Consider the following 230,686-nt stretch of genomic DNA (forward strand, 5'->3'; position numbering starts at 1 on the left):
ACATTTGCATCTGGTGTATTGTTAAAATATCTTTCTAACTTGCCAATTTTCTTTTCGACGTATTCTCGAATTGCTGGAGTTACCTCAATGTTTTCACCGCGTACGTTGTAATTCATAAAGTGAGTCCTCCTTAAATTAAGACTATACAGTTAGATTCTACAATACCCCTCCGGTTCCCTTTAGAAACACATCATGAAATATGTCGAAATAATGAAACAATTGTCGGAAGGTTTGGAAAGGGTTGATGTCTGCCCTAGCTTCATTATATCAAATGCTATGCTATAAAGAAAAAATTAAGCCTATATTATTTACAGAAAATTTAAAAATATTTAACATAAAAACCGTTTGGAATCCAAACGGCTGGTTCCGCGGTCTCAGAATATCCAAAGAGACACTGATGAATTGAAGGGACTGATAGATCAATTGCTGATTTAAACCGTTCCTCTCCTTCAGCTTTGCCACTTCATCAATCAATTCCGCTTTTAGCATTGCAAGGACTTCCGTATCTTCAGGTCCTGTCAGTTCCGTCACGGTATGGATGGAGGCAGGCTGTCCCGCCATTCCATTGGCTGCAAGAAATTCCCCGACTGCCCTTTCCCTTTCCTTATCCGTTTGACCGATGGCTTTAATATGCTTTTGTTCCGAAATCAGCAGGGCAGTAATCGCCTCGGTATCATTCGCTTTCAAAATGGCGTTTTCCTTATCGCCAATTGATTGAAGCTTTTATGAAGCTTGATCAATTTTTCAAGCGATCCGATGATGTTCCGTGCAGACAAGTTCCTGCCTCCTCCGCTCATAAATGAAGGACGGAAAATGGCTCCGTCCACTTCATTCAAGCTTTTACATTGAAAATTCATTTCCGGTAAAAATCGATGAGACCCTTTGCCGTTGCTTGTGCATTCAATTTATAATTTCCTTTTTCAACTTGGATTTTCAATTCGTCCACTTTTGCTTGTCTTGCAGCAAGAATCGGGGATGATTGCTGCATTTCTTTTGCCTCTGAAGAAATTTCTACTTTATCCGAGGATTTGACCTTGGACTCTTTGATATTCCCCGTTTTAGTGGCTTGTAGTTTATAAGGGTTAACACCTGTCATACCTACGTTATTGATTTTCATATTCCAGATCCTCTCCTTCGGTCGATTTTATAAATCCCATAATGTTTCAATTCATTAACACATGAAAATGGCTCTGGAATGTGTTATTCTCCCTATCTTTAATTGTTTCCTGTAATCTTTCCTTAGACACCCATTGTCGAATTCTGTTCTCAATATCGAATATTTTAACAAATAACGCATCACGTTTCCATGATTTATCCTTTTTGATCATCCTTCATGTAGTACGTATTTTTTTTATCATTTCCTAGAATTCCAGTCACGCGCTTTTCCTCATTTTCAAATGCCTGCAAATCCGTAACGAGTGTATCCCTGCACTTGCCGCATAACCTTCCGCTCTTGATGTTAGCGCCGCACTTTTCACATGGAATTCCTAGATTGGCAAACTGCGCAATCCTCAACTTTCCGGTTCTCACAAATTTAATTATTAACGTTTCTCAACGCCAGTGTCCTTAACCACCTGCATCATGGACGCCGTTCTATTTACTTTCTTGCGGAAATATGCATAAACTTTATCATATTGGGCTTCTTCTTCTTTATAACAGGCATCGCATACATCCCGGAATTTCGTCATAACGAATAACGAATTACAGTTCGGACAGTTGAATACTTCCATCGAGGCCCCTCATTCACCATCACAGCGATTATTCTTTAGTGTATATATCGAATAATCCCGGCGATACTTTAGGATATTCATTAAAATAAGCTGTTTCACCTAGCCAGGGTGATGGATGATACTTCTTTGGCCCCAGCCATTATCAATGCTTTCGCTGCATGCCTGAGAGTTGTGCCTGTCGTGTAAATGTCATCGATGATCAAAATAGATTTATGCTCCAGCAAATCAGATTGCATGACCTGAAAAACCTGCGGTAATGAGATTCTCTCTTGCCGTGATTTTTTTGATTGTTTTTCCGTATGTATTCTGGTCAAGGTCTCAACCGTGTGAAGTCCAATGAGATCTGCCAAAGCCTGCCCTTGGTTGAATCCCCGCTCCCTAAGCCGTTCATGACTAAGCGGGATGGCCGTTACTAGGTCAAATTCCATGTCTTTTAACCTTTCTTTCAAAAAAGGGGCGAAAACCTCAGCTAATGCATAATCCCCCCGGTACTTATATTTAGCAATAATATCTTTTAAGTGTTCATTATAATGAAATAGAGATATGTTCATCGACAAAAAGCCTCCCCATTCACCATCCCTTTCCCATCTTGAACAATCCAGACAGAGGTCACTGGTCATATATTCCCCGTCCAACTCCCTTGAGCACATTGAACATGTCTTTCCGGTAATCCTATTAAGTTTCCCCTCACATACTTCGCAGATTGCCCTTGCCTCGGCCCGCTTAAGCAAGCTCCTCCATGTCAATGCCCGACTCATTCCATCATCACAAACAAGACATCTATTCATCCAGCAGCCCCCTTTTCATGGCATCATTATTCATTATTTGTATATGGTGAACCGCATCGACCATCGCTTTACTTTTACCGTAATGAAAAAAGGTGATCGTCCCGGCGGGGTTAGCAAAGCTTCTCCCTACCCTGCCGGCAATCTGAACGAGGGCACTTTCAGAAAACACTTCATGTTCAGCACCGATGACGGCTACTTCCAACCGATCAATTGTCACGCCGCGTTCCAGGATGGTCGTTGTCAGTAATCCTGGAACCATTCCATTCCTTAGTGCCATTACCTTTTCCTTTCGATCAGGGTGCCTGGAGTGGACAATCGATAATTTTGGGGACAGCCTTTGGAACAGCGGAATGGCCTGCTCCATCACTTGAATGCTTGGAAAAAACAAGAGGAAGGGGATTTTCTGCTTAAGGCGTTCACTTACCCATCCGGTGATTGTGGGGGGAATCTTTTGTTGAAGAAATAGTTTTTGCCAATTGCCGCTCCACTTCATTCCAGGGACAGGAATTGGCTGACGATGATAACGGGCCGGGATTATGACGGCTTTCAATTTACCGCTTCGGTATAGCCGCTGCATCCGTTTTGAAGGTGTGGCGGTCAAGTAGATGGTCGCCGCAGAAACCTTTTTCGATTTATTTACCGCATAATGCAGCGAATCATCAATTGAGTAGGGAAACGCATCGACTTCATCAACGATGATGACATCGAAAGCTTCAATAAAACGGAAAAGCTGATGTGTCGTGGCAACGGTCAGCGGCGAAAAGCCATGTCTATCTGCACTGCCGGCATAAAGGGTCATGACTTCAATCGCAGGAAAGGCTTTTTTTAACCTTGGGGAGAGTTCGAGAACGACATCGGTCCGCGGTGTTGCCAAGCATATCCGTTTCCCTGCATGCAAGGCTGCCTCAATCGCTGGAAATAGGACCTCCGTCTTCCCCGCCCCGCATACAGCCCATACCAGGAATTCATCTTTTCCGTTCACGGCTTCAACGACACGGTCGGAGGCATTTTGTTGACCTGACGATAAAGTGCCTGCCCAACTCATCACATTGTCAGGAATCGTAAACGGAATGCCGGGCCCGGTCCACCTATAAAGCTTGGCACATTCACTGACCCGTCCCATCATGATGCATGAGCGGCAGTACGTGCAATCTTGCTTGCAAATCTTGCAAGGGAATGTATAAAACAACGTTTGATCTTTGTTACCGCAACGTACACAGTTATAACTGCCGTTTTTGGATTGCACGCCGAATGTTTCCGAGACATACCCATTCTTGAGGTGCTCTGCGAGGAGTTCTTGGGAGAAGGGGATTTCGAGGGCCAAAAGGTGTTTTCCGGTGAGATGGTTCTGAAGTTCCGGGGAATAAGGGGGGGAAATGCTCATGTTTTCCAAATTGTAACCTCCATTTCCTGATAAATTAAACTCCTCCTTATCATTCGCTTTTTACTCCCGGATTCCTTTTTGAATCCATAAAAAACGCCTTTCACTTAGTAAAGGCGTCACAGCTTAAATTTTATACCAGCCCATCCCCATTGAACCTTCGCCCAGATGTGTTCCGATTACCGGACCGAAGTAGCTGATGTCGAACTCGACATTTGGGAACCGGGCTTCAAGCTCGGCTTTACAGTCTTTAGCTTCACTTTCCCGTTTTGCATGAATGATGACGGCTTTATATTTCTCGCCGCTCGCCGCGTCTTCCCCAAGTAAATCGGCAATCCGTTTCATCGCTTTTTTTCTTGTACGGATTTTTTCGAATGGGACGATGACTTTATCAACAAAATGGAGGACCGGCTTCACTTGAAGCAGACTGCCAATCAATGCTTGGGCACTGCTTAAGCGGCCGCCGCGCTGCAGATGGGATAGGTCATCTGCCATGAAGTAGGCCCTTACCGATGGTTTCATTTCTTCGAGCCTTGCCATGATTTCTTCTGCACTTTTACCATCAAGTGCCATCATTGCCGCCTCGATCACGTAAAACCCCTGTACCATGCAGCTGATTTCCGAATCAAAGGCATGAACCCTGATTCCTTCGACCATTTCACCTGCAGATACCGCTCCTTGATACGTTCCGCTGATGCCGCTCGATAAATGAATGGAAATAACATCATCATATTCTTTTTGCAGTTCCTCGAACTTCTCGACAAACTTCCCGATTGGAGGCTGTGAAGTGGTCGGCAATTTCTCCCGCATCTTCACTTCCTCATAAAACTCATCCGCAGTTATATCAACTTCCTCCCGGTACGCTTCATTGGAAAAAATGACATTAAGCGGCATCATATGTATATGTAAACGATCACGTATTTCCTTAGGTATATATGCAGTGCTATCTGTTACGACTGCGGTTTTCATAATAGTACCATCCTTATAAAAATTTACTGTATCATATTCACCATTCTATCCGAAAATGCCTTTTTTTGCATTAATAGCTTTCTGCATTACCAAGAATTTGAATCGGGTCATCCATCCAAAAAAAAATCCAGCCCTTCAGCACGCATTGCGGTACATGAAGAGCCGGACTTATCGAACACTTTAATTACTTCACTTCCACCCAGCCATTTTTAATAGCTAGGACAACCGCTTGTGTACGGTCATTCACATTCATCTTCTGAAGAATGTTACTCACATGGTTCTTGACTGTTTTTTCACTGATATATAGAGTTTCGCCGATGGCCCGGTTGCTTTTCCCGTCCGCTAAAAGTTGAAGCACTTCACATTCGCGTCGAGTCAATAGGTGAAGCGGCCTCCTAATTTCTATCGTATGTATGGAATCACGATCAGCACCCTCTTCAGCTGCCAAGCGGCGATATTCTTTAACCAAATTATGGGTCACCTTCGGATGAAGGTATGAGCCGCCTTCAGCGACTACACGCACAGCATCAATCAACGCATCTGCGTCCATTTCTTTCAAAAGATAACCTTGTGCTCCTGTTTTCAATGCGTGCTGCACGTAGTTTTCATCATCATGAATGGAAAGGATGATGACTTTTGTTTCAGGGTAACGGTTCACGAGCATTTTTGTTGCTTCGACCCCATTCATGGTCGGCATGTTGATATCCATGATAACAACATCAGGTTTATGTGTTTCAACGAGGTCCATCGCTTCGCTTCCGTCATCACCCTCGGCAACAACATCAAAGGATGATTCAAAATCTAATATGCGCTTTACGCCTTCACGGAAAAGCTGATGGTCATCGATAATGATGATACTAGTCTTCAACGGCTTCTTCCTCCTAGTTTCTATTTAATATGTCTATTCTCTATAATTTATAAATGGTAGGGAACTTGTATAAACACCAAAGTGCCTGCCCCCGGTTGTGAATCGATCGTCATTTCACCTTCCAGCAGCTCGACTCTTTCCCTCATTCCTACCAAGCCAAATGAACCTTCTTTTTGAATCGAAGAGTCAAACCCCTTTCCATCATCTTTGACGACGACGGTCACCATCTCCTTGGAAATGGACAGTTTAACTTGAATCTGTTTTGGGTCCGCATGCTTCAATGAATTTTGTACAGACTCCTGAACCAGCCTGAATAAAGCGACTTCCATATCGGAAGGAAGCCTTTTGACCTGTCCAAGGTTGACGAAATTCAGATTCACACCATTATTATAGTCTTCGGTCGTTTGCAGGTACTTTCTGAGGGTAGGTACAAGGCCTAAATCATCAAGCGCCATAGGACGAAGGTCATAGATGATCCTGCGCACTTCATATAAAGCATTCCTTACCATGACCTTTAAACTGCGGATTTCCACTAACGCTTCATCAGGACCTCTCTCCCGCTGCACTCGTTCTATCAAGTCTGAGCGCATCATGACGTTTGCCAGCATTTGCGCAGGGCCATCATGAATTTCACGTGAGAGCTTTTTACGTTCCTGCTCCTGGGCTTCGATTATTTTCAGGCCGAAGTCCTGTTTGCGTTTCGCTTCTTGAAGGGCTTCCCCCACAAATTTAAGATCCTGGGTCAAATAATTCTGCACTACCGATATTTGCGAAACGAGATGCACCGCTTTATCGATCGTCTGCTGCAGTCCCCTTAACCTTAACTCAAGCTCATCCCGGCGATTACGGAGCTCTTTCTCCAATTGCCGGTTAATTTGTAAATCGACTTGCAGCTTATGTGCCCTTTCATAAGCATCGCGCACCTGTTCTTCAGAAAAATGGTTGAAGTGCATACTGACTTCCGAAAGCCTTTTTCGAGCAAACCTGGCTTTTGAATCCAATGCATCGCTGTCGGTTATCACAATGGCAACCCTAATTTTCACATCATCAAGCTCTTTTGATAATGACTCGAAATCCTTTCGGCATTGTTCGCCGATATCAAAGACTTCATCCTTACTCTCACTAACAGTGCTCACCATTGTTTCTAAGATCTTGTCCAATGCTTTAGCATCAACCTTTTTTATGGACATTAAGATCCCTCCACTTAAATCAAAAGACTTAAACAATTTATTGTCTTAAAGACTATGTATATGGAAAAAAGTTCTTTCCCTTTTTCATGAATGGTTAAATTTCAGGAAACATTTGTATGAAGTAACCTTCATGAACATATTGTACCAAAAAAAGTTTAAAAATACGTTAATTCCCTTTTATGATTTCCATAAAATGTACCTATTTATTACTATACATCTCATATTTTGGCCACTTACGTCTGCCTATTAAAGGCAGAAAGCCATTTCAATTATCCTAATACAAAATATCCTTTTCAATCAAATGGGATATTCCGCTCCATTGATTATCATATGAAATAGATGCATTTATTAAATGGCAAAATCCCTGAAATGAGAGGACGCATTAAAGTAAAGTCAGGATAATGGCACGGAACTCATGTTTTTCCTACAATGTTATTCTTTTAAGCATATATGACCAGCTAATAACAATAACAGGCAATGAAATTAATTATAACACGTACAGCTTTTTCTTATATTAAAGTTTCTTTACACATGCGGTATGTAAATGAATCGTCATTGCCACTTTTTCCGCAAAGCCTTATAATAAATCAACTAATAGGAAGTACGAAGGTGGAATGGTAATGCTCACTAAATATTTAACGGTGGCAGGTCGCGGCGAACATGAAATCGTCATTGAAAAATCCCGTTTCATTTCCCACATCGCCCGGGTTGAAACCGAAGATGCCGCACAGGCCTTTATCCAGGAAATCAAGAAAAAGCACAAAGATGCTACACATAATTGTTCCGCTTATATGATCGGGGAACAAAATCAAATCCAAAAAGCCCTCGATGATGGGGAACCGAGCGGAACGGCAGGCGTCCCTATCCTGGAAGTGCTTAAGAAAAAAGACCTGAAAGACACCGCTGTTGTTGTCACACGATATTTTGGCGGCATCAAACTTGGTGCTGGCGGCCTCATTCGCGCTTACAGCAAAGCGACTTCAGAAGGAATTAATACCACTGGTGTGGTCGTAAGAAAACTAATGCGGGTCATTTCGACAACCGTCGACTATACCTGGCTTGGAAAATTGGAAAACGAATTGCGATCTTCCATTTATCAAATAAAGGAAATTCAATACCTTGATCAGGTCATTATCCTTGTATATGTCGAGGAAACACAAAAAGAGACATATACCGCTTGGATTACAGAGCTGACAAATGGTCAAGGCCATATCACTGAGGAAGAAATGCTTTATTTGGAAGAGGAATTCTCCTGATGAACTCCTGCATATTTTTCCTTTTTTACACTGTAATATAATTGAAAAGAAATATTTATTTTACGAAATTATTAAATCATTGTAAAATTAGGTGTAATATATGACGAAATATAAACTGCAGGATTCGAAAAATAGCGATATATGTCTGATGTTCGTTATTTAAAAGGAGAAGAAAAAGATGTCTACTACTAGGCGTGTTTATAAAATTAAAAAAACAAAGAAAAAAAGGCGAAAGAGGCTTTGGTTATTGCTTGTTCCCCTGCTGGTACTTGGTCTGGGAGCTTCTACGTATGCTGCAACCCTGTATATGAAAGCCCAGAATGTATTCAGTGATTCTTATGACCCTGTGGAAGCATCAGCAAAGCGAAGTGAAGCGATCGACCCGCTCGAAGATAATTTCTCGATCCTTTTCATAGGAATCGATGATAGTAAGGACCGTGACTTAAAAGGAAATTCCCGCTCGGATGCTTTAATTCTGGCCACATTCAATAAAGATCAAAAATCTATCAAACTATTAAGCATTCCACGTGATTCCTATGTGTACGTGCCAGCCAAGGGCGTAACCACGAAAATCAACGCGGCCCACGCAGCCGGCGGACCAAAAGCGACGATGGACACCGTAGAGGAGTTATTCGATATCCCTGTCGATTATTATGTTCGCATGAACTTTAATGCTTTCATCGATGTCGTAGATTCATTGGATGGTATCGAAGTCGACGTCCCTTATGAAATAAATGAAATCGATTCACATGACAAAAAGAATGCCGTCCATCTCGAAGAAGGATTACAGACCGTTGATGGTGAAGGAGCATTAGCGTTTGCACGGACACGTAAAAAGGACAGTGATATCCAACGTGGTGAGCGTCAGCAGGAAGTCCTAAAAGCCATCATTGCCAAAGCAACCTCTGCTGGATCACTGACGAAATATACAGACGTAATGGAAGCTGTCGGAGACAATATGACAACGAACCTTAAATTCTCACAAATGAGAGGTTTCATAAAATATGTAACTACCGATAAAGGACTGAATCTTGAAACCATCAAACTTGAAGGTCAGGATTCTACCATTAACGGAAGCTATTATTATCAGCTGAACGATACATCATTAGCGAACACTAAGCTGTTGCTTCAATCCCACTTAAACCTGGGACCGAATGAAGGCAATCAAACCGAAGCCGCTCAATCACAAACACAAGAATAAAGGGAAACCCCCATTCACTCCTGAGTGGGGGTTTCCTTTTTTGAAGCGTTCGCCTCCATATAGCTTAACTTATATGAAATGACATGCTTCGCAGACAGCCTTAAATGATCCACACTCAATACAACAAAAAAAGCCACCAACCGTTACTTTAAACGATTGGTGGCTTTTCATTTATACATTAGCAAAATTAGCTAATCTAGTAATCTATTCCCATAACGATCATGGTTTGTTTTTAAAGTTGAGCATCTTGAGCAACGGCTGATAGTTTGAATTGACCAAACCAATCTTCTCCACGAAAATCTCAATGATCAGCAGGAGTCCCGTCACAAGGATCAAAGCTCCCCACATCGTTGCAAATGAAAAGATAATGGCCGCTAAGCCAAAGCAAGCAGCTAAAGCGTATATGAGCAAGACAGTCTGCTTATGAGTGAATCCCAAGTTTATCAAACAGTGATGTAAATGGGATTTATCAGCAGCCGAGATCGGCTGTTTATTGACGACCCTGCGGATAATCGCGAAGAATGTATCCGAAATGGGCACACCCAAAATGATGATCGGTACGATCAATGAAATCATCGTAACGTTTTTAAACCCTAGCAGGGACAGGACGGCAATGATGTAACCTAAGAATAAGGCACCTGTATCTCCCATGAAAATCTTTGCCGGATGGAAGTTATATTTCAAAAAGCCAAGAGTGCTTCCAATCACGATCAATGCGATCATAGCAACAAATAGGTCCCCTTTAATAAGGGCCATTGTTGCAATTGTCACTAATGCGATCGTTGAGACACCGCCTGCAAGACCATCCAGTCCATCTATCAGGTTGATTGCATTAATGATGCCGACGATCCACAAAATGGTAATCGGTATACTAAAAACACCAAATTCAAGTGTATCGGTAAAGAACGGCAAATTGATGAATTTCACTTCAAGACCGCCCCATAATACGATAATGAGGGCCGCCAAAACCTGGCCCAGGAATTTGGGTGCAGCTCTTAATTCAAAAATATCATCAGCCATCCCGATCAAAATGATGACAAGGGCTCCCACCAGAAGGGGCAGCTGCTCCCCAAAGTCATTCATGAAAAGTAAGAACGGTAAGAACGTAATGAAAAAACTCAAAAATATAGCTAAACCGCCCATGCGCGGCATAATTTTACTATGCACTTTTCGCTCATTCGGTTTATCGGTAGCTCCTAATTTAAAGGCCAGCTTTCCGACAAAAGGAGTCAAAAAAATGGATAATAAAAAGGATACCAACAAGGCCAATACCAACAAGGCCCCTATTAACATCAAGAACCACCTCAATTCCACTAAAAATCTAATACCCGTAACGATCTATAAGAAAACCTATATATAAATGCTTATTTTAATTTTTCATCCTCAAATAAACATTATATACGTTTTCGGCTAAAATCTCTATAGAAAAGTTGCTTTTTGCAAATTTTTGTAAATCCGACCCTATCTTTGTCAGGTCTCCGGATTTTTTTAATTCCATAGCATTGCAGATGGCCAATTTGAGCTGTTCGATATTGCCGATTTCCGTAATCCAGCCCTTGCTCCGATCGGGAATCAATTCCTGTACACCGCCGACATCACTTGTGATTGCCGGAAGACCCGATCTTGCTCCTTCAAGTAAAACCAGTGGAAAACTTTCGCTTAACGAAGTCAATAATGTGATGTCCCCTAACGGGTAGATTCGTTCTAAATCTTCACGATACCCTAAAAAGTGCACATGATCGGATAATCCCTTTTCCGAGACCATCTCTTCCAGAGCGGATCTCCTGCTCCCGTCCCCTGCAAGCAACAGCTTTATATAAGGGAATTCCGATACCACTTCACTTAATGCCGCTAAAGCAAATTCATGACCCTTCACCGGTTCAAGCCTTGCAGGCATGATGACGATGAAATCATCCTTCCCAAACCCGAAATCTTCTCTTTGAAGCGGGAAAGCCAATTCCTTTTCAAAGTCAATTCCGTTCAGGATCTTTGTTATTTTTGACGAATGGATTCCTTGGTCAATCAAGTCCTGCTTAAAGCGGTCGGAAACTGCCAGTATATGATCGGCATATTGAAATGACCTTACATGAAGGCCGGTGAACAATTTTCCTTTTACACCCTGCCCCAAAAAGTCATGATGAGGTGAACTGTGAACAGTAAGGAGCCAAGGGCATTTAATGAGGCGCTTTATAAATGCACCATATATATTCGCCCGCGGACCATGTGTATGGATGATGTCTATATTATTTAGACGGATAAAGTCCCGTAAAGGTTTCAAAATTGAAAGGTCATATTTGGAATGTTGCTTGAAAAGTTCGGTTTGTATCCCGGAAGACCTGGCCCGCCGGTAAAGTTCACCCTCTTCAAATACACCAAGCAAACATTCCTCTTTATTCAATTGGTTCAGTAAGGACATAATATGAAACATTCCGCCGCCAGTTTCATTACCAGCGTTTAAGTGCAAGATTCTCATCCAGTCCACTCCTTATGTTCAGGAACGCTGTACCGTTTTCCTTAACCGCTTAACCTTTAAAACGAATCTTGGCAGCGCAAGCATCCGTTTCCAGCGCGAAGGTTGCTGGATCAGTCGGTACAACCATTCAAGACGCATCTTTTGCCAGATAACCGGGGCGCGGTTCACCTTTCCCGCAAGGACATCAAAGCTTCCCCCAACTCCCATGAATAACCCCTTATTGAATAGCCCATAGTGCTTGGAAACCCATTTTTCCTGCCTAGGGAACCCCAATGCAGTCAAAATGATGTCCGGTTCAAGATCCGCTATCGACTTAGGCAGGGCATCATCCTTTATATCAATGTAACCATGGTTGTATCCCACCAACTCGAGACCCGGGTATGATTCTTTCACTTTCAGGGCCGCTGCTTCAATCACGCTTTCCTCCGCTCCAAGCAGGTATACCTTCAGCGCTTTTTCATCAGCGACCCGAAATAATTCATTCATCAAGTCGAATCCGGTAATCCGCTCTTGTAAAGGTTGATTTAGCCATTTAGAGGCCATAATAATACCAACGCCATCCGGAGTGATGTAATCAGCCGATATAATGATGTCTTTATAATCCTGATGTTCATTTGCATACTCAACTATTTCCGGATTTGCCGTAACGATAAACGTTTTTTCCTGATTCATCAATCTTGGATAGATCATTCCATTCATGAATTCATTCATATTGCTATCAATGAATGGTATGGATAGTATCTCAACAAACTTCTCTGTCATTTCACTTCAGCCTTTCATATGTACTATACATCTAAAGGGTGGGGTATTATTCAAGAAATTTTTTCATACACATCATAGAACGTGATTTTTGATTCAAAGGTGGTTAATCAATTGAAGTTTATAGAAAAGCAATCGTTACCCATTCTATTTCTGTGCCTGCTCGTCCCATTGGCAGTGCCTCACCCTATCGCCGGTTACATCGCAACGGCGCTGATGCTCATTTTTATCGGTATAAATAAAAAAAACCTGTTATTAATTCTATTCATTTATTTCCCTGCCCGTCCCTTATTGATGGAACTGAATAGCGGCTTAACCTATACAGGTGATCTGGTCATCGTCACCTTATTCATTTCTTTGCTTATTGAAAGATTCAAAAAGAACGAATGGCCATTCTCGAAATATCATTTTACCGCGCCATTTTGGTTGTTTTGTTTAATTGGTGCCGGGGCTGCACTCATGAACGGAGTGGGAATCCTCCCCATCCTATTTGAACTCCGTGCATTGCTTATTACATTCTTGCTTCTTTACATTATCGGTGAATTAAATCTAGAAAGAAAGGATATCTTTCGCTTTTTAAAGGTTATCCTAATATTTACAATCCTACTTTGCCTGCATGGCATGGTGGAGAAAATCTTTTCACGTACAATCCTGCTTCCCCACGCATGGGAAATGTGGAATCTTTCACCAACAAACCGGATGAGGATTTATGGAGCACCTGCCAATCCTAATGTATTTGCCTTATTCTTAAGCATCCAGTTATTCCTTAGTTTCTTTCTATTTCAGTCCCTGAAAAAACATAAATGGATCGTCTTCCTGGCAGCCATCCTGCTTTCCGGAACGTTACTGCTTACCTATTCACGGGGCACGATGATTGCATTCGGGTTCTCGGCGCTTGTCTTTATGATATGGACTAGAAATAAACCATTTCTCAAATATGCTGTAGGAGCATTTTGTCTCGGCCTGCTTCTTATTTATTACCCAGTTTTATTTGCATCAAGTAAAGTGGAGGTATCCGCATCGATTCCTATGGAAAATGTGGTAATTGGCAGCACCCCCTCTCCTGAACACGAACATGCCCTCTCCAATCGTTTTTCAGAAATGTTCTCTGATAAAACACTGCACCAAAGTACGGAATGGGGCCGGTTATATGTCCTAATCAAAGGGATTGAAATTTTCACAGATCACCCGATAATCGGTACCGGTCTAGCAACCTTCGGAGATTCTGCCACACTTTCCTATTCCTCACCAATCTATCAGGAATACCAAATTGGTGAAAGGATGTATACCGATAATCAATATATCCAGATTCTGGTCCAAACTGGTGCACTGGGATTTCTTTCAGTTCTTGCATTCATCTTTTTCACCTTCCGTAAAATCCTGAAATCGGGAAATGGCACTTTAGCAGCGTTCACCATCTGCCTGATGTTGGCCGCATTATTAGCAGGACTTTTCTACAATATTCTCGAAGATAAAACGTTTACGCTGATATTTTATAGTTGTTTGGGAATCTGTTTACAGAAGGACATCATTTTAAAGGATTGAAAATATGCCTACTCTTTCACATGTCATTAAATCGGTCGGGCTCGTCACCATTATTGCAGCCATTGGAAAAGTCCTCGGATTCGGGCGGGAATCGATCATAGCCGCCTATTTCGGGGCATCATCAATGGCAGATGTTTTTTTCGTGGCAAGCCTCATACCGACCATTCTTTTTACGGCTCTCGGCAGCGGTCTTCAGGCCGGCGTTATTCCCATTTACTTGGAAAAGAAAGCGGACAATCCGTTGAAAGCTGATGAATTCATCAGTGTCTTAGGCTCTTTCTTTATGCTGGTAGCCGGAGTCCTGACCATTGCCTGCATGATTTTCATAAAGCCGCTCGTCATGTTGACAGCCCCGGGTTTCTCTAGTTCAGAGCTTGCCCTGACGGAGTCACTGACCCGGATCATGCTGCCAAGTTTACTATTTTTCACGCTTTCATACATGGCGACGGGGGTCCTGAATGCGAATAAGCGTTTCATTCTGCCGGCACTCACTTCAACTGCACAAAACACGGTCATTATAGCAGCCACTGTATGGTTCGCTGCTCCGTTTGGGATTGAAGGATTGGCTTGGGGGTTTTTATTCGGTGCAGCAAGCCAGTTCCTTATTCAATACCCATCATTGAAGAAATACGGAATCCGGCCCATCGTCGCTTTCCTGCCTCATAAAAGGCAGATCGTTCAAACACTGTACACCTTTTATCCAATCATCATCGCCGCTTTAGCGATCCAGTTGAATAGTGTCGTCGATCGGATTATTGCGACTTCGCTCGAAACGGGGAGCGTATCGGCACTGAACTATGCGAATCGCCTGCTGTGGCTGCCATTAAGCATTGTCCTCACGCCGCTGATTACCGTATTGTATCCTTCAATCGTCGAGCGCGCACTTATAGGCTATCAACCTTTCCTTAATTTGACCTTAAAGGGATTGAAGTCGCTATTATTTTTAGCGATTCCGTTCATGGTCGTCATGTTAATCAGCGGAAACAGCTTAATCACTCTCGCTTTCCAACGCGGGGCCTTCGATGCTTCAGCAACCGAGGTGACTTATAGGGCATTCATCTTTTATTCAGCTTGCCTCCCGTTCTTTGCACTGCGGGATTATCTGATGAACGCCTTCTATGCCTTGAAGAAAACGAAGGAGGCCATGTATTCCTGCCTGATTGCCGTATTACTTAACGTCCTGCTCAGCTGGGTCCTATCACGTTATCTAGGCGTCGGCGGAATCGCTTTAGCATCGGGCATTTCCATGTTCCTGCAATCTCTCTATCTTTTCGGCTACCTATGGCTAAAGACAGAAAGAACGGACAAGGCAGCTTTCAGGGATGTTTTTAAGGAAAGCAGCAAGCTTGCGATCATCGGAATCATCATTTACGGACTCGCTCTCTGGATCCATCCGCTTACCACGACGTTGCCCATCATCATGGAATTAGTGATCATCTCGCTGCTGGTATTCGGATTATATCTCGCATTATCCATTCTTTTTAAAGTAAGCAGCCTGCAAGCGATGAAAAAGATCAGATCATCCAAGTAATACATTAGAAGAAGGAGTGCCATTATGAACATTTTAATCACGACGATTTTCAACTACCCTCATGAAGGAGGGCTATCGAGCCATATCACTACGTTAAGAAAGGGTTTAATGTCGCGGGGCCATAATGTGGACATATTATCTTTCTCTCAATTGCCGCCTTTCAAGAGGAAGATGCTCGCCCAGGCTCCAGGATTTTTATTAAATAAAGTAAAACAGGGGAGCGGCCAGCTTTTCAATGACCGGCAACGGCAAAAATTATTGGCTTCATCTATTAAAGCCTTGAAAAAGAACTATGATGTCATTAATGCTCAAGACATTTTCGCAACGCTTGCCTCCATCGAATCCGGGATACCAACGGTGCAAACCGTCCATGGGTATTATTCATTCGAGGCAGTCAGCAGGGGCGCCCTTCTTCCGGATAGTGAAGAAGATTTGATCATTCGGGAGCTGGAAAGAAAAGCTTATCAGACTGCTGCAAAAGTGGTGACGGTCGATCAAAGGATCAAAGACTATATAAATCATTTGGCACATATAGAGGCGGAAACGATCAAGAACTTCATTGACGTGACTGCTTTCAAACCGGAAATGGCAAAGCGGGAGCAAACTCGCCGGGACTTTCAAATACCGCTACATAAAAAGATGCTTTTCGTTCCGAGAAGAATGACGGAAAAGAACGGTGTCATCTACCCGCTCCTTGCCCTGCCGGAGGTGCTGGAAAATCATCATGAAACGGTATTGGTCTATGCAGGTACAGGGGAACAGCGAAGCCGGCTTGAGGAAACGGCAGGCAGGCTCAAAATATCAGATTCCGTACTTTTCCTGGGTTCAGTGCCGTTCGAGAAAATGCATAATCTCTATGAAGCATCGGACATCGTACTCATCCCAAGCGTTCATTCCCACGGGGTGGAAGAAGCGACTTCCATTTCTGCATTAGAAGCGATGAGTTGCCGCTCACCCGTCATTGCAAGCGCAATCGGAGGTTTAAAGGAGATTCTCATTGACGGTGAAGATGGTCTGTTGGTGGAGGAAAAAAATAAGGAAGCACTTGCACAAGCCATCTCCATGCTGCTTAACGACACTGAATATGCAACAAAGTTAGCAGCAAAAGCAAGATATAAAATGGAAAGCGAATACTCCCACCTTTCAGCTGCCGAGCGGTTTGAAAAAGCTTATGATGAAGTGCTTAACTAAAAAAGCAGACCCGAAGCCCGGGTCTGCTTTTCACTTTCATACCAGTGCGGAACTACGCCTTTTCATTTGTTCTTCACGGTATTTCTTCTGTTCTTGTTTAGACATGGCGTTATATTCTTTTAAGAATGCTTCATATTGCGGCATTACTTCGTTCATGGCACCGTATGCCTTTAACTCTCCATATTCAAGCCATAAAGCCTTCTGGCAAAATTTCTTCATCTGACCGATTGAATGGCTGACAAAGAACATCGTTTTGCCTTTTTCCTTAAATTCATTCATTTTCTCCAAACACTTTTCAGCAAAGTTTTTATCCCCGACTGATAAGGCTTCATCAATAATCAGGATATCTGGATCAATATGCACGGAAATGGAAAAACCAAGCCTGGACTTCATGCCGCTTGAGTAGGATTTCACCGGTTGGTCAATGAATTTGCCAAGCTCTGAAAACTCGACGATCTCAGGCTCAAGTTCTTTGATCTGGTTTTTGTCGAATCCGAGCATCAGCATTTTCAGTTCGATATTTTCTCTGCCCGTCAACTGATTATTCAGGCCCGATGAAACGGCAATCAAAGCCGTTTTCCCGTTAGTTTGGACATTTCCGTCCGTGGGTGGGATTATGCCTGCAATAATATTGGACAATGTGGATTTCCCTGAGCCATTGACCCCGACAAATCCTATTACATCACCCTTTTCAGCTTCAAAACTTACATTTCTCAGAGCAAAATACTCTTCCCCATAGCTTTTGGGCAAAAGGAGATCCAATAATTTTTCCGAGTTTTTATTATATAATTTGTATTTTTTCGTTATATCTTTGACTATTACCGATTTTTCCAACTTTTCTCACTTCCAGTTTACTTAAAGTCAACAAAGCGATCTCTAAACCTGACATGCAGCGAGGAACCTATCAAAAACAAGATGATAATGACTGCCCAGAAATAAAGCGTATATTCCCAATGCTCTATCAGATACCATGATTCCCCCAACAACGAAGCCCGATACCCTTCCACAATATAATATAGTGGATTCAGCTTCATGATGTTGACTATAACAGGATGGTCCTTAGCATCCAGTATCCAAAGGATTGGTGTTAAATAAAACAAGATTTTCATTAAGGACACGATGATATTTTGAACGTCACGAATAATGGTTGATAATGTTGAAGAAATTAACCCAAATGAAAATAACAGCAAGACCGTCGCAACAATATAATACGGCAGTTGCAAGATGTAAACTGTGGGGAGGTATCCAGTAAAACCTAATAGGATGATGATGACTCCCAGCAGCATTAAATGCTGATACAACTTGGCAAAAATGACATACGATGGGATGACACTCATCGGAAAGCTCATCTTGGATACCATATTCAGTCGGGAATAGACGGATTTGGACGTTTGGGTTATCGCCGGATTCACAAAGAACCAGACAACGATCCCTGCCATCAGCCATGGAAGGAACTCTTCCCCGCGGTTTAAGATTCCAAAGCCGAATACAAACCAATAAATCGCAATCTGTATCATCGGATTGATGATTTCCCATAGGATTCCCAGGTAGTTATTGCTGTTGGCACTTTTCATCTCATAAACAGATAAACGCCTTACCAAATAAAAACTATTGATTTGTTCTTTTAAAACGGTCAAAGCTGAACTCATAAATTACACAGACCTTCCTAAAAACACTTTTTCTACGACACGGCGTGAAGCCTGGCCATCCTCGAGTGCACAAAACCGCGCGTGAAAATGATTGATATCATTGGTATTTTCATTTTTCATCGTCTTGATACTATCAATGACCGCATCAGATGTTTTGACTAACAAACCAGGTGCACTCTTTTCAAAATCAAAGTAAAACCCGCGAAGCTTGTCCCTGTAATTTTCAATATCATATACATAGAAAAGCATCGGACGCTGTAAATTTGCATAATCAAAGAATACGGATGAATAATCAGTTATTAATAAATCCGAAATAAGATACAAATGACTAATATCCTCGTAACTGGATAAATCATAGGCGAATCCTTGATACGCCGATAAATCCAAGTTCTCTGAAACCAAATAATGAAGACGGAGCAAAATGACATACTCCTCCCCCAATTCCCGTTTCATTCGATCCAGATCCAGTTTTATTTCAAACTTATATTTTCCCTTGCTATAAAACTCATCGTCCCTCCAAGTCGGGGCATATAAAACGATCCTTTTCTCTATTGGTATACCCAACTTCTGTTTCAATGAGTCGATTGTATCACGATTATTCCCATTGTAAAGTATATCATTACGAGGATAACCGGTTTCCAGAATTTTAGAAGAATCAACATGGAAGGCCCGGGCAAAAATTTCACTGGAATAAGCATTCGGTGAAATTAAATAATCCCATTTACTTGATTCGGCATGGAAATTTTCTTTATATTTATCCGTCGTTGTTCCAGGCATATGAACTTCATCCATATCCGCCGCAAGTTTCTTTAATGGAGTACCATGCCACGTTTGCAAATAGATCGTGTGCTTCGGCTTCGGAATCCAAAGCGGGAGCCTGCTGTTCGTTACCCAATAATGGGCTCTTGTCATTTTGAGCAGCCAACTAAATGAAAAACGATTGAGATATGGGATGCCCGCCTCTTCGAAATGAGCTGTATATCTTTTATCTACGCTCCAATACATTTTATATTCCGGATGGTGACTCTGCAAGTATTCATAAATCGCCCGGGGATTGCAGCTATACTGCTTGCCCAAAAAGCTCTCAAAAATAACAAGCTTCCGGTCCACCGGCAATACTGTGCCCGCCATTGCAAAAGCCACTTTATATCCTCTTAAAATAATTGCTTTAACCTTATTTTTAACTAGCGATAGAAAGGAAGGTCTCTTTGAGGTTTGTATTTTTTCATTTGACATATCCGATCTCCCTTTTTATTGAATAATGATAATGGAACCATGCTAATAAATCGAATTAAAAATAAGCTCGCCCAATAGAAGGGAGAGCTTATTTTTGGTGTACTTCTAACAGCTACTCCAAAGACTTTATTGCCAGTCCCAAATTATTTGCCACTGTTGTATAAAACTCCACATTTTTCTTATTATACGTCATCTTATTTTTCAGGATCCTTTTAATATTCACCAATTGATAATCATTGTAGCGAATGAACACCGTAAATAACGACTTTTCCATTTCATCAATTTCATCTAATGAAACAGTGAAATGGCCTCTATTACCTTCTATTTGAACTCCGCAATTGATTTCATTGTCGATTCTTGTCCTATCGCGTATCAATACTGAATTTATGTTATCTATATCATCACCATAAATCTCAAAACTTTGGTGGTAGACATTATCCAGAATATAAGAATCCAGTGCACGGGCAAGCATCGGTATCCTGACAAAGCGATATTCATCTTCCAGAAATGGAAGTTCATAATAAGGCAAACCATCTTTTATATGATATTTTTTATTGGAATCCCGCTTTAACCATTCAAACACCTTAACGAAATCATCAATACGACCCTCCATGAATAATTCAAGTGCTACTTTATAAATAGGTACTTTAAATTCATTCTTGAAGTCATATGACAAGTTTTTCGCAGTTTCGACAGCTTCTCTTAATATTTCAATAAAATCTTCTTTATTCTTGGATTTCACAAAGGTTTGACTGTCGAACGTTTTTACAATATCGTACTCATAAATCCGGTTAAGAGCCACCCTTTTCAATTCAATGGCAATATCCTTGGATTGAATATACTTTATTATGTCAACATCCGCTTTTCTTTTGTCTAACATATTCGTAACACGTGTTAAAGAAGATGAGTTTTCCGAAGTTCTATTGACATAATAAATAGGCTTTTTAGTAGTTGATACAGCTCTGACTTTAAAGAAAACATCAGTAAAAAACCATTTATCTTCACCGAATTTCATATCCGGAAAACCAATTTCATTTTCTTTAACCATATGCAGATTCATCATCCTGGCCGTTGGTCCCATATGATAAAAAAAGTGCGGAACATCCATCGGGGTGATGCTTCTTCTTTCTTTAATTGAAGCAAACTCCCCGATCACACTCTCTGACTCAGATTCGACTTTTACCGTTTTGCCCACTACATAATCATCACCGGTTTCCTCCAGGATGTTATAGAGGCTTTCAAGTCCATCATGGGCAAGCCAGTCATCCGCATCTAAAAAAGTGATATATTTGGATGTCCCCAATTCTATTCCAATGTTTCTCGGGGTCCCAGGTGACCCATTATTTCCTTGAAGGGTAACGGAACAGATATTTTTATATTTAGCTGTATACTCTTGAATGATTTTATTGGTGCCATCAGTCGAACAATCATCAATGATGATATATTCAATCTGTTCTATGCCCATGGTTTGATTGATCACTGATTCAATCGTTTTCCTGATGAATTTTTCAGCATTATATGCAGCAGTGACTACAGTGACTTTTTTTCCTTTTCCTAAAAATTTATTCCTTAAGCTTACAGGATTATTTTTTATTGGGATATTACTCTTTAAAAGTTCCCTCGCTTTTTGACGCACCAAGAAATTCATACTATTCCTCTCCTTTTATATCTAGAGGTAACATAGATGTTTTGACCAGGCAGCCAATTTACCAGTTACTTAAAAGCAACAATACCCTTTATTTAAGGAATCAATCATTAAAAAATTTATCCACGATTCTCTGTGTAGCTTTACCGTCCTCTATCCCACAATACTTCTCTCTAAATAAACCATATCTCTCTTTATATTGCATGTTTATTTTATCAATATTGGTAATAGTTTCGATAATCTCCTCGGTTGTTTTTAAAAATGGACCGGGTGCTTCCTTTTCAAAATCCATATAGAATCCACGGATGTTATCTCTGTAATCTTCCAGATCATACGTGTAATACAAAATCGGCCGAGCGGTATTAGCAAAATCGAACATTACTGAAGAATAATCCGTAATCAATATATCGGAAATCAGGTAAAGTTCCTGAATATCTGAATAATTGGATACGTTTATCACGAAATCCTCAAATTCGCCCGGGATGCTGAGATTATTACTTATAACAACATGCATCCTTAACAACAGGATATATTCATCCCCTAATTCTTCCTTCATTCTTTCCAAATCAAATTTCAGTTCGAAAATAAATTTATTGTTTTTCGATGTTTGATTATCCCGGAATGTAGGAGCATATAAGATGACTTTTTTTCCTTTTGGTATCTTCAGTTTTTCCATCACCGACTTGGCAATTATTGAAGAATCTTCCCTGTAAAACAAATCATTTCTTGGATATCCCGTTTCCAATATTTTGCCCTCATATTTGAAAGCACTCCTGAAGGCCGTGGATGCGTATGGACTTGGTGATATTAAATAATCCCAAGTTCTCGTTGCACCATGCACTCGATTTAAGTACCCATCGTCTCTTCCTTGGATATTGTCTATATCAAATAGCATTTTTTTCAAAGGGGTACCATGCCAAGTCTGAATATAAGTCGTTTCCTTCCTTTTACTTAGATAGGTAGGGAAGTTTTGATTATTTATCCAATAACCTGCCTTGGCCAAATAATAATAGTATTCCGGACTTAAGCGTTTTATCAGCTTCGTATTCTTTCCTTTTATCGGTAAATTACCATTATACACCCAAACTTTTTTATATTTATTATCCCTTTTGACCAATTCTTCATAGATATACTTGGGGCTATCGGCGAATTGCTTCCCTATCCCGCTTTCAAAAAGAATTAGGTTCCGGTCAACCGGGATAACCTTGGACATGATTTTATAAACTTTTTTCATGACAGGGAAATATTGATCACTTTTCCTAAACCGGTTCAAAATGAGTTTGGACATCGGATGGTTATATAATTTAGTTAGTGAATTTTGATCTTTTTCTGCGTTTTGAATCACTTCGAATATCCTTGAATTAGAATGGACATCACGATATTTAATAAAACGGTTGGCCTTGTCCATATACTTCTTCTTCATGACAAAATCAGTATTGGCATATTCGGCTAATACACCTAGCAATTCATCCAATTCATCAACGATTTCACCCGGAAGATCGTTATCCAAATCCAAATGTGACGGTCTTTTCCCTATGAAACGATCTCTATCAAATTGATAGTAAATGACCGGTTTATGGAGGAAACTAAAGTCAAAAGCTACACTTGAATAGTCCGTAATCATAATCGCACTTTCCTTGATTAATCTTTGGACATCCACTTCACCCTGACTAATTACCCTAACTGGGGCATCCTTAAAATAAGACGTGAATTTCTGCATATTAGGGTGAAGGCAAAAAATGATTTCAAACCCACTGTTTTTTGATAAATCATGTAATGCCGGGTGATTCACTAATTTCTGATACCTTTCAAAATATTCGCTTTCCAAAAATATTTCATCGGAAGTAATCCAATCTCTCCATGTCGGAATGATCAATAATTGCCGCTTTGTTGAAACATCATCCTTAAACAGCGAGTCGAATCTTGAAAGTCCCGTCGCGAATACTTCTTTTTCGTTGTAACCAAAATCAGTTACAATCATATCCTTTTCGAAGTCTGAACTTACCAAGAAAACATCCGTACTAAAACCGGAAACTGCATTTTTCCCGTAGTTTGCCACCATATTCTTAGTGCCCATAACACCATGTTGAAGAAAAACCTTAACTCCCTTAACACGATTTTTAAATTCAGATGTCCTTAAAGGATATAAATAATCCGGGTGATGTGATGAAATGATACGTGTCGATTCCATCGTCTTTTTAATATGATCCTTTGACTTGAAATAAAGTACATTTCCAAAGGGCTCGACGTTCTTGGCTTCCACGGAATTTTCTTCTATTACATAATACACTTCTTTTTCTGGATGATTTTCCCTCATATATTTAAAAAAGTGATATCCGGTATCCTGGGCTTTATACGTTCTTTCTCCAACTAGCCAAACATCCTTTTTCTTTTTAAATAAAGCCAGGAATCTCCTCCACCCCATCATCCTTTTTAAATATCGATAACTTTCTGTAGAGAAGTTAAACACTTCCAAAGATAAATTGGATGCTTTAAAGGTATAGTAAGGATTGACGATAGCAACTCCATCATTCGAGCTGACATCAGTCTTTTTAGTAAATAATTTAGTTCTGGTGGTTGGTCTTCCGACGCGTACCATTTTCGGCTCTTCCTGATCATGTAAATGTAGTTTCATGTAAATGTCATATACATCATCTTCCAAATCCGCACTGACTAATTGTTCCAGATCCAATCCCAAATCATATATATAACGATTCAGTCCATATTTCTTAATACTCATTTCCTCATTATGAATAAAAGATATATTTGCCAGATATTCTTTGCCGCTTTGCCTTCCTCTTACAAGTCCATCACCTTTTATGATTCTTGAATGCTTGGTGAAAATTTGACCATTAATTTGCATGGTTTTCGACTTGTTTTTAATTTTTTCAATTTGAGACTTAATCGAAATTTTAGGAGCCATATTGAAGTAAAGAGATAAATTCCCTTTATTCGTTATAGAGAATACACTTTGTTTATCTTCATAGGTGTAAATACTCAAATTGTTCGCGTACGTTTCCTGAAAACGCCCGAGACGAATTGGATATTCGATATGAACCTGTTCGTTCACTTCTACATATTCAGCTTTATGTTCAATACTGAGTATCGCTTTTTTGCTCAGCTTTTCGATCGGAACGGCAACCTTTATATAACAGTCATAAACAGTCGGTTCATCATCTTCTAATTTCCGCATTAAATCTTTCATATCTACTTTAAACTCAAATTTAGATGAGCTCACTGATTCAGCTATTTTTATTTTTTGATCTTCGTTTTCCCTAGAATATAGCCATAGTTCTTTTGCGCAATAATGTTCTATTGAAAATTGCCCTTTTATCAACAGCGTATTTTCCTCTTGCACAATGGTCAGAACTTGTTTCAGCTTAATTTTAGGAGCTTTTTTTGCTTTCCCTTTTCCAAGAAGCTTTTTAATCATTTTAGACCACCTATAACAAATTATTATTTAAATAAAAATGAATCATTCTTTGTACTTTAAAATCATAAACTTTTTTCGGTTTTTCCTCAATATCATTAAACAGACGGGTAAACCACCTATAAATTACCTTTAATTCCTCCGATAAACAAAAAAGACAATATTGGTTAATGCAATGTCGAAAACGAACATACTAAAACTAAAAACATTTCGTAAATATGAACGTTCTTCCATGTTGCCAGAATGGAAAGGGAATAGCAAAAACATGTCTCTTAATTGCAAAAAAGTCTTCTAAACATCAAAGTGAACGCTTTCAAAACAAGCCAACTGTTTATATTAATTGGGTTATTAAATGTGAAGCGATAGATTGATGGCCTATACATGACCCATCCACTATAAACAGGGATTTATGATGCTCCACTAGTTGTTCTCTCCTAAACGTGGTAAAATTGTGAATGGCTTATTCTGAATGCAGCATGAATAATGAAATCTTTCTTATTATATTTGATAAAATTATTTTTAAATACCATTCAGTCATACACCAGGCATTTCTATAGATACTTTATTATGCCCTACAGAGTAAGACAAATTAGTCAACATTTTATTTTAGCTTAAAAAATAATATTTACAATAATCATCAATGTAAAAAAATGTGGTTTATTTGTAAAAAAATTGTGGTTTATTTGTAAAGCTATTAAGTTATAATTAGTTAGAGAAAGTCATTGCCTGAAAATATAAGAAAACAAGAAGCGGGAATGAAATGCTAGTTTCCTGTTTTATTGTTCCATTTCATATTCTAATAGACCAAATATATATTAATTTGATTGAATAACAGTTTAAGAGTCTTAAAGGAGGAATAAAAATGAAGAAAGTAATCACTTACGGAACCTTTGATTTGCTTCATTGGGGCCATATCAATCTATTAAAACGCGCTAAAGATTTAGGGGATTATCTGATCGTTGCCATTTCAACGGATGAATTCAATGCTTTAAAAGATAAAAAAGCTTATCATAGCTTTGAAAACAGAAAAATGATCCTTGAATCAATCCGTTATGTGGATGAAGTTATACCTGAAGACAATTGGGAACAAAAGAGGGAAGACATCGTTCGTGAAGGTGTGGATATTTTTGTAATGGGTGATGACTGGAAAGGCCAATTCGATGAATTATCCGAAGTTTGTGAAGTGGTCTACCTTCCAAGAACGATCGGCATTTCGACTTCCCAAATTAAAGATGACCTTTTACAAGTTACAAATGGCTAAAGAATTCGCGATAGGGATTTATCTTTTTTGTTTCAAAGTTTTATTCTCTATCTTTAAGCTTTTCCCTTTATATGACAAAACGACCTTTGTCACATCATTCGGGGACAATTGCCAATATATCGCAGATGAAATGGACAAGCAGGACATTTCCGTTCAAAAAGTTTTTTTAATGAAATCGAGCAGTTCTATACAAGTTAAGGACGATGGTGAAACCATCGTCCTTCCGTTTGAATCAAAAAATATCATTGCCATGATCCGATCGATTTATCATCTGGCTACATCAAAATGGATCATCATCGATAATTATTTTGGCTTTCTTTCAGCTATTGCATTCAAGGAGCAAGTGACATGTGTTCAAGTGTGGCATGCGGCAGGTGCCGTTAAGCAATTCGGGGCAAAAGACCCTTCCATTCAAAACCGTTCCGCCGGAGCAAGGAAAAGATTTTTAGAGGTATATAAAAAATTTGATTATGTTACGGCAGGTTCAGAGATGATGGCCGGGATTTATCAAGAGAGTTTTCAACTGCCGGCATCCCATATCCTAAGGACCGGAATACCTCGGACCGATTTCTTTTTTAATGATGAATCAAAAAGGACTGCCCGTAATGCTTTGCTGGCCAAGTATCCAGAACTTGAGCATAAGAAAATCATGTTATATGCCCCTACATTTCGTAATGACGGCTTGAACGACGGAGAGATTGCCCTTGATTTGGATTTGCTCCATAAGGAACTTCAGGGCGAAAATTATGCGTTATTACTAAAACTGCATCCAGCTGTAAAAGCAGAGCATGATTTACAAGATAAATTCCCGGAATTCATTTACCCTGTCAATAGTGAATTTCATGTTAATCAACTGCTGATCAGTACCGATCTACTAATAACCGATTACTCATCGATACCATTTGAATTCTCTTTTTTGGGAAGACCCATGATATTCTTTGCATATGACTTGGAAAAGTATGTGCAGGAACGGGGATTCTGGGAGGATTACTCATCTTCCATGCCCGGACCCGTGGTATCCACCACAGAAGGGCTCTTAAGGGAAATCCGTACCGCCGATCACTCATTAATGGAGATCGCTTCCTTTAACCAAAAATGGAATGAATACTCAACGGGAAATTCAAGCAGGAATTTAGTTGATTTCCTTTTTAAATAAAACCACCCACTTCGTAAAACGAAGTGGGTTTTCATTTTTTCAATAACACCTCAATGAAAATGCACACCCAAAAAACAGGGACATTTTTACAGCAAATGACACGTGGAAAAACGAAACCCCACAATGTGAAAAAAGACTCACAATATAGAAAATATTGTAGATTGCAATACTCAAACCCCTCCAATATAAACCAGTAAAATACTACTATTTTCCTCTCGTAACAAAAATGTAATATAATTATTCCCATTTAATTTGCTAGAATAGGGAAAAAGACATATTAGAGGTGGAATACCGTGAAAAAAAGTGTTGTCGCATTTTCGACATTAGCCATTCTTTCTTCGACTTTTGTTTCTCCTGCCCTTGCCGGTACATATACAGTCAAAAGCGGTGATAATTTAAGTAAAATCGCCCAGAAGCATAATACGACGGTAAAAGACTTAAAACAGCTTAATAACCTAAAATCAGACTTTTTGAGAATCAATCAGAAATTAATTACACCCAACTCCACAACGACATCCAATGCTTCTTCTGTTTCCGTGAAAAAAACAAAGAAAACCACATATACCATCGTTTCAGGTGATACCTTAACCAGGATAGCAAACAAGCATGACCTTACCCTTGCTGAATTGATGAAAATGAATAACTTAAAATCCGATAGAATTTATGCAGGCGCCAAACTTATCGTATCCAAATCAACCACCACCACTACCATAGATTTACCCGGCAGCTCCAAACCATCCAATGTGACACAGACCCCAGCCAATTCGTCTACTTACATAGTGGTAAAAGGTGATACTCTTTCCAAGATTGCCGGAAAAACCAACTTGACCGTAGCCCAGCTTAAATCAATCAACTCCTTAAAGTCCGATTTAATCAGAGTGGGACAAAGACTAAAATTAAGTAAATCGGCAAGCACTGCCCCTGCAGATAATAACGATGCCGGAAAAGTGGAAGCCCCAAGTGCGGGGAACAAAGTGGTCAAGCTCGTTTCCGAAGCCAAGAAATTAGTCGGTACACCATATTCGTGGGCGGGTGCCTCCCCATCAGGTTTCGATTGCAGCGGGTTTATTTACTATACGTTCAAAAAGGCCGGGTATGATATTCCCAGGCTTTCATCTTCCACATATTATGATATGGGTAAAAAAGTCACTTCACCGAAAAGCGGCGATCTTATCTTCTTTGCAACTGGTTCCAATAAATCAGTGGTAAGCCATATGGGAATCTACTTGGGCGGCGGGGAATTCATCCATGCCTCATCAAGTAAGGGAGTAACAATCAGTGCTACTTCAAACTCTTATTTCAAAAGTAAAATCATCGGTTATAGAAGTTTATAAGATTTTCTTGCCAGACTTTCCTCTTAAGTCTGGCAATTTCATGTAAAAGAATGATAGTTTACGAAACATTCGAATGATTTGCCAACGAAGGAATTCGGTTTCTCTAGAATCCTTCGTTTTTTTTGGATAAAAAAAGGAAAATATGCACTCTAAGTACAAAAAGAAACTATTCTATTTTTGACAAAAAAAAGGTATAGTTAAAAATACCGACTAGGTACTTTTTCACACCTTCCATTTTGTGGGATGGTTAAGGGAGGAATATTAAATGAGATCCGAACATAAAAAAAAGAAAAAGAAACGCAAAACGTTTAAAATAATCGGCTTCACCCTTCTTATCCTTTTCATCGGCGCAGGTGTTTATGGCGCTTCAGTTTATCAATCATTAGCAGGTGCGATCAGCACCATGCAGGGTACGGCCCATAAAACGGATAAACGAGTAGAGGACATCAAGTTCAAAAGCAAAGATCCATTTTCATTACTAATTCTTGGTGTGGATGAAAGAAAAAATGACTCAGGCCGATCAGATACGATGATTGTCATGACGGTTAATCCTAAAAAGGAATCGATTGAGTTATTGAGTTTACCGAGAGATACGCGTACAGAAATCATCGGTAAAGGTACAACAGATAAAATGAACCATGCCTATGCATATGGCGGAGTTGCCATGTCGATAAATACAGTGGAAGCCTATTTGGATATTCCGATTGATTATTACGTCAAAATGAATATGGAAGGCTTTCAGGATATTGTGAATGCTGTTGGTGGTGTCACAGTCGATAATGATATGGACCTTGCCTATAAAGGATATACCTTCAACAAAGGCACAATCGACTTAGATGGTAAAGAGGCCTTGATTTATTCCCGAATCCGTAAGGAAGATCCCCGCGGGGATTATGGACGGCAAATGCGGCAACGCCAGGTTATCCAAGCTGTCATGAAAAAAGGGGCAAGCCTATCAACACTTACCAATTATGACGATATATTCGAAGCTCTAGGTAAAAACGTGGAAACCAATTTAACTTTCAATGAAATGTTAAGTATCCAAAATAACTACAAATCATCCCTCAAAAATATTGAACAATATACACTTGAAGGTGACAATCAACGGGTAAATGGCGTTTGGTACAACATCGTTCCAGAAGATACAAAGCTTGAAGCCCAAAATCGTGTGAAAGCACATCTAGGATTATAATGGATGGAGGATGGCTATTATCAGTCATCCTCTTTTTTTGCCTTTTTCTCAATTTGTTTAAAGTAATCGGAGCGTATCACTTGATCACTCAGATTTATCTCCTTTTGGTCTTCTGATGAAAATCCATCGACCTTGCCTTCCCCATTTATTTTCATTTGGGAACCATAATCCCCTTTCAATATCAAAGCATCTCCCTCTTCGCCATTCAGCATGCTCTCTCCAAAGTATGAAGAACTCTTAATATTGAACAGATCATATAGAGTTGGCAGAATATCGATTTGGCCCGCTACCTTTTCAACCGTTCTTCCTTCCATATCCTCCTGATAAATGATCACGGGGATGGGCATATATTTTTCAATCCACTCTTCATCGCTAATTTTACTGCCGTAATATGCTTCAACCTCGTGTTTATCCTTTAAAAATAGACCATCATGATCTCCGTATATCACAATCACGCTGTCTTTCAATTTCCCGTCATCCTTCAACTTCTTTATGAAATCCCCAATGGCAGAATCTGTATAATGAATGGCTTCAAAATATTGGGTCAGGTAACTGTTTTCTTTTCCAACTTCAGGCTTCAATGTTATCTGTTCTTCCGGCAGTGAAAAAGGTACATGGCTAGTCAAAGTAACGAAAAAGGCGTAATAGGGATTCCGTTTATCTTTTAAGAAATCATAGCTTTGATTGAAGAAACTGCGGTCCCCCAAGCCCATCGAAATCATCTCATCCTGCTTCATATCCTCTATGGAAAGATAGTCATCAAACCCTAGCGAGGGATATGCATGCTGCCTATTCCAAAAGTCTTCTTCATCTCCGTGGAAAGCAAAACTTTGATAATCCGACTTCTTTAATTCCTTAGCAAGGCCCGGAAAATCATTATAAGGGAATCGAAAAAAGGTCGCACCTTGCTTTAAAGGAAATAGTCCGGTATTCACGATAAGCTCTCCGTCAGATGAATTTCCAAATACCGTCTGTGGATATACATTCGGGAAGTACAGCCCCCCTTTCGCCAGTTCATTCATGAATGGCGTGACCTCCTGCCCGGCACTGCTTTGAAATAGCGGAAACGACTGTAAGGATTCCACCTGGATGATAATGAGGTTCTTCCCCTCCAAGGATCCGGAATGGACATTTTCCTTTCTTTTCTTTTTATTGAAGTAATCAGAAACGGCCTTCTTTTCTTCCGAGGACATCCCATGCCTTCCCGAGTCAGAAAAATAGGCATATGTATCCAATGCGTGATGACCGATAGGGCCCCAGTTGCGCAAGAAGGTATTCGCCTCATAACGCCGGGTTATATCTACTTTGTCGATAAAGATATTCTTGACCGGCTTTAATCCTGCTATCATCAGGAATATTACGGCCGGCACTAGTGCCATATGCTTGAGGGGGTATTTTTTCTTCACATATGATTCAGCAATTGGGATGACTACCAGAAGAAAGATTGCATCCTTCATTTCCATCATACTGAATATACTTTCACCTAGCCCATTCAGATTGCTTTTTTGCATCCACATATAGGAAGTTATAGGTGTCGAATAATAACGATAAAACCAGATGTCCCCAAGGAAAAAGGCCATGATTGAAAGAAGGGAAACTGAAAAAATGATGCCTTTTACGATTCGATTCGTTATCCATTCCTTCAGATAAACAATAAAACCGGCAACACCGATGATTATGGTAATGATCCCAATAGAAAGATCGTTACCCATCCTATCATTCGTATAAATGAAAAGTATGGCCACGATTGAAAATGACAATATCTCAAATAGCCTCTCCTTCAATCGTTGATTCAGGTTATTCCTCATGCTCCTGCCACTTTCCTCTTCATTATTTCCAAGCCTTAGTTAAGCCTGATTGCGGAAGATTACTTATAAATATTACTTAGCGTTGCCATTTATGAGAAAATGCACACCGAAAACGGCATAAATATTTAATGACCACCCTTATAAACAAATAGCCCTCATCACTAAAAGGATGAGGGCTTTGCTTTGGCACTCCGGCAAAAAAGCTGCAGATTGCCGCTAGACTCATGCGGTTGTTTTCCTACTTTCTCTTCCATTCAAAGGCAATCTTCCAACCTTCATCAGGAACCGATTCCGCCAACATATCTCCTTCCTCGAATAAGAAACGCCATGGCATGCTTGAAAGTGCTGGAATCTCACCAAGCTCTGAAAGATCAAATGTCTTTTTTGCGAGGAATTTTCCATCTCCATCAACTAACAGTAAATCCACGATATCAAACCTGACAGCTTTCTCTATTGAATTTCGTAGAAAAGCCACTATGATTACATCATCTTCCACCCTGTTCAGCTTGATGCCGGATATTGAAATTTGGTTCGGTTTTAATGCTGGCAGCCTTTGATGGTGGAATTTATATACATATTCCTCTTGCTTGGAAATTTCCCAGCCTTCGTGAAACATCAGGGCAGTATGAACGGTATCATCCTGATTTAATAACTCATGTACATCTAAAGCTGCATTATCCCTTTTTCCAAATGAACTCATCGTTCCTCACCCTCCTCCAAAGCAGTTGCATCTTCCTGATTGCTATTCATATATTCCATAAAACGGATGCTTATCTCCGTCTCAATTTTACTTAATAGAAGGTTGAATTGACTGAGAGCCGCTTTTTCAAATAATGTATATGGGTCCTGCTGACCATATCCGCTTAAACCAATGCCTTCTTTCACACTGTTCATTTCATCTAAATGGTTCATCCAATTTGTATCGATATGCTGCAGCATGAAAGCACGCAACTGGTTTCCCCATTCTGCATCGTTTTGAAAGGTCATCAGCCTCAGCCTCGATTCCAATTCACCTAAAGCATCCAACGCTTTTCCTTCAATTTGGCCTTCTAAATCCTGAAAATCACTTGCCTGCCAACCTAACGAAAGGAAGACAAGGGAAAGCTCTTCAATATAGGCAGAGGGATCAGGTTCCACCATATGTTCAGGATAATATTTCACTGTAAGCCGAGTAATGTATTTTTCGATATATTCAAGTAAAATGGCCGACATCCGTCCAGGCTCCATATCAAGGATCCGATCTCTCATTGCATAGATGATTTTACTCTGCTCATTTAATGCATGTTCTAACTTCAATAAATGGTAACGGCTTGATTGATGCATCTGCTCTACCGTTTCCTGAACCATTTTAACGAATTTATCGGGTGCAGTGCCCAGCACCAATCCATTTTCATCCGTTTTGATTTTCTTGATATAACGCTTGATTTCTTCTTCATCATAGTAATCAAACAAATCATCTTCCAAAGAAATGATGAATTGGGTTGAACCGGGATCACCCTGCCGTCCGGAACGTCCTCTTAGCTGCATATCGATCCGACGGCTTTCGTGTCGCTCCGTACCGATAATATGGAGGCCGCCCAGTTCCTTGACATCTTTCGCAAGTAATATATCCGTTCCTCTCCCAGCCATGTTCGTAGCCAGCATCACTTGATTTTTTTGCCCGGCATTCGCTATGATTTCCGCTTCATCCTCTTCCGTCTTCGCATTAAGGATTTGATGTTTGATTTTCCCCTTCTCTAGTTGAACCGAAATTTTTTCAGATTGCTCAATGGAGATCGTCCCGATCAGAATAGGTCTGCCTCCATCATGAATCCGTTTTACTTCCGTGACGATTTTGTTGATCTTACTGGTTTCATCTTTATAAATCATATCAACCTCATCAACTCGAATGATGGGCTCATTAGTTGGAATTTCAATGACGGGGAGTTGATATATTTCCTGGAATTCTGACTTTGATGGCATTGCACTGCCTGTCATCCCCGACATTGAGTGATATAATCGAAAATAATTTTGGACGGTGATCATGGCCTGTGTTTCATTCTCTTCGGAAATCTCCAAGCCCTCTTTTGCCTCAATTGCTTGATGAAGCCCATCACTGAAGCTTCTCCCTTCCATCACCCGGCCTGTGAATTTATCGATGATAGCAACCTTTCCATCGATGACAATATAGTCCACATCCAATTTCATGATCGCATGGGCTTTTAGCGCCTGTGTAACATTATGTAATAACTCTTGATGCTCCATTCCATACAGATTGTCGATACCAAAGGCCTCTTCAATCTTGGAAGCCCCTTGATCCGTAAAAAAGGCAGACCTTGACTCGCTGAAAATCTCGTAATCATCATTGTCTATAAATGTCTTCATGATTTGTGCCGTGATCTGGTGAAGCTCGGTTCCGTCGCTTGCCCGGTCCGCAATGATCAATGGTGTCCTCGCTTCATCAATCAAGATGCTGTCAATCTCATCGACGATGGCAAATTGATGTCCTCTCTGAACCTTTTCTTCTTTTCGGTAAACCATATTATCTCGCAAATAATCAAAACCGAACTCTGTTGCCGTTCCATACGTGATATCTGCCGCATACGCTTCACGTTTTGCTGAAGGCCCCATTTGGGAAAGGTTCAAGCCAACCGTCAATCCTAGAAATTCATGAACTTGTCCCATTAACTCCATATCGCGTCTGGCCAAATATTCATTGGCCGTAATGATATGGACACCATTACCGTACAGTGCATGTAAATAGCTAGGCAAAGTAGAGACAAGCGTCTTCCCCTCGCCCGTATTCATTTGTGCGATGCCCCCTTCACTCAGGACAAAACCGCCTGCAATCTGAACATCATGGTGCCTAAGATTCAATACTCGTTTAGAAGCCTCCCTCACGACCGCAAAGGCTTCGGCTTGTATATCCATTATATTGTCACCAGCATCCAATACGCTTTTAAATCTATCCTTCATTCCGCTTAATTCCAGATCTGAATAACTTTCATATTTTCCCTCTAGCCGATTCACATCTTCTACCAACTTATAAATTCTCTTTAAGTCTTTAGAACCTTCTTTGAAGAACTTTTTCATACTGGATAGCATAGGGTTTTCTCTCCTATTAATTCAATTGAACTTTAGTGAAATTATATCAGTTAAATATTTACTGTTTATTAATTATCACCTTCATATTGTAATTATATAGAAATTCTTTCTTTTTTTGAAAGATAAATTACGTAAAAGGCGGCTGTATGCCCTTCCATTAAAAACGCTAAAAAGATTAGCTTCATCCTGAATATCAGGGAGGGGTTTTTTTATCGATTTAAACAAATAATAGGAAGACTTTCACCCAATGGAGGATTACTGATGAATAAGACAAGCAGAAAAATCATTCATAAACTTGCACAACCGCAACACTTTGGATTATTCGTTCTTATAATTTGCTTTATTTACATGAGCTCCCCTATTCAAGCAGAGACAAAAAACACCCCCAAGAATGTCATATTGCTGATTGGCGACGGCATGGGGGTAGGGGCCATAGAGATTGCCCGGCAATTGGAATATGGAAAGACAGGCGTTCTACATTTGGAACAACTGGAGCATGTTGCCCTGATGCGCACCTATTCCGCCGATAACTTCGTCACTGACTCTGCAGCAGGAGGGTCCGCGATTGCCACTGGTATAAAAACCAACAATGAATCAATCGGTGTCGATGCCAATGGTTCCGAGGTGGATAGTATATTGGATGCATTTCAGAACAATGGAAAAAAAGTGGGGATCATCTCAACCAATATGGTAGTCGATGCCACGCCCGCTGCCTTTGGCGCAAGTGTTCCTAACCGCTGGACAGGAGGCGCAAATATCGCGAGGCAGCTATTTGATAACCGGATCGACGTCATTCTCGGCGGAGGTGCCAGCTATTTCGAGGCGGATAAGCAAAATGGCGAGGATTTAATCGCTAAATTTAAACAAGCTGGCTATGGGATCACGACGACGAAAGAAGAACTTAGTTCCATTAATAAACCGGAAAAACTTTTAGGGTTATTTCACCCAACCTATATGAATTTTAAACTGGATAAAGAAGTATTACATTCTCAAGAGCCATCCCTGCCCGAAATGACATCCAAAGCGATGGATATTTTATCAAGAGGTAATAAAGGATTCTTCTTGATGGCCGAAGGAGCGCGTATTGACCATATGGAGCATGCAGCCGATATCACTGGAATATGGAAAGAAACGATCGAATTTGACCAAACCGTGAAAGAGGTTGTAAATTGGGCGAAAAATCGAAATGATACATTGATTGTTGTACTTGCAGACCACGAAACAATGGGGACCTCCGCTTCTGAAACAATGGATATCACTGCATTGAAAAAAATCAAGGTTTCATCTGAATATATGTCCAAACAGCTTACATTCGATAAAAACAATGAAATCAATCCAGAAAGTGTCGTTTCCACATTCAAGAAGTATGCACATATATCCCTTACGGATCAGGAAGTCGACCAATTCATCGATAACGTAAGAAATAATAGAACGCTTGTCTATCCACAACATCAAATCGATTGGGAAATCGGAAGCACCATCGCCAGGCACCATAAGGCGGGTGTAGCTGATCGAAGCATACGGGCGGCCAGTTCCACAGGAGGGCACACAGCCAATATGATTCCCGTTTTCGCCTCGGGTCCAGGCAGTGAAGCCTTCGATGGAGTCATTGAAAATACGGATATTTCTAAAATCATCACAAAAGCCGCCGGCGTTCCCTTCACACCCGGTCAGCATAAAACAAAAGAGGAATGACTACATTCATTCCTCTTTTAAAATTCTAACTCACTTTAACTCGATTTTTTCGGCATTCATTTCTATTGTGGTCCGTTAACACGAAGTTTTGGGGCATTTACTCACGAAATTGTGCGATATCACAGAGTTTAGTGCATTTACTCATGAGTTTGGTGCGTTTACTCGTGAATTTGGTGCGTTTACTCGTGAATTTGCTCCTTTTACTCGTGAGTTTGGCGCATTTACTCGTGAATTTGCTCCTTTTACTCGTGAGTTTGGCGCGTTTACTCGTGAATTTGCTCCTTACTCGTGAGTTTGACGAAGAGCCTTAATGCCATTTATTAAAAACAAAAAAAGACGCCATAATTGACGTCCTATTCATTCATTTTTTTACATGTTTTTTTAATACATACCCAATTCGGCTTCCCTTTTTCACTTTATACCATTCATCTTGTTGAGCCAGGATCGTTACGGCTTGGTCCCTGTATAGATTCCCAACCGTTTCAGAAGATGCATTTTTATTTTCTTTAATATATAATTCGCTTGCTGTCACTATTCCCGTGGTCTTCCTAATGGAGACTTTCGTTGAAATGGATTTCTGGTTGTCACTCTTATCCTTAGCGGAGATTGTCACCGTAAACATCCCGTTGGACATATTTTTGAAATCCCAGGTTGCCGAGTGCCTGCCTTTATTGAACTGCCTTTCAGAAAGGATGCCAACAACCTTACCTTTACTGTTCTTGATTTCCACTGTTACATCAGCGTTTTCATTAATTGTATAGGTTATGTTCGCTTTCTCGGTACTATAATCACCAGATGTATTGACATCGGTGATTTTCGGTGCCGACGTATCTTTACTGATCTTAATCGCCATTGTGGCCAAACCTTCATTCCCGCTTCGGTCCATTGCTGATATTTCCGCTTCATATGTACCGTTACTTACCGTTTTTGTGTTCCAGATTGCTGAATGGGTACCCTTTTTCATTGTTTGGTCACGGACTGGGGTAGCTAAGGCTTTCCCTTTACTATCTTTAATCGTGAGTGTTACTACAGCATCTTCTTTTAAGGAGTATGTGACTCCAACCTCACCATTAGAATGATCCGTCTCCGCTTTCATGTTTACTGAATTCGGCTCCGACTTTACGACAAGTTCCGTTTTAGATCCAGCACCTGGTCCATATTCCTTTTCTATAGTTGTGTCAGGATAATAAAACCCCAAAATCTCTTGATATGATTGGCCTGCTTCCGCTCTGTTTTTCGCTCCAAACTGACTTAGTCCGACACCATGCCCATATCCTGATCCTTCAATAGAGATTTTGGAAGGATCGGTAGATGAATGGTCAACCAAATAACTTTTCATCACCTCTTGTCCCACCATGCCCCTGATTTTGGAAGCCGCTACATTAGTAAGCTTAACCGTTTGCTGCAAAAGTTTCCCCCTGTCATCAACGAGACCCCTTACATAGAAATTCAGTTGGATGGAGCCCTTCGTTACACGGCCTCCCGTTTTTTCATCTGTAAATGTTAACAAGGGAACCTCCGTTATTTTAATATCTTTATTCGCATATCCATTGTTCTTCAGCCAAACCTTCAGCTTCGGCACAACCGTTTTATCTTTTTCCTCTACACTTGCCCACCATTCTTCCGGTTTAGATAAATCCATTTTTGAAAGGTCGATTTGCTGTTTGTCCAGCATTATCTCCCAATTGGTTTTCGAATCATAGAGATCTTCTTTTATGGATAAATATGCAAGGGGGTTGCCGCTTGACCAAACATTTGAATTCGATTCGGTCATTCCTCCATTGCTTGAGGAAAAGAACGCTTCGATTATTTCGCCATCATGTTTGATTACCATACCCTTTGTCTGTTCAATGGCTGAATTAGTTCGATAGTGACCGGCAGCCCCGCCATAAACTTGGTAAGAAACCGTATCATCAATTATTGTGGATTGATGGCGAAGTGCATAAGTCCGGGCGGCAATCGCCTGTGCCTTTAAGGCTTCGGAATGCCATAGATCTGGCATCTCCAGCGGGACAACGCCTTTTAGATAATCTTCCATGTAAACATGATTAATTGGCCGGATATAACCGTCCTCCGCTGTAAATGAAAATGAGCCAAGATACGGACGGCCGTTTATGGACAATGAAGCATCAGGTTTAACTGGAATCACCTTAAAGGAAGCATAAGATCCCGTTTTCTTAAAACCTTTGTAGACGGCAAGTTTAGCCGACTCCACTTTCAAAGTCAGATTTTCACCCTCCCTAATGAATATCTCTCCCCCTGAAGTACGGTAGTCCCCGGTTGCCGTTATTTTGACGCTGGTTCTATTCCCCAGATAATTCTTCAGTTTCACTTCCATCGTAGTCTCTTCCGCTGCCGTTGCTTCATGAGAAGGAAATGCAAAAAAAATGATAAAGAAAGCGATAAACAAATACCTTAAACTTCTCATTGCTTTTCATCCTCATTCCCATTCTATTTGTCTTTCAAAGATTTTTAATTAATCCTGTTCAATCCATTGGCATGGGCAATGGCCAATATGGCGTCACTGCTGCAGAAATCCCTGATGATTTCAGGACAACTGGGATCGCGGGTCTTACTTGTGAACTCTCTTTTTACATTCTGTATGTACGACTCATTATCCTTCAAATCCAGTTTTTATTGTCTTAACAAATTGGAGTCCTCAACGTGTGAAAAAATAAAAGCAGGACATGGAAGAAACCATGTCCTGCTTTTTCATGATAAATGCTTGCTGCATTTTCACCCATTTCTGATGGATGACTTTTTCTTTACTTCAAATACTTCTTCAACACCGGTTTCATATGATCGACAACGACATGGCTGCCGCCTCGTCCTTTTACATCTTCCATCATCCATGCCATGAGAAGTTCCGGATCTTCTGTGTCCATGGCAACGAACCAGCCATTTTCTGTTCCGTCAGCATTTTTGGATGCCTTGATTTCGGCAGTTCCCGTTTTGGCAGCGATTTTGATTCCAAGATCATCTATTCCATGTCCGCTTCCCTTAGGATGTTCCACCACTTGTGTCAGCATCTTGGTGACCTGATTTGCTTGGTCTGCTGATATCGCATTCTCTTTCCATATTTTCTTTTCTATTTTATCTCCTGTTATTAACGAAGGTGCCAGGATGTTTCCTTCATTCAAGAATGCTGAATAGGTCATGGCGAGATGTAGCGTGCTCATTTGGACTTGTGCTTGACCATATCCTGCGTCTGCCAAGCGTCCCTCACTGTCGATCTTACCGATGCTCGATGCTTTGATCGGATAATCGTAATTCAAAGGCTCATCAAATCCGAATGCCTTGAGCCCATCTGTGAATTTTTCCTTCCCTAGCCCCAATGCTTTTTGGGCAAAGTAAATATTGTCTGAATAAATTAATGCCTTTTCCATATCGATTGGAACACCGGGGTCCGACACCCTTGTAATGGAATGATCTTTCCATGTCGATTTGGCCCACGTTTTCCCTTGGATATTGATCGACTCTTTCGGATCCACACCATTTTTCAAAGCGATTGCCGCAGTGATGGCCTTAATGGTTGAACCAGGTGCAAACGTCGAACTGAAGCGGTTCAAAAGTGGTTTTTCCGGGTCTTCTTCAAGCGCTTTTTGTTCCGCTTTTGTTATCCCGAAAATATATTTATTAGGATCGAATGACGGACTTGAAACAAGTGCAAGCGTTTCGCCTGTCTTCGGATCAATTGCCGATGCCGATCCGGTTTCGTTCTTATATTGCTCGAAGATATCCTTTTGAAGCTCGGCGTCGATGGTCAAGGTAATTGTTTCTCCCTCTTCGGCAGGCTTTTCAGCAATCACTTTTTCTTCGCCATCTTCGGTTTTAATAAAGATTTTACCGCCAGGTTCACCTTTAAGCCGCGCTTCCAACACTTCCTCAAGACCTCGCTTGCCAATAACGTCACTTGCGGTATAACCTTTTCCTTTCAATTTCTCCAGATCTTCCGCCGATGCCTCACCGACATATCCAATTAGGTGGGCAGTAGCCTCTTTATACGGATATATACGCTCTTCCGTATTATTGACGGATACACCGGCAATGCTCAATAGCTTTTCCATGGTTGCGGTATTATCATTTGACATTTTCTTGATGGGCACGAGATAGCTTGGCTTTACCCATGATTGTTTTAATTTCTGATTCACTTCGTCAGTGGACATATTGAGGATTCCAGCGACCTTTTTAACCGTTTCGGATTCGTTGGCCATTTTCTCTGGCACGATTCCCACCTCTGCCACCGTTCCATTCATGGCAAGGCCGCGTTCATTTCTATCGACAATTTCACCGCGAATGGCCGGATACGATTCAACCGATACCTTCTCTCCAGCTTCCAATTGAGGGAATATATAGCTTTCATCCCACTTGATGTACCAATTTTCTTCCTCGCCCTCCCCTTCCTTGACAAGTGTCGCTTTATGGTCAGAGCTGACTGCACCAGCCATAGTGGACATGTCAACGGTATATGAAAGGCTTACCTTTTCTCCATCTTTATGATTTTTCTCTTCTTTAGGCTGTTTATAGTCCACCTTTAATTGGTCGGCTTCTATGCCCGAATAGATTTTTTCATAACGCTTCGCAAATTCATCCGCACTGATTTCTTTCTTTGTCTCAGGCGACAGATACTCGTACATCTTCGCATAATCCTGTTTATTCCAAAGCTTCGTATATGCCGCAAAGCGATCTTCCGGACTAGGCTCATCCGAGCATCCGGCCAGGAACAATACGCTCATCAACAATAAGCTGGAAACTAAAGCTAGTTTCTTCATGATTTCCTCCTAATGAATAGTTAGAATGATATACCTATAGTTTAGCAAAATATTAGGGGAATGGGGGATTTTGCACCCCGAATTTCTTCATTTTTCTAATTGACCATGTTTTTTCTAATATAAAAGTCCTGTACATAGTGTACAGGACTTTTATATTAAAGCATTCTTTTTTTTCGGCTTTTTTTCTCTTGCAGCCATTTTTTCAAGAAGAAAAAGCCCAAGATGGCCGAAATGACTAGACCGCTTGTCGTAACAATGACAGCTACCCATTCGTATAAGGTGTAATTCATATAAGCTTTCCACGGTAATTTCCCTTTCCAATCTTCAATATATAGATTCATTCCGAATATCCCGGAAACAACCGTATAGATCGTTAGTATTTGCAAGAGGTAATTACTGCTTTTCCCAGACAGTTTATCCTGATTTTGATAAAGGTAGGAAAGTGTTTCCTTCACTTCTCTGTAGAGAGCGGCAATCCTGAAAGTTTCATCCGTTTTTTTGAATAGCTCTTTACCGATTGCCGTACTATTGACTTCAGTGAATAGGTACTTTGCAGAAAACTGAGTGATCATGAAAATCAGCTGTTCCGTATCCGATTGATCTTTTTCCACATCTATCTGGGAATGTTCATGAGCCAATTTAAGCAGTACGATTTTATAATAGAAGAAAAGCAACACTGTATAAAAATGCTGGCCATACATTTCTCTTGCAAGTTCCTGCTCCAGTTTACCTTTCGCTTTCGTGACACACGCAAAATGATACATGCTAGTTATATAATAGGTCTCCTTGCCCCACCTGTCATATACCCTTTCTTGATAATACTTTTCTATATAATCGGGGTTTAATGCGCCTATATATGGCTCACCATCATTGTCATACCCGTTCAGCTCACTGATGCGGAATAAATCATTTTTAGTAATATCACGATTCTCAGGGAATGCAGTATAACTGATCACGTACATTCTTTCATCGATGAAGAAGGGCAGACTGCCAAAATATGTCGGGTTCCCTTGCTCCTCATCCATATATTCCTCAATTGGCGGCAATAGTTCATTGAAGATGAAATCCTTCACCTGTTCATACTGATTTTCCCGACAGCTTACTTTCGTTTTTTCTTCATCATCAGCAATCGGTTCGAGGATTCGGAATGTATCACCAAAATAGAGCACATCGTCATAAGAAAGCCCTTCAGGCAAAGTAATGCGAAGATTCATCATGCCTATATGAAATGGACATATGAAGATATCTATAGAGTTGATAATAAAAGGGGTATTTAGATAGGGTGATTCGAAGGTACAATCAATGTCCAGTTTTTTCGTAAAACGCCGCAAGCCTTCCTTCTGTTTTGCATTACCTGGAAATAAAATCGGCTCGATGTAAGGCATGAAATACTTTTCCAATTTACGATGAGAAACTTTATGGCCACCGTAAAATTGATCTTGTTGTTCCATATCTTTCAAGTTCAAAAAAACGAAATGGTCCTCAAACAACTTTTCCACAAACTTTTCAATCATTTTTCCTTCAAGCGCAAATGGAAAAATGTACTGCTGGAAAGTTCGCTTCGTGGGATCATTCTTCACTTTCATTTCCATAAAATATATTCCTCCGATAAAACTGCTGAAAACAGGTTTAATTCATCTTATTTTCTTATATTTACCCATGTATAGACAAACAAAACGAAACATATTATAGAAATAAAGTGGACAAATTCTCCAAATAAAAAAAATCCCCCAAGCAAGTGGTGCTCGGGGGCCATCGAAAAGAGTTCTTCAACCCTCTTCACTTTAGGGTACTAGAAACTGATGTTTCTAATGAAAAATCCGATATTCGGACCATTTTAGCATTTATTTAACGTATGATAAAACACGAAATCCCTCCATATTTAGGCATTACCACTCATTATTATCTAATTAATCCTTAAATACAGGGATTCACAGAAGAAAATATAACTATAGGAATAATTATGTAATTTTTTCGGTTCATTATTTCTTTCCCTTTATCATGAAAATCATGTTTTAACTAATGAGAAATGGGTAAATAAAAAAGCAAAGGAGAGACATCATGAAATCCGATAGCAATAAACAACACTTTAAATTTTTTGAAAGAACAAATAACGCTAAACCAAGTGAACGGAAACAAATGAGTGATTTCATCAAAAAGAAGATGTATGCTCAAAACTCTCATTTAAATGGTAAAAACTCATGACGGGTTGGATGTCATGAGTTTTTATCGTTTAAAATGCGATTTCATTTCCCTGAAGGTTGTGCTTTACACATTTCTTGATACCGATTACATTCAAAAAATGTTTAATTTTCTTCATCGAGGTTGCCTGATATTCATCTACAATGGAAAACTCTTTAATATAAGCGATTTTTTCTTGTAAATCTGTATCTATATGATCTTGGCTGTATTCTTTTTGATCTGATTTTTTGCATGTGTACACCACAGCTTCACCAATATTCCTGGTTGCCTCATCAAAATAAAAAGAAAACACAATGGCACATTCATCATCGTAAAAAGAGGGTTGAACTTTCATATTAATATCCATCGTTAAACTTACACCTCTCTCCGTTTTGTTATTTACACTATAACAAAATCATTAAAGGGAAATAGGCGTTACAAACTACGCTCACATTTCTTCCACACCTACCAAATGGACCTTACACTCCCCATTCATAGATAATTATAACTACAGGAATATGCTCAAAAGAATAATCATTTAATAATAATAAAAAAACATCTTCTAATGAAGATGCTTGAATGATTGATAAGGAAGCTTCATTGCTTATTTATATAAACCTGGAAGTTCTGCGTAAAGGCCTGGTAATTCGCTTGGGACAATAACAAAAGCAGCGATGATAAGAAAAGATACGACTAATGCTTTAGTACTTTTTTTCATAGGTCATTCCTCCTTTTCTTTAAAAAAATATTGGTTAAAATAGAAAATAATTCTATAGTTATATTTAACCACACTTCTTAAAACCATATATTTCGACTAAAGTTTCTATTTAAACCGTTCAGGACCTGTACATACCGCTTTCACCGATTTTTCATGACAAAATATAACTCTAGGCATATTTTAAGGAGAATCAAAATGGATTTTTTTGCAGTTGGACAAAAGATCAAAGAGCTACGTAAACAAATCGGGCTTTCCCAGGAAGAGTTGGCATCCGGTATTTGTACACAAGCACAGATCAGCAAGATTGAAAAAGGCGATGTCTATCCATATGCATCCACCCTCTACTTAATTTCCCAACGTTTAGGCGTTGATGTAAACTATTTTTTCGATATTGGAATGACCCCTAGGCTGGATTACGTTGAAGAAGTGATTTACCAATTAAAAATAGCCAGAAGAACCCGAAATTATGAGGAAATGCAGCAAATTGTGAAGGCTGAGGAAAACAGTCCCCTCTTTCTTCAGAATAAAAAGAATCATCAATTGATTCTTTGGCACAAGGGAATATATGAATATGAAAAAAATAAAGATTTGAATAAAGCCATAGAATTCATTAATCAGGCCATCGCCATTACTCATACAACCGACAAAATATATTCGGAACGGGAGCTTGAAATCTTAAGCAGCCTTGGTGTAATGTATGTTGCCGAAGAACAGTACGAAAATGCATTCGCCTTGTTAAAGAAAGCTTTGGATCACTTGAAAGCCCTACCCTTTTTGACGGATAAAACGCTAAAGACACGTCTATCCTATAATTTTGGCAGAGTGTTAACACGCCTGGTCCGATACGAAGAGTCCATTGCCTGCTGCCAAGATGCCATAAAGTGGTGCCTCGAACATGATCAATTATATGCTTTAGCAGATTTACACTACCATTTAGGTTACAATTTTGAACTCATTGGTAACTTTGAAGAAGCAAAAGAGTACTTGGAAAAGTCAGCGTTTCTATTCAATTTACAAAAAAACCATACCTTCGTTACATTCATCAACAAAAAGTTGGATAGTTGGAAGAACGAAATGAAAATAAATTAATTCTATATTTTTGGCCATTCCCACGGGAATGGCTCCGGACTGGCAAACTCGATGAAAATCGAGTTTGTCTGCAATTTTTTTAGGTATGCACAAATTGAACATTGCCTTCAGGCACCCGCTCCAGTCAACTTTTTTAAAACTTTTGTATAGAACCCCATTTACCTACAAACTGAGCCATTCACCAGGAATATGTATAATTTCACACGCATCATTTTCAAAACCTCCATTCTACATTTTAAATTCCATGCCAAAATGAAGTATAATAAAGAGATGCTTCAAAAACGCACCTTTAAAAAAGGTTCCAGCCCCTCATCCATTGGTTTTGTGAAGCGTAATGAGGATGAAGGATTTCAGGCATGTTTAACATTAATGCCAGTTATTCCTGTTTATATCCGAACCGCTTATATTCAAGGGGATTTTTGACGATATTGACTTTTACAGGGTTTTTATGAATATACGGATAGAAGCAGTGATGGTTTGTTCGATTAAATGGATTAGAACGTAAAGAGAACGGCCATGGAAAAAGCCCGGCAATCGATCTCGGGATGTAATATATGCACAGCCCCAAAATAACCGGGGCGGGATTACGATAAGCTAAAGAACTGATGGTTCATGATCATAAAAAAATACAATTTTTGGTAAACAGGGCTTGTCCCTGAAGGAGGAGAGTATGGAGCGGGAGTTGTTGTTAGTTGGGGAGCGGCTGGCGGAATTTTTGGAGGCCGGGGATCCGGAAGATTCGGATGTGGTGAATCAAGGGCTCCAGTTATACCGTCAGGGGCTCGTTGATATTAAAGAGGAAGCGGTGGATACGATTGGGGCCGAAGTACAGGATGGGACACGCTTTAAGGCCAGGCTGAATCTGCTCTTCCCTCAGGATGGAAGCTGTACATGTGATTCAAGGTTCATATGCCGGCATCAAATGGCCGTTTTCTTTTCTGCATATTCTGAACACGCTAGTGTTTCCGAATGGCTGAGCGAATGGAAAGCACCAAAAAACACCTCAACTGCCCAAGCACTGCAGCAAGTTAAACGGGCAAGTGAATTACTTAAACAGACGGCGGGGAATTCCATCGTCTTAGATAAAAGCTACCCATCATGGAAGCAATTCGTCAATGATGCCTTTGCGGAACATGTCGAGCCTCATATAGGCGAGGCTACTTATATGATTGAAAACCATATACAAACTTACTTTAAACGCCTTAGCTCAAAAGCTCCAATGGAAAGGGAATGGAAGTTACTTTATCATTTCGTTACGCAATTTTGCACGATGCAGCAGACACTGAGAATGATTCAGCTGCATAAAAGTGAGACGCAAACGATCAGGGTCTTTTATGCACTTGCCGTCGACCTGGCAGAAGAGCTGCATGAATCGGTACAGCCGCTTAGCAGGCAAGCGAGGCCCTTCGCCTTTGATCCCTTCGTTTTCAGCATCAAGGAAGATGTAGCTAAACTACTGGATGGAGGAGAAGGCCTGGAATACGAAAAGATCGACCTCTACCGGGAGATATGGAGCTACTTATTCTCCAATTCCTCATGGCGTAAAGAGGAACTGGAACGAATCAATAAAGTACTTCCCGACAAATATATGGGGACCACCGAGCGGACGTCCTATTCCCTCGCAGCCATTCACCTATCCCTTTTGGAGAGCCATGATAAACAAGCGATTGAGCTTCTTCATGAATTGAAGAAGGAAGCCTGTCCATACATTTTTTATTGGCTGAATCTCCTGGCTGAATCTGACAACCGATCACGTGCCATCCCTTTCATTGAATTCATCAATAATAATGTCCAGGAATTCCTTGCCGGTTTATCCGATTATTATAAACGGGTAGATTTCGTCCGAACGTTCACGACTTTAATTAACAGTTGCTGTTATAAATTGAAACGGACCGATTTGCTTGAGAAATTTTACAGGGCCACCCTTCCGCACAGCTATTGGAACTATGCAAATTTCCTTTTTGAACAGGGACAATATAAAAAATGGGTGGAGATGCATATTTACTCAGAAATCAGCATTGACTTAATCAGCAGTGAATCCATCAAAGAAGTGGTCTCAAAAGAACCGGAACTAATCCTGCCACTTTATTATCATGCGGTCCAGGAAAAGGTTTCTTTGAAAAACCGGCCTGCTTATAAGCAAGCTGTCCGTTATTTGAAAAGGATGCGCACCATTTATAAAAAGAGCAAAAAGGAAGACGTATTCGATCGTTATATACTTTATGTAGCAGATTCAACCAAACGGCTTCGCGCTTTCCAAGAAGAACTAAAAAGGGGTAAGCTTATCGATGTTTAATCCAGGGAAATTAAAAATCAAAATAGCGGCTCTCGAAAACGGAACTTACGCCCTTGGTGTCGTCAATGAAGAGAATACCTTCCTCACTACGAATTATATACGCAGGCTGTTATTCAACTGGGATGACGCAAGCTTTTATGGTACTAAAATGACTACTGATATAGTGGATGGAAATCAAGTATTCATTCTTGACGCTTGGGGACTTCTCAACTGTTTTGCTAGGGAAAGCTTTAACTCCTTCATAGAATGGGAATGGTCCGAGTTATCCTCCCTTTGCCTGTCAGCAGCGCCCGTTCTTCATGAATCCATTGAAGCGGGAATCCCCGTACCGGATTTCACTAATCTTCAGTCGGACTCCATCGGCTGGAGGCTGCCGGAAGAAGTGGAAGAGGAATTCGTCCCTTCCTTTTGGGAAGAAGAAATATCTTTGGATCTCCCTTCACCTGAAATGGAAACCAACCGTACTTTTATCGAAAAGTGGTATAACGGTGCCGCTAATATGTATTTAAAAAACTATTCACCCATGCAGCATAAATGGAGCGAAGCTGTTGGGGCATTAAAGGATACACGACTTTCTCCCGAAGAATTGCAGGCCTTTTTTGACAAAGATAGCTGGCAGGAATGGCTCGGTACCCTGCCCGATCCCAAGCCATTCACTATAGGTCTCCGTTTAACTGAGCCTCCTGATGGCAATGGGCCTTGGATACTCGATGTTACCCTTCGTTCAAAAAGGGATGAGAATATCATTGAAACATATACAGGAAAAAAACTGCCGCGCGGCTGGAATAAGTATGCAAGTGAAGTGGTGCGTGCTACGAAACGCTGGCAACTCGTCGTGCCATGGCTCGGGGAGAATGGCCGCCTGAAAAGGGAGATTTCGGAAACGGATGCATGGGAGTTCTTGACCGACGCAAGCGAAAAGCTCCTGTTTCTTGGCGTCGAAATTCTCCTTCCATCGTGGTGGCTTGCCTTGAAAGAGTCCTCATTGAAGGTCAAGGCGAAAGTGAAGAGCCAATCGAACCGCGGCCCGTCTTATGTCGGGTTAAAAGCTTTAATGGACTTTGATTGGCGGTTCTCATTAAATGGCAAAGAGCTCACCGAGGCGGAGTTCGAGGAGCTCGTCAATGAAAAAAGGCGGCTTGTCTTCATTCGCGGCCAATGGGTCAAGCTTGATCCAGCTTTCATTAAACAAATTCAGGAGCTGATGGAAACAGCTAATGAAAAAGGAATCCAATTGACTGACTTACTGCAGCAGGAACTGTTGAATGGCGTAAATGAAGATGGCGGTGACGATTCTGAAAACGGCGAAATGCTACGGATTCAATTTGAATTGAACCAGGAGCTCCGTAAAATGGTTGGAAGACTCCGGGAAACCAAAAACATATCCATCCTGCCCGTCCCTAATGCACTTCAAGGTGATTTACGCCCCTATCAAAAACTGGGCATGAGCTGGCTCCTTTTTTTAAGGGAGCATGGTTTTGGTGCTTGTCTAGCCGACGATATGGGACTTGGAAAAACCGTCCAGATGATTGCCTACCTACTTCATGTGAAAGGCAAAGAAGGAGCCGGTAAAGAGCTCCCCACTGCCCCCAGGGACGAACAGAAAAGTGAACCGATCATCGTCGAAGAGGATAGCAGCGCAGAGAGCAGTGATGAGGCTGAGGTCATTGCCACTGCCCCCGAATCCGTCTCTGTACAATCGGCGCTCATCGTCTGCCCGACATCAGTTCTAGGCAACTGGCAAAAGGAATTGGAAAAATTCGCACCATCACTTAAAGTTCACCTTCATTACGGATCGAATCGTGCTAAAGGTGAAGCATTTACTAAACTGGCAGCCGATCATGATATTGTCTTAACATCATATGGACTGACCCACCAAGATGTGGCTGAACTGACCACCATCCATTGGAGCAGCGTTATCCTTGATGAAGCACAAAACATCAAGAATGCCCAAACAAAACAATCCAAAGCGGTCCGCAAGCTAAACGGCAGACATCATATCGCCTTATCGGGTACACCGATGGAAAACCGTTTAAGTGAGCTGTGGGCGATTTTCGACTTCATCAACAAAGGTTACCTCGGAACGCTAGGTCAGTTTCAGGAAAAATATGTGGCGACCATTGAGCGTGATGAACAGAAAGATAAAATTAAAGAATTGCAGCGTTTGATACAGCCCTTCTTGCTTCGCCGTACAAAACGCGATAAAGAAGTCGCTCTTAATCTTCCGGATAAGCAAGAACAAAAGGAATTCGTACCGCTTACCACCGAGCAAGCATCGTTGTATGAACAACTGATAAAAGATACATTCACTGATATCGAACAACTGTCTGCCTTTGAAAGAAAAGGCATCATACTCCAGATGCTGAATAAGCTCAAGCAGCTTTGCAATCATCCAGCTCTTTACTTAAAAGAGACGGAAAAGGAAAACATCATGAAGGCCCCTAACCGATCAGGCAAACTCGAGAAGCTGACCGAGCTTATCGATGCTGTCCGCGAACAGGATGAAAGCTGTCTCATTTTCACGCAATATATCGGGATGGGCAATATGATTAAAGAATTGCTGGAAAAAAGATATGGCTTTGAAGTGCCATTCCTGAACGGGAGTGCAAACAAGAAGCAGCGTGATGAAATGATCACCCGATTCCAAGATGGGGAATTCCCCATCTTCATACTCTCGTTGAAAGCAGGCGGCACTGGACTTAATCTTACAGAAGCGAACCACGTGATTCACTATGATCGCTGGTGGAATCCAGCTGTTGAAAATCAAGCCACCGACCGTGCTTACCGAATTGGACAACAGCGTTTCGTTCACGTTCATAAGCTAATCTGCACAGGGACCCTGGAAGAAAAAATAGACCAGATGCTTGATAAAAAGCAAGCCCTGAACGACGAGATCATCAGCAGTGACAACTGGATCACCGAACTTTCCACAGAGGAAATCAAGGACTTGGTCGCTCTTCAATAACCCGCTCTCACGATATGTAGATGAATGAGGGCAGGTAGTCAGCTTATCAGGACAAAAAAAGGGAGAATGCATATATGATATGCATTCCCCTTTTTTTATAAATAAGCGTCCTGTAAATTTTCAACCCTTGAATGCCTGGCATGGTCTAGTTTGATACGTTTATCTGATTCAAAAAAGCGATTTCACCATATAGAGAGCTGTGATCCAAATGATGATTGCAGAAATTTTATTTAATATTCCAAGGAATTTTCCGGATGTATCAACCTTTTTCAGCAATCGCCCCGCAAGACATAATCCATGGAACCAGCACCATGACACAAAGATGCACGTTATGGTGAATATCATTTTATCTTTCCCAGAATAAACTAGTGAGCTCGAACCGATTACACCTATCGTATCCAGGATTGCATGCGGGTTCAGTAATGAGACTGATAGAGTAAACACAATTTGCTTTTTGGTCGACATCTGCATGGATTGGGCACCTGACTGTGAATTAGATTTGGCAAACCAAATCTGAAAACCCATATACAATAAAAATATAACTCCGATTATGATCAATGTAAGGCGCAACCAATCGTATTGCATGACAACCAACGAAACACCTAAAATGGCCAGCAGAATGAGCATTGTATCACAAATTGCAGCTGTGATCGTGGCTGGCAACGCTTTTTTTATTGTAGGTTGGATTGCTCCTTGATTAAAAATGAATACATTTTGCACTCCCAACGGAAGTATCAGGCCTAATGCCAATAATAATCCATGAAAAAATGGCCCCATACGAATACCCCCTCCCTTCATATTCAGTATAATGAAAACAACAAAGGAATTGACCATCCAATTGGTTGGTTTTCAAACCAACCAATTTATAATGAATATAGAACATGAAAGGAGTGGTTTCGCATGTTTATCGAATGGAGACCAAACCGGGCTTCCGACCAATCACTTCACCAACAAATAGTAGATTGGGTCAAACAACAAATTACACGAGGGGAATGGCCGGTTGGTACTAAGCTTCCATCACAACGCTCATTGGCCGAATCATTTGGTGTAAACCGAAGTACCCTCATCACGGCCATAGATGAGTTGATTGCAGACGGATTATTGGAAACTAAGATGGGGTCCGGCACATTCGTTTCAAATAATACTTGGAATGTGCTCGTCTCCAGCAAACAGCCTGACTGGAAAAACTATGTCCGGAACGGCCTTCATGAACCTAATTTAAAAACGATTCAGGACATTAATCAATATGAAACGGACACCGCCATCATCAGATTGGGCACGGGCGAACTATCTCCGGCTCTATTGCCTACAAAACAAATCGAAAAGACGTTGCGATCCACTTCTTTTGATGCCCACTCATTAGGTTATTCCGAGCCCAAGGGTGATAAGAGACTTCGCCAATGTATAAGTGTTTATTTAGAAACAAAAGGGATCGACGCAAGTCCCAGCTCCCTCATGGTCGTTTCTGGCGGGCTTCAGGCACTCCAGTTGATTTCAGTTGGTTTACTTCAAAAGGGATCGTTGATATTACATGAATCCCCTTCCTATTTAAATTCCGTTCACCCATTTCAATCTGCTGGGATGCAATTGGTAGGTTTATCAATACAAGGCAGGGAAAGTATTCCGACACAAATAAAGCGCATCAATGGAAGGAAGAAAGCGTCACTGTTTTATACAGTTCCAACGTTCAACAATCCAACAAATACTACATGGACAAAAGAAGAAAGACTAAACCTCCTATCACTTTGCAAAAAAGAACAGATCCCGATTATTGAAGATGACGTATATAGTGATTTGTGGTTTGAAAGGGAACCACCGCCGCCTTTAAAATCCCTTGATGCAGATGGCCTTGTATTGCACATTGGCAGCATGTCCAAAACATTGAGCCCCGGATTGCGTATCGGATGGATTGCTGGCCCGATAACTGTGATTGAACGTTTAGCGGACATTAAAATGCAAATGGATTACGGTTCCAGTGCACTTTCCCAACACCTTGTGGCAGAGTGGTTAGCAAATGGTCAGTATTCAAGGCATTTAGAGTGGCTAAGGCATGAGTTGATAGATCGCAGGGATTTTACATTAACCCTTCTCGATCAATACTTTAAGGGACTGGCTGAATGGCAAATACCTAAAGGCGGTTTTTATATATGGTTAAAATTGTGTAAACCCATCGTGAATCCAAACCTTTTCAAGCAAGCGATAAAGGAGAACATACTTCTTAATCCGGGATACATATACGAACCAAATAACCATACACATATACGGCTTTCCTATTCATACGCCTCGGAGGATCAATTGGCTTATGGCATCCAAACCCTTTCGAAGATCATTCGGCGGATGGTTTGACGCTTTGAAGGATAGGAGACGCTCATCATGTCGAGGAGCTGCCGTGGCAGCTCCATTCCTATTAAGTAAAGTATCTTATTCGTACGTTCCTCATACCCTACAATGTCCTGCAGCTCCAGAAGAAGATATCAAGGGCTAGCAGCTTTCATTTTTACGTTCCGCCCTTTTTGCTGGATGATGAAAAAAGAATGGTGATAGCCATGATTGATCATGATATGGTCAAGGATTGCAATAAGCGCCTCACCCTTATTAGGCTGAAATGTCCCTGAACTTTCCTCAATGATGATTTTTTCTTGGTGGGGATCATAATTAATGGTTGTTTTAGCACCTCTTTCAAAGAAAGAAAGGGTTACCTCCTTACATAGAGGAAAGTCCTGATAAGGGGAATCGGAGCGGGGAGCCTTTTCAAAGGGAGAATGGACGTGCTGAAGTGCATCAAAGAAACTCGGTTTTGTAAGATATGACCTGTCGCTTCCTTTCCTTTCGAATTTCACTGTAATTCCAAGACTCCTTACTTTTTTACTGGATTTCTTCTTATATTTCATAGATACCCTCCTTTTTATAGATTCTTTATACCTAATTCTTTTATCCCATTCCAAATACCTGCCGGAAAATGAAATTACTTCCTCACTAATAGATTTACATATTTGCACGGTGAAAACACAGCAAACCGCTTCCTAAACAGCATGAAAGAATTCAGTCATCAAATCCATACTCGGGAAATCTTATTACACAAAGACAGCCCTCTTGGAAAAGAGGGCTCAAACTGTAGACAAATATGAAGAAAGCGAGTTTGCCTGCAATTTTTTATTTAAAAAGTTCAGTTGATTTCAGAAATCCGCTCCCTTTCCGCCGACTGTCTGCCAAGCCTCCTCGGCGCAAGCGCCTGTGGTGTCTCGGCTAGCCAGTAATTCGGCAGGAGTGTCGCAAATTCCTTCAATTTAATGAGGGTTTCATTCCATATTAAAAGGTATAAATTCATGAAGGATAACCAATTCTTCTTTTATTTATCATTGTTCGGGGTAGTCCATTCCGAACCCCATTTTGTATGAAGAAAAGTGAGTTTCCCTATAGTCTTCAGTTGATTGGAACGGAAGGTACGAGACTCCTGCTTAGAAAAGCGTGTCCAAGGGAGAACCCCGCAGGCGCAAAGAGCGCCGAGGAGGCTCCCGGACCGCCCGCGGAAAGCGAGTGCCCTACGTTCCAATCAACGCTCGAATTGTACAAACCCTCAAAAAAACAGTAGGTAAAATCAATTATTTGTACAAACTGCAGCCCTCTTGGATAAGAGGGCTGTTTTTCATTATTTTTTAGCTTTATTGATGTTAAAGGATTTCTTCGATTCATTTCCTGCAAGATCGGTCACCTTAAATTCAATCTTGTTGTTGCCTGTTTTAAGCGGCAGCTCCAAATCCTCTATCTTCTTCTTATAGGCACGCATTTTGTATGGTTCCTTGAATTCATGATAGAATACTTCGCTTCCGTTCAGGTAAAGGCGGATTTCATCGAAATTATCCTCTACCGTCACGTCCACTTTTGGATTCTTTCCTTTTGCTCCCACAGTTTCCGGTACACCTTTAACTTTTAACCCTGGCTTTGTTGCATCGACCATAATCGTCCGTTTAAAGGAAACCGTGTTATCCCATTTATCGGTTGCTTTAACCGTGAAGCTTTGGACACCATCTACAAAATTCTTTTCATATGAGAATTGATATTTATTATTCGTCTTGTTATACGTTACAGGTACCGTTTTATTGTCGATTTTAAATTCCGTTATTCCCGACGCTTCTTCAATTTCTCCAGTTATTTTGATTTTATTTTTATTGTTCACGCTCAAGGCTTCAGGACTCTTGATCTTTACAGCTGGTGCATGATTATCGATCGGAGCCGAATCACTTGCCAATTCGGTTTCAGCCGTTTTTTCATTACCTGCATAGTCAATTGCCACAACCTGAACCTTTTCCCCTTTTACATCAGGTAGGGTGAATTGTTTCGCATTCGCCGGGAGCGGTTCTTCCATGATGGATGCTCCATCTACTTGTACATCGTAATAAGCAAGCCCTGAACCATTCAGATTATCCTTACCTTGGATGGTCAATACATTGCCTTTTTTCGAAATCTTGACTGTCGGCTTTACCGTATCGATTTTGATAGGCATTTTAAACGTCTGCCATTTCGCACCCTCGTAATCTATCATCGCTTTGATTTCAAAATAATAGACCCCATCCTTAGCGAGTGCATTATTGATTTTACCATCCCATTTACGGGCCGGATCCAGGGTGTATGCAGTCCCTTGTCCGCCATCATAATAGTCCTTACGTACATTTTTCTCTGTGCGAAGTTTCCGGACAGACTTGTTCTCACCATTCAATATATTGTATTCTACTTTTTTCGCATTCCGTAAGAATGATAGGACCGGCACGAAGTCATCCTGTGCACCATCACCATTTGGGGAAATCGCAATATTTTTACCATTGAATGTTTTTCCCGCAGGGTTATAGCCGAGATAAGTGAAATCTTCACCTGCTGTCGATACTCCTCCTGCCATGCCATAGAAAGACTCTTTGTCATATTTAGTGCCATCCAGGATCGGGGCTTTGTCCCACTCCCCTTTAAACCCTACAAACGGTACATTCAGTTCCGGATTCGTATCGGCTGGATCCTTCAATGAAATGAACCCTTCAACAAAATATCCGTTTGGAAAGACCTTGTCAATGTCTACAAGAGTCTGAAGGTCATCGCCAAGTACCTTTGCATCGGATATGTCCACTTTCACTTCGAATGTAACCGATTTTTTTGCAGGAACGGTAATCTTATTTGTATTTTTATTATTGATTTTAATCGAAGCGTTCTTAATTTCCTGTGCTTCCAGCTCATCAGCGGAATAACCCAGTTGTCCCTGGATTGCATAGTCCGTCTGGATGTTTCCTTTTACATCATACTTGACCGCTTTGTTGCTGAAGTTTTCAACCTTTAAAGTGAAGGCGAACTTATTGCCGATCTCCTTCATTGCAACCTTCGCTTCTTTCGTGAATGCCTCGGTCACGACAGCAGGTGTGGACAATGCGGATTGCAGCTGCATGACTCCGGCTCCCTGCCTGCGAGGCGAGTAAGGGTTTTCCCAGTCAAGGGCCTTATTGACGACACCCTGATCCGTTAATGGTTTTGAAGTATTCATCATCAGATTCTTAGCTAACTTAGCCCGGGCAGATCCTTCTAACTTAAATTCTTTATCCACTCTCTCAAGAACAAGCGCCGAGCCTCCGGAAACATGTGGTGCCGCCATCGAAGTACCGCTCATCATTCCATATTCATCGTTGTTCAGCGTCGAATAAATTTGTCCGCCCGGAGCAGTGATTTCTGGTTTGAAATCCAAGTTCGGTGCGACTCCCCATGAACTGAATGAGCTCATTTTCCCTGCTTCTGGATTTACAGCTTTTGTTTTATCACCATTAAAGGTAACCTTCACCTTTTCTCCATCCGTTAAGGCCGCTTTCAGCTTTGCACCATCCGATTTCAACATGAACAGCTGAGGAATGGTGATGCTTGGATCTGTGGCCATGGAAATATATCCGTCAGCATTATTGTAAATGATGACTCCTGTCGCTCCTGCTGCCTGGGCATTTTGCGCCTTTTCTATAAAAGAAAGCGTGCCGCGTTCGATGAGGGCGAACTTGCCTTTAACATCCACTTTGGAAAGCTCTTCCGGCGTCCCAAGACCTGCAGCCACCAAGTCATGTGTTTTATCCTTCAAAGCATTGGGATGGACGCTTGAAGCCGACATGAATGGAGCTTTACCTGCTTGTCCGTTTATATCATAAGTCGCTGCATCCAAATCCATATAGTTATTCTCTACCGATGCCACTTGTACCGAATCGTAAGCAAGTCCAGGTGAACCTGAAACGCCAATATCGGGATTCGAGGCAGATGGGTTTGCAAATCCATTTCCAAAGTGCGCCGAGTTTCCTGCTGAAATCGACATGAGGATCCCATTATCAACAGCCCGGGAGACCGCCTGCTGCTCCGGATCTTCTGCCGATACAAAACCTGCAGTGGAGCCAAGGCTCATATTCAGCACATCCGCCCCAAGGATGATGGCATCGTCAATCGCCTTAATGTATATATCGCCCCATGTTGTCTGCATGTCGGGATCATTCCCGAAGACCTTCAAAGCAAGCAGCTGGGCTTCTGGAGCAACCCCTTTAATGCCGCCGTTCTCTTCATCTCCATTGGCACCAGCCGTACCTGCTACATGCATTCCATGCATGGAAGCCCCTTCACCAAGGTCAAGGATTTCTTCATTTTCATCCATGTAATTGTATCCATAAGGTACCTTCGCCGTATAATAATTGCCTAATAGATGGCTAGATTCCTTCATCCCGCTTATTTCACTTTCAGTCAGTTCAGCCTTATTCTCGTCGTTCAGGACCATATCACGGTGAGATGGGTCGATTCCGGTATCAATAATCCCGACGACCATCCCTTCCCCTTTATATCCATATTCCCGCCAAGCTTCCTGGGCTTGGACAAGTTCTTTACTATAAAGCATCTCGGGTTTTTCTACAGGACGTTCATATTCATTCGCAATATGTACTTCAGCAACTTCAGGCATGGCTTCCACCTTTTTGATTTCACCATACTGAATTTCACCACTGAACCCATTGACGACTGTCGTAAAACTTTCAAGTTCCTTGAAAGCTATTTTTTTCTCTTTCACCTTTTTTTTCAATTTCTTCTGATTAGCCAGCTTTTCGGACTTTAATTGTTGTTTCTTATTTTTCGATAACTGTTTAAAAAGTTTCCCTTCTTTCGAAGCTGTTTCTATTGCCGGGGCTTCCTTCATCTCTACGATGACCCTGACCTTCTCATTGCTTTTGTATTTCTTCCCCAAATCATTTTTCTTCAGCTTTATAATACTTTCCTGATTCTTCTTACCTGCATCGCCCGAGCCTGACGGGGGATTTGGGAGCTTGGCTGCGGAAACGCTTGCAGTAAATACTAATAGAAAGATTGCTAGAATGGACAAGCTGCGTTTAATCAATGAACTTTCCTCCTCTAAAATAATCAATTTTTGGAATATTCTTACTGAGTATAAAAGTATCACAACTTTTGGGGTGATTTTAAGGGGTAATAGTCACTATTTTCCTATTTCGAACTAGGATTATGTTATTATTTTTCATATTTTAATAGATTTACAAGATAAATGACAAAAAGATGGTGATGTTAAACTAACATCACCCTTTTACTTCTAGTTTTTCATTCTTGGATCCAATGCATCGCGCAGCCCATCCCCCATTAGATTAAAGCCGAGTACCGTAAGCATGATCGCAAGGCCGGGGAAAAGAACCGTCCATGGTGCCTGAATGATGAACGCCCTGGAATCAGCAAGCATTTTTCCCCACTCAGGTGCTGGCGGCTGTGCACCGAGACCGAGAAAGCCCAGTGCTGCACACTCAATTATGGCAGTTGCAATCGCCAATGTACCTTGAACGATAATCGGTGCAAGACTATTCGGAAGGACGTGATGAAGGAGAATGCGGCCATCCCCCATTCCAATTGCCTTCGCAGCCGTTACGTATTCCTCTTCTTTCACCGTTAAGACCCGCGAACGTAAAAGCCGGCCGAATATCGGGACATTGACGATGGCAATGGCAATAAGTGCGTTGCGGAGGGAAGGTCCCAAAACGGCTACGACAGCAATGGCAAGCAAGATACTTGGAAAGGCCAGAATGATGTCAAAGACCCTCGATATGATCGTATCTATCCACCTGCCGTAGTAACCGGCAATGATTCCCAAAAAAGACCCAACCACGACAGATCCCGCAACAGATAAGAAGCCGACCCCTATTGATATGCGCGAGCCATAAATGACCCTGCTCAAAATATCACGTCCAAATTCATCCGTTCCGAACCAATGCTCCGCAGACGGGGCCAAATGTTTATCACTTAGCTTTTGCCCCTCAAATGAATAAGGTGCAATAACGGGCGCGAAGATGGCGATTAAGATAAAAAATGCAACAATCCCCAGACCCACAAGGGCTACCTTATTTTTCCTAAAACTTTTCCATCCTTCCTTCCAGGGAGAAATGACTTTTTCCTCTGCCTCTTTTGGAGGAAGGATTGGCGAAGTATTCGTTGCTATTTCAGGCATGAGTTCCCCTCCCTATTTATACTTAATCCTAGGATCGATGGCTGCATACAACAAGTCCACAACTAGATTAATCATGACAAACAAAAAGGCGATGACAAGAATTCCGGACTGTATCACCGGATAATCCCGAGATAGTATTGCATCATAAATATATGTACCGATACCTGGCCATCCAAAAATGTTTTCCGTTAATATGGCGCCGCCTAAAAGTAATCCTGTCTGCAGGCCGATAACCGTCACCACTGGAATCAGGGCATTCTTAAGGGAGTGCTTGTAAACAACCCAAAACATTCTCATTCCTTTAGCACGAGCCGTACGAATGAAATCCGATCTCATGACTTCCAGCATGGACGACCGTGTCATCCTTGCAATAATGGCCATCGGAATGGTCGCAAGCGCAATCCCCGGCAAAATGAGATGTTTGATCACCTCGAAAAACTGATCGACCCTGCCAGCTATGAGTGTATCTATCAAATACAGGCCGGTCATGGCTTCAACGGGATCCCTGATATTATCCCGCCCTGTCGTCGGAAGTAAATCCCATTGAATTGAAACGATGTATTGCTCCATTAATCCCAGCCAGAAAATAGGCATGGACAAACCAATCAACGCAATCACCATGGCGACATAATCAAACCATGAGTTTTGAAACCAAGCTGATATTATCCCTGCATTCACGCCTATGACCACGGCGATGATCATGGCGATCAAGGCCAGTTCTATCGTGGCCATTAGGTACGGCCCAATTTCTTCAGAAACCGGACTATTCGTTTTTAAAGAAACACCCAGGTCTCCCTTTAACAGGCCTGATAAATAATCCCAAAACTGTATGAACCAAGGTTTATCCAGACCAAGTTCCTTTGTCATTGCAGCGACTGCCTCTTCCGTTGCTTGCTGCCCTAAAATCACCTGTGCCGGATTTCCAGGAATCGCCCGAATCATCATGAATACAATAAATGCCATTCCGAGTAACACTGGAATGAGAGATCCTAAACGTCGTACGGTATAGGAAAACAAAACAATCACCCGCCTTTTAAATAAGGGTCCTTCGAAGCGCCCTTGATCATTTTGAAATACATTCCATAACAAAACCGGGAAGCATGCAAGACTCCATACTACCCGGTTCGTACGGTTAATTTTCTAGTGAAACATTAACAAGGGATTGTGAACCGGTTGGATGTGGAACAAACCCTTTGACCGTCTTAGATCCGGCTAACTGCGGTAAAGAATGTACAAGCGGAACCCATGGAGCATCATCATGGATGATTTCCTGTGCTTTTCCATACAGCTCATTGCGCTTGGCTTCATCTGCCGTGGACTGAGCTTCGATCAGCAGTTTGTGGACCTCATCGTTTGCGTAACGGGCATAGTTGTTGGAGCCGATATTATCTTTATCCAATAATGTATAAAGGAAGTTATCCGCATCTCCATTATCTCCTGTCCAGCCCATCATGAAGGATTGGGCTTCACCAGCCTGCACTTTCTCTAAATATGCAGCCCATTCGTACGAAACGATATTCGCTTCGATGCCTACTTGTTTTAGGCTTGCTTGAATGGCTTCAGCCACTTTTTGACCATCTGGCATATATGGGCGCGGTACCGGCATTGCCCATAGATCCATTTTAAATCCGTCTTCAAGTCCAGCTTTTTTCAGCAGTTCTTTCGCTTTTTCTACATCATAATCATAGTCTTCGACTTTGTCATTGTAGCCAGAAACGGATGGCGGCATAGGATTCTTGGCAGGCTCTGCTGTGCCTTCATAAAAATTATCAATGATTTCCTTTTTATTGATCAAATGCGAGATGGCTTGACGCACTTCTTTCTTGTCGAATGGCGCTTTCTCAACATTGAAAGCAAAGTACCCGACGTTCATGGATGCACGTTCGAATATTTGCAGGTTTTCATCTCCTGTAACCTTACTGATATCACTTGGGTTCAACCCGTCCATCAGGTCGATTTCACCCTTGATTGCAGCATTTAAACGCGCAGAGTTATCTTTAATGACCTTAAACGTGATTCCATCAAGTTTCGGCAGTCCTTCTTGCCAATAGTCATCGTTTTTCACCACTTCAATCGTATCGCCAGGTTTCCATGATTTGAATTTGAAAGGACCTGTACCAGATGGATTTTTAGTGAAGTCATCACCCTCTTTTTCAATTCCAGCCGGACTGGCTATTGCAAATGTAGGCATGGCAAGGTTTTTCAGGAACGGCGCCTGCGGACGGTTCAAAGTGAATTCCACCGTGCTGGCATCGATCGCTTTTACTTCTTTGATCACATGGCCTTCATCACCTTCAAATCCTCCGAACATGGAGGCATAGTACGCAAATTTACCCTCATCCTTACTCTGTGCCCAACGTTGAAAGTTTTTAACGACTGCATCTGCATTGAAATCAGTACCATCATGGAACTTGATTCCGGTTTTCAATTTGAATGTGTATGTTTTTGCGTCATCGGACACTTCCCATGATTCTGCAAGACCCGGATTGATTTCCGTGTCATCTTCCCCATATTTCACAAGCGTTTCAAAAATCTGCTGTGTGACGATGAATGATTCCCCATCGGTTACGATAGCCGGGTCAAGACCGACAGCGTCTCCGCCTTTACCGTATATCAATACGCCGCCCTTCGCTTCACTCGATCCCCCTTTACCATCATCTTTCTCTTTTGATGTAGACGAGGAGCATCCCGCAAGCGCTAGCGAAAGAGCCAGGATACCAGCCAGCAATAATGCCAATGTTTTCTTCATATTCTTCCCCCTTATTATTTGCGAATTTATGTATACGTCGTGTCAATTGTATAAATGACAAGCAACGTAGTGACCAGGTTTATGTTCATTCAGGATTGGCTTTTCCGTACTGCATACTGCCATCGCCTTCGGACATCTCGTATGGAATGGACAGCCGCCGGGCGGGTTTGATGGGCTTGGAACATCTCCCTGCAGGATTACCCTATCCCCCTTGTATCCCACATCCGGGATGGGCACGGCTGATAGTAAAGCCTGCGTATATGGATGAAGCGGATCTTCATATAGTCCTTCACTTTCCGTCAATTCAACTATATGTCCAAGATACATGACACCGACACGGTCGGAGATATGCCTCACCACTCCAAGATCATGGGCAATGAACAAGTAGGTCAAATCAAAATCTTCCTGCAAATCCTGCAACAGATTCAAGACCTGTGCCTGGATCGACACATCCAGTGCAGATACCGGCTCATCGGCAATGATCAGTTTGGGGTTGACTGCAAGTGCCCTCGCGATGCCAATACGCTGCCGCTGGCCCCCACTGAATTGATGCGGATACCTTTTAGCATGGTAACTGCTTAAGCCAACAACCTTAAGAAGTTCCTGCACACGGGCCTTTCGCGCCTTTTTATCTTTAACCCCGTGAACGATGAGCGGTTCTTCCAATATTTTTTCAATGGTATGCCTGGGATTGAGGGAAGCGAATGGGTCCTGGAAGACCATCTGCATTTCACGGCGCATCTTTCTCATTTCACTGGAAGATAAAGCTGTCAGGTCCTTTCCTTCGAAATAAACATTACCCTCACTCGGCTCAAGCAATCGAAGCAATAATCTTCCCGTAGTAGACTTTCCGCAACCGCTTTCACCGACAAGTCCTAAGGTTTCCCCTTTATAAATGGAAAAAGACAAACCATCAACTGCCTTGACCTCTCCGATGGTCTTTCCGAGAACCCCTCCTTTGATTGGAAAATGCTTCTTTAGGTTTTCTACCTTAACCAATGTTTGATTCATGCAAGGCAGCTCCTTTCCCATCTTCATACAGCCAGCAGCGAACATGCTGACCCTCATCGAATTTCAATAGAGACGGGGTCTCATTTATACATTGCTCCATGGCATGGGAGCATCGGGGGGCAAACTGGCACCCAAGGTTGCTTGTCCCTGGTTTTGGCACATTACCCGGTATCGAGTAAAGGCGATCTTTCTTTATTCGCATATCGGGAATCGACTGAAGTAAACCGACCGTATAAGGATGCTTCGGATTTTGGAAAATCGTTTGCACATTTCCTTCCTCGATCACCTTGCCGGCATACATCACAATGACACGTTCACACATTTGCGCCACTACCCCAAGATCATGGGTAATCATCATGATTGCCGTGTCTGTTTCTTTATTTAAATTCTTCATTAGCTCTAGGATTTGTGCCTGGATCGTCACATCCAAAGCCGTTGTCGGTTCATCGGCTATAAGGAGTTTCGGCTCGCAAATCATGGCCATTGCTATCATGACCCTTTGTCTCATTCCACCTGAAAGCTGATGCGGATATTCTTTGAGCAATTCCTCGGCACGGCCAAGCCCAACCAGCTTCAACATTTCCACCGCTCGATGCCGGGCCTGTTTTTTGTTCCATTTTTTATGTATCCGAAGCGTCTCGACCAATTGCTCGCCAATAGTGAACACAGGATTCAGGCTTGTCATCGGTTCCTGAAATATCATCGCTATATCATTTCCGCGAATTTTTCTCATTTTCGCTTCAGAGGCATTTGCGATGTTCTCTCCTTTAAAAAGGATTTCCCCCTCCACCTTACCAGCCGGCGAAGGAACCAGACCCATGATGGACAGAGAAGTTACGCTTTTTCCGCATCCCGATTCTCCAACAATTCCTAAAACCTCACCAGGATTGACATGGAAATCGATTGAATTCACGACAGGAATCACCCCATCGTCAGTACGAAAACTGGTTCGCAGACCATTCACCTTAATAATTGGTTCGTCCATCAAATCACTTCCTATATATAACTTTTTTTCCAATTATATTATTGGGTTTATTATTGCATCAAAATTAAAATATTACAATATATTTTCTAAAAATTCTAATTTAACAGAATTATTTTTTTATTTTTCCTATTTGCACACATTTTGGCACAAAAAAATGACTGCTTATTCGCAGTCATTACAAGGGGAAAATCAGATAACTCGATTTTTTGGAGGGTAAATCGAGGTTTCCAGCGGGGAAGAAGCTTTATTAGCTTTTGGGGAATGAATGGATGATAGATAATCTATATACTACTGTCAAGTTTCACTAAATTATGCTAAAAATCTGTGCATTTATTTTTCATTATGGTCATATAAATACTTTTATTGCTTCCAATGTCGGAAGTTTCTTGAAAACGATCTTGCCTCCTTCCTGTGGCACGCCATCATGCCTCCACGTAACACTATAGACCAATATGTTCAAAATCCTTGGGCTTAACATCATTTTGTTTTGACCCAATGAATTGAACCCTCTCGGCAACCACTTCAGTTACATATACAAATTTGCCCTCCTGATTTTCGTATCTCCTTGTTTGTATTCTGCCAGTTATGCCGATTGTTGCACCTTTTTTACAATATTGAGCAGTATTTTCAGCCGACTTTTTCCATATGATACACTGTACGAAGTCCGCCTCATAGTTACCGACAGTATTACGGAAGTTCCGGTTGACTGCTAACGTGATATTGGAAACAGCCTTGCCATCGGGTGTGTATCTTAATTCGGGATCCTTCGTAAGCCTGCCGACGAGGGTAACTTGGTTAATCATCTTTTCACTCCTTCCTCTTTAACATGCTTTAATCATACTCCTTCTTCCATCGATTAAAAAATGGAGGAAATGGTCTTATTACACCATTTTTCTTCATAAAAAACCGTTTGGATTGATGCAAAATCATTTTTTATTGATTAAAATCAGGGGAAAAACGAATAGTTAACAAAATTAAATATTTTGCAAATTTTTATTCTATCCTTCATAATTTAGACAAATGTTGGGTTTTCATTTCATTAAGGGACTTTTTTTTAGTATGATATAATTACCTTTAAAAGGATTAAACCGATATGTACCATTTTCAAAATTTACGTTTAAGAGAGGTAATACCGCTCTTTCTTGCAAGAAACGGAGGAATTGGATGAAATCATTTAAATTGATCTCGTTGCAAATTGTTACTGAAAATTTAAACTTGATTGATATCGCATTAACAGATGGACTGATTATAAATAAAGAAAATGACGCCAGAACATGGTTACTGGAAGCCTTTGTAGAAGAAAATCATTTCAATAAGCTTCAGCCCTCACTTCCCAATATAGACGGAGAGGTGTATATCCAGGCAGTCATTACCAAAAAGGACAATGAACCGGCTTTGTTCCACACTGTTTTACGTACAATAAGAAAAGTGGGCAACCATTATAGCCTTTTATTCGTTGGCCACATCCAAAAAACACGGAGCAAATATGCAGAACTCCTTCTTGAAGATTTGGTCCAAAAAGGTCTTTCCGGCGATGAATTAATAAATGAGTTCAAGCAAAAAATCCGCTCAAAGCCTAAATTAGCAACTAATAAATAAAAACCCTTCCCTTAATTTCCATCCCTAATCGAATGCACATAAAAAAGACTGACTTAGACGAATAAGGATATTAATCCTCTTCTTGCCTAAGCCAGCCTTTTTCATTCTGTGCTAATTACTTATTTTTGTCGTCATTTTTATCGTCTTTAATCAAGTCATCGGCATCATTATCGACGTTATCATCGTCGTTATTATCGATGTCATTATCGTCGTTATCAAGCACTCCATCATCATCGTTATCATTCATATCGTTATTATCGTTGTTATCATTTACACCATTGTTATCATCTTCTATGATGTTGTTATCATCTTCTGGTGCGGGATTGTTGTCATTATCATTCGTTCCACATCCAGCAAGGAACATAATTGATAATAAAGATCCCCCAAGTAGTGCAAAAATTTTCTTCATCATTTTTGGCAACCTCCCTTCTTTCTTTATCATTAGATATTTTGCCCGAATGTGAAAATAACTTGCGCCCTATTTTAAATTTAAAAAGAAAAATCCGTTTTGCTTACTCAATAAAAAATGCCGGACATATAAAATGTCCGGCATTCAAAGGGAGAATAGAAAGTTCAAAAACCGCTCTTGCTTTTAAAAAAGCAATGCAGTGCTTTTTATATACACTGCTTCACGGTTCCTTAAACCCTTTTTCGATAAAATATAGTTAAAACATTCCATTTCCTTTTCGCGGAAAATGAATCTTATTTGTCACCAAAAGCAAACATGATATCGGCTTCACATGCTGTATCCCCATCTACCGTTGCCACTGCTTTTCCTTTACCCATTGACCCTCTCATACGCACTATTTCCACTTCCAGACGCAGCTGATCACCTGGTTTAACTTGCTTCTTAAAGCGGCAATTATCGATTCCAGCGAAAAAGGCAAGCCGTCCTTTGTATTCTTCTTGCTTCAATACGGCTACAGCACCGACTTGCGCTAATGCCTCTACAATCAAAACTCCAGGCATAACTGGATAATCGGGGAAATGGCCATTAAAGAATTCTTCATTTGCTGAGACATTCTTCAATCCAACCGCTCTTTTCCCTTCATCTATTTCTATGATCCGGTCGACTAATAAGAATGGGTAACGATGCGGGATAATTTCCTTTATTTGTGTGATATCAAGCATACATGTTCCTCCTATGACTTAAATATTTCTAACTTAACATAAACTCGCCCCTGTCATGCAGACAGAGGCGTAGTTGCCATGTAATATAAATCCGATAACGACAGCAACTACTTCAAAAAACATGGAACTAAGCGCCCTTGTTCACTATATCAATAATATGGGTCCATGTGGATTTTTGGAAAACATCCATTGCAGGTCCTCCACCAATCACACTATATCCTAATAGTGCCCCGGATAATACAGCAATGAAAATCAATCCGATAACAATGAGTAAACGAAGCCAAATTGGCAAAAGTCGGACCTTGATTCTAGGATTCGGCTTCGCCTCGACTTCCTTTATCTCTTCTTCAATTTGTTGTCTCATTACACGATTTTGTTCCATATAGAATGTGAAAGCTCCTTTTAAGAAAACTCGCCGACTGATCTTCCCTTTAAACAGGAATTCAGCAGCTATGCAAAATGATCGGCACGAATGATTCCCTTTGTTATGAATTCATTATAACCGATTTGCTCTAATTCCGCAGGGAGACATTTTATTTACCAGAAACCTTAACGTATTCCATTGACCAATCCGCTCATTTGATCAGCCATCGTTACAGCCCGGGATTGAAATTGGTAAGAACGCTGAACATTGATTAGATCCGTCATTTCTTTGGAAAGATCGACATTTGATGACTCCAGAGACCCTTGACGGACTGCTGCCCGGTTGCGGGAATCCCCTGTTAATGCAGTCATGATATCGTCTTCAGTAACACCCAAGGCATTGAAGTTTTTGGGCAGGCCAAGTAAATTTCCGCCTAGCCGGTCAAGAAATTGCGGTTTCTTGACCGAGACGATTCCGAGCCCAAAACTCTTTTCTCCATATTCTTCCGTATCCACCATCAATAAGCCATTTTCCGAAATCTTAATGTCTTTAATGTTTCCCTCAACGAGGATCGGTTCACCATTTTCATCAAGGACTTTATGTCCAGCAGAGGTAACGAGCATCATTTGGTCGTTAGCATTAGGAGATAAATAAAAGGCCCCATCCCTTGTAAGCCTTGTATTGATCCCATTATCTTCTTGGACGCTTACGGTGAAGAACTGGTCATCCCGGGTGAATGCAGCATCAAGGTTGCGGTCCGTCGTCTTTAAAGCTCCCTGTGAAAGCACCAATTGGGATTGGCTTATCATAGCCCCTGTTCCTTGCCGGATGCCAGGTGTGGTCAATCTTCCTTTTTCCTTGGTCTCACTCGGTTGATTATTGAAACTCTGTGTCAATAAATCATTGAAACTCGTTTGGGTCTTTTTGTAGGCAGTCGTGTCCGCATTCGCGATATTATTACCTATATTTGGTCGATTTTACTTTGCAAATAAAGGATTCGCCTCCTGTACGTAAACACCCGTACTGAGCCCCCCAACCTTGGATAAGTTAGGCATGCTCAATTTGCTCTCCGTAGGAACCGTTTTACCACCCATGTTGCTTATGAGCATTTCCGGAAAAGATCTTACACTCATTTGATCCGCTTTATACCCTGTTGTATTCGCATTGGACATATTGTTTGTGAGCAATTCTGTGCGCCTTTGCTGTGTAAGCATCCCGGAAGCAGCCGTATAAAAACCCCTTAACATCTTCTTCATTCCTCAAATTACATAACTTATCCCGTTCAATTTCTCATATCTATCTTATCGGTCATGAACATCAGTATCTTAAGGAAAGGGACAGCATTAGGCAGAAGAATTTGTCTATATCGTAGGCTAGGTCAGATTTAAAGGAATGGTGTTAAATTCTCGATTAAAAGAAGAGGGCCTATTGCTCATCTGTACTAGAACTGCACGCACTTTCACTATGCTTCACGTTTGTCTGAACCTTAGACCCCTATCTTATGATGCGGATTTCCATCCGCTTTTTAGTTGAATTTGTGCCGTGGCAATTTATCCATATTATCAAGCATGATACCGGTTCCGATTGCTACACAATCCATTGGCTGCTCGGCAATGAGTACTGGGACCTTAAGTTCTTCAGCAAGGAGTAAATCAATCCCGTGAAGCAATGCTCCTCCGCCTGTTAAAATGACGCCGCGGTCGATGATATCAGCAGAAAGTTCTGGCGGTGTCCGCTCAAGCACGCTTTTTGCAGCTTGTACAATGATGGAAACCTGTTCGCGGAGAGCTTCCTCAATTTCTTCCGAGTTGACCGAAATGGTTCTAGGCAATCCCGATACCATATCGCGCCCACGGATATCGATGACTTCATTTCGGGAGCCAGGGAATACGGTTGCAACCTGGATTTTGATGTTTTCCGCTGTACGCTCACCAATAAGGAGCTTGTACTTCCGCTTGATATAATTTAAAATTTCATTATCGAATTTGTCACCGGCCATTTTAATAGAAGAAGATGTAACGATATCCCCCATTGAAAGAACGGCAATATCCGTTGTACCCCCGCCAATGTCCACGACCATATTGCCGCTTGGTTGAAAAATATCCATACCGGCACCGATTGCAGCCACTTTTGGTTCTTCTTCAAGGAATACTTTTTTTCCGCCGCTTTTTTCAGCAGCTTCTTTAATCGCTTTTTGTTCGACACTTGTTATGTTGGTCGGGCAGCAGATTAAAATTCTAGGCTTTGAAAGGAAGCCTTTCACATTCAATGTATTGATAAAATGCTTAAGCATCGATTCTGTCACATCAAAATCCGCAATGACACCGTCTTTTAAAGGACGGATTGCGATGATGTTTCCTGGAGTACGGCCTACCATCTTACGAGCTTCTTCCCCGACAGCAAGAACACGGTTCGTATTCTTATCAATCGCAACTACCGAAGGCTCATTTAACACAATTCCTTTACCTTTGACATGTATAAGAACATTGGCTGTTCCAAGATCTATCCCAATATCTCTAGCAAACATTTCTTAAATCCTCCTTGAATATCCTCACATATAACCTACTTCTGTCCTAATTGTTTATTTTACCATATTGCATTGACACAAGTAAGTATGAATTATAAATAAACACTAATAAATACTATTATTCCCTTTTTTGCCAATATGTAAAAAAGATCAGTGCCTTATGTACTAAATTTTCCGCATTTCCCCATAAAAAAATCCCGGCATGGAACCGCAATCAAGGTTAAGAAAAAAGCTGACATTACTTTCATGTCACCTTATTCAGTCCCCGATTCAATTCCTATTGCCGGAATGATTCAAGTATCATTTAACGATTTCTTCTTCTCTTTCAGAACGTTTATATTTTAATTTTGTCGCTTCTCCACCTCTAAGGTGGCGAATGGATTTATGATAATCCAATATATCCTTCACTTCGTTAGCCAAATCAGGATTAATTTCTGGCAGCCTCTCAGTTAAGTCTTTATGAACCGTGCTTTTAGAGACTCCGAACTCTTTTGCAATGACGCGGACTGTTTTTCTAGTTTCCACGATATACTTTCCTATCTTGATAGTTCTTTCTTTGATGTAATCGTGCACACCACTCGACCTCCCCAAATTGGATGTGAGAAGTGTGAAATGAGATTCGTATTTTTCGAATCGAATACCGCTGCCCTATAAACAATGAAAGATAGAATTATTCACCTATTAGATAATTTGTAATAAACGATTCCTCACCTCAAACACTCTCTTTGCATGGTTTATAACATCTTATTAGCTTGGTTAAGAATATATGCCTAATGGGACAGGAGGTTTGGATTTATTTCTGAATTTCATCTGTTTAATTTCATTAAGCGTAAATTATTTCCCGAGAAATTTGTCAGAAATTCAAAGGTTTCAGCATATTGGCCGATATTTCCTCGAAAAAAAAGGAAGCCGTTCAAAGTGAACGGCCTCCTTTTACCAAATTTTCAGTTGTCGTCATTCGTAACGCTTTAGGTTTTTGTTTTGATTTTATTAAAAATCTTAATCTTAATTAGATTGATTTAACGAATCTTTTAAGGAATCGCTTTCTTCAGTTGTATCTTCACCAGGGACAGAGCCTTCCTCATCAGTGCCACTCTCTAAATCAGTGCTCTCGTCAGTTTCGTCAACTGCAGGAGCTTGCTCCGTGCCAGTTTCAGATTCTTCAACTGCAGGTGTTTCCTCTTTATCAGCTTCAGATCCTTCGACTGCAGGTGTTTCTTCTTTATTGGCTGAATCTTCAAGTTCGCTGCCTTCGGCTTCAGTTGCCGATTGAATCGCAGAAGCTTGTTTATCAACAAAATCAAGTGGGTTTAATGCAATGTTATCTTTTCTGATTTCGAAGTGTACATGTACGCCAGCCTCTTCATTGATTTGGCTTTTTCCAGCTGTAGCAATTGCTTGTCCTTGTTTCACTTTGTCACCGACTGCAACCTTAATGTCTTTAACAGATTGATAACGGGTAACAACGCCATCTTCATGCTCTACTTCAACTAAATTTCCAAGTAACGCATCGTCTTGAACTTTCGTTACATTTCCACTTAAGGAAGCTTTTACTTCAAAAGTCTTTCCATCTTCCATTGCAATGTCTATACCTTTGTTTTGCTCATATCTATTGTTGTAGAAAACCAATGCTTCTTCTTGTGCCTTTTCATCCGCATTCACATCATAAAACTGTTTCTTGATAACCGTTTTGTCTGCATCGGCTACAGGCATCTTGATTGTCTCAAGATTACTATTAACCTCTACAGAAGGCTCACCATAGTTTTTTCCTGTTTCAGCTGATTCCTCTTTGCCATCTTTAGCTGAATCGTCAAAACTATTTTGTAATAAGAAGGCCGCGGCTAAGATTATGGCTGCACTTGCGATATAGATTGCTGATAATGCCCAACGTTGTTTTAGTATACGTCGGATTGTGGAAGTTGGTTTCTTTTCTTCCTCTCTCATATTAATCACCTCAGCAATCATTCTGAACATTTTGTTAAGATTATATACATACAGGAAAAAAATTTTTTAGATTTATTTTGTGGAAATGAAACCGATTTTATTCGTAGAATGGTAAAATGTTTGGTATCTTACTGTTGAAGGATGTTTAAATCATGAAAAAAGCTTTTAAACTTGTGTTAACGTTATTGCCTTTTCTATATATGATTGCCATTTGGATAATGTCGAGCAACCCCGATGATATGATTCTTGATCTTCCCTCATCCTCAATTGACCGATTTATCAAAGAGGCACTTCATCTGGTCGAATTTGCCCTTTTGTATATATTATTAGTTTCCGCCCTTGCTGCAAACCAAAAGCTGAAACCTGGTTTAAGCCTGTTGGCGGCACTTGTGGCTTGCCTTTACGGAGTTATTGATGAATACCACCAATCTTTCGTCCCATACCGCTCCTCTACCTTAATAGACGTCATAAAAGATACCATAGGAGTAGCTGCAGTCTATTTTCATGTCCAATATCATTATTTCAAGCGTGAACGGGGCTTTTTGACCATTATAGAAAAATTAAGCGCAAAAAAATGAGAGATGGGGATTCCCATCTCTCATTTTTTTGCTGTCATCGTATTCAGCCACTTACTTGAAGACTGAACTTTGACGCCTTTATAATAATATTTCACGATGTCTTCATAGGTTTTACCTTCCCTGGCCATGCCATTAGCACCGTATTGGCTCATTCCAACTCCGTGTCCGGATCCTTTTGTCGTGATGACAATCTGGTTACCTTGACGCTCCCAGTCAAAATCGGATGATGTCAGCCCGAGCTTCTCACGAATCTGTTTTCCTGTCATTTTCTTTCCTCCGATTTCCACAACACCTACGCGATTGCCAGATGTTCTTTCAATGACAGTCCCTATTGATGTTCCCGAAGAAAGACTTACACCCAGTTTTCTTTCAAAATCGGCAGTATCCACTACAACTTTATTATAAAATTTTGGTGATTCTTCTTTATCCCATGGACTGGATACACTTTTTAAATAGGGGTAATCAGCTTGCCAATAGTCCTCGGAATTCTCCGTGTAGCCATTACTTGTCGAAAAAAAAGTGGCAGTAATCGGTTTTCCTTCATAGGTTAAAATTTGACCCGCAGTTTCTTTTATAGCCTTGTTAATTTTTTGCATCTTCGATTTATAATCAGAGCCCCACTGTTTTTTCAGCTCATCATTATTCTTATAAACTTGGTGCATGACCGTATCGCTGACATCGGCACCATCCGGCAAGCCCAATCGACTTTCGCTTATAAGCTGATTGACAATGTAAGTTCTCGCTGTCAATGCTTGAGCCTTCAGAGCTTCTTCTTCAAAATCCGCTGGCATTTCAGCCGCAACCACACCAGTCAAGTACGATTCAATCGGCAGTTTTTCAATCTTCTTTGCAGATGTTCGGTAAACCGCAACTTCTACTGAACTCATTTCATTTGCAGCTACCTCTTTACCCTCATTCTTCACTTTCTTTTCTAATTGTTCTGTCAACTGACCACTTGTCTTATCATTTGAAAATGGAAGCACAAGCACTGCCGGAATCATGACAATTACGAATGCTACTGCTATGAATAGTACGATCATCGGTTTGATTGCTTTCAAATTCCTGAGCCTCCCTACACTTGTTTTCTCTGCCGTATATAATCGTATCCAGCAGGTATCTTTACATAACAAATGTATGTCGAAGGACAAGCTTTTATGAATAGAAAAACGACATCTCTATTTAACTGTAGTCGATGAGTCCGGATCAAGACAAAAAAAACCATTCACGGTTCAATGACTCGAACGTGAATGGTTCTATAAGCTATTTATGCGTTTAAATCTGCAATTTTTTTTGTTTCAGCAGGTACATCTTCGTTAATACGTTCCACATCTGCACCTAGGGATGCCAATTTGCCATGGAAATTCACGTACCCTCTGTCAAGATGCTTCAATTCTGTAACACGTGTAATGCCATCCGCAACCAATCCAGTCAGGATGAGCGCTGCCGCGGCACGTAAGTCTGTTGCAGCTACTTCAGCACCTTGAATGTTAGTAGGTCCATTAACGATAACGGAACGACCTTCTATTTTAATATTGGCATTCATGCGACGGAATTCCTCAACATGCATAAAACGGTTTTCGAAAACGGTCTCCGTAATCATACTTGTTCCTTCTGCACGAAGTAATAATGCCATCATTTGCGATTGCATATCAGTCGGGAAACCAGGATGCGGCATTGTTTTGATATCAATGGCCTTCAAGGTTTTGGGACCGATAACGCGTAATCCATCTTCTTCTTCAAGAATTTGAACGCCCATTTCCTCCATTTTAGCAATAAGGGAAGTAAGGTGTTCAGGTACAGCTCCTTGAACAAGAACATTGCCGCCAGTAAGAGCAGCCGCAGTCATGAATGTACCAGCTTCGATACGGTCAGGTATAATCGTATGTTCAGTGCCATATAATTTATCGACACCTTCGATTCTCATCGTACCGGTACCGGCACCTCTGACTTTGGCACCCATTTTATTAAGGAGATTCGCAAGATCTACAATTTCAGGCTCTTTGGCCACATTTTCAAGAATAGTTATACCTTCAGCAAGTGTTGCTGCCATCATGATGTTTTCAGTGGCACCCACACTCGGGAAGTCAAGATAAACTCTTGCACCCTTAAGTCTGCCTTCTACCTCGGCATCAATGAAACCATTGCCGACCTTCACTTTTGCTCCCATCGCTTCAAAGCCCTTTAAATGCTGGTCGATAGGACGTGATCCGATGGCACAGCCACCAGGAAGAGCAACGCGGGCCCGGCCATTCCTTGCTAGTAATGAGCCCATCACTAAAACGGAAGCTCTCATTTTACGTACATATTCAAATGGTGCTTCTTCTAATAACTCTCTTGATGCATCTACAGTTACTTGATTGTCATGAAAGGCAACATCAGCATTTAAGTTGCGCAATACTTCATTGATTGTATATACATCGGAGAGCGTAGGAACATCTTTAATGATACTTTTCCCATCACTTGCTAATAATGTTGCAGCGATAACTGGCAAAACGGCGTTTTTAGCACCTTCTACTTTAACTGTCCCGCTAAGCCTTTTTCCGCCGCGGACGATGATTTTTTCCAAAAGTATTCCCCTCCGCGTCCATTTTCTCTATATTAATATTCAAACGTTATGATTGGTGTGCCAACTACAAAGTTCGTTCGGTCACCCAATCCTTCTGTCCGTAGCCCAAACTGCAAATTTAATTTTTCTTTTGTCAATGGTTGTTTAAACAATGTTGAATGTGCAGATATAGATGTAAAGTTTTTTTCTTGCACACTCTCAATTTCCCTTGCTTGGAACATATCTAACAGGTCTTCAGTTTTAGAGTTTAAAACCGAATCCATATTATCATTGATAGACCCTTTAATACAAGAAAAAATTGAGGGAGTTCCTATAAATAGGTCATTCACCCTGTTTTGGAACGTAGCAGTAAAAAATGCCGCATTGGCTTCCTTCCACTCTTTCCCCTCCACTTCGTAAATAACATAGGTAACTTTATCAAATTTCTCTTCCGTTGTCATTATTTTAATAGACTCGGTCAGACCTGAATCGACATTGTAAGTTAACGCCTCAGCCTTCCAGCCGGAAGCATCATCTTTCCGGTGCCATTGAAATTGAGGGTATTTTCGTTTTAAAGCTGTAACTTCGCTTTCAAACTCTTGTTTAGTTGTAATCTCTTTATTTATTTCTCTAGTGAGTACAGACCAATCCCCTATGTCCAAATCTTCATCTTTTTGTAACAGTCCCACCATTTTAACTATATCTGGTTTACTTTCTGCCACAATCGTACTATTCCCAATTAAAATCACCGTCAAACCGAGAAATACTATGTATGTTAACATTTTTTTGTTTAAATTAAACATGTTAAATCCCTCCCCTTTTACACATTCTTTCCATAAGGAGAGAGATCATACTTCAAGTTTTCCGACAATTGGTGACAACTTCCCCTTAAACTGGCAGGAAGCAAAAGCGAATACAAGAGTAGAATCATATTTTGCTATAAGAAAACTCTTACAGCTTATCAGTCATTACTAAACATATACGGAAGTTGATTTGCAAATCCCAGGTAGTCGAGGAAGAAATTACTTACAACTGAACCGATGGCAACCGTCAATAAAATATATAAAACCCTGGCCTTGATGACCGAATTGGATCTTAAGATTTTATCAAAATGTAATGCCTGTAAAGCCCACCAGGTAACTGCGATGAAAAACAAGTGTGCAATAATCCCTGTTAAAGCCTGCTGTCCCATTGCAGAAAACATGTACATACCTCCTAAAAGACACCCAAATTCTATTCTAACACAAAACCCCTGCATATTTGGAATTTAAAAGGAAGAATTGCAAAATATCTTTTTAAAACTGTAAATAGAGGCTTGATCCAATGGAACAAGCCTCTGATACAGGCATTATATCATTTACTTGAAATAAAGTCTGTAAATTCGCCAAATTGATCATGGATAAAATCAAAGGCAATATTTGGTGCCACCCCGAAAAGAATGGTGCCTATCACGCAAATGATCAACACGGCGTATAGACCCGGACGAATTTTAATGACCATCTCCGAATGAATGGGCCGGAAAAAGACCTGCACCAATAATCCGAAATAATACACATAGGAAACAATGGTTCCTGCAATCATGATTCCCGCGAGGACAAAATGTCCAGGCTCCGTTATGAATGTTCCAAGAAAAATATTGAGCTTGCCAATGAAACCTGTCGTCCCGGGAATTCCAGCAAGCGCCAGGATAAATACGGTGAATGCCATGGCAAGATACGGTGATTTCCTCCCCAGCCCTGCAAGAATGCTAATATCTTCTGACCCACTTTGACTGGAGAGCAGCTGGATGACTGCAAATACACCTATATTCATCAATACATAAGCCATTAGATAAAACCAGACAGTATCCAGCAGGAAATACCCCCCGCCCAATGTTGCCACCGCTACTAGCAGGTAACCCGCATGGGCGATGCTTGAATAGGCGAACAATCGTTTTAAATTTTGCTGCCTTAACGCAACCACATTTCCAATGATGATCGTCAGCCCCGCCAATGAAGCTATATAAATATTATTTTTTTCCAAAAAGTCGAGCGCTCCGAACGTATCACCGGAAGCTGTTAGGAACAACGAGAGAAAAATGCGCAGGATGATGACGAAACCCGCCATTTTCGAAATTACGCTCAAGAAGGCTGTGACCGGTGTCGGTGCCCCCTCATAGACATCCGGCGCCCACATATGAAATGGGGCGGCAGCTATCTTGAAGGATACACCGACAAATACCATGAAAAAAGCGAGTCCCATAATGTATTGCAGCTGGCCGTCCGTCATTGCAGCCATCGTCCGGCTCATTTCGCCTAGATTGACGGAACCGGTCACTCCATATAAATAGCTCATTCCGAATAAAGTGATCGCCGTGGAAATGCCTCCGTTTATCACATACTTCATGGACGCTTCGTTGGACTTCCGATCATGCTTGCGTATTCCGACCAATATATAAGATGAAAGTGAAAGCAGTTCCAGTCCAACGAACAGCGTTATCAAATCACCGCTTGAGGACATGACCATCGCTCCAAGCAAAGCGGTCAGGAACAGATAATAAAATTCCCCCCGGTGCTCCCGCAGCCCCTCATGCGGTTCATATCCTTCAGCCAGAAGGATGATCAGGGCCGCTCCGAATAATAGCAGCAGCTTAAAAGCTTTTGCAAATGAATCCAAACGAAACGTATCGGATAAGATACTGACTGTCTCAAATGAAAGCAGGCTAATCAGTGACAAACAGGCCAAAATGATTCCGGTTAACGCGAGCCATGCCAGTTTTCTCCGATTAAAGTGCTTCGGCCAAAATAAATCCAATATCGAAAGAAACATGGCCGTTCCAAGGATGATGAATTCCGGCATCATCGCTCCCCAATCATAAGAAAGCATCGTGTTCCAATCCATCCTTCATCGCCCCCCTAGAGCTAGCATCATGGCTTCAATCGTTCCTTGAAGAGGCCCGCCTAACAAATTTGGATATACTCCAACAGTTATTATCAAACCGAGAAGAACCAATGCCGGAAAAAACTCCCAGCCCCTAAAGTCCCGTTTCTCTGTTTCTATCAAGCTATCATTTTTTCCGAAAGTAATCAGCATGACCGCCCTCAGTACGTAAACAGCGGTTAATACCAGCCCGATCACCCCTATTCCCGCAAGCAACGGCTGACTTTTGAATAAGCCAAGAAATACCATGAATTCGCTGATGAAGCCGGACATGCCAGGTAAACCGAGTGAAGCCAGCCCACTGGCTAACATAAACCCTGAAAAAATCGGCATCGACTTGGCCAATCCCCCAAGCTTAGGAAGCATCGTGGTTCCCGTACGCTCATACAACACTCCCACCAGAAAAAACAACAAAGCGGCAATTAGCCCGTGTGAGATGACTTGAAAAATGGCTCCCTGAATGCCCGCTTCATTCAAGGCTCCCAGCCCCATCATGACGATACCCATATGTGAGATTGACGAGTAGGCTAAAACGAGCTTGAAATCCGTTTGTACCAACGCTAGAAATGCACCATATAAAAAACTGAGGACCCCAAACAGGACAATGGTAAAGGCCAAGCTTTTATATTGTTCAGGAAATATCCCCATTCCAAACCGGATGATTCCGTATGCCCCTATTTTCAATAAGACCCCCGCATGTATCATGACTATGGATGGAGGTGCTTCTGCATGGACCCGCACCATCCAGCTGTGAAAGGGAAAGACGGGCAGCTTTATCGCAAATGCAACGAGAAAGGCGAGACATAAACCATATTTCATCGAACCGGATATGGGTGCAAAAAGCGAAACACCGCCCATTGTCATCATCTGTGTCAATGCCGCAATGTTAGTGGTACCTGTCCTGGCAAACAAAATCAAAATGGCCACCAATAAAACGGCTGAACCAATGCCATTATAAATCAGAAAACTATAAGAAGCCTTCTCCCTCTCCAGAAAGCCCCATCTACCAATTAAAAAGAAAGCGGGAATCAATGTCATTTCAAAAAAGATGAAAAAAAGAATCAAATTTTCTGCCGTGAAGACACCGAGCATTCCGGTCTCCAGGATCAAGAATAACAAATAATACCCTTTCCATTCTTTTTTTATATAAATGGATGCGAGGGCGGCCAGTGATGAAATGATTGTTGTCAGTAATATGAAGATGAGGCTTAATCCATCCAGCCCCAACTCAAAGTCAACCGTGAAGAGCTTGGGATCATACATCTCCAAGTTCCCAAACCTGATCCAATTCAACTTAATGTCAAATAAGGATAGGGCCACACCCGAATAATATTGGCTGCATAGAAAGAACGATAGGAAAAGGGGAGGCAGTGTTCCGAAAATGCCAAATTGTTTAATGGTCCTTTCCTCTTTTTTCGGCATAAGGGCAACCATCACTATGCCCAGCAGCGGTGAAAACACTAAAAGTGAGAGCAAATAGACATTCATCTTAGATACCCCCCAGTCACTGCAAAAATCACCAACAGTACCGCAAGTCCCAGAAAGGCTATCATGCCATATTGCTGTACCTGCCCCGTTTGCAGTTTAGACCCTATTTTCCCCAATCCTTCTATTGAACTTGTTACAGTGGAAACCAGGCCACCGATAATGAACCTTTCAATATAAGATAGGAATATACTAAAGCCTTTGATTGCATAACCTGCAGTAAGATGGTAAATCTCATCTATATAATACTTATTTTCCAAAACCCTATATACCCCGGAGTTTTCTTTGACAAGCCATTCCCGAGGCAGCTTCTTTTTAGCGTATATCATATAAGCAAGGTATATCCCGGCCAGCGATACAAGCACAGCCATCAACATTATCCAAACGGGCCCCTCACTATGGCTGGCTCCTAGAAGAGTTTCATTTCCCTCCACAAGCCACTCCCCAAGGAAAGTTCCAAACCACGGTGTTTGGATATACCCACCGATTACAGCAAGCACAGCCAGTGCGAGCATCGGAATTAACATGATGGAAGGTGATTCCTTGACTTGTTTTACTTGACTGCGCGAATCGCCTGCAAACATCATGAAAAACAGCCGGAACATATAAAACGCAGTTAAAAAGGAGGTAACCACCGCTAGACCAAACAATATATAACTACCATTCTCCCAGGCAGCCATCAGAATTTCATCCTTACTGAAAAAACCCGAGAGCAACGGAAACCCCGATATCGCCAAAGTGCCAGTCAAGAACAGCGGCCCGGTCCAATTCAACTTACCCCATAGACCGCCCATTTTCTCCATATCCTGTGTATGTATTGCGTGAATAACACTGCCAGCTGCCAAAAACAGCAATGCTTTAAAAAAGGCATGGGTCATTAAATGAAACACCCCGGCCACATATCCCGAAGTACCCAAAGCAAGCATCATAAAACCGAGCTGAGAGATTGTCGAATAGGCCAATACACGCTTAACATCCTTTTGCACTATGGCAATGCTTGCGGCAAATATGGCTGTTACTCCACCTGTTATTGCTACGACCTGCATCGCAGCTGAACTAGCCATGAATAACGGAAACATGGCAGCTACCAGGTAAACCCCTGCAGCAACCATGGTTGCTGCGTGTATCAATGCCGAAACCGGAGTCGGGCCTTCCATTGCATCTGGAAGCCATGTGTGAAGTGGAAATTGTCCAGACTTTCCAACCGCACCGATGAAAATCAAAATAGCGATTAATGTCAGTTTTCCACTTGATATCATGCCCGATTGAACGGCTTGAAAGATCTCTCCATATTCAAAGCTGCCTGTTTCCCAGAATAGGAGAATGATGCCGATCAAGAGCCCTACATCCCCAATCCTGGTCATGATGAATGCCTTCTTCGCTGCAGCCTTAGCTTCCAGTTTATAAAAGTAAAACCCGATGAGCAGGAAAGAACCCACCCCGACCAATTCCCAGAAGATATAAAGCTGTAATAAATTGGGTGCCATGACTAGACCAAGCATGGCAAAGGTGAAGAAGCCCAGATAAGCATAAAAAATGGAGAATCGCACTTCACCCTTCATATACCCCTTCGAATATATCTGGACAAGCAGGCTGACAAGGGAAACGATCACAAGCATCAAGGCATTAAGCTGATTGATTTCGAATCCAGCTGTAAGTTCTGTCCCTCCGAAGGAAAGCCAATCTATCGATATATCATAAGTGGGTTCTTTAAATCGTTCTATCAGGACAAGCAACGATAAAACAAACGAAGCCAATGTACATATTATTCCTATAAAAGCCCCTCGTTCCCGCAACCGCCCGCCTGATAGAAGCAGAACCAGAAACGTGACGAGTGGAAAGATCGGTATGAGCCATGCGTGCTCCATCATCGTATCAAATCCCCTTCTTCATTTATATAAACCTTCAATTCTTCATTATTTCCATTTCATCGACATTGACCGTCTTCCGATTGCGATAAAGGGACATTAGTATAGCCAGCCCTACAGCTGCCTCGGCCGCAGCAATCGTAATCGTGAATAAGGAGAAAACTTGGCCCGTAATGGATGGCGTTACCCCGAATTTACTGAAGGCAACTAAATTGATATTCGCAGCGTTCAGCATCAGCTCGATTGAAATCAAAACAATGACCGTATTTCTTTTCGTCAAGGCACCATACAGCCCTATACAAAATAATACGAGTGCCAAAACAAGGTAAGCAGACAAGGGAACTCCCGTCATGAACGATCTCCCTCCTCATCATCTTTTTTTGCCAATACTATGGCACCGACTAAAGCAACAAGCAGGAGTACCGACATCACTTCAAATGGAATCACATATTTCGAAAAAAGTTCGATTCCTATTTGCTTTGTATTTTCCTCATGCAAGGCCGTTGGCTGTACTGGTATATCCAGATTATAAATTCCCAGATAAACCGCCACGGCGAATCCAGCAATCGCTGCGAGCAAGGAGAATTTCCCCCAGCCCCCTTTAGCGGGTGGATCATTTTCCTGGTGTTTTGTCAGCATGATCCCAAATAGCATCACGATCGTGATCGCCCCTGAATAAATAAGGATTTGGACAATGGCGACAAACTCGGCCGAAAGCAACATATAAATGCCTGCAATGCCCAAGAAAGTAAAAACAAGTGCAATTACCATGTGCACCACTTTTGTTAGCGTAATCAGCAGCACCCCGCCTAATATCGCGACGAGTGCTAAACCAATAAAGGCAATTAATTCACCCGACAAACTCATACTTTATTCACCTTCCGGATATTTTCATCATTTTCATCCAGCCATTCCAGATTTTTAAATAGATGATCACGGCTATACTCCGCCAGCTCGAATTGATTCGTCATCACGATCGCTTCTGTAGGGCAGACCTCCGTACATAAATCACATAAAATGCAAATCTCGAAATTGATGTCATACGTATCGATGATTTTCCCTTTTTTCGATGGATCCGGATGTTTCTTACCAGTTAATTGAATACAATCCGTTGGACAAATCGTCACGCATTGATTGCATACAATACACTTTTCGGGATAGAATTTTTGGATTCCGCGGAATCGGTCAGGGAGCGGAAGCGGCTCATTCGGGTAGTCATAGGTCACTTTTTTCCTCGTCAAGTTCTTTAATGTATAGGTTAAACCTTTTGCTAAACCAAGCATATAAATCCCTCGCTTTCCGACCAGCATAAGTTTCTAAAAAAGGTTAATCAATTCTTTTATTAGTGCCGTCAAAAATATATTTGCTAATGCAACCGGAAGCAGCACTTTCCATCCGAATTCCATCAATTGGTCGGCCCTTATACGAGGAAAGGTTACACGAATCCAGACCAATACATAGAATACGGCACTGAACTTCAGACCGAACCAGATGGCTGCCGGAATAAAATCCAAAAACGGAATAGAATTCCATCCCCCTAAAAATAATACAGTGGTTAACGTTGCCATTGCAAACATATACACATATTCGGATAACATAAAGAAAGCCCATCGAAATCCAGAGTATTCAACATGATAGCCTGCAACAAGTTCGGATTCCGCTTCCGGAAGGTCAAAAGGAACCCTGTTCAACTCGGCAACCGCTGCAATAAAAAACACGATAAACGCAATCGGCTGAAGAAAAATGAACCAAACCTTTTCCTGGGCTGCAACTATATCATTCAAGTTTAAACTGCCTGTTAGGAGGACGATTCCCACTAGCGACATCACCAATGGGATCTCATAAGATATCATTTGCGCGGCTGCCCTCATTCCGCCAATCAAAGAATATTTATTATTGGATGCCCAACCCGCAGTGACGATGCCGATGGTCGATATGCCGGAAATCGCAATATAATAAAGCAGCCCGACACCTATATCTGCAAATTGGAAGGCATCGGTGAACGGCAAGGTGGCAAGGACCATGAAAGCAGGAGCAAAAGCAATTACCGGAGCTAAAATATATAACGGCTTATCCGCTTTTTTGGGTATCGTATCTTCCTTGATCAGAAGTTTCAAAACGTCAGCAACGGTCTGCAAGAGACCCCATTTCCCCCCAATTTGGTTTGGGCCGACACGCATTTGCATGAACCCCATGATTTTTCGCTCTGAAAGGATTCCATAGGTTACAAAACCTAATACAACGAACAGGAGCAGGACTGCCAAACCAAAAAAAATGCCAAAATTCAGTAGGCCTGGAGCGGAGTGGAGAAGATCCTTGATCATTTATCCATCAACCTCCCCTAAAACGATATCGATTGCACCTAATATCGTTATCAAGTTCGCCATATTTTCCCCTTCCAATAATTTCGGAAGAATTTGCAGATTATAAAATGAAGGTCTGCGAAATTTCAAACGGTATGGCTCCTTTTTCCCTTCACTCGCGATATAGCAGCCTATTTCCCCTCTTGGTGATTCAATTCGGACAAATGCTTCACCCTTAGGAACCTTTATTATTTTAGGGACCTTAGCAAGGATCGGCCCTTCTGGAAATTGCTCAACCGCCTGCTCGATGATTTTCAGTGATTGTTCGATTTCTTCCATCCTACAGTGATAGCGTGAAAAGGCATCACCCTCTTCCCTTGTAGGAACATCAAATGTGAACCTGTCGTAAATGGAATATGGCTCATTTTTTCGTAAATCCCATTTCACACCTGTACACCTTAAATTGGCACCGCTAAGCGAATACTGCAGGGCTTCTTCCTTCGTATAGATGCCCACCCCTTTAACCCGATTAACAAAGATTTCATTCCCTGTCACAAGCTCATGGTAACCGGCAAGCTGCTCCCTCATATAAGGGACAAACTCGGCAACCTTCGAAATCCAGTCTTCAGGAGCATCCCATTTCACGCCTCCGACACGCATATAATTGAATGTAAGGCGTGCCCCTGACAATTCAGTCAATAAATTAACGATCATTTCACGCTCTCGAAATGCGTATAGGAAAGGGCTCGTCGCACCTATATCCAGCAAGTATGTACCCCACCAGACAAGGTGGCTTGCCACTCGGCCCAATTCCATTGCGATAACCCGCAAATATTCTGCCCTTTCGGGGATCTCCACCCCCATCATTGTCTCAACAGCATGGCAAAGCACATAATTATTTGTCATTGCCGCTAGATAATCGAGCCGATCGGTATACGGGATTATTTGTGTATATTGCAGATTTTCCGCTAGTTTTTCCGTACCGCGATGCAAATACCCAATGACAGGTGTTGCCTCTTTTATAATTTCACCGTCAATCTTGATGACAAGCCGAAAAACACCATGTGTACTCGGATGCTGCGGCCCGACATTGAGAAGCATTTCTTCCGTCCTTAACATTGGGCTTACACCTCCACATCATAAGGCTGATAATCTTTTCTAAGGGGATACCCTTTCCAATCTTCACCAAGTAAAATCCGCTTTAAATCAGGGTGTTCATAAAAGTTAATACCTAATAAATCATACGCCTCGCATTCTGGCCAATTTGCTCCTGACCATAATGGGACCAATGATGGAATAACGGGAGAATCCCTATCAAGTTTCACCTTCAAGGCAACTGATTGGTTCATTTTGAATGAATGTAAGTGTACATAGATTTCCATATGGGTTTCAAAGTCCGTACCATGAAGTTCCGATAAATATGAAAAGTTAAGCTGTTCATCGTACCGCAGATATTTTGCTATTGAGAAATATGTATCCGGATTAGCCAATAAAGTGGGTACATCTTTTGATAATCTATTAATATAGTGCTCTAATAATGCCCCTTGTCCTACATGGCTCTCAATAGCAGAAACAATTTGATCGAGTTTTGACTGATTTGGGGAAAGTTCGCTAGGGGTGTTAACTTCCTCGCTTTCCTTTACAGCAGTCCTGTTCTTCGCAGCAGCCGCCGCTTTCGCTTTGGCAGCGGCGGCTGCCTTCGCCTTGACTGCTGCCGCTGCCTTTTGCTTCGCTATATCCATTTCGCCTTCCGGCTTTTCCGCCGCTTCTTCTTTTGCCTGTTTTCGGGCCAATGCGGCGGCCTTCGCCTTGGCTGCGGCCTCCGCTTTTTGTTTTGCTATATCCATTTCGCCTTCCGGCTTTTCCGCCGCTTCTTCTTTCGCCCGTTTTCGGGCCAATGCGGCGGCCTTCGCCTTGGCTGCCGCTGCCGCTTTTTGCTTCGCTATGTCCATTTCGCCTTCCGGCTTTTCCGCACTTTCAGCTTTTGCCTGTTTTCGGGCCAATGCGGCGGCCTTCGCCTTGGCTGCCGCTGCCGCTTTTTGCTTCGCTATGTCCATTTCGCCTTCCGGCTTTTCCGCACTTTCAGCTTTCGCCTGTTTTCGGGCCAATGCGGCGGCCTTCGCCTTGGCTGCCGCTGCCGCCTTTTTCTTCGCTAAGTCCATTTCGCCTTCCGGCTTTTCCGCACTTTCAGCTTTCGCCTGTTTTCGGGCCAATGCTTCAGCCTTCGCCTTGGCAGCGGCCTCCGCTTTTTGTTTCGCTAAGTCCTCCTTTTCACTCATCTATATCACCCGCTTTCCGGTTTTCGCCTCGTAACGGATTTTTTCTTTTAATTTATTGATCCCATAAATAAGTGCAGCTGGGTTTGGGGGACAACCAGGTATATATACATCGACAGGTACAATTTGATCTACCCCCTTGACCACTGAGTAAGAGTGAACATAAGGTCCACCAGCAGTTGCACAGGACCCCATTGCAATAACCCATTTTGGTTCTGGCATTTGTTCGTATAATCTGCTTATTATTGGAGCCATTTTTTTTGTTACCGTTCCTGAGACAATCATGACATCCGATTGTCTGGGTGATGTCCGAAAAAATGAACCAAATCGGTCCAAATCATAATGAGAGGATCCGACGCCCATCATTTCAATTGCACAACATGCCAAACCGAAAGTCATTGGCCAGAGTGAGTTACTTCTAGCCCAGCCTTTTATTTGCTCAAGTGTGGATAAAAAAATGCTATGGCGTATTTCTTCCATTTCTTTAGGGGTAAGTTCATCCAACTTCATTTCCACTTTAACACCTTCTTTTTCCAAGCGTAAATTAGCCCAAGCATTAGAATCAGGACAAAAAACAGCATTTCAATCAATGCAAACAGTCCGAGCTCATCATAGGCAACCGCCCATGGGTAAAGAAAAACCGTTTCTACATCAAATATGACGAACATCAATCCGAATAAATAATACCTGACATTGAATTGAACCCTTGAATCCTGAAAAGGCTCGATTCCACTTTCATAAGTCGTATATTTCATATCTGTCGGTTTATAAGGCCTGAGCAGTCTACCAAGAAATAAAGCGATCACAGGTAATAAAATGCCGAGACAAAGGAAAACAAATACTATTAAATAATTATTTTGGTAAATATGCAGCTGTCCCATGTTCATCTCCCTTTATGGATAAATCATGTTAAATGGGTGCGATTCAAATTTGCTTGTCTTCTTTTTGGATACCGTTTTAAATATTATGCAGGGTAACATTCTTTTAGAAGCAACGTGATAGGAGGGGGTATGAAGCAATAAATGTAAGCGTATACATTATAACATTAGGATAAAATCATGTCGATGAGCTAAGGTTTAAAATGGAAAATACTTTACTCTATAATTCGACCTTTTTTTCCTAATTCCGATATTGAATGTCAATAATCCTCAAAAATCTTCTGGATAAAAAAACACCTGATCTTACCACGAAGGGTTTGATCAGGTGTTTTCATAAATTAAAGTTATCGCATTTCTGCAATTTGGATTCGGTTGATGGCACGTTTAAGCGCTAAATCAGCTCTTTTGGCATCATTTGATCCATCATTGTTCTGCAATCTTTGTTCAGCACGGGCTTTTGCTGCTTGAGCACGTGCAAGATCGATAGTTTCAGCTCTTTCAGCAGATTGAGCCAAAATGGTTACCACATCAGGGCGAACTTCCAAGAAGCCACCATTTACAGCTACATAGTCTGTGTTGCTTCCATTTTTAAGACGGACAGCACCGATGGCAAGAGGAGCTACAGTTGGAACGTGTCCAGCCATAATTCCTAGCTCACCGCTTTTAGCTTTAGTGCTTACCATTTCAACTTCTGCATCATATACTGGGCCATCGGGAGTAACAACATTGACTTTAATGGTCTTCATTTCATTCCCTCCTAGGTCCCTTTAATTAAGCCATTTCTTTTGCTTTAGCAACAACTTCTTCGATGCGGCCGACTAGACGGAAAGCATCTTCAGGAAGTTCGTCATATTTTCCAGCTAGGATATCTTTGAATCCTTGGACTGTTTCTTTAACTGGTACATAAGATCCTTTTTGACCAGTAAATTGTTCAGCCACGTGGAAGTTTTGTGACAAGAAGTTTTGAATTCTACGAGCACGGGCAACGATTACTTTTTCGTCTTCGCTTAACTCGTCCATACCCAAGATCGCAATGATATCTTGAAGTTCTTTATATTTCTGTAAAGTTGATTGAACTTGACGTGCTACACTATAGTGCTCAGCGCCAACGATTTCTGGGCTAAGGGCACGAGAAGAAGAAGCCAATGGATCAACTGCTGGGTAGATACCCATTTCAGAAAGCTTACGCTCAAGGTTAGTTGTTGCATCCAAGTGAGCGAAAGTTGTAGCTGGAGCCGGATCCGTATAGTCATCGGCAGGTACATAGATCGCTTGAATGGATGTAACAGAACCTTTATTAGTTGAAGTGATACGTTCTTGTAATTGACCCATTTCTGTAGCAAGAGTTGGTTGGTAACCTACCGCTGAAGGCATACGGCCTAGAAGGGCAGAAACCTCAGAACCTGCTTGAGTGAAACGGAAGATGTTATCGATGAAGAAAAGAACATCTTGTCCTTGTTCGTCACGGAAATATTCAGCCATTGTCAAACCACTTAGAGCTACACGCATACGTGCACCTGGTGGCTCGTTCATTTGTCCGAATACCATCGCTGTTTTCTTAATAACACCAGAATCAGTCATCTCGTAGAAAAGGTCATTTCCTTCACGAGTACGCTCACCTACACCAGCGAATACAGAGATACCGCCGTGCTCTTGTGCGATGTTATTAATAAGTTCTTGGATAAGTACAGTTTTACCAACACCGGCACCACCGAAGAGACCGATTTTACCACCTTTGATGTAAGGTGCAAGTAAATCTACTACTTTAATACCAGTTTCAAGAATTTCAACGGTTGTTGATAAGTCCTCAAAAGTTGGTGCTTGCCTGTGAATTGGATCACGACGCACCTCTGCTGTAAGTGGTTCAAATAGGTCAATGTTTTCCCCTAATACGTTGAAAACGCGGCCTAGAGTTACTTCACCTACAGGAACTGAAATTGGAGCTCCTGTATCAACAGTCTCTGCACCACGAGTTAAACCATCAGTGGAAGACATTGCTACAGTACGAACTGTATTATCACCTAGTTGAAGGGCTACTTCAAGAGTTAGTCCTGTACCAGACGCTGTATTTTCGATTCTTAACGCGTTATAGATCTTAGGAAGTTGTCCGTCTTCGAATTTCACGTCAACAACCGGACCCATAACTTGAGTAACGCGTCCTATATTCATCGTTTTCCCTCCTAACGTTGCTTATAACGACTATCGAGATTATGGAACGGCCAAGCTTCGTCCGGGCCGACCGTCCCCTTTATGATTTTATTCTAAAGCTGCTGCACCGCCAACAATTTCCGTGATTTCTTGAGTAATTGCGGCTTGACGCGCACGGTTATATTGCAATGAAAGCGAGTCGATCAATTCTTTCGCATTATCGGTTGCATTTTTCATTGCAGTCATACGTGCAGAGTGCTCACTTGCTTTACCATCTAACAAAGCACCATAAATTAAACTTTCTGCGTACTGAGGTAGTAATACCTCAAGAATTTCTTCTGCATTCGGTTCAAATTCATAAGAAGTCAATGCTGCATTGGAAGTATTAAAGTCAGCTAAAGGAAGGACTTGCGTTTCCGTTACATCCTGCTGGATTGGGCTGACATAATGGTTATAGTACATATATAGCTCATCACACAGTTCATTTAAATACAAATTCACTGTTGATTTAGCAAGGGAGCTAATGTCAGCGAAAGACGGCTGATCAGGAACCCCAGTTACTTCAAGCTCTACGTGCATATTACGGCTGACAAAGAAATCACGGCCAACCCTTCCGATTGCGATAATGACGAACTCATCATTGGATTTATGGCGTTCAAGAATAGTTTTATGAACGTGGCGAAGGATGCTACTGTTGTATGCTCCTGCCAATCCGCGGTCCGATGTGATTACCAGGTAACCGGTTTTCTTCACTGGACGTGAGACAAGCATTGGATGAGATGCACCCGTACTTCCGTTCGCAATACTTGATACTACTTCTTGAATTTTATCCATATATGGAACATATGCCTTAGCATTAGCTTCAGCACGGTTCATTTTAGAAGCAGATACCATCTGCATCGCTTTTGTAATTTGACTCGTCTTTTTCGTTGAAGTAATCCGAGACTTAATATCGCGTAAAGAGGCCATTCATTCTCACCACCCTTTATAAATTAGTTAGACCTTATTATTCAGAAATAACGAAGTTCTTTTTGAACTCGTTAATTGCAGCAACGATAGCAGCGTCTTCAGGAAGACCTTTAGTTGTGCGAATGTGATCTAATAATTCTGGATGAGAACGATCTAGGAACACATAGTATTCTTCTTCAAAACGAAGGATATCCGATACTGGAATATCATCTAGATGACCTTTAGTCAATGCATAGAAAATCATGACTTGTTTTTCAACTTTAATTGGTTTATTTAGATCTTGCTTAAGAACTTCAACTGTACGAGCACCACGGTTAAGTTTTGCTTGAGTAGCAGCATCAAGATCAGAACCGAATTGAGAGAATGCTTCCAATTCACGATAAGAAGCCAAGTCCAGACGTAATGTACCAGCAACTTTTTTCATCGCTTTAATTTGTGCAGATCCACCAACACGGGATACGGAAAGACCAGCGTTAATCGCAGGACGTACACCTGAGAAGAACAAATCAGATTGTAAGAAGATTTGTCCATCTGTGATGGAAATAACGTTTGTTGGAATGTAAGCAGAGATATCGCCTGCTTGTGTTTCAACAAATGGAAGCGCAGTAATTGAACCAGCACCTAGAGTGTCATTCAATTTTGCTGCACGCTCAAGTAAGCGGGAGTGCAAGTAGAATACATCCCCAGGGAATGCTTCACGACCTGGAGGACGGCGAAGAAGCAAGGAAAGTTCACGGTATGCTGATGCTTGTTTAGAAAGATCATCATATACCACTAAAACGTGCTTGCCAGCGAACATGAACTCTTCACCCATAGTCACACCAGCATATGGAGCTAGGTATAAAAGTGGTGCTGGTTGAGAAGCTGATGCAGATACAACGATTGTGTAATCTAGTGCACCATTTTTACGTAGTGTCTCAACTGTTCCACGAACTGTTGATTCTTTTTGACCAATAGCAACATAAATACAGATCATGTCTTGGTCAGCTTGGTTAAGGATTGTATCGATTGCAACTGATGTTTTACCAGTTTGACGGTCACCGATGATTAACTCACGTTGTCCGCGTCCGATTGGTACTAGAGCATCGATTGCCTTAATCCCTGTTTGTAATGGCTCATGAACAGATTTACGGTCCATAACGCCTGTAGCAGGGCTTTCGATTGGACGAGTTTTTGTTGTAGCGATTGGACCAAGACCATCTAATGGTTGTCCTAGCGGATTCACGACACGCCCGATTAATTCTTCTCCAACTGGCACTTCCATGATACGGCCAGTACGGCGTACTTCACTGCCTTCTTGAATGTCTCTGAATGGTCCAAGAATAACAACACCTACGTTATTTTGCTCAAGGTTTTGTGCCAATCCCATTGAACCATTAGAAAATTCTAAGAGCTCCCCAGCCATTGCATTATCTAAACCATGAACGCGAGCGATACCATCACCAACAGTGATTACTGTACCTACATCGCTTACTTTAATTTCCGACTGATAGTTTTCAATCTGCTTTTTAATCAGCGCACTGATTTCTTCAGCTTTGATGCTCATGAATTTCACCCCTATCTGTGAATATTAACCTAATAGTTGTTTGCTAAGGCGATCAAGCTTCCCGCTTATCGTGCCGTCATAAATACGGTTACCGATTTGAAGTTTGATGCCGCCAAGAATATTGCTATCCGTAACATTAGTGATACGCAAATTACGTTTGCCGATTTTTGCAGCAAAAGCTGAAGACACAGCTTCCGCTTCAGCTTCAGTTAAAGGATTAACTGTATAAACAGTCGCATCCGCAACTGAATTCTCTTCATTCGCAAGTTCAATGAACTTTTGTGCCATAGCAGTCACTTCACCTGTACGATGACGCTCCACCATTAACATTACAGTATTTTGAACGGAAGACGAAAGACTTGCAAATGCATTTGCAAGCAATGTATTTTTTGCATCGCTAGTCATTTTAGGATGAGCCAAGAAGTTCAATAGCTCTTTATCATTTGTGAAAACTTCATTCACTATGCGAAGCTCTTCTTCAAGTTGGTTAATGAGATTTTGCTCTTTCGCAATTTGGAAAAGAGCTACAGCATAACGTCCTGCTACAGTTATATCGCTCATTTACCTTCTCCTGCCTCTTGAATATATTCATTGATTAGTTTTTCTTGATCAGCTGATGAAAGTTCTTTCTCAATCACCTTAGAGGCGATCATGACAGATAATGAAGCTACTTGCTCGCGTAAGGCGGCAACTGCTTTTTCTCTCTCTTGAACGATTTCACGTTTTGCTGATTCTTTAACACGTTCAGCCTCTGCACGCGCTTGTTTAATAATATCTTCGCGTTGTGCTTCGCCTTGCTGCTTAGCATTCTCTATAAGTTGTCCCGCTTCAGTGCGAGATTGTTTTACGATTTCACGCTGTTCTTCTAAATATTTCAGTGCTTCTTTTCTACTAACTTCAGCTGCTTCAATTTCATTCGCAACATGCTCTTCACGTTCTTTCATGATGCCCATTAGCGGACCCCATGCAAACTTCTTAAGCAACGCTAACAAAATAATAAAGATTACAAGCTGGTATATGATATCCCCACCATTAAAGTGGGCTGCTTGACCAAGAACAAAATTGCTTGTTAACACGCTCGGTTCACTCCCTTCATGAGATTCACTATTGAAGTTCTGTATTTTCGATTGACAGTATCACTGTCATAAATGTTCACTTTAACACAGAGCAATGGCGAAGGGTCTCCTTGGATCATCTTCGCCATTATTGAACTTTTTCAAGTTATCTTATTTACCCATTACAATAAACGCGATAACTACAGCGATGATTGGAAGTGCCTCAACTAACGCAATACCAACGAACATTGTAGTTTGAAGCATACCACGAGCTTCTGGCTGACGAGCCATTCCTTCGATTGTACGTCCAACGATAAGACCATTACCAATACCCGCACCTAGTGCACCTAATCCAACTGCGATAGCAGCAGCTATAAGACCTAAAGAACCTGTCATGATAAATTTCCTCCTTGAAATGTTGTTTTATTTTTTCATCAATATAATGTTCATAATGAACAATATTTATAATTAATGGTCGTCACTTACTTTATGGGAAAGATAAACCATCGTTAACATAGTAAAGATAAAAGCTTGAATGGAGCCGACAAAGATACTAAATCCTTCCCAAGCTAACATCGGTAATGCAGCAGTGGCTGCACCCACAACACCACTTGTTCCTAGTCCAGCAAGTAAAGTCAATAGTAACTCACCCGCATAAATATTCCCGTAAAGCCGCAATCCTAGAGTTAACGTATTAGCGAACTCCTCAATAATCTTTAACGGAAACAAGAAACCCATTGGTTGGACATAAGTTTTGGCATAATTTTTCATGCCTCTCATCTTGATACCATAATAATGAGTTAAACCCATTACCATAACTGCCAAGGTTAAAGTTATTGCTGGATCTGATGTAGGTGATTTCCACCAAAGTTCATGTCCTATTACAATCGAGAACGGCAATCCTAACATGTTTGAAACAAATACGTACAATATTAATGTCATTCCCAACATAAGGAACTGACCACCCGTACGCCAATCCATATTGCTGTTGATGATGTTTTTCACAAAATCCATAACCCATTCGATAAAGTTTTGGATTCCTGTTGGCTTCATCGCAAGTTTTCGAGTTGCCGCTACAGCAATAATGAAGACAATGAGACTTGCGATAGTCATCATAAGAACATTAGCCAAGTTGAAATGTATTCCAGTATCCATAAATTCCCACATAGGAGCTTCATGATTCAACAGTATTCACCTCTCTTCTTTACTACCTACGTATGTTTTGCATAAAATAATCTATCATAATGACAAAGTAAACTGTCATTAATCCCACTACCACGCAGACCACTTGAAACTCGTCAGGATATCTCAATGCAATAATTGCAGCTAAACCCGCTACAGACATTCTAGTTAAACTGCCAAGGGAGCGCGTTTTCTTACCTTCGGCAACCTCTTGGGCGAACTTTTTGTTCTTTTTGACCATTGACCAGAATATGAATAGGCTGAAGGCAGTTCCAAGCAATAATCCTTGGAAGACTGAATCATGTGAAGTGAAGCCCACTCCGAGTACATAAATACCCATTAAATACAACATGTATTTTAGCTGCCTATTGAACATTTTTTCCAATTCTAGCATTTTGTCATGTAATCTCCCTAGAAATATTGTAGTATCTGTGTTTAGCTAGGGAATTTTTTCCGTAACAAGCCCAAATAGAAGGTCAAAAACCATCTTCTATTTAACACGTTATTAACGTATGAAACCCCTCTCATTTTACATCCTTAGTTAGCATACAATAGGCAAGAATCAATGTCAATGAGTGGTTAGTGAAATTTGTCACAGGTTTGTAATTATTAACGAATTGTTCACAAATTATCTTTTTTATACTATTGACATCCATTTTATTTTACTTATTATCCTCTATTCACTCAATAAGTAACGTCTTTTCTATCCGATCTTCCCTTCCACCCTTTCTCGCAAAGATTATCGCTTTATACAGCCCTTTCGGCGGCAAGTTCTTTTTCAATACATCTTTTTTGATCAAACCGGAAGGTGCCGATCTGGACCAATCCAAATATCCAGCGAATTTCAAGCTATCTTCCTCATAAAGGGCAATACCGAATTCTTCAGCCCCGCGCGGAAGGTACATTTCGTATCGATAAGTTCCTTTCTGGTCCCCTTGGCCAAAATCAAATCCCATTATCCTTGGGTAATCAGGCTCTTCTTTCACATATAAATAAGGAAGGGATATTCTTTTGGTTCCTTCCATGATAATGAGGTATCCATCAAAGACTCCTTTTTTAAGCTTGGCTGGGTTGACCTGCAGCCCCACTTTTATCCGTTTCTTTTCCTTCGGATTCAGAGTAAGGGATTTGGGCAATTCCCAAGTAAGTCCCGTCTCTTTCAATGGGACCATGAAGGAGTACTTCCTCATTTCCGTTCCGGTATTTTCTATGATTATTGTTTCATGATGCTCTTCAATTCCTTCTTTTTTCGTATACATCCCAAAGGACAACGAGCTTGGACTCAAGAGCGTGTCCGCTTTTAATGCTTCGTCGACCTGGATGCGTCCAGCCCCCTGTTCATATGTGTGATACAATTGATTTGCAGATTTCCTCAATGGTTTGGAAGTGCTCATCAATGCAGATTTCACTTGCTCCGGATTCCATTCGGGGTGTTTTTGCAGGATTAATGCGCATGCTCCTGCAACATGCGGTGCGGACATACTTGTTCCATCCAGGGACATATATCCTTTAGGGATGGTACTTTCAATTTCCACTCCCGGTGCCAATACGTCAGGCTTTATTCCCCATGATACGGTTACCGGTCCCCTGGAGCTAAAATCTGCGAGCTTATCCTGCTCGTTCTTATAAACAAATTGAACGGTTTTGCTCTGCCCTTGCTCCACGATTCGCTTTAGCTGCAATCCATCTCTTCTATTAATAGAAGCAGCTGGGATGTTCATTTCTTTTTCCAAGCTTCCAGTAAAGGTCCCGCTCGTATTATTATAAACAATTACCCCCTTTGCACCTGCCTTCTCTGCATTGGATACTTTCTGCTGGAAGGTAAGTGTGCCACGTTCCATCAACACAATCTTATCCCGAACATGTTTCAGGTCCTTTTCATTACCCAACCCCCCATATATGACATCCTCGGAAAACGTCAGGTTCCATTTTTTTGAGCCTTGAAACAAGGTTAAATGCGATTGATGCTTTTTCGATCCAAGTCCGTAAATCATATACGGAATCCTTAAGGGAGGAGTCGATGCCCCAACGGAAATCGCTTTTTCCGCTGTTCCGGGTGAGCCTACGGTCCATACAGCCGGACCGGAATTCCCGTTTGATGTCACGGCAACGATGCCGCTTTCCACAGCCTTATTCAATGCAAGGGAGATAGGTAAATCAGGGCCATTGACGTTATTGCCAAGAGAGAGGTTCAATACATCCACCTTATCCTTCATTGCTGACTCAATAGCCATCAAGACTTGGTCTGTATCTCCTGCACCACCTGGTCCCAAAGCTCGATATGCATATATCTCCGCTTCTGGTGCGACGCCTTTCATTTTTCCATTGGCTGCAATGATGCCTGCCACATGAGTCCCATGTAATGTATCCAGGTCGCCTTGATTTTTGGTTTCCATCGGATCTTCATCACCATCAACCAGATCCTTCCCTCCTTTATAAGCACGTTGCAAATCTGGATGTGTATAATCGATGCCAGTATCTATGATTCCTACTTTTACCCCTTTCCCGGTGATCCGGTGATTCTCCTTATCAAAGAAACCCCTGACCCTGCCTCCTCCTATGTATGGGACACTTTTATCCAACACTGCTTGATAAACGGATACTTCCGTTACAGCCTGAATTTCATCCTCCTTTTTAAGTTGAACTATCTCATTTATTTTCCCATGAACGGAAAATCCATTCAGGGCAACTGAATAAACATTTCGTAATTGAAGGGATGGATATTTTTCAAGCAGTTTTTCGATTTTTTTTCGTTGAAACACCTTATCCATCGTGACAACAACCGTTACTTCCTTAGATTCAGATAGTTTTGGTAAAGGCGGCAGAATGACCGATGCCACTCCCTTTTCATTTTGATAAATAAATATAAAAAGGAAAACAAACACTATGAACGTTTTCTTTCCCAACATAATCATCCCCTTAGCAGTTATCTTTTCTCAACAACCTTGGAGTATGCAAATAAAAAAAGGAAAAGCGCATGGCTTTTCCTTTTTTATGAGTCAAATCTAGTTGGTGGCATGTCTGCTTGCTTAAAATAGTAACGGATGGCTTCAGCGATGCGGACCGAAGCATTTCCATCCCCATATGGATTTGAAGCTTTGGACATTGTTTCGTGCACCTCTTGATCGGTGAGCAATTCATGTGCCAAATTATATATGTTTTGTTCATCAGTACCCGCCAACCTTAAGGTTCCAGCAGCAATCCCCTCAGGACGTTCGGTCGTATCCCTTAAAACCAGGACAGGTACACCGAGTGAAGGTGCCTCTTCCTGGATTCCTCCAGAATCAGTCAAAATCAGATAGGCTCGTGAAGCGAAGTTATGGAAATCCAATACATCCAGCGGTTCGATCAAATGAACCCGCGGATCGCCCCCGAGAATTTCGTTTGCCAATTCCTGAACAAGCGGATTCAAATGGACAGGATATACCACTTGAACGTCATCATGCTCAGCAATGATTTTCTTTACGGCCCTGAAGATATTCCTCATGGGTTCGCCAAGGTTTTCCCTGCGATGGGCTGTAAGCAAAATGAGCCTGTCTTCTCCAAGTCCATTTAAAACCGGATGGTAATACGTGGAACGTACAGTAGTTTTTAAAGCATCGGTTGCCGTATTTCCCGTCACGAAGATATTATCCTTCTTGTTTTCGTTCAGAAGATTCTCCTCCGCTTTCGAAGTCGGCGCAAAATGCAAATCTGCCATGGTACCTGTAAGCTGCCGATTCATCTCTTCCGGATAAGGGGAATACTTATTCCATGTACGCAGCCCCGCTTCAACATGCCCAATGACAATTTGATTATAAAAAGCTGCCAGACTTGCGACGAACGTTGTGGTTGTATCACCGTGTACAAGAACAATATCAGGTTTAGCTTCCTTCATTACTGAATCAAGGCCATTTAATGCTCTTGTTGTAATGTCAGCAAGCGTTTGCCTTTCCTTCATTATGTCCAAGTCATAGTCCGGCTGTATGGAAAATAGTTCGAGAACTTGATCTAACATTTGCCGATGCTGAGCCGTAACAGCAACGATCGGCTTGAAATATTCTGGGTGTTTTTGAAATTCGAGTACTAAGGGAGCCATTTTGACAGCTTCTGGTCTCGTCCCGAAAATGGTCATGACTTTTATCGGTTTATTCATTCGTGACACCTCAGTTTCTTTCCTTATTTTGTGCCGAATAAACGATCTCCTGCGTCTCCAAGACCTGGAACGATATACCCGTGTTCATTCAGTTTTTCGTCAAGACCCGCAATATAAATATCAACATCAGGATGGGCTTCTTTTAATGCTTCCACACCCTCTGGAGCTGCAATCAAACACATGAATTTAATATTGACTGCACCGCGCTTTTTAATGGAATGGATCGCTTCGATGGCTGATCCGCCAGTGGCTAACATCGGGTCAACGACAATGCATTCCCTTTCTGCCAAATCGCTAGGCATTTTCGCATAATACTCAACCGGTTTCAATGTCTCAGGATCACGGTAAAGTCCAACATGTCCGACCTTTGCAGCAGGAATCAGCTTAATGATCCCGTCCACCATCCCTATGCCTGCACGTAAAATCGGGACGATACCCACTTTTTTACCAGAAAGCATTTTCACTTTCGCTGTGCTAACAGGCGTTTGGATTTCCACCTCTTCCAGCGGCATATCCCTCGTGATTTCAAATGCCATCAATGATGCAACTTCATCCACTAGTTCACGGAATTCTTTTGTTCCTGTATTTATATCACGTATATAGGCTAATTTGTGTTGAATTAACGGGTGATCGAAAACATAAACTTTTCCCATTTAGCATCTCTCCAATTCCATTGCTTAGTTTTGCGCTTTTTTATGATTTCCCTAATCGAATAGAAAAATTTTCGTGTCTTTTAAAATTCACTTCAACCTATTTTACAGAAAAATGTTTCAATCTTCAATAAAGGTTTAGATGTCAGACCTATTTTCACTATTCGGATTCTTCTAACACCGGCCTTCCATAAGATACAAAAAAACCGCTCCCTTTAAAGGGAGCGGCTACGATATTACAATGAAGGATATAATTCAAATTTGTTCGCTAATGATTCAACACGCTGTTTTGCTTCTTCAAGTTTAGCAGCGTCTTCATTATTTTTCAAAACAAGTCCGATGATTGCCGCTATTTCATCCATGTCTTCCAATCCGAAGCCACGTGATGTCACCGCCGCAGTCCCAATGCGTATACCGCTGGTAACGAATGGTTTTTCCGGGTCATAAGGAATCGCATTTTTGTTCACGGTAATACCGATTTCATCCAAAACATGTTCTGCGATTTTTCCCGTTAATCCAGTAGAACGCACATCAAGAAGAATCAAGTGATTGTCCGTTCCATCAGAAACAAGGGTGAATCCTTCTTTCTTCAAACCTTCGCCCAAACGTTTAGCATTATCGATGATTTGTTGTGCATATACTTTAAATTCATCTTGAAGCGCTTCGCCGAATGCAACAGCCTTAGCGGATATAACATGCATTAACGGACCGCCTTGAATTCCAGGGAAGATGGATTTATCGATCTTCTTACCGAATTCTTCTTTACAGATGATCATCCCTCCGCGTGGTCCGCGAAGTGTTTTATGAGTGGTTGTCGTTACAAAGTCAGCATAAGGAATCGGGCTTTGATGTAATCCAGCCGCAACTAAACCTGCAATATGCGCCATATCGACCATTAAATAAGCCCCGACTTCATCTGCAATTTCACGGAATCGCTTGAAGTCAATTTCCCGTGGATATGCACTTGCACCCGCAACGATCAATTTCGGTTTGTGCTGACGCGCTTTTTCCAATACATCATTGTAATCTATACGGTGATCTTTTTCGTCTACACCATATTCAACAAAATTGTAGTTAACACCACTGAAGTTAACTGGACTTCCATGTGTTAAGTGACCTCCATGCGAAAGGTTCATCCCAAGCACTGTGTCTCCAGTTTGAAGAACAGTAAAGTAAACGGCCATGTTGGCTTGAGCTCCAGAGTGGGGCTGTACGTTCACATACTCCCCTCCGAAAATTTCTTTCGCACGCTCACGCGCTAGATCTTCAACGATGTCTACATACTCACATCCGCCATAGTAACGTTTTCCAGGGTATCCTTCTGCATACTTATTAGTCAAGACAGATCCTTGTGCTTCCATGACAGCTTCACTCACGAAGTTTTCAGAAGCAATAAGCTCAATTTTACTTCTTTGACGCCCTAATTCCAGTTGAATTGCGTTAAACACTTGCTCATCTTGCTTTGCTAAACGATTCATTCCGTAATTCCTCCTCAAATTGTGCGTGATTCGCTTTTTAGTATTTATGTGCAACATGCCTTCAAAAAAGCATGAAAAAGCCTTACCAATAGTTATTAGAAAATTCTACTCCATTTTAACATGTCTAATTTAGAAGTGATAGTCTAATTTTATCGAACGTTAAATGTTTTTTTATTTATAAACGTTCGTATTTAACATCTAAATTCTGCTAAATAGCTCTTTAACCCTATATTCCATAAGCAAAATCACCATTCTATCAGCACTATAAAGTAATGTTTTTTTGTGAACCTTATCTTGGGCTTTACGATTTCGCTTGCATTCCATTAAAAAACAGCATTCCCCATCCGAGAAATGCTGTCCCACTTACCCATTAAGTACAACTCTTGTTATCAGAAATGTCCTGATAAACGGCCCGCTCCCCGCCAATCAATTTCGGACGTGTTTTTGCCATGGTCACATGTGCATGTCCTATTTCTTTAATGGCAGAGCGAATCGGAACCGCCACATGCTTCAGATGCATGCCAATGAAGGTATCCCCAATGTCAATCCCCGCATCCGCTTTAATATGCTCGACGACGACAGCATCTTTCCATTGCTGATAGGCAAACGTCGCCATCGATCCCCCAGCTGTTCTTACAGGTACAACCGAAACTTCTTCATAATCATATCGAACCGCGGTTTCCCTTTGTAAAACCAAGGCCCTGTTTAGATGCTCACAACATTGATATGCAACTTGAACACCCGTTTTCCCTTGAAAATCCCTGACTACGGAAAAAATCATCCCTGCGACATCGAGCGTCCCTTCAGTACCGATCCTTTTCCCAATCACTTCACTTGTACTGCAGCCGATCACCAGTAGCTGTTTCTCTTTTAAAGCTGTCTGTTCTTGAAACTCATGCAAAAGTTCCCGAAACTGGTTTTCCCAAATCTCAAGCTCATTTGAAAATGTAACATCACTTGTCATGAAAACGCATCCTTTCAATAAGAAAACTCGCTATCGGAAGAAAAGGGTTCTCTCCATAAAACCATAAGAATTAGCTATGCTTACCTTCATACTCCGCAATCTTACCGATCCTGTTTTGATGACGCCCGCCTTCAAATTCCGAAGTCAGCCATGTTTGTGCAATTTCCCTGGCCAGACCCGGGCCAATGACACGTTCCCCCATCGCTAACATATTGGTATCATTATGCTGGCGAGTCAATTTCGCACTATAGACATCATGAACCAATGCACATCGTATTCCTTTGACTTTATTGGCAGCAATGCTCATTCCAATTCCAGTTCCACAGATTAAAATGCCCCGATCGAACTCACCCCGCGCCACTTTTTCAGCAACCGGCAAGGCATAATCAGGATAATCCACCGACGTACTGCATTCACAGCCAAAGTCCTCAAATGGAATCTGTAACTCATTCAATAAATTCTTTATTTCTTCACGGATATGTATACCACCATGATCCGAAGCAATCGCAACTTTCATCATAATCCTCCTCTAGCTTTTTCATTTGATTTTATTGTGTCACAAAATTATGAAAAGATAAAGGATGTCCATCCTTTTTCCCCGCAAAAAAGCAGGAAACCAACTTGGGCTTCCTGCAGTAAAATGTCAAGTGTGAAAGCGGGTAATGGTCCTGTTAACCCTAACCGCTTGCACTTAAAGTTCCATTGCCGATTTTCGGCACTTTCCATGATTAGCGCTTGTTCGCTTGACGTAACCGTCACTTCCGCTCCAGCAGATGCTCATTCTGCAATGGCAGCCACTTCTTGGGACTGCCTTGGTCTTACACTTTGCATTGACGGTCAACAAGCTTAGTAATATCTTTTACTGCAGCGACCACATTATGTACCCCGTTTATTTTTTAAGCATTTTGACTAATTCTTCTATTAATTCCTGCAGCTCCCTGAACGTTTCCCGGTAAATGCCTTCAGAACCGCCAAACGGATCTATTATGTCTCTATCATATTTATCCCCAATAATGAATTCTTTTAAAGTAAAAGTCTTATCGATCATTTGGGGGTATGCACGGGTAATGACCGATTTATGCCCTTCCGTCATGGTGAAAATATGAGTCGCCCATTCCATTTCCTCCTTGGATAAGGGCGTTGAATGATGATTATGCACTATGTCATTTTCAACCAATACATTTTTAGCATGCATCGAAGCATCCTGACCTGATGAAGCATACACGCCTGCGGACTTCACTTCAACACCCGCAATATTCTTATTTTTCAATATCGCTTCTGCCATCGGGCTTCTGCATGTGTTTCCTGTACATACAAATAATACTCGGATCATTTTTAACGCCTCCTTTTTTATTCATTATAAGCTATCGCCCGTTTATTATAGTCAAAAAAATCACCCTCATTATGTCCGAAGAAAAATAAAAACCGTCCCAGTAATCGGAACAGTTGAGGAAGGAACGATATGAATTCAAGCGGATCAAAAAGAGAGTAATAATTTCAACCCAAACGCACACAGGATGCTTCCGCCGAGAATCTCACTATACACGCCAAGCAAGCCCTGCATTTTTCTGCCCAGTAAAAGCCCAGCCCACGTTAATAGAGTGGCAGCAAACCCAAAACAAAGAACGGTTAAAATCGTTTTTGCACCGTAAATTCCCAGTGTCAATCCTACCGAGAAACTATCCAGGCTTACCCCTAAGGCAAAAATGAATAGACCTTTCCCGACAGGAGCCAGCATCTTATTTTCCCTGGCACCAGCTCCATCCTTTTTACCAGGGATAAACATCTGTATACCAAGTATGATCAACAATAGACCGCCAGCATATGTAGCAAAGGTCCCGAATTTTTCTGAAATGAATCGGCCCGCCCCCATTCCAAGCAAGGGCATCCAAATATGAAAAATGCCTACTGTCAGCCCTATAAAAAGTATTTGCCTCAACCTTAGCTTAAACATTCCCATTCCAAGGCCAACTGAAAAGGCATCCATTCCCAACGCGAATGCCATCAGCAATAAGGTGATGATTTCTCCAGCAAATGTATTCATTCAAATCCCCCTCGGACGTGCCTACTACATGTTATGCATGTCCGAAAAGAAATAGAAGGATAAATCAGTCCTTATTACACATGTTCGTTGATGATATGATGACCTGCAGCCTTCTCAAGCCGATTCATGACCGCAGCTCCTATTCCATGGTCAGGAAACATTTCACTAAAAATGACATCGACCTCCAGCTCGTCAAACTGTCTTAAAGCATCATATAAGCCTGTCGCAACAGTATGTAAATCCGCTAATGAACCTGGGACAACCACATAATCCGCCTTATAATCCTGTTGATGTTCATAAGCCGTTATGATGCCCACCTTTAACCCGTCCGTTCTTTTTTCATCCACAAGCTTCTGAAGGAAAGTTTGATTACCCTTGACTAAATATAGAGGGGCCTTCGGAGCATAGTGGGTATACTTCATGCCCGGGGCTTTTGGCGCCGCTTCCTGATTCTTCAATGCGACATCTTGCCTGACTTCACCTATTACCGCTTCCAGCTGTTCCAGGGTCACCCCGCCAGGTCTTAAAATAACAGGTACTTCCACAGTGCAATCAAGTACTGTGGATTCAACGCCCACACCCGTAGTCCCGCCATCGACTATGCCTGCAATCCGGCCCTTCAAGTCATCTTCGACATGTTTTGCTGAAGTGGGGCTTGGTTTCCCAGAAGTATTTGCACTTGGAGCCGCAATGGGCAAATCACTTGCACGAATAAGACCTAGGGCAACCTGATGATCCGGCATCCTGACAGCCACCGTGTCCAATCCAGCTGTCACAAGGTTTGATAGCTGGCCCGGTTTTCGTTTCATGATCAAAGTCAAAGGACCCGGCCAAAATTCTGCCATTAGCTTCCTGGCCTGTTCCGGAATCTCTTCTACAATACCTGACAACTGGTCATCGGAGGCTATGTGAACGATTAAAGGGTTATCACTCGGACGCCCCTTCGCTTCAAACACTTTTTTGACTGCCTCGTCGTTTTTGGCATTCGCCCCCAGTCCATAAACGGTCTCTGTAGGAAAAGCCACCACTTGATTTGCCCTTAATAATTCAGCTGATTGTGTAATCTGGGGATAACTTTGTAAATTATCCACATTTTTATCCACTGACCAAATTTTCGTTTTCATCTTGAACACCATCGCCTTTTTAACGTTTCTTATTTTATATAATTGCTTTTATATGAAGGATATTCTCAAATTATTGTAATAAATTCACTTGAAGATACTTTGAAAGTATAAAAGAAGTATTCACATAATTCAAGCTTTATCCACAAATTGGGGATAACCACATCGAATCCGTGGATAAGTTTGTGGATATTAATGATTAATGACAGACTTTTTTGATTTTTTGTTAATAACCCTGTGGATATGTTTACAAAATTATCTGATTTTTAAAAAAGGGGGCATCTGCCCCCTTTTTAAAATAGCTCATTGAAGATTTCTGCAAATAGAGACTTCACTTCCACCTCAGGTTCCTTTTCCCCTTCATATAATTGTTGACCTTGTTTATTGGATGCCGCAAGTTCAACCTGATCTTCTTCAACATTCCCACCAACGACTTCCTCCGTCACTTGTTCCTTGTCTTTCACTTCTTTCACTTCTTCCTTTACTTCCGGCTCTGTAACCTCTTCTTTTACCGTTTCTTCCGGTACTTCTTTTACGCTCTCCTCGACTCCCGCTTCTTTAACTACTTCCTCGGGCCCATTTTGCTTTTCAACCGGCACTTCATCTTCAACTTCTTCCTCTGCAACAGGCTCACCCTCTTCATTTGTTGCAGCATACGCCTTCCCTCCCGAACTCAAGGATCCTTCACCCTCATCCTCGACAATCGGACTTTGACTTACAGCCGTTCCATTTGAAAAATCCAGGAAACATAATGGGGGAAATAGAACACACCACCAATTTGCGCCTTCTCCTTCCCCAAGCGTGATAATCACCGCTTCATAATCCCCTGCCGGATATAAATACTGTCCGTAGAGTTTTGTCGGAAATTCCGCTTGTCCAAAATCCACTTTAACTGACTGCTCCAAACCCTGTTCCTTTATAACTGCCTCAGCCGTCGCTTGGATATCCGGTAGATGCGAGGTGATCACATCCCTCGCCTCATCCAAAGAAGTAAGTTCCTCGACCCACTTTGTGATATCTTCATTTACCTCATCCCTAATCAAACGTTTAACCGCTTGGTCCTTTTCTGCATCACTATTAGCAAGTATCCGCAGACGAATCGCCTCATCCGGAATCACCTTCGTAGCTTCTGCACCGACCATCTCCGCTTTAGGCATATATATACTTACGATCGTTCCTATAGTTAAGATTAATAGATAAATAATGGCTAAATGTTTAGTTTTCATCGCCTTCGCCCCCCTCACATGAATTAGTCTCACCATTTTCCAGCTATCTTAAACTAGTAAAAATAAAAAAAATTGATAGCTGGAAATATAGCTTTCAAAGGATAATGAGGGTGGTTTCCATAAAAAAATCCGTCTCACATAGGAAGACGGATCACTTTAATATGGCGAAGACCATTCGATCTTTTTCATTAATGTCATTTATAATGGATACTTCTGCAGCAGGAAAGGTTCGCTTCAATAAATCGGCAACCGCCTCACCCTGTCCAGTGCCCACTTCAAATCCGATCAGCCCAGGCACCTTCATGATCTGAGGTAACTGCTCCATAAAGCGGCGGTAAAAATCCAGCCCATCGATACCGGCAAATAATGCACGATGCGGTTCATGACCTGTCACGACTACTGACATCGAGTCATGATCATCATCTGGTATATATGGCGGATTCGATAATAGGACGTCCACCTTCTGGTTTATGTTTATGAAAGGCAAAAGCAAATCACCTTGAATGAACTCCACTTCGGCACCAAGTGATTCGGCATTTTTCCGCGCCACCTCAAGCGATGGTTCCGCTATGTCCGTAGCCGTCACCGACAAGTTTGATTTTTCAAGTTTCATCGTTATGGCGATTGCGCCGCTGCCAGTCCCAATATCAGCTAAACGAAGCTCCTTTCCCTCCACAAAAATGTCCGGGATTTTACGTAAAGCATTATAAATCAATTCTTCTGTTTCAGGTCTCGGTATGAGCACTTCTTCATTCACAAAGAAGGTCCGTCCATAAAATTCTTCGCTGCCGATTATATATTGAATGGGTGTTCCCTCAGCATGCAGCTCAATAGCGGCCTTAAATTGTCCAAAATCCGCTTCACTAAGGTCATCATGAAGGTTGGCGAGCATTTGGGAGCGAGTTTGTTTTAAAAAGTGCTGTAACAAGATTTCCCCAGCATTGGCATCACGATCATTTTCCTTTAAAAAAGAAGAAGCCCATTTAAGGGCTTCAAACACCTTCACGGCAGAGTTACTCATCTGCATTTTCCAGCCTTGAAGATTGGTCTTCCATGATTAATGCATCAACGACTTCATCCAGTTTACCTTCCATGATTTGATCCAGTTTTTGAATTGTTAAGCCAATACGGTGGTCGGTAACGCGGTTTTGCGGGAAGTTATAAGTGCGAATCCTTTCTGATCGATCGCCCGTTCCAACGGCAAGCTTCCTATTTTGATCATATTCCGCCTGTACTTCGCGATGGATTTTATCGTACACCCTGGCACGCAAAACCTTCATCGCCTTTTCTTTGTTCTTGATTTGTGATTTTTCATCTTGACAGGATACAACCGTATTAGTCGGAATATGAGTCAAGCGCACCGCCGACATTGTCGTATTGACACTTTGACCTCCAGGGCCGCTTGATGCAAATGTATCGACACGAATATCCTTATCATGGATTTCAACTTCCACTTCCTCAGCTTCAGGTAAAACGGCAACAGTGGCTGTAGATGTATGAATCCGTCCGCCTGATTCAGTTTCAGGTACCCGCTGAACGCGATGCGCTCCATTTTCAAACTTCAATTTCGAATAAGCACCATTGCCATTAATCATGAATATGATTTCCTTGTAACCTCCAAGCCCTGTAGGACTTGCTTCAATGACTTCAGTCCGCCAACCCTGCACCTCGGCAAAACGGCTATACATTCGGTATAGACTACCTGCAAATAAGGCTGCCTCATCTCCGCCTGCCGCTCCGCGGATTTCCATGATCACGTTTTTATCATCGTTAGGGTCCTTCGGAATAAGCAATATTTTCAGTTTATCCTCAAGGCCTTGTATGGTTTCATCAAGTTCATTGATCTCTTCTTTTACCATTTCCCGCATTTCCGCATCAAGTTTCTCATCCAGCATCGCCTTCGCTTCCTGGAGTTGCTCACGAACCGCTTTATATTCTTTATAAGTCGATGCGGTCTCTTGAATGCTGGATTGCTCCTTAGAATATTCCCTTAGCTTCTTAGAATCATTAATGATCTCCGGGTCACTCAATAGTTCATTCAATCTTTCATATCTATCTTCTACTGCTTGTAAACGATCAAACAAATTATTCACCTCATAAATTTTCCAAAACATCTGAAACGAATTGGAAGTAATCCATCTTTTCTAACTATAAATTAAGTAGCTCAGTGCCCCAGCTCAGTTCACTTCTAGGTTAATTATAGTATAGGTGAATAATCAACGTCAAAGAGGTTTCAAAAATGTCGTTATTTCTTTAACTCGACATCTAAATTATATTGAGGCACAACCCTGTTTATCATGCCCTGTATTCGCTGCAATTCCTTTTTTCTTTCTTTTTCCGTCTTGATTTCACCTTTATCATGTACCGTAACATGTATGGTATTTCCATTAAACCAAACGGAGCCTGCCTCATAATTAGTTTCCGATTCAATGACTCCGCGGATTTCATCAATTTGCTGCCCCATGGATGGAGAATTATTGGATGTATGATGCGGTGTATTGAGGACCTGATCCGATGGCCGTTCCGCTTCATTGTCCCAATCCTTATTGGATACTTGATTTAAACCCTTCCCAACAAAATCCCTGCCATCACGGGATTGATCCCCATATTCCGAATCATTATTTATAGCATTGTCATTTTGGCCGCATGCCGTTAGTACAGCAAGCAGAAAGGCCGTCATAATACGCAGTTTCGATTTCATATCTTTTCCCTCCATTTTGACTGGTTAAGAAGAACATTTCCCCGTTAGCCTGCCCAAAATGGGGCAATATTTATCTTTTATTTCCCTTCCATGTATTGGTGATGCACCCCCCAGTTTTCCACCCCTTATAATTGTTCCCGACCATTTCTCCATAAAAAAAGCACCCTGCGATCGCAGTGGATCATAGGGCACCATCATTCAAATATGTTCTTTAATCCCAACAGCCTGCTTACCCGGAACTTCGTGATGATGGCGGCAGCGGGGCTCGTATGATTCCGATGCACCCACAAGGATGATTGGCTCATCATAGGAGGCCGGCTCCCCATCTATCAATCGCTGTGTCCTGCTCGCAGGTGATCCGCACACTTCACACACAGCCTGCAGCTTAGTCACCGATTCTGCAAGCGATAATAGAACAGGCATGGGACCGAATGGTTCACCTCTGAAATCTTGATCGAGTCCAGCCATGATCACTCGATAACCGCTGTCCGCAAGATGCTGGGCAACCCCGATAATTTCATGATCAAAAAATTGCACTTCATCTATTGCAATGATATCCAGGGGTTTGTCCAAATACTTAAAAATATCCGTTGAATGGGCAATCGGTTTTGCCATCACAGAAGAGCCATTATGTGATACGACAGCCTCTTCCGCATAGCGATTATCAATAGCTGGTTTAAATACCGCTATTTGCTCTTTAGCAAATTGAGCACGGCTGACTCGTTTAATCAATTCCTCAGATTTACCTGAAAACATGCTTCCGCAAATAAGCTCGATCCAGCCTGTTTGTTTCATTACATACATGGAAACAGCTACTCCCTTCCACCTGTCGATCCCTTGGCCATAATTGAAGTCGACCCGGCTTTATATAAATTCTTACTTGTTTATGGAAAAGAAAAAACAGGCAAGAAAAATACTTGCCTGTTTTTTAAAAATTCCGGCTTATTTAATACCGTATTTTTTGTTGAAACGATCAACACGTCCGCCAGCTTCAGCGAATTTTTGACGACCAGTATAGAATGGATGGCACTCTGAACAAGTCTCAACTTTGATCTCTTCTTTAACTGAACCAGTTTCAAAAGTGTTTCCGCAAGAGCAAATTACTTTTGAAAGCTTATAATTTGGATGAATTCCAGTTTTCATTCTTTTCAGCTCCTTATGCCCTGAATCATTCGAAACAGAGTTATATACTTCAAGTTGAGGGAAAAACACCCTCACATTTATTGTAAAAACACATGAACTCATTATAACAACTTAAGACTAGTTGTGCAACTGTTTGTTTCTTACAGGGTTTAAGAACGTTTTACGCTCGCTGGCCCCTTTTTCATTTCTGACATCTCTTCATCCAGCTTACTGAAAAATTCTTCATTACCTTTTGTCTGTTTTAGGCGGCGAAGGAATTTCTCCGAGAAATCAGGTGAATCTGACATCGTTTTCCTAATGGCCCATAGTTTATCCAGGCGATCTTTCGGAATTAACAATTCTTCTTTACGAGTGCCTGAGCGACGAATATCGATTGCCGGGAAGATGCGTCTTTCGGCAAGGGCACGATCTAAATGCAGCTCCATATTGCCTGTACCTTTAAATTCTTCATAAATGACATCGTCCATTCTTGAACCCGTATCCACCAATGCTGTAGCTAGGATCGTCAGGCTGCCGCCTTCCTCTATATTCCTCGCCGCACCGAAAAAGCGTTTTGGGCGGTGGAATGCAGCAGGGTCAATCCCCCCTGACAGCGTACGCCCGCTTGGCGGAATGACAAGGTTGTAAGCACGGGCAAGTCGAGTGATGCTGTCCATTAAAATGATGACATCCCGTTTATGCTCCACAAGGCGCATGGCTCGTTCTAATACCAGCTCAGCCACCTTGATATGGTTTTCCGGCACTTCATCGAAAGTTGAACTTACCACGTCTCCTGCGACGGAACGTTCAATGTCTGTCACTTCTTCCGGGCGTTCATCGATCAACAGCACAATCAATTCCGATTCGGGATGGTTTGTGGTTATCGCATTGGCAATTTCCTTGATGAGCATCGTTTTACCGGCTTTTGGCGGTGCGACAATCAGACCACGCTGCCCAAAACCGACCGGTGCCAGGACATCCATAATCCTGGTCGATAAGTTCTTCGGTGTCGTTTCCAGTTTAATTTGCCTGTTTGGATACAGCGGTGTTAAACCTGGAAAGTGGACACGCTCTTTAGCTGATTCCGGATTATCGCCATTGACTGCTTCGACATGCAGCAATCCATAATAGCGCTCGTTTTCTTTAGGAGGCCTTACCTTACCGGAGACTTTATCTCCATTTCGCAAATCGAACCTGCGGATCTGTGAAGCAGAAATATAAATATCCTCCGAGCTTGGAGAATAATTAATTGGACGCAGGAAACCGAAGCCCTCTGAAGGTATGATCTCTAAAACGCCCTCCATGAATAGAAGACCATCCTGCTCAGCTTGTGCTTTCAGGATAGCGAAAATAAGTTCCTTTTTTGAAAGTTTGCTGTAATAGGAAACTTTATATTCACGGGCGTGCTCATATAGATCCTTTAGTTTCATGTTTTCTAAATTAGAAATAGTTAAATTCATTATGACACCACACTTTTATTAATTAAACGTTTTCACCCATACTGAAAAAGAATTGGTTTGTTAGATGGAAGAAAAACCGCAATCCATGTACCCGACCAGAGTTTTCTTAGAAAGGATGATACATTTTTACATGTAAAGAAGAAAATTATTTGAAGGCTTCTTGAAGTTTGGAGTGAAAGGGCAGATTTTAAATTATCAATAGTAGACCAAGCTTTATTTTACTTTTTTTATTTTAATTATTCAACTTAAATTTTTTTAAAGAGAAAGCGAGCGATGAAACCGCTCGCTTTTTAAAAGTGATTTTTCTAAAAAACGCTATCAGTCAATCAAACCATTCGGTTTAATCTTAAGACTGTGGCGCCCATCAATGAATCGAACGGTACCAGATTTAGCACGCATGACCACGGATTGGGTTTCACCGTAATGGCCTTTGAATTGTACACCGCGTAAAAGTTCTCCATCAGTCACACCTGTTGCAGCAAAAATTGCGTCATCTCCGCGAACAAGGTCTTCCATTCTGAGGACTTTTCCTAAATCAAGGCCCATTTTTACACAGCGTGCCACTTCTTCATCACTATGAGGAACGAGCTTACCCTGAATTTCCCCTCCAAGGCATTTCAAGGCAACGGCTGCAATAACTCCCTCTGGAGCTCCGCCAGATCCGAATAGGATATCAACACCGGTAAGATCGAAGGCCGTATTTATGGCTCCTGCTACATCTCCATCGTTGATCAACTTGATACGTGCGCCCGCCTCACGAAGTTCATGAATGATCTTCGAATGACGATCACGGTTCAATACTGTGGCAACCACGTCTTGGATATCTTTATTCTTTGCCTTGGCTACCGCTTTCAGGTTGTCCAATACGGAAGCATTGATATCAATCTGACCAACAGCCTCTGGTCCGACAGCTATTTTATCCATATACATATCCGGGGCATGAAGCAAGTTCCCCTTATCGGCTATCGCCAATACAGCCAATGCATTCCAGCCGCCAGATGCAACGATGTTCGTTCCTTCCAAAGGATCGACCGCAACATCCACTAGCGGCCCAAGACCCGTACCAAGTTTTTCGCCAATATAAAGCATTGGCGCTTCATCCATTTCCCCTTCACCGATTACAACCGTTCCTTGCATGGGAATAGTATTGAAAACATCCCGCATCGCAGTCGTTGCTGCATCATCTGCTTCGTCTTTCTTTCCTCTTCCCATCCAACGAGCTGAATTCAGTGCCGCCGCCTCTGTTACGCGGACAAGCTCCATCGATAAACTTCTTTCCATTTCCGGTTCCCCCTCATGTACACTAGCATGATTTATTTATATATTAGTATAACACATTATATCATTTATAGTAACACAATGAGGTAACAAGAAAAGGGATCAGCTTTTAAGCTGCTCCACTTCTTCTTGCGTCATTTCTTCACGCCAAATCGTCGCTCCCAAACCTGAAAGTTTTTCAACAAGATGGCTATATCCGCGATCTATATGTTCAAGCCCGGTCACTTCCGTAATCCCTTCAGCCATTAAACCGGCAATTACAAGAGCTGCCCCGGCACGTAAATCGCTTGCCTTCACTTTTGCCCCATGAAGTTGTACAGGACCATCGACGATGGCTGCCCTGCCCTCGACTTTGATCTTCGCATTCATGCGTCGCAGTTCATCAATATGCTTGAATCGTGCCCCATATATCGTATCTGTCACCATGCTAGAACCGCTTGCTTTTGTTAAGAGGGAAGTGAAAGGTTGCTGAAGATCTGTTGGGAATCCAGGGTAAACCAATGTCTTGATATCAACGGATTTATATTTTTCTCCCGGTGAGACAAATATCTGGTCATCACCCGCTTCAATATTAATCCCCATTTCCCTTAATTTAGCAGTCAATGACTCCAAATGCTGGGGAATGACATTATCGATCAGAATCCCTTCACCAACAGCAGCGGCTAAAATCATGAAAGTACCGGCCTCAATCCGATCCGGTATGATCGTATGCTTGCACCCATGCAAACTTTCCACACCATCAATCCGAATGATATCCGTTCCTGCACCCTTTATTTTCGCTCCCATATTGGTCAACAGTGTGGCAACATCGATGATTTCCGGTTCTTTTGCAGCATTTTCAATCACAGTGCGGCCTTTGGCCAAAACGGCGGCAAGCATGATGTTGATCGTTGCCCCCACACTAACGACATCCAAATATATGCGTGCTCCACGGAGCTCGTCCGCCCTAAGGTAAATGGCTCCTTGTTCATTCGTCACTTGAGCGCCTAGTGCTTCGAACCCCTTAATATGCTGATCTATCGGACGGGGTCCTAAATGGCAGCCTCCAGGCAAGCCGATCACTGCCTTTTTGAATTTGCCAAGCATTGCCCCCATCAAATAATAAGAGGCACGTAACTTCTTGACCCTTCCATTGGGAAGAGGCATTGAAATCATCCTGCTTGGGTTGACTGTCATTTCCCCTTCATCAAAGGATACCTCACCGCCAATTTCCTCCATCAACGCTTTCAGCATCTGTACATCCGAGATATCAGGCAAGCCTTCAATCGTTACGGGAGAATCCGCTAAAATTGTTGCCGGAATGAGGGCAACCGCACTATTTTTTGCTCCGCTGACACGAATGCTTCCCTTTAGAGGATAGCCACCGGCAATTTTAAGTTTTTCCATAATAAACTCCCTTCCACGCTAAGCACTTAGAAGCTACTTTCAAAAGTAATATTTTACCACAGGAAAATTGCATAATCCGACAACATTTACTATCTAGTTCTTTAGTTTACACAAAAGTAGAAAATTCATGTAAAAAAAGATAAAAATTTCTAATTTATGTTAATTTTTTTAAAAGGGTGCAATCTATAGCGACTTAGCGGCAAGGCATTATGCTTCAGTACGTGAATTCCAATCGTTCAAGAAAGCTTCAATCCCTTTATCCGTTAATGGGTGGTGGAATAATTGCATCAAAACTTTATAAGGGATCGTTGCAATATGTGCCCCTTTAAGAGCCGCTTCTGTAATATGCATCGGATGGCGGATGGAAGCTGCAATGATCTCAGCGTTGATATCATGGATAGCAAATATGTCAGCAATATCCGAAATTAAATCCAAACCATTTTGGCCGATGTCGTCCAGGCGTCCTAAAAATGGCGATACATAAGTTGCTCCAGCCCTAGCTGCCAATAAAGCTTGGTTGGCACTGAAAATAAGCGTGACATTAGTTTTGACGCCTTGTTTCGTAAGTGCTGAAACAGCCTTCAAGCCGTCTGGCGTCATTGGCACTTTAATCGTGATATTAGGTGCAATTGCAACGAGTTCCTTGGCTTCAGCCATCATTCCTTCGAAATCAAGCGCAATGACTTCAGCAGAAACGGATTCCTTAACAAGGCTTGTGATTTCTTTTAGCCGGTCATGGAAAGAAACTCCCTTTTCTCTTGCAACAAGGGACGGGTTAGTCGTAACACCTGCTAAAACGCCAAGTTCGTGCGCTTGTTTGATTTCTTCCATGTTTGCTGTATCTATAAAGAATTTCATAAAATATCCTCCGTATGTAATCGATTTTTTATTTCCCTATATGCCTCTGAATTCTAATTGTTCTAAAAATGGAGCCCAGATTCAGCCCTGCATCTAAAAGAAACCATTAGGGGGGAGCCCCCCAATGGGAATATTGCCTTTATCATCTTACATTTATAGGGATGGAACCCTTATGTTACGTTTCTAAATCATGCTTTGCCGTTTGAACCGAATTCACGAATTTTGCCGATGACAGTTTCTTTAATAGCTTCACGGCCAGGTACCATGAATTTACGAGGATCGTACACTTCAGAATCGTTATTCAAAATTTCACGAACCGCTTTTGTGAACACAATTTGATTTTCCGTATTCACATTGATTTTTGATGTTCCAAGAGAAATCGCTTTTTGGATATCTTTCGTAGGTATGCCTGTACCGCCATGAAGAACAAGAGGTTTGTTCGTTAAATCCCGTACTTCTTCCATTTCTTTATAGCCAAGGTTAGGTTCACCTTTGTATGGTCCGTGAACGGATCCCAAAGCTGGAGCAAAACAGTCGACATTCGTTTCTTTAACTAACTGTTCACATTCTTGAGGGTCTGCATATACGACTCCATCAGCGATTACATCATCTTCTTGTCCGCCAACCGTGCCCACTTCCGCTTCAACCGAAACATTCCGTGCGTGAGCGAATTCGACAACCTTCTTGGTTGTTTCGATATTTTCTTCGATCGGATGATGTGAAGCATCGATCATTACTGAAGTGAATCCGGCTTCGATAGCTTCCTTACATTTATCAAAACTTGAACCATGGTCAAGGTGAATCGCCACAGGAACAGTGATTTTCATGTCTTCCAACAATCCTTGAACCATCATGACAGTCGTTTTAAATCCACCCATATGACGGGCAGCACCTTCGGAAACACCAAGGATGACTGGAGATTTTTCTTGTTCTGCAGCAGCTAAAATGGCTTGAGTCCATTCAAGGTTATTGATATTGAATTGACCTACTGCATATTTTTCATCAAGGGCTTTATTAAGCATATCTTTCATAGAAACTAAAGGCATTTGATTTCCTCCTACAAGTGGATGTTATGATTTTTAAAGTTAATTCTTTCTAGATATTCCCTAAAACCAAAGTAGCATACGCTTATAAATCAGAATATCTCTCCTCTTTTAGCATATCAATACATCAAAAAAACAGCAACAATTACACTATTCCAAGCCCCAAATTTTATTCCAAAAAAACACGGCCCATCTAAAAAAAGATAGCCGCGGCAATTTCCCCGTCAATATTATTAAATTTTCAAGACCATTAACTTGATTGAATCGGTAAGTATTCTCGAACGGCCTTTCTAATATCATCAATATCAAACGGCTTTGCAAAGTGTGTCATTGCCCCTAAATCCTTTGCTTCCTGAATCATATCAAGTTCACCATATGCCGTCATGATTATGACCCGGATGTCCGGATCGACGACCTTCATCCTTTTCAAGATCTCGATGCCATCCATTCCCGGAATCTTCATATCCAGCAATACAAGATCAGGTGAATGATTATTTAGCACTTCCAAGGCTTGAATGCCATTAGCCGCTTGAAATGTTTCATACCCTTCTTTATGTAAAACCTCGTTCAATAAAATACGGATCCCGAATTGATCATCAACAATCAATATTTTCCCTGGCATTTTATCACCTCTCCCCTTTCCGATTCATCAATAAAATATATTAGCCTATTCGGCCATATTACCCGAAAAAGGGTAGTTACATAGATTGCGTCACTTGAGGTCCAACGCATTTATTCCATCATGATTTCTATGTTCTATTCGATAATTGTAACAAAATTCCTGCTATATGGCTAAAAGGAATTTTAATTTTTTTGTTTTTTCGACCGATTTAGTAAATTCAGCCTTTCCGGACCAAAAGCCCTGAAACCTGTCAATGCAAAGGAAAGTCCTTTATAATAAGTATATTATTTTTTAAAGGAGTCCCGGATCATGTTAAAAATTTTCTCGACACAGATAAGCGGTTTATTTAAAAAGATGATTGAAAATGAGGCCTTTGAAATGGAGGATGCCGGACGCCTGCTCGCTCAGGCTGCGGTTGGGGACGGTTCTGTGTTCATTCACGGTTTTGGTGAAATGCAGGGCGTCACTGCCGAGGCTTTGAATGGGGCAGAACCCTTTCCCAAAGCAAAAACATATGAATTAGGGGAAACCATTTCCAGGGAAGATCGATTTCTTATATTCAGCCGCCATTCGGACGATTCGGAAGCATTGATGCTGGCAAAACAACTCAAGGAAAAAGATATACCATTTGTTGCAGTTTCTACATCCGTCCCTTCTGAGGAAGATTCTCTTTTGGAGTTGGCTGACGTTCATATTGATTTACGCATCCAACGGGGATTGATTCCCGACGAAACTGGAAATCGATATGGGTACCCTACCCTCATTGCCGCTCTTTTCGCTTATTATGGGATTAAATTCACTCTTGAAGAAATCATAAAAGAATATGAAGATGAAGAATGATATCTTCATCCTAAACAAAAAAAACAGCCACATGGGCTGTTTTTTTATTTATTAAAGATTTTTGCCGTACTTTAATGACATACCGACAAAGTCACGGAATAGCGGCTGTGGACGGTTAGGACGTGACGTGAATTCCGGATGGAATTGAGATGCCACAAACCAAGGATGATCTTTTAGTTCAACGATTTCAACTAGACGACCATCTGGACTTGTACCTGAGAACACGAATCCTGCCTCTTCCATAGCTTGACGATAGTGGTTATTGAATTCATAACGGTGACGGTGACGTTCATAAACAACCTCGTCATTATACGCTTCATATGCTTTAGTTCCTTCGATAAGCTTACATGGATACAGACCAAGACGCAGTGTTCCGCCTAAGTCTTCTACATCCTTCTGCTCAGGAAGAAGATCGATGATCGGATCTGGAGTATCTTCTTTAATTTCAGCTGAATGCGCTTCTGGCAATCCCAGGACGTTGCGTGCATACTCAATGGACGCCAGCTGCATGCCTAAGCAAATTCCGAAGAATGGTTTTTTTGTCGTGCGGGCAAATTCGGTCGCTGCAATTTTCCCTTCAATTCCACGATCTCCAAATCCGCCAGGGACAAGGATTCCATCTGCATCTTGAAGAAGTTCAGCAACATTTTCTTTAGTTACGTCTTCGGAATTCACCCAGTCGATTTCAACATCTGCATCAAATGCGTAACCAGCATGCTTAAGTGCTTCCACTACAGAAAGATAGGCATCTTGCAATTCAACATATTTTCCGACTAAGGCGATTTTCGTTTTCTTCGATAAAGAAGTAACCTTTTTGACTAGTTCCTTCCAATCTTCCATGTCCGCTTCGCCACAGTCCAATTGCAAGTGATCACAAACGATTTGGTCCATATTTTGTGCTTGAAGCGCAAGAGGGATGGAGTAAAGCGTATCCGCATCAAGACATTCGATAACAGAATTTTTATCGATATCGCAGAATAAAGCGATTTTATCCTTCATATCTTGTGAAATCGGGCTTTCTGTACGTGCAACGATGATATTTGGCTGAATGCCCAGACTGCGTAATTCTTTTACACTATGCTGTGTCGGTTTTGTTTTCATTTCACCAGCAGCTTTGATGTAAGGAACCAATGTACAATGGATATACATAACATTATTGATGCCGATATCACTCTTGATTTGGCGAATCGCTTCAAGGAATGGAAGAGACTCGATATCCCCAACAGTACCGCCAATTTCAGTGATGACTATATCGGCATTCGTTTCATTACCTGAACGGAAAACGCGTTCTTTAATTTCATTCGTGATATGGGGAATGACTTGGACCGTTCCACCCAGATAATCGCCACGGCGTTCTTTCCTCAGGACGGTTGAATAAATTCTTCCTGTAGTCACATTGCTGTGTTTACCAAGGTTGATATCAATGAAACGCTCATAGTGCCCCAAATCCAAATCCGTTTCAGCACCATCATCCGTTACAAACACTTCACCATGTTGATATGGACTCATCGTACCAGGATCCAAGTTGATATAAGGGTCAAACTTCTGGATCGTAACATTCAATCCCCTATTTTTTAATAATCTACCTAAAGAAGCGGCCGTTATCCCTTTTCCCAAGGAAGAAACTACTCCACCTGTCACAAAAATATATTTTGTCATCTTATATCCTCCTATAGAATGTTTTCTTCCAATTCTGTTCTCCACATCATTAAATCGGAACCTGAATCGAATCTTTCGCCACATGGGCGGTTAAAAGCTATAAAACGCAAACCAGTACAAACCATTAATCACTTAAAGGTCTTTAGTGAGAGTCATGCAGGATACATGAACAAGAATAAATTTCCTTAAATGACGTAAACATAAATATGTTCTCTATAGTTTTTACAATTCTACGAGAAATCATTTTTAAAAATAAAAAAATGATGTCATTTATTCATTCCATCATTAAAAACAAAAACGCTCCTCTTACAAAAAAAGTAAGGGAGCGATATAATTTAATCATTGTGTCCTTTTTTAAGGAGCCCAAAAATGATTCTACAAATTTCGCCTCAAAAAGTCAAGGGCGATTATTTATTTCTCATCCTCTTCATCCAAGTCATCTTCGTCTTCATCTTCGTCCTCATCATCTTCCAGGACAAATGCATCATCTTCGATTATTTCTTCTTCCAGATCGTCGTCATCATCCACGTCATCATCCAAAAGCACTTCGTCGATGACTGGAGAACCTAGAATATCATCATCGTCGTCATCTTCATCCTCGTCCAGATCATCGATATCTTCTTCAAAGTCAAGGTCTTCGTCTTCAAGTTCATCGAAATCGTCGATAACGACAGCTGCCTTTTTGGTTTTCTTTTTCTTTTTAGGTTTTACAACATGTACGACTTCTTCCTCGATTTGGTCAACAGGGTACCATGTTTTCAATCCCCAGCGGTTGTCCCCAAGTGAAGTGAAACGGCCATCCACATTTAAATCCGTATAGAATTGTGCAATTTTCTTTTCCACTTCGGCTTTGGATAAATGGTGCAGCGAAGCTAATTCACTTATTAAGTCTTTAAATGGAATCGGTTCATTTCTTTCCACTAACAAATCATATGCCATCTCTATTAAGGACATTTCCAACAATTGCTCTTTTGAGTATTGTTTTAAACTCAAATTCCGCACTTCCCTTCTCTATTCAAACACTGAATTCCGTGTTTTTTCACATAAAAAAATAATCTAAAACAGTAGTTCGATAAAATAACGACAATTCCTGCTAGACATATACTCCATTATAAACAATCTAAATGGGTTTATGCTAGTTCTATATGATACTTTCACACATTTACCTTATTGTCTATCATTCACGGGAAACCAAAAGGTAAATATCATTCCTTTTTCTTTTTGGATTTCTGACGATAGGCTGCCGTAAAAAACACAATCGTCAGGATAAAAAAAGAAATGGCACCCAATTGATGCTCATACAGCTCAAATAAAAAAATGATGGCAAGAATGTAACCTATGATTAATCCAATCATTTTCAGGTTCATTTTCTCAACTCCAATAGGGCTGATTCTTCATTTTTGCCCCTTTTCCAAATAATTATAAGGTAAAATCTTCATTTTGTTAAAAAAGAGGGGAATTATTTAAAAAAAGAGGCCCCTAAATGTTCGGAGCCCCTTCTTCGTTTACATATTTCTTCGATATTGACCGCCTACATCATATAGCGCCCTCGTTATCTGACCCAGACTGGCCACTCTCACGCAGTTCATGAGTTCGGCAAAGATATTTTCACCATTCATGGCTGCCAATTTCAGTTTAGTCAGCGCCTCATCCGTGAACTCCTTATTTCTTTCCTGGAATGCCCGGAGATTCATGATTTGCCCTTCCTTTTCTTCCTTTGTTGCACGGGCAATTTCCATGCTGTTCACCGCTTCTTCGGAAGGAGGATTTGGATTCAAATACGTATTGACACCAATGATCGGCAATTCTCCTGTATGCTTTTTCATTTCGTAATGCATCGATTCATCCTGGATTTTCCCGCGCTGATACTGCGTCTCCATTGCGCCCAGGACACCGCCTCGATCGTTGATGCGATCGAACTCTTGCAGTACTGCCTCTTCAACCAGGTCCGTCAATTCCTCTACGATGAAGGCACCTTGCATCGGGTTTTCATTTTTTGAGAGACCATGCTCCTTTGTAATGATCATTTGTATGGCCATTGCCCGGCGCACGGATTCTTCGGTAGGCGTCGTGATGGCTTCATCGTACGCATTAGTATGCAGGGAGTTACAGTTGTCCTGCAGTGCCATCAAAGCCTGAAGCGTCGTTCTGATATCATTAAAATCAATTTCTTGCGCATGAAGGGAGCGCCCAGAAGTCTGTATATGGTATTTGAGCTTCTGGCTACGATCATTCGCACCATATTTATCCCGCATGACAGTCGCCCAAATCCTTCTTGCCACCCTCCCGATAACCGTATATTCCGGGTCGAGCCCATTTGAGAAGAAGAACGACAAATTCGGGGCAAAGTCATCGATATTCATTCCGCGACTTAAATAATATTCGATGTAAGTAAAGCCATTCGCTAATGTAAAAGCCAGCTGTGAAATGGGATTGGCACCCGCTTCTGCAATGTGATAGCCGGAAATGGATACTGAGTAGTAGTTCCTGACTTTGCGATCGATGAAGTATGCTTGAATGTCCCCCATTAACCTTAAAGCAAATTCCGTAGAGAAGATGCATGTATTCTGGCCTTGGTCCTCTTTCAGAATATCCGCTTGAACAGTTCCGCGTACCGTTTGAAGGGTATAAGCCTGCACTTCTTCAGTTTCGGCATCAGTAAGGGGACGGCCTAACTCTTCTTCTTTCCGTTGAATCTGCTGATCGACTGCAGTGTTCATATACATGGCCAAAATGATTGGTGCCGGTCCATTGATGGTCATGGAAACAGATGTTGAGGGGTGGCAAAGGTCAAAGCCTGCATACAGCTTTTTCATGTCATCCAACGTACAGATGCTGACTCCGCTTTCCCCTACCTTTCCATAGATATCAGGCCGATGATCAGGGTCCTCGCCATATAAAGTTACAGAATCGAAAGCCGTACTAAGCCGTTTAGCAGTATCATCCTTTGACAAATAATGAAAACGCCTGTTGGTTCGATCGGGCGATCCTTCACCGGCAAATTGACGCTTCGGGTCTTCCCCTTCACGCTTGAATGGAAAGACTCCCGCTGTGTACGGGAAGAAGCCCGGAACGTTTTCACGGAATACCCATCCTAAAATCTCTCCATAATCCATATATTTAGGCAGTGATACCCTTGGAATCATTAAACCTGATAAACTTTTGGTTTTCAGCTTTGTGACGATTTCTTTATCCCTGACTTTCGTTACAAACTGCTCTCCTGCGTACTTTTCTTTTAAATCCTTCCATCCAGAAAGGATTTTTTTAGATTCAGGTGATAAATTCAAGGCGGTTTCCTTTTTCAATTTTTCTAAAGAAGCCACCATCTCGTCGTTGTTATCATTTTCCTTAATTGCATCCATTGCTCCTTCAAGCTGGAAAAGCCTCCGGGCAATACGTACTTGTTCAGCCGCACGCTTATGATACGATCTGACCGTATCACTGATTTCACGTAAATAATACCGACGGTCAGTAGGAATGATGACATTTTGCTTGTAAACATCCGCTTCTTTCGAAAAGGCCGTACTCCAAACCGTCCCTGATTTTTCATTTAGCTTTTCAATCAGTGCCGCGAATAATGCATTGGTGCCTGGGTCATTGAATTGGGAAGCGATCGTACCGTATACTGGCATTTCTGATGGATCTTGATCAAAAAGCGTACGGCTTCTTTGGTATTGCTTTTGAACTTGGCTTTTTGCATCCTCGGAGCCTTTGCGCTCGTATTTGTTAATGACTATCAAATCTGCATAATCAATCATATCGATTTTTTCAAGTTGCGAAGGAGCACCGAATTCACTCGTCATTACATACATGGATACATCGCATATTTCGGCAATTTCTGCATCTCCCTGACCAATTCCGCTCGTTTCAACGATGATTAAATCGAAGCCAGCTGCCTTCACGACTGAAATGGCATCTTTTATCGCCAAAGACAACTCACTTTTTGAATGGCGCGTGGCTAGGCTCCGCATATAAACACGCTCTGAAAAGATCGAGTTCATTCTGATTCTGTCACCAAGCAGGGCACCGCCCGTTTTCTGTTTGGTCGGGTCCACAGATAGTATGGCGACTCTCTCGTCTGGAATTTCGTTAATGAACCTTCTTATCAATTCATCAGTCAATGAACTTTTTCCAGCGCCGCCAGTCCCTGTAATCCCTAGAACAGGAACCTTCTTTTCGGAAGTCTTGATCTGCTCAAAAAGACTTTCCACCGCAGCCGCTGATTCCTGTGAAACATCGAGTCTGTTTTCGGCAAAGGTAATAAATTGGGCAATGGCATTTGTTCCCCCGGCAATCAATTCATCAAAACGTTCTTGTAAAGATGGTTTGACTGTCGAGAAATCACACTCCTCCATCAATACGTTTATCATTCCTTGAAGCCCATATTCCCGCCCTTCATCAGGCGAAAAGATACGGGCAATCCCATAATCATGAAGTTCTTTAATTTCCCTTGGGATGATGACCCCGCCACCGCCGGCAAAAATCCTAATGTGCCCGGCTCCCTTTTCCTTCAGCAGGTCATACATATATTTAAAATATTCCACATGTCCGCCTTGGTAAGATGACATGGCAATGCCTTGAACATCTTCCTGGATGGCCGCATTCACGATTTCCTCCACCGAACGATTATGACCTAGGTGAATAACTTCTGCCCCGCTGGACTGAAGGATTCTCCTCATTATATTGATGGATGCGTCATGCCCATCAAATAAACTCGAAGCTGTGACGAATCTAATATGGTTCTTCGGTTTATACACCTCAACTGTACTCATATAGCTCCTCCTTATTGAAACTTATTTATATCAGTGCTTTTTGGAACCCGATACATTTTGAATCAATAATTGCGTCTGCAGTTCAACATACTCTTGAAGCGTATACTGTTTATGCAAAGCCCATCTTCTAAAACTCCACATCTGCCCCTGAACGAAAATGTTATGTGAAACAAGGCTTATTTGTTTTTCCGTTAACGAGAGCTCCCCATTCTCGACACATTTCGTTATCACTTTTTCGAACATGCCAACCATCCGAATTTCTTTGTTCAGAACATATGGTAAAGCATCTTTCGTCAGGGCCTTCACTTCCTGATACATGACCAGCACTTCGTCCTGCATATCATCCATCACTTTATAAAAATAGGCGATCGTCAGCTTCAAACTTTCAAGTGTCCCATCACTCTGTTCTATTTCTTTCTGAAGCTTTTCCTGGACTTCATCATAGATAAAGTCACAAACGAGATATAATATATCTTCCTTGGTTCGGATATACTCGTATAACGTGCCAATACTAAAGCCTGCAGCTTTGGCAATTTCCCTGGTAGTCGTACGGTGAAATCCCTTTTCCTTAAAAAGGGTGACCGCTCCTTTAATCATTTGTGTACGCCTTTTTTCAACAAGCCGCTCATCCTTTACAGATGCAAGAACCTCTCTTTTTTCCATTTCCAAACTCCTTTTGAAAGCCCATTATTCAATTATCAAAGACATTCTGAAGAAATTGAAAAGGGAATTCCGGTAAAGGCAGTGCCTCATCGGAAAACCTCAGTTTCAATCCTATTTAGTAACCATCCGTGAGATGACCAGCTTTTGAATTTCCTGTGTACCTTCGTAAATCTGGGTTATTTTCGCATCGCGCATATACCGCTCCACTGGATAATCTTTTGTATATCCGTAACCCCCGAAAACCTGCACGGCCTCCGTCGTCACTTTCATTGCTGTATCCCCAGCAAAAAGTTTGGACATCGCCGACTCTTTTCCATAAGGAAGGCCCACTGATTCCAACCACGCAGCCTGATAGGTTAATAGCCTTGATGCCTCAACACCCGTTGCCATATCCGCCAATTTAAAACCGATTCCTTGCTGTGCAGAAATTGGCTTGCCGAATTGGACGCGCTCTTTTGCATAATCGACCGCGGCATCCAATGCACCTTGGGCTATGCCTACAGCCTGGGCTGCAATTCCATTACGGCCGCCATCAAGTGTCATCATCGCAATTTTAAAGCCTTCCCCTTCTTTTCCAAGGAGATTTTCTTTAGGCACTCGACACTCATCAAAGATGATTTCCGTGGTCGGTGATGAACGGATTCCAAGCTTCTTCTCTTTTTTACCAACACTGAAGCCTGGGAAGTCCTTTTCAATGATAAAAGCACTCGTTCCTTTTTGTTTCGACTCAGGATCCGTCAATGCAAAGACGACATATGTATCGGCAATCCCGCCGTTCGTAATGAAGATTTTTGAACCGCTGATAACATATTCATCACCTACAAGCTTTGCAGTCGTTCTCATACCGCCTGCGTCTGATCCTGAGCCAGGTTCAGTCAGTCCGTATGCACCGATTTTTTCACCCTGTGCCATCGGGCGAAGGTATTTTTGTTTTTGTTCTTCAGACCCAAATTTATATATCGGCCATCCTGCGAGCGAAGTATGGGCTGATAAAGTCACCCCAGTGGATGCACAAACGCGGGAAAGTTCCTCAATCGCTATGCAATATGCTAAATAATCACTGCCAATTCCGCCGTATTCCTCAGGCCACGGAATCCCAGTCAATCCAAGCTCAGCCATTTTATCGAAGATCTCACGGTCAAATCGTTCTTCTTCATCCCTCTCCGCAGCAGTCGGAGCCACTTCATTCTGGGCAAAGTCGCGCACCATTTTCCTGATCATTTCATGTTCTTCCGTTAGTTTAAATTGCATGAATATGCCCTCCAAATTTCTCGTAATTATAGATTCTTACTGATGACCATTCTCTGTATTTCGCTGGTACCCTCATAAATTTCAGTTACCTTTGCATCCCTGAAATAGCGTTCGACCGGATATTCCGTTGTATATCCATAGCCTCCGAACACTTGGACTGCTTCTATCGCCACATCGACAGCCGTCCTCGAAGCGAATAGCTTAGCCATTGCCGCCTCTTTACCGCAATTCAATCCCTGCGAGCGTAAATATGCCGCCCGATAGACCAGTAGCCTTGACGCTTCTATGCCCGTTGCCATTTCGGCCAGTTTGAAACCAATTCCTTGTTGTTGCGCAATGGGTTTGCCGAATTGCACCCTGCCTTTTGCATATTGGACAGCATGTTCCATTGCACCCTGGGCAATTCCCAGCGCTTGAGCGGCAATCCCAATCCTTCCAGCATCCAAGTTGGCCATTGCGATCTTAAAGCCTTCACCCTCTTTGCCAAGGAGATTGGCTGTAGGGATTTTCATATCCTCGAACGTTACCTGCACGGTGCTTGAGCCATGAAGGCCCATTTTACGTTCATCTTTACCGATGATTAAGCCTGGCGTCCCTTTTTCTACGATAAAAGCGGAGATTCCCTTGCTTCCCTTCTGAGGGTCGGTTGAAGCAAAAACAATAAACACATCCGCTTCCCCGCCATTGGTGATAAAAACCTTGGACCCATTTATTCGATATTCTCCGCCTTCCTTGACTGCCACTGCCTTCGATTTCAAACTCGCAGCATCGGAACCTGAGCTTTGCTCAGTCAAGCAAAAGGCGCCTAAATATTTACCAGCGGCTAGCTTAGGCACATACTTCCGCTTCTGCTCTTCCGTTCCAAAATAAACGATTGGATTTGTTCCAACAGAAGTATGAACGGACAGTATGACACCGAGAGTGGGACTTACTTTGGAAATCTCATTGATGGCAATGATATAAGACATGAAGTCCATACCTGCGCCACCGTATTCTTCTGAAATCGGAATTCCCATCAAACCAAGCTCACCCATTTTTTTTAGAATCGCTTTTGGAAACACGCCTGTTTCCATTGCCTCGATATGAGGAGTGATCTCATTCTCCGCAAAAGCGCTTACCATTTTCCGCATCATTTCCTGTTCTTCTGTAAACTTGAAATCCATCCTTCATCCCCCCATAGCTGCACATCTTTCCATGATTAGTTATATTCGTAAAAGCCCCGTCCTGATTTCTTGCCTAGCCACCCAGCTTTTACATATTTCCTTAACAGCGGACACGGTCGGTATTTATCGTCTCCCAGCCCTTGGTGAAGGGTTTCCATTATATACAAGCATGTGTCCAGCCCAATGAAGTCAGCTAGCGTAAGCGGGCCCATCGGATGGTTCATTCCCATTTTCATTACGTCGTCGATCGCCTCTTTAGTAGCAACGCCCTCATATAGTGTATAGATGGCCTCATTGATCATCGGCATTAAAATCCGATTAGCTACAAAACCTGGAAAATCATTGACTTCCACCGGTACCTTGTTCAAGGATTCAGCCATCTTTTCAACTTCTTTATAAACCTCATCCGATGTAGCAAGGCCTCGAATGATCTCAACCAGCTTCATGACTGGAACGGGGTTCATAAAGTGCATGCCAATTACCTTTTCCGGCCTTTTCGTGGCAGCGGCTATCTCGGTGATCGGGAGCGAAGAAGTATTGGATGCAAGAATGACGTGTTGAGGTGTGATTTCATCCAACTCGGCGAATATTTTTGTTTTTATTTCCATGTTTTCCACCGCAGCTTCAACCACTAAATCTACCTCAGCCGCATTTTTCAAATTCGTCGATGAAGTCAACCGGGAAAGGATTGCATCTTTCTCCCCGGATTCCATTTTCCCTTTTTCAACCTGCCGGGAAAGGTTCTTGGTAATAGTCCCTAACCCCTTTTCTACATACTCATCTTTTAAATCGTGTAAAAGAACTTCATAACCGCTCATTGCACAGACCTGGGCAATGCCGGATCCCATCTGTCCCGCACCAATGACCATCACTTTTTGAATGCCCATGAAAATCCCCCCTCATTCATCTATGAAACTATTATCCTTGCTTAGGCACTTCAATTAAAATGGCATCTCCCTGACCGCCGCCACTGCAGATTGCTGCGATGCCCAATCCCCCTCCGCGGCGTTTCAGTTCATGCATCAGCGTAATGATGATGCGGGCACCACTCGCCCCGATTGGGTGACCCAATGCTACAGCCCCTCCGTTTACATTCACTTTTCCCGGCGCGATGTTGGCAATTTTCCCACTGGCCAGCGCAACCGCTGCAAATGCTTCGTTCACTTCAAACAAATCAATTTCCTCTATCGATTTACCTGTCTTCTTCAGGAGTTCATTTATGACCAAGCCTGGCGTTTTAGGGAAGTCCTTTGCTTCCACTGCCACTTCTGCATGAGCTAAAATATAGGCAAAAGGCGTTTTTCCTTCTTTTTCCGCCCGTTCCTCACTCATTAGCACGAGTGCACCTGCCCCATCATTGACACCTGGTGCATTACCTGCCGTAATGGTTCCCTCATTATTGAAAGCTGGACCTAATTTAGCTAACTTCCCGGCAGATGTATCTTTTCTTGGGGCTTCATCATGTTCGATGGTAATTGGTTCGCCTTTTCGTACCGGCACCTGTACGGAAATGATTTCTTCTGCAAGAATACCGCCATCGATTGCCTTTATCGCCTTTTGATGACTCCCGTAAGCCCAGCTATCCTGTTCCTCACGGGTGATTTCAAGATCCTCGGCCGTACTGTTTCCGTAAGTCCCCATATGGACGCCCGTAAAACTGCAGCTAAGCCCATCCGAAATCATCGTATCCTTCAGTTCTCCATCACCCATCCTTAGGCCCCACCTTGCTTTCGGAAGGATATAAGGAGCATTGCTCATCGATTCCATTCCGCCGGCAACAATGATTTCTTCTTCACCTAAGCGAATGATCTGATCAGCCAATGTGACACTGCGAAGTCCTGATGCGCACACTTTATTTATGGTTTCCGTTTTCACTTCCCAAGGCAATCCAGCATGACGGGCTGCCTGTCGGGACGGTATTTGACCTTGGCCTGCTTGAAGCACATTCCCCATGATGACCTCGTCTACTTGGCTGCCTTCGATCCCTGCCCGAACAAGTGCTTCTTTGATTGCTATTCCACCAAGTTGTGATGCCGTCAAACTGCTAAGACCACCGCCAAATTTACCAAAAGGTGTTCTCACACCGCTAATAATCACTGTTTTCGCCATCATTATTTCCCCCTATAAGTAACATTGATTGAACGCTCGCTCAATTTGGAGTTAAAAAAATAGTGTTGTAAGCGCTTAATAATATATTATATTACACATTTTTCTCAAAAATGAAAATATTTAGTTTTTAAAAATTGAAAAAATTTCCTGCTTCCATTTGATCCATCCCATATAGAAGAAGCAGGCAATTCCATTTTAAATTAAGAGGCAATCGGTTTATTTTCACCAATGACCGCTTTTTCGAGTAGTTCAGCTACATCATACGTTTTAACATTTTCCTCAACTTCTTTTGCTTTCGTCCCATCAGATAGCATGGTCAGGCAATAAGGACATCCTGAACTGATCACTGTTGGACTGACGGCTAGCGCCTGTTCGGTACGGGCCACATTAATGCGGTTTCCTGTTTCCTCTTCCATCCACATCAAACCGCCTCCAGCTCCACAGCACATACCCTTCTCACGGTTACGCTCCATCTCAATAAGTTTCACACCATCAATGGATTGCAGGATTTCACGCGGCGGGCTGTAAACTTCATTGTACCTTCCCAAGTAACAGGAATCGTGAAATGTAATCGTCTCATTCACCGGGTACTGAGGCACCAGCCTGCCTTCACTGACAAGTTTGGCTAACAGTTCAGTATGGTGATACACTTCCGCTTCCAAGCCAAAATCCGGATACTCATTCTTGAAGATATTGTATGCATGCGGATCGATCGTCACGATTTTCTTAATTTCATTCTTCTGGAACTCTTCTATATTTTTCATTGCAAGCTCCTGAAAGACAAACTCATTACCCAATCGGCGGGGAGTATCCCCTGAGTTCTTCTCCTTATTTCCGAGAATTGCAAATTTGACGCCAGCTTCATTCAATAATTTGGCAAAGGAAAGGGCAATCTTCTGGCTACGGTTATCGTACGATCCCATTGAACCTACCCAGAATAAATACTCGAATTCTTCGTCTGCCTTTTTTAATTCCTTCACGGTAGGGACGCTGACATCTTCCCGAAGGCTTCGCCAATCTTCCCTCTCTTTACGGTTCAGTCCCCAAGGGTTTCCTTGACGCTCAATATTCGTCATGGCACGTTGCGCATCAGGATCAAGTCTGCCCTCGGTCAACACTAGATAACGGCGCATATCGATGATTTTGTCGACATGTTCATTCATTACCGGGCATTGATCTTCACAATTCCGGCATGTGGTACAAGCCCAAAGTTCTTCTTCCGTAATGACTTCACCAATCAGGCTCGGACTGTATGCCTCGGTTGCTGCAGCAGATTCCTGCGCCCCCTGTGCGGCTCCAGCCAAAGCTATCTTATTTCCCTTCGTATTCCCAAAAACAAAAGATGGCACCCATGGCTGCTTCGTTGTAACGGCAGCGCCTGTATTTGTTAAATGGTCACGCATCTTGATTATGATATCCATCGGTGACAGCATTTTACCGGTACCTGTAGCCGGGCACATATTCGTACAGCGCCCGCACTCCACACAGGCATAGAGGTCCACCATTTGGTACTGCGTCAAATCTTCGATATATTTGGCACCGTAATATTGATTGCCTTCTTTGTCGAAAACCTCTTCTTCCAAATCAACCGGTTTCAATTTCCCCGGATTGTCCAATCGATTCAGGAATACATTTACCGGACCGGCAATCAAGTGGGCATGCTTAGATTGCGGGATGTAAACAAGGAAAGATAATATGATCAGTAAATGCAGCCACCAAGCTACATAAAAAACGACTGTTGCCGCTGTTGTCCCCATCCAGCCGAATAGGAAAGCGATGCTTGATGCGACTGGCTCTGACCAAGTTGCATCGTGTCCATGCCAGATCATTCCCATTCCATTCCCCAGTAATACGGTGATCATGATACCGGTGATGAAGATGACAACCAAACCTGCTTTGAAATCCCTTTTCAAGCGAACGAGCTTTTCGACATAACGGCGGTATGCCGCCCATAGGATTGCAACAAGAACAGTGAGCGTCACAATTTCCTGGAAGAAAGTAAAGGCCGGATAAACAGGGCCAAACGGTAAATGCCACCCCGGTCTTAAGCCTTTAACGAAAAAGTCAAGTGCGCCAAATTGCACTAAGATGAAACCATAAAATAACATGGCATGAATGATCCCGCTCTTTTTATCTTTAAAGAGCTTCTTCTGTCCAAATACATAAACCCCTATTTTAACAAGACGATCTTTCACACGGTTATCGAATTCCACTTTTTTGCCAAGTTTTATATAAGCTATACGGGTCTTTATCAAGTAGACAAACAAACCGGCGGCGTAAGCGGTTACAAGCAGGAATGCAACTAAGTTGATCCACAGTAAGCCATTCATTTCCATGCAGACTTTCCCCCTCTTTAGTAAATTGCAAAATGCCAGGCACCATTTTGGGAAATTTGGCATTTTTCTGAAATTTGATTAATTCCATTATATAATGAATGAGCATTCAGTCAACTTTTTTCTTTCTAAAACTATTTAATTTTTCTGGACCTTAATTATATAATTCGACAATTACGCGTATTACCCTTCTGCATTCTAAAAAAATGAGGACCCTCTCCCCGCTTTTTAATGATTACTAACAGGGAATTGGAGCCAAACTAAATATAATCATTTAGGGGGGGTTTTTTTGAAGATAATCACTACGATTGCCTCAATATTTTTATTGATCTTCTCTTGGTGCTGGGTTGATCTTAAGGTAGGGCATAAGCGTTATTTGAAGCACGCAACCAACATAAAATATCCGCCTCGGAACAGCGATATGACTGTATTCACATCAGGGAAAATCCTGTTTGACGATTACATGAAGGAAGTAAAGCAAGCTCAGGATTCCATCCATATCCTTTTTTATATTGTAAAAAATGATAAATTCAGCAAGGATTTTTTGAAGTTACTGCAGTCAAAAGCGGAAGAGGGCGTGGAAGTGCGGCTTTTAGCCGATTGGGTGGGAAGTAAAAAGATGTCCCGACAAATCATTCAGGAGCTAACTAAAAGCGGCGTTCATTTTTCTTTCAGCTTTAAACCGAAACTCCCCTTCCTTTTCTATACAATACAAAAAAGAAATCACCGTAAGATCACGGTGATTGATGGAAAAATCGGCTACCTTGGCGGCTTTAATATCGGTAAGGAGTATATAAACCAAGGGGAGAAGCTGAACCCGTGGAGAGATTACCATTTAAAAATGACCGGGGAAGGTGTAAAGGACCTTCAGGAAGTCTTCCTCTCGGATTGGTTCCATGATACAAACGAGGATTACAGAGGAACGCCTGCCTATTTCCCGACATTGGCTCCCGGAACCCAGGCACAGCAGTTTGTCGTCACGAATGGCAGTGATCTTGAACAGTCACTTACACACTTGATTCGGCAAGCCGCTAAAAAAATCATTATCGGGACTCCATATTTCATTCCCAGTGAAACTTTATTTCAAGAATTAAGGGAAGCACTTGCACGCAATGTTTCCGTTACGATCATCGTACCTGAAATTTCAGACCATGCCCTTGTCAAGGAAGCTTCGTTTCCCTATTTCCGGGTACTGATAAAAGAAGGGGCTGAAATCATGCAATTTCAAAGGGGGTTCTACCATTCTAAAGTGATTCTGATTGATGATATAATGTGTGATATCGGTACGGCTAATTTTGATAAGCGCAGTTGTTTTTTAAATGGTGAAATCAATTGCATCGTATTTGACCGGACATTTATAGAAGATGTAGAAAAGGAGTTGGCAGTGGACCTAGCCGAATCCAAGCCGCTAAACGGGGACGCGATTTCCAACATGAATGTATTCCGTTCAGCAAAGGAATCGCTGGCTGCCATCCTTTCTCCTTTTCTTTGACATCCCGTTGCTCAAGGAGAAAAATATAATGAAAATAAGATTTGGATTCGTATCCAATGCCACCTGTTTATGGGAAGCTTCTCCGGCTAAGACACTTACTTACAAGCGATATAGCTCACTTGGCGCGGAAAAAGGAATGGAAAAACTCCTGGACGTGACAAGGCAGAATATTGAAAATACCTTAAGGGTCCTTCAATATAACACGGCACACCAAATAGAAATATACCGGATGTCCAGTTCCATCGTTCCTTTAGCCACACATCCCGAAATAGAATGGGATTTCGTTACACCTTTTAAAAGAGAGTGGAAACAGCTTGGCGATTGGGCCACTGCACACAAGATGAGGATCAGTTTTCATCCCAATCAGTTTACGCTGTTTACCAGCCCTAAACCCGCAATTACACAAAATGCCGTAAAAGATATGGAGTTCCATTATAAAATGCTTGATGCAATGGGCATTGCGGACACCTCTTTCATCAATATCCATGTCGGTGGGGCCTATGGTGATAAAGAGTCCGCCCTTGTAAGGGTTCATGACAACCTTAAATCGCTGCCTATGCACGTCAAGGAAAGAATGACTTTTGAAAATGATGATAAAACCTATACAGCATCTGAAACCCTGAGCGTATGTAGGAGGGAAGGCATCCCACTTGTATTCGATTACCACCATCATCTCGCAAATCTTTCGGATGAGCCGCTTAACGAGCTGCTCACCGAGGTATTCACCACTTGGAGGCAAGCAGGGGCGGTACCAAAGATTCATATTTCATCCCCAAAATCTGCAGGTGAATTTCGCTCGCATGCAGATTATATCGATTTGGACTTCATCATGCCCCTTTTTAAAGTGCTTAAGGATCTTGGACAGGACGTCGATTTCATGATCGAGGCCAAGATGAAGGATCGGGCAATGTTGCAGCTGATTGAAAATATAGCTAAGGTTCGTGGTGTAAAAAGGGTGAGCGGCGGTGCCGTCGAGTGCTGATTAACCTAAAAAAAAGCGGCTTGTTTCGTTAGAAACAGCCGCTTTTTCCATTACATTTTTTCCGGTGCCGAAACCCCGATTATAGCTAATGCATTCTTTAAGGTAATTTGGACGGATTTGACCAGTCCTAAACGCGCCTTACTTCTTTCCATCTCTTCAACATCCAAAACCTTATCTGCATTGTAGAAACTGTGGAATGTAGAAGCCAGGTCGAATATATAATTCGTCATGCGGTGAGGCATCCGTTTTTCGGCTGCTTCCGCAATTGCCTGCGGGAATTCTCCTAATTTCTTCAAAAGTTCCACTTCTTTTTCAGTAGCTAAGGCAGAGAAATCAGTGACTCCTTCATAGCTGATCCCTTGTTCCACACCTTGGCGTAAAATGCTGGAAATCCGGGCATGGGCATACTGTGCATAATAAACAGGGTTTTCATTGGATTGTGATACCGCAAGATCCAAATCGAAATCCATGTGAGTATCCGCACTTCTCATTGCAAAGAAATAACGGGTTGCATCGAGACCCACTTCATCAATAAGGTCACGCATCGTAACTGCTTTACCGGTACGCTTACTCATCTTCATTTTCTCGCCATCCTTGTACAGGTGAACAAGCTGGATGATTTCCACTTCAAGCTGCTCGCGTTTGTACCCCAATGCTTCGATCGCCGCTTTCATACGCGGTATATAGCCGTGGTGGTCTGCACCCCAGATATTGATCAGCGTTTCAAAGCCGCGCTCCAATTTATTACGATGATAGGCAATATCCGGTGTCAGATATGTGTAAGACCCATCCTGCTTAATAAGCACCCGGTCTTTATCATCGCCTAGTTCAGTGGAGCGGAACCATGTAGCCCCATCTTCCTCATAGACATGGCCCCTGTCCCTCAACACTTTGAGTGCCTCATCAATTTTACCGTCTTGATATAGAGATGTTTCGGAGTACCATACATCGAATCCGACACGGAAATTAGCCAAGTCCGTTTTCAGTTTTTCCATTTCATATTTCAAGCCGTACTCACGGAAAAATTCAAAACGTTCCTTTTCATCGGCATTTACATATTTATCCCCAAATTCACTGGCAAGCGTTTTACCGATGCCAATGATATCTTCGCCATGATAACCGCCCTCCGGCATATCCTTTTCGAGGCCAAGTGCCTGGAAATAGCGGGCTTCTATGGAAATGGCCAAATTATTAATTTGGTTTCCTGCGTCATTGATATAGTATTCACGTGAAACATCATAACCTGCTTTAGAGAGGATATTACATAATGTATCACCTACTGCTGCACCACGGGCATGGCCAAGGTGAAGATCACCGGTCGGGTTCGCGGAAACGAACTCCACCTGGATTTTTTCGCCTTTACCAAAGTCACTTTCCCCATATGCTTCATCCACTTTCAAAATGACAGGAACCAATTCCGTCAAATAGGAATTATTCATGTAGAAGTTGATGAAGCCAGGTCCTGCAATCTCGATTTTTTCGATGGATGCTTTTGAGTTGTCAAAGTTTTCGATGATTGCCTCTGCTATCATCTTTGGCGCTTTCTTTGCAATCTTCGTTAATTGCATGGCCATATTCGTGGAATAATCTCCGTGTGTCTTATCTCTTGGCAGTTCCAATACAACATTTGGAATCTGCTCTTCCGTTGCCAACCCAGCTTTAATGACTGCCGCTTTAATCTCTTCTTTCAGTTTTTCCTGTACCTCTTTTACTATATTCATGCGCTATGCTTCCTCCTTGTAGGAAATCGTCATCTCATATTGACCGGGCTCGCTTCCCTGCATATGTAACGTATATTTAAGGACAAGTTTCCCTTGTTTGGTCTTTTCATCCCATTGATGATGTATCTTCTTCGCGGTCGTCCGTAATCCCAACCTGCCATATAGACTTTCATAATGTCCATTTGTCGCTTCCTGCAGGCGGAAAAGCTGCCTCATTTTAATGGCGCCATTTCTAAGCAGGATCGTTTCATCCGGTTTGTGCTTGATGGTCGTTTGTGTTTGACCGGCTTCATTTTCCTCTTTATATTGCAAATATAAATCTGCACCTTTATACATTTTTGTACCAAATGTCACCAGCTCATACGTTTCCGTTTCTGGGCCGTGCATGATTTTTGTCTGTAAAGTCACTTTAATAGCATGCTTATCTATATCATGAAGAGTCAAAGCTACACTTCCTTCATCATGTCGTTCTTAACTTTATAAGTATAAATATTCTTCAAGGAAGTTTCAACTTGGAGCGGAAAATAAAGTGTAAATCCAAAAGTGTGGGGATAAACTGTCGAAATCATGTTGTTGCAATTCATTTGATTTTAACGCAATAATGACTCATTGGGGTGAAATTATTCAAAAAGGCTCCTTCAGATATTAAATCCTTTTCCTGAATGGATAAAAAAAAGACCATTCCCGCTAAAAAACGGGAACAGTCAAGTCTTCCAATCATTAACCTTTTTGTACCCAACCTAGAATCATTTCGCGAATCAGCTTGCTAGCCGTGTTCGCAGTTTGCTCGGATGGATCATAAATCGGTGCCACTTCTACTAAATCGCAGCCGACTACATTAATCTCAGACCGTGCTATCTCATGAATCGAAGCTAAAAGCTCTTTGGAAGTGATGCCTCCACAATCTACGGTGCCTGTCCCTGGCGCGTGCGCAGGATCAAGAACATCGATGTCGATGGTCACATATACAGGACGACCAGCTAACTGCGGCAGTACTTCTTTCAGAGGTTCAAGAACTTCAAATTTAGAGATGTGCATGCCATTTTCTTTTGCCCATTGGAATTCTTCCTTCAAACCGGAACGAATGCCGAAAGAGTATACATTTTTCGGGCCGATAAGTTCTGCGGATTTACGGATGATGGACGCATGGGAAAGCGGCTCTCCCTCATAATCCTCACGTAAATCTGTATGGGCATCCATATGGATGATGGCCATATCGGGATACTTTTTGAACATGGCTTTAATGACTGGCCATGTGACAAGATGTTCCCCTCCCATCCCCATTGGGAACTTACCTGCATCCAACAAGCTGTCGACAAATTTTTCAATCATATCGATACTGCGCTGCGGATTGCCGAATGGTAATGGAATATCCCCGGCATCAAAGAATTTAACTTCCTCTAATTCACGATCTAAATATGGACTGTACTCTTCCAAACCAATCGAAACTTCACGAATCCGGGTTGGGCCGAATCGAGAACCCGGACGGAAACTCACCGTCCAGTCCATCGGCATGCCGTACAGTACAGCTTCTGATTCCTCAAAAACAGGGTGGCTTTTAATGAATACATTGCCTGAATAGGCTTCATCGAATTTCATGGTCCATGCCCCCTTATTTCACTAAATCTTGAACGAATTTAGGCAGAACGAAAGCTGCTTTATGAAGTTCTTTTGTATAATATTTCGTTTCGATTTCATGGAAACGGTCTTCAGTCACTTCTAATGGATTATATTTTTTCGACCCGATCGTGAACGCCCAAAGGCCGCTTGGATACGTCGGGATATTCGCTAAATACAGGCTGGTGATCGGGAATATTTCTTTCACATCACGTTGTACATCGCGAATTAAGTCCGCTTTAAACCAAGGGTTGTCGGATTGTGCCACAAAAATCCCGTCTTCTTTCAAAGCTTTGGAAATCCCGGCATAAAAACCTTTTGTGAATAAGTTGACAGCAGGTCCGACAGGTTCAGTCGAGTCAACCATGATCACGTCATATTCATTCTCACTTTTGGCGATGTGCATGAAGCCATCCCCAACTTGTACGTCTACACGCGGATCTTCAAGCATGCCTGCAATTTCAGGCAGGAATTTCTTTGAGTATTCGATAACTTTCCCATCGATATCCACCAATGTAGCTTTTTTTACGCTTGGGTGTTTTAGGATTTCACGGATGACTCCTCCGTCCCCTCCGCCTACAACCAAAACGTTTTCTGGATTAGGATGGGTAAATAAAGGAACATGGGCTACCATTTCATGGTAAACGAATTCATCACGCTGTGAAGTCATTACCATGTCATCCAGCAATAGCATATTGCCCCACTCTTCCGTTTCAATCATATCAAGCTTTTGAAACTCAGTTTGCTCCGTATGTAAAGTACGATTCACTTTCATCGTAATACCAAAATTCTCTGTTTGTTTTTCAGTAAACCAAATGCTCATTTATTAACGCTCCTTTTCCATTTCATATTGTCAGTCACCTTATAGGTTCCCCAAAATCGGTATAGTCATTAGCTAGAAAAATTATAGACGAATCTAGCAGAATTGCAAGATAAATTTCATAAATGCAGTTCTTATGTTTAAAATTTTCTTTTTTTTCCATAATAGTAATAGATAATAGATTCTTACCTGATAAGAGAGGTGAAAGCAATGGAATTGATTCCAAGCGAACGATTTAAAAGGACAACTAAATATGTACGGGCCTTCATCATCCTTGCCACAATCGGGCTCACGATACTCTTTGTATTGCTTCTCTCTTTACTGATTTATGCAAAAATATTAGGTCCTCCCCCTTTGGTCGTGCCGCAGTCCACTCTCTATTATAGTGATGATGGAAATGTGATCGGTGAAACGGATAATGGCCAGAAACGTTATTGGGCCGGAATGGAGTCGATTTCACCACAGCTCATCCAAGCGACTGTCGCCGTTGAGGATCGTCAATTTTATACTCATAATGGATTTGATATAAAGCGGATCGGCGGTGCCATCCTTGCTGATATTAAGGCAATGTCCAAAGTCCAGGGTGCAAGCACCATTACCCAGCAGTATGCCAGGAACCTGTTTCTCGGGCATGACAAAACGTGGTCGCGTAAGTTTAATGAGGCCTTTTATACGATACGTTTAGAAATGAATTACTCCAAAAAGGAAATTCTAGAAGGCTATTTAAATACGATTTACTACGGCCACGGCGCATATGGAGCTCAAGCTGCAAGTCAATATTACTTTGGCAAGGATGCCAAGGATTTGACTCTTCCTGAAGCGAGCATGCTGGCCGGAATACCAAAAGGGCCGTCAAATTATTCACCATTGGATAACTTTGAAAAAGCGAAATCAAGGCAGAAAGTTGTCCTGCAAGCCATGAAAAACAAAAACTACATTTCAGGAAAAAATATCGCGGAAGCATTGGGAACATCCCTTACATTAAAGGGCGAGCACGGAACGGTCACCAATAAGACCGCTCCATATTTCCAAGATGCCGTCAAACAAGCTTTAAAGTCCCAACTTCATTTAGATGACCGGACGATCGAGCTCGGCGGGCTTAGGGTCTATACCACACTGGACGAAACCCAGCAGGATGCCGCCGAGGAGGTTCTTTCCAATACCATACCCAAGTCTTCAGGCATTCAAGCCTCGATCGTGGCAATGGATCCGGATACCGGGGAGGTCCGTGCGCTGGTCGGCGGCAAGGATTATTCCGAGTCGCCATTCAATCGAGCTACACAGGCGGTTCGCCAGCCTGGTTCAACCATGAAGCCATTGCTATACTATTCAGCGCTGGAGAACGGTTTCACACCGTCCACCACCTTAAAAAGCGAGACAACTACATTTTCTTTCGATGATGGTCACTCATCTTATACACCGCATAATTACAACCATCAATATGCGGAAGGCGAAATCACGATGGCTCAGGCCATTGCTCTTTCAGATAATATCTTCGCCGTAAAAACGCACTTGTTCCTTGGGGAACAGACATTGGTCGATACGGCGCATCGCTTCGGAATCACGGCAAAGATGGATGCGGTTCCTTCCCTGGCACTCGGTACGTCAGGTGTAAGGGCAATTGAAATGGTGAACGCATACAGCATTCTGGCCAACGGCGGCAAGAAGGTTAAACCCGTGTTTATCAAAAAAGTTGAAAATCAAAAAGGTGAAGTGATTTTTGATGAAAATGAGAAACCGGAACAGATTTTGGATGAGGACAAGGCATTTGTCATGACCCAGATGCTTACAGGTGTTTTCGATGAAACCTTAAATGGCTATACGAAAGTGACCGGCAGCACCATCAGTTCCCAGCTTACCCGCCCATATGCCGGCAAATCAGGCTCCACCCCGACGGATAGCTGGATGATCGGTTACACACCGGGGCTTGTTGCGGGAGTATGGACTGGATATGATCAAGGCAAAAAGATCGAAATCCCTGCTGAAAAAGGCTATGCCAAGAAAATCTGGGCTTCCTATATGGAGAAGGGACTGCAAGGGAAACCGGCAAAATCGTTTAAGGAAACCAAAAACGTAATCGGGGTGAACGTGAATCCCGTTAGCGGAAAATTGGCCACAAAGGATTGTCCTGTCTCAAGATTGACTTATTATGTTAAAGGAACCGAACCTGTCGAATACTGTGCCGAGCACTTTAAGGGTGAGGATCCGAAACATTCCCCAAAAGAAGAAGAACATAAAAAGGCCCCGTGGTACAAAAAAGTCTTAAAACCTTGGGGATAACGAAAAACCCCCGAAGCCGGCAACGGCTTCGGGGGTTTTTCTGTCCTAGTTCCACAGTGACTAAACTGCTGTCTTTAAGTTTACTGATTTTATCGCTTTCCTACAAGTGCATTTTTCACTAAACTTAACATTTCATCCATTAACGAGACTCAAACCGTCAATGACTCCTTCAGCTGATCTGAAGAGCGCTCCCACATTCCTGCATCATGATTTTTCAGGAAGTCTGCAAGCACACGCTTTGATTTATCGTCCATGGCCTCGACGATGATTTTTCGTTTCAGCGATTTATCCATTCTGTTGACATGCTCCGGAAGCGATTTGTAACCGCGTCTAATTGACCTGTCGACCGTCATTTCACATGCTGTCACACCTGCATAGTGCGGACCGTTTTGTGTGGCTTCAATGGTCACCCAAACAAGCCAGTAAGGTTTGGCATTCGGGACTTCCTCTTTAGTCTTCAAAAACTTGATCCCTTTTTCCACTGCACTCCTCGCATGCATCGCGCCGATATCGACCTCTGCTTCACCTGCATCCACATCGATGATGACCGGAGAAATATTATCGAGCGTCAAAACCCCTGCTCCATATCCGCCATGACCTTCTGTAGGGTCGTTTTTTATAATATTGAAGCCTACCTTTTTCTTTGGTTGTTCTTCCATGTTTATATCCCCCTTTATCGTTTGTCATTCCTTATTATTGGTTAAAAAACAAAAGTGAAAAAAATTGACTCAAGATGCCTCCTACAAATTTAATGCCAGTATCCAAAATCGGTCTGATTGTATAATCGCCCAGCGGTGTGATGATCATAATCAGGAAAATCAGGGAGCCGTATTGTTCATACTGGGTCATTTTTGCCCGCAAGTCCGCTGATACAAGATCCTGTACGATCCTATAGCCATCGAGCGGCGGCAGCGGTATCAGATTAAATACAAATAAAAGGACATTTAAATTTATGAGTGTATCTAAGAAGGGCTTGACGAAAAACGGTAAATCAGGTCCAACGCCTGCTGCAAGCAATCCGTAAAAAATTAAAAACCCCAAAATTGCAACAATCAAATTACTGAACGGACCGGCAAAAGAGACGAGCACTCCTGCCAATTTTGGATTCTTGAAATGAAAACGATTAACCGGTACAGGTCTCGCCCAACCAAATCCGGCTATTAATATCAACAACGTCCCGATCGGATCCAAATGAGAAATCGGATTCAACGTGACTCTTCCTTCATTCTTTGCAGTCGGGTCACCGAACTTATAGGCCACATAAGCATGGGAAAATTCATGAACCGTAAATGCGATTAACAGTGACACTATGACATACGGAAGTTCTTCCAAGCTATAATGCAAAAACTGTCCTATTTGATCAATGAATTCCATCGATAGCTTCTCCCCCATTGTTTATTACCGTTAGTATACATCAAAAGTCCAAGAAGTGAAAAAACTCTGACTTCCGTGTCTTGCAATTCTTTTTCCATTGTGAAACACTACAAGATAAGAGGGGAAGGGGGGAAAAGAGATGCCATATGTAACAGTCAAAATGCTTGAAGGCCGTACAGACGAACAAAAAAAGGCTTTAGTCGAAAAGGTGACTGCAGCCGTTACGGAAACAACTGGAGCACCAGCTGAAGCCGTGACGATTTTCATTGAAGAAATGTCAAAAAATCATTTAGCAGTAGCCGGTGTCCGTAAAAGCGATTTATAAGCTTTACATAATGGGGAAAAGCTAAGCCATCAATTCGGCTTAGCTTTTGTTTTTAACTGCTCAATATATTCATATGCCTCATCAATTTCTTCAAGCGTATATTTTTGTTTGCTTTTCAGCGTGAAAATTTTCTCGGTGACTTCCTCTTTTTCAAGCGTGTCGAAGTATAACACCGTTGAAACCAGCTCCAAAAACCGGGCATTCTGTTCGTTCATATCCAATAAGCATGCCTCAAGTGCCGGCATCTCCACTTCCTGTATGGATAGGAAATCCTGGCCGGCATCCGTTATCGAATAACAATATTGATAATACCCTGCTTTTTTTTCCCTCACTTCATTCAAGTAACCCATTTCGCAGAGCTCTTCAATCCGTAAGGTCAACTCCTCCGAATACGGTCCGTAAAAGTGAAATTGAAACTTTTCATGAAATGGGAAGGAAAGCTTCTTCGCGATATAAACGATTTTTTGCAACTTTTTCCGACCCGAGATTTCACCTGCAGTAGAAATTGCATTGATAATGTTTGCATGATCCTTAAACAAGGCTCGTCACTCCTCACCAAAAATGTACCACTTTAATCCGATAGCTCCAAAAGCTTACGAATCTGTTTTTTTATATTTTTCTTCGTAGATTCATCACGCAATAAATCTGCTGGATAATACAACTTATGATCCGTTCTTCTTTTCCCTGAAATTGCATCGACAATTTCGGATTCACGCGATAATTCACGAATTTCGCCATTATTTTTCAGCAAGTGAATCGGCAGCCTCTCCTCTTCCTCACCTGGCCGGTAAAAATCATACGGCAGATCTGATGAAGAATCGACGACAAGATAATAATCCGGATCGATGCCTGCCTTCTTGAATAGCGTCCTTAATTCCATCAACCTGTTCATTTGACTGTTCGATGGATGGAATTCCACATATTTAAATAGTTTACGGTTAACGAAGCGAGTGCATAAATCTTTTAAAATCGCATCGTTCTCCTCTTCCCATGCTTCGAAATAATAGAGCATCACCGCTTCATCCATTTTCAAGTAGTCCGTTAAAGTCACGTCTCCCTTGAACAATGAATAAAAATGGTGCGGTTCTTGAGCAAACTCATAACCGGATTCATATAAATGCTTCGCCCTATGCAGAATCTTGGTAAGTATGACCTCCGCACTTCTCGTAACTGGATGGAAATAAACCTGCCAGTACATTTGGTAGCGACTCATGATGTAATCCTCAACCGCATGCATCCCGCTTTGTTTTATGACGGCATGTTCTTCCCTTGGCCTCATTACACGCAAAAGCCTTTCCATATCGAAATGTCCATAACTAACGCCAGTGAAGTAAGCGTCACGCTGTAAATAATCCATTCTATCAGCATCGATCTGACTTGAAATCAGGCTGACTACTAATTTGCCTTTATAGGTTTTTGCTATGACTTCTGCCACTTTTTTAGGAAAATCACGTCCAACTCTAAGGAGGATCTTATTCACTTCCGTATCGCCGAGGATTATTTGCCGCGTGAATTGCTCATGATCCAGGTCAAACACTTTTTCAAAAGAATGAGAGAAAGGACCATGACCCAAATCATGCAGCAGTGCTGCGCACAAGGATAGTAACCGTTCCTCAGGTTTCCATTCCGGTCTGCCTTCGAAAACATCATCCACGATTCTCCGGACAATCTCATATACTCCAAGCGAGTGGCTAAGCCGACTATGTTCCGCACCATGAAAGGTCAAATAAGTCGTTCCCAGCTGTTTGATCCTTCTAAGACGCTGGAATTCCTTCGTCCCTATTAAATCCCATATAACCCGGTCACGAACATGTATATATCGGTGCACCGGGTCCTTGAATACCTTTTCTTCTTGTAATTTTTCGCCGGAATATTCCATGAACTACCCTCTTTTTCATAATCTCGATGCACTCATTATAGCGTGTTTTGACAAAAACCCCTAACATCCACCTTGCTAGCAAGAGAGGTCCTTTTGTAAGAAAACGGAAGTTTCAGTCTGGTTTTGTCTTGAAAATAAGAAAATAAAAAATCACCGCAGTGTGTTGAATCTGGGTGATGATCACTTGTTCCATTTATCATAAGCAAACAATCCACTCTACCTATATATCATGGATCCTACTTTAGTTTTTTATTGATTTTATCTAGTAACTCGTCTTCTGTCGGTGCAGCAACTGGACGGTTATTGACAAAGGCAAAAGACTTCTTTCTGCCAGGACCGCAATAGGATTGACAGCCCACTTCAATTTTCGCGTCGGGATCAAGCTTTTCAAGACGCGGGATCAATGTTTTAATGTTTACCGCCAAGCAGTCATCGCACACTCTGAATTCATTGGACATCCTCCGGTCACCATCCTTTCCAGGACAAACTATTTTTCATCCATTTATATGACTAAAGGGTATTTTACCGCTTCTACTTATGAATATCAAGAGGGCTTGATCATGTGAAAAGGAATGGGCAGCCGCTGTAAAAGGATGTAATTAAGCAAAAAACTAGTATCCTTTTAACCTTTTTGTATAAAAAATCCGGATTTTGTCCAAAATGCTAGTAGAACACTCATAAATCACTGCCACACGATATTTTATATAGTTATTTATTTTAAAAGTTACCAGAAAGGGAGTATGTAGAAATGAAGGTTCGTCAAGACGCCTGGACAGAAGAAGATGATTTGCTTTTGGCAGAAACGGTATTGCGCCATGTGCGGGAAGGCAGCACTCAGCTTAATGCTTTTGAAGAGGTAGGAGATAAGTTGAATCGCACCTCTGCAGCATGCGGATTCCGCTGGAATGCAGTTGTCCGCCATAATTATGATAAAGCGCTTTCCCTTGCCAAGAAACAGCGTAAGCAGCGGCAAAGGATCCTTGGAAAAGATCAAGGAGGGAAAAAACGGCTTCTTTATACACCGCCGTCCCCAACGATTTCCGACATAATGGTTCCCCATGTACAAGAAGAGGAACTAGAGTTGAAATCCGAAGTCGATACTACCAATTATGAAACAGCAGAGGAATTCGTTGTGGCTGAAGCCCTCACTCCTAAGACACAGCAAACACCAGTGACTTTGGAAACGGCCATGAGCCTTGATGCCGTCATCGCCTATTTGGAATCTATGAACGTCCGCATGCTTCAAGCTGAAGTATTAAAAACCGAAAATGAAAGATTGAAGCTTGAAATTAAAGGGCTGAAAAAGCGAAACGAAGATTTGGAGAATAAAATCAGCCACCTGGAACAAAACAGCGGCTTGATGCAGGAAGATTATGAAACTTTGATGAATATCATGAATCGAGCAAGAAAGCTGGTCTTGTTAGAGGAAGAGGAACGTCCGGCAACGAAGTTCAAGATGGACCGGAATGGCAATTTGGAAAAAATGGCCGAGTAATAAGATAATGTGGGGTTCAGTTATAATAGATCAACCACATGCCAAAGGCCGTTTCACCCATGTTTATCTTAAAAAAGGGAGCCGACAAGGCTCTTTTTTCATTGTTTCAAGGATGAGGCAATAATATCTTCGCCTATCATACATGCATTTTACAGTTTCAGTGAATGCTAAAGTCGTATTAAATGAAAAAATCCGTTCCTGAATTACTGGAACGGCTTCTTTCATATCAATCCTTTAATGCATCGAATACTTTATCATTGCGTTCCGCCACTCTTGTCAAGTATGCCTCATACATCGGCCATTCCTGAACGGAAAGAGTGTCTGAGAATATCCTTTCGCTATGTTCCTTCAATACATTCAGGAATCTGAACATAACGTCCTGAACACTCAATTGCACGCCCAACAATTCCGTTAGGGACGCCATTACCGAAGGGACGATATCAGGATAAGCGAACTTGGTTTCTGCATTTCCTTTTGCTGCATCATAAAAACCCTTCACGAGACTGGCACGTTCAGCCCCGCTTCCATTGACACACAAATAGATTTGCACCGCTACGCCATTACGAATCCTGCGTTGGGATATACCGGCAAACTTTTGCCCATTTATACTTAAATCATAACTTCCAGGACAATAGGAACCGATGATTTCCCTTGCCTCCATCGTGACTGGGAAATCGGCAAACATCAATTGGACAAGCTTCCACATCGCATCATATCCACGATTGATTTCGATTTTCTGCTCGTTTTCAGGAAAAATGAGCGACAAATTAAGGACGCCTTCATCCAGCACGACTGCCAGCCCTCCGGAATTCCTAACGATGGCCTGAAAACCCTGTTCTTCTAAATGATCCAAACCCTTTTTAAGAAATGGCAACTTCGTATCCTGTATACCCATGACGATGGTTCGATGATGTACCCACGCCCTGGCTACGGCCGCTGATTTACCTGACCCTACGGAAGCGCAAAATGTATCATCCATCGCAAAGGACTCCAGAGCTGGAAACTGAGGTCCAACGGAAGATTGATCAATGATTCTCCACTCTTGCTGCATTAATAATGAATCTGTTTCACTCATACGAATCTCCCTCTACATTTAATCCTTAAACTGCCTATTGATACTGCGCCACAAATCCCTGTGCCGCTGTAATGACAGCCAGTTTATATACATCGTCTTCACTGCATCCCCTCGAAAGGTCATTCACCGGACGGTTCAGCCCCTGTAGGATCGGACCGATTGCTTCGAAACCACCCAAGCGCTGTACCATCTTATAGCAAATGTTCCCTGCTTCGAGGCTTGGGAAAATAAAAACATTCGCATCCCCCTGAATAAGGGAATCCGGCGCTTTTTTTCTTGCCACCGAAGGAACGAACGCCGCGTCAAACTGAAATTCCCCATCAAGAATGACTTCAGGATCCATTTCTTTTGCCAAATCGACAGCATCAGCCACTTTTAAGGTCTCGGGGGATGTTGCCGATCCCTTCGTCGAAAAGCTCAGCATAGCCACACGCGGTTCGATATCGAACATTCGTGCAGTCTTCGCACTTTCTATCGCAATTTCAGCCAGGTCTTGGGAATTGGGGTTTATATTGATCGCACAATCCGCGAACACATATTTTTCTTCATTCCGGACCATGATGAATACTCCCGATGTTTTTTGGACGCCTGGCTTTGTTTTTATGATCCTTAAGGCGGGACGAACCGTATCGGCAGTCGAATGCGTTGCACCACTCACCATTCCATGGGCCAGTTTCATATGGACGAGCATGGTTCCAAAGTAGTTCTCATCCATTAAGATTTCACGTGCTTGTACATCGGTCGCTTTACCCTCACGGACCTTCACGAACGCTTCAACCATTTCATCCATCATGATATAATTCTTCGGATCATATATTTCGATTGCATCAAGGGAGATTTTCATATCTTTTGCCTTCTCTTGAATCAACCCGATATCCCCGATCAATACCGGTGTCACCAGTTTAGCTTTGGCAAGCCTTGCTGCCGCCCCCAAAATCCGTTCATCCAGCCCTTCTGGAAAAACGATCTTTAAATTATGCCCCATGACTTTCGCTTCCAATATTTCAAATAAATCACTCATTGGCTCTTCCTCCTTTTTAGATACGTTTTCCCTCTTTCCTTCTATATTTAACCATCCGGTGAAAATCCATAGTCGTCTTCTTTTAAGAATACTCTAGCAGCCAGGTAATTTCCAGCCACTTTGGTCTCCTGCCAATCCGCAAATTTGAAAATTGTTTGAACACCGAAAAACAGGGGTGGTGTTTGCGGGTTGATATAAATTTCCTTATACTGAAACTATGTTATATTAAAGTTATAATAAGACTTAGGAGTGATCGTAATGAGTGAAGCAGCACAAACACTGGACGGCTGGTATTGTTTACATGATTTCCGTCTGATCGACTGGGCTTCTTGGAAAACGTTATCAAGCGACGAACGCCAATTGGCCATCTCGGAATTCCAAGGTTTACTGGATAAATGGAATATGACACAAAGCGACAATGAAGGCAGCCACGCCCTATATTCCATCGTAGGCCAGAAAGCGGACTTCATGCTTATGTTTGCCCGTCCAACCATGGAAGAATTGAATGCAATTGAAAACGAATTCAATAAAACGAAGCTTGCCGAATATACAGTTCCCGCTTATTCATACGTTTCCGTCGTGGAATTAAGCAATTACTTAGCTGGAGGAGATGGTGAGGACCCTTACCAGAACCCTCATGTCCGTTCAAGACTTTATCCGATACTTCCAAAAGCGAAACATGTATGCTTCTATCCAATGGACAAGCGTCGTGATGGCGATGATAACTGGTATATGCTTTCCATGGAAGAGCGCAAAGGCTTGATGCGTTCCCACGGCTTGATTGGCCGCAGTTATGCCGGTAAAGTAAAACAAATCATATCGGGTTCTGTCGGTTTTGACGATTATGAATGGGGCGTTACACTATTCGCAGATGATGTCCTTCAATTTAAAAAATTAATCTATGAAATGCGTTTTGATGAAGTGAGTGCACGTTACGCTGCATTTGGTTCTTTCTTTGTAGGCAATATCCTGCCGGAAGAAAACGTATCTTCATTCCTATACGTATAAGACGATGGGCTTCCGGTTTCCGGAAGCTTTTTTTTGTGTCCCCTCCTTTTTATTTTTCCCCGGCTGTGGAATAAATCCAATCCACATCCCATACATTTTCAATAGTGATGAATTTATTTTTTCACAGTCCCATTCAGCTTCAGGAAAATTGATCAAGGCAATTCCTGACTCCAGAGAGGTGAAGGAACGTTACTTCTATTCATTGGCCGGCAAGAGGATATGGTTTATATCATGAATGGCAGCCGTTATGTATCGCTTAACTTTCATTGTGGTTTTTTAAGCCACCCGGGGATTGTCCAGAAACATATACAATACTACCGGTCGCTATAAATCGCACAGTTCTCCCAGTCCACACTCTTGGATTGTCCAAATTCCACAGCATCAACTAAACCTTGAATTTAGGAGGGAATGCAATGTCACAAAATAATCCTTATGGTAACTACCCGTACGGGGGAAGCCCCTATTACCCGTATGAGAATAATGAGCCTGAACTAAGGCAGCAGAATCCTAACCAGCAACAAGGTTACCCGCAGCAAGGATACCAACAGCCATCATACCAGCCACAACAGCCCACTATGGCAGGCACGCCACAACAAATGCCGATGCAGGTGAGTCCAGCCACTTCCGGACCACAGATACCTGGCATGCTTCCGGTCGAACAATCATACATCGAGAACATCTTGCGTTTGAATAAAGGAAAATTAGCCACTGTTTATACAACGTTTGAAAACAACAAGGAATGGAATGCCAAGATCTTCAAAGGAATCATTGAGGCTGCAGGACGCGATCACTTAATCATAAGCGACCCTCAAACGGGAAAACGATACTTAATCCCGATGGTATACTTAGATTATATAACGTTTGATGAAGAAATCGAATATGAATATCCATTTGGAGGCACTGGGCTTACCACCTATTCGCCAAGGTGATTAAAATCCAATAAAGAAGAGCCTCGGAATCCATTTGATTCCGAGGCTCTTCTTATATTGGAATGACTTTTTTCATTACAAGTATTTATATGCAGCAATGATCATCAAAACCCAAGCAACCAAGAATGAAACCCCGCCAAGCGGTGTGATGGCACCAAGGACCTTGATTTGCGTAACGCTTAGAACGAATAGGCTTCCGGAAAACAGGATAATTCCTATTAGCATAAGCCAGCCGGACCAGTTGATCAGCGGACTTGAAATCTTCCCAGCCAATAAACCGATTACCAATAAACCAACCGCATGGAACATTTGATATTGAACAGCGGTTTGCCAGGTTTCTAAATATTTATCAGGAATTTTCCCTTCCAGTCCGTGTGCACCGAATGCACCTAGTGCCACAGCAATAAACCCATTCAATGCACCTAAAATGATGAACAGTTTCAATTATTTCGCTCCCCTTCCCTCATTTAAAAATCGAACAAGGACTCCCCATTGGCCTCATCCATTTTAACCGGTTCTACATTCGGTGTAGCCGACATAACGGGCTGGGTCAATGTGATTGGCTTCGGCATGCTGATGTTCGCCGCTTTTTCATCCACCATTACTTCACAAAGGGACTTAATGGCGATTACATACCCCTGCACCTTATCCTCTGAATTTGCCTGTTTCGCTTTTAAAACAAGCTCTTCGATTTTATCCAACATTTGTCTTGATGAAATATCCAACTTTACCACCTCGTCTATATACAGGTCAAAACTATCATAACTAGCATAGCAAAAATCAGAGAAGAAAACACCTTGCATATTTCCTACCTCTTTATTGGCTTGGCCTGAAATTTCAAGCATGGCTGTCCTGAAGAATGAAAAACATCAAGAGAAGGCTGGTTTGATGTTTTAAATTGAAAAGCACGGCAGCCCTTTGGAAAACTGGGATCCCAAGTTATATAGAAATGACGGCACGCCATACAATTCACCCGTTTCGTTTTCTTGCCCCTATCATCGGTTCGAGATTTCCCAATCAATTGGGGATTCCCCTATTTCCAACAGCAATTGATTTGTTGTGGAAAAAGGTTTGGTGCCAAAGAAACCACGGGAAGCCGACAGCGGACTCGGATGTACGGACTTAATGATTTTATGACGGGTTTCATCAATCAAAGGGATTTTGGTTTGTGCAGGTTTCCCCCACAGGATGAATACAACAGGTTTCGGACGGTCATTCAATAGGCGAATAACTTGATTCGTAAAGATTTCCCATCCTTTTCCGCGGTGTGAGTGGGCCTCTCCCTCACGAACAGTCAAGACGGTATTCAATAGAAGCACTCCCTGTTTTGCCCATTCGACTAGGGAACCATTATTCGGAACCTCATAGCCTAGATCGGTGTGTAACTCTTTAAAAATATTTCTTAAAGAAGGCGGGATGCGAACCTCCGGCCTAACCGAAAAACTAAGGCCATGCGCTTGACCAGGGCCATGGTAAGGGTCCTGTCCAAGGATGACAACCTTTACGTCTTCATAAGGAGTATAGTGAAGTGCATTGAAAATATCGTCCTGATCGGGATGAACGACTTGCTGACTGTACTCTTGCTTTACGAATTCCCTTAGCTCCTGGTAATATTCTTTTTTGAATTCCTCTTTCAATAGAGGCCACCAATCATTTGTTAATAACTGCTTTGCCATCTGCCACAGCCCCTCTCCACTTTTTGAAACTATATTATATCAAACTACATCGCCTTGCCTTTTTCCATAGACTACGATTTATGTTTCTATATACCCCAAAAGTGGGAAATAGAAAGTTAGCAAGCACTTTAACCATGTTGGAGGATTCCCTATGAAAAAATGGTATAAAAGAAAACGATTTTATCTGCTTGTCAGCATTTTGATCGTCATTACACTCGTAATCGTCTATAACAGCTACAAGCTTCTCCCCGATGGCATTTCCTATGAAGGAAAGGTTCACCATGTCGAGGATATCGATTTCATCTATGACCTTTCCTATCACGATGAACAAGGGGGTCTGCAACATGAGCAGCGCATTTTCCAAACCATAAATCAAGCCATAGAAGAGGCTGATTCCTATATCGTCATCGACATGTTTTTGTTTAACGCTTTTTATGATGAAAAGATAAACTTCCCGAAGTTAACCGAGAACCTGAAGGATAATCTGGTTGAACAGAAGAAAAAGAAACCTGGCCTCCAGGTCATTTTCATTACTGATGAAGTGAATACTTCCTATAATGCCTACCAGCTAGAGGCATTGGAAACGATGAAGAAAAATGGCATTGATGTCATAGTTACCAATTTAGACCGCCTCCGGGATCCGAATCCTCTCTATTCAGGTGTATATCGGACCTTTTTCCAATGGTTCGGTGAAAGCGGGAAAGGCTGGATTGTGAATCCAATGGCTAAAAGCGCACCAAAGGTCACATTGCGCTCTTATCTTAGACTGATGAATATCAAAGCCAATCACAGAAAAGTGGTCGCTACTGAAAAAACGGCCATCATCTCATCTGCCAACCCTCATGACGCAAGTGGATTCCATTCCAATATTGCGTTCCAGATGGATGGGAATATCATTGGAGATTTTATTAAAGCCGAAGAAGCCGCTTCGAAATTCTCGGGAGGACCAAAGTCATTTCCTGAGTTCAAAGGCACATCAGCAGATAAAGGACCGATATCGGTACAACTGCTAACGGAAGGAAAAATCAATAAACATGTCCTTAAGGCAATTAAGGATGCAAAAAAGGGTGACAACATCCAGCTTGCCATGTTCTATATTGCCGATCGCGAGGTTGTCGAGGCATTAACGGATGCAGCTAAACGGGGTGTGAAGATTCAAATGATATTGGATCCGAATCAAAACGCTTTCGGAAGTGAAAAAATCGGGCTTCCCAATCTTCCGGTTGCTGCCGAATTCGAAAAACTGGGGAATGAAAACATCTCGATTCGCTGGTACAAAACAGATAAAGAACAGTTCCATACGAAGTTGATGATGATCCAAAGGGCTAATGATACGGTTATCCTTGGAGGATCGGCTAATTATACGTCACGCAATCTGGATGACTATAATCTTGAAGCGAATGTTGAAATCCATGCTCCAAATGATGCGGACGTTTCCAAGGATGTGGATAGCTATTTTCAAAGACTCTGGACAAATCAAAATGGAACATACACGGTGGATTACAGTGAATACCAGAAGAAACTGCCGGTCTTTAAATACTTGACCTACCGCATTCAGAAGGTGTTCCGCTTCACCACTTACTAAAATTTTCTTCGAAATGAATGTTTATCAGTGCCCAAATGAGGTTATATACTACTATAGCCAACAAGCAACTGTAATAAGCAAGATTCCATTTACCTATATTCAAGAGAATCTCACTAAATTCAAGGAGGAGTTTATATGTATCAAGTACATGTAGTAGAAAACGGTTTACAAGCAAAGGAAAAAATTGATGAATTAGTTACATCAGGTTATACGAAAGACGATGTATATTTGTTTGCCCATGATAAAACCCGTTCAAAACACCTTACCGAGAATACAAATACAGAAGGTGTAGGCATGAAGGAACAAGGTTTCCTTGATACCGTCGGAAATCTTTTTAAATCACGCGGAGATGAACTTCGTAACCGAATGAGCAACCTTGGCCTTAGTGATATGGAGGCAGAACGTTACGAGGAAGTGCTTGACGAAGGAAAAGTAGTCATCGTTGCTTCCAAACAAGATAATAAAGACGGGGTTGCACACTAATACCCGATAACCATTACCTATATGGATTCATAAAAAAGCGAGGCTCCTTAACCGGCAGCCTCGTTTTTTAAACTCATTATCCCAGGATGCTTTGGTACGTGGCCTTTGCATGGACCATGTCCTTCGTACCGTGAATCAACGCCCGGCCATCCTTGAAAATGACGATACGCTCCCCAGCTTTTTCACAAGAGAGAAGAAATGGATTGAACTTCACCAAATAGCCGCTGCCGTCCAGATCTTTGGCTAGTTTCTCGAGATGCAGTTCCAAAGGTTTTGGCGGTCTTACCTGTACAGTATCCCTCCCGCAGAGAACAGCCGTTTTCGTTGCATTTTCCAGTGTTAAAAAGGGGTATGTCCTCTGCTCCCCGCATGAGAGACAATCTTTCTTTTTCGCTTTTGTCAATTTAACGGTTTGGTATTGATTTCTCCACAGATCAAAAGAAACAAGTGCAGGCCGTACCGATTCCCAATCTTCAATAAGGATTTTCAAAGCTTCCGCAGTTTGGTGTGCCACTACCATCGTTACAGCTGGTGATATGACTCCACCTGTGTCACAGGTCATTCCTTGAATGGGGATTGCTTTAAGCAAGCAGTGCAAACATGGAGTCTGTCCGGGAAGGATCGTCAAAGTCATACCCACACTCCCCACACATGCCCCATAAATCCACGGTATATGAAGCTTTTGTGATAAATCATTAATGATCATCCGTGTCTCAAAATTATCGGTTGCATCCAATATCAAATCAACATCCCCAAGCAGCTGTTCGAGGTTCTGGGCAGTTGCGTCCATGATGATGGCATTCACTTCAACTTCATGATTGATATCAAACAAATGACGCTTTGCCGCTTCTGCTTTTGGCAGTTTCTCCTCGACATCCCGTTCCGTATACATTTGTTGGCGCTGTAAATTACTGGTCTCGACATAATCCCTGTCGACAATGGTAAGCTTCCCTACTCCTGCCCGAGTAAGGGCCTCGGCATTAGCAGATCCCAAAGCCCCTGCACCAAGAAGCAAGACATGCTTCTTCATAATTTTCAATTGGCCCCCTTCACCAATGGGGGCGAATAAAGTCTGCCTTGAATATCGTTCTTTCACCGTGAACCCTCCCTTCCGAACGCCTTAGCCCCCACTTACTGGCGGAATGAAAGCAACTGTATCTCCATCAGATAGAATCGTGTCATCATCGGCAAATTCTTCATTGACCGCCGTCATCACGGTTTCAAGACCTTCCAATTGAAAATCTACCCTCATTTTTCCTTTTAGCTCCGCCACACTCATTCCATTTCCTTCTATAGAAAGAGTCTCTTTGCCTAGCTCATCTTTCAATTGGGCAAATAAAAGTACATTAATCATCAATATCCCCCTTTTCCGGTTTCCCCGATGGATATGGAACGGTTTCCAACTGGTTTCCTACCCATGTATCCCCATCTTCCCAGTGTTCTTTTTTCCAGATTGGGACGATTTCTTTAATTCTTTCAATCGCATACCTGTTCGCCTCATATGCATCATTTCGATGTGGCGTACTAACGGCAATAACCACTGCGATATCCGTGATTTCAAGTTTACCTACACGGTGGGTGATCGCCGTTTCTGCATCAGGCCAACGTTCCTTTATCTCAGATCCGATTTGCTCCAATTTCTTGATGGCCATCGGTTCATACGCTTCGTAAATTAAGAAGAGAGTCTTTTTCCCTTTCGTCATTTCCCTCACTGTACCAATAAATGTCGTGACGGCACCTGCATTTCGATTGACTACTTTATCAATCACTTCCTGGATGACAATCGGCTCTTTTGAAATATTATAATTCATGTCTACCATCCTTTATATATAATTCAGTTTGATCAATATAACCTGCCTCTTGATAATCTTCCATCGTATTCATATTGAAAAAAAGATATTGAAAATGTTCAGGATTCTCGCGATATAACTTAAAGTCGGTTTCTTTCATGACTTTCACCGAAATCTTTTCCAAAAATAGACTCATTTTTAATTCATGTTTCAATAAACACTCCGTCAGTACAGGAAGACACCTTTTATGGTAAACCGCAAAAAGCGGCTGAAGCCTGCCATTTATTTCTGGAACGACAGCATCGAATTCAGGTTCATAATGGGAAATGATATCCTTTATGGCATCTGCACTCACAAACGGCATATCACAGGCTGCAAGGAATTGAAACTCCGTTTTCGATGAGGTCAACCCTGCATGCAATCCGCCAAGCGGGCCTTGATCTTTATGTAAATCCGGAATTAGCGGAAGTTGCAAAAAATGATATTCTTCAAATGTATTCGTAATGACCATGACGTTTTCTGACACCTTTTTCAATTCGGATGCCACTCTTGAAATGTTCACAACGCCACCTATGGTCAACAGGGCCTTATTCACTCCCATACGGCTTGATTTCCCACCAGCTAAAAGCAACATTGTCCATTCCACAAGAATCTCCCTCCCTTTTTTGGGTTTAATCCAGCATCGAACGGTAAAGCTATACTAAATGTGTCCACTATATTTAAATATTTTAAATCAACTTTGAAAATAATGACACCTTCTCAAACTTTGCTTTGTATATCAAAAGGTGGAAAGTGGGGTCCAAAGCTAAAAAAGCGGGCTACCCGTCCATCCGATTTCCAGAATTCCAGATCCGAAAAATGACTTATGTGAGGCCATTGCACTTCTTTCTCCAAAACAGTCATATTAGGGTGAAAACTAAGTTTTACATAAAAGAAATTTTGGTATATTCTAAAAATAGGATATTAACTGGTATGCTGATAATATCGATAACTTATTCTCCTGAGGAGGTCACATAATGACTATGAAAAGAGCTATGACAGTTGCCGGATCTGATTCGAGCGGCGGCGCTGGTCTTCAAGCAGATTTAAAGACATTCCAAGAATTCGGCGTTTACGGTATGTCCGCTTTAACGACAATCGTGACGATGGATCCGAAGAATGGCTGGTCCCATAATGTATTCCCTACACCGGTCGAAGTTTTGGAAGCCCAAATCGAAACGATTTTATCAATCGGCATTGATGCAATGAAAACGGGAATGCTTGGATCAGTGGAAATCATTGAACTTGTTGCCCGTAAAATAGACGAGTTGAAGCTGGACAAAGTCGTAATCGATCCAGTTATGGTATGTAAAGGTGAAGATGAAGTATTGCACCCAGAAACGGCCGTAGCTCTGCGGGAACTGCTTGTTCCACGTGCAACTGTAGTCACGCCAAACCTGTTCGAGGCCGCTCAGTTAGCGGGAACTGCGCCTATCAAGACGATTGATGACATGAGGGCTGCAGCTGAAAAGATTCATGCACTTGGTGCAAAATATGTCTTGATCAAAGGCGGTAATAAGCTGGATCTGGATAAAGCCATCGACCTTTTATATGATGGAAAGGAATTTGAAATCCTTGAATCAGAAAAAATCGAAACGACCAATACACATGGTGCCGGCTGTTCTTCTTCTGCAGCTATTGCTGCTCAATTGGCTGAAGGGAAAAGCCCGCGTGAGGCTATCCTCATTTCTAAAGACTTCATTACCGAGGCGGTTCGCCATTCTTGGAAGATGAATGACTATGTTGGACCTGTCAATCATGGTGCATACCACAAATATGGAATTGCGGACAAAACACAAAAATAAAACATCAAGTTTAATGGCTGCTCAAATTCATCGAGCGGCCTTTTTCGCTTTTTTTGCTTTTATTTAGTAAAATGGAAAGAAGGAAAAGCTTATCTAGCCGCCCAGTTAAGGAGGAAATTATAGAATGAAACCTATAGACCGTACAGAGGTGCAAAATGCCATTGATTCTTTCGCCGGACAAGATGTATATCTTCACCTTGAAACGACAAATGGCGCCTATGCCACTCATGTAGATGAAGCTTTCTTTTCGGCAGGTGCTTATATTCGCAATGCTTTTATACAATATGAACATGGGAAGATAGTTGGGGATGGACCTTACCGCATCGGCTTGAAGCTCAATATTGGCTGGGTATATGCAGAAGGCGTTAACCACTTCGAATTGGATGAACAAGGGAGATTGCTATTGGCAGGCCTTGATTTTTCCGGAAAGCTTGCTGTCTCCATGCAGCTCAGTCCCACTCCCTTTGAATGATGACAACTTGCTTGATATATATCATATAATTCCGATAAAAAATCCCATTCACCGATAACCATGCTCACTGTAAGTAGAACGGAAGGAGAAATATACCTTGGAAAAAGAACGCCATGTATTAGTTATATTCCCACATCCCGATGATGAAGCCTTTTCGGTCTCCGGAACGCTTGCCCTTCATAGAGAAGCGGGCACTCCTGTCACCTATTTATGCTTAACTTTAGGAGAAATGGGACGTAATTTAGGAAACCCTCCATTTGCAACAAGGGAATCGCTCCCTAAAATTCGTAAAAAGGAATTAATCGATGCAGCAAATGCGATTGGCATCCAAGATTTACGCATGCTTGGATTGCGCGATAAGACGATTGAATTCGAAGATGATGAAAAGCTGACTTCATTATTTACCGATGCCATCAATGAATTGAATCCTTCATTGATCATTACGTTTTACCCAGGATACAGTGTCCATCCAGACCATGAAGCGACAGCACGGGCTGTAGTACGGGCCGTGGAAAGAATGGAAGAGAAAGAGAGACCAAAACTTCATTGTGTCGCCTTCTCGAATAACTGCATTGACGAATTGGGACAGCCTGACATCATCCAAGATATCTCTGCCGTCGAAGAAAAAAAGGTGGCTGCTTTCACTGCCCACCGTTCGCAAACGCAGGCAATGGTGATCGATTGGAAAGAGAAATTCGAAAATCAGGATGCAGATTTTCTGGACTGGATCCGCAAAGAACGATTATGGACCTATAAATTTTAAAGAAACCGCCAATAGGCGGTTTTTTGTTTTTTTGTTTTTTTGTTTATGGCATAAAAAAAACGCCTGTGGATTACAGGCGGAGAAAAGGGGGATACTTTGGAAAATCAATCATAATATAAGCATCCCCAAAATTTTTCATTTTATACAATCATTTTAAAAAATTAGGCAGACAAGCGTTCCTCATGCTGCATTTTCGTTCTTGCCGAGGCTTTTTTTCCATGTGCCAAGTAATAAATGCCAATAAGTACGAATGCAAAGATCGACATTCCTATGAATAGCCCTTTGAACCCTGTAAATGGAATAAGGAATCCCAATAGGAACGGGCCGACACCAATACCGAAGTCATACATAGTAAAAAACGTGGATGTGGCTAATCCCATCCGATTTGATGGGGCTTCCTTAATCGAAATCGCTTGACAGCTTGATTGGAACGTACCATACCCAACTCCGATTAAGGCGCCGGCAATCAGAAGCGTGATACCATGATGGGATTGGCTTAGGATGACCATACCGACGGCAAATAGTATGAGCGATGGGTAAATAACTGCATTTTCCCCCTTCACATCAAACATTCGTCCTGTAAACGGACGGGAAGCTAAAAGGAATACAGCAAATACGACGAAGAAGAAGCTTGCCGCATCCATTAAATCCATTTCCTTTGCAAAAGACGTTAAATAGGACAAAATGCTGGAATAGGTAAATCCGGCAAATCCGATAAAAATGGAAATGGGCAGCGCCCTTTTCTCAAAGTAATCACTGATTTTAAATCCTTTTTGTGGTGAAGCTCCGCCCTTTTCCCCTTCAGGCACATTCATGAATATTGATGCAACTAAAGAAAATGCGGCAAATAGGGAGGCTGCATAGAAAATGATGGAATAGCTGAAATGCTGTGTAATCAGCAATCCAATAAACGGACCGAATGCCATTGCCAAGTTTGTACTCATGGCGAAGTATCCTGTACCTTCCCCGCGTCTCTCATTCGGAATGATATCTGCAGCAATCGTTCCAGTTGCGGTAGTGGCAAGGCCAAAAGCAAAACCGTGAATAAGCCGGTCGATCAATAAGAGGGATAAACTATTCACCAGGAAATAGCCAATGGATGCAACCAGGAATAGAACCAACGATCCAAGCAACATCTTTCTGCGGCCAATCTTGTCAATTTTTTTCCCTGCAATCGGTCTGACAAGCACAGCTCCGAGAACAAAGATACTTGAAGCAAGTCCTGCTTGTGCTTGCGACGCATGAAAATTATCCATCGTGTAAATGGTCAATGTCACCATCAAGACATAAAAAGTTAAAAATAAAAAAAAGTTCGCAGACGAAACAATCAAGAAGTCTTTCGTCCACAATTTCGGTTTTTGATTCATTTCAATCCTTCTTCCTTACTATTGTTTTAATTTTTCCTTCAGGAAAATCAACGTTCGTAACGTTGCCTCTCGATCCTCTTCAGCCAAACCGCTCATTAATTGAAGTTCAAATTCTTCAACTACCTTTTTGGCCTCGTGATAAGTCCTTAAACCTGACTCCGTTAACTGTATTCTCCGTTCCCGTTTATCTTTTCCTGGTACTTGTTCAATCAAATCAAGTTCCTCCAACCGGTTTACCGTCCTGGTTACCGTCGGTTTCTCCACATCTAGATATGTGCTTATTTCAACAAGCGTAGAACAGCCAAACTGTTTCAGATAATATACAATCGACCATTGTGAATGAAAAAGATCAACCTTGGCCAATTGTTCATTTAACTTTTTGGTAAATGACCTCGAAAATTGTAAGTTATGATGAAAAAAACCATTATTAAAGGACAAAGGTATTCCTCCTGAAAAGTAGTTACCTAGGTAACTATACACCTATTCATTAGAAATGTCTAGCTTTCGGATGAACGAATATAAATCGTATGCACACGTGTTTCTTTTCTTCTACATTGCTTCCAGGACAAAATTCAGGAGGTTCATGCTTTTAATTGGAAGTTTCGAAAGAAATACTGTGGTTTGGAGCGAATACTCATGAATTGCACGCCTTTACTCGTGAGTTTGGGCGTTACTCGTGAATTTCATGCTTTTACTCGTGAGTTTCGAGCAAATACTCGTGAATTTCATGCTTTTACTCGTGAGTTTCGAGCAAATACTCGTGAATTTCATGCTTTTACTCGTGAGTTTCGAGCAAATACTCGTGAATTTCGCGCTTTTTCTCGTGAATTTGGCGAAATCGTATGGGGCAAATCGGGGCCATGTCATGCTCTTCATGATCGATGCTTCGAGTCCATAAACAAAAAGAAAACCCCGCTATTAAAAAGCGAGGCTTCCGATATTCGATCAAATCCATCTCCGAGCTTCTCATTGATAACTTCAGGGCATATTTCCTTTTAACCTAGATAGTGGCAAACGATAAAGTTTATCATCCTTTTCATCGGGATTTCCTCGGCCGTCCGTATTATTGCTTATGAAATAAAGATATCCTTCATCAACGAATACATCACGTATCCTTCCTGAGCCCGTAATGATATTAGTCAGTTTTCCGCTTTTTACATCATAACTCTTAAGCGCTTCGCCCCTTAAGGCTGCAAAATAGAGCTTTCCGTCAAAATAGGCCATGCCAGAAGGAGCCCATGTATTTTCACCGGATTGAATAAAGGGCTTTACCATATCAGGTTTTTGCTCATCGCCCTCTATATCTGGCCAGCCATAGTTCTTACCCGGATCGATTCTATTTAATTCATCGTGTGCCGAATCTCCGTGCTCACTTTCATATAACTGTCCTGCTTCATCCCAGGCCAGACCTTGTGGATTGCGATGACCGTATGAATAGACGTATGAATTCCCGAAAGGATTATCTTTCGGAATGGTGCCATCGAGGTTCATGCGCAGAATTTTTCCGCCTAAAGAATCTAGGTCCTGTGCGATTTCAGCCTTTCTTGCATCGCCTGATGTTGCGTATAGCTTATCATCCGGTCCTATCTTGATCCTGCCGCCATGGTGGTAGTCCCCGCTTGGTATTCCGTCGATTAAGGTCTCCATCTCCTGCCATTTATCATCATTTTTTTCTAAAATGACGATTCGATTGATCGAATCCCCGCCTTCTTCATAGGTATAATAGGCGAAAGCTTGCCCGCTCTTAGAGAAATCGGGAGCTAGCAAAAATCCAAGCAACCCAGCTTCCGCTTTAGCTGACAATGTCTTTTTAAGGTTGACCCTTTGCCGTGCCATCTTATCCTTGTCCCATTCAACGATGGTTCCTGCCCGTTCTGACACATACATTGTGTCCCCATTCTTCTGGATCGACCATGGGGCATGCAGGTTCGTTATCAGCACATCCGCATCTTCCCCTAAAGTGCCCGTCACTTCTTTTTCAAGATTCGGCTGTGTTTTGCTGTCGCCATCATTCATGTTACAACCAGTTAAAATCAGTGCAGCCATAAGGAAAAAAAGGAGCGATTTTTTCAAAGTCTTTCCCCCTTCGGTTCATGAGTTTAATAGGCTGACTGTTTTAGTACCTTTAAAATGGCCTCCGCGACACCGGCTTCATCATTCTTGCCTGTTACTTCATCACACAGTTTTTTAATTTCGAGCGGGGCATTTCCCATTGCGACAGACAAACCTACCCGTTCAAACATGGATACATCATTATAATTATCCCCAATAGCCATCGTTTCCTGCATCGAGCCGGATTTTCCATTCACATATGTTTCAAGTGCCGTACCTTTTTGAGCTGTTTCACTCATGATTTCCACGTTTTCGCGTCCCGATGAAGTGACTGTAACTCCCTGTCCTTCCAATTTCGAAGCAATTTGATTTAATAAAGTTAAATCCTTTGAGAAGCTGAGAATTTTATAATATTCCTCATTTGAACGGCTGAATAACTCGGAATAATCGGAAATGGAAGTTACCTGTCCAAGCTGTAAACGCTGCTCTGCATATTTCCGCATGTTCTCAGGGTCAATGTCAGGATTCGCTGTAACGAATACATCAACCAAAACAGATATCGCATTTTCATAGTCTTTGGAATAAATCCCCTGACTCGTATATATTTCGAAATAAATCCCCTGTTCTTCGAGGAATTCAGCGACCATTTTAGCAGTGGCAGCTGACATTGGATTGGAAGCGGCAATTTTTCCGTCCTCCGTAAAGATGGCAGCACCATTTACACAGATGACAGGGCAAACGATGCCTGCTTCATCCAAGGCGAACCTAGCTTCCACATAAGATCTTCCAGTAGCGATGATCACTTCCACACCCTCGCTTTGCGCCTTCTGGATGGCATGTTTATTTTCCTCACTGACCTTTTGCATTTTGTTTAGCAATGTTCCGTCCATATCAATCGCAATCGTCTTTATCAATTCAATCGGCCCCTTTTTTCAATATAATCCCTATTTTAACCGAAAGATCGTGGATAAACACGTTTAACAAATCCGTATAAATTCTTGGTGTGACTTCAGTCATTAAAAAATCCCATTATGTATATAAATAAACTGCACCTAATTAAGATAGGTGCAGTTTGATTTCTTAATGTAGAATCGTTTTTCTATCGACATCTTGGGCCCGTTCAATAATCTGTTCGTGGATGTCTTTTTGAATGTCATCGATGGCTGTAAAATCCATTGCTTTTACATAAATCTTTTCGAGTTCGTCATGCAGCTCTTTTGCCTTAGCCAGGTTTGCTGTCGCCTCATTCATTTTCGTCCGGTACCTAGTGGAAACCTCCTTTAACTGTTCGGCATATATTTCATCTGTTCCTGGCAGGATGGCCGTTTTATATATATCAATGATTTCATCCCCTCCACAACTCGGGAAATATTCATGCGGGGATGTGCTGTCAAATATGGCGATCCCAACCTCCCGGACGATTACCATGTCCAAGCTATGCGGATCGAAACCACAATGATATATTTCAACATCAAAGCCTCTTTGCTCCGCAGCCTTTGCAATCTTCTTCAGCATCGTTGATTTTCCTGAACCTGGACGTCCCTTTAAAAAGTACCGTTTTTGTATTCCCTCAGTAATATTGGGGATGAAATCAACTGCACCCGTTGGTGTAGCTGCACCTAAGAATCGGTGACGAACATCCGACTTCTTATTAAGGACGATATCTCTATAAAAGCTTTCTATCAATTTATTGGTCAACCCATTCAATTTTGCGAAATCAATATTTGCCTTATAAATGTCTTCCCATTCATCATGTATCTTCAATGCTTCAGCGAATAGGGCATATGCCTTCTCGAAGCTCTTGCTTCTCGCATTCGTCAACTTTATGATGGCCGCTCTTTCAGAAGCCAGCTGCTGGGAATCCCAGGCAGCTCCTAGATTGACATACTCCTCAATGGCCCCTGGTGCCTTCGGTTCAATCACATGCGGCGCGGTCCCATCCACAATCCCGATTTTCAAAGCCGGTATGATTACTCCATCAATGGAATCATTATCGGACGAACAATGTAAATACTCGATGTCATAGCCTTTATCCAGCCATTCTTGGCCGATTTTTTTCATAATCGTCGATTTACCGGAACCAGGTCCGCCTTTTAATATGAATAATCTTTCCAGACCTTTTAAATTGGAATCATATAAACTATAAAAACCTTTAGCCGTATTGCCTCCAGCAAAATAATTCATCACTTTTCCTGTCACTTTCACACTCTCCCTCACAATACAGATGTAACTTCAAGACAGCGTATGAAAAAAAGACCCAATAGGTGAATACCTAAAGGCAAACATTTTATTTTATTAGGGCTACAGCTTCCGCTTGTGTGACTTCCAGGAATTCTGACGGTTTTAATACGATCTGTGTACCGATTTTCCCTCCACTTACGATGACTTCAGGCAGGTTTGTTGCACTTTCATCGATAAAGGTCGGGTATTGCCTTTTCATTCCGATCGGGGAACAGCCTCCCCGAATGTACCCTGTGTATTTTTGCAGATCTTTAACCGCAAGCATTTCAATTTTTTTTGCCCCTGCGGCCTTCGCTGCTTTTTTCAAGTCCAGTTCGGCTGCTACAGGGATGACAAATACGTAAAGCTGCTGCGGTCCGTTATGGGTAACAAGCGTTTTAAAAACGGTTTCCGGCGCTTTTCCAATCTTGTCCGCAACAGTGATCCCGTCGATTTTTCCATCGCGGGCATCATAACTCATCATGCCATACTCTATACGTTTGTTATCAAGAATCCGCATTGCATTCGTTTTACTGGCTCCCATAATAAAATTCCCCTTATCGTTTTCTACCATCTTACCATTTTAAAGACCGGGAAAAAGAAAAGCACAGTGCTTATTCATCTGTGCTTTCCCTAAAAATTATTCTAAATGGCGCCTTTGGAAATCAGCGATCCTCTTGTAGTCGCCCTCCAATTGCCTGCTTACGGATAAATAAATCGACATTAATTCTTCATACACTTTAACGTTCTCTTCGATCGGGACAAGTTCATTCGTTTCACCAACCATTCCCTCAACCTCATCAAGGCTTTCGATTTCGCCCAATGCGTATAATCCTAGAACGGCGGCGCCTAAGCTCGAACTCTCAAAGCTTTCAGGAATGGTCACGTTTTGATTGAATATATCAGCCATGATTTGGCGCCAGAGCTTCGATCGGACAAATCCGCCGCTTGCATGAATCTTCTCGGGAGCACCAGTCAACTCCTTTACAGCAATAAGGACACTGTACAAGTTATACATCACACCCTCCAGCACTGCCCGGACCATATGGTCACGAGTATGATGAAGCGCCAGCCCAAAGAAGGAGCCCCTTGCATCGGCACTCCATAATGGTGCCCGTTCCCCTGCCATATACGGATGGAATATCAACCCATCAGAACCAGGTGCAATATTGGAAGCCATATCCGTCAGAATCTCATAGGAGTCCTGTCCCGAAGCCTTCGCTTTTTCGATTTCCACACGGCCCAATTGATCGCGGGCCCATCGGAAGGTGATTCCCCCATTGTTGACCGGTCCGCCGATTACCCAATGATTCTCAGTAAGTGCATAGCAGAATGTCCTGCCTTTGGGATCGGTAAGCGGCCGGTCACTGACGGTCCTTACCGCCCCGCTCGTTCCAATCGTCACTGCCAGAACGCCTGGCTTGATTGCGTTTTGCCCTAAGTTGGCAAGCACGCCATCACTCGCGCCAATCACAAACGGGGTATCAGCATGAATGTTCATTTTTGCAGCTGATTCCTCACTTAATCCTGAGAGGATATGCGTTGTAGGGACAAGCGTCGGCAGCTTGTCTGCCCCGATTCCAGCGATGGTGAGTGCCTCTTCATCCCACTTCAGGTCATTCAAGTTGAACATGCCCGTTGCAGAAGCGAGTGAATAATCCATCACATACTCATTGAAAAATTTATAGATGATGTATTCTTTAATTCCTATAAATTTTTCCGTTTCGTTAAAAATCCCGGGATGTTCATTTCTTAGCCACATTACTTTCGTGATTGGCGACATTGGGTGAATGGGTGTTCCCGTCCTGTGATACAATTGCACCCCCTGTTTTGAAGCCTTCAATTTCTCCGCATAGGCAACACTTCGATTATCTGCCCATGTAATGCTATTCGTCAGCGGGTTGCCGTCTTTACCAATTGCGATCAAGCTATGCATCGCCGAACTGAACGATATGAAGCCCAGTTCTTGCTTTTCTATTCCGCTTGCAATCATAACCTCGCCTATTGCAATGATGACCGCTTTATAGATTTCCTCGGGATCTTGTTCCGCAACGGAAGGAGTTGGACTGTGAAGAGGATATCCTCTCGAACAAGATTGGACAACCTCCCCTCCTTTTGAAAAAAGAACGACCTTCGTACTCGTCGTGCCAATATCGATCCCCATCATATAACCTGATTGTCCCATATCTACATCATGCTCCTTTCTCTTAAACAATTGAACTCAATAGTAAGATTAGGATAAATGAAACGACTGATATAATCGTTTCCATAGTCCAAGACTTTAACGTTTGGGCGCCTGTTAGATAAAAAAAAGCTCTTTGATCATCCAAAATCCTGACTTCACCCCAATTCATTTTTAAATGCACCGCCGGCTCCAATAATCAAGATGATGGATTCAGTTGGGGCGAGGCAGGCGGCCATGAATTGGCTTAGTTCTACTTTATTAAAACCTCTAGCGCAACCTAATGTAAAGGATGGAACCACCACAGAAACCATGAGGGCGATGATAGGCTCTCAATGAAGGCAATCCAATCATTCAATATTGAACCTTCACCCAAACACAGAACTGAAAGCTCCGATCAACATTAATAAGACCGGGCATTAAAATCGCGATCAAGATAATGCCGAAACCTGGGTGCTCACGGTTATGCATATTGGAGAATTGATCCGCTAGCCCCTCGGGTGCTTGTACATCCATTCTTTTAGATTGCAGGAACCTGAAATGGGTCCAGCTAACTTGGGAATCCTGATTTTTACCGACTCGGCCATCGCCTTTCCATGCATGGTACCTAAACCGACAATAAGTGCTTTCTAACCAAGATGATTACCTACCCCTGTCTGAACAGCATCTGCAACATCCGGAATATCCATACGTACGGAGGCGAGAAGTAACGCAAATGGGTGCCATTTTACTTTGGCCATGATAATGAAGCGCATAAATCAACAAATCCATAAAGGTAAGATCTCAATGAAAAAAGCATCGAACCAGTTCATTGTGAACTAAACTCGATACCTGATTCAGTCATGAAATGATCATTCGCCAATAAAAAGAGAACCGGATCGGTGCTTGATTTCTTCCTCAAGTTGTTCAGGATAAGCAATGAGGAAGCAGGTGGATGGTCCTGATGATTTTGCAATATCGACTTTATTACTTATATGCACAGAAACACCTTCACCACTTTGGTCCAGGTGCTCCCATTCATATGCTATCCCTTTTGAGCCGACTGGAAGTGCCTGAACACCTTCCATTTCACATAGGCTTTTATATAAAGATAACGGCGCGATCCAATCTTGCTGTTCCATTACTTCTTCTCCAACGAGCGGCCTGCCGATCAGAGCTATTTTCCGTAAAGGGTACTGCTTTTTAACATATTCATTCGCTCGTTTACCAATCACCATAAGACCAAGTGCTGATTGAAGTAGCGGCATGTTACTTTCAGTGCTGCCTGTAATGGGGAGATCCTCCATTCCCAATTCATTCAGCCCCTTCCTGACACCCTTGGTCAAGTCCTCCCAGGCTTGATCACCGCAGAAATTATTTAGAACGACGGATACTGGGCTCCCGCCAACGCCCAAACATTCCATGACGGCAACCCGAAAGGAATAATATCCAACGACCTCATAAGGGACATGGACAAGATCTTTTTCCTTCAGGCCGATTCCGCCGCTATTATCACTTGAAACAATCAATGAATCTAATTCGGAAAATGGTAAAATCAATGAATCACTCATTCTGCGAGTCCATCTTTAAAAATCATTTTTTTCAAGACAGGCTCCAAGCGTGGCAGTAAAAGGCCAGCCAATACTACATTTACCGCCGTCGCTGCCGTCAATCCCGGAACCAATAATGTGTAAAAACCAGGGCTGATCAGAAATGCGAAAGGCAGGGCTAAAACGAAGGCATTACCGATAAAGAAGAGGAAAAATGCGCCTATTTTTTTTCCGCTTATATATAAAATGCTAAACATCCATGTCAGGACCGCCATTTCGGCCATGATCAAAAAGTGGAATGGCCCAAGTGGCATGCCGCCGAATAACGCTGAAATGATATGACCAAGCCCAGCTACAATAGCCCCCGATACCGGGCCAAGTATGACAGCCGCCAAAAGGGCCGGAAAACTATCCAAGGCGATACTCCCGATCGGGGAAGGGATTTTAATCATTGCCCCTACCGCCGATAAGGCAATGAATATGGCAATTGCACTAATTTTTCTTACATCCATGTTTACTCTTTTTCCTTTCTTTTCCCTCCACGGAATACATTTGCGCTGCGGATATATTCCACATCTTTCACACCAAGACGGAAGTTGATCACACGTGCAACGGCAAAGAAGTAATCCGACAAACGATTTAAATATTGAAGTGATAATGGTGAAACGGCCGCACCAGACTTGATCAATGAAACGACCAATCGTTCCGCCCTTCTTGTGACGGTACGGGCGATGTGAATGGTTGCAGCCGCTTTTGAGCCGCCAGGCAGGATAAACTTTTCCAATTCCGGCGCTTCGAGTATGAAGGCATCTATTCGTTCTTCCAAATAGGTAATGGCCTCCTCCGTCAGCTTTTGCGGGGCCTTCTCGGAAACGGTTGCCAAATCACCGCCGCAATCAAACAACTCATGCTGGATCTTCTCTAGATCGGCCAGTACATCCGTAAATATCGCTGAATCCAATTCTGTCACAGCAAGACCGATATAGCTATTCACTTCATCGACTGTTCCATAAGATTCAACCCGGATGTCATCCTTATCAAGCCGACCTCCGATTACGCTTGTTTGTCCCTTATCCCCTGTACGTGTATAGATTTTCATCCCAATTGCCTCCTCTACTTTATTCGCTGGTTAATTCCATACCAAATGATGTCAACGCGACTGGATATGGTTGCTACATCTTGAAAGACCCATCCGCAGGCATCGCGCCATCTGCGATCTCTTGCTTCGATCGGGACAATGCCTTTGGAAATATCAGAACCGATCACAATGCAATTGTGTTCATCCTTTTCTTTCTCCCATATTCGCCAATCAGCCATGATTTCCTTCCATCTTTTTCGAATCGAATCTGAATCCATCTTTTCTGCATCTTGCTGAATCCATGCATCCAACCCTTGCAATACAACAGTCTTGCCTTGAAAATCAATCAATTCCGGCTGTTCTTTTCGATAACCGGATAGCCAAAGGACATCATTTTCCAATCCATACAATTGCTTTACCCATTTAGTTTTCCCATTATAGGCGCCTCCTGTAACAAAGTGCAGCGTTCTCCCCTCCTTAAGCTTTCCCGGTCTTCCCATATCAGCTCATATCCCCTGCCATGGGAAATTCCCCAATCAAAAAAGGACTTTTCCATCGGGGCATAGCGGACCAATAAATCACGAATTACCCCTCCATGCGTCATTAGGGCAATTCGGTTCTCCTTACAGGCAATCAAATGGTTCCAGCCATCATTCACACGCTTGGAAAATGCCGGATAGCTTTCACCCCCAGGCACAAGGGCTTCCATGGGACGTTCCAGCCAATTAAGATAATCTCTATCTGTCTTTAACTCTTGATACGTCCGACCTTCCCAACTGCCGAAGTTCATTTCACGGAACAAAGGATTTTTGACCGGAACTGCATGTGGAAACAGCAGTCGCGCAGTTTCCACACAGCGGGGCAAATCACTGCTGAGAATTTTTTCATACTTTGGGTAAGAGTCTCTTAATTCCAGTATTTCCTTTTCTCCTTTGGCGCTTAATGGGGAATCCGTCCAGCCTAAATAGGCCTTTCGCCCATTTGCTTCCGTCAGCCCATGGCGAAGTAGTGTAATAGCCACAATATCAGCCATAACCAAAGCTCAACCCCTTCCACGGATGCCCCCAGTACATCCCCCGTTATCCCACCGAACCAACTGACGATTTTACATTTTATATAAACCAGGAAAAACACCGCAGCCAGACACATGATGAAAAATAAGGTGACAAGCTTAAAATCGATGATCCAGGCAATCGCCAAACTTACAAAGAAGTACATCCAATAAATGGGCAAACTGCTTTTCTTTACTGCACTTTGAAAAAAAGCACCGAGCCCCTCTTTTTTAGCCAGCGGCATCCGGATGAGCAAATAACCCATCACGCATTTGCTTAAGAGGGGAAGGGCAATGATCAAGAAGTATGTCCATTCATTAACCCTTTCGACAATTTCATAGATAAATAGAAACCGGGCTGCCAATAGGACTATGACGGAGATTACACCAAATGCACCTGTCCTGGAATCCTTCATGATTTCCAATCGCCGCTCTTTATCCTGATAGGAAAAAAAAGCATCACTTGCATCGATCCAGCCATCGAGATGCAAACCTCCCGTTAATGCCATCGTCAAAAACCAAAGGAAAAAGGCAATCGCCAGCGATGACAATGGGGTCCATTCCACGAGCGCATACAAAACACCGCCCAATATCAAGCCTAGCAAAAGACCTACCAATGGAAAGGTTTGAATGGCACGGTGAATATATTTCTTCTCCATCGGAAGCTGCTTCTTTATTGGAAAAACCGTAAAGAACTGCAGGTTAATTAAAAATCCGATCACTCCGCTCATTCCTGCATGCACCCTTTCTTCCGCAATGGAATTCCCGCTTCTACAAGATAGGCTTCATCGGCCTGCCCGACGATCGTTTGATGAAGCTGGCCCAGTGTTTTTCCGTATATATGAAGAAAATCATCATGGAAAATCGGTTCCTGCACCAATTCATTGCTCACGACTATTAAACAGCTGGATTGTTTTCTTATCTCATTGATTCCGGTTATTATTTTTGAAAAAACGCTATCTAAAAATTCTTCTTCAAGCGGAATACCTGGGCCAAATAGTTCGTTATCAAGCAGGGTTGTCAGACAATCGAGCAGAATGATGGAATCCTGATCAATGTCCTCCCCTATCCTTGTAATATCCGTTGCGTATTCGGAAGTTTTCCATGCAATCGGGCTGCTTTCTCTATCTTTCCGGTGCCTAAGGATGCGTTCACCCATCTCCACATCACTGATACGGCCACAGGCGAGGTAATGCAAGTTCCCATCCGTTTGGAGTGCATACTCCAGGGCTTTTCTTTCTGCGAAGCTGCTTTTTCCGGAACGGACACCCCCGGTTATAAAACAGAGACTTGCTTTCTCCACTGTCTTACCCCCTCCATCAGTGCTTCGTTATCATGTTCACTCTTCACAGCAAACCGAAGCCACCTTCCATCCAAACCGGGAAAATTATAGGTATGACGCGGTACGATTCCTTTTTTCAGCAAAAAGGGGAAAAGGGATAAGGATTCATCTTTCACCAAATAAAAATTGACTGTGCTATCGGAGACATTCAGCCCTTGCTCCTCATAAAACCGGAATAGTTTTTGCTTTTGTAAGGCAATATAGTCTCTTGTCTTTCTCATATAGGATTCTTCTGCAAGACAGATTTTCCCCACTTCAAGTGCCACATGGTTGACGCTCCAATGCGGTTTATAATTTCTTACCCGTTTTATGATGTCAGGTGCCGCAAGCAAATAGCCCAGTCTCAAACCCGGAATTGCAAAGATTTTAGTCATTGATCTCAGAATGAGTAAATGCGGAAATACATTGATTAAAGAAGCATAACTAAAGGCATCCTCCGTAAAATCATAAAAAGCTTCATCCAGGACTACCAGGCAGTCCGCTTTTTGGCATTCAATGATCAATTCCCTAACTGCATCCCGCTTAAATGAAACACCGGTCGGATTATTAGGTGTACATAAGAAAATTGCATCATATTCGGGTAATCGGGGAATCAATCGATCCAAGTCCAATTGCCACTCAGGAGCATCAAGCTGGTGAAAATCGACCTTACTTCCGGCTGCCAAACAAGCTTCTGCATATTCTGCAAATGCCGGCTGAATGATTAGCACTCTTTGATTGGCTAATCCGTTCGCTACCAACATGATTATTTCAGCACCACCGTTCCCCATCAAAACGGATTGCTCAGGAAGCCCTTCTTTTTTTGCGATTGATTTTGTCAGTTCAATGGCATGAGGATCTGGGTATTGAAGGATTCCTTCGAAAAAACCAGACCACTGTTCCTTTATGCGTAAAGGCGGACCCAATGGGTTGATGTTAGCACTGAAGTCGAGAACCGATTCAGGCATTTCGATTTCCAGCGCTTCGTAAAGATAATGAGGATTAGAGCCATGAGAAGGTAATGTCAAGAATAAGTCCCCCTAGCCATAGCATCAGTAGAAATAGAAAAGATGACCGATGCATGATGGTAATCGTTTTTGGTATATGTTTTGCTTCCAATCGAACAAGCGGAACTCCCATCCTCGCACGGTCGGAAACAATTCCTTTGTACATATTCCTGCCTCCAAGCTGTATTCCCAAAATGGCAGCAACGCCTGCTTCACACCACCCGCTATTCGGGCTTGGATGTTTTTTTGCATCATTGAATAATATCTTCCATCTGGCACCAGGTCCATGATGGCCGGATTTCGAGCTCAGCAACATCAGGAATCCGGTGAGGCGGCTGGGAATCCAGTTGACAATATCATCGAGCTTGGCTGAAGCCCAGCCGAATTGTCCATATTTATCATTTTTGTACCCTACCATGGAATCGCAGGTATTAATCGCCCTGTACATCATCGCAAGCGGCGCACCGCCAAATGCTGCCCAAAACATCGGTGCCGTGATCCCATCACTGGTATTTTCCGCTACGGTTTCCACGGTTCCCCTGACTATTTCGGATTCATCAAGATCAGCAGTATCACGGCCCACGATATAGGAAAGCTTTAGCCTCGCTTCAGGAAAATCCCGTTCATTAAGCGGATGGCAAACATCCATCCCAGCTTGCTTCAAGCCCTTTTGAGCTATCGTAGTGGAAATGACAACAGCTTCCCAAAGGATGCCTGCAAGCGGATGGATCCAATAGGCCAAATAGACGGTAAGACCAGTAATCAACAACACTACCGATAAGACGATGATCAACATGAAGAGTCCATTCCGTTTCTTATATGCCCCTCTATTGAATGCCAGATCCAATTTGCTTATCATCGTTCCTATCCATTTGACTGGATGCGGCCAATTTGGAGGGTCACCAATTAATAGATCAAGGAAAAACGCCAGCGTAACTGCAAAGAGATGATAATAAATCATAAATCCTCAATCCGTTTCCAAGTATTCTTTAATGCTTCCACTGTACAATCATATACACCGCGGCTGATCATCTTCCCTAACGGAGTGATGGTGCCTGCATATTGAAGCCTTGCCCCCCTTTGAGTTGCCGCAATCAAAATGCTGTCTGTCGATGTTCCTGTTGCACATGTATTTGTCACCTTATCCATGACATGCAAGTCATGAAGGGCTTTTACTTTTGCCTCGGTCGCAGTAACTATGCTGTGGATGAAAGCCTCTTCTGCCAAATGCCCATTTACGAATATCCAAGTATTGATCGTTCCTGGAGCGGAACTCCAAGAATGCCGGTCAGCTAAGGAAGCGTCGATGGCATTCCCTACACCAGCCGTCACGATGATGAAAACCGAGAAATCTTCATCTCTTAATAGCTTGAAAGCAACCGTATCGAGAAAGACAGCTGTCATCATCCCTACCGTTTCATGAGGTTCAAAACCATGAGTCTTTAAATAGGCGGCCATTTCAACATGATGATCCTCGCAATCATAGCCATGATGGACGTGCCTATTCACAAAATATTTATGCCAGCCCGTCCCAGAACCAGTCACACCAGAAGACATCGTTCTAAGCGGGATCGGGGAATCCAATTGAATCATCTCAGGACCGACTGTCAAATAGGAACCATCGATTTCCAATGGGATCGTATCATGGCCATGCTTTTCCGGAACGATGAACATCTGCGGTTTCGGAAGGGCGGGATGTGGATGTTTTTCGATCGTCGTATGATATACATCCTGAATCCGTTCCTGTTGGAGCACTTCGTTCGGCACATCAACAACCTGAATCTGCCCTTTCTCAAGCAACATAAGCCGATCACAATATAATCCAGCCAAATTCAAATCATGAAAAATTGAAATAACGGTCAACTTCTGCTCTTTTGCCATTTTCCTCATTAGATCAAGAAGATCTTTTTGATAGGAGAGATCCAAATGGTTCGTAGGTTCATCCAAAAAAAGGATTTCCGGCTCTTGGGCAAGTGCCTGTGCCAGCAAGACCCTTTGTCTCTCCCCTCCTGATAATCGTTCAAAATGAAGATCCTGAAAATCAGCTACTCCCGTTTGTTCCATAACTCGTTGGACAATCGATTCATCTTCCGCGGACCAACTATGGAACCAACCTGATTGATGGGCATATCGCCCAAGTGAAACCGTCTCTTTTACTGTATAGGAGAAAGCTAATGAGGAATGTTGAGGGAGCACAGCAATGACCTGTGCAAGTTGTTTTGACGAATAATCCTTCAAATCCCTACCTCTTATCCGTACGCTTCCGCCTTTATAATCGAGCACCCCGCTAAGCATGCTTAAAAGCGTCGTTTTTCCGCTGCCATTTGGACCAAGAATCCCGAATAATTCCCCTTTATGTACATCAAAAGAGACAGAGTCCAAAACAGCTTTGTTATGATATCCACCTGTTAACCCTCTTACTTCAAGCATCCGTTTTTACCCTTCTCTCCGTCTCTTTAATAAAATCAGCGCAAATGCAGGTGCCCCGATAAGTGAGGTGATCACCCCGATCGGCAGTTCCGATGGGGCAATGATCGTTCGTGCCACAAAATCCGCCAATATTAAGAATCCGCTTCCTACCAACAATGACAACGGAAGTAGATGTTTATGGTCAGGTCCCCAAATCTTTCGGACAAAATGAGGAATGACCAATCCTACAAAGCCAATCGCCCCTGAAACGGCAACGGCTGCCCCTGTCAATGTCGAACCGGCTATCAAGATCCACATTTTCCGCCGCTTAACATTCACACCTAAGTGTTTTGCCCGGTCTTCCCCGAAAGTCATCGCATTCAATTCACTTGTATTCATGATCAAAATCAATGATCCAATGATAAAAAACGGCAAAATGATTGCAATGTAATTCCATCCGCGCATTGAAACGCTTCCCATCAGCCAGCCGATGATTTGTCTTAATTCATCACCCGTCAGCGCAATCATCAATGAAATGAAGGCACTTAAAAATGAGCTGAAAATGATTCCCGTTAAAATGATCGTTTCCACTTTCATCGACCGATCCATTTTTTTTGCAAAAGTCAGTACGCAAAGCATCGTGAGCACTGAGCATAAGATGCTCAATGCCGGAAGAGTATATAAACCGATGAACGGCAGTGAAATATTCAAGAATATTGTCAATACGGCGCCGACCGATGCTCCTGAAGAAATACCCAATGTGTAAGGATCAGCGAGCGGGTTCCGGAGCAGTCCCTGAAAAGCCGCGCCTGCAATCGCAAGTGATGCCCCGACCAAACCCGCAAGCAATACGCGCGGCAAGCGGATGTTCATCACGATATTCGTAAGCATCACATCCGGATCAGCAGAAATCGGCAAATGGAAAATCTCCTTGCCGATTATTTGTATAAGTACGGGAATCGGTACTGGCACCGAACCAAAGGAAATGCCTATCGTCATTGCGAATAACAAAATGAACAGCGCAATCAAATAAGCAAACGCCCATTTAGTTGTTAAATTGGTTCGGATAGACTGATTTGGCAAGTTCCTCTACTCCCTCTATCAAGCGTGGACCGGAACGGGTCACCAAGTCAGAATGGACATCAAAGACTTGGCCATTCTTAATGGCTTTTACATCTTGCCATCCTTTTCGGCCCTTCACTTCACTTACTGCGTCTTTTGTATAATAACCATACGTTGTAATGATGACATCCGGATTTGCAGCAATCATCGACTCTTCATCAATTTTTGCCCATCCGTCCAATTCAGCAGCAGCATTATCCGCTGAAATGATAGTAAGCATCTCATTCATGAAAGTATTTTTTCCAGGTGTGTATATTTCCGGTGAAGGCGAAACTTCCACTAAAACGGTCTTCCTATCCGCTTCCTTTACGGATTTGGCCTTTTCCTGGATATCCTTGAGCTTCATTTTCATATCCGTAACGATTTCTTTTGCTTTATCCTGTTCTCCCGTTGCCTGTCCAATCATTTCAATAGATTCATAGACTTGGTCAAAGCTTTGTGCATCATTGACTACGAGGACATCTATTCCAGCATCCTTAAGTTGCTGTAAACCCTCATTTGAATTATGGGCACTTGATGCATGCGCAAGAACAAGATCAGGTTTCATGGAGACAATCAGCTCCGTGTTCATTTCCATTCCGCCAACTTTTTCAATTTCTTTCGTTTCTTCCGGGTAATTATCATTGTCGGATACACCAACGACCTTTTTACCCAAACCAAGTGCAAAGACCACTTCCGTATTACTTGGTATCAACGAAACGATTTTCTTCGGTTTTTGTTCTATCGTTACTTTTTCCCCAGTTGCATCTTTAATCGTAATCGGGAAAGCTTCGTGTTGAGCATGATTCGTTTGCTGCTTTTCTTTTCCTTCGTCAGTAGCGTCACTGCAGCCAACCATCAATCCTGCAGTAAGCATCATCAACAGTATCAGACCAAAAATCTTCTTCATTTTCATTCCCCACAATCTTTTTATTTAATTTCTTCCCACCTCAATAAAGAAAACGAATTGTTGGAAGATGCCCCCAAAACAAAAAGCACCTCCCGTTAAACGGAAGGTGCTTGTATGGCAACAATATCATTACGGACTCTTTCTTAGGGTCTGCCACACACCTTCCCATCCGCGTAGGTTACAGGTGTACGAATTCTGGCAGGTCTCCTGGCTCATGGTCATCGTCAACGGCACCTTCCCATATCTCATACAGTGGTACACAGCCGTCAGCTCCCATATACAGTGGCGGGACCGCGCTGGCATTTCACCAACTTCCCTTTTAAGTCATTAAGACACCAAATCGTTCTTATGTATATAATTTTCACTGCCTTCATTATACACCATGTAAGAATCGATTATTATATGATTTTTCTGAACAAGTTCGAAATGACCCATCCGTCTTCAATGTTTTGAAGAATTTTCAATCAGTGACGCAAACCCATCGACTGATAACCCGGGTGAAATCCGAACTCGATGCAGGGCATGCTGCTTCGTCCACTTCAATGTCACTATCATTCCCCTTCTAGTATAATAGTTCCGGGAAACTAGTGAATATAAAAGTATTCCGTTTAATGAATTAATAGGAAAATACGAGAGCTTATTGACCTGCTGGGCATTTATGAAGATTTTTTTTCATAAGTATGTGCTATAAGCTTGAAAAGTTTGCCTATAAGAAATATAATAAATAAGTCGTCGACTTAAATATATGTCCCAGTAGCTCAGCAGGATAGAGCGACAGCCTCCTAAGCTGTAGGTCGTAGGTTCGACTCCTATCTGGGACGCTAATTAAAAACCCTGTTACAATGCGGTTCTCCCGCGTAGTAACAGGGTTTTTTTCTTCGTATAAGTACAAGTGACTTATTGGATTAGTCAAAGTAACCACAAATTCATCAATCCCTATAGATATAAAAAAATCCGAGTCCTGTAAAACACAGAACTCAGATGTTTATCATATTTAGACTTCAAACAAATTCCAATTAGCTAAACTTACTTTTCAATTAAACCTATCTCGTTGATTTTTTCTTCAAAAATAGGTCCGAAACTTTCAGAATAAGTATTCGTTAAATGTCTATTGTCACGGTAAATTATAACATTACCAATAATGGGCTGGAATTTACCGTTTACCTTGAAGTAATCTGTTAAGTCAATTTTATGCAAGGATTTATTCTCTTTTTCAAATTGCCTCCAAAAGCTTTCGTCTTTCTGATTATCTACTGAATTCATTTTTTTTGTAGTTTCTTCTAGTCCATCCGTTTCTAATGATTCCAGCACGTTAAAACTATATCTTGGATCATCACGTATCGCTAACACTTCCATACCATATTCATCTTTAACATACTGCAGCTGATCGACCATTTGTTGTTGTATTTTATTATTAGGCGAATCAGAAGCTGTGGCGTGAGAAATGACAAGATCTACATCTGCATCCTTTAGATAATCGAGAACATTATTGACCCAGATACCTTTCAAATCATCATCCGCATAACCTGTTGAAAAACGTGTACCTGAACGAGTCATATTCAATACACGATAATTATCATCTTTTGTTGCTTCTAAAATGGCACCTAACCAATGCTCTGAATGGGAACTGCCGATCAGGGCAATTGTAGCATCGTAATTTTCAGTTTCGCCATATTCCCCAATTTTCAAGTCACTTTCCTTTAACCCTTGGTTACTGCCGTCCAAATGCGCTTTTGGTAAATCATCAAAGACTTCAGAATATGACGGAATTGGTTCTTGATCAGGTATATCATCAGGACTTTTTACAGCTAACGCTCCTGGATAATTTTTATCGTTTATTTTATTTTCCAGCTTATTTTTATCTATATATACTCCAATTAAAAGAGATGCAATCAAGAGTACATTCACACTGCCCATTATCCCGAGTCTCTTGAATGAGTATTTATTATCCTTTGAGCTTCGGATTGGTTCTTCTATATATCGAGTCATTAAAAACGACAGGGCTATAGATGAAATGATAATAAGAGTTCCAACGATGAATCCTGGAGTTTCCTGGACATTATAACGATAGAACTCCAATAATACCCAATGCCATAAATAGATTCCAAAGGCAATTCCACCTAGCTTCACCATTACAGGTGAACCTAAAAAGCGTTTGACACCATATTTCGTATCGCATGTACCAGACAAAACAATGAATAATGCACAGGTCATTGGCCATAAGGCAATATACCCCGGAAACATTTCAGATACATTGAAGACTATTCCAGTTAAAATTAAACCGATTAATCCGAGCCAACCTATCACGGTAGCAATATATTTATTAACCTTGATTGATGATAAATTGATACAGAGCAAACTGCCTAAAGCAAATTCCCAAACGCGTGTCATCGTAATGAAATAAGCCCATGGCTGATTGACTGAGGTTAAATATATTGAGTATATAAAAGAAGAAACAAATAATATTCCTAAAATAGTATTGATTAATGTCTTAACATTAGTTAGTTTATATTTTTTTATTAAGAATAAAATTAAAGTGAATATTAAAAACCAGATTATATAAAATTGTCCTTGTATAGACAAAGCCCAAAAGTGTTCAACCGGTGTTTTCATTTGGCTGGAATCTAAATAATCCGTGCTCGAAATAGCCAGTTGCCAGTTTTGGTAGAAAAACATTGAAGCAAATACTTCATGTATAGTTTTATCCAAAATTGATTTTGGTAATAAAAACCAACTTAAAGCCAGAACAATTGCAAGAATAAAAAATACAGAGGGAAGTAATCTTTTCATTAACTTCGTGACATATGGCCTAAAACGATATTCCCCTGTTCGTTTAATTGTGGAAACAATTGAAGTGGTAATAAGAAAACCTGAAATTACAAAGAAAACATCAACCCCGCCGGAAACACGATTTAACCATATATGATATACCGCTACCAGCAGTGCCGCAACAACACGTAGCCCTTCGATCTCGGGTCTGAATTTACTCTCAATATTAATTAATGGCTGATTCATTTGATTCTATCTCCTACTTTTTCGTCATGCATACAATTTAAAATTATATCACTTTACGATAATGCTTTGTCAATATAGTAGAAAAGGTTCTTTAATTTTCACGAGTCCGGAGCCTTTCCCAACTTATCAACCAGGCCCCCTTACAGAAAATGTACGTTGCCTGGGTACGAAGCCCACCCGCTTTTAAATTCATTGAAATAGAACGTTTCTTTATAAAAAAGTCAGTCCACTAGGGACAACAAAAACGTGGGCATGCTCCAACTGATCGAGATTGTTAAACTGTCAAACATAAGAACATCCCCGCACAAAAATAATCTTTACAATTCAAACTGTTTGATAGTAAAAGGAAGTTTGTTTTTATTACATGGATTTCTGGATAAAACCATTCTTTTTTTAAAATATATGTTTTAACCTGTCCCAGCCGGGTATACAAATACTGTAAGACATTCTCACCAAAGGAGATGATGTGCATGATGAGTACAATCAGAAGCCAATGGAACAAAGAGAATGACGCAGCGGTGTTTAGTCCCGGTGATCAGCGTTAGAGTCAATTGAAGCGTTAGATGATAATCAAATATGGGAATTACTAGTCTTCTCATCCAAAGGAGGAGGATACGATCATGAGTATTTACAGCCTATGGAATCCAGAGAATGATGAAGCAATTTTCAGTCCGGGTGATCAGAAGCCATTCAGTACGCTCACACGAGTAGATTCGAATAAACACACACACACTGACAAAGCACTTGAATATGAATTACATGGCACCGTACTGAATGAAGTTTAACAGAAGCAGATATATGGAAAGGGATGGAGCACTCGCTCCATCCCTTTCTGCCGTCATTTTCATTTATATGAATATCGCCATTTCAAATAACCCCATAAAAAAAAGAGCCCTTTCACCATGGAGCTAAAGGTGAAGGGCTCTTTTCTTTTATTTATCGAATTTCAGTTTTGCCAAGGCATCCGCCAAGGCAGTATTGATTGGTTCTTCTTTATTTTGCTTTTTCATATAATTGGAGACTTCATTTTTGGATACTTTTTGATTTTTATTTTGCCCTCTTCGTTTATTGTAAGAAGAAAGTTTTTCGTGAAAACCGCATTTACAGGTGAATGTCTGTGCTTCTCCTTGACCGCGCATTTCCATCTTTTTATGACATTGTGGGCATCTGGCATTTGTTACACGTGAAACACTTTTTTTGTGGCCACATTCACGATCTTGGCAGACAAGCATTTTCCCCTTTTTACTATTCACTTCAAGCATCAGCTTGCCGCAATCAGGACATTTCGTTCCTGACACGTTATCATGCTTGAATTTTTGGTCACTATTCTTGATTTCATGGACGATATTTTTGGCATAGGCGCGCATATCACCGATGAAAGCCTGTTTTGGCAGCTTTCCTTTTGCGATCGCGGTTAGCTTTTGCTCCCATTGAGCTGTCAAAGCTGGAGATCGCAAGTCTTCAGGTGCCAATTGAAGAAGTTGTTTTCCTTTCGAGGTAACATGAAGGCCCTTTCCCCTCTTCTCGATCAGGAAGCTATTGAACAGCTTTTCTATAACGTCAGCACGCGTTGCAACAGTACCGATCCCGCCAGTTTCACCCAAGGTCTTGATGAGCTCTTTGCTTTCCCCTGCCATGAAACGAGTAGGATTCTCCATTGCCGAAAGAAGCGACCCTTCATTGAATGGTTCCGGCGGTTTCGTTTCACCCTCTGTTTGTTTCACGGTCGAAATGGTTAAACTGTCACCCTTTTGAACGTTCGGAAGCAGTTGCTCAGCAAGGCCATCTTTAGCTTCTTCCTCATCGAATTGGTGATCATAAACTTCCTTCCAACCTGACTTCAGGATGACCTTCCCTTTTGCCATGAACGTCTCCTGCCCCATTTTTGCTGTGATGGTCGTTTGTTCATATTCAAAAGGCGGCATCAATACAGCAAGGAACCTTTTCACGACCAAATCATAGATTTTCGATTCTTTGTCGCTCAGTTTTCCCGGCAGCGGTGTCTGCTCAGTGGGGATGATTGCATGGTGATCGGAAACCTTGCTATCATCCACGAACGATTTATTGACCTTAATCGGGCTGCGCAGTATCCTCGATGCATACTGGGCATATGGCTTAATGCTCACAGCCTGTAATCTTTCTTTTAGCGTATCAACCAAATCCGTTGATAAAAAGCGTGAATCCGTCCTTGGATAAGTCAAGACTTTATGGCTTTCATATAAGCGCTGCATGATCGATAGCGTCTCTTTCGCCGAATAGCCGAATTTCTTATTGGCGTCCCGTTGAAGTTCTGTTAAATCATATAAAGAAGGGGCAAAACTTTTCTTATGGGACTTGTTAACTTCAACCACTTCTGCACTTTTCCCCTTAACGGCTGCAAGAACCTGTTCTGCCTTGTTTTTATCGAATGTGCGGATATCCTTTGATTGGGCATCTTGCCATATCAGGCGCAAATTAGGTTCCGCCATTGCCGAAACGCCATAATATTTCCTAGGCTGGAATTGTTTTATTTCTTCTTCTTTTTTTGCGATCATCGCAAGTGTCGGCGTTTGGACCCTTCCGCAGGATAGCTGGGCATTGTGCTTGGTCGTCAGGGCACGTGTCGCGTTCATCCCAACGATCCAGTCCGCTTCCGCCCTTGCTACAGCAGAGGCAAATAGGTTTTCATACTCCTTGCCATCCTTCAGGTTTTTAAATCCATCTTTGATCGCTTTATCCGTTACAGAGGAAATCCAAAGCCGCTTGACCGGCTTCTTCACATTCGCTTTTTCGAGAATCCAGCGCGCAACAAGTTCCCCTTCACGGCCCGCATCCGTTGCAATGATGACATCCTTGACATCATTGCGGTTCAATTGTGTTTTAACCGATTGAAATTGTTTGCCTGATTGCTTGATGACGACCAACTTCAAAGCAGGCGGCAACATGGGCAGGTCCTCAAGGCGCCATGTTTTGTATTTTTCATCATAAGATTCCGGATCTGCATGGGTCACCAAATGGCCTAGTGCCCAAGTGACGATATACTGTTCGCCTTCAAAAAAGCCATTGCCCTTCTTCCCGCAATTCAGCACTTTAGCTATATCTCTTCCGACCGAAGGTTTCTCGGCCAGTACGACTGTTTTACTCATAATAACATCCTTTCCCTTATAAACTGGTTCCTCTATTATCTCATATAATTTATGACAGGGCGATAATGCACAGCATGGCATCGGATCGATTGTGCTTCCCGCACCCACATATATGTAAATTAATAGATTAGATAGCAATCCCGTGCAGATTTTAGTATGATGAAACGTAGGGATTTTTTCAAATTAATTGGGAGGTTCAATATAAAATGAGCTTACTTTCTATAGATAAATTAGCACACAGCTTTGGCGACCGCACCTTATTCAAGGATGTATCCTTCCGCCTGATGGCCGGTGAACATGTAGGCCTGGTAGGGGCGAATGGTGTCGGGAAGTCAACGATGATGAATATCATTACAGGACAACTCATCCATGATGATGGCCGGGTGGAATGGACACCTGGTGTCGAATATGGCTATCTTGATCAACATACGATACTTTCTAAAGGTAAATCGATTCGCGACGTCTTAAGGGATGCATACTTGCCTTTATTCGAGCAGGAAAAAGCACTGAATGCAGTTACAGAAAAAATGGGTACGGCCACTCCGGAAGAACTTGAAGAACTCTTGGAACAAATGGGTGAAATCCAGGACAAGCTGGAAGCCGGCGGTTTTTACAATCTCGATATTAAAATTGAAGAAGCGGCACGCGGTTTAGGTTTGGATGCAATCGGGTTGGACCGTGATGTCTCTGCCCTAAGCGGCGGGCAACGGACAAAGGTTTTATTGGCGAAGTTACTATTGGAACAACCGCAAGTCCTGCTGCTCGACGAGCCAACCAACTACTTGGATGTGGAGCATATCCGCTGGCTGAGCAGCTACTTAAAGGAATATCCACATGCATTTCTATTGATTTCGCATGATACCGAGTTCATGAACGGCGTCGTTGACGTCATCTTCCATCTTGAATTTTCTAAACTGACCCGTTACACGGCAACTTATGAAAAATTCCTTGAGCTGGCTGAATTGAATAAAAATCAACATATTAACGCATATGAAAAACAGCGCGAATTCATTAAAAAGCAGGAAGATTTCATTGCAAAAAATAAAGCCCGCTATTCAACGACCGGCCGGGCAAAGAGCCGTCAAAAGCAATTGAATCGCATGGAACGTATCGATCGTCCAGAAACTGCAATGAAACCTACTTTCGACTTTAAAGAATCACGTGCGAGCAGCCGTTATGTCTTTGAAGGTGAAGATCTGGAAATCGGATATGACCGCCCGTTGCTTCCGAAGCTATCCATGACCATCGAACGAGGAGAGAAAATTGCCGTGGTCGGCTGTAACGGAGTTGGTAAATCCACTCTTTTAAAAACGATTTTGGGTAAAATCGATCCTCTAGGCGGTAAAAGATCACTTGGGGACTTCCTTTTCTCTTCTTATTTTGAACAGGAAGTGAAAGCAGGCGATACGACGCCAATCGATGAAGTATGGAATGCATTCCCGCACCTGGACCAACCGCAGGTACGTGCGATCCTTGCCCGTGTCGGATTGAAAAACGAGCACATTACACGTCCGATGAGCCATTTAAGCGGTGGGGAACAAGCAAAAGTGCGCCTATGTAAACTCATGCTTACCGAAAGCAATTGGCTGTTATTCGATGAACCGACCAACCATTTGGATGTAGTTGCAAAAGAAGAACTGAAACGTGCAATGAAAGAGTATAAAGGAACGATTGTCCTCGTATGCCATGAACCTGATTTCTATGAAGATTGGGTAACCAAGGTATGGGATGTAGAGGAATGGTCGAACAATAATTAACTTGGTCTATTTAGAGGGTGCCCGCTTGAGACGGGGCACCTTCTTTTTATGTCAAAAAAGACTGAAATGGTTATAAAATCACCCATTCAGTCAGCAACACTTTTTTTATTTTATTTGTTCAAGTTTTATTTCGCCAATTCGGATCCTAGAAACTTCGCTAATTCAAGCATGCCATATTGGCCTGCTGCTTCCTCAGCGTCACTGTTATAATTCGTATTGGTATTGATGTCATACGTGTAGATTTCACCATCGCTGTTACGAATGAATTCAATTCCTGCAATCGAAATTTCATTCGCTTTTAAAAACGCTTCATATTTTTCAATAATCGGATCATGAAAATCTTGCACAATTTGAAATTTTGGTTTTTCTTCTACCTCTTCACCGATCGGGCAGAATAAGTCACCAATTTGGCATGCATCTGCCGGACAAAGCTCGAAGCCTTCGGATGTATCAACCTCTACCGCATAAATAAACTTGCCACCCACGAATTCACAACGGGTGATAAATGGCTCCGGCGCTTTTATGTATTCCTGAATTAATGTAATCCCATCAACTGGTTCATCGAATTCTGGACCTTCCACATAATGTTTCAATGCTTCTACTGAGTGAAATAATTGAACACCGAGTCCTTTACCTGCACGGTTATGTTTCGTGATAAACGAAGCGACATTTAATTTCTCTGCTGCCTTCATGATATTTTCCTTACCTACAGCTGCGATCGTTTTCGGAGTCTTAATTCCAGCCTTTGTCAGTGCCGTATATTGATTGACTTTGCTGACCTCCAAACGAAGCGCTCGTGACCCATTGAAGACTGTACGATTATGCTGTTCAAGCCACGCTAGCACAGATTCTGTCATTTCAGGCGCAAATCGGTGCCCACGAGTATGTGAGCTTGCACTCATACGGCTATAAAAAACGCCCTCAGGCGGTTCCTCTGTTAAATCCACCACACCCTGATCAAGATGCCATTCTTCATAGGGAAGTTCTAACTCATTCATTCTTTTGGTTAAATGGGCAGTCCATTCCTCATTTTCATGAATGATATAAATTTTACTCATAAAAGGTTCCTCCTGATTGTTTAAAATTTTATGTTTTTATCTGAGGCATGGAGACATCCTTTTTATACGCATAACACTTTTGACTGCATCCCTACACTCGTTCCGCCACCAAGGTAAATGTTTTCGGAAGCCCAATATCATGGATTTTATGATTCGGTTCTTCCTCGAGCACTTTAATAACAAGCCCTGATTGACCTATTGACGTTACCAGTTCCCCGATTGTCCATTTACGCTGTACAACTCTTGAAAGGCTCCCTTTTTCCTCATCCGGCATATGCTTCGAAAAAGCGACCTCATTATTTTCGATTGCCGGAGCGAAATAGTTGCCTGTTATTTTATGTTTTTTACCATTTGAAGTAATGAGCTTTGTTGAAATCGGGTGAAATTCATGCAGGACGAATCGGCCTCCAGGTTTCAGCATCTTTTTAATTTTTTCAAATAAAGGCTGCAGATCTATTAAGTAGTGAAGTACACCGAGCTCCATTAAAACCAAATCCTGATTCCCTGATTCATGCTCGGATGATAGTGAAAGGACATCCGAAACGATATACTCGATGGAGACATTGGCCCCACTGGCCAGCTCATTTGCAAACATTGCATTTTCCTGGGAAAAGTCAACTACTTTCACTTCAGCTCCCAATATGGCTAGGGCAACTGCTTTAACACCGTTCGATCCCATCAAATGAGTGATTTTTTTACCGGATGTTTCTCCCATATATTTATAAAAAGGGTGCAGTCTCCATTTTGGGTTTTGCTTGATTTTGGATGCCAATTCCACGGGATCTCCATAACGATTGACCAGCGCTAAATAATTATTCTGGTTCCACGCCTGTTCATTTTCCGCTGTGAACCCCTTCTGCTCGGCAGATAAGTAAGCATGGATCTCGGAACTGCACTTTCTCATTTCTTCTTCGTATAGATAACTGTATAACGACCTGCACCAAACCTCCATATCCCCCATCTTAATGGACAAACGATAAGGGTCCGTTTTAATGGTCGTGTTAAACCGGCAGCGCACAGCGGCAGAAACCCCCTCGACATCCATTAGAAAGGAGGCAGTCTCAGGACTTCTTTCAGGCTTTGTTGGTGCGTATTCGGAAAAAAGATCCAAAGCCTCATTAAAGACATCCCATTGTACATCAATATCGATTTTCTTATACTCACCGATATCCACTCCTTGCACGAACAGAGCGGATCGACCTGTAAATTGGTATGGGATGTTAGCTTGATCCAACATGTTCGCCATTAATGTGATTGAATGATAATAACTTGCCTTCATATGAACCTCCTAAACATCAAAAGAACATGACAATTATTCTTCTATAGCAAATTTCAAACCGGTACTCGTAATGGCAATCAGTTCTTCATCATGGCGGTCTATTCCATAAACGAGTAATGTAACAAGCATATATATTGCTCTGAACCGGGCTAAACTCTCTGTTTCCTTTTCGATTTCACCATAGATATCAAAAAAAGCCCTGCGCACCTCTTTGGGGAAATAACTGTATAAAAAGGAGAAATCAATGGCTGGATTCCCGACATGAACATCTCCCCAATCAATGATACCCGCGAGAACGCCTTCGTCATCAAGTAAAACATTCCGGATATGAATGTCTCCGTGAACGAGTGAAATCGGGTGCTGAACATCCAATTCACCTAAGGTTTCAACAAAATCCTTAACCGCATGCGCCTGTTCAAAGAACCCTAGCTTTAATAGATTCGAGACATTTTCCATTAGCGATTTCTTACGATAGGATATATCAAGCCTCATCATCCCATCAGGCTGCACACCTAAACGCATAGCCCTTTCCACAGGGAAACCGTGGAGAGCTTTCAAAAAATGGGCAAACCTTTTTGCCGATTCGGCCTTATTTGCCACCGATCCTTCTACAGGCAAGTGTCCCTTTACCATTTTATAACCGGTAAAAGGATACGGATACAGTGTACTTGGTTTCCCAAAAAAGATCGGTTCAGGGATAGCAAGCGGAAAAGTGCCTGCAATGGAAGGCAAAAGCTGACTTTCCACTTGAATCAACGTAACCGCAATAGGGCGGCGGGGGAAACGGAATACAAATTTCCCATTGATTTGTATGACCGTGTTATCGAAGCCCTCCCCTAGTTGCTTGATCTCTTTCAACTCAATTTCCGGAAACTGCAGCATGATCAATTTCCCCGCTAGCTCCAGCGAAACCGGATATTCTGCCAACCAAGGCTTTTCCACTCCCGTCTCCCCCTTTTACCGGTTTCTCCCTCTATTGGGTCTGCTGCCAGATCCACCTCTAAGATTACTTGGCCCTTGTATGCTGTTTGCTCTACGGCTGTCTCTTTGATCTCCTCGTGGATTGTCACGCTTTGGTCCACGGCTATCTTCCGACCGGCCACCCCGCGGATTCTCCCGCTTTGGTCCACGGCTGTCTTCCAACCGGCCACCCCGGGGGTTCTCCCGCTTTGGTCCGCGGCTGTTTTCCATCCGGCCTCCTTGTGAATCCTCACGTCTAGGTCCGCGGCTGTTTTCCATCCGGCCTCCCCGTGGTTTCTCCCTCTCGGATTCACGATTGTCCGCTTGATTTACAGAACGGTGACTGCCTCGATTCGGTCCCCTCGTATCTATCCGTTCCCGGTGTTTCCTTCCCCCTCCCGAACGCGGTCGGCGGGTACCCTCACCAGAAGAGTCTTCATGGCGTTTCCTTTTTTGCCTCACCTCATCGGGTTGGAACATTTTCACTCCTTCAATCGTCCTTCTTTCGATTTTCATGGAAATCCCTTTTTCAATCTCGCTTAAAAGCTGTAAATCCTTCGTTGCTATGAAAGTTACTGCCAAGCCATTCTCACCCGCTCGGCCCGTCCGGCCAATTCGGTGGATGTAACTTTCTGCATCCTCGGGAACATCATAATTAAACACATGTGTCACGCCTTCTACATCGAGTCCTCGTGCAGCAACGTCCGTTGCCACTAAATATTGAAGCTTTGCGTCTCTGAAGTTTTTCATGACACGTTCCCGTTTTGCCTGTGAAAGGTCACCATGAAGTTCTTCAGAATTGAATCCAGCTGCCTTCATGGCATCATTCAAAACCGAAACGCGGCGTTTTGTACGGCAAAATATGATCGCAAGGTATGGTTGTTCTTCTTTGATCATGTTGATTAATGAAGACTGTTTGGCACGATCGGTGGTCTCGATGACTAGCTGCCTGATTTTCTCTACCGTTACTTGCTCGGCCTTCACCGCTGCAGTTAATGGTTTAGTCATATAGCGTTTAGCCAATTGATGCACCTGTTCAGGCATCGTCGCTGAAAAGAGCAACGTTTGGCGCTCCTCTGGAAGCTGCCCCATGATTTCTTCCACCTCTGGTAAAAATCCAATATGTAGCATTTGATCGGCTTCGTCCAGCACGAGTGTTCCAGTTTGTGATAAATCGATGGTGCCTCTTCGTAAATGATCTAATAGCCTGCCTGGCGTGGCGACCACCACGGAGATGTTTCTTGTCAGTTTTTTCATTTGCTGCTCGACATCCTGTCCGCCATAAACTGCGAGCACTTGAAGTCCTTCCATTTCATTAGCGAATTTCTTCAATTCAGCAGTGATTTGCAAAGCCAATTCCCTGGTTGGCGTAACGATCAGGGATTGTATGTGGGATGCGGCGGGATCTACTTTTTCCAGGATTGGCAGCAAAAATGCCAAAGTCTTCCCCGTCCCCGTTTGAGCCTTCGCGATGACATCCCTTCCAGCAAGGATATCCGGTATCGATTTCTCCTGGATAGGGGTAGGGGCGGATATTCCTATTTGCTTTAATATCATGTTAATCGCCGGGCTGACGCCAAGGTCGATGAATTCTGTCATGTATGGACCTACTTTCTGAATTTCTTCAATTAATTGACTGATAAATCCACTGAAATGGTAACAGCTTCTTTCACTTAATGTCATATTCCTTAGTCTAAGCTAATTGTTAGTATATCATTATCTATTTTCGAGAAAACCTGTACCTTAAAATTTTTCATCCTATTGTACTTTAGTTGTTTTTCTAATATAATTTATAAGATTATCCAATCGAGCTACTTACTTTAAATTAAAGGGTAAGCATCTCATCCTTGTAGTTTTTTGCAAGGATTTTTTGTATATAAAAAAGGAGTGACCGCATGTTTAAATTAAAAGAACGGAATTCAAATATTAAGACAGAAGTACTTGCGGGGCTTACAACCTTTTTAACTTTGGCTTATATCATCGTTGTAAACCCAATGATCCTTTCTGATGCCGGCGTTCCATTCGACCAGGCATTCACCGCAACCATAATCGCAATAATAATCGGTACCCTAAGCCTGGCCCTATTAGCCAATTACCCTATTGTCATAGCACCGGCAATGGGATTGAATGCCTATTTTGCATACTCGGTATTGGGAACCCATGATATTTCATACACAGTTGCCTTCTCTGCAGTCTTTGTTACCGGTATCATCTTTATCCTTTTATCCCTGACCTCTTTCCGCTCAAAATTGATCGAGGCCATCCCAAATAACTTGAAGCATGCAATCAGTGCCGGAATCGGACTTTTCATCACCTTCATCGGACTTCGCTTGTCAGGTGTCGTAACACAGCATGAATCCAACCTGGTTACCCTTGGAAGCTTCAGGGACCCTAGTGTGGCGCTTACATTGATTGGTTTGGTCATAACGATCGTGCTGATCGTCCGCAATGTGCAGGGAGCGATATTCATCGGAATGATCGTGACTGCCATAATCGCTTTCTTTACAGGCCAATTGGAAATTAACGGTCTAGTTTCAACCCCTACATTACCTGAAGGGATTATAGTCGCCAATCCAATCACATCTATCTCCGATGTCATTAACTACGGCCTTTATGGCGTCGTCTTCTCCATTTTGCTTGTAATGCTTTTCGATACGACCGGTGCTTTATTAGGCATAGTCCGTCAAGCTGGATTGCTGAAGGATAATAAGCTTGAAAAATCCGGCTGTGCCTTCTTTGCAGATTCCATCGGCACTACTGTTGGTGCCATGTTCGGTACAAGCCCGACCGCTGCCTCAGTTGAATCATCAGCTGGCGTAGGAGCGGGTGGCAAGACCGGTTTAACCGCGTTGGTTGTGGCCATCCTTTTCTTGATGACCGCCTTCTTCAGCCCACTGATAGGAGCTGTCTCAAATGTAGCGGCAATTACGGCACCTAGCTTGATCATCGTCGGAAGCATGATGATTAAAAGCATTAATGAAATTGACTGGACACATTTTGATGAATCATTCCCAGCCTTTTTGGTCATTGTCGCCATGCCTTTAACATCAAGCATCGCCAACGGGATAGCACTCGGATTCATCTCCTACCCCATTTTAAAAATGGCAAGGGGCAAATTCCGGGAAGTGCATCCGTTCGTATACATGTTTGCCATTTTATTCCTTTACCAACTGATTTTCCTGGCTTGATCATTTTAAGAGGGATCCATTGTGGTTCCTCTTTTTTTATAATCCCTGCAAAGAAAAAGGAGGATATCCGACTTATCGTCGGATATCCTCCTACATGTTCACTGGTTCATTTGATCAAGGAAATCACCCAGGAGATCGTCAAGATTTTCCTCTTCCGGTTCTTCCTCTTGTTGTGCGGGTTGATCCAAATTCCAATCAAAGTCATCCAGATCTTTCTTAGGTAAGTCTTCTTTGACCTTCTCCACTACCTTTTCTTCAAGCTCAGCCTGCATATATTCCTCATTCGATCCATTACTGTTCAAAGAGGCAAGCAAGGCGGTAGCGCGTAAAGGATCGGATAAAAGGTTGTACATAATCGTTCCAAGCATAGCTTCTGAGTGGGAATGCTTGAGCCAATCACGCTGAGATTTGCTTAGCTTGTTCGGCATGGGCAGGGAAATCATTTCCCGATCCTGATGGGTGGATTGCCCGACTCCATCGAGAACATACTCGGCAATTTTACTGGAAAAATTCCTTCTTTCCGTTTCCTTCAATTTCTGCAGCTGTCTTAACGTATAGTCTGATACATCCGAAGGGATACGAAAAGTGATGGCTTGCCCTCTTTTAATTTCAGAAGAAGCTGTTTTTTTCATTCTCTCACCTATTTAATGGAACCCGTTCTTTGTTCTTTCTTCTTTTGTTGGGACTGATTCTGTTCCTTTGCATTCCGGCGATTAAAATCCGAAATCAATTTATAATAGGCGTTTGCCATCATCCAAACGCTTTCCCGTTCATCTTCGAAAAAGTCTATATTGTAGCCATCGAAATTTTGATTCAATGTTTTCAAGTAATCTTTCAGGACAATCGATCCCCCGCCTACAAAATAGCAGATTTCCGTTTGTGAATTTTTTTGCCATACGTTGCGCAGGTGGCGATATTGCTTTTTGGCCAGTTCTCCCAAAATACGGTCAACGATATCATGGACGCTTGTCCGGCTCCCGCGAACCATAATATGATTGCGATCATTTTTCTTCGTGATGATTTCTACGACATCGCGCCTGCTATCCAACTCGACACCATGTTTCTTCCTGATTTCTTCACGAATTGATTCAAGTGCTTCAGCTACTCCCAAATTGAATCCTTGTGCCTTGTCATCGTCAACTTTACGATTTTTAATGACCGCGATATCTGTCGATAGGCCACCGATATCCTGGATGAGTATTCTTCTATCTATTAATTCACGGTTAATGATATTCAAATCTTTATCCATGACCAAGTTTATGTATGCAGCGAAGCCCTCTGGATAGACTTTCACTTCATCGAACTTGATATTAACCTTTATGCCCTGATATTTAGGAGTAATTAAAAATTCCACCTGATGGACGGAACCAAGTAATTTCGAGCGGTAACCGACGTCTTTCCCTTCTTTAACCTCCCGAAGTGGCAACCCTGTTCCAAGCGTGTAGCTGGCTTCCACAACGTTATTCACTTTTTTGAATGTATCATTATTCCCCTGCTTGGCAGCGTCCAATGCAAGTGCCGCAAAAAGCATGACTAATGTTTGATCTTCTTCCGATTTACTGCTTCCTAAATCAAGTTCTGTCGGATTATCACTTTTTGTTGCCAAGTTTCCAACGCGATAAATCGCATTATTGTCTTGAAGGGCTGGTGAATGAACCCTAATATGGATTCCTTCTAATGGATTTTTTTCATTAAGTTCCTCAATCCCGATGACCGGACGATCCTCTATGTCTTTTGCAATGACGTTCGGTATATAAAGTTCAGACTCTAGCTTTCCAAAAATAGCTTTGATAGCATCATTTCCTACGTCTACTGCCGCGATTCTAGAACTCATTTAAAAACATCCCCTTTTTTATTGAAAAAAAATTTTAAGTGAAGCATTCCCTTTAAGGATAGGAAAAGTATCCATGATAGTCAATGCATCATTAGTTGTAGCTATATTTGTCGAATTGTTTTCAAATTGTTTACAATAGGAACATTTATGTATACACCCTTATATATAGACAGGTATACATATTTGTAAACATGTATACCTATTTGCATACATTACATCTATTTTTGTTTACATGTATACGTAATTGCAAACAAACCAAATACTGCATCTTTTTACTCTTTCTTCTTACAAAAATAAGCGTGTAAATAGCAGATTAGGATATTGTAATAAATGGAAAATCCACTAATGAACTGTATGGAGATACTCAAATGACTGAGAACAAACAGAAACTTCCCACTCGGGAACCCTATTGGCTTGGCGCAGTGCATTAAATTCCCCTTCGTTTTTTAAAACCACTGACATCCTAATTGTAGGCAGCAAAATTACAGGGATCACTCCGCTAAACAAGGTATTAAAGTTCCACTGATAGAGGCTGGTGAAATCCTTAATGGAACAATGGTACATAGCATGGCCTGATTTACGATTTGTTTGTTCACTAAAACATGATGAAGAGAAAGCCAATCTTATGTAAGGAACGAGCTAATCAAAGCCTTGGCAGAAGAACATTCTATTGAATGTAATTTGACACCACAATAGATACCTATATTCAAGCGAATACTGATAAATATAAAAGGAAAATTAAAAAAGAACTAAAAACTATCGAAACTGGCCATCACAGAGATTATGCAGAAGAGATCCCTTTCTCCTTTCCTTGTAAATCTTCCATGATCCATGCGCAGTTTCACGCCTTTAAAAATATTTAACGGCCCTCCTCTCCACGATTCTGGAGGCTGAAAAATTTTTCACGATAGTCAATCCTTCATATGTTGTAGCTATATTTGTCGAATTGCTTTCAAATTGTTTACAATAGGAACAAGTATGTATACATCTTAATATATAGCCACGTGTACGTGTTTGTAAACATGTTTACTCATTTGTATACGTTACATCTATTTTTGTTTACATGTATACATTTTTGTAAACAAACCAAATAATGTATTTTTCCACTCTTTCTTCTTACAAAAATAAGCGTATAAATAGCGAATTTGGGTATGGTAATAAATGGACAATTCACTAATGAACTGTATGGAGGTATTTAAATGACTGAAAAAAATACAGACCTTCCCCGATTTCCGGAACCCTATTGGCGCAGCGCGTTAACTTTCCCATCTTTTTCTAAACTAGAAACAGATATAAACTCTGATGTCTTAATAGTAGGCGGCGGAATTACTGGAATCACTTCTGCTTATCTACTAGCGAAACAAGGTGTAAAAGTCACTCTGATTGATGCAGGCGAAATCCTAACTGGAACGACAGGACACACTACAGCAAAAATCACGGCCCAACATGGCTTGATTTATGACCAATTGATCACTGACCATGGCGAAGAGAAGGCCAAACTTTATTATGAAGCCAATGCAGATGGAATGAAGCTAATCAAAGACTTGGTAGAAGAACATTCCATTGAATGTAATTTGACTGCACAGGATGCCTATGTCTACGCAAATACAGATGAATATAAAATCAAAATTCAAAATGAACTGAAAGCCTATCAAAAACTCGGCATTCGGGGTGATTATGCAGAGAGTATCCCTTTCTCCATCCCTTCTAAAGCTGCTGTGATCATGAAAGATCAAGCACAGTTTCACCCGTTAAAATACTTAACTGCCCTCATTTCGACAATTGTCGAAAGTGGAGGCAAAATTTATGAACGGACAACGGCAATGAAGATTGAAGACGGCGATCCACCTACCGTTCTGACCGATACTGGACATACAATCAAAAGCAATCAAGTAATCGTTGCCTCCCACTTCCCTTTTAATGATGAAAAGGGCTTATACTTTGCCCGTGTCCATGTAGATAGGTCCTATGTACTTGGAATCAGGACTGAACAGGAATATCCCGGTGGGATGTATTACAGCGCAGACAGCCCTACCCGCTCCCTTCGCTATACGGAATTGGACAATGGGGAAAAACTGATACTGGTCAGCGGGGATGGTCATAAAACTGGCCAGGGAGTCTCGATGATCGAGCATTATGAAGCACTGAAGGACTTCAGTTCCCAATATTTCGATGTGAAGGACATTCCCTACCGCTGGTCGGCACAAGATATTGTGACACCGGATAAGATCCCCTTCGTTGGACCAGTGACATCCAATAATCCAAACGTTCTGATAGCTACCGGCTATGCGAAATGGGGAATGACGAATGGGTCGATTGCTGCCAAGATCTTAACTGACCGGGTTTTGCAAAGGGATAACCGGTATGCAGACTTGTATGACCCCGCCCGTTTAAAAGGCATGAAGAATATAGTCCAAGATAATGCTGATGTAGCGAAGCATTTGATCAAAGGCAAATTGGCCGTCATTCATAAAACGCCTGAAGACATAGGAATTGATGAAGGAGCAATCGTGAAGGTGAATGGAGACAAGGCTGGGTGTTACCGTGATCATGATGGCCAGCTTCATATCGTTGATTCCACATGTACGCACATGGGGTGTGAAGTTGCCTGGAATAGCGGTGACCGTACTTGGGATTGCCCATGCCATGGCTCCCGCTACTCCATTGCTGGTGAAGTGTTGAATGGCCCTGCTGTCGAACCATTGAAAAAAATACGCTGATGGTCATCGTGATTTTATCTAATAGTCGACTCGGTCCGCTGTTTTCCTTATACTGAAGTTACTGCATGGTTGTTGAATGGTTGCAAATAACTCTGAAAAGGATTGAATTGAAATGAACGGTAAAAATCGGAAGGACATTACCCCAGGTGCCTCTGTGGACATTGTACTTAAAGCAGATCAACGGAGCGGAAAACTGACAAGCGGCACTGTAAAGGATATTTTGACCAACTCCAGCACTCACCCTCATGGAATTAAAGTAAGATTGACTGATGGCCAGGTTGGCAGGGTTCAAGTCATTCATAAGTAATGCGCACTCGGTCCAGGCCGAGTGTTTTTTTGTGATCATTCGACCGAATTAATGACAATGGGGATATTTCAATCATGTTTCCCGTTCATAATTCGTACAATAGGGTGAGATTATCTCTTTTAAAAAAGGCTGGTGTCACAAAATGAAAGAATACAATGCCCCCGATGAGGTTCATTACCGCAACGATGAACATACATTGAAAGTTTCCGGCTCAGAGACGCTATCCGCTGCTCCGGATCAAGCCACAATCACCCTAGGAGTCATAACAGAGGATAAGGACCCGCAAAAGGCCCAGCAAGCCAATTCCCAAGCAATCGCAAATGTCATCGCGTCACTTAAATCCGCAGGCATACCCGAAGAGCAATTGAAAACGAGTGATTACAGAATCGATCCGCAATATGATTATATTGACGGAAAGGAATTGTTCAAGAACTACAAAGTCCAGCACATCATCCAAGCCCAAACGACCGACATCGAGAAAATAGGCAGCATAATCGACACGGCCGTCAGAAGTGGTGCCAATTCAATCACCAGCATCCGCTTCTCTTTATCCAACCCAGATGCATACTATAACCAGGCACTTTCTCTCGCTTTAAAAAATGCATACGAAAAAGCACTCTCCATGGCCCGAACACTGGGAATAACATTGAACCCAGTCCCTAATAAGGTTGAAGAGCTATCTGAAACGGCAACACCGATGCTTTACCAAACAAGTACCTTTTCAAAAATGGCGACTACCCCGATTCAGCCTGGTGAATTGAACATCACTGCCTCAGTAAGGGTGGAGTACACGTACTAGCACTCACTAAATTCCATCCTAAAAACCCCCCTTGATGAACAATGGGGGGTTTTACTTTAAAAGACTACCGTCTTATTTTCATGAACAAGGACGCGGTCCTCCAAATGCCATTTAACGGCACGTGCCAGCACCCTGCGTTCAGCTGAACGACCGATTTTCTTCATATCCCCAGCAGAATCACGATGGTCCACACGTTCAATATCCTGCTCGATGATTGGGCCTTCATCCAAATCATTCGTCACATAATGGGAAGTCGCACCAATCAGCTTAACACCTCTGTCATAAGCTCTTTCATAAGGCCGTGCTCCAATGAATGCAGGTAAAAATGAATGATGTATATTGATGATTTTGTTTGGATGGGCCGCTACGAAGTCCGGCGTCAATATCTGCATATACCTGGCCAATATAATAAGGTCCACTTTGAATTCTTCCAGAAGTCCAAGCTGTTTTGTCTCCACTTCCCTACGTATATCCTTATTTGCAGGAATGTAATAAAATGGGATGCCCATCGATTCGACAATTTGCCTCGTGTCTTCATGATTACTGATGACCAGCGCAATATCAGCTAATAAATCCCCGCTTTGCCACTCCCATAGCAATTCCAGAAGACAATGCGGTTCCTTGGAAACGAAGATTGCAGTCCTCTTCAAATCACTCACATGGTTAAATGTCCATTGCATGGAGAATGCTGTCGAAACTTCCTGGAATGCCTGCTGCATATCCGCTGCCCTATCCTTCAATCCCGGACAATCGAATTCGATCCTGGTGAAAAAGGTACCGCCCTCAGGATTCATCGAATACTGACTCAATTCAACAATATTTGCATCATATTCTTTAAGAAAGGCAGTAACTGTCGAAACAATTCCTGGCCGGTCCGGACACTTTATAATCAAACGGCCTCTATCTTGATTCTTTTCGCGAAACTCCTGTAACTGTTCTTGCACAAAGTTGCTAACCATTTTCCCAACTGCCCTTCTTCTATTTTGCTATATTATACTTCAATTCATGGGCAAAATTAAAGTCAGTCCATTCAATGCGGGATTTTGTTGGCAGACAACATGGCCCTTTCTTGAAATCCTCCAGTTTTATCCCATCCCATTCATCAGTTTTTCTCTTTTGATAGATTCTTAATCTTCATCCTAATTATGTCGAATTCCTATCTAGAGCTGAAACTAACCTAAATTTCTTTCTCCATTAAATAATTTTTGTCATTTTTTTAGGAATTTACCGGTAATTTGGAAGGAAATGAAGGCAAAGGTCGAGAACCTTTATGAAATGCATAGTGAAGGGGATTCTTGAATGAAACGGACGGCATGAACCGGGCCACCATTTTATTCCAGTTTTATTTTCCCTAGATAATAAGGTTATTCACTGCCCCATAAGGGTATAGACCATTCTATTAGTTTTTTCAAAGGGGGAAATGAAATTATCATGAAATCATCAGTTACATTCATTGTATCCATTTTGGCTGTTCTCGGTCTTCTGTCCGGCTGTGCTGAAAAGGACCAGCTGGAGGATGGAAGTAAGCTGATCAATAAGGACCAGTTTGTTTTCGCTGCCTCAGGCGAATTCAAGCCATTCAGTTATGTCAATGATGACATGACCGTAACTGGATTCGATATTGAGGTCGGCGATGCAATAGCAAAGGAACTGGACCTGGAGCCAGTACCTAAACGGATAAAATTCAAAGGCATCGTGGAAGGTGTCAAAACCGGTCGGGCAGATGCCGCGGTTGCCAGTCATACAATCAATGAACAACGAAGTAAACATGTTGCCTTCTCGACCCCTTATTACTACTCAGGTCCTCAAATTTTCGTCCGCTCAGACAGTGATATTAAAACGGTCGAAGATTTAAAGGGAAAGGAAGTTGCGGCTTCTAAAGGCTCCACGTACGCAACCACAGCAGAAAAATATACAACCAATGTAAAAACCTATGACAGTGATATCACCGCCCTGAAAGCATTGAGCGGAGGACGTCATGATGCCGTCATCACCGACTTCGTAACCGGCAAGGAAGCTACCAAGGAAGGTTTCGACATCGAAGGCAGGCAATTGATCGAACGAAGCGAGCAGGCCATCGTACTGCCTAACGACAACCCTCAGCTGCTTGCACGCATTAACGAAGCACTTGAAAACCTCCGGGAAGATGGAACGCTTGCGGAAATCAGCAAAAAGTACTTTGGTGAGGACATCACAACCAAGCCTGAATAAAGATTGATAGAAAGGGAGTCATTACATTGCCAAGTTTTTCACATTTTTTTGATACATTATTTAACTCCTCGGACGTATTCATCCGAGCCATGCTCCTCACATTGGAACTGACGGTAGTCTCCATATTGGTAGGAATCGTCATCGGATTGCTATTTGCACTTTTAAAAATTTCCAATATAAAAATTCTTGCCTGGATTTCAGATACATATGTATTCCTGGTACGGGGAACACCGCTAATCGTACAGATATTCATACTATATTTCGGTATCAGCAATCTCTTCTTACTGCCGGACTTCTGGGCGGCATCACTTGCCTTGGCCTTCCATAATGGAGCTTATATCTCTGAAATTTTACGTGGTACGATCCAATCCATCGATAAAGGCCAAATGGAAGCCGGACGCTCCCTTGGCATGAGCAAATCGCTCACATTAAGAAGGATCATCTTACCTCAAGCCTTCCGTCGCGCATTGCCGCCGCTAGGCAACCAATTCATCATCGGGCTGAAAGATTCATCACTGGCAGCCTTCATCTCGATGAATGAGCTGTTTAACGTGGCGACTACATTAGGTTCGAATAATTTCGATGAAATGACTTATTTACTGATTGTAGCGGTCTACTACTTGATTCTAGTGGCATTACTGACCATCATCGTCAATTTATTCGAAAAGAAACTTTCCATTAGTGATCGATAGGGGGGAATTGAAATGGAACAAAAAGAAATGATTCGCATTAGGAATTTAAATAAATCGTATGGAGACCTGCATGTACTCAAAGATATTGATATGAAGGTACTGGATAGCGATGTTGTCTGTCTGATCGGGCCAAGCGGTTCCGGAAAAAGCACCCTGCTTCGCTGTTTGAATTATTTAGAGAAAAAAGACAGCGGGCAAATCCTCATTGAAGGAACGGAAGTCCAACCGGGTACCCATGATATTAATAAAATCCGCGAGAAAGTCGGAATGGTTTTTCAGCATTTCTACCTCTTCCCGCATATGACCGTGCTTGAAAATGTCATCGAAGCACCGACTCACGTCAAAAAAGTCCCTAAGGCCCAGGCAATCGAGGAAGCAAAAGCATTGCTTGCCAAAGTTGGCTTATCAGATAAAGCGGATGTCTATCCAAGCAAGCTCTCAGGTGGGCAGAAACAGCGTGTCGCCATAGCCCGTGCCCTTGCAATGAAGCCTGATATCCTGCTCTTTGATGAGCCTACCTCGGCTCTGGATCCCGAACTTGTCGGGGAAGTTCTTGCCACGATGAAGGAACTTGCCTTGGAAGGGATGACAATGGTAGTCGTTACACATGAAATGAGTTTTGCACGTGAAGTCGGGGATTGGATTGTCTTCATGCATAATGGGAGGGTTGTCGAAAGCGGCCCGCCAAAAGAATTCTTCACCAATCCAAAAGAAGAACGGACAAAAGAATTTTTGCAAACGACAGTCTTTTGATTTCCATCCTATAATCTGTCTAATAGCGAGAATAATTCGTCCTAGAGACCAACCATCATTATAAGCAATACAGACGTGACTTCCTGTATTGCTTATTTTGCTTTCTATATTCGCGAGATGGATCGTTCCCTTAATTACATGATCAAATTTCCAGGGATATTTTCGCTCTGATTGTACAAACTAAATACTTGATGAAATTGTTTCAGATAACCCTGATTCCGGCTCGAACATGGAAAAATATCTGTATTTATGGTATATATACAGGTAAAATTAAAAGAAGTATATAAATGAAAGAGGTCGAATTCAGTTGGAAAATAACTCTTCGAATTTTATTAAAAATATTATAAAAGATGATCTAGAGTCCGGAAAACATGATCATGTCATCACCCGCTTCCCTCCTGAGCCGAACGGATATTTACATATCGGGCACGCCAAATCAATCATTTTGAATTTTGGGGTGGCTGATGATTTCAATGGGAAAACTAACCTTCGTTTCGATGATACGAATCCATTGAAAGAGGATATTGAGTTTGTCAATTCCATTAAGGAAGATGTAAAATGGCTCGGTTACGACTGGGATAACCTTTTCTTCGCTTCCGACTATTTTGATGAAATGTATAAAAGAGCTGTGCTGCTCATCAATAAAGGACTTGCATATGTGGACGACCTTAATGCCGACCAAATCCGTGAATATCGCGGAACGCTGACCGAGCCGGGAAAAGATAGCCCCTACCGCAATAGAACCGTCGAGGAAAATCTTGAACTATTTGAAAAGATGCGCAGCGGCGAATTCGAAAACGGTGCAAAAGTATTGCGTGCCAAAATCGATATGAGCTCGCCTAACATCAATTTGCGTGATCCCGTCATATACCGTATCTCCCATACTGAACACCATAATACCGGCAACAAATGGTGCATCTACCCAATGTACGCCTTTGCTCACCCAATTGAAGATGCCATCGAGGGAGTCACACACTCCATTTGTACGCTTGAGTTCGAAGATCAACGCCCTCTTTATGACTGGATCGTTGAATATTGTGAAATGGAAAGCAAGCCAAAACAATATGAATTTGGCCGTCTTAACCTGACCAATACAGTAATGAGCAAGCGAAAACTGAAGCAGCTTGTCGATGAGGGCTTCGTGGACGGCTGGGACGACCCACGGATGCCTACCATTTCAGGCTTGCGGAGACGCGGGTATACACCCGAAGCGATTCGTGCATTCTGCCAAGAGATAGGTGTCGCAAAAACAAGCGGTGTCGTAGACTCTCAAATGCTTGATCATTTCGTGCGGGAAGACTTAAAGCTGAAGGCTCCACGGACTATGGGTATCCTAAACCCGCTTAAAGTGGTCATCACCAACTATCCGGAAGGCGAGGTAGAATGGCTGGATGCTGAGGTCAATCCGGAAGTTCCGGAAATGGGCACACGCCAAATCCCGTTTTCACGTGAAATATATATCGAACAGGACGATTTCATGGAAAATCCGCCGAAAAAGTATTTCCGACTTTTCCCGGGCAATGAAGTCCGTTTGAAACATGCTTATTTCATTAAATGTGAAGAAGTGATAAAAGACGAAGCCGGTAACGTCATTGAACTTCGCTGCACATACGACATTGAAACGAAAAGCGGTTCGGGCTTCACTGGCCGTAAAGTAAAAGGTACATTGCACTGGGTCGAAGCTTCACAAGCCGTTTCAGCAGAGTTCCGCAACTACCAGCCTTTAATCTTGGATAAAGAAAATGATGAAGAGGAAGAAAAATCATTCCTGGACCGGGTAAACCCTGATTCTGTAGAAATTTTACAAGGATTTGTCGAGCCTAACATGAAAGATGTTAAGCCTCAGGATAAATTCCAATTCTTCAGGCATGGCTATTATAATGTTGATTCAAAACTCACTGCGGCCGATCACTTGGTCTTCAACCAAATCGTTGGGTTGAAGAGTTCATTCAAGTTATAGAATCACGGAAAAGAACCAGATTCCTAGACGAATCTGGTTCTTTTTCATTCTCTGTACCTTCTGTCATTTTTTCTCGTAAAGTTTAATCCCTTGCTTGGAAAGGGCCTGTTTAAGAGTACTATGTGTCGAAACCTGACTAAAATCAAGACCTAACTGAATCGATGTCTGGGCCACTTCAGGACGAATCCCGGAAATGGTCGATTGAATGCCTAACAGGTTCAGGGTACTTATCAATTGATAGATCTGTTGGGCAACCATCGTATCTAAAAGGGAGACTCCAGATAAATCGATGAATAAGTGAGTGACATTTTTGCTAATGCATTTGCTTGGAGTCGCATTCAAAATTTCCTTTGCCCGAAAGGTATCGATTTCACCGATTAACGGCAATACCGCAATGGCATCAACAATGGGAATGACGGGTGCACCCAGTTCATTAATCAGCTCCTGTTGAGCAAGTAAACGTACTTTTGTCAAAAGGTAATACTGCTCAGTGAACTCACGGTTCAATTGATCGAAGGCACCATTAATAAGCCGGCTCCATCGGATGATTATATCCTTCGTTATCTTCGTATCCATGAGCATATAATCAGTGATGAATGCCCAATATGTTTCACGAACCTTATTAAGTGCTTCCAACACTTCGTAAATGGGGGTGTCCGATTCAACCCTGCTCTTCGCAACAAGTGTGGCCCACTGCTCCATCGTATCAATAAAAGCAGTTTTATCTTCAAGTAAAGCACTTGTCACTGTCTTGATGGTCAATGTATTCTGTTCTCTAAGAAGCTTTTCGATTTCCGCATCAGAATCCATTGAATAGATGGATCCAGACTGCTTTTCCCTTAAAGCCAGCCAGTTTTCCGTAATCTTGGATGAGTTATCAAGGATATATCGATATAAATTTTCATCTATTTTATCCATTTGTGCTCCCCTATCTCACTAGTTATTTCATTTTAAAAAGTATTAATAAATCTCCATATCCCTCTCTCTCCATTTCATTTCTAGGAATGAATCGAAGGGACGCAGAGTTTATGCAATATCTCGTGCCTTTAGGACTTGGGCCATCAGGGAAAACATGTCCAAGGTGTGAATCGGCGTCCCTGCTGCGCACCTCGGTCCGGGTCATTCGGTGGCTGAGATCCATTTTCTCATTGACACTTGCCGACATGATGGGCTTGGTGAAGCTTGGCCACCCACAACCGCTATCATACTTATCCCGCGAACTGAATAGAGGCTCCCCAGAAACGACATCCACATAGATGCCTTCTTCAAAGTGATCCCAATAGGCATTATCGAAAGGCGGCTCCGTGCCATTTTCCTGGGTGACATGGAACTGGCTCTCCGTTAAGGTCTTTCTTAGGTGTGCATTATCCTTTGGCCAATTTTCTTTAATGAAAGCATCCCGTCCTGAGCCTTTACGATACAATGCATAGCGAAACTGATTTTTTCGATAGAATTCTTGATGATATTCCTCAGCCTCGTAAAATTTCCCCGTGGGTAGAATACCCGTAACTATAGGTTTCTTAAACCGACCGCTCATCATTAATTCTTCCTTCGATTGTTCTGCCTCCTGTTTCTGACGTTCATTAAGATAGAAAATGGCTGCCTTGTATTGCTTTCCCCTATCCGAGAACTGTCCATCGTCATCCGTAGGATCGATTTGGCGCCAAAATATCTCTAATAACGTTTTATAGGAAATGATTGATGGATCGAATACCACTTTCACCGCTTCAACATGATCAGTCGAACCGGTAATCACTTGTTTATAACTGGGCGCGGCAAATTTGCCGCCTGTATAACCTGATGTCACTGAAATAATACCATCCATTTCATCAAAGGGAGCAACCATGCACCAAAAACAGCCTCCTGCAAAGATTGCCGTTTCTTTTCCAGCCGTCGTCATCCTAAAACTCCCCTTTCACGCCTGTCATTTTATGTATTATATACCAGCAAGCCAAACACCTTCAAATTCAAAAATCACTTTCTATCTTTGCTGTACAAATATAAAAGAGGCACTTAGGAGTAAACCCTAAGTGCCCTTTGTGTTAGATCCCTTATTAAAGTATCACACTTACAATGATCGCTGATAAGATGCTGACAAGAGTCGCACCGTATAACAGCTTCAAGCCGAAACGGGCTACAACATTCCCCTGTTTTTCATGAAGTCCTTTGACTGCACCGGCAATGATTCCAATAGATGAGAAATTAGCGAATGAAACCAAGAAAACCGAAACGATCCCTATCGTCCTTTCGCTCAAGGCTGATGATGCTTCCCCTAGGCTCAGCATGGCAACGAATTCATTGGTTACCAGTTTCGTCGCCATGATTCCGCCAGCAGTCACGGTTTCTGAAATCGGTATACCCATGATAAAGGCAAAAGGTGCAAAGATATACCCCATGATGTCTTGGAAACTGATTCCGAAGATCATGTCGAATACGCTGTTGATCCCTGCGATTAACGCAACGAAACCAATTAACATCGCTGCTACAGTGATAGCAACCTTAAACCCATCCATGATATATTCCCCAAGCATTTCGAAGAAAGACTGCTTCTCTGCCCCTTCTTCAACAGGGAGAATATCCTCTTCATCCGTTACGGTATAAGGATTGATAATGGATGCGATGATAAATCCACCAAACATGTTAATAACAATTGCCGTCACAACGTACTTTGGTTCAATCATCGTCATATATGCACCGACGATCGACATCGATACAGTTGACATGGCTGATGCACAAAGCGTATACATGCGAGATGGCGGAATGGCGCCGAGTTGTTTTTTCAAAGTTATGAAAACCTCGGATTGGCCCACTATTGCTGATGCAACCGCATTGTAAGATTCCAATTTACCCATCCCATTCACTTTACTTAGAAGGAATCCAATCCACTTCATGATGAACGGAAGGATCTTGAAGTGTTGTAAAATCCCGATTAATGCTGAGATGAATACGATAGGAAGAAGGACATTTAAAAAGAATGGTGAAGCTCCTTCGTTTACAATCCCGCCAAATACAAAGGTGATTCCTTCATTTGCCCATTCTAAAAGTTTTCCGAAACCATCGGCAATCGAATTGATGATCACTAAACCAAACTTCGTGTTCAATAATAAATAAGTTAAAATAAGCTGAATGACCACCATGAGGATGATCGGTTTAATTTTAACTTTCTTCCGGTCACTGCTGACTAAGATAGCTAGTCCAAAAACAATAAGCAGGCCTAAAATTGCAATCAGGAATTTCATATATTCTGCCTCCACTAAGGGTGAATTTAATGTTCGTGCATTACTAGTAGGATACCCTCAAAAAATTTATGCAAACGTTTTCTCTTTCATCCAAAATACATGTACGTACCTCTCCAGAAGTCTATATTAAACTAATATTTTTTTAAGTGCAATTATTATTTCCCTTTTTAAAATAACAATTAGTGACAATGAAGGGTTTCGTGAATTAAAAAAGAAGGCTCCCCTCGAAGGGAACCTTCTCTTTCCTTAAATCGTATCCACTATTTAGGCAGCTGTTTTTCTGGATATCACCGACGTCGCTAATCCAGCGCCTCCAACGATAAAGATGATGATGGAGGTGGCCAAGCCACCTGCCCCTTGATAAAAGTTGATAAAATTCCCTGCAAAAGAGCCTCTGCCTTGGAAACCGCCACCGCTTGGCATCTCTCCTGGAGTCCCGGAACCATTAGGCCCGCCTTGTGGAGTGCCCTGCATATCATTTGATGCCGTTCCCGCAGTTGAAGTTGAATCGCCAGTCGCCGTACTGCTATTAGCCGATTCTTCCGTATCATCCGCTTCTGTTGTGCTGCGATCGGCAGGCTGACCCATCATCGCCTGTCGATTCACGGGTTCATTGCCGCTGCCATCCACATACATCATGATCCCGAGGACTGCTTGGGCCATTAAAAGGACCGAAGCCAATATTCCAACCAAAAAGTGGATCTTACCAAGTCTTTTCATCAATGATTCTCCTCCGAAAATAAATGTATTTATAAGATGATTATCTAAAAAGACCCTTAATTTTTCCTTAAGCAACAAGGAGAAAAGTAAGGGCCTTTTTCGTATTGGATGGCATCTATTGGTGGATTAATTTTTCCTTTGATTTCTCGGAAAAGTGATTTCAAAACGGGTGCGTTCATTCTGTTCACTTGTAACCTTGATGTTCCCTTGATGTGTGTTTACAATCCATTTGGCTATGGATAAACCTAAGCCGGATCCTTCATTTGCTGAACGGGATTGCTCCACTTGGTAAAAACGGTTAAAAATCAAGGGGAGATCTTCCTGCGGAATGCCTTTTCCATTATCCTCTACAGTAAGGATGATGGATGAAGCATTCTTGATGCAGGATAGGGAAATCTCCCCGCCTTCCTCTGTGAATTTCATCGCATTATCCACCAAGATCACCAATAGCTGATGAATTCTCTCTTTATCGCCATGAAACACCACCTGTTCGGGGGCATGGCTAATGATTGATTTCTCTTGAAAAGATGCTATATCCGTATACTGTTCCACGATATCCATAAGTAAGTCATCAAGGAAAAAGTTCGATTTCTTAACCTCCATTTGATTCGAATCCGTTCTGGTCAAGGTCAAAAGTCCGTTAACAAGCTTATTCAATCGGCGGACTTCTTTAGAAATGATGGATATATCAACGGCTTTTTCCTCGATTGTCGCGTTCGGTGATTGAAATAGCAAATCAGCCCGCGATTGAATGACGGCAAGCGGCGTTCGAATTTCATGCGAAGCATCCGAGACAAACTGCTGTTGCTGATCCCAGGATTTCTTGACCGGAATCAGGGCCCGTCCAGCCAGGAGATAGCCTGCGCCTACCGCCACTAGACTTCCAATTCCTCCACCAACAAACAATATGAGCAGCAAGCGATCAAGCATTTCTTTTTCTGTATCCACATTCCTGATGAATTGTACAGTCATCTCTCCATACTCCGTATCGACCTTGGTGGAAAGTGCACGAAACGTTTGCCCGTTTACCGATATTTCTTCAATCTCATCAAATCTTTCAGGGTAAAATTCCGATTCATTAATTTTAATAAAATTGTCTACACTCAGTCTTGGCTCAATGATCGTATCATCCGGTCCCCAAACGATTACGCTTGGCCCCGGACCTAAGAGAAACTCACCTTGCGGACGTCCGCCTGGCCTGCCGCCATTATTGAAATCACTATAATCCAGGTTAAGTGAATCATTGACATCCTTATAGATTTGATTTTCCGTATAGAAATAAATCATTCTGCTTAAAATGGCTATTAAAACAATAAAGACGATAGAATTCAATAGTGTTAGTTGAAGCCGTGTTTTTTGGAACATAATGATCCCCTTATGGTTGTTTTAGCATATAACCAATACCCCGAACGGTTTGAATATCTTTATGGTAATTGAAAGGTTCCAATTTTTTTCTAAGGTGATGGATGAACACTTCAACGATGGCGATCGTCGTATCTGAATCAAACCCCCAAATGCGGTCGAAAATCTGCTCACGGGTCAGTATTTTCCCATTATTTTGAATTAGGTATTCCAGTAATTCAAACTGTTTCAAAGTCATTTTAATGACCTTTCCATCAATCAAAATATCCTTTTCTTTTTCCAACAGTTCAATATTGCGGTATTTCACATGCTGCTCAAGCGTTATAATGCCACTCCTTCGAAGCAGGGCACGAATCCTGGCCTTAAGTTCCGGTGCCTGAAACGGCTTGACTAAATAATCATCGCCACCCATTTCCAATCCTCTGACACGATCCTCAAGTGCATCTTTTGCCGTCAAAAACAAGACACTAGTATCTATTTTTGCTTCCCTGATTTTCCGTACGATTTCAAATCCATCGATTCCCGGAAGCATTACATCCAAAATGATGATATCGTATATACTTTGCTGAGCCATGAATAGCCCATCTTCCCCATTATCCGCTGTATCCACTTCATATTCATCCGTCAGAATCTGTCGGATCGACTCTAATAATGAAACATTATCTTCTACCACCAAAACCTTCATGCAGGGTACCTCCCAACCGCCTCAATTGTGATATATGTTGATTTTATCCTTTTTCATATGCAAAAGAAAGCGGGCTTTTAATCGCCTGCTTTCTTTCAAATTGTATGTTCATTCGTGACGCAGTGCCTGGATTGGATTTAATTTGGATGCCTTATTGGCAGGAAATACTCCAAACATTATCCCGATTAAAATGGAGAATAAGAAGGCAAACAATGTCACCGACCATGAATAACTAATCGATAAACTTGAAAAAACTGAAATCAATTTTGCGATTCCCAATCCAATTCCAACCCCCAACAATCCCCCGAAGCAGCTCAGGACCATCGCTTCAATTAAAAACTGAAGAAGAATCGATTTCCGATTTGCCCCAATTGCTTTTCTAATCCCGATTTCCTTCGTCCTTTCTGATACGGAAACCAACATGATATTCATGATCCCGATTCCGCCAACCAGTAACGAAATACTGGCAATACCGCCAAGCATGAGTGTGAATGTGTCCGATACAGAACTCATTGTATCCATCAGGTCTTCTTGATTGGACACCGAATAGTTATCACTCTGTTCTGGGAATGATGTGGTCATCGCACCTTGTACCTGGTACATCGCCCTATCCATGATATTCTCGTTCTCCGCTTTTAAATATACGGTTCCGATTGTCGTGCTGCCTGTAGCCCTTTCGGCAGTGGTGATCGGTGCAATGATTACATCATCCCCGCTCGATCCCATTGAGGTGCCTACCGATTTCAGGACACCGATCACGCGATAGGAAACACCGCCGATAAGCACGTTCTGGTCCACAGCTTTTTGATTTTCAAAAAGCGTGCTGGCTGTATCCGACCCCAGGACAACGACCTTGGAGCGTAATTCCGTTTCCATATCAGTCAAAAACCGGCCTTGGCTGAGCTCCAGATCCCTAACCGATAAGTAGGATGAAGTTGCACCAGTCATTGAAACCTGTGCCGAAGCTTCTCCGTTTTTAGCATAAACGCGTCCAGTGACCACAGGCGCCACTTCCGATATCCCGTTCAGCTCTTTAAACTGTTCAATTGCATCATCCGTCAGCTCCACGGAGTCGGTATCCGTGACACTTACCGTTATCAGGTTCGTTCCCAAGCTATTGATTTCATCCTGAACGGACTGTGAGGAGCCCTGCCCGATCGAGACCAGAACGATTACGGAGGCAACTCCAATTATGATCCCAAGCATGGTTAAAAATGCTCTGACTTTATTGGTTTTGATACTGCGTATAGCCATCTTCATAGATTCGCTCAGGTTCAATCCAATCACCTCCGTTTTCAAATAGCTGACCATCCTGTATCCGGACGACACGGGTCGCTTCTTTAGCAACTTCCAAGTCATGGGTTATTAGAATGATTGTTTGTCCCTTTTCGTTCAATTCTTTCAGCATCTGCAGCACTTCTTTACTCGTTTTACTATCCAGTGCCCCCGTCGGCTCATCCGCCAATAGAACGGGAGGGTTACCTGCAAGTGCCCTTGCAATCGCAACTCTTTGCTGCTGTCCGCCCGACAGTTGGGTCGGCAGATGATTCTTCCGGTCACCCAGACCTACCATATCAAGGCATGCATTGGCCACTTCTCTTCTTTCCTTCACGCTTGCCCCTCTATAAACCAGGGGAAGTTCGACATTCTCCAACGCTGTCAGTTTTGCCAACAGGTTGAAATTTTGAAAGATAAAGCCTATTTTAATATTACGAATGGCAGCTAGCTCATTATCCTTCATCTTATCCACTTCTTTTCCATCAAGAAGATATTCACCAAAGTCAGGCTTGTCAAGGCAGCCAATCATATTCATGAACGTCGATTTCCCTGACCCGGAAGGACCAATGATCGAAATGAAATCGCCTTTATCGATTGTAAGACAGACATCTTGAAGTGCCCTAACCGTTTCGCCGCCTAATTCATATGATTTAGACATGTTCTTAATTTTTATGATGGGTTTCGCCATTTTACTGACCTCCCTTGCCGTTTGGCATCCCGCCACTCGGCATTCCGCTGCCGCCCTGCATTCGTATTTCGCCTCCTTGGCCTCCCCTCATTCCATCGTCGCCACTGCCAGTCGAGCTTTCATTGATGGTGATAGGCAAGGAAACAAGCTGGCCCTCTTCAAGACCCGAAGTTATTTCAATATACCTATCATTGCTGATCCCAGTCTCAACCGCTGTCTTTGTACTGGCAGTTCCATCAGTTGTACCGGATTGTTGTATATTTACATATTTTTCTTCACCGTCCATCTGGACAGCTTCAATCGGAACATATAAAGCATCTTTTACACTATTCGTCAAAATGCTCACTTCAGTCGACATCCCAATTTTTATATCGCCGGGTTTGTCAATTTTGATAGTGACATCGAATGAAGAAACCCCATTCTCATATGTACCTTCCTTTGCTACACTGGTCACTTCCCCCGTAAACGTTTCATCTTCAAAGGCACTGGCCTTAATTTCAACTGTTTGTCCTTTTTTAACACTTGGAACATCCAATTCATCTACACTGATCGTGGTTTTCAATTTTTTATAATCCGTAACGTGTGCCAACACTTCACTGCTTGATACACGATCCCCTTCTTCTACATCCATTGTTGTAACGGTACCATCGAATGGGGCCGTTATCGGGTCACTTCCATCCGTGAAGGTAATAAGTTCATCACCTTTCTCAACCAATTCATTCTTCTCTACAAGGACTTCATCCACTTCACCCGTTACAGAGGCAGTTATGTCCTCACTATTGATTGCGGCGACCGATCCGGAACCGCTTATTTGAACTTCAAGATCTCCCTTTTCAACTGTAGCGGTCACCGACTTTGCGATGACAGGCTCAGCACTGTCCTTCATGAAAAACCAAGCGCCTCCCCCAATCGCCAACACTAAAACCGTACATATCATTATTAACTTTTTCATCACTTTTCTCCTTTCAGATTTCCTTCGTTGAAACCAGTATCGTGACAGAAGCTTAACTTTTCCTTAATGGCTATGATCTTTCGTTTAGACATCACAATCCCTTGCTTGCACGAAAAAATTAAAACTTTGTCGAACGAAAATTTAATTTACAATATATTCTGAAAATTATATACTGATACTGATATCGGAATTTGGTAATGTAATCCGAATCAATAATGATGAAGGGGGAACCAACTTGGCATCTAACGATTCAATCGCTAAGGAAACCAAGGTAAGCGCTTCCACGGACTACACCAAGATCGTCCAATCAAAATCTTTTCAAGAACTGTTAAGGAAAAAACGCAATTTCATCGTCCCACTATCCATCTTTTTCATGGTCTTTTATTTCACCCTACCCCTACTAACTTCCTATTCTAAAGTTCTTAACTCAATTGCTTTCGGGGCAATCAGCTGGGCCTGGATTTTTGCCTTCGCTCAATTTATCATGACCTGGACATTATGCATCCTCTATTCCAAAAAAGCTGCGACATTTGACCGATTAGTGAAAAAAATCGTTAAAGAAGCGAAAGGATAAAAGGTGAATTCACAATGAATATACTTGCTTTCATATTATTTCTAATCATTGTCGGGCTAACATTGGTCATTACCTATTTTGCTTCACGGCGCACTAAAACGACCGCGGACTTTTATACGGCGGACAGCAGCCTTACCGGCTGGCAGAATGGCTGGGCCATTGCAGGAGATTATATGTCCGCTGCCTCATTTTTGGGGATAGCCGGCATGGTCGCACTCTCTGGATTTGATGGTTTTTTCTATAGCATAGGTTTTCTGGTTGCGTATCTGGTCGTTCTGTATATCGTGGCCGAACCGCTCCGTAACCTTGGCAAGTATACATTGGCGGACATGATCGCTGCCCGTTTCAATGAAAAGAAAGTACGCGGGGTCGCTGCCCTTAACACCATTTCCATCTCAACCTTTTATATGATCGCCCAATTAGTCGGTGCAGGTGCCCTTATAAAACTCTTACTTGGAATTGATTATCTTTACTCCGTCATCATTGTAGGCATTTTAATGACCGTATACGTCGTATTTGGCGGTATGACGGCCACCAGTTGGGTCCAAATCGTTAAAGCCGTTTTATTGATGGCAGGCACATTCATCATCTCCATCATCGTATTGGCGAAATTCGACTTTAGCGTGATCGAGATGTTCAAGCAGATGAAAACAGCCACTCCCTTGGGCGGGGATTTCCTCAACCCCGGTAACAAATTCAAGGATCCCTTGGATACTTTATCCCTTAATTTAGCGCTTGTACTCGGTACAGCAGGACTTCCTCACATTCTCATCCGTTTCTTTACGGTGAAAGACGCCATCACAGCCCGAAAGTCCGTAGTATATGCCACTTGGATCATTGGCATCTTTTATATCATGACCATTTTCCTGGGATTTGGAGCGGCAGCCTTTGTTGGATACGACAAAATCATAGCCGCGAATGCGGCCGGGAATATGGCTGCCCCGCTGCTTGCCGAAGCCATTGGGGGCGACTTCCTGTTCGCCTTTGTCTCTGCAGTTGCTTTCGCTACCATTTTAGCGGTTGTAGCAGGTCTCGTTCTATCGGCAGCATCTGCTTTTGCCCATGACTTCTATGGCCACATCATCCGGAAAGGCCAAGCCACTGACAAGGAACAAGTCGTTGCTGCTCGTTGGGCATCGATCGGAGTATCCATCCTCTCCATCATCCTTGCCTTATTTGCCCAAAACATGAATGTCGCCTTCCTTGTTTCACTTGCCTTTGCCGTCGCTGCCAGTGCCAATCTGCCCATCATTGTCTTCACGGTATTCTGGAAACGTTTTAACACAGCTGGCGCTGTCACGGGCATGTTAGTTGGACTGATCAGTTCTTTATTGCTCGTGTTCCTGAGTCCCAATGTCTGGTCACCGGTGGAGGGAGCGGCAATATTCGTAGGGGAGCCATTATTCCCGCTTGCCAATCCAGGCATCATCTCCATCCCGATTGGTTTTATCGCAGCCATCGCCGGAACACTTCTGTCAAGCAAGAAAGCTGATGCAAAAAAATTCGACGAAATTTTGGTTACGGCCAACACCGGGATGAAAGATCCTATATAAGCTAAATTACTTATTATTTTAAAATATTAAAAAGAGAAAGGAGATCAGGGTTTGTCCTGCTCTCCTTTCTCTTTATTCAGAACATATTCATCAGGAAGATTCCTGTTAACTTTTCAATCTTACCTTCCTTCTATTGTACTTAGTTACTAACTGGTTCATGACTTCTGCAAAGATCAGCCCCATCGCAATGGCACCAGCCAGCATGAAGACCTTGGCGGCCAACTGGACGGCGACATAAAAATCATTTCCGACAAAATGCTTCATCGCATCATACGACAAACCTCCAGGCACGAGCGGGATGATTCCCGATACATTGAAAATCGTGATCGGCGTTTTATACCTTTTAGCAAAATACTGGCTGATAACCGCAACGATAAATGCAGCCGCTAATGTTGCAATGATGCTGTTTATCTCATTTTCAACCAGAAAAAAGTATAAGATCCACCCTAACATCCCTACGAAACCACATTGTAACAATGAATTTTTTGGTACATTGAAGATGACTCCAAAGGCGGCTGAAGCAATGAAACTTGTAATAAGCTGTGCAATCATCATTCTTCCTCCCCTAAAATCATAAGAAAACAAACGCAGCAGATATTCCTGCCCCAATGGCTAAAGCAGTCAAACCTGCATCAACACCCTTGGATAGGCCCGAAACCAAATGTCCTGCAATTAAGTCCCTGGCTGCATTCGTAATTAACAGCCCTGGCACAAGCGGCATCACCGCTCCAATGATTATCGTGTCCAAATGACTTCCGACTCCAATCTGGACAAAGAACATAGCTGCTAGACCTACGACTAAAGAGGCGATGAATTCAGCAAAAAAACGAACTTCCAGTAACCGGTGCAAATAAAACAGGCATGAGAAACCCATTCCTCCAGCTATACAGGACCAGATGAAATCATTCCACTGGCCTTGGAACATGATTAAAAAGCAGCCGCTCGATATAAATGCAGCAAAGACCTGTACCCACATGGGATACCCCATCCCGGCCTTTTCGATTTGTTTTAACTGTAAATAAGCTTCCTCCGGTGTCATTTCCTTGCTGGAAATGCTTCGGGATATACTGTTGACAAGCGTCACCTTATGTAAATCTGTAGACCGTTGGGAAACTCGAATTAATTTTGAAGCCGGGTGCATACCATCCAGCGAAAAAATAATTCCTGTAGGGGTCGAAAAACTATGTGAGTCACCGCATCCAAACGCTGCAGCGATTCTTACCATCGTATCTTCCACCCGCGAAGTTTCCGCTCCGTTCTGAAGCATGATTTTTCCCGCAAGTAAACATACATCTATAATTTCATTGTATGGTAAACGATCATCCATTTTATCCTCTCCATCACTTCCTGCATGAGTTTCCCTCAATAACAGATACGATCATACCAAGTTAAATCCACCTCATAATAGCCCAATTCCCGTGAAAAGGATATAAAAATATTACCCATTTAATTTATCAATTCCATTAACCGGCACTACAGACTTCCTTAGTACCAGTATTCCCCTTATTTCTTGCCGAAACCGTTTAGTTAACAGAAAAATTCATTTATAACCATAATAAAAGGAATGCGGGCACGAACCCTGCATCCCCATTTTCCCATCCTGTACGACTATACTCCCTTTTGAATGAAGCAATCCACGGTTTCATTAAACAAATCACTTTCTTCCATAAATGGACAATGGCAACTATCTTCAAAGACTACTAGTCTGGAATTCGGAATGTTTTCATGCAAATGTTCCCCGGCTGCTACAGGAATGACTTTTTCATGCCTTCCAAAACAGAGAAGTGTCGGAATATTGATTTTTGGCAAGAATTCACGATAGTCCACAATCGATTGGTCAAATAGAATGCTGCTGGCAATGGATTCTGGCATTTTGGTCACTTCCCCAAGCATCCAGCTTGCATCCTCTGCAGATAATTCATTGTTGAACATGGAAGCAAGGAAGCTTTGTAAAAATGGGGCACGATTCGTTTGAATTTCAGTCATGAAGGCAATCAACGTGTCCATATCAAATGCACCGATATTAAAATCGGGCCACTTAAAATCGGAGGCCAATTCATCCACGATCACGGTTGAATCAATATTTCCCTCACCGAATTGCTTAAGGTAATCCCAGACGACAAATGCCCCCATGGACCAGCCTACAAGTATGACATCCTTTAATCCCAGTTTACCTATGAAGGCATGAAGATCTTTTGCATAAACGGAGACCGTATTTCCGTAATGTACATGATTTGACTGGCCATGGCTTCTTAAATCAAGTAAGATCGTTCTATATTTTTCTGAAAAGTACGGAAGCTGCCTTTTAAAGAACCGGCTGCTCATCCACACACCATGGATAAAAATAACCGGTTTTCCCTGGCCCTTTTCTTCATAAAACAACCGAACGCCCTCTTCCACCTCAATAAATGCCATTCTATCCCTCCTTCACTATTTTTTCACAATCCATTCCCTATTATTATTTATTGCATTTCTCCTTTTAACATTCCTCCCTATAAAAAAATATTGTCAAACCTGATTTTAGAGTTGATAATGAAGTATATTTTTATTGATATCTTCATCCTGAAAGGACGGAATTTAAATGAAGAGCTTTATCAAAAACTATCGATCCTCTTTAATATTACTGACTGCCATTATTATCGGTGGGATAGCTGGCGTGGTTTTCGGGGAAAAAACCTCGGTCATACAGCCGCTAGGGGACTTATTTTTAAATCTGATGTTCACGATCATCGTGCCATTGGTATTTTTCAGCATTGCTTCAGCGATTGCCAATATGAGCGGAATGAATCGCCTTGGCAAAATCATGGGCAGTATTGTAATCGTTTTCCTGACAACAGCTGCTTTAGCTGCCGTCATTGGATTTATTGGGACAACCATCGTCAATCCGTTGGAAGGCACAGATACGACAGCCATTAAGGAACTGATGGAAAACAGTTCCCCTGAAGAGACCATCGAAGAAGTTTCTTTCTTCAGTCAGCTGGTCAACACTGTAACCGTTTCCGATTTCCCAGAACTGTTCTCTAGAAGCAATATGCTTCAGCTTATCGTTTTCTCGGTATTAATCGGACTTTCCACTGCACTGGTCGGTGAGAAAGCAAAACCGATTACCGGGTTTTTGACAGCGGGTACAGCTGTCATGATGAAGGTCGTCAAAATCGTCATGTACTATGCTCCGATTGGACTTGGTGCTTATTTTGCGGCGATAATCGGGCAGCTTGGGCCGCAGATTTTAGAAGGCTACGCCCGCACTTTCATTCTTTATCTAGTCTTGGCCTTGATTTATTATTTCGGCTTCTTCACTTTGTATGCCTTTATCGCAGGCGGGAAAGATGGAGTTAAACTATTTTGGAAAAACGCCCTGACACCATCCATTACAGCCATCGCAACTTGTTCTAGTGCCGCATCCATTCCAGTCAATCTGGAATCAGTCAAGAAAATGGGCGTGCCTAAGGACATAGCGGAGACTGTCATCCCACTCGGGGCCAACACTCATAAAGATGGTTCGGTATTCGGCGGGGTATTGAAAATCGTTTTCCTATTCAGCTTATTTGGAAAGGATATGACAAGCATATCAAGCATTTTAAGTATACTTGCTGTTGCCTTTTTGGTTGGGGCCGTTATGGGTGCCATTCCTGGGGGCGGCATGATTGGGGAAATGCTGATTCTTAGTGTATTCGGCTTCCCTGTTGAAGTCCTGCCGATCATTGCCGTTATATCCACGATCATCGATGCTCCTGCTACACTGCTTAACTCAACAGGAAACACGGTTTGTGCCATGCTTGTCACAAGGCTTGTTGAGGGGAAAAACTGGTTAAAACAAGCATTCGTTAAAGAAGCTGTATGATTCTTATGACTGACTGGCTCCTGGTTAAAACAGGAGCCAGTTCATGTTGTAGGCAAAAGGCGTTCTATCTAAATTTTAAACAACTTGATTGGAGCGGGTGTGCGAGACTCCTGCGGGAAAAGCGCGTCAAAGGGAGACCCCGCAGGCGCATGTGCGCCGAGGAGGCTCCCGGACAGCCCGCGGAAAGCGAGTGCCTGAAGTGGAAATCAACTTTCTAATTTTAAACACGCTAAATCTGTATACAACTCGATAAAACAGGAGTCAGTTTTTTCATTTTGACGACTTTCTTTCAAACAGTACTTTAATTGACAAGGGGTTCCTTGCCCTTACATAGAATTAAAGATTGAAGGAGGGAATGGAATGTTAATGAAATGCTTACCTGCCGCAATCCTTATCACGGGACTATTATATATTTTTTTTATACCGGAAGAGCCATTAATCATTAAAATCATGTTCAAGGTCATCCCGATGTTATTGATTTTGCTCTACGCCTGCACAAATGTGGGAAGACGGGATCGTTACCAATCCTTCATTCTTCTTGGTTTATTCTTTTGCATGCTTGGAGATGGGTTGTTAATCTGGTTCGTCATCGGGCTTTCCGCCTTCTTGATCGGCCACCTTTTCTATATCTCGGCATTCTTTAGACTGTGGACCTTTTCATGGCTTCGATTTGCGGCAATTCTTCCGATTAGCATTTACTCCACTTGGATTGGCCGTGAAATTGTACGTTCTTTAATTGAAAAAGGTGAACACGACCTCATCATTCCTGTAATCTGTTATGTAACGGTCATCTCCCTTATGGGCTGGGCGGCATTCATGACCGGAAATGCGGCCGCAATCATCGGCGGGGTCCTGTTCGTAATTTCCGACTCCATTTTATCTTGGAACAAATTCATCGATGATGTTGCCCATTCTGGACCACTGATCATGCTTACCTACTATACAGCCCAGTTTTGCATCGCTAACAGCATTCGAATGAAACCTCCTTTCCATTTATCGAATGGTTTGAAAAGTGACCGGCCAAACCTTTGAATTCCGAATATCCGTTCGTTTCACATGAAACAATTTTTCATTAAAAAAGCATCCTCAGCTCTAATGGAGCTGAGGATGCCCTTTTTCAACCTTTAATTTTCTTAATGAAGACCACTTTTAAATAGCTACCTTCCTTATATTCCCTTATTGTTTTAAAATCAGCCGGTAATGAGAATTGTTCCATGATCTCGTATTTTCCATTCATTTCCTTGAAAGCGACATCAATGAAGCCTTTGAATTTTTTCATGTCAAACGTACTACAATTAGTTGAGGCGATAATGACCCCATTATCCTCCGTAATGGAAATGGTATCCTTCAATAGATTCGTATAGTCTTTCCCGGCACTGAAAGTGAACTTCTTCGATTTGGCAAAGCTGGGCGGGTCGAGGATGACCATTTCAAATTTCAGGGACTTCTTCACTGCATATTTAAAATAATTAAAAACATCCATCACCACGATATTGTGAGCTTCAGGATCTATTCCATTCACACTGAACTGCTCGACCGTCTTTGGTAAACTGCGATTCGCCAGGTCAACACTAGTTGTTTTAACAGCACCCCCTAAAGCGGCAAATACGGAGAATGCCCCAGTATATGAGAACATATTCAACACAGTTTTCCCTTTTGCGTATTCATCCCGGATTTTCCTTCTGACATCGCGTTGATCAAGGAAGACACCGACCATTGCCCCATCATTCAGATAAACAGCGAAATGGACTCCATTCTCCTTTACAAGAAGCGGAAATGCAGGCTGTTCACCCATGACAAAATCGTCTTCATCCACGTACTGCCCCTTTGTATCAAAGCGTTTCTTCTGATAAATCGATTTAACCTCGACCGTTTCCTGCAACGCCTTAATGATGTAGTCTTTAAAGGAATATATTCCTTTGCTATACCAGCTAATGACATAGTGACCATCATAATGATCAATGATTAAACCGCCAATTCCATCACCTTCCCCATTAAACAAGCGGAAAGCTGTAGTCTCCCCATCTTCAAAAAATGACTTTCGGAATTCGCATGCTGCCTGGATTTTCCCGGTAAAGAAGGCTTGATCAATTTTTTCATCTTCTCTATGGGTCAATACCCAGCCATAGCCCTTATTCTGTTTACCGTAATATCCTTTTGCCAGAAAGCGGTTGGCTTCATCCACCAAACGCACCAAGGACCCCTCTTCCTTAAGGTCATTAAGGTTGGCTATCGACTCTTTAACAATCAAGGGAAAACCCTTGCCGATTTTACTCACGAACTTAGCTTTCACTTTTATATCTATTTCTTTTCCCATATATATCATCCTATCTATGCAAATGCTTTCCTCCTCATTTTACCCTAATCCCTTTATAAATAAAAACCAGCCCGGTTCCTTAACCAGGCTGGTTTCCAAGAAAACTTTGATTATGAAACTTCCAAATGAAGATCGCCTGGCTTAACTTTACCCATCATCTTCAATACCTGATGCAATGCAAGTGTGATCAAAGCTGGCAATACCATACCCACTGCCACATAAACCAAGAACGTGTACAACCCCTGACCGGTTATGATGGCAATCGGGGCAATCATTGAACTTAACCCCATGCCTCCAAGCTCATACGGCACTTGAAAATCGAATGCCAGGGTAGCGATAGGCGCACAGATGATTGCCGCCACAAAAGGCGGAACGACATATATTGGTTTCTTGATTAAGTTAGGAAATTGAACTTTTGGCGTAACGACCATCTGTGCAAGGAACCCGCCCATATCATTATCTTTATAAGACATGACAGTGAACCCGACAAACTGAACGGTACATCCGATTAGAGCTGCAGCACTGGAAACGGGATCTAATTGCAGAGCGATCGCCAGTGCAGCGGAAGACGCCGGTGTCATCAATAAAATGCTCCATACCAAGGCTATGACCATTGAACCGATTAAGGGAGAACCCTCGACCGCAGCGGTGGTTTGACTGCTTATCCATGTCAGGAGCGGAGTGGTGACAAGGGCCAGGCCATATCCCGAAACTCCACCGACAAGAACCGCTCCCATTGGAATGGCCATGATGTCCAACTTCGTTTTGCCGATTAGGCGCTTACCTATATATGTTGCAATTACTGCTGCCAAGACAGCACTTAGCGGCTGACCCGTAACAATCGTGAAGGCACCCTCAGCAGTTCTATGAATGGCAGCACCCCCAACAGCACTTGAAGCCATGGCGCTAAAGATAATTAATGAATTTCCACCTAGCTGATATGCGATGCCTGCTCCTAAAGCTGGTGCCATCAAGACCTTTGCGGCCCCGCCTATTGCCAGGAAGACTTCCCAACCTAAATATCCCCCTATGGATTCAAACAATAACCCGATCCCTAATGTAACCAAAACAGCGTTGGCTATCCCTGTCGATGCCTTGTACATTCGATCGCTGATGTATTCTTTCCTGCTCACTATATCTCCACTCCTTATCAATTATCAGAATATTCAATTTCGTAAAATCGAAAAAAAAATAAACATCTTCATTTAAAAAAGCCTATTTAGTATATCGCACCGCTGCCTATAATGTCTGCTCGTATAATAACATGAATTTTCTGATAATGTAAGGTGAATTTTTATTCTAATAAAATAAAAGCGTTTTCAAAAATAAAGGTTTAACACATTCTTATACAAAAAAAACTAAAATTGTATTATTTCAAAATAGATTATCCCTTTTATGGATATGCTGCATGAGGATACTTCGATACATTTGCGACAAAAAAAAGAACCCGATTCAAGGATTCTCTCACTAGCTGGATTTATGACTTTTCTAATAGAGGCGCAACTTATTCCTATTGAAAACCTTCCAATGTTGCAAAAGTGTCCTTCAAAAATTGGTAAAACAATTTCTCCGTTGGCATCAGTTCCCTATCAGTTGGAACGATGACCCCTACAGCCCTGGTAACAGACGGTTCCTCCAGCGGCAATTTAACCGTAAAACGCGGCAAGCTATCAATCAAGGAAATCTCAGGTATCAAGGTTATACCTAACCCTGCCCCCACCAGGCCTTTTATAGCATCAGTATCTTTCCCTTCAAATGCCACTTCCGGTTCAAAGCCATGCAGTTTGCAAGCTTTCATAACGAGATCCCTTAAAACATAGCCCTTTGGAGATAGGACGAACGGATTTCCTTTAAGCTCATTCAAGGATAGTGATTTCTTCAAGGCCAAAGGATGACTTTCTGGTAAAAGGGCAACTAAATTCTCAATAAATAGCGTTTCACCTTTGATTTTCTTTTCATTCGTCGGCAGAGGACCGATCAAGGCCATGTTAATATTACCTTTTATTACCGAATCTATCAGGTACCGATATGAACCTTGTTTCAAAGTGAACTTTGCCTGCGGATAACTTTCCCTGAAGTCGGAAATGACCCTTGGCAATACATAAGAAGCCAAACTGCTGGGAAAGCCAATCCGGATTGTCCCTTTTTCTGGATTCAGGCTTTCAGCCATCTCACGCTTGGCACGATCGATTATATCCATAGCTTGTTCCATATTCGCTAAAAATGTATGTCCTATAGGCGTCAATCTAATCTTTCGGCCTTCCCGGATAAATAGGGGCACACCTAATTCTTCTTCTAAATTGTAGATTTGACGACTGACAGCCGACTGGGCAACATGCAAGTTCACTGCTGCTTCCGTCATATGTTCTCGCTTTGCCACTTCAATGAAATATTCGATTTGCCTTAATTCCACTCTAAGCTCCCTCTTCCATATCAAAACAGCATGTTACTTATCTAATATTCAGATTGTTTGTTTTATTTTTAAATTATATCATGAAAGTATCATATAAAGACTGATATCTTATTCAATTGTATTTTAAGACTATATTACCTTAAGGGAGAGAGAACAATGACCACTTCACAAGAAGTCGAGCATGAGGAATTACAAGTTGCCAGAGAATTCGTAAGTCAAGTATACGCACAAGTAAAGGAGCGTAATCCCCACGAAAGTGAGTTCCATCAAGCCGTAAAGGAGATATTCCTTTCATTGGTCCCCGTTTTTGCAAAACATCCTGAATATATGAAAAGCGGGATATTGGAGAGGCTGGTTGAACCCGAAAGAATGATCACCTTCCGTGTTTCATGGGTTGATGACCTGGGGAATGTTCAAGTCAACCGTGGTTTTCGTGTACAATTCAACAGTGCAATCGGGCCATTCAAAGGCGGTCTTCGATTCCATCCCACTGTCAATTCCAGCATCATTAAGTTTCTTGGTTTCGAGCAAATCTTTAAAAACTCTCTTACTGGCCAGCCGATCGGTGGGGGAAAAGGCGGATCGGACTTCGATCCAAAAGGAAAATCGGACGCAGAAATCATGCGTTTTTGCCAAAGTTTCATGGCAGAACTAGCTCGCTATATCGGCCCTGATACAGATGTACCGGCCGGTGATATCGGAGTCGGTGCAAGGGAGATCGGTTACCTGTTCGGTCAGTATAAAAAGATGCAAGGCAGCTACCATGCCGGTGTTTTAACAGGTAAAGGCATAAGTTACGGCGGAAGCTTGGCCCGTACAGAAGCAACTGGATATGGAACCGTTTACTTTGTCGAAGAAATGCTAAAAGACAATGGATTACAATTCCATGGCAGCACTGTCGTCATTTCCGGATCTGGCAATGTATCCATTTATGCCATTGAAAAAGCTACACAGCTTGGCGCAAAAGTTGTTGCATGCAGCGACTCCACTGGCTACATATACGATGAAAATGGCCTGAACCTTGATACAATTCGACGTCTAAAAGAAGTGGAACGAAAACGTTTGAGCGAGTATGTCGATGCGCACCCGGAAGCTGTATACCATGAAGGAAGCTATGGCATTTGGTCTGTACCATGTGACATCGCACTGCCTTGTGCCACACAAAATGAAATCGATGAAGAAGCAGCAAAATTACTGGTCAAAAACAATGTGAAGGCAGTCGGTGAGGGTGCTAATATGCCTTCAACCCTCGAGGCCATTGATGTATTCCTTAATAACGGCATCCTTTTTGGACCAGCAAAAGCGGCCAATGCAGGCGGCGTAGCCGTGTCTGCACTTGAAATGGCCCAAAACAGTGCCAGAATGCCTTGGACTTTTGAAGATGTCGATGCCAAGCTGCATGAGATCATGAAAAACATTTATAAAAACAGTGTAGAGGCTGCCGAGGCATATGGTGCGCCTGGCAATTTAGTTGTCGGGGCCAATATTGCCGGATTCCTTAAAGTGGCGGATGCGATGCTGACTCAAGGCATACTCTAGCAATCTGTTGAATTAGGAGGCGGTTCCATCAAGGGCCGCCTTACTTTTGTAAAAGAGCGTTTTCACTTTCTTATACCACTCATTCATATCAATTCAAGCTGAATATACACAATCAGATAACATCAATTGGATTAAAAACATATCTTTCCTACGAAAAAAAGAGTGCCGGAAAAGTTCCGGCACTCTTTTGGTTGAAAGACAATCATTCTTTTGTGACCAATTTCAATGGAACGGAAATTGTATCATCCACTTTGTCACCTTTTAAGATTTTTTCAGCCGCATTAACCGCTTCTTCACCGATAAGTGCCGGTTGTTGAGCGATTGTGGCTTTTAGTTCACCGTTTTCAACTGCTTTCAATGCATCATCATTTCCGTCAAAACCAACCACGATGATGTCTTTTCCTGCTGCCTTGATTGCTTCAATGGCTCCCAGTGCCATTTCATCATTATGGGCGAATACCGCTTGGATGTCTTTATTGCCTTGCAGGATATTTTCCATGACGTTAAGCCCTTTTGTCCGGTCGAATTCCGCCGTTTGGCTTGTCAGGACATCTAACTGTTTGTCCGCAATATTGTGGAAACCTTTCCCGCGTTCACGAGTTGCGGATGCTCCGGAGACCCCTTCAAGTTCCACTACTTTCGCTTTTTCGCCAAGCTCTTTAACTAGATATTCTGCAGCCATTTCCCCGCCAGCCACATTGTCGGAAGCGATGAATGTTTCAATGTCACCTTCGTCTGAAGAGCGGTCAATCGTGATAACTGGAATGCCCTCTTCATTTGCTGATTGAACGGCTGAAGATATTGCAGCAGAGTCAGTTGGATTCACAAGAAGGACATCAACCTTTTGAAGGATTAAATCTTCAATTCCGCTAATTTGTTTTGCCGTATCATCTTGGGCGTCAACAACTGTGACTTTCATGCCTTTTTCTTTTGCTTCTTTTTCAATGCCATCTTTTAAGGAAACGAAGAATGGGTTGTTTAAAGTAGAGATGCTGACTCCGACTTTCACGTCTTTCATGGAGTCTTTCTTTTCTTTTTTATCATCATTTAGACCAGAATCCATTGAACAGGCAGCCAAGACCATTAAAGAAAGAACCATGATGATCGATACTATTTTTTTCATTGATTACACCTCTTCTTATGATTTTTTACGGTCAAGTAAGACCGCGATTAATATAACTGCACCTTTCACCACTTGCTGGTAGAAAGAGGATACACCAAGTAAATTCATGCCGTTATTCAAGGTACCGATGATCAGGACACCCACCAGCGTGCCGAACAACCGCCCTTTACCGCCTGAAAGGCTCGTTCCGCCTAGCACCACGGCTGCGATGGCATCCATTTCATAGGATTGGCCTGCCGTCGGCTGTGCCGAATTCAGACGGGATGTTAAAATGGCACCAGCGATTGCCGCCATTGTACCGGCGAGACCATATATGGCCACCTTGACCCGGTCGACTTTAATCCCCGAAATGCGGGAAGCCCTTTCATTTCCTCCTATGGCATATGTTTTGCGGCCAAAGGATGTTTTATGAAGCAGGAACCATAGGATCAAGAATGCGATGACCATCACCACGGCCGGTACTGGCAGTCCCAGGAAGTAACCTCTCCCAAGCATCTGGAACATTTCAGAATCGCCGATTCCAGTAATCGGCTTTCCATCCGTATACACAAGCGTTAATCCCCGGAAAATCGTCATGGTTGCAAGTGTCACGATGAAAGGGGCCATTTTCCCCTTTGAAACGAGAATCCCATTGATTACACCCATTATTGCACCTAGTAGAATCCCTACTAATATAGCTAAAATCGGATCTAATCCTGAGACCATCATACCAGCCATAAGTGCGCTGGATAGAGCTAAAATGGAACCGACGGACAAGTCGATGCCGCCTGTCAATATGATAAAGGTCATTCCAAATGCAATAAGTGCATTGATGGAGGTTTGACGCAATAAATTCAAAATATTATTCGGTTCCATGAATGATGGATTTAAAACGGTTATTACGATAAATAAAAGTACCAGGGCGAGTAACGGACCAAATTTTTGCCAAATCCCGCTTTTCCCTGTAGCCTCAAGTTTCATCCTAGTTCCCTCCTGTCGCCAATGCCATAATTTTTTCTTGCGTCGCTTCCTGCTTTAACAATTCCCCAGCAATCTCACCTTCATGAACCACAAGGATTCTGTCGCTCATTCCAATGATTTCGGGAAGTTCTGACGAAACCATGATGATGGCGATGCCCCGCTCCGTCAATTCATTCATCAATTCGTAAATTTCACGTTTTGCACCAACATCTATGCCCCGGGTCGGTTCATCCATAATTAAAACTTTAGGGGAAGTCCCGATCCACTTGGCTATTACCACCTTCTGTTGATTTCCTCCGGATAGATTGCCGATGACCGTTTCGGCAGAAGATGTCTTCACGTGAAGTCGCTTAATCATCATTTCGGCAAAGTTCATTTCATCTTCCGTTTTTACGATTCCGCTAGGAGCAAAACTCTTGAGATTCGGCAAGCCGATATTTTCCCTTACAGAAAAGTCCAGGATCAATCCCTCTTCTTTACGATTTTCCGTAATGAAAGCCAGGCCGTGCTGAACTGCATCCGTTGGTTTCCGTATGGAAACCTTTTTGCCTTCAATGGTAATTTCACCGCTGTCTATTTGGTCGACACCAAAAAGGGCGCGCATTATTTCTGTTCTGCCTGCTCCCATTAATCCTGCCACACCGACAATCTCACCTTGCCGAACCGAGAAATGGATATCTTCAAAAAGCCCCTTTTTAGTTAAACCTTTTACATCAAGGACTATGTCGCCAGCATTCGCTTCACGATGAGGAAAACGATCCTCCAGCTCCCGCCCGACCATTTTCTGAACGACTTCATCGAAATTTGTATCTGCAATTCTTTTCGTATCGACTGTTTTTCCGTCACGCATTACGGTGATCCTGTCACAAATGGCGAATATTTCTTCCATTCTGTGAGAAATATAAACAAGCGATACTCCCTTTTTGGTAAGTCCCTTCATCACTTCAAAGAGCTTCTCTATTTCTCTATCGGTTAAAGCGGCTGTGGGTTCGTCCATGATGATGACTTCGGCATCCGTCATGAGCGCCTTGGCAATTTCAATCATTTGCTGTTCCCCGACAGAACAGAATCCGGCTTCCTTATCAAAAGGAAGGGAAATATTAAGTGTATTGAAAATCTCGTTTGCACGCGCTTTCATTTGTTTCGTCTTCAGGACACCGAAGGCATTCACCATTTCCCTGCCGATAAAAAGATTCTCCAGCACGGTCATTTCTGGCCAGATATTCAATTCCTGACGGATAAACGCCATTCCCGCCTCTTCCGCTTCCTTTGAATCCTTGAATGAGGTTTCTTTACCGTTAATCTCAATCGTTCCTTGATCTTGTTTATGCAGCCCGGTCAAAATGTTCATCAAGGTTGATTTCCCCGCTCCATTTTCCCCCATTAGTGCATGTACTTCCCCAGCCTCCAAAGAAAAATGAACACCTTCCAATACCTTGTTTTGACCAAATGCTTTATAAATATTGTGCATTTCGATTTGCATGCTCATCATCTCATTTCTTTAAAAGAATACTCCAGACTGCAATATGCAATTTGAATATGGCGTCGTCTCCCCGGTCCGGATTATTGCTTTCGCGTTACTTGTCAGCCTTTTAAACTCCTCATGGGAAACATATTCAATCGACGCTCCGAATTGATGCTCCATGTATTGATGCTGTTCCGGGTTTTTAACCTTCACTTCTGTGGCAGCGATAACTTTTTCAACAACCATATCTTCGTGAACCGCCCGGATGACATCTTGAAATGATGGTGTTCCAGGCGTCAATGCTAAATCTATCTTGCAAACTCCCGGTGGCACCGGCAGCCCGGCATCACCTACGACAATATAATCGGTATGACCAAGGTCAACCAGGACCTTGGCTATTGAACTATTGATGATTCCTTGACGTTTCATGCTTCAAAGCCCCTCTCGACCTCTGACCTTTGCGGCATGCCGCCTTGAGCGCCTAACTTCGTCACGGAAATGGAGGCTGCCCGGTTGGCGAATGACAAACATTCGTCAAAACTTTTTCCTTCTGCAACGGCCACGGCAAAGGCAGCATTGAATGTATCCCCTGCGCCTGTTGTATCCACCGCTTCGACTTCAAAGCTTGGAACAACCTTTTCTTCATGTCCGTCAAAATAACGGACGCCATTTTTTCCTTCGGTAATGAATAATTTATTTGGATACTCAGTCAAGACTTTCGTTCTATCTCTCCCATTGAATAGAATCTCGAATTCATGTTCATTCGGAGTAAGGAATGACGCCTGTTGAATGACAGCCTCACTTAGCTTGCGGGCGGGAGCTGGGTTCAATAGTAATCTCTTTTGAAGCGTGTTGCACATTTCAGCCAGATATTCCACGGTTTCCTCAGGTATTTCCTGCTGAACCATCACGATATCCGATTCCTCTATCACCTTTTTCGCCTTTTGTACATATTCGGGTGTAATGAAATCATTCGCACCTTTAACAACAATAATGCTGTTATCACCTTCCGAAAGGGTAATGTGTGCTGTCCCGGAAGCGGAACCTGTAACCGGTTCCACATACTCCGTATTTACATGATTTTTTTTCAGGTTTTCTAAGATGATCTCTCCATAGACATCATCCCCTACACATCCTACCATTGACACTTCTGCACCAAGACGTGCTGCTGCAACAGCCTGATTGGCTCCCTTTCCTCCAGGGACCGTGATAAATGACTCTCCTAAAACCGTTTCCCCCGCCATTGGCCGCTTAGCCGATGTCACCACTAAATCCATTGAAGAACTTCCCACTACTGCAATTCTAATCATGTCTTCTCCGCCTTCCTTCTCGTTGTTTGTCTCTCCACAAAAGAAACAGGGAGCTTTTTATGTGTTACTTCCATTTTTTCTTGATTGATCTTTTTAATGAGCATTTCCGCCGCTTGTGCCCCCATCTCATAGGCTGGCTGCCGAATTGTCGATAACGGTGGGTGCAATAACGCTGTGAAGGAGATATCATCATAGCCGATCAGTTGTATGTCTTCCGGTATCCGTATTCCCCGTTTTAAAATCTCTTGAAGTGCGGCAGCTGCAACAATATCATTACAAGCAATGATTCCATCCGTCTCCGGATATTGTTCGAACAGCTGCTTCACGCAAGTTTGGCCGCCCTGAAGTGTTAGGGATGAATCCATGACTTGCACGTTCACTTTTGCTTGTTTCAATTCCTCCAGTGATGCCATATACCGTTCATATACAGGCTTTATTTCGACTGGCCCCCTAATGAGGACGATATTCGTACTGCCTCTATCCAGCAATACGCGTGCTGCCAGCTTACCGCCTGTCTTTTGATCGGAATAAACAGCTGGTAATTTCTCTCCCGTACGGTCGAGAAGGACTACTGGAATATCCAGGTTATCGAAATTTTCATTGGCTTCTTCACTAGTGGAAGCAATCATGCCCACTACATTATTTTGCAAAAAAGTGTCAATATATTCTATTTCTTTATCTCTCTTTTCATCACTATTTCCAAAAATTAACCGATATCCAAATTGCTGCAGGTAATCCTCGACACCTCTTGCCATTTCTGGGAAGAAGGGATTCGTAATGTCCGGCAAAATCAAACCAACCAATTTGGATTTACGTTTGTAGAGGGATCTTGCCACTTCATTCGGTTTATAATTTAATTTCTCAACGGCTGCCATGACCGCCTTTTTTGTGTCCTCATGTGCATAACCACTGCCATTCATAACTCTGGAAACCGTTGCCACAGAAACCCCAGCTTCCTTTGCCACATCCCGAATAGTTGCCAATATATCACCCTCAATAATTTTGTGTAACCGTTTACACATAGCTTATCACCAAATTATAGGGACGGCAAGCCCATTGCAAAGATAATTTTTAAGAAATTCGACCCAAAGAGGATAAAATAATCCTTTTGTTATCTGTTATCGCTCTATAATTTTTTCAACAAAATTGATTGGAGCGGGTGTTTGAGACTCCTGCGGGAAAAGCACGTCTAGGGGAGACACCGCAGGCGCAAGCCGAGGAGGCTCCCTGACCGCCCGCGGAAAGCGAGTGCCTGGAGCGAAAATCAACGATTAATTTGTAAAAAGCCAAAAGAAAACTGGCCCAAAAGTCTGAGCCAGTTTAACTTTATAGCGTTTTTGCAGGTAACTTTACATAAAGGGCATTATTCACATGCCCAAACTCAGATGCATGCGGACGATCTTCACCATCGCTATATCCATATTGAAGCATCCGATTTCTATTAAGGCAGAGTTTCGTTAATTTTGGCGCAAAGAAATTGAATGTATCGAAACGATCTTGTAGCATAGGGAATTTTTTCTGGTGTGTAAGGATTGCTTGGACGACGCCTTCCCAAAAAGCATTCTCATCCAAAAGGGACCTCTTCATCAGAAGTGTTGACAAGTATCGGAAATGACAGATGAATAGTCCCGTGAAAATGAATTGAACCAGCCCCTCGGGTTTCTCGCTTCTTAGTACTTTCCTTAAATCATCAGGAAGGCTGCTTAATTCAGGAAGCGGCTGATCACTGACGTTCACATCATCTACAAAATCCTTGATGGCCAAACGGTGAGGCTTGTAATCCTTCAAAACTAAAATGGTATTTTGACCATGCGGCGAGAAGACCAATCCATATTGATAGATAAAATGCAGTAATGGTGATAGGATGACGTCGAATAATTGAGCTGTCCAGGCTTCTGCAGTCAATCCCGATTTTTCAATAAGGCTTTCTACATATGGTTTCCCTTTGCTGTCCACATGTAAAAGGGACGCAAGCGTAATGGGCTTTTCGCCTTCTTCCATATAACTGTATATGCTTTCTCTCCAAATTCCACCCAGCATCTCTAAATATTGATAGGGCACATTCTCTAGTTTGGAATAATACGGGTGATCAACATTTAAACTGGCCACTTCACCAGGAAGCACTACTTTGCATTGTTCTTTCAAGAATGAATCATTTTCATAAATGTTCTTTATATACGTTGTGATTTTTGGGGCTATGACCGTGCGTTCAGCTGGCAATCCACGGTAGACCAGCGTATTTAAAATGCTCATTGGCAGCTTGACGTGGTGTTTATCCTTATTCGATACATTAACGAATGTCCGGATGGATTGTTGCGGCAGATATTTATCAGGACCATTTCCCAAAGCTACGATCAGCCCTTTGGCCAAGTCATCGGTAAAGTTCTGGATGATTACATTCTTCCACTGCCATTCATGGACTGGGAGGTAGTAATAGTTTTCTGCGTTCAGCCCTTTCTCCGTCAATATCTTTGCAAATGATTTTTGGGTTTCCCCATCCAGTTCATTCACCATCAATTGCTTATAGGATAATGTTTCGACTGAATTGAATTCACCCCTCGTTTTATGGATGGCAATCCAAGATAACTGAACTTCCTTCTGGTTTTCTGGAGCGAACTTCAAATAATCATCATAACCGAAACCGATTCTTCCCTTGTTATAAGCAATCCAAGGGTGACCGCTCATTTCCCCTTCAAGTAATGCATAATCCAGTTCGACTAAATCATCTGCATCTCGTTCAGGTTTGGATAGCAATTGGAGATCCGCAAGCAGCGTATGATGGAATTCTTTGATTAAATGTCCTGTTGTTTCTGCAGTCATTCCAATTAATGGCTGGATGTCTAAAATGAATTGAATGGCGTCATGGGCCTGTGTAAAGCCTTCCTTTTCACATACCTGAATCGACTCTGCCTGTACTTCATAGCTGTCAAAAAGACGGGGCGACGCCAAAAATTGATAGGCTTTCCCCTCATTTATCTTTAACTCATATAGGTTTCCCGCTGCCTTTTCGTTCAGAACAGCTGGATGGATCATATCTTCATACATATACTCAGAAATCATCTTGGCCAGCAGGTTTTGGTTTACTATCGACCAATTTTTTTCTGAAACCGCCTGTTCCACTTCATTTATGAACTGCATATAATTCTCCCTTTCCCTTCTCTTAGTAAGCCATGACGGGTGTTTTTACACGGAATGACTGAAATGCACCCTTTGGCTCGGATGGATAAACTTCTTTACCTGCCAATTGATTGATGATAATCGAATTTCGGAATGCTCCCAAGCCTAAATCCGGAGCACCCACACCATGTGTATGTATCTCGCCATTTTGAATGAAAAGGTGATTCGGTGTAGGGATGGCCGTTCCTACCCGATAGTCTTTCGTTATTGCAAGACGCCCTAAATCATCGCGGACTAAATGGTCCTCCATGGTTTCAAGGAATGCCGGAAGGGTTGATTTATAGCCCGTTCCAAAAACGATCGCCTCTGTGTCCACATCAAATTCGCTATCTTCCACCCACTGTCGGCATTTCAATCTCCAGCCATTTTCGGCGGGGGTAACGGCCGCAACTTCCGTCATGGCCCGAAGTTCAATGGAAAGTTTGGCATTTCCAATCGATTTTTCATACATTTTGTCAAAAATTGCTGCAATTGTCGTAGCACTGATCCCTTTATACAATAAATCCTGTTTCGGCAGGATTTCATCCTTCTTTTCCTGTGGCAGCCGATAAAAGAAATCAAGGTAATCCGGAGTGAAGTATTCCAACCCGAGTTTTGAATATTCCATAGGGAAGAATCCCTTTGATCTTGTATACCAGTTTAGCTGGTAGCCATTTTCCTCCTGCTCATTAAGCAGATCCAGAAAGACCTCCGCTGCACTCTGTCCAGAACCAACAACGGTTACGGATTTTTTCTTTAAAACATTTTCTTTATTCCGTAAATAATCGGCCGAATGCAGGATGTTCTCTCCCATATATGGATGAAAGGCCGATGGAACGGTCGGAGCGCTGCCAATTCCCATGACTACATGACGGCTATAATAGACTTCGACCTTTTGTGTTTGTGCATCCCTTACACTGATTTGATAGCAGGGTTCACCTTGATCCCCTATATATTCAACCGCCTCCACCGCTTTTCCAAAACGGCAGCTATCAAGTTGATGGGCAGTCCAGCGGCAATAATCGTTATATTCTTTTCGTGGAATCAAGAATTTTTCAAGAAAGTAGAAATGATAAAGCCGATCATGCTGCTGTAAATAATTCAGGTAACTATATGGGCTTGTCACATCTGCCATGCTGACTAGATCGGCAAAGAAAGGTAC

214 protein-coding genes, 1 tRNA gene, 2 pseudogenes and 1 riboswitch (2 of these 218 running past the window's edge) are annotated in these 230,686 nt (G+C 42.3%); of the genes and pseudogenes, 48 read left to right on the plus strand and 169 right to left on the minus strand.

Translation table 11 applies throughout. The annotated features are described in order from the left end of the window. The 10 genes from hpf to QNH43_RS26315 all read right to left on the minus strand — a co-directional run. Nucleotides 1-116 carry the beginning of a ribosome hibernation-promoting factor, HPF/YfiA family gene (hpf, locus tag QNH43_RS26275; protein WP_098371577.1) on the minus strand. It extends 442 nt beyond the left edge of the window, so 116 of the gene's 558 nt are visible here — the first part of the coding sequence; the start codon lies at nucleotides 114-116; its stop codon lies beyond the left edge, outside the window. 163 nt (nucleotides 117-279) lie between these two features. Further along, nucleotides 280-687, minus strand: coding sequence for a flagellar protein FlgN (locus tag QNH43_RS26280; RefSeq protein WP_283916286.1), 408 nt, complete (start codon nucleotides 685-687; stop codon nucleotides 280-282). Nucleotides 688-853: 166 nt separating this feature from the next. Next, nucleotides 854-1,117: a flagellar biosynthesis anti-sigma factor FlgM gene (gene flgM, locus QNH43_RS26285; RefSeq protein ID WP_283916287.1), complete on the minus strand. Its 264-nt coding sequence runs from the start codon at nucleotides 1,115-1,117 to the stop codon at nucleotides 854-856. Between the two features lie 194 nt (nucleotides 1,118-1,311). Next, a complete protein-coding gene (locus QNH43_RS27670) occupies nucleotides 1,312-1,515 on the minus strand; it encodes a hypothetical protein (protein ID WP_349654792.1) in 204 nt (67 codons plus the stop codon). 26 nt (nucleotides 1,516-1,541) lie between these two features. Further along, complete coding sequence (locus tag QNH43_RS27675; RefSeq protein WP_349654793.1) at nucleotides 1,542-1,730, minus strand: hypothetical protein; 189 nt, start codon at nucleotides 1,728-1,730, stop codon at nucleotides 1,542-1,544. Nucleotides 1,731-1,825: 95 nt separating this feature from the next. Continuing rightward, nucleotides 1,826-2,518 carry a ComF family protein gene (locus QNH43_RS26295; protein WP_283916288.1) on the minus strand — a complete coding sequence of 231 codons (693 nt, stop codon included), beginning with the start codon at nucleotides 2,516-2,518 and terminating at the stop codon, nucleotides 1,826-1,828. Beyond that, nucleotides 2,511-3,902: an ATP-dependent helicase ComFA gene (locus QNH43_RS26300; RefSeq protein WP_283918456.1), complete on the minus strand. Its 1,392-nt coding sequence runs from the start codon at nucleotides 3,900-3,902 to the stop codon at nucleotides 2,511-2,513. Before QNH43_RS26300 ends, QNH43_RS26295 begins: the two co-directional genes overlap by 8 nt. 123 nt (nucleotides 3,903-4,025) lie before the next feature. Then, nucleotides 4,026-4,868, minus strand: a complete 843-nt coding sequence (locus tag QNH43_RS26305; protein ID WP_283916289.1) for a DegV family protein — start codon at nucleotides 4,866-4,868, stop codon at nucleotides 4,026-4,028. Between the two features lie 184 nt (nucleotides 4,869-5,052). Further along, entirely contained in the window at nucleotides 5,053-5,736 is a 684-nt protein-coding gene (locus QNH43_RS26310) for a response regulator (protein ID WP_283916290.1), read from the minus strand. 47 nt (nucleotides 5,737-5,783) lie between these two features. Continuing rightward, nucleotides 5,784-6,926, minus strand: a complete 1,143-nt coding sequence (locus QNH43_RS26315) for a sensor histidine kinase (protein ID WP_283916291.1) — start codon at nucleotides 6,924-6,926, stop codon at nucleotides 5,784-5,786. 620 nt (nucleotides 6,927-7,546) lie between these two features. Here QNH43_RS26315 and QNH43_RS26320 point away from each other — a divergent pair. Together QNH43_RS26320 and QNH43_RS26325 are read left to right on the plus strand one after the other, a co-directional pair. Beyond that, nucleotides 7,547-8,182, plus strand: coding sequence for a YigZ family protein (locus QNH43_RS26320; RefSeq protein WP_076368294.1), 636 nt, complete (start codon nucleotides 7,547-7,549; stop codon nucleotides 8,180-8,182). 178 nt (nucleotides 8,183-8,360) lie between these two features. Further along, a complete protein-coding gene (locus QNH43_RS26325; protein ID WP_283916292.1) occupies nucleotides 8,361-9,383 on the plus strand; it encodes an LCP family protein in 1,023 nt (340 codons plus the stop codon). 219 nt (nucleotides 9,384-9,602) lie between these two features. On the opposite strand, the gene QNH43_RS26330 is transcribed toward QNH43_RS26325, so the two are convergent. From QNH43_RS26330 to QNH43_RS26340, 3 genes are all read right to left on the minus strand, one after another. Beyond that, nucleotides 9,603-10,661 carry a glycosyltransferase family 4 protein gene (locus QNH43_RS26330; protein ID WP_283918457.1) on the minus strand — a complete coding sequence of 353 codons (1,059 nt, stop codon included), beginning with the start codon at nucleotides 10,659-10,661 and terminating at the stop codon, nucleotides 9,603-9,605. Nucleotides 10,662-10,752: 91 nt separating this feature from the next. Then, nucleotides 10,753-11,856, minus strand: coding sequence for a glycosyltransferase family 4 protein (locus QNH43_RS26335; protein ID WP_283916293.1), 1,104 nt, complete (start codon nucleotides 11,854-11,856; stop codon nucleotides 10,753-10,755). Between the two features lie 18 nt (nucleotides 11,857-11,874). After that, nucleotides 11,875-12,618 (minus strand): WecB/TagA/CpsF family glycosyltransferase, encoded by a 744-nt coding sequence (locus QNH43_RS26340; RefSeq protein WP_283916294.1) that lies wholly within the window; start codon nucleotides 12,616-12,618, stop codon nucleotides 11,875-11,877. Nucleotides 12,619-12,729: 111 nt separating this feature from the next. Here QNH43_RS26340 and QNH43_RS26345 point away from each other — a divergent pair, with 111 nt between their 5' ends. The 3 genes from QNH43_RS26345 to QNH43_RS26355 are packed head-to-tail and all read left to right on the plus strand — an operon-like array spanning nucleotide 12,730 to nucleotide 16,882. Beyond that, on the plus strand, nucleotides 12,730-14,160 hold the full coding sequence (locus QNH43_RS26345) for an O-antigen ligase family protein (protein WP_283916295.1): 1,431 nt from the start codon (nucleotides 12,730-12,732) through the stop codon (nucleotides 14,158-14,160). A gap of 4 nt (nucleotides 14,161-14,164) precedes the next feature. Further along, nucleotides 14,165-15,691, plus strand: coding sequence for a murein biosynthesis integral membrane protein MurJ (gene murJ, locus QNH43_RS26350; RefSeq protein ID WP_283916296.1), 1,527 nt, complete (start codon nucleotides 14,165-14,167; stop codon nucleotides 15,689-15,691). Between the two features lie 24 nt (nucleotides 15,692-15,715). Beyond that, entirely contained in the window at nucleotides 15,716-16,882 is a 1,167-nt protein-coding gene (locus tag QNH43_RS26355) for a glycosyltransferase family 4 protein (protein ID WP_283916297.1), read from the plus strand. A 36-nt stretch (nucleotides 16,883-16,918) separates the two neighbouring features. Here the strand turns inward: QNH43_RS26355 and tagH are convergent, their stop codons facing one another. The 5 genes and pseudogenes from tagH to QNH43_RS26380 form a co-directional block, all read right to left on the minus strand. Then, the gene (gene tagH / locus QNH43_RS26360; RefSeq protein ID WP_283916298.1) at nucleotides 16,919-17,716 is read right to left on the minus strand and encodes a teichoic acids export ABC transporter ATP-binding subunit TagH; all 798 of its coding nucleotides are present in this window, start codon (nucleotides 17,714-17,716) and stop codon (nucleotides 16,919-16,921) included. A 17-nt stretch (nucleotides 17,717-17,733) separates the two neighbouring features. Continuing rightward, a complete protein-coding gene (locus tag QNH43_RS26365; RefSeq protein WP_283916299.1) occupies nucleotides 17,734-18,531 on the minus strand; it encodes an ABC transporter permease in 798 nt (265 codons plus the stop codon). A 3-nt stretch (nucleotides 18,532-18,534) separates the two neighbouring features. Then, nucleotides 18,535-19,740 (minus strand): annotated as a pseudogene (locus QNH43_RS26370) (CDP-glycerol glycerophosphotransferase family protein); the annotation flags it as partial. A gap of 139 nt (nucleotides 19,741-19,879) precedes the next feature. Then, nucleotides 19,880-21,415, minus strand: a complete 1,536-nt coding sequence (locus QNH43_RS26375) for a glycosyltransferase family 2 protein (RefSeq protein WP_283916300.1) — start codon at nucleotides 21,413-21,415, stop codon at nucleotides 19,880-19,882. A gap of 100 nt (nucleotides 21,416-21,515) precedes the next feature. Beyond that, nucleotides 21,516-24,845 carry a CDP-glycerol glycerophosphotransferase family protein gene (locus QNH43_RS26380; protein WP_283916301.1) on the minus strand — a complete coding sequence of 1,110 codons (3,330 nt, stop codon included), beginning with the start codon at nucleotides 24,843-24,845 and terminating at the stop codon, nucleotides 21,516-21,518. 859 nt (nucleotides 24,846-25,704) lie between these two features. Between QNH43_RS26380 and tagD the strand changes: the two genes are divergently transcribed. From tagD to QNH43_RS26400, 4 genes are all read left to right on the plus strand, one after another. Continuing rightward, complete coding sequence (gene tagD, locus QNH43_RS26385) at nucleotides 25,705-26,103, plus strand: glycerol-3-phosphate cytidylyltransferase (protein WP_057278149.1); 399 nt, start codon at nucleotides 25,705-25,707, stop codon at nucleotides 26,101-26,103. After that, nucleotides 26,096-27,259 carry a CDP-glycerol glycerophosphotransferase family protein gene (locus QNH43_RS26390; protein ID WP_283916302.1) on the plus strand — a complete coding sequence of 388 codons (1,164 nt, stop codon included), beginning with the start codon at nucleotides 26,096-26,098 and terminating at the stop codon, nucleotides 27,257-27,259. The genes tagD and QNH43_RS26390 overlap by 8 nt, the downstream gene beginning before the upstream one ends. A 293-nt stretch (nucleotides 27,260-27,552) precedes the next feature. After that, nucleotides 27,553-28,593: a C40 family peptidase gene (locus QNH43_RS26395; RefSeq protein WP_283916303.1), complete on the plus strand. Its 1,041-nt coding sequence runs from the start codon at nucleotides 27,553-27,555 to the stop codon at nucleotides 28,591-28,593. Between the two features lie 265 nt (nucleotides 28,594-28,858). Further along, on the plus strand, nucleotides 28,859-29,785 hold the full coding sequence (locus QNH43_RS26400; protein ID WP_283916304.1) for an LCP family glycopolymer transferase: 927 nt from the start codon (nucleotides 28,859-28,861) through the stop codon (nucleotides 29,783-29,785). 20 nt (nucleotides 29,786-29,805) lie between these two features. Here the strand turns inward: QNH43_RS26400 and QNH43_RS26405 are convergent, their stop codons facing one another. From QNH43_RS26405 to secA, 3 genes are all read right to left on the minus strand, one after another. After that, a complete protein-coding gene (locus QNH43_RS26405; protein ID WP_283916305.1) occupies nucleotides 29,806-31,593 on the minus strand; it encodes an LTA synthase family protein in 1,788 nt (595 codons plus the stop codon). 238 nt (nucleotides 31,594-31,831) lie between these two features. Continuing rightward, nucleotides 31,832-32,293 carry an SLAP domain-containing protein gene (locus QNH43_RS26410; RefSeq protein ID WP_283916306.1) on the minus strand — a complete coding sequence of 154 codons (462 nt, stop codon included), beginning with the start codon at nucleotides 32,291-32,293 and terminating at the stop codon, nucleotides 31,832-31,834. Beyond that, complete coding sequence (gene secA, locus QNH43_RS26415; RefSeq protein ID WP_283916307.1) at nucleotides 32,290-34,677, minus strand: preprotein translocase subunit SecA; 2,388 nt, start codon at nucleotides 34,675-34,677, stop codon at nucleotides 32,290-32,292. The genes QNH43_RS26410 and secA overlap by 4 nt, the downstream gene beginning before the upstream one ends. A 261-nt stretch (nucleotides 34,678-34,938) precedes the next feature. Here secA and QNH43_RS26420 point away from each other — a divergent pair, with 261 nt between their 5' ends. Continuing rightward, the gene (locus tag QNH43_RS26420; RefSeq protein ID WP_283916308.1) at nucleotides 34,939-36,372 is read left to right on the plus strand and encodes an alkaline phosphatase; all 1,434 of its coding nucleotides are present in this window, start codon (nucleotides 34,939-34,941) and stop codon (nucleotides 36,370-36,372) included. 361 nt (nucleotides 36,373-36,733) lie between these two features. Here QNH43_RS26420 and QNH43_RS26425 read toward each other — a convergent pair whose 3' ends face one another. The 3 genes from QNH43_RS26425 to QNH43_RS26435 all read right to left on the minus strand — a co-directional run bounded on the left by QNH43_RS26425 (nucleotide 36,734) and on the right by QNH43_RS26435 (nucleotide 42,736). Further along, on the minus strand, nucleotides 36,734-38,800 hold the full coding sequence (locus tag QNH43_RS26425; protein ID WP_283916309.1) for a SpoIID/LytB domain-containing protein: 2,067 nt from the start codon (nucleotides 38,798-38,800) through the stop codon (nucleotides 36,734-36,736). 337 nt (nucleotides 38,801-39,137) lie between these two features. Beyond that, the gene (locus QNH43_RS26430) at nucleotides 39,138-41,144 is read right to left on the minus strand and encodes a penicillin-binding transpeptidase domain-containing protein (RefSeq protein ID WP_283916310.1); all 2,007 of its coding nucleotides are present in this window, start codon (nucleotides 41,142-41,144) and stop codon (nucleotides 39,138-39,140) included. Nucleotides 41,145-41,299: 155 nt separating this feature from the next. Beyond that, nucleotides 41,300-42,736, minus strand: a complete 1,437-nt coding sequence (locus QNH43_RS26435; protein ID WP_283916311.1) for a hypothetical protein — start codon at nucleotides 42,734-42,736, stop codon at nucleotides 41,300-41,302. Nucleotides 42,737-43,205: 469 nt separating this feature from the next. Here QNH43_RS26435 and QNH43_RS26440 point away from each other — a divergent pair, with 469 nt between their 5' ends. Next, a complete protein-coding gene (locus QNH43_RS26440; RefSeq protein ID WP_283916312.1) occupies nucleotides 43,206-43,349 on the plus strand; it encodes a hypothetical protein in 144 nt (47 codons plus the stop codon). A gap of 28 nt (nucleotides 43,350-43,377) precedes the next feature. On the opposite strand, the gene QNH43_RS26445 is transcribed toward QNH43_RS26440, so the two are convergent. Further along, complete coding sequence (locus QNH43_RS26445) at nucleotides 43,378-43,692, minus strand: hypothetical protein (protein WP_283916313.1); 315 nt, start codon at nucleotides 43,690-43,692, stop codon at nucleotides 43,378-43,380. A gap of 546 nt (nucleotides 43,693-44,238) precedes the next feature. Between QNH43_RS26445 and QNH43_RS26450 the strand changes: the two genes are divergently transcribed. From QNH43_RS26450 to QNH43_RS26460, 3 genes are all read left to right on the plus strand, one after another. Then, nucleotides 44,239-45,132: a helix-turn-helix domain-containing protein gene (locus QNH43_RS26450; protein ID WP_076368316.1), complete on the plus strand. Its 894-nt coding sequence runs from the start codon at nucleotides 44,239-44,241 to the stop codon at nucleotides 45,130-45,132. A gap of 670 nt (nucleotides 45,133-45,802) precedes the next feature. Next, the gene (locus QNH43_RS26455) at nucleotides 45,803-47,428 is read left to right on the plus strand and encodes a hypothetical protein (RefSeq protein ID WP_283916314.1); all 1,626 of its coding nucleotides are present in this window, start codon (nucleotides 45,803-45,805) and stop codon (nucleotides 47,426-47,428) included. Next, the gene (locus QNH43_RS26460; protein WP_349654794.1) at nucleotides 47,421-50,393 is read left to right on the plus strand and encodes a DEAD/DEAH box helicase; all 2,973 of its coding nucleotides are present in this window, start codon (nucleotides 47,421-47,423) and stop codon (nucleotides 50,391-50,393) included. The genes QNH43_RS26455 and QNH43_RS26460 overlap by 8 nt, the downstream gene beginning before the upstream one ends. Nucleotides 50,394-50,561: 168 nt before the next feature. Here QNH43_RS26460 and QNH43_RS26465 read toward each other — a convergent pair whose 3' ends face one another. After that, on the minus strand, nucleotides 50,562-51,170 hold the full coding sequence (locus tag QNH43_RS26465; protein WP_283916315.1) for a LysE/ArgO family amino acid transporter: 609 nt from the start codon (nucleotides 51,168-51,170) through the stop codon (nucleotides 50,562-50,564). A 123-nt stretch (nucleotides 51,171-51,293) separates the two neighbouring features. Between QNH43_RS26465 and QNH43_RS26470 the strand changes: the two genes are divergently transcribed. Beyond that, complete coding sequence (locus tag QNH43_RS26470; protein WP_283916316.1) at nucleotides 51,294-52,739, plus strand: aminotransferase-like domain-containing protein; 1,446 nt, start codon at nucleotides 51,294-51,296, stop codon at nucleotides 52,737-52,739. Between the two features lie 128 nt (nucleotides 52,740-52,867). On the opposite strand, the gene QNH43_RS26475 is transcribed toward QNH43_RS26470, so the two are convergent. The 9 genes from QNH43_RS26475 to ssb form a co-directional block, all read right to left on the minus strand. Continuing rightward, nucleotides 52,868-53,284, minus strand: a complete 417-nt coding sequence (locus QNH43_RS26475; RefSeq protein WP_283916317.1) for a hypothetical protein — start codon at nucleotides 53,282-53,284, stop codon at nucleotides 52,868-52,870. 275 nt (nucleotides 53,285-53,559) lie between these two features. Continuing rightward, nucleotides 53,560-53,721, minus strand: coding sequence for a hypothetical protein (locus QNH43_RS26480; protein WP_283916318.1), 162 nt, complete (start codon nucleotides 53,719-53,721; stop codon nucleotides 53,560-53,562). A gap of 321 nt (nucleotides 53,722-54,042) precedes the next feature. Then, nucleotides 54,043-57,780 carry a S8 family serine peptidase gene (locus QNH43_RS26485; RefSeq protein ID WP_283916319.1) on the minus strand — a complete coding sequence of 1,246 codons (3,738 nt, stop codon included), beginning with the start codon at nucleotides 57,778-57,780 and terminating at the stop codon, nucleotides 54,043-54,045. Between the two features lie 207 nt (nucleotides 57,781-57,987). Then, a complete protein-coding gene (locus QNH43_RS26490) occupies nucleotides 57,988-58,890 on the minus strand; it encodes an ABC transporter permease (protein ID WP_283899671.1) in 903 nt (300 codons plus the stop codon). A 12-nt stretch (nucleotides 58,891-58,902) separates the two neighbouring features. Beyond that, nucleotides 58,903-59,907 (minus strand): ABC transporter permease, encoded by a 1,005-nt coding sequence (locus QNH43_RS26495; protein ID WP_283916320.1) that lies wholly within the window; start codon nucleotides 59,905-59,907, stop codon nucleotides 58,903-58,905. A 115-nt stretch (nucleotides 59,908-60,022) separates the two neighbouring features. Further along, a complete protein-coding gene (locus tag QNH43_RS26500) occupies nucleotides 60,023-61,639 on the minus strand; it encodes an ABC transporter substrate-binding protein (protein ID WP_283916321.1) in 1,617 nt (538 codons plus the stop codon). A gap of 42 nt (nucleotides 61,640-61,681) precedes the next feature. After that, the gene (locus tag QNH43_RS26505) at nucleotides 61,682-62,650 is read right to left on the minus strand and encodes an ABC transporter ATP-binding protein (RefSeq protein WP_192207231.1); all 969 of its coding nucleotides are present in this window, start codon (nucleotides 62,648-62,650) and stop codon (nucleotides 61,682-61,684) included. Next, complete coding sequence (locus QNH43_RS26510) at nucleotides 62,631-63,635, minus strand: ABC transporter ATP-binding protein (RefSeq protein WP_185150822.1); 1,005 nt, start codon at nucleotides 63,633-63,635, stop codon at nucleotides 62,631-62,633. The genes QNH43_RS26505 and QNH43_RS26510 overlap by 20 nt, the downstream gene beginning before the upstream one ends. Nucleotides 63,636-64,075: 440 nt before the next feature. Next, the gene (gene ssb / locus QNH43_RS26515) at nucleotides 64,076-64,438 is read right to left on the minus strand and encodes a single-stranded DNA-binding protein (protein ID WP_076368327.1); all 363 of its coding nucleotides are present in this window, start codon (nucleotides 64,436-64,438) and stop codon (nucleotides 64,076-64,078) included. A gap of 361 nt (nucleotides 64,439-64,799) precedes the next feature. On the opposite strand from ssb, the gene QNH43_RS26520 reads away from it, so the two are divergent. Next, a complete protein-coding gene (locus QNH43_RS26520; RefSeq protein WP_283916322.1) occupies nucleotides 64,800-65,234 on the plus strand; it encodes a YwpF family protein in 435 nt (144 codons plus the stop codon). Between the two features lie 115 nt (nucleotides 65,235-65,349). On the opposite strand, the gene QNH43_RS26525 is transcribed toward QNH43_RS26520, so the two are convergent. From QNH43_RS26525 to QNH43_RS26560, 8 genes and pseudogenes are all read right to left on the minus strand, one after another. Next, the gene (locus tag QNH43_RS26525; protein ID WP_283916323.1) at nucleotides 65,350-65,646 is read right to left on the minus strand and encodes a hypothetical protein; all 297 of its coding nucleotides are present in this window, start codon (nucleotides 65,644-65,646) and stop codon (nucleotides 65,350-65,352) included. Nucleotides 65,647-65,936: 290 nt separating this feature from the next. Continuing rightward, complete coding sequence (fabZ, locus tag QNH43_RS26530; protein WP_283916324.1) at nucleotides 65,937-66,365, minus strand: 3-hydroxyacyl-ACP dehydratase FabZ; 429 nt, start codon at nucleotides 66,363-66,365, stop codon at nucleotides 65,937-65,939. A 127-nt stretch (nucleotides 66,366-66,492) separates the two neighbouring features. Continuing rightward, nucleotides 66,493-66,747 carry a DNA-directed RNA polymerase subunit beta gene (locus QNH43_RS26535; protein WP_283916325.1) on the minus strand — a complete coding sequence of 85 codons (255 nt, stop codon included), beginning with the start codon at nucleotides 66,745-66,747 and terminating at the stop codon, nucleotides 66,493-66,495. A gap of 167 nt (nucleotides 66,748-66,914) precedes the next feature. Beyond that, on the minus strand, nucleotides 66,915-67,694 hold the full coding sequence (locus QNH43_RS26540) for a flagellar hook-basal body protein (RefSeq protein ID WP_283918459.1): 780 nt from the start codon (nucleotides 67,692-67,694) through the stop codon (nucleotides 66,915-66,917). A gap of 15 nt (nucleotides 67,695-67,709) precedes the next feature. Next, a pseudogene (locus QNH43_RS26545) lies at nucleotides 67,710-67,976 on the minus strand (flagellar basal body protein); the annotation flags it as partial. 278 nt (nucleotides 67,977-68,254) lie between these two features. Next, a complete protein-coding gene (locus tag QNH43_RS26550) occupies nucleotides 68,255-69,256 on the minus strand; it encodes a rod shape-determining protein (protein ID WP_283916327.1) in 1,002 nt (333 codons plus the stop codon). A gap of 300 nt (nucleotides 69,257-69,556) precedes the next feature. After that, nucleotides 69,557-69,829 carry a sporulation transcriptional regulator SpoIIID gene (spoIIID, locus tag QNH43_RS26555; protein ID WP_034315767.1) on the minus strand — a complete coding sequence of 91 codons (273 nt, stop codon included), beginning with the start codon at nucleotides 69,827-69,829 and terminating at the stop codon, nucleotides 69,557-69,559. A gap of 432 nt (nucleotides 69,830-70,261) precedes the next feature. Beyond that, entirely contained in the window at nucleotides 70,262-71,200 is a 939-nt protein-coding gene (locus QNH43_RS26560) for a stage II sporulation protein SpoIIQ (RefSeq protein WP_283916328.1), read from the minus strand. Between the two features lie 152 nt (nucleotides 71,201-71,352). Between QNH43_RS26560 and QNH43_RS26565 the strand changes: the two genes are divergently transcribed. After that, on the plus strand, nucleotides 71,353-71,778 hold the full coding sequence (locus tag QNH43_RS26565; RefSeq protein WP_283916329.1) for a VanZ family protein: 426 nt from the start codon (nucleotides 71,353-71,355) through the stop codon (nucleotides 71,776-71,778). A 20-nt stretch (nucleotides 71,779-71,798) separates the two neighbouring features. Here QNH43_RS26565 and spoIID read toward each other — a convergent pair whose 3' ends face one another. The 30 genes from spoIID to rpiB all read right to left on the minus strand — a co-directional run bounded on the left by spoIID (nucleotide 71,799) and on the right by rpiB (nucleotide 100,696). Continuing rightward, nucleotides 71,799-72,836, minus strand: a complete 1,038-nt coding sequence (spoIID, locus tag QNH43_RS26570) for a stage II sporulation protein D (RefSeq protein ID WP_260320848.1) — start codon at nucleotides 72,834-72,836, stop codon at nucleotides 71,799-71,801. A gap of 206 nt (nucleotides 72,837-73,042) precedes the next feature. Continuing rightward, on the minus strand, nucleotides 73,043-74,344 hold the full coding sequence (gene murA, locus QNH43_RS26575) for a UDP-N-acetylglucosamine 1-carboxyvinyltransferase (RefSeq protein WP_076368336.1): 1,302 nt from the start codon (nucleotides 74,342-74,344) through the stop codon (nucleotides 73,043-73,045). A 32-nt stretch (nucleotides 74,345-74,376) separates the two neighbouring features. After that, the gene (locus QNH43_RS26580) at nucleotides 74,377-75,126 is read right to left on the minus strand and encodes a YwmB family TATA-box binding protein (RefSeq protein ID WP_283916330.1); all 750 of its coding nucleotides are present in this window, start codon (nucleotides 75,124-75,126) and stop codon (nucleotides 74,377-74,379) included. Nucleotides 75,127-75,284: 158 nt separating this feature from the next. Further along, the gene (locus QNH43_RS26585; protein ID WP_101223821.1) at nucleotides 75,285-75,527 is read right to left on the minus strand and encodes a DUF1146 family protein; all 243 of its coding nucleotides are present in this window, start codon (nucleotides 75,525-75,527) and stop codon (nucleotides 75,285-75,287) included. A 149-nt stretch (nucleotides 75,528-75,676) separates the two neighbouring features. Next, nucleotides 75,677-77,203 (minus strand): NADH-quinone oxidoreductase subunit NuoN, encoded by a 1,527-nt coding sequence (nuoN, locus tag QNH43_RS26590; protein WP_283916331.1) that lies wholly within the window; start codon nucleotides 77,201-77,203, stop codon nucleotides 75,677-75,679. 3 nt (nucleotides 77,204-77,206) lie between these two features. Beyond that, complete coding sequence (locus QNH43_RS26595) at nucleotides 77,207-78,730, minus strand: complex I subunit 4 family protein (protein WP_283916332.1); 1,524 nt, start codon at nucleotides 78,728-78,730, stop codon at nucleotides 77,207-77,209. Beyond that, nucleotides 78,727-80,598 (minus strand): NADH-quinone oxidoreductase subunit L, encoded by a 1,872-nt coding sequence (gene nuoL / locus QNH43_RS26600; RefSeq protein ID WP_283916333.1) that lies wholly within the window; start codon nucleotides 80,596-80,598, stop codon nucleotides 78,727-78,729. Before nuoL ends, QNH43_RS26595 begins: the two co-directional genes overlap by 4 nt. 34 nt (nucleotides 80,599-80,632) lie before the next feature. Further along, on the minus strand, nucleotides 80,633-80,947 hold the full coding sequence (gene nuoK / locus QNH43_RS26605; protein ID WP_076368341.1) for an NADH-quinone oxidoreductase subunit NuoK: 315 nt from the start codon (nucleotides 80,945-80,947) through the stop codon (nucleotides 80,633-80,635). Continuing rightward, the gene (locus QNH43_RS26610) at nucleotides 80,944-81,462 is read right to left on the minus strand and encodes an NADH-quinone oxidoreductase subunit J (RefSeq protein WP_283916334.1); all 519 of its coding nucleotides are present in this window, start codon (nucleotides 81,460-81,462) and stop codon (nucleotides 80,944-80,946) included. Before QNH43_RS26610 ends, nuoK begins: the two co-directional genes overlap by 4 nt. After that, complete coding sequence (gene nuoI, locus QNH43_RS26615; protein WP_048685828.1) at nucleotides 81,459-81,878, minus strand: NADH-quinone oxidoreductase subunit NuoI; 420 nt, start codon at nucleotides 81,876-81,878, stop codon at nucleotides 81,459-81,461. Before nuoI ends, QNH43_RS26610 begins: the two co-directional genes overlap by 4 nt. A 33-nt stretch (nucleotides 81,879-81,911) precedes the next feature. Beyond that, on the minus strand, nucleotides 81,912-82,919 hold the full coding sequence (nuoH, locus tag QNH43_RS26620) for an NADH-quinone oxidoreductase subunit NuoH (protein WP_283916335.1): 1,008 nt from the start codon (nucleotides 82,917-82,919) through the stop codon (nucleotides 81,912-81,914). Beyond that, the gene (locus QNH43_RS26625; protein WP_076368344.1) at nucleotides 82,920-84,017 is read right to left on the minus strand and encodes an NADH-quinone oxidoreductase subunit D; all 1,098 of its coding nucleotides are present in this window, start codon (nucleotides 84,015-84,017) and stop codon (nucleotides 82,920-82,922) included. It abuts the gene before it with no gap. Nucleotides 84,018-84,022: 5 nt separating this feature from the next. Next, entirely contained in the window at nucleotides 84,023-85,177 is a 1,155-nt protein-coding gene (locus QNH43_RS26630; protein WP_283916336.1) for an NADH-quinone oxidoreductase subunit C, read from the minus strand. Then, nucleotides 85,178-85,684, minus strand: coding sequence for a NuoB/complex I 20 kDa subunit family protein (locus QNH43_RS26635; RefSeq protein ID WP_283918460.1), 507 nt, complete (start codon nucleotides 85,682-85,684; stop codon nucleotides 85,178-85,180). After that, on the minus strand, nucleotides 85,681-86,055 hold the full coding sequence (locus tag QNH43_RS26640) for an NADH-quinone oxidoreductase subunit A (protein ID WP_283916337.1): 375 nt from the start codon (nucleotides 86,053-86,055) through the stop codon (nucleotides 85,681-85,683). The genes QNH43_RS26635 and QNH43_RS26640 overlap by 4 nt, the downstream gene beginning before the upstream one ends. A gap of 341 nt (nucleotides 86,056-86,396) precedes the next feature. Continuing rightward, on the minus strand, nucleotides 86,397-86,798 hold the full coding sequence (locus QNH43_RS26645) for a F0F1 ATP synthase subunit epsilon (protein WP_076368348.1): 402 nt from the start codon (nucleotides 86,796-86,798) through the stop codon (nucleotides 86,397-86,399). Nucleotides 86,799-86,823: 25 nt separating this feature from the next. Beyond that, nucleotides 86,824-88,221, minus strand: a complete 1,398-nt coding sequence (gene atpD, locus QNH43_RS26650) for a F0F1 ATP synthase subunit beta (protein WP_076368349.1) — start codon at nucleotides 88,219-88,221, stop codon at nucleotides 86,824-86,826. An 87-nt stretch (nucleotides 88,222-88,308) separates the two neighbouring features. After that, entirely contained in the window at nucleotides 88,309-89,169 is an 861-nt protein-coding gene (locus tag QNH43_RS26655; RefSeq protein ID WP_076368350.1) for a F0F1 ATP synthase subunit gamma, read from the minus strand. Between the two features lie 37 nt (nucleotides 89,170-89,206). Further along, nucleotides 89,207-90,715 (minus strand): F0F1 ATP synthase subunit alpha, encoded by a 1,509-nt coding sequence (atpA, locus tag QNH43_RS26660; protein WP_034315812.1) that lies wholly within the window; start codon nucleotides 90,713-90,715, stop codon nucleotides 89,207-89,209. A gap of 24 nt (nucleotides 90,716-90,739) precedes the next feature. Beyond that, a complete protein-coding gene (locus tag QNH43_RS26665) occupies nucleotides 90,740-91,276 on the minus strand; it encodes a F0F1 ATP synthase subunit delta (RefSeq protein WP_283916338.1) in 537 nt (178 codons plus the stop codon). Continuing rightward, entirely contained in the window at nucleotides 91,273-91,791 is a 519-nt protein-coding gene (gene atpF, locus QNH43_RS26670) for a F0F1 ATP synthase subunit B (protein WP_076368352.1), read from the minus strand. The genes QNH43_RS26665 and atpF overlap by 4 nt, the downstream gene beginning before the upstream one ends. A 150-nt stretch (nucleotides 91,792-91,941) precedes the next feature. Next, nucleotides 91,942-92,166, minus strand: a complete 225-nt coding sequence (atpE, locus tag QNH43_RS26675) for a F0F1 ATP synthase subunit C (protein ID WP_034315818.1) — start codon at nucleotides 92,164-92,166, stop codon at nucleotides 91,942-91,944. Nucleotides 92,167-92,238: 72 nt separating this feature from the next. Beyond that, nucleotides 92,239-92,955 carry a F0F1 ATP synthase subunit A gene (atpB, locus tag QNH43_RS26680; protein ID WP_076368353.1) on the minus strand — a complete coding sequence of 239 codons (717 nt, stop codon included), beginning with the start codon at nucleotides 92,953-92,955 and terminating at the stop codon, nucleotides 92,239-92,241. Between the two features lie 22 nt (nucleotides 92,956-92,977). Then, entirely contained in the window at nucleotides 92,978-93,346 is a 369-nt protein-coding gene (locus QNH43_RS26685) for an ATP synthase subunit I (RefSeq protein ID WP_063234155.1), read from the minus strand. A gap of 286 nt (nucleotides 93,347-93,632) precedes the next feature. Further along, nucleotides 93,633-95,858, minus strand: coding sequence for a S8 family serine peptidase (locus QNH43_RS26690; protein WP_283916339.1), 2,226 nt, complete (start codon nucleotides 95,856-95,858; stop codon nucleotides 93,633-93,635). 86 nt (nucleotides 95,859-95,944) lie between these two features. Continuing rightward, nucleotides 95,945-97,087: a non-hydrolyzing UDP-N-acetylglucosamine 2-epimerase gene (gene wecB / locus QNH43_RS26695; RefSeq protein WP_283916340.1), complete on the minus strand. Its 1,143-nt coding sequence runs from the start codon at nucleotides 97,085-97,087 to the stop codon at nucleotides 95,945-95,947. Between the two features lie 23 nt (nucleotides 97,088-97,110). Further along, nucleotides 97,111-97,740 carry a uracil phosphoribosyltransferase gene (gene upp / locus QNH43_RS26700; protein ID WP_034315825.1) on the minus strand — a complete coding sequence of 210 codons (630 nt, stop codon included), beginning with the start codon at nucleotides 97,738-97,740 and terminating at the stop codon, nucleotides 97,111-97,113. Nucleotides 97,741-97,973: 233 nt separating this feature from the next. After that, complete coding sequence (gene glyA, locus QNH43_RS26705) at nucleotides 97,974-99,215, minus strand: serine hydroxymethyltransferase (protein WP_144527450.1); 1,242 nt, start codon at nucleotides 99,213-99,215, stop codon at nucleotides 97,974-97,976. A 370-nt stretch (nucleotides 99,216-99,585) separates the two neighbouring features. Next, nucleotides 99,586-100,179: a TIGR01440 family protein gene (locus QNH43_RS26710; protein ID WP_283916341.1), complete on the minus strand. Its 594-nt coding sequence runs from the start codon at nucleotides 100,177-100,179 to the stop codon at nucleotides 99,586-99,588. A 70-nt stretch (nucleotides 100,180-100,249) separates the two neighbouring features. Beyond that, nucleotides 100,250-100,696 (minus strand): ribose 5-phosphate isomerase B, encoded by a 447-nt coding sequence (gene rpiB / locus QNH43_RS26715; RefSeq protein WP_034315832.1) that lies wholly within the window; start codon nucleotides 100,694-100,696, stop codon nucleotides 100,250-100,252. Nucleotides 100,697-100,732: 36 nt separating this feature from the next. Here rpiB and QNH43_RS26720 point away from each other — a divergent pair, with 36 nt between their 5' ends. Beyond that, nucleotides 100,733-101,029, plus strand: a complete 297-nt coding sequence (locus tag QNH43_RS26720; RefSeq protein WP_283916342.1) for a hypothetical protein — start codon at nucleotides 100,733-100,735, stop codon at nucleotides 101,027-101,029. Between the two features lie 39 nt (nucleotides 101,030-101,068). On the opposite strand, the gene QNH43_RS26725 is transcribed toward QNH43_RS26720, so the two are convergent. The 15 genes from QNH43_RS26725 to QNH43_RS26795 all read right to left on the minus strand — a co-directional run bounded on the left by QNH43_RS26725 (nucleotide 101,069) and on the right by QNH43_RS26795 (nucleotide 115,040). Beyond that, on the minus strand, nucleotides 101,069-101,512 hold the full coding sequence (locus tag QNH43_RS26725; RefSeq protein ID WP_076368359.1) for a low molecular weight protein arginine phosphatase: 444 nt from the start codon (nucleotides 101,510-101,512) through the stop codon (nucleotides 101,069-101,071). A gap of 144 nt (nucleotides 101,513-101,656) precedes the next feature. After that, nucleotides 101,657-102,223 carry a manganese efflux pump MntP gene (locus QNH43_RS26730; RefSeq protein WP_283916343.1) on the minus strand — a complete coding sequence of 189 codons (567 nt, stop codon included), beginning with the start codon at nucleotides 102,221-102,223 and terminating at the stop codon, nucleotides 101,657-101,659. A gap of 74 nt (nucleotides 102,224-102,297) precedes the next feature. Continuing rightward, the gene (locus QNH43_RS26735) at nucleotides 102,298-103,347 is read right to left on the minus strand and encodes an L-threonylcarbamoyladenylate synthase (RefSeq protein WP_283916344.1); all 1,050 of its coding nucleotides are present in this window, start codon (nucleotides 103,345-103,347) and stop codon (nucleotides 102,298-102,300) included. A 290-nt stretch (nucleotides 103,348-103,637) separates the two neighbouring features. Beyond that, entirely contained in the window at nucleotides 103,638-104,570 is a 933-nt protein-coding gene (gene spoIIR, locus QNH43_RS26740; RefSeq protein WP_283916345.1) for a stage II sporulation protein R, read from the minus strand. A 151-nt stretch (nucleotides 104,571-104,721) separates the two neighbouring features. After that, entirely contained in the window at nucleotides 104,722-105,576 is an 855-nt protein-coding gene (gene prmC, locus QNH43_RS26745) for a peptide chain release factor N(5)-glutamine methyltransferase (RefSeq protein ID WP_283916346.1), read from the minus strand. A 7-nt stretch (nucleotides 105,577-105,583) separates the two neighbouring features. Then, complete coding sequence (gene prfA / locus QNH43_RS26750; RefSeq protein ID WP_076368363.1) at nucleotides 105,584-106,654, minus strand: peptide chain release factor 1; 1,071 nt, start codon at nucleotides 106,652-106,654, stop codon at nucleotides 105,584-105,586. A 161-nt stretch (nucleotides 106,655-106,815) separates the two neighbouring features. Further along, the gene (locus tag QNH43_RS26755) at nucleotides 106,816-107,271 is read right to left on the minus strand and encodes a hypothetical protein (protein ID WP_283916347.1); all 456 of its coding nucleotides are present in this window, start codon (nucleotides 107,269-107,271) and stop codon (nucleotides 106,816-106,818) included. A 198-nt stretch (nucleotides 107,272-107,469) separates the two neighbouring features. After that, nucleotides 107,470-108,075 (minus strand): thymidine kinase, encoded by a 606-nt coding sequence (locus tag QNH43_RS26760; protein WP_034315845.1) that lies wholly within the window; start codon nucleotides 108,073-108,075, stop codon nucleotides 107,470-107,472. 138 nt (nucleotides 108,076-108,213) lie between these two features. Next, a complete protein-coding gene (rpmE, locus tag QNH43_RS26765) occupies nucleotides 108,214-108,414 on the minus strand; it encodes a 50S ribosomal protein L31 (RefSeq protein WP_034315847.1) in 201 nt (66 codons plus the stop codon). Nucleotides 108,415-108,563: 149 nt separating this feature from the next. Next, entirely contained in the window at nucleotides 108,564-109,853 is a 1,290-nt protein-coding gene (rho, locus tag QNH43_RS26770) for a transcription termination factor Rho (protein WP_034315849.1), read from the minus strand. A gap of 318 nt (nucleotides 109,854-110,171) precedes the next feature. Further along, nucleotides 110,172-111,134, minus strand: a complete 963-nt coding sequence (gene glpX, locus QNH43_RS26775) for a class II fructose-bisphosphatase (protein WP_283916348.1) — start codon at nucleotides 111,132-111,134, stop codon at nucleotides 110,172-110,174. A 99-nt stretch (nucleotides 111,135-111,233) separates the two neighbouring features. After that, the gene (locus tag QNH43_RS26780) at nucleotides 111,234-112,517 is read right to left on the minus strand and encodes a UDP-N-acetylglucosamine 1-carboxyvinyltransferase (RefSeq protein WP_076368367.1); all 1,284 of its coding nucleotides are present in this window, start codon (nucleotides 112,515-112,517) and stop codon (nucleotides 111,234-111,236) included. A 207-nt stretch (nucleotides 112,518-112,724) separates the two neighbouring features. Continuing rightward, nucleotides 112,725-113,375, minus strand: a complete 651-nt coding sequence (fsa, locus tag QNH43_RS26785) for a fructose-6-phosphate aldolase (protein ID WP_034315855.1) — start codon at nucleotides 113,373-113,375, stop codon at nucleotides 112,725-112,727. Nucleotides 113,376-113,563: 188 nt separating this feature from the next. Further along, nucleotides 113,564-114,421: a class II fructose-bisphosphate aldolase gene (locus QNH43_RS26790; RefSeq protein ID WP_283916349.1), complete on the minus strand. Its 858-nt coding sequence runs from the start codon at nucleotides 114,419-114,421 to the stop codon at nucleotides 113,564-113,566. Between the two features lie 247 nt (nucleotides 114,422-114,668). Beyond that, the gene (locus QNH43_RS26795) at nucleotides 114,669-115,040 is read right to left on the minus strand and encodes a response regulator (RefSeq protein WP_034315860.1); all 372 of its coding nucleotides are present in this window, start codon (nucleotides 115,038-115,040) and stop codon (nucleotides 114,669-114,671) included. 309 nt (nucleotides 115,041-115,349) lie between these two features. Here QNH43_RS26795 and QNH43_RS26800 point away from each other — a divergent pair, with 309 nt between their 5' ends. After that, nucleotides 115,350-115,880: a DUF2529 domain-containing protein gene (locus QNH43_RS26800; protein WP_283916350.1), complete on the plus strand. Its 531-nt coding sequence runs from the start codon at nucleotides 115,350-115,352 to the stop codon at nucleotides 115,878-115,880. 51 nt (nucleotides 115,881-115,931) lie between these two features. On the opposite strand, the gene QNH43_RS26805 is transcribed toward QNH43_RS26800, so the two are convergent. From QNH43_RS26805 to QNH43_RS26850, 10 genes are all read right to left on the minus strand, one after another. After that, complete coding sequence (locus tag QNH43_RS26805) at nucleotides 115,932-117,539, minus strand: CTP synthase (protein WP_076368370.1); 1,608 nt, start codon at nucleotides 117,537-117,539, stop codon at nucleotides 115,932-115,934. Between the two features lie 411 nt (nucleotides 117,540-117,950). Next, entirely contained in the window at nucleotides 117,951-118,532 is a 582-nt protein-coding gene (rpoE, locus tag QNH43_RS26810; RefSeq protein ID WP_283916351.1) for a DNA-directed RNA polymerase subunit delta, read from the minus strand. A 212-nt stretch (nucleotides 118,533-118,744) separates the two neighbouring features. Then, nucleotides 118,745-118,906, minus strand: coding sequence for a hypothetical protein (locus QNH43_RS26815; RefSeq protein WP_283916352.1), 162 nt, complete (start codon nucleotides 118,904-118,906; stop codon nucleotides 118,745-118,747). A gap of 138 nt (nucleotides 118,907-119,044) precedes the next feature. Beyond that, nucleotides 119,045-122,311 carry a fused isobutyryl-CoA mutase/GTPase IcmF gene (gene icmF, locus QNH43_RS26820; RefSeq protein ID WP_283916353.1) on the minus strand — a complete coding sequence of 1,089 codons (3,267 nt, stop codon included), beginning with the start codon at nucleotides 122,309-122,311 and terminating at the stop codon, nucleotides 119,045-119,047. A 30-nt stretch (nucleotides 122,312-122,341) separates the two neighbouring features. Beyond that, entirely contained in the window at nucleotides 122,342-122,974 is a 633-nt protein-coding gene (locus QNH43_RS26825; protein WP_098370208.1) for a TetR/AcrR family transcriptional regulator, read from the minus strand. A 111-nt stretch (nucleotides 122,975-123,085) separates the two neighbouring features. After that, entirely contained in the window at nucleotides 123,086-124,225 is a 1,140-nt protein-coding gene (locus tag QNH43_RS26830) for an acyl-CoA dehydrogenase (protein ID WP_283916354.1), read from the minus strand. A gap of 26 nt (nucleotides 124,226-124,251) precedes the next feature. Continuing rightward, a complete protein-coding gene (locus QNH43_RS26835; RefSeq protein WP_283916355.1) occupies nucleotides 124,252-125,388 on the minus strand; it encodes an acyl-CoA dehydrogenase in 1,137 nt (378 codons plus the stop codon). 35 nt (nucleotides 125,389-125,423) lie between these two features. After that, nucleotides 125,424-126,275, minus strand: a complete 852-nt coding sequence (locus tag QNH43_RS26840) for a 3-hydroxybutyryl-CoA dehydrogenase (protein WP_076368376.1) — start codon at nucleotides 126,273-126,275, stop codon at nucleotides 125,424-125,426. A gap of 31 nt (nucleotides 126,276-126,306) precedes the next feature. Continuing rightward, entirely contained in the window at nucleotides 126,307-127,497 is a 1,191-nt protein-coding gene (locus QNH43_RS26845) for an acetyl-CoA C-acetyltransferase (protein WP_283916356.1), read from the minus strand. A 200-nt stretch (nucleotides 127,498-127,697) separates the two neighbouring features. Next, a complete protein-coding gene (locus tag QNH43_RS26850) occupies nucleotides 127,698-129,827 on the minus strand; it encodes a (Fe-S)-binding protein (RefSeq protein WP_283918461.1) in 2,130 nt (709 codons plus the stop codon). Between the two features lie 292 nt (nucleotides 129,828-130,119). Here QNH43_RS26850 and cls point away from each other — a divergent pair, with 292 nt between their 5' ends. Next, nucleotides 130,120-131,322 (plus strand): cardiolipin synthase, encoded by a 1,203-nt coding sequence (cls, locus tag QNH43_RS26855; protein WP_283916357.1) that lies wholly within the window; start codon nucleotides 130,120-130,122, stop codon nucleotides 131,320-131,322. A gap of 28 nt (nucleotides 131,323-131,350) precedes the next feature. Further along, nucleotides 131,351-132,304, plus strand: coding sequence for a UV DNA damage repair endonuclease UvsE (gene uvsE / locus QNH43_RS26860; RefSeq protein ID WP_283916358.1), 954 nt, complete (start codon nucleotides 131,351-131,353; stop codon nucleotides 132,302-132,304). A gap of 50 nt (nucleotides 132,305-132,354) precedes the next feature. On the opposite strand, the gene argS is transcribed toward uvsE, so the two are convergent. The 4 genes from argS to speE all read right to left on the minus strand — a co-directional run bounded on the left by argS (nucleotide 132,355) and on the right by speE (nucleotide 136,465). Then, nucleotides 132,355-134,025: an arginine--tRNA ligase gene (argS, locus tag QNH43_RS26865; protein WP_076368380.1), complete on the minus strand. Its 1,671-nt coding sequence runs from the start codon at nucleotides 134,023-134,025 to the stop codon at nucleotides 132,355-132,357. Between the two features lie 3 nt (nucleotides 134,026-134,028). After that, complete coding sequence (locus tag QNH43_RS26870; RefSeq protein WP_283916359.1) at nucleotides 134,029-134,469, minus strand: YwiB family protein; 441 nt, start codon at nucleotides 134,467-134,469, stop codon at nucleotides 134,029-134,031. A 276-nt stretch (nucleotides 134,470-134,745) separates the two neighbouring features. Continuing rightward, entirely contained in the window at nucleotides 134,746-135,624 is an 879-nt protein-coding gene (gene speB, locus QNH43_RS26875) for an agmatinase (RefSeq protein WP_034315888.1), read from the minus strand. 13 nt (nucleotides 135,625-135,637) lie between these two features. Then, nucleotides 135,638-136,465, minus strand: a complete 828-nt coding sequence (gene speE / locus QNH43_RS26880) for a spermidine synthase (protein ID WP_053348438.1) — start codon at nucleotides 136,463-136,465, stop codon at nucleotides 135,638-135,640. 207 nt (nucleotides 136,466-136,672) lie between these two features. Between speE and QNH43_RS26885 the strand changes: the two genes are divergently transcribed. Continuing rightward, nucleotides 136,673-138,742: a transglycosylase domain-containing protein gene (locus tag QNH43_RS26885; RefSeq protein WP_283916360.1), complete on the plus strand. Its 2,070-nt coding sequence runs from the start codon at nucleotides 136,673-136,675 to the stop codon at nucleotides 138,740-138,742. A gap of 149 nt (nucleotides 138,743-138,891) precedes the next feature. Here the strand turns inward: QNH43_RS26885 and QNH43_RS26890 are convergent, their stop codons facing one another. Further along, nucleotides 138,892-139,401, minus strand: a complete 510-nt coding sequence (locus tag QNH43_RS26890; RefSeq protein WP_283916361.1) for a YwhD family protein — start codon at nucleotides 139,399-139,401, stop codon at nucleotides 138,892-138,894. A gap of 34 nt (nucleotides 139,402-139,435) precedes the next feature. Then, nucleotides 139,436-140,116: a site-2 protease family protein gene (locus tag QNH43_RS26895; protein ID WP_283916362.1), complete on the minus strand. Its 681-nt coding sequence runs from the start codon at nucleotides 140,114-140,116 to the stop codon at nucleotides 139,436-139,438. A 139-nt stretch (nucleotides 140,117-140,255) separates the two neighbouring features. Between QNH43_RS26895 and QNH43_RS26900 the strand changes: the two genes are divergently transcribed. Further along, nucleotides 140,256-140,441, plus strand: coding sequence for a 2-hydroxymuconate tautomerase (locus QNH43_RS26900; RefSeq protein WP_034315897.1), 186 nt, complete (start codon nucleotides 140,256-140,258; stop codon nucleotides 140,439-140,441). 29 nt (nucleotides 140,442-140,470) lie between these two features. Here the strand turns inward: QNH43_RS26900 and QNH43_RS26905 are convergent, their stop codons facing one another. From QNH43_RS26905 to QNH43_RS26915, 3 genes are all read right to left on the minus strand, one after another. Beyond that, the gene (locus tag QNH43_RS26905; protein ID WP_076368383.1) at nucleotides 140,471-140,980 is read right to left on the minus strand and encodes a YwgA family protein; all 510 of its coding nucleotides are present in this window, start codon (nucleotides 140,978-140,980) and stop codon (nucleotides 140,471-140,473) included. Nucleotides 140,981-141,012: 32 nt separating this feature from the next. Next, complete coding sequence (locus tag QNH43_RS26910; protein ID WP_283916363.1) at nucleotides 141,013-142,320, minus strand: HD domain-containing protein; 1,308 nt, start codon at nucleotides 142,318-142,320, stop codon at nucleotides 141,013-141,015. Nucleotides 142,321-142,556: 236 nt separating this feature from the next. After that, the gene (locus QNH43_RS26915; RefSeq protein ID WP_048683566.1) at nucleotides 142,557-142,778 is read right to left on the minus strand and encodes a YuzB family protein; all 222 of its coding nucleotides are present in this window, start codon (nucleotides 142,776-142,778) and stop codon (nucleotides 142,557-142,559) included. A 290-nt stretch (nucleotides 142,779-143,068) separates the two neighbouring features. Between QNH43_RS26915 and QNH43_RS26920 the strand changes: the two genes are divergently transcribed. Continuing rightward, a complete protein-coding gene (locus QNH43_RS26920) occupies nucleotides 143,069-143,815 on the plus strand; it encodes an RsfA family transcriptional regulator (RefSeq protein WP_283916364.1) in 747 nt (248 codons plus the stop codon). Between the two features lie 226 nt (nucleotides 143,816-144,041). Here QNH43_RS26920 and QNH43_RS26925 read toward each other — a convergent pair whose 3' ends face one another. Next, nucleotides 144,042-144,890 carry an octanoyl-[GcvH]:protein N-octanoyltransferase gene (locus QNH43_RS26925; RefSeq protein WP_283916365.1) on the minus strand — a complete coding sequence of 283 codons (849 nt, stop codon included), beginning with the start codon at nucleotides 144,888-144,890 and terminating at the stop codon, nucleotides 144,042-144,044. Between the two features lie 34 nt (nucleotides 144,891-144,924). Next, a complete protein-coding gene (pta, locus tag QNH43_RS26930; RefSeq protein ID WP_283916366.1) occupies nucleotides 144,925-145,911 on the minus strand; it encodes a phosphate acetyltransferase in 987 nt (328 codons plus the stop codon). A 258-nt stretch (nucleotides 145,912-146,169) separates the two neighbouring features. Here pta and hemQ point away from each other — a divergent pair, with 258 nt between their 5' ends. Then, complete coding sequence (hemQ, locus tag QNH43_RS26935; RefSeq protein ID WP_076368388.1) at nucleotides 146,170-146,919, plus strand: hydrogen peroxide-dependent heme synthase; 750 nt, start codon at nucleotides 146,170-146,172, stop codon at nucleotides 146,917-146,919. A 413-nt stretch (nucleotides 146,920-147,332) separates the two neighbouring features. Further along, entirely contained in the window at nucleotides 147,333-147,848 is a 516-nt protein-coding gene (gerQ, locus tag QNH43_RS26940; protein ID WP_063234195.1) for a spore coat protein GerQ, read from the plus strand. 75 nt (nucleotides 147,849-147,923) lie between these two features. Here gerQ and QNH43_RS26945 read toward each other — a convergent pair whose 3' ends face one another. The 3 genes from QNH43_RS26945 to QNH43_RS26960 all read right to left on the minus strand — a co-directional run bounded on the left by QNH43_RS26945 (nucleotide 147,924) and on the right by QNH43_RS26960 (nucleotide 149,524). Further along, nucleotides 147,924-148,292 carry a DUF423 domain-containing protein gene (locus QNH43_RS26945; protein ID WP_076368389.1) on the minus strand — a complete coding sequence of 123 codons (369 nt, stop codon included), beginning with the start codon at nucleotides 148,290-148,292 and terminating at the stop codon, nucleotides 147,924-147,926. A 23-nt stretch (nucleotides 148,293-148,315) separates the two neighbouring features. Further along, complete coding sequence (locus QNH43_RS26950) at nucleotides 148,316-148,651, minus strand: YwdI family protein (protein WP_081395609.1); 336 nt, start codon at nucleotides 148,649-148,651, stop codon at nucleotides 148,316-148,318. Nucleotides 148,652-148,843: 192 nt separating this feature from the next. After that, the gene (locus QNH43_RS26960; protein ID WP_283916367.1) at nucleotides 148,844-149,524 is read right to left on the minus strand and encodes a uracil-DNA glycosylase; all 681 of its coding nucleotides are present in this window, start codon (nucleotides 149,522-149,524) and stop codon (nucleotides 148,844-148,846) included. Between the two features lie 151 nt (nucleotides 149,525-149,675). Between QNH43_RS26960 and QNH43_RS26965 the strand changes: the two genes are divergently transcribed. Both QNH43_RS26965 and QNH43_RS26970 read left to right on the plus strand, forming a co-directional pair. Next, complete coding sequence (locus QNH43_RS26965) at nucleotides 149,676-151,109, plus strand: phospholipase D family protein (RefSeq protein ID WP_283916368.1); 1,434 nt, start codon at nucleotides 149,676-149,678, stop codon at nucleotides 151,107-151,109. A gap of 135 nt (nucleotides 151,110-151,244) precedes the next feature. After that, nucleotides 151,245-151,592 (plus strand): YflT domain-containing protein, encoded by a 348-nt coding sequence (locus QNH43_RS26970; RefSeq protein ID WP_283916369.1) that lies wholly within the window; start codon nucleotides 151,245-151,247, stop codon nucleotides 151,590-151,592. A gap of 76 nt (nucleotides 151,593-151,668) precedes the next feature. Here the strand turns inward: QNH43_RS26970 and QNH43_RS26975 are convergent, their stop codons facing one another. From QNH43_RS26975 to mobA, 4 genes are read right to left on the minus strand one after another with little or no spacing between them, the layout of a single operon-like run. After that, nucleotides 151,669-152,688 (minus strand): MoeB/ThiF family adenylyltransferase, encoded by a 1,020-nt coding sequence (locus QNH43_RS26975; protein ID WP_283916370.1) that lies wholly within the window; start codon nucleotides 152,686-152,688, stop codon nucleotides 151,669-151,671. 24 nt (nucleotides 152,689-152,712) lie between these two features. Beyond that, complete coding sequence (moaD, locus tag QNH43_RS26980; RefSeq protein WP_076368394.1) at nucleotides 152,713-152,946, minus strand: molybdopterin converting factor subunit 1; 234 nt, start codon at nucleotides 152,944-152,946, stop codon at nucleotides 152,713-152,715. After that, nucleotides 152,939-153,403: a molybdenum cofactor biosynthesis protein MoaE gene (locus QNH43_RS26985; protein ID WP_283916371.1), complete on the minus strand. Its 465-nt coding sequence runs from the start codon at nucleotides 153,401-153,403 to the stop codon at nucleotides 152,939-152,941. The genes moaD and QNH43_RS26985 overlap by 8 nt, the downstream gene beginning before the upstream one ends. Continuing rightward, nucleotides 153,393-154,028: a molybdenum cofactor guanylyltransferase gene (gene mobA / locus QNH43_RS26990; protein ID WP_283916372.1), complete on the minus strand. Its 636-nt coding sequence runs from the start codon at nucleotides 154,026-154,028 to the stop codon at nucleotides 153,393-153,395. The genes QNH43_RS26985 and mobA overlap by 11 nt, the downstream gene beginning before the upstream one ends. Nucleotides 154,029-154,398: 370 nt before the next feature. Here mobA and pdxK point away from each other — a divergent pair, with 370 nt between their 5' ends. From pdxK to bshB2, 3 genes are all read left to right on the plus strand, one after another. Continuing rightward, nucleotides 154,399-155,226, plus strand: coding sequence for a pyridoxine/pyridoxal/pyridoxamine kinase (gene pdxK, locus QNH43_RS26995; RefSeq protein ID WP_142244595.1), 828 nt, complete (start codon nucleotides 154,399-154,401; stop codon nucleotides 155,224-155,226). A 124-nt stretch (nucleotides 155,227-155,350) separates the two neighbouring features. After that, nucleotides 155,351-155,698 carry a YojF family protein gene (locus tag QNH43_RS27000; protein ID WP_076368396.1) on the plus strand — a complete coding sequence of 116 codons (348 nt, stop codon included), beginning with the start codon at nucleotides 155,351-155,353 and terminating at the stop codon, nucleotides 155,696-155,698. A gap of 97 nt (nucleotides 155,699-155,795) precedes the next feature. Continuing rightward, nucleotides 155,796-156,461, plus strand: a complete 666-nt coding sequence (gene bshB2 / locus QNH43_RS27005) for a bacillithiol biosynthesis deacetylase BshB2 (RefSeq protein ID WP_098370231.1) — start codon at nucleotides 155,796-155,798, stop codon at nucleotides 156,459-156,461. 161 nt (nucleotides 156,462-156,622) lie between these two features. Here the strand turns inward: bshB2 and QNH43_RS27010 are convergent, their stop codons facing one another. Together QNH43_RS27010 and QNH43_RS27015 are read right to left on the minus strand one after the other, a co-directional pair. Further along, the gene (locus QNH43_RS27010) at nucleotides 156,623-157,828 is read right to left on the minus strand and encodes an MFS transporter (protein ID WP_283916373.1); all 1,206 of its coding nucleotides are present in this window, start codon (nucleotides 157,826-157,828) and stop codon (nucleotides 156,623-156,625) included. A gap of 18 nt (nucleotides 157,829-157,846) precedes the next feature. Next, the gene (locus tag QNH43_RS27015) at nucleotides 157,847-158,266 is read right to left on the minus strand and encodes a MarR family winged helix-turn-helix transcriptional regulator (protein WP_076368399.1); all 420 of its coding nucleotides are present in this window, start codon (nucleotides 158,264-158,266) and stop codon (nucleotides 157,847-157,849) included. A 198-nt stretch (nucleotides 158,267-158,464) separates the two neighbouring features. Here QNH43_RS27015 and QNH43_RS27020 point away from each other — a divergent pair, with 198 nt between their 5' ends. Further along, nucleotides 158,465-158,827, plus strand: a complete 363-nt coding sequence (locus QNH43_RS27020; protein ID WP_283916374.1) for a hypothetical protein — start codon at nucleotides 158,465-158,467, stop codon at nucleotides 158,825-158,827. Here QNH43_RS27020 and QNH43_RS27025 read toward each other — a convergent pair. From QNH43_RS27025 to QNH43_RS27115, 19 genes are all read right to left on the minus strand, one after another. Continuing rightward, a complete protein-coding gene (locus QNH43_RS27025) occupies nucleotides 158,807-159,901 on the minus strand; it encodes a PQQ-dependent sugar dehydrogenase (protein WP_283916375.1) in 1,095 nt (364 codons plus the stop codon). The two genes, QNH43_RS27020 and QNH43_RS27025, sit on opposite strands and share 21 nt — an antisense overlap. A 26-nt stretch (nucleotides 159,902-159,927) precedes the next feature. Then, the gene (locus QNH43_RS27030) at nucleotides 159,928-160,794 is read right to left on the minus strand and encodes a Cof-type HAD-IIB family hydrolase (protein WP_283916376.1); all 867 of its coding nucleotides are present in this window, start codon (nucleotides 160,792-160,794) and stop codon (nucleotides 159,928-159,930) included. A 166-nt stretch (nucleotides 160,795-160,960) separates the two neighbouring features. Beyond that, nucleotides 160,961-162,079 (minus strand): PRK06851 family protein, encoded by a 1,119-nt coding sequence (locus QNH43_RS27035; RefSeq protein ID WP_283916377.1) that lies wholly within the window; start codon nucleotides 162,077-162,079, stop codon nucleotides 160,961-160,963. A gap of 88 nt (nucleotides 162,080-162,167) precedes the next feature. Continuing rightward, nucleotides 162,168-162,644, minus strand: a complete 477-nt coding sequence (gene ybaK, locus QNH43_RS27040) for a Cys-tRNA(Pro) deacylase (RefSeq protein WP_283916378.1) — start codon at nucleotides 162,642-162,644, stop codon at nucleotides 162,168-162,170. A gap of 96 nt (nucleotides 162,645-162,740) precedes the next feature. Continuing rightward, on the minus strand, nucleotides 162,741-164,285 hold the full coding sequence (gene gntK / locus QNH43_RS27045; protein ID WP_283916379.1) for a gluconokinase: 1,545 nt from the start codon (nucleotides 164,283-164,285) through the stop codon (nucleotides 162,741-162,743). A 155-nt stretch (nucleotides 164,286-164,440) separates the two neighbouring features. Continuing rightward, entirely contained in the window at nucleotides 164,441-164,608 is a 168-nt protein-coding gene (locus QNH43_RS27050) for a GntT/GntP/DsdX family permease (RefSeq protein ID WP_397222299.1), read from the minus strand. A gap of 303 nt (nucleotides 164,609-164,911) precedes the next feature. After that, nucleotides 164,912-165,037, minus strand: a complete 126-nt coding sequence (locus tag QNH43_RS27055) for a hypothetical protein (protein WP_283916380.1) — start codon at nucleotides 165,035-165,037, stop codon at nucleotides 164,912-164,914. A 96-nt stretch (nucleotides 165,038-165,133) separates the two neighbouring features. Further along, nucleotides 165,134-165,832, minus strand: coding sequence for an ATP-binding protein (locus tag QNH43_RS27060; RefSeq protein WP_283916381.1), 699 nt, complete (start codon nucleotides 165,830-165,832; stop codon nucleotides 165,134-165,136). Next, on the minus strand, nucleotides 165,829-166,323 hold the full coding sequence (locus QNH43_RS27065) for an ECF transporter S component (RefSeq protein ID WP_283916382.1): 495 nt from the start codon (nucleotides 166,321-166,323) through the stop codon (nucleotides 165,829-165,831). Before QNH43_RS27065 ends, QNH43_RS27060 begins: the two co-directional genes overlap by 4 nt. A gap of 2 nt (nucleotides 166,324-166,325) precedes the next feature. After that, nucleotides 166,326-166,910, minus strand: a complete 585-nt coding sequence (locus QNH43_RS27070) for a cob(I)yrinic acid a,c-diamide adenosyltransferase (RefSeq protein ID WP_063234218.1) — start codon at nucleotides 166,908-166,910, stop codon at nucleotides 166,326-166,328. Between the two features lie 14 nt (nucleotides 166,911-166,924). Then, nucleotides 166,925-167,389, minus strand: a complete 465-nt coding sequence (locus QNH43_RS27075; RefSeq protein WP_283916383.1) for a bifunctional adenosylcobinamide kinase/adenosylcobinamide-phosphate guanylyltransferase — start codon at nucleotides 167,387-167,389, stop codon at nucleotides 166,925-166,927. After that, nucleotides 167,305-167,922: a histidine phosphatase family protein gene (locus QNH43_RS27080; protein WP_283916384.1), complete on the minus strand. Its 618-nt coding sequence runs from the start codon at nucleotides 167,920-167,922 to the stop codon at nucleotides 167,305-167,307. The genes QNH43_RS27075 and QNH43_RS27080 overlap by 85 nt, the downstream gene beginning before the upstream one ends. Continuing rightward, on the minus strand, nucleotides 167,880-168,671 hold the full coding sequence (cobS, locus tag QNH43_RS27085; protein ID WP_283916385.1) for an adenosylcobinamide-GDP ribazoletransferase: 792 nt from the start codon (nucleotides 168,669-168,671) through the stop codon (nucleotides 167,880-167,882). Before cobS ends, QNH43_RS27080 begins: the two co-directional genes overlap by 43 nt. Next, the gene (locus QNH43_RS27090; RefSeq protein ID WP_283916386.1) at nucleotides 168,668-169,243 is read right to left on the minus strand and encodes a bifunctional adenosylcobinamide kinase/adenosylcobinamide-phosphate guanylyltransferase; all 576 of its coding nucleotides are present in this window, start codon (nucleotides 169,241-169,243) and stop codon (nucleotides 168,668-168,670) included. The genes cobS and QNH43_RS27090 overlap by 4 nt, the downstream gene beginning before the upstream one ends. Next, a complete protein-coding gene (gene cobD, locus QNH43_RS27095; RefSeq protein WP_283916387.1) occupies nucleotides 169,216-170,289 on the minus strand; it encodes a threonine-phosphate decarboxylase CobD in 1,074 nt (357 codons plus the stop codon). Before cobD ends, QNH43_RS27090 begins: the two co-directional genes overlap by 28 nt. Further along, nucleotides 170,264-171,229, minus strand: a complete 966-nt coding sequence (gene cbiB / locus QNH43_RS27100) for an adenosylcobinamide-phosphate synthase CbiB (protein WP_283916388.1) — start codon at nucleotides 171,227-171,229, stop codon at nucleotides 170,264-170,266. Before cbiB ends, cobD begins: the two co-directional genes overlap by 26 nt. Further along, nucleotides 171,226-172,698 carry a heme ABC transporter ATP-binding protein gene (locus tag QNH43_RS27105; RefSeq protein ID WP_283916389.1) on the minus strand — a complete coding sequence of 491 codons (1,473 nt, stop codon included), beginning with the start codon at nucleotides 172,696-172,698 and terminating at the stop codon, nucleotides 171,226-171,228. Before QNH43_RS27105 ends, cbiB begins: the two co-directional genes overlap by 4 nt. Nucleotides 172,699-172,704: 6 nt before the next feature. Beyond that, the gene (locus QNH43_RS27110) at nucleotides 172,705-173,760 is read right to left on the minus strand and encodes a FecCD family ABC transporter permease (protein WP_076368413.1); all 1,056 of its coding nucleotides are present in this window, start codon (nucleotides 173,758-173,760) and stop codon (nucleotides 172,705-172,707) included. Then, nucleotides 173,723-174,688, minus strand: a complete 966-nt coding sequence (locus QNH43_RS27115) for an ABC transporter substrate-binding protein (RefSeq protein ID WP_283916390.1) — start codon at nucleotides 174,686-174,688, stop codon at nucleotides 173,723-173,725. Before QNH43_RS27115 ends, QNH43_RS27110 begins: the two co-directional genes overlap by 38 nt. A 180-nt stretch (nucleotides 174,689-174,868) precedes the next feature. Then, nucleotides 174,869-175,041, minus strand: a riboswitch (cobalamin riboswitch). Between the two features lie 394 nt (nucleotides 175,042-175,435). On the opposite strand from QNH43_RS27115, the gene QNH43_RS27120 reads away from it, so the two are divergent. Further along, nucleotides 175,436-175,509 (plus strand) — tRNA-Arg (locus QNH43_RS27120). Between the two features lie 205 nt (nucleotides 175,510-175,714). On the opposite strand, the gene QNH43_RS27125 is transcribed toward QNH43_RS27120, so the two are convergent. Next, nucleotides 175,715-177,703 carry an acyltransferase family protein gene (locus QNH43_RS27125; RefSeq protein WP_283916391.1) on the minus strand — a complete coding sequence of 663 codons (1,989 nt, stop codon included), beginning with the start codon at nucleotides 177,701-177,703 and terminating at the stop codon, nucleotides 175,715-175,717. Nucleotides 177,704-178,323: 620 nt separating this feature from the next. Between QNH43_RS27125 and QNH43_RS27130 the strand changes: the two genes are divergently transcribed. Further along, a complete protein-coding gene (locus QNH43_RS27130) occupies nucleotides 178,324-178,488 on the plus strand; it encodes a hypothetical protein (RefSeq protein WP_179086069.1) in 165 nt (54 codons plus the stop codon). Between the two features lie 147 nt (nucleotides 178,489-178,635). On the opposite strand, the gene QNH43_RS27135 is transcribed toward QNH43_RS27130, so the two are convergent. After that, nucleotides 178,636-180,828 (minus strand): DNA topoisomerase III, encoded by a 2,193-nt coding sequence (locus QNH43_RS27135; protein ID WP_283916392.1) that lies wholly within the window; start codon nucleotides 180,826-180,828, stop codon nucleotides 178,636-178,638. 206 nt (nucleotides 180,829-181,034) lie between these two features. On the opposite strand from QNH43_RS27135, the gene QNH43_RS27140 reads away from it, so the two are divergent. Beyond that, nucleotides 181,035-182,585: an ABC-F family ATP-binding cassette domain-containing protein gene (locus QNH43_RS27140; protein WP_283916393.1), complete on the plus strand. Its 1,551-nt coding sequence runs from the start codon at nucleotides 181,035-181,037 to the stop codon at nucleotides 182,583-182,585. 125 nt (nucleotides 182,586-182,710) lie between these two features. Here the strand turns inward: QNH43_RS27140 and QNH43_RS27145 are convergent, their stop codons facing one another. From QNH43_RS27145 to QNH43_RS27160, 4 genes are all read right to left on the minus strand, one after another. Then, on the minus strand, nucleotides 182,711-183,643 hold the full coding sequence (locus QNH43_RS27145; protein ID WP_076368438.1) for an ATP-grasp domain-containing protein: 933 nt from the start codon (nucleotides 183,641-183,643) through the stop codon (nucleotides 182,711-182,713). Nucleotides 183,644-183,734: 91 nt separating this feature from the next. Next, nucleotides 183,735-184,922 (minus strand): class I SAM-dependent methyltransferase, encoded by a 1,188-nt coding sequence (locus QNH43_RS27150; protein WP_283916394.1) that lies wholly within the window; start codon nucleotides 184,920-184,922, stop codon nucleotides 183,735-183,737. Between the two features lie 33 nt (nucleotides 184,923-184,955). Then, the gene (locus QNH43_RS27155; RefSeq protein ID WP_283916395.1) at nucleotides 184,956-185,864 is read right to left on the minus strand and encodes a phosphotransferase; all 909 of its coding nucleotides are present in this window, start codon (nucleotides 185,862-185,864) and stop codon (nucleotides 184,956-184,958) included. Between the two features lie 15 nt (nucleotides 185,865-185,879). Then, nucleotides 185,880-187,481 carry a DEAD/DEAH box helicase gene (locus QNH43_RS27160; RefSeq protein WP_283916396.1) on the minus strand — a complete coding sequence of 534 codons (1,602 nt, stop codon included), beginning with the start codon at nucleotides 187,479-187,481 and terminating at the stop codon, nucleotides 185,880-185,882. A 296-nt stretch (nucleotides 187,482-187,777) separates the two neighbouring features. On the opposite strand from QNH43_RS27160, the gene QNH43_RS27165 reads away from it, so the two are divergent. Further along, a complete protein-coding gene (locus QNH43_RS27165; RefSeq protein ID WP_283916397.1) occupies nucleotides 187,778-189,070 on the plus strand; it encodes an NCS2 family permease in 1,293 nt (430 codons plus the stop codon). 98 nt (nucleotides 189,071-189,168) lie between these two features. On the opposite strand, the gene QNH43_RS27170 is transcribed toward QNH43_RS27165, so the two are convergent. Both QNH43_RS27170 and QNH43_RS27175 read right to left on the minus strand, forming a co-directional pair. Beyond that, the gene (locus QNH43_RS27170; protein WP_283916398.1) at nucleotides 189,169-189,702 is read right to left on the minus strand and encodes a hypothetical protein; all 534 of its coding nucleotides are present in this window, start codon (nucleotides 189,700-189,702) and stop codon (nucleotides 189,169-189,171) included. An 8-nt stretch (nucleotides 189,703-189,710) separates the two neighbouring features. Next, nucleotides 189,711-190,904: a ParM/StbA family protein gene (locus QNH43_RS27175; protein WP_283916399.1), complete on the minus strand. Its 1,194-nt coding sequence runs from the start codon at nucleotides 190,902-190,904 to the stop codon at nucleotides 189,711-189,713. A gap of 1,199 nt (nucleotides 190,905-192,103) precedes the next feature. Here QNH43_RS27175 and QNH43_RS27180 point away from each other — a divergent pair. The 3 genes from QNH43_RS27180 (at nucleotide 192,104) to QNH43_RS27190 (ending at nucleotide 194,730) form a co-directional block, all read left to right on the plus strand. After that, nucleotides 192,104-193,624 carry an FAD-dependent oxidoreductase gene (locus QNH43_RS27180; RefSeq protein ID WP_283916400.1) on the plus strand — a complete coding sequence of 507 codons (1,521 nt, stop codon included), beginning with the start codon at nucleotides 192,104-192,106 and terminating at the stop codon, nucleotides 193,622-193,624. A gap of 112 nt (nucleotides 193,625-193,736) precedes the next feature. Next, nucleotides 193,737-193,931: a YwbE family protein gene (locus tag QNH43_RS27185; RefSeq protein ID WP_076368446.1), complete on the plus strand. Its 195-nt coding sequence runs from the start codon at nucleotides 193,737-193,739 to the stop codon at nucleotides 193,929-193,931. Between the two features lie 142 nt (nucleotides 193,932-194,073). Then, nucleotides 194,074-194,730, plus strand: coding sequence for an SIMPL domain-containing protein (locus tag QNH43_RS27190; protein WP_283916401.1), 657 nt, complete (start codon nucleotides 194,074-194,076; stop codon nucleotides 194,728-194,730). 56 nt (nucleotides 194,731-194,786) lie between these two features. Here QNH43_RS27190 and purU read toward each other — a convergent pair whose 3' ends face one another. Beyond that, nucleotides 194,787-195,689 (minus strand): formyltetrahydrofolate deformylase, encoded by a 903-nt coding sequence (gene purU, locus QNH43_RS27195; RefSeq protein ID WP_283916402.1) that lies wholly within the window; start codon nucleotides 195,687-195,689, stop codon nucleotides 194,787-194,789. Nucleotides 195,690-196,161: 472 nt separating this feature from the next. Here purU and QNH43_RS27200 point away from each other — a divergent pair, with 472 nt between their 5' ends. The 4 genes from QNH43_RS27200 to QNH43_RS27215 all read left to right on the plus strand — a co-directional run bounded on the left by QNH43_RS27200 (nucleotide 196,162) and on the right by QNH43_RS27215 (nucleotide 200,346). After that, on the plus strand, nucleotides 196,162-196,941 hold the full coding sequence (locus tag QNH43_RS27200) for a transporter substrate-binding domain-containing protein (protein ID WP_076368449.1): 780 nt from the start codon (nucleotides 196,162-196,164) through the stop codon (nucleotides 196,939-196,941). A 26-nt stretch (nucleotides 196,942-196,967) separates the two neighbouring features. Then, a complete protein-coding gene (locus QNH43_RS27205; RefSeq protein ID WP_283916403.1) occupies nucleotides 196,968-197,633 on the plus strand; it encodes an amino acid ABC transporter permease in 666 nt (221 codons plus the stop codon). 12 nt (nucleotides 197,634-197,645) lie between these two features. After that, the gene (locus tag QNH43_RS27210; RefSeq protein ID WP_076368451.1) at nucleotides 197,646-198,386 is read left to right on the plus strand and encodes an amino acid ABC transporter ATP-binding protein; all 741 of its coding nucleotides are present in this window, start codon (nucleotides 197,646-197,648) and stop codon (nucleotides 198,384-198,386) included. A 307-nt stretch (nucleotides 198,387-198,693) separates the two neighbouring features. Further along, the gene (locus QNH43_RS27215; RefSeq protein ID WP_283916404.1) at nucleotides 198,694-200,346 is read left to right on the plus strand and encodes a glutamine--tRNA ligase/YqeY domain fusion protein; all 1,653 of its coding nucleotides are present in this window, start codon (nucleotides 198,694-198,696) and stop codon (nucleotides 200,344-200,346) included. Nucleotides 200,347-200,409: 63 nt separating this feature from the next. On the opposite strand, the gene QNH43_RS27220 is transcribed toward QNH43_RS27215, so the two are convergent. The 9 genes from QNH43_RS27220 to QNH43_RS27260 form a co-directional block, all read right to left on the minus strand. Beyond that, nucleotides 200,410-201,264, minus strand: coding sequence for an STAS domain-containing protein (locus QNH43_RS27220; protein ID WP_283916405.1), 855 nt, complete (start codon nucleotides 201,262-201,264; stop codon nucleotides 200,410-200,412). Between the two features lie 22 nt (nucleotides 201,265-201,286). Beyond that, entirely contained in the window at nucleotides 201,287-202,246 is a 960-nt protein-coding gene (gene msrB, locus QNH43_RS27225; protein ID WP_076368454.1) for a peptide-methionine (R)-S-oxide reductase MsrB, read from the minus strand. A gap of 154 nt (nucleotides 202,247-202,400) precedes the next feature. After that, complete coding sequence (locus QNH43_RS27230) at nucleotides 202,401-203,585, minus strand: NupC/NupG family nucleoside CNT transporter (RefSeq protein ID WP_283916406.1); 1,185 nt, start codon at nucleotides 203,583-203,585, stop codon at nucleotides 202,401-202,403. Nucleotides 203,586-203,849: 264 nt separating this feature from the next. Further along, nucleotides 203,850-204,305 carry a hypothetical protein gene (locus tag QNH43_RS27235; protein ID WP_283916407.1) on the minus strand — a complete coding sequence of 152 codons (456 nt, stop codon included), beginning with the start codon at nucleotides 204,303-204,305 and terminating at the stop codon, nucleotides 203,850-203,852. 126 nt (nucleotides 204,306-204,431) lie between these two features. After that, complete coding sequence (locus tag QNH43_RS27240) at nucleotides 204,432-205,670, minus strand: sensor histidine kinase (RefSeq protein WP_283916408.1); 1,239 nt, start codon at nucleotides 205,668-205,670, stop codon at nucleotides 204,432-204,434. Nucleotides 205,671-205,680: 10 nt separating this feature from the next. Beyond that, nucleotides 205,681-206,352, minus strand: coding sequence for a response regulator transcription factor (locus QNH43_RS27245; RefSeq protein ID WP_076368458.1), 672 nt, complete (start codon nucleotides 206,350-206,352; stop codon nucleotides 205,681-205,683). Nucleotides 206,353-206,460: 108 nt separating this feature from the next. Next, nucleotides 206,461-207,651, minus strand: a complete 1,191-nt coding sequence (locus tag QNH43_RS27250) for an ABC transporter permease (protein ID WP_349654795.1) — start codon at nucleotides 207,649-207,651, stop codon at nucleotides 206,461-206,463. After that, nucleotides 207,578-208,318 carry an ABC transporter ATP-binding protein gene (locus QNH43_RS27255; RefSeq protein ID WP_283916409.1) on the minus strand — a complete coding sequence of 247 codons (741 nt, stop codon included), beginning with the start codon at nucleotides 208,316-208,318 and terminating at the stop codon, nucleotides 207,578-207,580. The genes QNH43_RS27250 and QNH43_RS27255 overlap by 74 nt, the downstream gene beginning before the upstream one ends. Nucleotide 208,319: 1 nt before the next feature. Next, nucleotides 208,320-209,270 (minus strand): efflux RND transporter periplasmic adaptor subunit, encoded by a 951-nt coding sequence (locus QNH43_RS27260; RefSeq protein ID WP_283916410.1) that lies wholly within the window; start codon nucleotides 209,268-209,270, stop codon nucleotides 208,320-208,322. Between the two features lie 235 nt (nucleotides 209,271-209,505). Here QNH43_RS27260 and QNH43_RS27265 point away from each other — a divergent pair, with 235 nt between their 5' ends. Beyond that, entirely contained in the window at nucleotides 209,506-209,844 is a 339-nt protein-coding gene (locus QNH43_RS27265) for a DUF485 domain-containing protein (protein ID WP_283916411.1), read from the plus strand. A gap of 14 nt (nucleotides 209,845-209,858) precedes the next feature. After that, nucleotides 209,859-211,397 carry a solute symporter family protein gene (locus QNH43_RS27270; protein WP_283916412.1) on the plus strand — a complete coding sequence of 513 codons (1,539 nt, stop codon included), beginning with the start codon at nucleotides 209,859-209,861 and terminating at the stop codon, nucleotides 211,395-211,397. Between the two features lie 105 nt (nucleotides 211,398-211,502). On the opposite strand, the gene QNH43_RS27275 is transcribed toward QNH43_RS27270, so the two are convergent. The 3 genes from QNH43_RS27275 to QNH43_RS27285 all read right to left on the minus strand — a co-directional run bounded on the left by QNH43_RS27275 (nucleotide 211,503) and on the right by QNH43_RS27285 (nucleotide 213,812). After that, nucleotides 211,503-211,952 (minus strand): threonine/serine exporter family protein, encoded by a 450-nt coding sequence (locus QNH43_RS27275; protein ID WP_283916413.1) that lies wholly within the window; start codon nucleotides 211,950-211,952, stop codon nucleotides 211,503-211,505. A gap of 16 nt (nucleotides 211,953-211,968) precedes the next feature. Further along, nucleotides 211,969-212,724, minus strand: coding sequence for a threonine/serine exporter family protein (locus tag QNH43_RS27280; protein ID WP_283916414.1), 756 nt, complete (start codon nucleotides 212,722-212,724; stop codon nucleotides 211,969-211,971). A 281-nt stretch (nucleotides 212,725-213,005) separates the two neighbouring features. Continuing rightward, nucleotides 213,006-213,812 carry an alpha/beta fold hydrolase gene (locus QNH43_RS27285; protein ID WP_283916415.1) on the minus strand — a complete coding sequence of 269 codons (807 nt, stop codon included), beginning with the start codon at nucleotides 213,810-213,812 and terminating at the stop codon, nucleotides 213,006-213,008. A 166-nt stretch (nucleotides 213,813-213,978) separates the two neighbouring features. Here QNH43_RS27285 and QNH43_RS27290 point away from each other — a divergent pair, with 166 nt between their 5' ends. Further along, nucleotides 213,979-215,241 carry a dicarboxylate/amino acid:cation symporter gene (locus QNH43_RS27290; protein ID WP_283916416.1) on the plus strand — a complete coding sequence of 421 codons (1,263 nt, stop codon included), beginning with the start codon at nucleotides 213,979-213,981 and terminating at the stop codon, nucleotides 215,239-215,241. Nucleotides 215,242-215,601: 360 nt separating this feature from the next. Continuing rightward, the gene (locus QNH43_RS27295; protein WP_283916417.1) at nucleotides 215,602-216,273 is read left to right on the plus strand and encodes a lysoplasmalogenase; all 672 of its coding nucleotides are present in this window, start codon (nucleotides 215,602-215,604) and stop codon (nucleotides 216,271-216,273) included. Nucleotides 216,274-216,358: 85 nt separating this feature from the next. Here QNH43_RS27295 and QNH43_RS27300 read toward each other — a convergent pair whose 3' ends face one another. From QNH43_RS27300 to QNH43_RS27310, 3 genes are all read right to left on the minus strand, one after another. Beyond that, nucleotides 216,359-217,558, minus strand: a complete 1,200-nt coding sequence (locus tag QNH43_RS27300) for a class I SAM-dependent rRNA methyltransferase (RefSeq protein ID WP_283916418.1) — start codon at nucleotides 217,556-217,558, stop codon at nucleotides 216,359-216,361. A 110-nt stretch (nucleotides 217,559-217,668) separates the two neighbouring features. After that, on the minus strand, nucleotides 217,669-218,661 hold the full coding sequence (locus tag QNH43_RS27305) for a PTS sugar transporter subunit IIC (RefSeq protein ID WP_283918463.1): 993 nt from the start codon (nucleotides 218,659-218,661) through the stop codon (nucleotides 217,669-217,671). A gap of 407 nt (nucleotides 218,662-219,068) precedes the next feature. After that, complete coding sequence (locus QNH43_RS27310; protein WP_283916419.1) at nucleotides 219,069-219,971, minus strand: glutamate biosynthesis transcriptional regulator GltC; 903 nt, start codon at nucleotides 219,969-219,971, stop codon at nucleotides 219,069-219,071. 156 nt (nucleotides 219,972-220,127) lie between these two features. Here QNH43_RS27310 and gdhA point away from each other — a divergent pair, with 156 nt between their 5' ends. Continuing rightward, nucleotides 220,128-221,510, plus strand: a complete 1,383-nt coding sequence (gdhA, locus tag QNH43_RS27315; RefSeq protein WP_283916420.1) for an NADP-specific glutamate dehydrogenase — start codon at nucleotides 220,128-220,130, stop codon at nucleotides 221,508-221,510. A 202-nt stretch (nucleotides 221,511-221,712) separates the two neighbouring features. Here gdhA and rbsB read toward each other — a convergent pair whose 3' ends face one another. The 8 genes from rbsB to QNH43_RS27355 all read right to left on the minus strand — a co-directional run. Continuing rightward, nucleotides 221,713-222,633 (minus strand): ribose ABC transporter substrate-binding protein RbsB, encoded by a 921-nt coding sequence (gene rbsB / locus QNH43_RS27320; RefSeq protein WP_283916421.1) that lies wholly within the window; start codon nucleotides 222,631-222,633, stop codon nucleotides 221,713-221,715. 15 nt (nucleotides 222,634-222,648) lie between these two features. Further along, on the minus strand, nucleotides 222,649-223,593 hold the full coding sequence (locus QNH43_RS27325) for an ABC transporter permease (RefSeq protein ID WP_076368471.1): 945 nt from the start codon (nucleotides 223,591-223,593) through the stop codon (nucleotides 222,649-222,651). 1 nt (nucleotide 223,594) lies between these two features. Beyond that, nucleotides 223,595-225,076 carry a sugar ABC transporter ATP-binding protein gene (locus QNH43_RS27330; RefSeq protein ID WP_283916422.1) on the minus strand — a complete coding sequence of 494 codons (1,482 nt, stop codon included), beginning with the start codon at nucleotides 225,074-225,076 and terminating at the stop codon, nucleotides 223,595-223,597. An 18-nt stretch (nucleotides 225,077-225,094) separates the two neighbouring features. Then, nucleotides 225,095-225,487, minus strand: a complete 393-nt coding sequence (gene rbsD, locus QNH43_RS27335) for a D-ribose pyranase (protein ID WP_283916423.1) — start codon at nucleotides 225,485-225,487, stop codon at nucleotides 225,095-225,097. Next, entirely contained in the window at nucleotides 225,484-226,368 is an 885-nt protein-coding gene (gene rbsK, locus QNH43_RS27340) for a ribokinase (protein WP_283916424.1), read from the minus strand. The genes rbsD and rbsK overlap by 4 nt, the downstream gene beginning before the upstream one ends. Beyond that, nucleotides 226,365-227,351, minus strand: a complete 987-nt coding sequence (locus tag QNH43_RS27345; protein ID WP_283916425.1) for a LacI family DNA-binding transcriptional regulator — start codon at nucleotides 227,349-227,351, stop codon at nucleotides 226,365-226,367. Before QNH43_RS27345 ends, rbsK begins: the two co-directional genes overlap by 4 nt. A 343-nt stretch (nucleotides 227,352-227,694) precedes the next feature. After that, a complete protein-coding gene (locus tag QNH43_RS27350; RefSeq protein ID WP_283916426.1) occupies nucleotides 227,695-229,506 on the minus strand; it encodes an IucA/IucC family protein in 1,812 nt (603 codons plus the stop codon). A 22-nt stretch (nucleotides 229,507-229,528) separates the two neighbouring features. Further along, a protein-coding gene (locus QNH43_RS27355) for a lysine N(6)-hydroxylase/L-ornithine N(5)-oxygenase family protein (protein WP_283916427.1) crosses the window boundary here: on the minus strand, nucleotides 229,529-230,686 show its 3' portion. It continues 171 nt past the right edge of the window; the window shows 1,158 of its 1,329 coding nt (coding positions 172-1,329); the start codon falls outside the window, past its right edge; it ends in the stop codon at nucleotides 229,529-229,531.

It is taken from the genome of Peribacillus simplex, from assembly GCF_030123325.1.
In the GTDB taxonomy this organism is placed as follows: Bacteria; Bacillota; Bacilli; order Bacillales; family DSM-1321; genus Peribacillus; species Peribacillus simplex_D.

Bases quoted from the DNA above. Each gene is read 5' to 3' on its own strand.
- QNH43_RS26805 (WP_076368370.1), bottom strand. From the start codon at position 117,539: ATGACAAAATATATTTTTGTGACAGGTGGAGTAGTTTCTTCCTTGGGA.
- QNH43_RS27150 (WP_283916394.1), bottom strand. From the start codon at position 184,922: ATGAAGGCAAGTTATTATCATTCAATCACATTAATGGCGAACATGTTG.
- tagD (WP_057278149.1), top strand. From the start codon at position 25,705: ATGAAGAAAGTAATCACTTACGGAACCTTTGATTTGCTTCATTGGGGC.
- QNH43_RS27145 (WP_076368438.1), bottom strand. From the start codon at position 183,643: ATGAGTAAAATTTATATCATTCATGAAAATGAGGAATGGACTGCCCAT.
- QNH43_RS27185 (WP_076368446.1), top strand. From the start codon at position 193,737: ATGAACGGTAAAAATCGGAAGGACATTACCCCAGGTGCCTCTGTGGAC.
- gerQ (WP_063234195.1), top strand. From the start codon at position 147,333: ATGTCACAAAATAATCCTTATGGTAACTACCCGTACGGGGGAAGCCCC.
- QNH43_RS27235 (WP_283916407.1), bottom strand. From the start codon at position 204,305: ATGAAAAGACTTGGTAAGATCCACTTTTTGGTTGGAATATTGGCTTCG.
- QNH43_RS27245 (WP_076368458.1), bottom strand. From the start codon at position 206,352: ATGAAGGTTTTGGTGGTAGAAGATAATGTTTCATTATTAGAGTCGATC.
- QNH43_RS27260 (WP_283916410.1), bottom strand. From the start codon at position 209,270: ATGAAAAAGTTAATAATGATATGTACGGTTTTAGTGTTGGCGATTGGG.
- QNH43_RS26910 (WP_283916363.1), bottom strand. From the start codon at position 142,320: ATGGAATATTCCGGCGAAAAATTACAAGAAGAAAAGGTATTCAAGGAC.
- QNH43_RS26985 (WP_283916371.1), bottom strand. From the start codon at position 153,403: ATGAATTATAATATTTCAAAAGAGCCGATTGTCATCCAGGAAGTGATT.
- QNH43_RS26730 (WP_283916343.1), bottom strand. From the start codon at position 102,223: ATGAATACATTTGCTGGAGAAATCATCACCTTATTGCTGATGGCATTC.
- QNH43_RS27000 (WP_076368396.1), top strand. From the start codon at position 155,351: ATGAAACCTATAGACCGTACAGAGGTGCAAAATGCCATTGATTCTTTC.
- QNH43_RS27175 (WP_283916399.1), bottom strand. From the start codon at position 190,904: ATGAGTTCTAGAATCGCGGCAGTAGACGTAGGAAATGATGCTATCAAA.
- rpiB (WP_034315832.1), bottom strand. From the start codon at position 100,696: ATGAAAGTTGCGATTGCTTCGGATCATGGTGGTATACATATCCGTGAA.
- QNH43_RS26760 (WP_034315845.1), bottom strand. From the start codon at position 108,075: ATGTATGTAATGAAACAAACAGGCTGGATCGAGCTTATTTGCGGAAGC.
- QNH43_RS26640 (WP_283916337.1), bottom strand. From the start codon at position 86,055: ATGGGACAGCTGCATATTTACCAAAATAATTATTTAATAGTATTTGTT.
- QNH43_RS27075 (WP_283916383.1), bottom strand. From the start codon at position 167,389: ATGGGAAGACCGGGAAAGCTTAAGGAGGGGAGAACGCTGCACTTTGTT.
- rpmE (WP_034315847.1), bottom strand. From the start codon at position 108,414: ATGAAAACTGGAATTCATCCAAATTATAAGCTTTCAAAAGTAATTTGC.
- QNH43_RS27300 (WP_283916418.1), bottom strand. From the start codon at position 217,558: ATGGGAAAAGAAATAGATATAAAAGTGAAAGCTAAGTTCGTGAGTAAA.
- QNH43_RS26400 (WP_283916304.1), top strand. From the start codon at position 28,859: ATGAGATCCGAACATAAAAAAAAGAAAAAGAAACGCAAAACGTTTAAA.
- QNH43_RS27180 (WP_283916400.1), top strand. From the start codon at position 192,104: ATGACTGAAAAAAATACAGACCTTCCCCGATTTCCGGAACCCTATTGG.
- murJ (WP_283916296.1), top strand. From the start codon at position 14,165: ATGCCTACTCTTTCACATGTCATTAAATCGGTCGGGCTCGTCACCATT.
- icmF (WP_283916353.1), bottom strand. From the start codon at position 122,311: ATGAGTACAGTTGAGGTGTATAAACCGAAGAACCATATTAGATTCGTC.
- QNH43_RS26895 (WP_283916362.1), bottom strand. From the start codon at position 140,116: ATGGAATTCATTGATCAAATAGGACAGTTTTTGCATTATAGCTTGGAA.
- QNH43_RS26535 (WP_283916325.1), bottom strand. From the start codon at position 66,747: ATGGAACAAAATCGTGTAATGAGACAACAAATTGAAGAAGAGATAAAG.
- QNH43_RS26525 (WP_283916323.1), bottom strand. From the start codon at position 65,646: ATGATGAAGAAAATTTTTGCACTACTTGGGGGATCTTTATTATCAATT.
- fsa (WP_034315855.1), bottom strand. From the start codon at position 113,375: ATGAAATTCTTTATAGATACAGCAAACATGGAAGAAATCAAACAAGCG.
- nuoH (WP_283916335.1), bottom strand. From the start codon at position 82,919: ATGATCAAGGATCTTCTCCACTCCGCTCCAGGCCTACTGAATTTTGGC.
- QNH43_RS26830 (WP_283916354.1), bottom strand. From the start codon at position 124,225: ATGCAATTTAAACTAACGGAAGAACATGAAATGATCAGGAAAATGGTG.
- QNH43_RS27220 (WP_283916405.1), bottom strand. From the start codon at position 201,264: ATGGATAAAATAGATGAAAATTTATATCGATATATCCTTGATAACTCA.
- QNH43_RS26305 (WP_283916289.1), bottom strand. From the start codon at position 4,868: ATGAAAACCGCAGTCGTAACAGATAGCACTGCATATATACCTAAGGAA.
- QNH43_RS26450 (WP_076368316.1), top strand. From the start codon at position 44,239: ATGGATTTTTTTGCAGTTGGACAAAAGATCAAAGAGCTACGTAAACAA.
- pta (WP_283916366.1), bottom strand. From the start codon at position 145,911: ATGAGTGATTTATTTGAAATATTGGAAGCGAAAGTCATGGGGCATAAT.
- QNH43_RS26475 (WP_283916317.1), bottom strand. From the start codon at position 53,284: ATGAAATATAAGAAGAAATCCAGTAAAAAAGTAAGGAGTCTTGGAATT.
- ssb (WP_076368327.1), bottom strand. From the start codon at position 64,438: ATGATTAACCAAGTTACCCTCGTCGGCAGGCTTACGAAGGATCCCGAA.
- QNH43_RS26325 (WP_283916292.1), top strand. From the start codon at position 8,361: ATGTCTACTACTAGGCGTGTTTATAAAATTAAAAAAACAAAGAAAAAA.
- QNH43_RS27135 (WP_283916392.1), bottom strand. From the start codon at position 180,828: ATGAGTAAAACAGTCGTACTGGCCGAGAAACCTTCGGTCGGAAGAGAT.
- QNH43_RS27020 (WP_283916374.1), top strand. From the start codon at position 158,465: ATGAATTGCACGCCTTTACTCGTGAGTTTGGGCGTTACTCGTGAATTT.
- QNH43_RS26595 (WP_283916332.1), bottom strand. From the start codon at position 78,730: ATGAATGTCTATTTGCTCTCACTTTTAGTGTTTTCACCGCTGCTGGGC.
- QNH43_RS26335 (WP_283916293.1), bottom strand. From the start codon at position 11,856: ATGAGAATCTTGCACTTAAACGCTGGTAATGAAACTGGCGGCGGAATG.
- moaD (WP_076368394.1), bottom strand. From the start codon at position 152,946: ATGATTAATGTACTTTTATTTGCCCAATTGAAAGATGAGCTAGGCAAA.
- flgM (WP_283916287.1), bottom strand. From the start codon at position 1,117: ATGAAAATCAATAACGTAGGTATGACAGGTGTTAACCCTTATAAACTA.
- QNH43_RS26610 (WP_283916334.1), bottom strand. From the start codon at position 81,462: ATGAGTTTGTCGGGTGAATTAATTGCCTTTATTGGTTTAGCACTCGTC.
- QNH43_RS27130 (WP_179086069.1), top strand. From the start codon at position 178,324: ATGAGTATTTACAGCCTATGGAATCCAGAGAATGATGAAGCAATTTTC.
- QNH43_RS26580 (WP_283916330.1), bottom strand. From the start codon at position 75,126: ATGTTTAATTTAAACAAAAAAATGTTAACATACATAGTATTTCTCGGT.
- QNH43_RS27125 (WP_283916391.1), bottom strand. From the start codon at position 177,703: ATGAATCAGCCATTAATTAATATTGAGAGTAAATTCAGACCCGAGATC.
- QNH43_RS26965 (WP_283916368.1), top strand. From the start codon at position 149,676: ATGAAAAAATGGTATAAAAGAAAACGATTTTATCTGCTTGTCAGCATT.
- QNH43_RS26480 (WP_283916318.1), bottom strand. From the start codon at position 53,721: ATGAATTTATACCTTTTAATATGGAATGAAACCCTCATTAAATTGAAG.
- QNH43_RS26315 (WP_283916291.1), bottom strand. From the start codon at position 6,926: ATGTCCATAAAAAAGGTTGATGCTAAAGCATTGGACAAGATCTTAGAA.
- QNH43_RS26355 (WP_283916297.1), top strand. From the start codon at position 15,716: ATGAACATTTTAATCACGACGATTTTCAACTACCCTCATGAAGGAGGG.
- hemQ (WP_076368388.1), top strand. From the start codon at position 146,170: ATGAGTGAAGCAGCACAAACACTGGACGGCTGGTATTGTTTACATGAT.
- nuoN (WP_283916331.1), bottom strand. From the start codon at position 77,203: ATGGATTGGAACACGATGCTTTCTTATGATTGGGGAGCGATGATGCCG.
- QNH43_RS26835 (WP_283916355.1), bottom strand. From the start codon at position 125,388: ATGGATTTCAAGTTTACAGAAGAACAGGAAATGATGCGGAAAATGGTA.
- QNH43_RS26900 (WP_034315897.1), top strand. From the start codon at position 140,256: ATGCCATATGTAACAGTCAAAATGCTTGAAGGCCGTACAGACGAACAA.
- QNH43_RS27060 (WP_283916381.1), bottom strand. From the start codon at position 165,832: ATGAGTGATTCATTGATTTTACCATTTTCCGAATTAGATTCATTGATT.
- QNH43_RS26925 (WP_283916365.1), bottom strand. From the start codon at position 144,890: ATGAGTGAAACAGATTCATTATTAATGCAGCAAGAGTGGAGAATCATT.
- wecB (WP_283916340.1), bottom strand. From the start codon at position 97,087: ATGAATAAACCGATAAAAGTCATGACCATTTTCGGGACGAGACCAGAA.
- QNH43_RS26300 (WP_283918456.1), bottom strand. From the start codon at position 3,902: ATGAGCATTTCCCCCCCTTATTCCCCGGAACTTCAGAACCATCTCACC.
- uvsE (WP_283916358.1), top strand. From the start codon at position 131,351: ATGAAAATAAGATTTGGATTCGTATCCAATGCCACCTGTTTATGGGAA.
- QNH43_RS26505 (WP_192207231.1), bottom strand. From the start codon at position 62,650: ATGAATCAAACATTGGTTAAGGTAGAAAACCTAAAGAAGCATTTTCCA.
- speE (WP_053348438.1), bottom strand. From the start codon at position 136,465: ATGAGCATTTGGTTTACTGAAAAACAAACAGAGAATTTTGGTATTACG.
- QNH43_RS26365 (WP_283916299.1), bottom strand. From the start codon at position 18,531: ATGAGTTCAGCTTTGACCGTTTTAAAAGAACAAATCAATAGTTTTTAT.
- QNH43_RS26510 (WP_185150822.1), bottom strand. From the start codon at position 63,635: ATGGACGAACCAATTATTAAGGTGAATGGTCTGCGAACCAGTTTTCGT.
- QNH43_RS26390 (WP_283916302.1), top strand. From the start codon at position 26,096: ATGGCTAAAGAATTCGCGATAGGGATTTATCTTTTTTGTTTCAAAGTT.
- nuoI (WP_048685828.1), bottom strand. From the start codon at position 81,878: ATGCTTGGTTTAGCAAAAGGTTTAACCTATACATTAAAGAACTTGACG.
- QNH43_RS26800 (WP_283916350.1), top strand. From the start codon at position 115,350: ATGTTAAAAATTTTCTCGACACAGATAAGCGGTTTATTTAAAAAGATG.
- QNH43_RS27210 (WP_076368451.1), top strand. From the start codon at position 197,646: ATGGAACAAAAAGAAATGATTCGCATTAGGAATTTAAATAAATCGTAT.
- rbsK (WP_283916424.1), bottom strand. From the start codon at position 226,368: ATGATTAGAATTGCAGTAGTGGGAAGTTCTTCAATGGATTTAGTGGTG.
- QNH43_RS26815 (WP_283916352.1), bottom strand. From the start codon at position 118,906: ATGAACCTGAAAATGATTGGATTAATCATAGGTTACATTCTTGCCATC.
- QNH43_RS27080 (WP_283916384.1), bottom strand. From the start codon at position 167,922: ATGGCTGATATTGTGGCTATTACACTACTTCGCCATGGGCTGACGGAA.
- QNH43_RS27280 (WP_283916414.1), bottom strand. From the start codon at position 212,724: ATGGATGATCGTTTACCATACAATGAAATTATAGATGTATGTTTACTT.
- QNH43_RS26565 (WP_283916329.1), top strand. From the start codon at position 71,353: ATGAAAAAAGCTTTTAAACTTGTGTTAACGTTATTGCCTTTTCTATAT.
- QNH43_RS27165 (WP_283916397.1), top strand. From the start codon at position 187,778: ATGTTTAAATTAAAAGAACGGAATTCAAATATTAAGACAGAAGTACTT.
- QNH43_RS26840 (WP_076368376.1), bottom strand. From the start codon at position 126,275: ATGGGCATTCAAAAAGTGATGGTCATTGGTGCGGGACAGATGGGATCC.
- rho (WP_034315849.1), bottom strand. From the start codon at position 109,853: ATGAATTTAACTATTTCTAATTTAGAAAACATGAAACTAAAGGATCTA.
- QNH43_RS27270 (WP_283916412.1), top strand. From the start codon at position 209,859: ATGAATATACTTGCTTTCATATTATTTCTAATCATTGTCGGGCTAACA.
- QNH43_RS27675 (WP_349654793.1), bottom strand. From the start codon at position 1,730: ATGGAAGTATTCAACTGTCCGAACTGTAATTCGTTATTCGTTATGACG.
- QNH43_RS26550 (WP_283916327.1), bottom strand. From the start codon at position 69,256: ATGTTTGCTAGAGATATTGGGATAGATCTTGGAACAGCCAATGTTCTT.
- glyA (WP_144527450.1), bottom strand. From the start codon at position 99,215: ATGAATCGTTTAGCAAAGCAAGATGAGCAAGTGTTTAACGCAATTCAA.
- QNH43_RS26440 (WP_283916312.1), top strand. From the start codon at position 43,206: ATGAAATCCGATAGCAATAAACAACACTTTAAATTTTTTGAAAGAACA.
- QNH43_RS26455 (WP_283916314.1), top strand. From the start codon at position 45,803: ATGGAGCGGGAGTTGTTGTTAGTTGGGGAGCGGCTGGCGGAATTTTTG.
- QNH43_RS27190 (WP_283916401.1), top strand. From the start codon at position 194,074: ATGAAAGAATACAATGCCCCCGATGAGGTTCATTACCGCAACGATGAA.
- QNH43_RS26755 (WP_283916347.1), bottom strand. From the start codon at position 107,271: ATGAAATCGAAACTGCGTATTATGACGGCCTTTCTGCTTGCTGTACTA.
- QNH43_RS26950 (WP_081395609.1), bottom strand. From the start codon at position 148,651: ATGCAAGGTGTTTTCTTCTCTGATTTTTGCTATGCTAGTTATGATAGT.
- QNH43_RS26780 (WP_076368367.1), bottom strand. From the start codon at position 112,517: ATGGAAAAACTTAAAATTGCCGGTGGCTATCCTCTAAAGGGAAGCATT.
- QNH43_RS26420 (WP_283916308.1), top strand. From the start codon at position 34,939: ATGAATAAGACAAGCAGAAAAATCATTCATAAACTTGCACAACCGCAA.
- QNH43_RS27065 (WP_283916382.1), bottom strand. From the start codon at position 166,323: ATGGATGTAAGAAAAATTAGTGCAATTGCCATATTCATTGCCTTATCG.
- QNH43_RS26790 (WP_283916349.1), bottom strand. From the start codon at position 114,421: ATGCCTTTAGTTTCTATGAAAGATATGCTTAATAAAGCCCTTGATGAA.
- QNH43_RS27285 (WP_283916415.1), bottom strand. From the start codon at position 213,812: ATGGCATTTATTGAGGTGGAAGAGGGCGTTCGGTTGTTTTATGAAGAA.
- QNH43_RS27350 (WP_283916426.1), bottom strand. From the start codon at position 229,506: ATGCAGTTCATAAATGAAGTGGAACAGGCGGTTTCAGAAAAAAATTGG.
- QNH43_RS27305 (WP_283918463.1), bottom strand. From the start codon at position 218,661: ATGTACAAGGCATCGACAGGGATAGCCAACGCTGTTTTGGTTACATTA.
- QNH43_RS27055 (WP_283916380.1), bottom strand. From the start codon at position 165,037: ATGCGCTTCATTATCATGGCCAAAGTAAAATGGCACCCATTTGCGTTA.
- spoIIR (WP_283916345.1), bottom strand. From the start codon at position 104,570: ATGAAAACTAAACATTTAGCCATTATTTATCTATTAATCTTAACTATA.
- QNH43_RS26890 (WP_283916361.1), bottom strand. From the start codon at position 139,401: ATGGAAGAACAACCAAAGAAAAAGGTAGGCTTCAATATTATAAAAAAC.
- QNH43_RS27255 (WP_283916409.1), bottom strand. From the start codon at position 208,318: ATGGCGAAACCCATCATAAAAATTAAGAACATGTCTAAATCATATGAA.
- QNH43_RS26425 (WP_283916309.1), bottom strand. From the start codon at position 38,800: ATGAGAAGTTTAAGGTATTTGTTTATCGCTTTCTTTATCATTTTTTTT.
- gntK (WP_283916379.1), bottom strand. From the start codon at position 164,285: ATGGGACAATCAGGTTATATGATGGGGATCGATATTGGCACGACGAGT.
- QNH43_RS26585 (WP_101223821.1), bottom strand. From the start codon at position 75,527: ATGTTTTCTGCAATGGGACAGCAGGCTTTAACAGGGATTATTGCACAC.
- QNH43_RS26630 (WP_283916336.1), bottom strand. From the start codon at position 85,177: ATGAGTGAAAAGGAGGACTTAGCGAAACAAAAAGCGGAGGCCGCTGCC.
- QNH43_RS26850 (WP_283918461.1), bottom strand. From the start codon at position 129,827: ATGAATGGCTTACTGTGGATCAACTTAGTTGCATTCCTGCTTGTAACC.
- QNH43_RS27070 (WP_063234218.1), bottom strand. From the start codon at position 166,910: ATGAAAATCTATACACGTACAGGGGATAAGGGACAAACAAGCGTAATC.
- QNH43_RS27010 (WP_283916373.1), bottom strand. From the start codon at position 157,828: ATGAATCAAAAACCGAAATTGTGGACGAAAGACTTCTTGATTGTTTCG.
- purU (WP_283916402.1), bottom strand. From the start codon at position 195,689: ATGGTTAGCAACTTTGTGCAAGAACAGTTACAGGAGTTTCGCGAAAAG.
- argS (WP_076368380.1), bottom strand. From the start codon at position 134,025: ATGAATATAGTAAAAGAGGTACAGGAAAAACTGAAAGAAGAGATTAAA.
- QNH43_RS26430 (WP_283916310.1), bottom strand. From the start codon at position 41,144: ATGAAGAAACTAGCTTTAGTTTCCAGCTTATTGTTGATGAGCGTATTG.
- QNH43_RS27330 (WP_283916422.1), bottom strand. From the start codon at position 225,076: ATGCAAATCGAAATGCACAATATTTATAAAGCATTTGGTCAAAACAAG.
- QNH43_RS27275 (WP_283916413.1), bottom strand. From the start codon at position 211,952: ATGATGATTGCACAGCTTATTACAAGTTTCATTGCTTCAGCCGCCTTT.
- fabZ (WP_283916324.1), bottom strand. From the start codon at position 66,365: ATGCTTGATATCACACAAATAAAGGAAATTATCCCGCATCGTTACCCA.
- cbiB (WP_283916388.1), bottom strand. From the start codon at position 171,229: ATGATTTATTATCATCTCTTTGCAGTTACGCTGGCGTTTTTCCTTGAT.
- rbsD (WP_283916423.1), bottom strand. From the start codon at position 225,487: ATGAAACGTCAAGGAATCATCAATAGTTCAATAGCCAAGGTCCTGGTT.
- QNH43_RS26340 (WP_283916294.1), bottom strand. From the start codon at position 12,618: ATGACAGAGAAGTTTGTTGAGATACTATCCATACCATTCATTGATAGC.
- upp (WP_034315825.1), bottom strand. From the start codon at position 97,740: ATGGGAAAAGTTTATGTTTTCGATCACCCGTTAATTCAACACAAATTA.
- QNH43_RS26915 (WP_048683566.1), bottom strand. From the start codon at position 142,778: ATGTCCAATGAATTCAGAGTGTGCGATGACTGCTTGGCGGTAAACATT.
- nuoL (WP_283916333.1), bottom strand. From the start codon at position 80,598: ATGATGGAGCACGCATGGCTCATACCGATCTTTCCACTCGTCACGTTT.
- QNH43_RS26825 (WP_098370208.1), bottom strand. From the start codon at position 122,974: ATGGAAAAAAGAGAGGTTCTTGCATCTGTAAAGGATGAGCGGCTTGTT.
- QNH43_RS26320 (WP_076368294.1), top strand. From the start codon at position 7,547: ATGCTCACTAAATATTTAACGGTGGCAGGTCGCGGCGAACATGAAATC.
- QNH43_RS26725 (WP_076368359.1), bottom strand. From the start codon at position 101,512: ATGATCCGAGTATTATTTGTATGTACAGGAAACACATGCAGAAGCCCG.
- QNH43_RS26435 (WP_283916311.1), bottom strand. From the start codon at position 42,736: ATGGAAATGAAAGTGAAGAATGATCCCACGAAGCGAACTTTCCAGCAG.
- QNH43_RS26960 (WP_283916367.1), bottom strand. From the start codon at position 149,524: ATGGCAAAGCAGTTATTAACAAATGATTGGTGGCCTCTATTGAAAGAG.
- QNH43_RS26845 (WP_283916356.1), bottom strand. From the start codon at position 127,497: ATGGCGAAAACAGTGATTATTAGCGGTGTGAGAACACCTTTTGGTAAA.
- QNH43_RS26520 (WP_283916322.1), top strand. From the start codon at position 64,800: ATGAAATCATTTAAATTGATCTCGTTGCAAATTGTTACTGAAAATTTA.
- QNH43_RS26665 (WP_283916338.1), bottom strand. From the start codon at position 91,276: ATGAGCGATATAACTGTAGCAGGACGTTATGCTGTAGCTCTTTTCCAA.
- QNH43_RS27290 (WP_283916416.1), top strand. From the start codon at position 213,979: ATGAAGAGCTTTATCAAAAACTATCGATCCTCTTTAATATTACTGACT.
- QNH43_RS26295 (WP_283916288.1), bottom strand. From the start codon at position 2,518: ATGAATAGATGTCTTGTTTGTGATGATGGAATGAGTCGGGCATTGACA.
- QNH43_RS26710 (WP_283916341.1), bottom strand. From the start codon at position 100,179: ATGACAAGTGATGTTACATTTTCAAATGAGCTTGAGATTTGGGAAAAC.
- QNH43_RS26490 (WP_283899671.1), bottom strand. From the start codon at position 58,890: ATGCCTGAAATAGCAACGAATACTTCGCCAATCCTTCCTCCAAAAGAG.
- secA (WP_283916307.1), bottom strand. From the start codon at position 34,677: ATGCTATCCAGTATGAAAAAGTTCTTCAAAGAAGGTTCTAAAGACTTA.
- QNH43_RS27170 (WP_283916398.1), bottom strand. From the start codon at position 189,702: ATGAAAAAAACAGCTTCTTCTGAAATTAAAAGAGGGCAAGCCATCACT.
- atpE (WP_034315818.1), bottom strand. From the start codon at position 92,166: ATGACAGGTTCTTTAGGTCTTATAGCTGCTGCTATCGCAGTTGGATTA.
- nuoK (WP_076368341.1), bottom strand. From the start codon at position 80,947: ATGACGGGAGTTCCCTTGTCTGCTTACCTTGTTTTGGCACTCGTATTA.
- QNH43_RS26410 (WP_283916306.1), bottom strand. From the start codon at position 32,293: ATGAGTTCATTTGGAAAAAGGGATAATGCAGCTTTAGATGTACATGAG.
- QNH43_RS26465 (WP_283916315.1), bottom strand. From the start codon at position 51,170: ATGGGGCCATTTTTTCATGGATTATTATTGGCATTAGGCCTGATACTT.
- QNH43_RS26635 (WP_283918460.1), bottom strand. From the start codon at position 85,684: ATGAAGTTGGATGAACTTACCCCTAAAGAAATGGAAGAAATACGCCAT.
- QNH43_RS26380 (WP_283916301.1), bottom strand. From the start codon at position 24,845: ATGATTAAAAAGCTTCTTGGAAAAGGGAAAGCAAAAAAAGCTCCTAAA.
- atpA (WP_034315812.1), bottom strand. From the start codon at position 90,715: ATGAGCATCAAAGCTGAAGAAATCAGTGCGCTGATTAAAAAGCAGATT.
- QNH43_RS27105 (WP_283916389.1), bottom strand. From the start codon at position 172,698: ATGCTTGAAGTAAGAGGGTTAACAGGTGGATATCATAACAAAGCTGTT.
- QNH43_RS26560 (WP_283916328.1), bottom strand. From the start codon at position 71,200: ATGAGAGAGGAAGAAAAGAAACCAACTTCCACAATCCGACGTATACTA.
- rbsB (WP_283916421.1), bottom strand. From the start codon at position 222,633: ATGAAAAAAATAGTATCGATCATCATGGTTCTTTCTTTAATGGTCTTG.
- QNH43_RS27160 (WP_283916396.1), bottom strand. From the start codon at position 187,481: ATGACAGAATTCATCGACCTTGGCGTCAGCCCGGCGATTAACATGATA.
- QNH43_RS26655 (WP_076368350.1), bottom strand. From the start codon at position 89,169: ATGGCCTCTTTACGCGATATTAAGTCTCGGATTACTTCAACGAAAAAG.
- QNH43_RS26470 (WP_283916316.1), top strand. From the start codon at position 51,294: ATGTTTATCGAATGGAGACCAAACCGGGCTTCCGACCAATCACTTCAC.
- QNH43_RS27200 (WP_076368449.1), top strand. From the start codon at position 196,162: ATGAAATCATCAGTTACATTCATTGTATCCATTTTGGCTGTTCTCGGT.
- QNH43_RS26405 (WP_283916305.1), bottom strand. From the start codon at position 31,593: ATGAGGAATAACCTGAATCAACGATTGAAGGAGAGGCTATTTGAGATA.
- pdxK (WP_142244595.1), top strand. From the start codon at position 154,399: ATGACTATGAAAAGAGCTATGACAGTTGCCGGATCTGATTCGAGCGGC.
- QNH43_RS27140 (WP_283916393.1), top strand. From the start codon at position 181,035: ATGAGCTTACTTTCTATAGATAAATTAGCACACAGCTTTGGCGACCGC.
- QNH43_RS27230 (WP_283916406.1), bottom strand. From the start codon at position 203,585: ATGAAATTCCTGATTGCAATTTTAGGCCTGCTTATTGTTTTTGGACTA.
- QNH43_RS26445 (WP_283916313.1), bottom strand. From the start codon at position 43,692: ATGGATATTAATATGAAAGTTCAACCCTCTTTTTACGATGATGAATGT.
- QNH43_RS26970 (WP_283916369.1), top strand. From the start codon at position 151,245: ATGTATCAAGTACATGTAGTAGAAAACGGTTTACAAGCAAAGGAAAAA.
- QNH43_RS26375 (WP_283916300.1), bottom strand. From the start codon at position 21,415: ATGAATTTCTTGGTGCGTCAAAAAGCGAGGGAACTTTTAAAGAGTAAT.
- msrB (WP_076368454.1), bottom strand. From the start codon at position 202,246: ATGACGACGGCTGGAAAAGAAACGGCAATCTTTGCAGGAGGCTGTTTT.
- QNH43_RS26735 (WP_283916344.1), bottom strand. From the start codon at position 103,347: ATGAAAACGAAAATTTGGTCAGTGGATAAAAATGTGGATAATTTACAA.
- QNH43_RS27295 (WP_283916417.1), top strand. From the start codon at position 215,602: ATGTTAATGAAATGCTTACCTGCCGCAATCCTTATCACGGGACTATTA.
- cobS (WP_283916385.1), bottom strand. From the start codon at position 168,671: ATGAGCGGAGTGATCGGATTTTTAATTAACCTGCAGTTCTTTACGGTT.
- QNH43_RS26625 (WP_076368344.1), bottom strand. From the start codon at position 84,017: ATGTTAAGGACGGAAGAAATGCTTCTCAATGTCGGGCCGCAGCATCCG.
- glpX (WP_283916348.1), bottom strand. From the start codon at position 111,134: ATGGAAAGAAGTTTATCGATGGAGCTTGTCCGCGTAACAGAGGCGGCG.
- speB (WP_034315888.1), bottom strand. From the start codon at position 135,624: ATGAAATTCGATGAAGCCTATTCAGGCAATGTATTCATTAAAAGCCAC.
- QNH43_RS27240 (WP_283916408.1), bottom strand. From the start codon at position 205,670: ATGTTCCAAAAAACACGGCTTCAACTAACACTATTGAATTCTATCGTC.
- gdhA (WP_283916420.1), top strand. From the start codon at position 220,128: ATGACCACTTCACAAGAAGTCGAGCATGAGGAATTACAAGTTGCCAGA.
- atpD (WP_076368349.1), bottom strand. From the start codon at position 88,221: ATGAATATAGGACGCGTTACTCAAGTTATGGGTCCGGTTGTTGACGTG.
- QNH43_RS26645 (WP_076368348.1), bottom strand. From the start codon at position 86,798: ATGAAGACCATTAAAGTCAATGTTGTTACTCCCGATGGCCCAGTATAT.
- QNH43_RS27325 (WP_076368471.1), bottom strand. From the start codon at position 223,593: ATGAAACTTGAGGCTACAGGGAAAAGCGGGATTTGGCAAAAATTTGGT.
- QNH43_RS26685 (WP_063234155.1), bottom strand. From the start codon at position 93,346: ATGCTAGAATTGGAAAAAATGTTCAATAGGCAGCTAAAATACATGTTG.
- QNH43_RS26460 (WP_349654794.1), top strand. From the start codon at position 47,421: ATGTTTAATCCAGGGAAATTAAAAATCAAAATAGCGGCTCTCGAAAAC.
- QNH43_RS26920 (WP_283916364.1), top strand. From the start codon at position 143,069: ATGAAGGTTCGTCAAGACGCCTGGACAGAAGAAGATGATTTGCTTTTG.
- QNH43_RS26795 (WP_034315860.1), bottom strand. From the start codon at position 115,040: ATGCCAGGGAAAATATTGATTGTTGATGATCAATTCGGGATCCGTATT.
- QNH43_RS26885 (WP_283916360.1), top strand. From the start codon at position 136,673: ATGGAATTGATTCCAAGCGAACGATTTAAAAGGACAACTAAATATGTA.
- QNH43_RS26500 (WP_283916321.1), bottom strand. From the start codon at position 61,639: ATGAAGAAAACATTGGCATTATTGCTGGCTGGTATCCTGGCTCTTTCG.
- ybaK (WP_283916378.1), bottom strand. From the start codon at position 162,644: ATGGGAGCCAGTAAAACGAATGCAATGCGGATTCTTGATAACAAACGT.
- QNH43_RS27115 (WP_283916390.1), bottom strand. From the start codon at position 174,688: ATGAAGAAGATTTTTGGTCTGATACTGTTGATGATGCTTACTGCAGGA.